Consider the following 219,064-nt stretch of genomic DNA (forward strand, 5'->3'; position numbering starts at 1 on the left):
GATCAGCAGAGGCAGCCGCGGACTCGGAGAGATGCTCACCGGATCTTTGCCGGTGGTCGCTGGCGCTGGGGGAGTGTCGCTCATGGGATGTGGAGCCTCAGCCGAAGAGAAGTTGGGTGAGCACGGTATCCATCAGAGCCACAGTCACCAGAATCATCACCACGGCTCCGGTGGTGCTGGTGCCCACCTCCTTCGGGCCGCCCGCTGTGGTCATGCCCCAGCCGCAGGAGAGGACGGCGATCTGTAGGCCGAACACCAGAGCCTTGATCAGCATGAACGGGATGTCATCGGGCATCAGCCAGCTGCGCACCGACGACCAGAACACCTGCGGCGGAATCATGTACAGCTCGGTGCTGCTCCACTGGGCGCTCCAGATGGCCACACCGAAGAACAGAAGGCACTGCACCGGTGCCATGACCACCATGGCGATCAAACGCGGTACCACCAGATACTCCACCGGGTCGGTGCGCAGCATCGTGATCGCATCGATCTGCTCGGTCACCTTCATGGTGCCGAGCTGGGCGGCATAGGCCGTAGCTACCTTGCCCGTGAGCAGGGTGGCGGTGAGGAGCGGCGCGATCTCACGTGCCAGTCCCACCGCCAGCACGCCGCCAACCGTGGCACTGGCGCCCATGCTGCTCAGCTCCTTGGTCACCTGGATGTTGAACACCGTGCCCGCTGCCAGGGAGGTGATGATCACGATCAGGAAGCTTCCCGGTCCTGCCTCCTGTAATTGATCCAGAAGGTCGACGGTATTAATTCGACCCCGGACGGTGGCGGTCACTGCCTGCCCGCCGATGATCAGGCTGCTCCCAAGCCTGTTCAACCAGCGGGGGGATTTAAAACGAAGCCGGAGCGGGGGGAAGGTCATGCACGTTGCAGGTGAGCGCCGCGGTCGGGCCAGCTTCGCATCACCAAGAGGCCGAACATCACAAGGATGGCGGGAATCAGGCCCATGCTCATGCGAATGGCCAGCAATGCCATGGCCGGCTGTTCGATGAAATCCATGGCCCCACTGCAGGCCTCGCTGGAGATGTAGCCAGTGAGAGACAGCAAGACGCCGAACACGCTCATGCTCACGCCGATAATCAGCTTCTGGCCGAACACCATCCAGGCGGTGTAGAGGCCTGCGGGGTGGGTTGGATCGGCATCGATCGCGTCCGGCAGAAGCGACCAGGGAATCAGGTAGGCGGTGGAGGCTCCAAGCCCCACCAGCATGATCAGGCCGATCAGGGGAATCAGTTCAGCACCGCTTCCGCCGTGCTGCAGCGGTGGGAACGCCATCGACAGCAGACAGGCCAGGATCCAGAGACTTCCGCCCCAGCGCAGCGCTATCAAACGGCCTTTGCGGTTCGACAGCAGGCTCCAGATCTGTAGGCCCGCCAGGGCGCTTAGCTGAAACGGCAGCAGGATCCAGGTGGACAGATTCGGGGGCACGTGCACCACCTGCACCAGCCAGATCAAGGCCACTACCTGCATCAACTGCAGGCCAAACCAAAGCAACAGATACAGCCCCAGAACCATCAAGAAGCGGGGGTTGGAACGGATCCTCTTGAATTGCTCCAGGGGTGGTTCGCTCTGGTTGCTGGGTCGTTGGGCCCGCTTGGCAAAGGGAGCCAGACCCCAGCAGCAGGCCAGGGTGGCAACGGCGGCGATGGTGCCGGTGATCCGGCCCATGCGCAGGTAGCCCTCGGCGCCATCGCTCAGCACCAGCGAGGCCACAATCAAGCCGCTCAGTCCGGCCAGGATCGACCCCGTGAAGCGCGCGGCATTCAGGCGAGTGCGGATAGCGGTGTCGGGGGTGAGTTCGGTGGAGAGGGCCGCATAGGGCAGATTCACGCTGGTGTAGGCGCTCATCAGCAGAATCGCCATCACCACGTAGTAGAGCGTGCGCTGGGTCAAGTCCCCCTCCGGAACCCACCACATCGCGGCCAAGCTGATTCCCAGGGGCAACGCCGCTCCCAGCATCCAGGGGATGCGTGGTCCCCAGCGGCTTTGGGTGTGGTCGCTCATCCAGCCGATCAAGGGATCGTTGATCGCATCCCACACCTTGATCACCGTGAGCAGCGAGCCGGCAATGAACGCAGGTAGCCCTGCCGCGCAGGTGAAGAATGGGAAGAGATAGAAGCCGAGCTGAGTTGCGGCCAGTCCGGTGCCCGCATCTCCCATGCCGTAGGCGAGCATCAGGCGTTGTCGGGATCCTCCGGGAACGGTGGTCTTGTTCATCAAGCCAGGGGAGGGGGCAGGCGGACCGTCATAATGGTTGAGCATGCATCCAGGAACACCATCCACTTCGGGCGGCCAGTTCGGATGTATTAATGCGGGCGTAGTTTAGTGGTAAAACCTCAGCCTTCCAAGCTGATGATGCGGGTTCGATTCCCGCCGCCCGCTTTGAAACACCTCATTGAATGCACAGCATCGCTGTTTACCAGAGGTCTTGCTTCTCTTTGATCAGAGCCTGAGGCTGTTTGCATACTCTCCGGCCACCATCACCACAAGGCTCCTGGCCTCCAGCGGTACTCCTGGTGGTGTCCAGGGTTCTGGATGGGCCGGTAGGTCCTGCCCTGGGGGCAGCGCCGTATCGATCAGGCGATGCCACGGTGTGGTGGCCTCAGGCAGGTCGAAGTGCATCGCCTTGAAGTAGGCGTTGAGCCCTGCCCAAAGCACCGCTCCCTGGTTGCCCTTGTGCACACTCAGCGCCAAGCAGTGCGACCAGCTGGCCCAGTCGGGCTTGCCAAGTTCCACGCCATGCCACTGACGCCAGTAGCCATCAGTGTCGCTGCTGAACCGCTGCGGCTTTTCGCTGTGGCCCACTAGGGGGTTGAACAGATCAGCGAGTTGACGGCGTACGACGAGCAGTCGCTTCACATAGGTGAGCAACTCCATGTCGCAGTGATCATCTGACCAGATCATCCAGCTCAGCGGAGTGTCCTGACACCAGGTGTTGTTGTTGCCTCCCTGGCTGCGACCCACTTCATCCCCCATTAAGAGCATCGGCACACCGCGGGCCAACAGCAGGGTGCTGAGCATGTTGCGCTGCTGGCGGCGGCGCAGAGCCGTCACCGCATGGTCGGTGGTCGGTCCTTCCACACCGTGGTTCCAACTGATGTTGTGGTTTTCGCCATCGCGGTTGTCCTCGCCGTTCGCGAGGTTGTGTTTGCCGTTGAAGCTCACCAGATCCATCAGGGTGAACCCGTCGTGAGCGGTCAGCAGATTCACCGAACGACCCAGGTTCACTGGCTTGCCCTCATAAAGGTCCGGGCTGCCACGCAGTCGCTGCCCCATGGCCCAGGTGCTGTCTTCGTCTCCTTTCCAGAAGCCGCGCAGGGCGTCGCGGAACCGCCCGTTCCAGGTGCCGATGCGCTGGGCCGGAAAGTCGTTGAGCCGGTACAGCCCGCCGCAGTCCCACGGCTCACTCACCATCTTCAGATCGCTGAGGAGGGGGTCGGCCTCCATCGCTTCCAGCAGTGGTGGCTGTTCGAGGGGTTTGAGTCCTTCCCCCCGGCTCAGCTCGATTCCTAAGTCGAAACGGAAGCCATCCACCCCCAGTTCGATAGCCCAGCAACGGAGCGACTCCAGAATCAGGGCGCGGGTGAGGGGCTGATGGGCCGCGATCGAGTTGCCGCAGCCGCTGACATCGAGATAATCGCCTTTGCTGGTTTGGTGGTAATAGAACTGATCGCCCAAACCCCGCCAGCTCAAGGTGGGGCCATTGCGGTTGCCTTCGGTGGTGTGGTTGTAAACCACATCCAGGAGAACCTCGAGGCCGGCGTCGTGGCAGGCGGCGACCAGCTCCCGCATCTGCTTGCGGGCCTCAAGAGGGTCGCCCCCGCAGATGTAGCCCTGATGCGGAGTGAACCAGCTCAGGGGGCTGTAACCCCAAGCGTTATCGCGTCCAGGAGGAGCATCGTCCGGATCGAATGCCTGCACTGGCAGTAACTCGATCGTGGTCACACCAAGGTCCTTGAGATAAGGAATCTTGTCGATCACGCCCAGAAGGGTGCCGCGTCGTTCCGGCGCGACTCCGCTGTCGCTGCGGCGGGTGAAGCCACCCACGTGCATCTCGTAGATCACCGTCTGCTGCCAGTCGTGGCGTGGCCTCGGGTGGGCATCGAAGTCGAACGCATCGCGTTCGCACACCACACCCTTTAAGCAGCAGTCCGTGTTCGGCGAGGCTCCAGTCGCCATCTCTCGCTGGTAAACCGACCAACCATCGATCCCCCGGGCGCAGGGATCCAGAAGAACTTTGGCCGGCCGGAAGCCGTGACCTCCCGGTGCGAGTGGTCCGAACACCCGGTAGCCGTAAAGGCAGCCGGCCGTCAGGCCTTCTACCTCCGCATGCCAGTAGTCGCCCGATCGATGGGTGTGTACATCAAGATCGATGATCCGATCAGGGCTTGGGGCGTCTCCACTGCTGAAGATCAGCAACTCCACTCGGTTGGCCTGGGGAGCTGCCACCGAAAAGTTCACCCCCCGGGGGGTGATGGTGCTGCCCAGTGGCCAAGGTCTGCCTCTCAGGATTGCGCTCACGGAACCGCCCGCCGGCCGCAGGACGCACTGGTTTCAAAGTAGTGGTAACTCCGGGGAAGCACCGTGACTGTGTTGACGTCCGCCCTTGAACCTGGTCGCCCACCGCAGCGCATCCGGCCTGATCTCTGGTTGTTCCCTCCCAATCGCGACTGCCTGGGTGGCTCCTCCTGGTGGCTGGACGTGGCTCCTGAGCCAGTGCTGATCGACTGCCCCCCACTCACCGAGGCCACGCTCACGGCTTTGCAAGACCTTGCAGAAGGCCGTCAAGCCCGCATCCTGCTGACCAGCCGAGAAGGACATGGCCGCCTGCGCCGTCTGCAGGAACGCCTCGGTTGGCCGGTGCTTGTTCAGGAGCAGGAGGCCTACCTCCTGCCTGGGGTTCAGAACCTCACAACCTTCGGAGACACCATGTCCACCGCGTCGGGGCTGCACCTGCTCTGGACTCCGGGGCCGACTCCGGGCCATGCCGTTGTGTATGCACCACCCCCGGTGAATGTGCTCTTCTGCGGACGCTTGCTGGTGCCTGTTGCCGTCGACTGCCTAGCCCCGCTGCAGCACAGACGCACTTTCCATTGGCCCAGGCAGCAGCGCAGCCTGCGCTGTCTTCGCGAGTGGCTTCCTTCAGAAGCTTCTCCAGCACTGGCGTCTGGGGCTGGGCTCGGGGCCCTGCGCGGGGGGCGTCTGGCTCCGTTCAGCAGCTGGGTTCCCGTTGCATCGGGTACAGAACCTCAAACCTGAATTGTTGGAATTTTCAGGGGAAGCATTGCGGCGCGGTGTTTTTCGGTTGCCGCGCCGCTCGGACCTCCATACGATTAGCGCGCTCAGGGAAGCCGTGCGGATGTCGATCTCCGCATCATCGATCCAATTGCTTCCGCAACTTTCCTCTCCTCCTACCTCATGAACAAAGCCGATCTCGTCAACCTTGTTGCTGCCCGGACAGAGCTCACCAAAACCGATGTATCCCTGGTTGTTGATGCAGCGATTGAAACGATCATCGACTCCGTCGTGGAAGGCAAAAAAGTGTCGATCCTTGGTTTCGGTTCCTTTGAGCCTCGTGAGCGCTCCGCACGTCAGGGCCTGAATCCCAAGACCGGCGAAAAGATCAAGATTCCCGCGAAGCGAGTTCCTGCTTTCACCGCCGGCAAGATGTTCAAAGACCGCGTTCAGGGCTGATCAGGTCCTACCTGATGGCATGACGTGGTCCTGCGGGACTACTGACTGGTTGTGATGTCTCCGGATCACCTTGAGGCCCTGTTGAATCAGGGCCAGCGGCTCCGGAGACAAAGGGTTTGTGGGCGTTTCGCTCCCACTCCTTCAGGTCCTTTGCATCTTGGAAATCTGCGCACAGCGCTGTTGTCCTGGTTGCAGGTTCGCCTGAAACGAGGGCAGTGGTTACTAAGAATTGATGACCTTGATCCGCCGCGTGTCCGCCCAGGAGCGACGGATTCCGCCCTCGATGACCTCCGGTGGCTTGGCCTCCACTGGGATGGTGATGTGATCTTTCAGAGCCAACGTCTGGGGATTTACAGCTCCTTTCTGTCGGCTATGCGCAGGGAGGGTCTGCTGTATGCCTGCCGCTGCACCCGCAAGCAATTAGCGGGGATTGATATCTATCCAGGCACCTGCCGTCATCGCGCGCTCGGTTGGAGGATTGAAGGTGGACGCCTTCCATCCTGGAGGCTCATGGTGCCTGACTCCTTCGCGTCATCCTGCGGTGATCCGGTGGTGCGCCGTGCGGATGGTTTTGTGGCTTATCACCTGGCCACGGTGGTGGATGAACTTACCCTTGGCATTACGGATGTGGTGCGCGGAGACGATCTGGTCTCTGCCTGTTCGGCGCATCAGGCTGTGGCCGCAGTGCTGGGTCAGCCATCGCCCGCTTACCACCATGTGCCCCTGCTCCTGACGGATGGCGGGTTGAAACTGTCCAAGCGAGACCAGGCCAGTGGTACAGCTCCCCTGAGAGCCCTTGGCTGGGAACCGGAACAGCTGGTGGGTCATCTGGCCGCATCCCTGGATTTGGTCCCCTCAGGAACTTGTGTGTCAGCGGTTGACCTGCTCGAGAGCCTGCGGATGCGGCCACGCGTTTTTTGGGGTCTGCTCCAGCAGGTCGCTGGTTCTTAAGAAAAGCTTCGGGATCGGCGGGGGCTGTTGCCCCCACACTGATCTCAACATTCATTCGTGCTTATGGCTATCTGCTCCAATTGCGGAGGAAGCGGAATTCAACGCGTCAATGATCAGCAATTCCGCACCTGCCTTGTTTGCCTTGGTCATGGGGTTGTGGAGACCGAAAATTCATTGACTCAGTCCCAACCTGAATCATCCTCTCCATCGGCCATCAACGCAGTTGCTTCTTCCGTTGCTGCCAGATAAAGAAGGTTGCCGTGGCCACCACGGCCAGCAGGGGAACGCTGGTGAAGAGCAGCAGGGCGACAGCAGTCCAGTCGGTGTACATCAGTTCATCGATGAATCTGAGGCATTCTCTCAGGAGAATGAACATCTCTGCTTCCGACCGGTGGATGAAAGGCTTGATTGGGCTGGCATTTGGGAGTCAACTCCTGTTGATCCCTGCCATGGCCAGTGCGCTTGATGGCATTAAGCCTGATCTCATCGCCTGCTTCACAACAGGGGTTGCCAGTCGTTGTGCCCGTGCCCTGGATCTCACCGAGCGCTTGCAGCGCCGGGCTGCCAACAGTGAGCGCTACCCCTGTCAGACCCAGTTGCTCGGTCTTCAGGCGGAGGTGGTGATGGTGCAGCTCTCTGAGGGGCGAGGCGAACAGGCCCTAGAGACCCTGCAGGCCAGTGATCGCGTCTGTCAGGGCCTTTGATCGGCATTTCGATGCCAGTGCCGGCAGACTGAGCGTCCTGCTGATAACAGTCATGAAGGCGATTGTGAGGTCCATCTCCACGACGGCCCTCTGGGCAGTTTTGATCCAGTTGGCAAATCCTGCTAACGCCCAAATTCGCTTCGACGATTGCCAGCCTGCTGCGGGGGGAGGAATCACCTGCAACACCGTGCCCTACGGAAATACCAGGGCCAACATGATTGATGGTGAGTATGGATTGCTTGATCAAGCCAGTCCTGGCTGGGCTGAATACAATCCCTACGAGGGTTATGACGACATGTTGGGTGGCAATCAGACCTGATGGTGATTGAAATTAGTCAAAAACATGTCCATGGTGATAGCGCTCATCCCGGCCGGCAGCCTCAGTGAGGCTCGCGACATTTTTGCGTGTGAAGAATCCCTCAAAACCATGGCACCGCTCCACATACTCAGTGATCAGAACTGAATACTCAGAGTGTTTTGAGAAGATCTGCTTGAGATCCGGCTGATCTCCACACTCTCCAATCACCTTGGCTAGAAACGAAATGCCGTGGGTGCGTAATTGTTCAACCACGAAGTCGACATTTTTTTGTTCATTGTTGTGGTCACCATCGGTCACTTCATAGGCAATGTGATGCATGCGGCGGCCAAAGTTGCGAACAAAGTCTTCTGTGGGCATTGGCAGGTTTTCGAATGAATTCACAAAGGATGGTGTGTTGTTGGCCGTGAACACTTTGGCTGGTGAGCACTTGTCATCTTTCACTGCTGGGTGCCGGGTGACATTGGTTGAGGAGTTCATCTCTTCAATGTTGTAAGCGCCCCAGAAGTAGTAGTTCGAGAGGGTCAGGAATTCGAGAATGGCGTCTTCACGCTCTCCTGCCAACACGCGGGTGGCCATGTGATCCACGCCCTCGATCAGGTGACTGATCCCCAGCGCATCGCCCAGTTCCTCCTGCTCTTTGAGACGTTTCTGCTCTGGACCTGTGAGTTGAAAGGGTTGTCCCAGCTCCCACTCATCAGGATCCTCGAATGGCCTCTGGCTGTAGCCGACACGGTTGTGGGTGAAATCGGAAGGCACGCTGAAATGCAATGCTTCCAGTGCATACAAACTGTTGGTGGATTCGCCTGGATCGTTGAAGCGGATGTTGCAGCTTTCCAGCAGCTCCTGGGTGCATTGCAGATCGCTGGTGTGGAACACTTCACCCACATAACGGGCATTGGGTTTACGCCGTGCCAGCGGATACATCATGTTGAGTTGCTTGATCTCGTCCTCATAGGACGCAGCCAATGGCTCCATCACGATCAGACGAGGGAAGGTTGGCTTGGAGCCGAGAACAAAGATCCGATGCGTGGCGCTGATGTAACTGCCGATCAGTCGATAGGGCGTCATCACGGCCAACTCACTGAGGTAAGGCAAGCCGTCCGCCGTTTCCACATGCACAATCAGTGCCCTAATGTTGCCGAGCAGCTGATCGAGTCCCAGCCTCAGGCGACGTTCATAGATTTTCAGGCGGTACTCCTCAAAGAACTCTGAGTTGCGTTTGTCCCCCTGGGGGCTCTGTTTCAGCAGATCAATGCCCATTGTGGTCTTGCCGTTGTTACCGACTTAGCAGAGCCAGATGCTGATTGTCTGGACTCTTGGCGACGATTCGATCAGCATGGGTTGGATTCGTTTCTTGCGCATGGCCCAGGATCCAAATGCCACCAGCTTCCATGAGCGCAATGTCCTGATTGTTTTGCTTGTCGCCCTGGGCGTTGGGTTTGTGGCCGTGCCACCGATGAGGGAAATGTTTTTGACGGATTTTTGGCGCCAGTGGGGACAAAACGGGCTGGTGTTTGAGACACCGTTGCTCTCCGTGGCTTCGAGTGTTGATGCCTTGATCTAATTACGACCGATTCCATGCCATCAAAACCTAAAAATCGTGTTGGGGAGGTGTACGGCAAGCTCACGGTCGTGCGGATTTCCGAGCGGCGTACCAAAAGCGGCAACGCGTTTTGGTGGTGTCGATGTGACTGCGGCCGTGAGCGGGAGGTTCCAGGAGACAAGCTCTCCCATAACACCAGCCGAAAGAAACCCGTGGTGAGTGCGTGCCTGCAGTGTTCAAGGGAGCTGCAGATCGAGTCCGTCACGATCAAAAATGATCGTGACGAAGTGCGCCGCCGCGAAGAGGCGCAGTGCAACCGACGTCAGCTGCAGGGTCAGGTGCCCGATAGCTGGCTTCGCTTGCCATTAACGGATGCTCATGCAAGGGAACTCGGGCAGGTGCTGTTTTTCCGCGGAACCCGTTGCCTGCGAAACCATCTGGCACCGTACAGGATTAACGGGGGATGTCTGGCTTGTGCAGGGCAAAAACCTTCGGCCTGATCTCAAAGTTCAGAATCATTGGTCATGAGTGTCTCTGTTGTTTGCATCCTTCCAGTCAATCCATTCGAATTGTGGGTGAGAAGAAACCTAATTGCCTAGGTTGACGATTTAGGATTGTATTGGTCTTGTTGATGCCTTCTCGGCCAATTGAAGGGAATATGGCCTTTGGTATGCAGCGCTTGACGGTGGGGCGGTGCTTCAGCCATTGCTGCATGCTCGAACTCAGCGCTCCCAGCTTTTGCCATTTGAGCTGGCTTTGTCGATCATGATCCCACGTTGATTCAGTCGACTCTGGGGCACTCGGATATTGGCGCGACGAAGCATCTGGAATTATGAATGAATCATTTGAATGTATAGAAGTGAACTCCTTTCTACTCGCAGAAGAGGATTAATCTGCCATGTTCTTTCTAAAGCGCTCTCGCCATTGATTCCACTGGATCGATTCGGGGAACTGGCGGATCAGAGCTTCTGTTTCTTCCATTAATTGTTGGAAGGATTGTTTCATATCCATCGGAACTGTTGCAATCGGTGGCGCATAGGTTTGTGTGTAGGCGAAAAATTCAATCGGATTATTTTCTGGATCAGTGAAATAGACAGACCAGCTCCCGCCATGGTTCATGGCTATGAGGTCGTCGTTAGGGGCAATAGATTGAATTGTTGAGAAATTTTCATGTAGATCTTGAAGGCTTGAGACTTCAAAGGAGATTTGATTGAACTGGGTTGGCAGATGATTTTTCCTGCCTGTTGCCAAGACAAGTTGATGGTGTTCGTTGGGGTCTTTGCTTAAAAATAACATTCTTGATCCTTGGAACTCCCAGGAATCTGTGATGAAAAATCCCAGCTTATCAACGTAAAATTCTTTCATGAGATCGATGTCGTGTACGTAAAAGCCAAAATGTGAAGGTTGCGCCGACGCAAGAAAAGAAGGCATAGATTGTGCTTCGCGTTGATGCCATTTGAACCTTGTTGGGCGATGATGGCAATCCGATTGTTCTTATCTCTTTTACGCATCTGAGCCTGAGCCTCTGACTCAAGTGGTCAGAGCGAAATCAAAAGTCGTGAGACCTTGGTGCGCAGTAGGCAAAAGTCGCATCATCCCAATGCAAGGTCGTTAAGTCTGGGGTGACCATTCCCCAGTCGCGCAATGCGCCAGGCATTGGAATGGTAAAAATCATGAAGCGTCGATTGACATGCACTTAATCCGTTGCTGTGCGCTGATGCCTGAGACCACTCAGTACGCCCTGATTGTTGTGATTGCCCTTGTGGAAGCCGAACGGGCGAAGGTCACTGCTTTTGATAGAGAGGCTCGTGATTTTGGTGACCATGCTTTGGAGGTTTTGTCGCCCGAGTACCGTTGACCCCTGCCTAGGGAGCTGGAACGGATCAGACCTCTCAACCCCTATTGGATGCCTTGGATCACCTCTGCTTGCAGGTTGAGGACGACCCAGAGCTACAGCGTCGTTTTTATCTAGCCAACACTCCAGAGCAGATTGTGGGTCTGTCGCTGGATTTGGGCATCCTGATCGAGGCTGAAGACTTCCGAGCCTTGCTCAGAAGCGGTAGTACGGAGCGTTGGTACGTGCGTGGTGGTGACCAAACCAACCCCATTACCCATTTGAAACGGGTGTTTCGCGTTTGAATCCTTGAGCCCAGGTGCTCGTTCCGGTCAACGCAGACCTCGTCACCCACGTGTTGCCATTAGCCGCGACGTGACTTGCAGCGTTGGAGGATGCGCGATTCGGCAGGTTTTGCCACGTTGAAATTACCGAGGCAATAACCGATGAATTTCACTGTGATCATTGTGGATGGAGCAGCAATCCATCCCGTTACTAGCCTCGAAGCCGAAACGGTTGAGGCTGCGTGGGAAGAAGCTCAGTCCCTCTATCCATTTGCTGACCTTGCCTTGGTCGCTGATCAGGATGATTGAGATCCCCCAGATGGGGGAGGCAGACGGCTGAAATCGGGCAAATCAATGGCTTCGTTGGGGGAGTTGGTCCGCAGCAGAAATGGCGATGCTGAAGAGGTCCAGGAGGGATGACCTCCACAACACACTTTTACTTAATGACCAACATCAACAACAGCGCGGTCACAACATCTGCCCTGATGCAGGCTGCCTCTTTGGTTGTTTTGGCCGTTGCTCCTCTTGCCGTTGGGGTCGGAATCGCCGCAATCAATGTCCCTGATGCTGAAGCGCGAGTCACCTGTCGTCCAATCGGGACTGCTTCCTACTGCCGCTGATGCAGAGCCAGTCTGTCGGGAGGCCTGATGCCATTGTCGCGGGAGAACTCGGCAGGCTGAAAGCCATACAAAACCCGCAAGGGAAAAGCAGGGGGCGTGGTTGTCGCTATCGATCTCCCGACACAACATTGTCTCCCCGTCTTAAAGGCGGGCTTTTCTTATATGCCAGCTTTGATGGCTTTAATGACTGCCTGTGTTCTGTCTTTAACACCCATCTTTCCGATGATGGAACTGACGTGAGTTTTCACTGTCTCTGCACTCACAAAGAGGGTGTCAGCAATTTCCTTATTGGTCATCCCGCAGGAAAGCACTTTCAGTACTTCTATCTCTCGCTCAGACAGTACAGGCAAGACCTCTATGCGCTCGTAGCCCGCAGCAGTCTGAACGTCTTGTGGATAGTAGTTTCCGCCTTCAGCAATGGCTGATAGTGAACGGATGAAGTCACCATCGATCCCTTTCCCCAAGGAGCTGATGAAGATCACGCCTTCAGCAAATGCATCAAGGGCTTCCCGCACGACTGCCTGTGTTTCCCGATGGAGGAACACCAGGGTTCTGGTTTCTGGGCTGAACTCCTTGACGTGTCTGGCAAGGCTGAGGCCATAGCCCTGCTCTAGGTTTTCCGTCACGAACAGAAGGTCAGGGGACCTCTTCCGACATGCATCCGCTGCCTCTTCCTGTGTGGTGTATGCCCCTATCAAGGAGTCACTGATGACAGGCACCAAGCTGAAGGAGGCAAGAGTCAGGAGGTCGCCTATGCAAGCCACCGCGGTCTTGCCGGCGAGGAGAGACTTGCCCTGATCCAAGGCCGATCGGATCTGTGCAGAGCGCAGCGGAAACTCCATACCAGGTCTTATGGCTCCCCCATTGTGACCAGTGAAATGACAGCAGGACACCACTTTTGGGTGATGTGGGAGAGGGGGTAAAGCAGCGATGGTTAAGAGGTCCAGGAGGGATGCCCTCCTCAACCCACTTCAAACAAATGACCAACATCAACACCACAGCCAACACCTAGAAAACCGGCATCAAGCAAGCCGCTTCTCTCGTCGCAATGGCAGTAGGTCCTTTGGCAATCGTGATGGGAGTTGTGGCAATGAACGTTCCTGCTGCTGATGCGAGAGTCACCTGCCGTCAAATTGGCAATGCTGTTTACTGCCGCTGAAACAGCTTCAAGCCACTGTCGGGATGCCTGATGCCTGATGCCTGAGGGCTGAGAGCCATACAAGACCCGACAAGGGAAAAGCAGGGGGCGCTGTGTTGTCGCTATCGATCTCCCGACAAAACATTCAGCCCTGTAAGCAATGGTGGGGTTTTTATTGCAGCGGGTCATGCTTTTGGCAGTTGCCCCAAACCAATGCCCCTCGACATGCAGATGCCCCTGATGTCTTCAAGGTTTGGCTGCCTCTAGGAATCGAGATTCTTGGAGAGCCTGCTTTCATTGAGCTGATGGTTGGCTAGATCAACCCAATCTTCACGACTGACAAAGCAGACAGGCTGGTCGGTTGGCACCTAGGAGTGAGCCTCTAACCCTTGTTGTTGCAATGTTTCTGCACCCAAGTGACCAAGATCATCGGCAGCTTTGACGCAGGTCATCAACCGGACTGGCGAGGCCCGAGAGATGGTGTGCTCCAAGGTCGCCAGCATTAAACGAAGAATCAACAAACAATTCAACGACCAAACTTGTCCAATCAAATTTTACCCAGGACTCGGCCTTGCTGGCTTCATCGAAAAGCCAGTGACTGAAGGCGGGAAGATTGGAAGACCCTGGGAAGTAGATTGTCGATATCAATCACTTTGCAAAACGTAAATTCATTTTTCACAAATTACCGTTAGGCGTAGTATATATTCAACAACAGCAGTTTCCGTGTCAAATGCAGGATATTTATTACACTTACCTTCCAAGAGGCCAAGGCCAGGGTGTTAATCTTGTCGAAGGAAAGGATGTTTTCTTTGAAGACTCTGGTCTAGGGGCATTCCTTCGATACTCGTCATACAATGGAGAAATAATTTCTGCACTCGCGCATCAACTGGTCAAATCAGAAAAAATTAAAAAAATATTATTTGTGCGAACGCCTTCTACCGGTGGATGGATTGAGCAACTTGAATTCGGTAACGCTGTAGATGTTGATCGAGAATATTACTTTGATCAGCGGCAGCGTGCATCTAAGATCAGCAGCCAAACCAATTTCAATAGGCGTCAACACTTTGAGCTTGCAATGCAAAGTAGAATACAATCCGGCTTGGCTTATGATTTAATAGTTATTGATGGATACCATGACTACCATGTAAGCCTCAAAGATTTTGAGCTTTGTTTCAATTGCCTTGCTCAGGACGGAATACTTTTAAGTCATGACTGTGCTCCAGCGTCCCCTGAAATGGCTGAGCCAATGTTTAAGCCTGGCGCATGGTGTGGATGTACGTATGCAAGCCTAATTACTTATGCAGCTTCTAATCCTGAGATTGCCTTGACTATCTTCGATACAGATACCGGAATTGGTATCGCAAGAAGGCATTGTTCAAAACTAAGAACTAATTGGCTTAGAAATCCAAAACGCCCAGATGCAGGCATCCAATCAGAATTTTTTTCTCTTGTTAGTGCATCTGAATTCAAAAAGGCATACACTTACTTCAGAGCTAATGCATCAGCGTTGGCCGACTTTAAATCGATTTGGTCAAAAAGCTAAACTAGCTTGAAAGTAATATTAAAACGTTGTGATTCCCGAAAGTCTGTTGCAACTTTTGCTTGAAAAATGAGAGACAGGCTGGTCGGTTGGCACCTAGGGGTAAGCCTCTAACCCCAGTTATTGTTATGTTTCTGATTCGAAGTGATCAAGATCACAGGCAGCTTTGACACAGGTCATCAAGTGGACCAGCCATTCCGGAGATGGTGTGTCCATCGAAGGGAGCAATCCCAACGACACAAACCACTCACGCTGCATCACCATGGCATACGAACACACGCTGACCGAAGCAAAATTTGTCAGCTTTTTTCAGCAATTATTTGGCGCAGAGAAAGGTGTCTATGACGCTGACTATTTTCGTGAAATCAATGAAAAAGACAAGCCCTACCAAAAAGATACCCTCGTCATTGATGAAAAGCAAGATGTCAATGGAAGCATCTCCTGGGACATGCAATCAGGTGAATTTAAGCAAACCCAGAGGTTTCGCGGCAATCAACATGTTGACGAAATGAAGCTGATTAACTTCGAGAATCTAGATGGAAGTACTGCAGACAGAATCGACTTCAATATTTTCGGAACCAATGATGACAACATCATCACCACCTCGGATGGCGATGATCAAATCAATGCAAGAGGCGGCCATAACATCATCCGGACCGGTGGCGGTGAAGACATCATCACAGGCGGTGTCGGAGTTGACGTGGTCACCGGTGGCGATGGAAGAGATACTTTCATCACCCAAGCGGGGAGCGGCCTAATGTTCATTGAAGACTTCACGCAAGGTGAAGACGTTCTGAGAATGGTTGAAGGAGTGGCAGATGGTGTTGATCCGATCATCAAAAACTATCGAGAGGCCTGGGGAGATATCCGCGAACACTTGATGTTTTCGGTAGGACTTGATCCCTGGCAATCGGAAGCCATTTACTTTGATCTTATTGACGATGTTAATGCAGCCTCTGTGATCTACAAGGACGGTGATCTGGTTGCTGTGATTGATGGAGTCCGCGCAGATCAGTTAATGATCAGTGCGGACATTAACGCAATCATCTGAGTCTTTCTAAAGAATCCCAGCAAAATCCGTCGCTACTGATGCAATTGCTAACGATGGCAAAATATCCGGGTGCATGCATGCTCTCTGATAACAAATTGTGGAAAAGAATTAATGTATAAACATTCACCCCGTCAGTAATGTCGGGGTTTTGTTGCTTGTGCAGCAGCAAGGTATCAGTCTTGTCATAGCTTGAATACAGAAGTGTTGGGAGGCCACCGATGGACTTTTTGACTGAGACCAATTACCACCAGGCATGGAGCAATCATGCTGACAGAAAACAGATGCGTCAACATCATAGGAAGAGTCACTGAGCGGGATTTGGTGTGGTCGAACCCTTTCAATGCATGCGTCACGATATTTCAATCTCTGGAATAGATCTTGGTCAAAACTGCTGCGAGTACTCATGGAATTGAGTGAAAAATGCCAAAGACAATGGTGTAGCAGATGGCGGCGGTGCTGGATCAAGCTGAAACGGACTTCGAGCTGCTGATGAGTTCCGGCTAGCCCGAGAAAGTGGCAGCGGCTTTCGGGATCCTGCTTCGGTTGCTGTTCTGCAGCTCGAAACGGCTTCAAGCGGGCATGGCATTGGATCAGCACGTTGATGACTCAAAGGTGATGTATCAGAGCAACGTGAGCATCAAACAGTGTTAGCGGCAGGTTGGCCAAGTCCTTTTGATGTGACCACCTTCAATGCCTTTCACCGCTTCAACGAGGAACGTGATGGCGCAGCTTGGTGTCCGAGGCCAAGACCCCAAGACGGCAATACGCTTCACTATCTCCGCAAATCACCCACCAGCAAACAGGCGGTGTGGGATCTGAATGCTGCTGTTCGCGCCTGGACTCAGGCCAAAAAATCAGTGAAGCCATTCAGTGATTGACCGCATCGATTTACGCGGAGCAGATTTACAAGCTGCACAATTTTCTGTGGATTGAGATCAATAAGGCCGTGTTGCCCGTCTGTGACGACGAGAGGGCCAATAAGGCTCTGAACTCCCACTTGATCAGTTGGCGCAATTGCAGCGTCATCATTGATCTGTCGGTTGTCCGCGAGGTGCCGTGATCCTGGACATCATCGGTTTCTTTTGCTCGTTGGCCTTCTGGCGTTGGGGGCCTGGGCTTTGTGGAAGCTTTTCAGAGCACTCTGGGGGCTTACTTCCCGGCGTCCACCAAGCGAGCGCGATCAGCAGGCACTGGATTGGTGGACAAAGAAGCCCTAACCACCAATCGCTCGAGGAAAGCGCGGTCGCTGCTGTCAACGCGTCTACAGAGGTGTTTCTTGCGCACGATGATCAAAGGTCCGACCCCCGCAGGGTTTTTGATTTATCTGTAGCATTTAATTATATTGCAATGACTGCAGGCGAAGGTAGGTTATTAAGCCTATTTCATGAAGTTGAGTAAAAAGGTCGTGCGACGATACCAATAACGTAACTCTCCTAAATATTGGATCTACAGATTCCCTTTAGATTCTTTGGTGCGTTGCTGGTGGGCTCTGCCCTTCTTCCAATGGCCAAAAATCCTAAAGAGTTTGCCTTGCTGGGAGGCACTTTCCTCCTTGGACTTGGAGCGCTTGAATTAGCGCTCAGAGTAGGGGGCTTTTAACTACGCCCTTCTACTGCTTGCCAGGCATCCAGAACCTCAGGAAAATGCTGCTCAATGCATGCATCGCAGATTCCATGCGTGAAATTCAAATTTGATCTTTGAGAAAGATACTTGTCAAGATGCATCCAATTTCCGTCTTTATCCTTGGCCTTCCGGCAGTAAGAGCATGTTGAAATCATCCTATTGTTTTCAGTATGCGCGCAAAAAGATTCAATCAAATTGATCGATTTTTTTCGCAGCTCTAGAAACGAAACCACCTGCCTTGCGAGAGCTTTCATTACACCACATTCTTTATCGGTTAATTGGCGGGGTACTCGATCAATGACACATAGTGTGCCCACTCTCAATGCCTCACTATTTTCAAGAGGAAAACCTGCATAAAGCCTTATCTTTGGGTCGCCACAAACAAGTGGATTGTCATGGAAGCGATCATCCATCAGTGCATCTGGGACAATGAGTGGGTCGGATGAATGAATTGCGTGGGCGCAAAAAGACCAATCTCTGGGCGTCTCTTCTATGTCAACCCCTACTTTCGACTTGAACCACTGTCTGTCAGTATCAACTAAGCTAAGAAGAGCAATTGGGGTTGAGCATACACTTGAAGCAATTTTGGTAATGTCGTCATATGACTGCTCTGGTTTTGTGCCAAGAATTTTGTACTCATTGAGAGCGCTTAGCCGCTGTGCTTCGTTTCCTGGATACGTTGCGGCAGGCAAAGCAATTCCTTTTATTTTTCAATGTTAGATCTAATTGAATGATGGTCAATCTAATAACATAAAAGTTATCTTGCCTGGCACTGAAGCAGGTAATGTGCATTTCTTGGCTTATAAGTTTGACGAGTTGGGGTTGGTGAATGACCAGCTGGAGGCAGTGATTAGCGTGAGCGGCGCAGCAAGCTCGTAAAGGGCATCTGATGGCTGACCTTCTCAAGCACCCTGCCTTGCTCGCCTGGATTCATGCCTGCGTGGTGACAGACCACATGGATGTTGTTTTCGCCCCAGAAGACGATCGGTGGGCTCACGTTCACAACGCTGCTGATTGCTTGCGCCACACCTTCTCAATGAAGATTCCCGTTGCGGTTCGGGCTCCCTGCCTGTAGAAGGAAGGTGACGCCGATGTCTTCAAGAGTTGGCATGCTTTAGGCGTTCAAGACCTGGGTAGCGAGTCAGGGGAGGAGCTGATGGCGGCAGGCTTGCGGGGGCAGCCAAATTTTAAATCTTTAGCTCAGTTAAGGGAGTAAGGCGGTTGAAATCTGGGGTTACTTTATTGCTTGCAGACTGCGTCGCATTGATCTCAGGTTTCGCGACTTATTTCCTTTGCTCAACACAAACCGATATCTTTATGGCAGAATCACTAGTATTGAGGCTAATGATTTAATTGAAGAGCAGAGTCTAAATATGTTAAGTCCAAGCAGCTTTACTTTTATAGACTCACAGGATTTTTTGCTAAGTGGCATTCAAAGTCTTGTTATTCCCGATAGCGTTACTTCCATTGATGGCAATGCATTTGCAGATAATCTATTAACTAATGTTGTCATTGGCAATGGAGTCACTTCTATTGGCTTCGATGCATTTAGAAACAATCAACTCACTAGCGTTGTCATCCCCGGTAGCGTTACTTCCATTGGTGGTAATGCATTTGCAGATAATCTATTGACAAGCGTTGTCATTGGCAATGGCGTCACTTCTATTGGCTTCGATGCATTTAGAGGCAATCAACTCACTAGCGTTGTCATCCCCGGTAGCGTTACTTCCATTGGTGGTAATGCATTTGCAGATAATCTATTGACAAGCGTTGTCATTGGCAATGGAGTCACTTCTATTGGCTTCGATGCATTTAGAAACAATCAACTCACTAGCGTTGTCATCCCCGGTAGCGTTACTTCCATTGGTGGCAATGCATTTTCAGGCAATCTATTGACTAGCGCTGTCATTGGAAATGGCGTCACTTCTATTGGCTTCGATGCATTTAGAAATAATCAACTCACTAGCATTGTTATCCCCGATAGCGTTACTTCCATTGGTGGCAATGCATTTTCAGGCAATCTGTTGACTAGCGCTGTCATTGGAAATGGAGTCACTTCTATTGGCTTCGATGCATTTAGAAATAATCAACTCACTAGCGTTGTCATCCCCGATAGCGTTACTTCCATTGGTGGCAATGCATTTTCAGACAATCTATTGACAAGCGTTGTCATTGGCAACAGCGTTACTTCTGTTGGCATCGATGCATTTAGAAATAATCAACTGTCTAGCCTTATCATCCCCGATAGCGTTACTCGAATTGGTGCTAGAGCATTTGCAAATAATCAGCTAACCAGAGTTGTCATCCCCGATAGCGTCACTATGGTTGCTGGTGATGCATTTGATCCCAGCGTAGAGTTGATTTTTGGCGATGGCTTGATAGGTGATAATTTTGACAATGCTCTAATTGGTGGAGCTGCTAATGACTTTGTTTTCGGGAAGCTCGGAGATGACTTTATTGATGGTGGAGAAGGTAACGATACTGCTCAATTTACGGAGGCGAAGAATCGAGTTGACCTCCGCAATGCAGAGCTTCAGGTCACTGGTGATGGTATTGATCAGTTGATTTCAATTGAAAATGTAAATGGGGGGGCTGGTAACGACAAAATCAAGGGTAATAGGTTTGCTAATATTCTCAATGGAGAAGATGGTAATGATAAATTAACTGGTCTTGGAGGTGGTGATGTCTTGTCTGGAGAGGGAGGTAATGACAAGTTGTTTGGTGGCAGCGGGGACGACAAATTATTTGGTGGAAATGGAAAAGATAAATTAAAAGGCGATAAAGGTATTGATCAACTTTGGGGTGGAGAAGGTAGGGATATCTTTGAAGTCACCACAGGCGATGGTTACGACATCATCGAAGACTTCACTGATAGAAAGGATCGTATCTTCTTAGGGGCAATTTCTTCGGATGTTGATCTTATTGTACTCGGACGGGATATTCTCATTGTTCAGCAATTAGACGCACTGGCTCTTGTCAAAAATGGCGCTGGCAAGCTTCAGTTGGAAGGTGAGTTTCTCATCTGATATTTAGTGAAATCACATGCTGCGCTCATCGCCACACCAACAAGCGCGCAGAAGATGGAATCGTTGTGGAGTAAGCCCATGACCTGTACTCAATATATGAGTCGATCCTGCGGGCTGGAGTGCTGCCTGGCAAAAGCCGAGCAGTTTGCCTCTTTCGATATCAATGAGTCCCTATTCGTCGAGTTCTGTCCCTTGGTTCAGCGCTATGGAGAGATGGAGCTCATCCCACTTCCTGACGCCAAGTCGGAGTCCACTGTTGCAGCGCTTCGTAGGATGTTCATCCTGCTGCAGCCTTCTCTGGCGCAGATTGCGGACAACCATGGTTTAGCAGTGCTGATCCACTCCATAGGTGAATTGTTGACAAGTCATGTAGATACAGGATCCCCTAAAGCTTCTCAGATCCTTGTCCTCAAGAAAGTCCCAAACCCCCATAGAGGCCTATGGTTCCACATCTGTACAATTCATTAATGGGTAGTAGTCAAGAGTTCTCAACATCTAAATGGGGAAATGGGCAATTGTCTGAAATCGGGTGGAGAAATCCCCCATTTTGGGGAAGTGCATTCAGGCGAGAACGGCGAAGGTGAACACAGATGAAATAGCACTATGAGAGCGATATCCCTGATGGCTGCCTTCGTTGGAATCGTGGTGATTACGGGTTGCAGTGGTGGAACCCAAGCCGTGAGTGAGCCGACACCGCAGATTGTCAACGAAAGTGGCTCGCTTGATGCAGCAAACGACAAGCTGCGGAAAGCCTGTTTGACTGGTTCTTTTTTTGGAAGAGGGCTATTTGAACAGGGTGCTTGCCATCAATACCGCTAAGTGATCACTTTGGTTGACTTCAAGAGAAAGAATTTGGGCCGTTTGGGGGATGCGCCTTCCCCACCCTTTGAGTGACGGGGGAATTGGGTAATCCGGCGGCCCCCAGTGAAATGTCCGAAGGATTACCCATTCCCCGTGTGCCGTTGGCGCATCAGGTTTGAACTGCACGATCTTCTGCTGGTCAGCAATGGCCAACTATGGTCTCCACTCGGATTAAGTCGGGTTGGAAACCAAAATCAACCAGCTACAGCGGAAATGCTGTACGGCGCTTTGGGCAAGCTTGTGGGCATTGGATCGAGCTTGCCTGAAGCCAATGCTTTGGCGCGGACGTACATCTGGCTTGATGTGGAACCAGCTGCTTCCTTTGCCTTTGCGACGATGTCCCAGTTGCGTACTTCGGTAGACAGTTGAGGTTGATTGAAGGAGTAGAAACTATCGCCAGCCAACTGACCTGGCCCTGATGGTGAAAACCGCCAAGGGACCGAACCAGCGAAACGTGAAAGTTCACCGCCTACGACCTGGCTTCTCCAGATGTTCGAATGGATTTTGGCCAGTAATGGATCACTTTTCACCCAGTAGGTCGTTCCACGTCACTGATCCATCGCAACAGAGCGGCTTGAGAGGGCGCGGCTCCCTTGACCCAGAGCAGCACCCGCGTCGAGCATTTCGCTCGGCTTCAGGTTCGCATCCGCGATGGTCAGGGCCAGGGCTTCTGCTGCATCCATAAACCGGCGTTGCCGAACAGACCTGTCCATGATTTCTCCCTTGAATGTTGTGCGGGCCACCCATCAGGACTCGCAGGAGTGATGCGGCCAGCTACTACCCCTAACGCCCCCTCTTAGTCTGCCGAGGGCTCCAGTGGTCAAGTTATTGGGACATCTCCCGAAGGAACAGCAAAGGTGAGCGCGAGAATGCAGAGATGGATGTCGAACAGCTGGAACAGCTAGCCGCTGTGATCGTAACGGCAGGGCTAGTAGCAGGAAATTTCCTATTGTTCACCCCCTGGCGGGATGGTCAGGATCCGAGGCAACGACAACCTGAACGCTTACTACCTCAGAACGAATCGATTCATCGGCCTGGTACGCCAGGTATCTAGTTCACGTCGATGGGTAGACCCCTCGCATCGGATGGGGGAATCGAGCGTCAACCCCGCCGGTGCAGCTCTGATGGGAATTGGTCAGCACCTCGAGCTCCCTCCATAGCGAGCATCTGCTGCAGGCCCAAGCAACTCCACTGATCACCTTTTTTGGGAAGCCTGATGCTATGAAAGCGGCGCTGAGAGCAATACAAGACCCGAAAGGGGAAAGCAGGGGGCGTTGTGGTGTGGCTATCGATCTCCCGACAAGACCTCACGCACACCACCCTGTCATCAATGGCGGGGTTTTTGTTGGTGGAACGTAAGACGTCCTTTTTCACTCAGACAGCATCCCAAGCCACGCTACGGAGTGCTGACGTCGAGCAGCGCACTGATCCAGAAAGACCTTCAGACAGCCCCAGGAGTGTGGTCAGCGCGATAAGCCGGGCGTTTGAATGGGGCAGTGTTCGTGGGCCATCTGACGTAAGACAGCATCTGTTCCGTTTGTGTTGTGAGACTCTCTGTAGACAGCCAGTTGATTGTTTAATTCCTGGCAGCTCTTGCGTTTGAGATCCATTTGATCAATTCGTGAACTGATCTAACCATGGCCATCGTTGAACAGCAGTTGAAGTATCAGATAGCACTTTTTGTCTCTCAATTTCGCTACGGGAAAACCTGGCCATCCTGCCAATGCGCATTTGCTCAGATGCGGCAAAGCCCCAACCAGCACCACATCCGCAAGGCATCCAGCACGCCTTGCGGCTTCAGGGCGACAAACGCCACGTGAAGGTGGCTCTTTCATGAAGTTCACGGAAGGGGTATTCCGTAAGCCAGTGACCCTGTCCACTGGAACAACTCTCAAGTTCCTTCAGCGCGGGAATCCTCTCAGGAGTTGCATCTGAACCATGCCCATCGACCTTAGGTGCCCCTTGCGCTGATTCAGGAGCTGCTCCTGGCGCTACTTGCAAACGATCCTGATGACTTCAAGGCATTTCTGTCTCTTGGCATCGAACGTCTTGGAAAGGTTGCTGTCATTGAGCGATGGTGGTCTGGATGGACCCGATTCTCACGACAGACGAAGCGGACAGGCTGGTGGGTTGGCACCTTGGAGTCATCCTCTGACCCAGTTGGGGGAGGCAGACGGCTGAAATCGGGCAAATAAATCTCTTAGTTGGGGGAGGTGCTTTTTAGTGAGAACGGCGATGGTGAATACATCTGAGGGACGACCTCCACTACTCCAAACTCAAATGACACTCTTCAACGCAATCGCTGCTGCTGCAATCGCTGGTACTGCACTTATTGCCAGCACTACTCCTGCATCTGCGCAGTATTACGGAAATCGCACTTATACATCCCAACAGCGCACTAATGGATTCCGAGTCCGTGACAACTATGGCAACAGCAGTATTTTTACCAATCGTGGAGACGGTAGTTACAACTTTGAAAATTCCAATGGTGGTTATGGCTCTATTCGCTTCCGCAACTATTGATCAACTTCGTCGGGAAGCCAGAAGCAATGAATGCGGGGCTGAAAGCTACACAAGGCCCTTCGGGCTAAAGCATGGCACGTGGTTGTCGCTATCGATCTCCCGACAAAACATTCACCCCGTCTGCAATGGCGGGGCTTTTGTTGATCAATGGACAGTGTCATCAGCAAGTGTGACAACTCAAAGTTATTAAGTGACAATGAAAGGGTCTAAGCAAAATTCAAATGCCTTTGTCGAGCAACCCGAGAATTTCTAAGGTGTTATTACAGCTATCATGGATTGTTGGAGGCATTGGATTCTGGAATGCTTTTAACTCCATTGGTTCTGGAGATGTTGGCGCTTCTACTCAATGGATATCAGCGTGGGCTGTCGGCGGAGTAGGACTGTTGTCCTTTGTTCGGCATGCCGTCTTTCACAGAAGTGATGCGGTGCGCATGGGCTGGGTCTATAGACAACGAAACGACTTTCAGCTTGAAGTTGGTTTCGCAAATCTCGCGTGGGGTGTGGTAGCAATCGTTGGACTGATCCAAGGATGGGATGCACAAACCCTCGGAGCATTGATCTTACTTGTCGGCATTTATATGTTGCAGGCGGCGGTCTTACACCTTCTTGAGCTAAAGGAAGCCAAAAATCCCAGATACGGAAGCAAGTTTGTAAACCTAGCGTATGCCATTTGCTTGTTTTGGTTTGGAATCAAGGCTCTCTCTGTATGAATCCAATGGATTCTTGAGTGGCGCATATTTGACTGATGCGAACCTGACTGACGTGAATCTGCTGCCCAATGCCTGGAGCATCACAACTCGTCCCAATGGCACCAGAAACGAGTGTGTTTTGCTCTGTACAGCAGTGCAACTGTTGGGTTGAATGTTGTGATTATTTCTACGCCAGAAATTGGCAGGGGATGCAGTGTCTAATGTGACAATTCATGGCTCGAGTCACGCTTCACTCCGCCAGCATTGGTGGAGTTTGTAATTGCCCTCTTAGAGCGGGGAATGCTTTCAGCAGTTGCCCTCTTCGGACACGGTGTCTGCGGCCCAGGCAAGCGGTAGCGTCATGGTCGAAGCGTTGGCCCGCCGGCGCCATACGTCACGCGCAGAAAATCTTGCCGCGCATATTTCGAACGGACCAACCCATGGGGCAGGCACCCCGCAAACGGAGCACCCATGAGGGCTGCTTTGCCTTCCCTGCCAGGTAAGTGAGTGCAAATGCAGTACGTCTCCGGGAAAAGCTGGGTGAGCGCAAGGTGAGTGCAGATGCCATTGCGCATTAAAAAAGGGACCTCGGAAATCCTGAGATCCTTTTGTGTAACTGACGCCCCCTGATGGATTCGAACCATCGACCGACTGCTTAGAAGGCAGTTTTAAGGCCTAGTGCTGATGGTCGTTTTTCAGTCTATGACTGGATTTCTGCAGATCTGTGCAAGTCGCTGCACGCCGTTGCAAGCGTGATATTCCGTAAAAGTGGGAGCAGTGCTCTCACTTTCTTGCGGCTCCGCTTCAGGCCTCTGCAGCCCCCTGCAACCGCTGATGACTGACTGCTTCATAGGCAGTTGCTCCCTGCTGCTCCACCGAATGGATTACATCAGCCATCTGCAATCGCTTGCTGGTCTGCGTCAGGTGGGCCAGTGCCAATCGGAAGGCAACAGCCACCGATTCAGGGTCCTTCGATTGCATCAGCTCCATCCACGGTCCCTCCATCTGTTCCAGATCCGACATGGCCATCAGCGCCACCATTTCGACGCACGGAATCTGGGCTGAAGGCATCAGCAGCTGGCGGGGTCACAGCAGCCAGTCTGCCGGGACTGAATCAACCGACCAGCCCGAGCTGGCACATCAAATGCAGGCTGGCTCACAGCTCTTCAGTTGATCGAAGGGGATCAGTCCAAGCCCAGAGGGAACCGCCGCCATCGGTTCACTTCTCCCCGATCAGATCGATCCAGCTCAATCGCCCCGAGCAATCGCTTCCTGCTCCTCAAAGAACTGGATTCCATCAGCCACTTGCCACGGCTTTCTGGTTTGCCCAACATCCGAGGCCTAGCCGCAGACAGTCATCGCCCTGGGTCGTCTACCTGCCGAACTGAGGCGCCTGTGCCTCCAGGTATTTGGAACGTCAGCTTGCATAACTCGTGCACCGAATCTGCAGACGCCAGCGTTTCCGAACGGTTGTAAAGCCCTGATGAAAAGTCGAAAAGCGTGCCAAACGTATCTTGCGTCGCTAAAAATATTGATGTCTATAGGTACGCCTCAAGACCTGCAATACGGAACCATCAATCCTCTGAATTTGTTACGATTGCAGCTGTGAATGGATTCGCTTTTTGGCCGCAAGAAGCCTTTCTCTCACTGGCCTACAGCATGTGCGGCGGCAATGACCTGCTCGCCATCGGCCGTTCCCGTCGATGTCAATCACCCCCGCTCAAGTCGCTTCAAGCCACACCCAACACAAGCGGATCGACTGAGCGATGACTCAACTGCTGCTCACAGGCACCTCCGCATCCACCAACGCCAACCTCAGCGAGGCTTTGTTGTTGGTGGAGGATCGCCTGGCGACCTGGAGCAGCAATCAAGGCTCCTTTAATGACCTGCTGCGCCAGGCGTTTGGGGTGCCTCCAAGCACCAGCGCCAAGAGTGCCGCTCTGCTGGCTTCGATCCAAGCATCCGGTCTGGGGATCAGCGTCCAGATCCTGGATGCCACAACGATGGATGGCCTGATTGCTGCTTACACCAGCGCAGCGCCGGATGATGGCGAACGCATCTACCTCAATGCCGCCTGGCTGGAGCTGGCCACCGCTGAGCAAATCGAGGCCGTGCTGCTCGAGGAACTCGGCCATGCCATCGATCGGCGCCTCAACGGTTCAGCCGACACGGCTGGTGATGAAGGCGCAATCTTCTCAGCCCTATTGCGCGGAGAAAGTCCCGATCCAGCGGCTTATCGAGACAACGACCAACGGATCCTGATTCTTGATGGCATCGCCGTTGCGGTGGAGGCCTCACTCGACACCACCAGACCCACCGGCAGCCTATTCCGCGCGACGGCTCCGGCATTCTCCGCAGCCGTCACCAATCCCTTCGGGATTCAAGATGTTGGAATCTCCGCCGCCCCGGCCTTTGCTGATGCCGATAGAGACGGCGATCTTGATCTCTTCATTGGTAACGAGGCCGGTAACACTCTCTTCTTCCGCAACACCGCAGCTCCAGAAGCCACCACTCCCGCGTACGCCGCAGCTGACACCAATCCCTTTGGGATTACGAATGTTGGCGATTACGCAACTCCTGCCTTTGCTGACGCCGATGGCGACGGCGATCTTGATCTCTTCATTGGCAACGATGACGGTAACACTCTCTTCTTCCGCAACAACGCCGCTGCAGGCGCCACCACTCCCGCGTACGCCGCAGCTGCAACCAATCCATTTGGACTCATAGATGTAGGAAGAGCAGCCAAACTGGCATTTGCCGATGCCGATGCCGACGGTGATCTTGATCTCTTCATCGGTGAGTTCAACGGCGGCATCGACTTCTTCCGCAACACCGCTGCTCCAGGCGCCACCACTCCTGCTTTCGCCGCACCTGACTTCAATCCCTTCGGGTTCATAGATCTTGGAGACTCCGCCAGCCCGGCCTTTGCTGATGCCGATGGCGACGGTGATCTCGATCTCTTCATCGGCGAGGCATACGGCAACACCCTCTTCTTCCGCAACACCGCCGCTCCAGGCAGCACAGCTCCCGCTTACGCCGCAGGCGTCATCAACCCCTTCGGGATCACGGAAGTTGATTCCATCGCTAACCCGGCTTTTGCTGACGCCGATAACGACGGTGATCTCGATCTCTTCATCGGCAATTTCAACGGCGACACACTCTTCTTTCGCAACACCGCTGCTACACCTGTAGCCCCGGTCGAGTCAGCTACCGCTGATGGCACCTACGGCATTGGCGATGTCATCGACATCACTGTTTCCTTCTCAGAAGCCGTTTTTGTCGACACCACGGGCGGTAACCCCACACTCCAGCTGGAAACCGGAACCATCGATCGCAAAGCGATCTTTGTATCCGGCTCAGGCAGCACCACCCTCACCTTCCAATACACCGTTCAAGCCGGTGACATCTCCGCTGATCTTGATCAGCTCTCCTCAACAGCACTTGAACTCAACGGCGGCACCATCGCCGATGCTGCCGGCAACAATGCCATCCTCACCCTTGCTGAACCAGGGGAAGCGGGCTCGCTTGGCGACAATGCCGATCTGGTGATCGACACCACCAGACCTACCGGCAGCCAGGGCAGTTTTGCGACAGCTCCCGCTTTCTCCGCAGCTGAAATCAATCCCTTTGGGATTGAGAATGTTGATTTCAACGCAGCCCCGGCTTTTGCTGATGCCGATAACGACGGTGATCTGGATCTTTTCATAGGCAATCTCGACGGCGACACCCTCTTCTTCCGCAACACCGCTGCTCCAGGCAGCACCACTCCTGCTTACGCCACAGCTGTCACCAATCCCTTTGGGATTACGAATGTTGGCTCCTTCGCCGCCAGCCCGGCCTTTGCTGATGCCGATGGCGACGGAGATCTTGATCTCTTCGTTGGTCAAAGAGGCGGCAACGCCCTCTTCTTCCGCAACACCGCCGCTTCAGGCGCCACCACTCCTGCTTTCGCCGCAGCTGAAATCAATCCCTTCGGGATTACGAATGTTGGTTTAAGAGCTAACCCGGCCTTTACTGACGCCGATGGCGACGGGGATCTTGATCTCTTCATCGGCAACAAAGACGGCGACATCTTCTTCTTCCGCAACACCGCCGCTCCAGGCAGCACCGAGCCCGAATTCGCCGCAGCTGAAACCAATCCCTTCGGGATTACGGAGGTTGGCTTCCTCACAAGACCTGCCTTTGCTGATGCCGATAACGACGGTGATCTTGATCTTTTCATCAGTAATGGCGGTGGCAACACCCTCTTCTTCCGCAATACTGCCGCTCCAGGCTCCACCAATCCCGCTTACGCCGCAGCCGTCACCAACCCCTTCGGGATAACGAATATTGACTCCACCGCAAGCCCTGCCTTTGCCGATGCTGATGGCGACGGTGATCTCGATCTTTTTATCGGTAATTCACGAGGCAACATCCTCTTCTTCCTCAACACTGCTGCAACACCCGTAGCCCCAGTCGCCTCCACCACTGCTAACGGCTCCTATGGCATCGGCGATGTCATCGACATCACTGTTTCCTTCTCAGAAGCCGTTGTTGTCGACACCACAGGCGGCACACCCACTCTTCAGCTGGAAACAGGACCCATCGATCGCAAAGCGATCTTTGAATCCGGCTCAGGCAGCTCCACCCTCACCTTCCGTTACACCGTTCAGGAAGGGGATACTTCCGCTGATCTTGATCAGCTTTCATCAACAGCACTCGAACTCAACGGCGGCAGCATCGCCGATGCCGCAGGGAACAACGCCATCCTTACCCTCGCTGAACCAGGAGCACAAGGATCGCTAGGAGCCAATGCCGCTCTGGTGATTGACGGTGTGTTGCCAACTGTCACTGGCGTTGACTCCACCACAGCAGATGGCACCTACGGCATTGGCGATGTCATCGACATCACCGTTGCCCTTGATGAGGTCGTGTTCGTCACAGGCACGCCCACTCTTCAACTCGAAACCGGCAGCACCGATCGCAAAGCGATCTTTGAATCTGGCTCAGGCAGCTCCACCCTCACCTTCCGTTACACCGTTCAGGAAGGTGACACCTCCGCTGATCTTGATCAGCTTTCATCAACAGCACTCGAACTCAACGGCGGCAGCATCGCCGATGCCGCAGGGAACAACGCCATCCTTACCCTCGCTGATCCAGGTGCAGCCGGATCCCTCAGCGCTGATGCCGCACTGGTGATCGACACCATCCGGCCCACTGGGAGCCAAGGCAGCTTCGCGACAGCTCCCGCTTTCGCTACAGCCGTCACCAATCCCTTTGGAATCACCGGTGTGGCCATCTCTGCCGCCCCCGCCTTTGCTGATGCCGATAACGATGGTGATCTTGATCTCTTTATCGGCAATGAATTCGGCGATACCCTCTTCTTCCGCAACACCGCCGCTGAAGGCGCCACCGTTTCCGCTTATGCCGCAGCTGTCACCAACCCCTTTGGGATCACGGATGTTGGAGATTTTGCCAGCCCTGCCTTTGCCGATGCCGATGGCGACGGTGATCTGGATCTCTTCATCGGCAACAAAGGCGAAATTGTCTTCTTCCGCAACACCGCCGCTCTAGGCGCCACCTCACCCGCTTACGCCGCATCTGAAAACAATCCCTTCGGGATCGGGAATGTTGGCTTTTTCCCCAGCCCTGCCTTTGCCGATGCCGATAACGACGGTGATCTCGATCTCTTCATCGGCGGCAAAGGCGGCGACACCCTTTTCTTCCGCAACACCGCTGCGCCAGGCGCCACCACTCCTGCTTTCGCCGCAGCTGAAATCAATCCCTTCGGGATTACGAATGTTGGTTTAAGAGCTAACCCGGCCTTTACTGACGCCGATAACGACGGTGACCTCGATCTCTTCATCGGCAGTGGCAACGGCGATACCGTCTTTTTCCGCAACACTGCCGCTCCAGACAGCACCACGCCCGCTTACGCAACAGCCGTCACCAATCCCTTCGGGATTACAGATGTTGACGAAGCCAGCCCTGCCTTCGCTGATGCCGATAACGACGGTGATCTGGATCTCTTCATCGGCGGCAAAGGCGGCGACACCGTCTTCTTCCTCAACACCGCTGCAACACCCGTAGCCCCGGTCGACTCTGCCACCGCTGATGGCACCTACGGCATCGGTGCTGTCATCGACATCACTGTTTCTTTCTCAGAACCCGTTGTTGTCGACACCTCTGGCGGCACACCTACCCTTCAGCTGGAAACCGGAACCATCGATCGCAAAGCGATCTTTGTATCCGGCTCAGGCAGCACCACTCTCACCTTCCGATACATCGTTCAAGAAGGGGATACTTCCGCTGATCTTGATCAGCTTTCCTCAACAGCACTCGAACTCAACGGCGGCACCATCGCCGATGCCGCTGGTAATTCAGCTCTCCTCAATCTCCCCAACCCAGGTGCAACTGGCTCACTGAGCGCCAATAAAAACCTGGTCATCGATGGCATCGCACCCTTCGTCAGTAGGGACACCCGCATATACGTTTTAGAAGCGACCAATCCTTTCGGAATCTCCGATGTCGGCCTCTCGGCTAAACCCACCTTTGCCGACATTGATGACGACAGTGATCTTGATCTCTTCATCGGCAATCGAGACGGCAACACCCTCTTCTTCCGAAACACCGCCGCTGCAGGCTCCACCGCTCCCGCCTACGCAACAGCTGCCAGCAATCCCTTTGGTCTCTCAGACGTAGGCCGTGCAGCCAGCCCAACCCTGGCCGACATTGATGGCGACGGTGACCTTGATCTCTTCATCGGCAATCGAGGCGGCAACACGCTCTTCTTCCGCAACACCGCCGCTCCAGGCAGCAGCGATCCCGATTACAGCCAAGAACGGGGGGCCAATGGTGCACCCAATCCCTTCGGGATCACCGGCGTGGGGCGTTTCGCTAAGCCCTCCTTTGCTGATGCCGATAACGACGGCGATCTCGATCTCTTCATCGGCAACCTACGCGGCAACACGCTCTTCTTCCGCAACACCGCTGCTGCAGGCTCCACCGCTCCCGCCTACGCACAAGCCGCCACCAATCCCTTTGGAATCAACGATGTAGGCCTCTCCGCCTCCCCCGCCTTCACTGACATTGATGGCGACGGCGATCTGGATCTTTTCATTGGGAACCGAGACGGCAACACCCTTGTCTTCCGCAACACCGCCGCTCCAGGCAGCAGCGATCCGGCCTACAGCCAAGAACGGGGGGCCAATGGTGCACCCAATCCCTTTGGAATTACTGATGTGGGCTTCAACGCAAGCCCGGCCTTTGCTGATGCCGATGGCGACGGTGATACTGATCTCTTCATCGGCAATGCCGCTGGTAACACCCTTGTCTTCCGCAACACTGGTGCTGCGCCTGGGGTGAACTCCTCCACCGTCAACGGTGTCTACACCACCGGTGCTGTCATCAACCTCACCATCGGCTTCTCAGAACCCGTGTTTGTCGACACCACGGGCGGCACACCAACCCTTCAGCTGGAAACCGGCAGCATCGATCGCAAAGCGATCTTCATCTCCGGCTCCGGCAGCCGCACCCTCACCTTCCAATACATCGTTCAAGACGGTGATTCCTCACCTGATCTGGCTCAGCTCTCCTCCTCCGCACTGGAACTCAATGGCGGCAGCATCAGCGATGCCAACGGCAATCCAGCCATCCTGGTCCTCCCTCAACCTGGAACTCCGGGTTCCCTCAGTGCCAATGCCGATCTGATCATTGATACCAACGATGTCATTGCCTCAACGATCAGGTCCTCCGAAAGCCTGACGCTTCCAGACGGCATTGCAAACTTGATCCTCACCGGCACAGCCAATATCAATGGCAGAGGCAATGACCTTGACAACAGACTTGAAGGCAATGCAGGCAAAAATCGCCTGAACGGCAAAGCTGGCAGTGACACGCTGATTGGCAAAGAAGAAAAAGACAGACTCACCGGCGGCAGCGACGCCGATATTTTTCTCTTTCAATCCATCAATGACTCCGGCATAACCAATGCAACAAGAGATCAGATCACTGATTTCACAGCAGACGACACCATTGACCTCTCCCGCATTGATGCCGATCCAAACACAATCGGAGATCAAGCCTTTGTGTTCATTGGATCCGATCGGTTCACAGATATTGGCCAGGCAAGGTTTAGCAACGCTGTCCTCAGACTGAATATTGACGACGATCTGTTTGCAGACTTTCAAATCAACCTTAAAGGAGTCAGCGAACTATCCACAGACTCCTTGATCCTCTGATTCACCCAAGCCAGATAAGGAGAAGGAACCACGTTATAATTGATTAATACGAAAAACTTTCATGGCATAGTTTTTATCGTTTTATTGATGAGTGATTAAAGCCGCGTCCACTAGGAGCAGGCGCCCGTTTTTACTGAACAAGGGACCATGGAGGATCCGAGATCGGTTGATGTAACTGACGCCCCCTGATGGATTCGAACCATCGACCGACTGCTTAGAAGGCAGAAAAGTGGCCAGTCGTAGCAGCACTTTCCCTAGTGATACCAAGGGTTTGTCCGATTAGGGGGTCTTGGGGGTGGACAGGAAATGGGCAGAAGTGGACAAGGAATTAGTGGTTTTGTCCACTTTCGTGTCCTGTTTTCTGACGGCCTGCAGTCAGCACGTCTGACCTGTCAAAGCGGATGGAGGTCTCCATCTGACGGGTGGTGGTGTGGAGCAACCGCAGCAAGAACCCGTAAGCGCATGCCACCTGCTTTGGCTCGCCTGACCCCATCAGCCTGTCGATGTCCGTCTCGGCTTGATCCAGCACAGCCAGCGCCTGCAGTGACACCTGACGGGTGTGAGTCATGCGTTCATTTCCGGTTGCTCAGTCTGCTCAGCGTTTCCCGGGTGGTTTGCGGTTCTGCGGCTTTCTTGATGGTGTCTTTGGCTTTGCTGGTGGCTGCTGCTGTGGCTGGTTGACGACAGCGGGACAACAGCACTAGAACAAGTGTACTAGCAATTGAGTCGTGGAGGAGTGGGGCTTTGTCGATGACCGCGACCTGCAGAACTGGAAAGGCGGCGTGGTCTGCATGACCTGTCAGCACTTCACCTATGGCGTCGACCAGCACTGCCGCACCATGGTGGGGTGCAAGCTCAGGCAGAAGCAGCTGCAGCAGGGTGAGCACCTAAGCAAGCGATGCAGGCTTTGGGCGCCTACGTCATAAGCGGCGATGGGCTGGGCTCCTGAAGCGGGATAGGTGGGGGGAGACGCGGGCGAGGGAACCCGCTGCTTTTCATCTCCCAAGGCGTGGCAGTGTTGCTCGCGCCAAGACAATCCTCAAATAGCGCTTAATTGAGCTCAATGAGCCTTAATGCCTAATAGGTGTTCGGGGGGGGTACATATCGGCGCTTCATCCACCAATGTTGAGGAGAAGGCAGTGGTGCCTTCAATGCGTCAAGCATCAGGGGGATAGCTGAGGGGCTGCCCCCTTTTTGATGCCTGCTTGCGGTGCTGCGGTTGTGGTCTAACCAGCGGGGCACACTCAAGGCAGTCACGTTTGAACTGTGATCTCGGTATGCAGATGACGCTTGCCTTGCTTCAGGAAAAACTACTAGCGCTACGTACCAATGAACCTGATGACTTCACGGAATGGCTGACCCTAGGCATCGAACGGCTTGGAAAGCATGATGTCATTGAGCTGATGGTCGATTGGTTGGAACCGATCTTCACCACTGACGAAGCAGACAGGCAGGTGAGTTGGCACCTAGGGGTGAGCCTCTAACCAGATGGTGGATGCGAAGCCCTGAAATCGGGCAAAAAGATGGTCCTTTTTGGGGAGTTGCTTTCAGATGGGAACGGAGATGGTGAAGAGGTCCAGGAGGGAAGACCTCCACAACACCAATTGATTGAAATTTTTAACTGTAATCTTCGTTGCTGCTGTTTTCGGCTCCGTATTAAGCGGAATTTTTCCAATTCATGCCGTGTCTCTATCAATGGGTGCTTGCATCAGTCCAGCTAGGCATGCGATCTCTTACGTAAAGTACGGAAATTGGTCGCGTTGGAGTGACTACATGATCAACGCTCAGACGATCTGTCACTACGCAAAGTAGGCAGGTGGTTCTGATCAGTTGCGGCTTTTTATTTGCAGATTGCTGATACAACTAACCCCTAAGAGCTAGCCTTTTTCACTGACCCACTCTTTGTAATTCTCTGATTTCAGTATGATCTTCAAGGTATTCAGCGAGCTGGAGAAAGTCTGTTCTTGGCGCACTTCGGCCGGCCACTGGTTGGAATGCAAGTTGTGGCTTGCTGCCATCGACTATGTGATAACCCCAATACAGCAGTGAGTCACTTCTCCTTATCTTGGCATAGTCAGGATTGATGAGATGACATTTCTTGTCAGAAGATTGGTAATCTGATATGTACTTATTAAGAGCTGCCAAAAGTATATCATTTCGTTTTTTCATGGATTTCGCCGCATTAAAGCAGTTGACTAATGCAAACATTTGAGCTGCTGAATTTATGCTTCTAATATGCTTGAATGTTCTAGTAATTACGTCTCCATTTTTGGCAACACCAAGGGGGTTTAATGTTGTTGGAATAACGCAATAGTCAAATTTCCTGACTAGCTCTTGCGGATTTTCGGCAAGAACAGGTGAGCAATCGCAGATGACTATCTTGACATCAGAGTAACTGCGCTCGTCCCATTCATCTGCATTAAGGACGGTTATTGTTGCTCCCAGCTCACCCTTCTTGTGAGAAGGAACATACAGCGAAGCGTCATCGTCAGATTCTTGATCTTCAAGAAATAGTTTTCGTAGATTTTTGTCAGGATCTAAGTCTAGAAGTATAACGTCATAGCCCTGCAGTGCAAAAGCTCCAGCCAAATGAGCGGCTACAGTCGTTTTCCCAACCCCACCCTTACAGGTAAAGATTCCAAAATAACGAAGTTTTGCTTTTTTCTTCTCGGTATCAGTTGGTGCAATCCTTGATTCTTGATGATCAACGTCAATGTCGCCATCTGGTGAATATGCCCATTTAATTCCAGATGGGGTTGATATCCCTAGTTTTAAATTCTGAGGTTGCTCTGTTGAGACGGATGTAAGAGCAGGCTTACTAAAGCCACTTGCAGATACAAACTACCCGGAATTAAAATCGCTGCCGATTGGTAGTTCAAGAAACTCCAGAAATTTACTTAGTTGAGATACATTTGACTTGGCCTTGTGATTTTTAACCTGAACTGCAATTCTTTGTCCATCTTTGAGGAGCTCTAAATCATAACCTTGTTGATTCCTTGTAGGCATAATCACTTTATAGCCCATTCGCTTGCATTGCATGGCGACGTGCTTTTCAAAATCAAGTGGGTCTTCGATGCGAAATTGTTCTGCCATGTTTGAATTTGAAGAAGAGATAGGTCTTCGTTAAAATCTATTTTTTTGACGTCTGACCAGGCTTTGCTTTCTTTGTTCAGTTTTTAGCTTCGATTGTGTTGCGTCTTCGAATGAATGCCCAATAAGCATACCCTTTGCAGCACTGCTAACAGCTTAAAACACTGATCGGGCTAAGTATTTATACGTAATTGTTTTTTCTGCATTGCTTCTTGCTGATTGATAGAGAGGTCCTCAATAAAAACTTTATTTTTGGTCTTTTGGTGGTCGAATATGCTTGACCCTTGATCAGGTATACGACCGAGAATCAAATTAAATTACGCAGGCAAAAAAAATTACTGTTGATTTTGATTTTCAGAGGGAAAGAGATCAGGGGGAATAAGCTTAATCGTGAATACAAGCGCAATCATGTAAAAATCAGGCGCTAAAATGAACACTCAAAAAACATCATTAGGCTTGCCCCATCAGAAACGGCGGAGCGATTAAGTTCCTTCCTAGATGGGGGATCTCAAAACAAAAACACCGCCATTACTGACTTGGCATCACCCCAAAGGGTTGGCGGCTTATCGCTGACCCGGATGATGTCGCTGCGCTTAATCAAATGCAGTTCACCCACCATTGGCCCACGCCCGGGTGCTGCTTTGCCTTGATGGCGGCCGACACGAATACGGGCAAACTCACCCTCGATGGCCATCAACACACCATCCATCAATATCGATTCGCCGCTGTCGTCGCAGAGATTCAATCCGTACGACTCTTTTGTTATCGCCGGACCCAAGATCACCACGTCACCGGTACTGAACCCCTCCCACAATCGGCTCAGGCGGTCCTGTTTCACTGCAGCTGACTCATCCATCCGCTGACGGATTGCAGCCCATGCCGGTGCTGCTGCAGCCATCTGCTGTTGCCACTGCAATGCCTTTGGAACAAAGCCTTTGATGTCCATCACCAGACCCTGTAATTGCTACCGCCGGACTGCCATTTGGCCCGTTGCCACATCACGCCGTACCTGACCGCATCAAGGCTGTGATTCGCGCACCCGTCGGCGATCCGCTCCACATCCCGGGGGTGCCGGGGCAGCGTTGGCCACGTGTTCATCAGCCCTTGGCAAGCACCACTCCACTGAAGCCAAGGCGTCTCAGGATCCCGACCAGCGGCCTGCAGCATTGTTCTGACCAGCGCCAACCCGTTGATCTCCCTGGCGTTCATCTTTCCGACCCGGTGCAGCCGGCACCCTGCAGCTTTGAAGTCCCCGGCAGTGGATCCCCGATCGGAGCCCGTTGCGTTGAACACGGCGTCATCAGCGATCACCTTTGTGGTGTTCGGGTTCAGCTTCCAGCGCTCCAGCCATTCGATGATCCCGGCGGCCTGCTCCGCATTGCTCAGATACATCCCTCGAGTCCAGTCCCGTTGGCCACCGGCCGTGCTCGCCGCCACGTAGAACTCATCCAGAAGCCAGATGCTCCCTTTCGGCGCACCCTCGGGATCTGGTAGGCATAAATACGCAACGCTCGGTGCTGAGCATCCCCAGTCCATGCAAACGAACGCACGCTGGAGATCTTCTGGAGCAATCCCCCCTGGCCTCACATCACGCAGGCTCCGGCGGACACTGAAGCTGCTCCCGAAGAACGCACCGGCGATATCGACATCAAGCCGGCCATGGAGCCAAGCATCCAGCAGCGCAGGATCTTCCGCGCAGGCGACCTTGATGTTCCGGATGTATTGATCCAGATCGAGGTGCTGGTTCGATGCCGCCGTGAACGTGGCAAAGATGCAGTGCTTCCCTAGATCCTCCGAGAAGAACCGGCTGGCCCGCCCGGGCTCCGGATAACCAGCAGGGATGCCATAACGGGCCTGCAGCACCGGATGGAACGGCCCACCAGGATCGTCCTGGTCGGTACGCCGGCAGGGCCACGCAGCGTTGCAGCAGCCGAATCGATGAAGGCTGAATCGAAATGGTTACCGACCTCATCGTGGATCGCGCAGATAAACGATCGACCTGGAGCCTGGCCAACGCTTTGACCTGCTCCCCGGGGCCGGCGCCGGTGTAAGCCAGCTCGACCTTCCCGAAGGGCATGTCTTTCCCGCCCAACCTGAAGGTCATGTCAGACCCGCTGTAGGTCGTCCCGGGGAACACCACCGATAGATAACGCCAGAGCAACCCCTGCAATTCCGTCAGGCCCTGGAACGTCGTTCTTGTGATCAGGCAGCTGTACCGCTCCTTGAAGTGCGCGGCGTCCCTGGCCACCACCAACACAATCCCCCAGCTCTTGCCTGTACCCCGGGCTGAAATGACGCACAGGTCATCAGCGAAGGGGGCGTCCAGCATCAACGCCTGCGTCTGGGTCGGCTCGCGGATCTCCGGCCCGGCAGCGACTGCAGGTTGTGGTGCTGCGGCGGTTTTCTTAGCCATAGGCCAGTCTGCCGAGACCAAAAGACCGAACGACACGACAGCCATCGAGCGGCTGAAACCACATCAGGAGCGTCCGGGGGGATCGTGTGCTCACTGGACTGGAACTCCCAGGCCCAACCGGGTGGCACGCCATTCCCACACTCAGCCGATTCGCACTAGAAGGCAATGAGCGTTAACGCGGATAGCCATTAACTGCTGACGGGTGGAAAGTATGTCCATCGAGATCGGAGGAGCCAATGACGGACAACACTCCACCACAGCAAACAGCAGAAGCAAACTGACTTACTGGCCCCTGCTCCAACAGTTTCCACCCATCCGTGAGGCTGGTCCTTTGGCAGGCATCAACTGAGAGCCACGCCAATCGACACTCCCACTTGCACCGCCACAGGTGCCCTGGAGCTTCATCAGCCACACCCCTGGACTAAATGGCCCCAGGTGCCAACACGCCAGACGCTTCGACCCTCGCCAGAAATGGCACTACGACTTGACCTCTGCCCTTTACGGGAATCAAAGGACAGTTGGTGTCGGAAGCGAGGAATAAGAGAGCCCGCCCCATTTCTGTCGTAGGTGGGAAGGCCTCTCAAACCCTGATCAATTCAAGGGTTGAACGATGCATGAACGAGCGACGTAGGCCGTCTTTCCATCCGGAGGGGCGGCCTTCCTCTTTGCAATGGGATGCGTCCGCCAAACAACCACCGATGCCAGCCGCCCCACCAATCCCCCCTTCCCGATCAATTAGGACTACTGCATCACAACGGGAGCTGCCGCCAAACAAGCTCAGAAAATCCAGCATACCGGCGAGACTTCGCATTGAAAGACCTTGAAAAAGCTTGCTGACAACACCCTGGCTGTCCACTGAAACGAAATTCAAGAAGTAAAACTGCTGTAATAACCGTCTTACTATTATTAAACAGTGTCAACATTCTTCCCCCCCGGACTGATCGGCAACGAAAATGCCAATGAAAATGCTGGGCCAAGGACAGCTGGGCCAAGGACACAAGTTCCGGTAGTACCTCCGCTGAGTGCTGAAACTTCTATCAACCCTGAAGCTGGCTCAGAGATAACAGGAAGCAATGGCGAAAGCTTCGTCGTCACAGACGTAAATAGCAGCGCAGAATTCCCCGTTCTAATTAATGGCCCTGAAGAGGGATTTGTACAAGTTGCTTCAGGAATAACTGGTGCTGTGATCCAACTAAGCGGTGATTCAACTGATGCATTCGTTATTGGAAACGCTGTTGATGCCAGCGGTAACGTTATTGATGCATCGGGCACAGTCTTCCAGGTTGCCGAAGATTTTGAAGGCATAGTCATCGCGAACCTGGACGGCGCCCTGTCAAACAATGGAATTGTTGATCTGAACACACCTACCGCAGTTGGCACCATTTCTGATGCTGCCGGCGGCACCATTGGAGAGGGTGGCCTCTCGGGTGACTTCTCTTATTACGTCAGTGGAGGTGCTGGTGAAGACCAAATAGCAGGCTCTTCAGGAGCAGATTTTATCCGCGGCGGTGCAGGTAATGATCTAATTCAAGCTGGTGATGGCGATGATCTGGTTCGCGTTGGTGCCGGCAGTGACATCGTAGAACTGGGCTCGGGAGCAGACGTCCTTTACTGGACTGTTGATCAATTCGAAGGGAATTCCGTTAATTCAATTCGTGACTTCACCAGCGGAGAGGACACCATTGCTATTGATGCAGATCTCGCAGATCGCATTGATGTTGAATTCACCGATGGAAACCAAGCCTTCACCGTTACTCTGTTCGATTCCGACGGCAATGTTGAAGGGAAAACAACAGTAGTCTCTCAAAACGATGAGTTTGATTTCCCCGACGACTTTGCATTCGTCTGATTAGCCCAGATAAGCAATCAAAACTTTCTTATTTATTTCTTACGGGCACCTATCAAGGTGCCTTCTTTTTACAACGCTTCGACTAAACACTTTTGCTCATAACTTAACGGGAATAAGCTTATTAAAAGCCAAGTACGTTTGACTGGAAGATGCGACGTCGAACTGAGTCACCAACCCACTTCTCGCAGCATCTGTTCCTTCAAGACCTTCGACTTCAACGACACCAATCGGCTCACACTCACAACCCTCTGGCCATTGCTCTGAACCTTCCCCGCAGCAGCCCAAACCAGTGCAGCAGGACCGTTGTAAACCTCCGTCGCACTGCCATCTCCATTGATCCGAAGAACCAGCAAGTGCTCAGCCTCTGGCTCCATCCCGCGTAGTGCGATGGACTTCCCACTCACTGTTGCCTTGATCTCGACGGATCGGCCGCTTGCACGGTGGTGAGCATCAACACCATTGGTGCTTGCGGTGGTTAGATCCAGCCCATACCGAGCAGCAGCGACCGCCTCACCAATGCTTCCCACAAGATGGCCATCCGGGGTGAAGTGCCGTCCGGGGGCTGCAACCTCAAGGGCCTTGGTGATCTGAAACAGCTCCGGTACCAACCGGAGAACCGCCAGCGCATCGATCGGGTCCATCAGCCCACCTCCGCCAATATCCGGCGGACCTTGCTGCTAGTAATGCCCAGCTTCGTCGCGATGGTCCCGTAACCGCTGCCCTGTTCACGCAGCTCCTTCACCGTTGCGGCCAACCCCGCATCCCACGTCCGCTTTCGACCCATCTTCACGCCGGCGGCCTGTGCAACAGCTCTGCCCTCTGCTGTCCGCTTCAGGATCGCCTTCCGCTCCATCTCCGCCGCATAACCGAGCACCCCGACGATCAGCTTCACGATGCTGGGATCCATCAGCTCGGTACGGTCGCTCTTCAGCCCTTGATCAGCACGGCATATTGAGGACATCCAGCTCCGGCTGATGTTCTCTGAATACCTGTCGTAGGTGGGCTGGCCTCTCAACCCCTGATCACATCGCGGGTTAAAGATGCACAAGCCCCGCAGGCTGCCAGATCAGCGCCGGTTGCCCTAAAGACCGTTGAGATGGCCGATAACTCCCGCGAGTACTGCTAATTTCAAATTGTCCGACGAGACATCCCCGCTATGGCGGGTCTGAGGACATTCGAACTAAACCGAACACCTCGTACCGCCTTACAGGCGGATTGATTTCTAATGCGCAAACAACTTGGTTCCGATGGCCTCGGCGCAACCGATGGCCACTCGCCTCGGACGTTTTCGCCTGCTCGCTTGAGCGGGATCCCCCTTATCTCTTGTCTCGCTCTGTCTGCAATCGCGCTGCATCAGAGTGAGGGTCAAGCTCAATCCTTTCTGCAACGTCGCATTCAACAGCGAATGCAAGAACGACAGTTGCAAGAGGAAGCAAAGCTGACTGAGAACCAAAAGCAGCAGCTTTTCCAAGTGAGGCGCGATTGGTTGCTCAGCAGCTATGAGCAGAGACTTGCCTTGTTCCAGTCAACTCAGGCTTGCCTGAAGGATGCTCAGACTTTTCAGGACGGCAAGGAGTGCAGGTCAAAACGACGGAAGGCAGGGCGACAGCTCCTTGAAGAAGGTCGCCAAGTCATAAATGCCGAGCGTCAGCGTTTAGGTCTCTCGCCTTTGCCTACTGGCTTGCTGCTGTCGTTCTGATGGGTAGTGACTCCCTCTCTAATGGCAGCGGCACAGACGAGAGCCAACTGGATTGGACTCCATGGTCCGTCACAGAAGACGTTGCTCTTGACGGGACGTGTTCAAAGCGAAAGCGAGCCTTTTTTAAAACAGCTTTGCCACGCCTTTTGACATTCCTAGAAAAATCAGCTCGTCATGCTCATCCCAAGCCAGCGCCATGGCACATCACCACTGGTGTTTGTGCTGTGGATGAGGTTGCTGACCATGTAATGGAGATGAACTGGTCTGGTTGGTGGTTTCGCCATATGTGCAGAGCCGCCGACATCCTCAAGATTCCCTGTCCTGACCAGCGTTTTATGGATGATCAACGTCCTTGGAATAGTTGGGGGGAAGTTATTGACCTCAAGCTGGAGCACCAGATTGCTCGGCCAGATGGGGATGGTGAGGAGCTGATTTCTCGCGATTGGGAGTTGCCGCCCTTTTTTCTGGGCAATCGCTTCCCTCGCAAAAAAGAGAATGTCTGCGAATGCAGCATCCCCCTTCCAGAGGAATCAGTTGCTCTCGCGCAGCTTGCTGAACAAGCCAGCCAATGCGACTCACCAGCGGACTTGGAGATTCCTGCTGTCTTGCAGAAGTTCTTCTAAGGACGAGCACGTCAAACCCAACATCAGATGGTCGGTGCCCACAAGGCAATGAGCGTTAAGGCTGATTGCCTTGTGCGTGCCCGCTGACAAGAGTGAGTCCATCGAGATCGGAGGCGTCAATGAAAGACGACGGTCCAACCGAGCAGGTTTTAGAAGTCGCCTGACCTTTCGAGCCTCTGCTCCACGAGTTTTCTCACCATCCATGGGCTTGCCCTAAATCCCGGCACCATCACTGCCGGGGGGCACTCAACACTGAGTCAGAAGGTCCATTACATGGAACCTTGGCCCCAGGAGCTTGAAAGGCCCGACACTTCGCCCGACGCCAGAAATGGCATACGGCATGGCCCCTGTTACGTCATCACAGGGGTGTCGGAAGCGAGCAATAGGAGAGGTCACCCCATTCCTGTCGTAGGTGGGCTGGCCTCTCAACCCCTGATCACATCGCGGGTTAAAGATGCACAAGCGAGCGAGCTAGCCCGTCTCTTCCACCTGGGAGGGGCGGCCTTCCTCTTTCCGTGAATGCAGTACTGCAGCCAGGCAATACGTAAACACAGTTGAGGGTCAGCGCCGGGAGTGGTGGTTCGAGTGACCGCGAAAGCCCTTCTGGTCAGCACCCAGGGCCATCATTCGACTTAACGCAGTAGTGGGCCGCGGTGAGAGTTGTATCCGGTGCCGGTCATGTGATCGAGCTGCCGGATGCAAGCCACAACAGCGCCTGGGTTCTTTTGCTGCATCGCCTGTCCAGCCGCGGCCATCAGCGTCTGGATTGACCACGACAGCAGCTCCTGCCGGTCGATGCCGCTCTCGTCGATGTCGTCCTTGATCTGCGCCCAGGCGCGCTTCACGAGCTTGTAGCCCTGCGCTCTGGAGACCCCCCACGTATGTCTCGCATAAGCAAGACAAGCGGTGTTGGGCTGCCCGGCCAGGATCATTCCCTGGAGGTGTTCAACTCGCTTGAAAGTGGCTTCGGCGTTGGCTTTTGGCATGACCAACAACCCCTCTAGCAATTCGCTGGACCAGCCAGCTGTGGACCCTCTTAACGCTAAGAGTTTTGCGCACGTTTTTGCGCACGTTGAATAATAATCAGCGCAAAAGTCCCCAGGAATCCCTGAGGACTTTTGCTATCACTTACGCCCCCTGATGGATTCGAACCATCGACCGACTGCTTAGAAGGCAGAAAAATTCATAGTCATACCAAGGGTTTTAAAGCTATGTCTGGGACCTTGGATATGGAGGGCGCCCTATACATCCCCCGAACGTGCCAATAGTGGTCCCGTTTTTGAGGGCGGGACCACTTTCAAAAAGCCCGCCTGCCACCGAGGCAGTTGCTCTGTCTTCTGAATCCAGGCGATCCAGCACAATCGCCCCCAGCAATCGCTTCCTGCTCCTCAAAGGACTGGATTCCATCAGCCATTTGCCACGGCTTTCTGGTTTGCCCAGTATCCGAGGCCTAGCAGCAGACAGTCATCGCCCTGGGTCGTCTACCTGCCGAACTGAGGCGCCTGTGCCTCCAGGTATTTGGAACGTCAGCTTGCATAACTCGTGCACCGAATCTGCAGACGCCAGCGTTTCCGAACGGTTGTAAAGCCCTGATGAAAAGTCGACAAGCGTGCCAAACGTATCTTGCGTCGCTAAAAATATTGATGTCTGTAGGTACGCCTCAAGACCTGCAATACGGAACCATCAAGCCTCTGAATTTGATTCGATTGCAGCTGTGAATGGATTCGCTTTTTGGCCGCAAGAAGCCTTTCTCTCACTGGCCTACAGCATGAGCGGCGGCACGACTTGATCTGATCGCCATCGGCCGTTCCTGCCGATGTCAATCACCCCCGCTCAAGTCGTTTCAACCCATATCCAACACAAGCGGATCGACCGAGCGATGACTCAACTGCTGCTCACAGGCACCTCCACATCCACCAACGCCAACCTCAGCGAGGCTTTGTTGTTGGTGGAAGGTCGCCTGGCGACTTGGAGCAGCAATCAAGACTCCTTTTATGACCTGCTGCGCCAGGTGTTTGGGGTGCCGCCCAGCACCAGCGCCAAGAGTGCCGCTCTGCTGGCTTCGATCCAAGCATCCGGTCTGGGGATCAGCGTCCAGATCCTGGATGTCACAACGATGGATGGCCTTATTGCTGCTTACACCAGCGCAGCGCCGGATGGTGGGGAACGCATCTACCTCAATGCCGCCTGGCTGGAGCTGGCCACCGCTGAGCAAATCGAGGCCGTGCTGCTCGAGGAACTCGGCCATGCCATCGATCGGCGCCTCAATGGTTCAGCCGACACGGCTGGTGATGAAGGCGCAATCTTCTCAGCCCTGTTGCGCGGAGAAAGTCCCGATCCCGTGGCTTATCGAGACAACGATCAACGGATCCTGATTCTTGATGGCATCGCCGTTGCGGTGGAGGCCTCACTCGACACCACCAGACCTACCGGAAGCCTGCGTGCGACAGCTCCGGCATTCGCCGCAGCTGTCACCAATCCCTTTGGGATTGAGAATGTTGATTTCAACGCAGCCCCGGCTTTTGTTGATGCCGATGGCGACGGTGATCTAGATCTTTTTATTGGGGAGTTTTATGGCAATACGCGCTTCTTTCGCAACACCGCTGCTCCAGGAGCCACCGCTCCCGCTTTCTCTACAGCCGTCACCAATCCCTTTGGGATCACGGATGTTGGCAGCGACGCAAGCCCTACCTTTGCTGATGCCGATGGCGACGGTGATCTGGATCTCTTCATCGGTGATTTGTCCGGCGACATCTTCTTCTTCCGCAACACCGCCGCTCCAGGCAGCACCGAGCCCGAATTCGCCGCAGCTGCAACCAACCCCTTCGGGATTGATGTTGTTGGCTCCTTCGCAAGTCCTGCCTTTGCTGATGCCGATAACGACGGCGATCTCGATCTTTTTATTGGCGTTAACTCCGGCAACACCCTTTTCTTCCGCAACACCGCCGCTCCAGGCAGCACCTCTCCCGCTTACGCCGCAGCTGAAAACAATCCCTTCGGGATTACGGGTGTTGTCTCCTATGCCAGCCCGGCTTTTGCTGATGCCGATGGCGACGGCGATCTTGATCTCTTCATCGGCAATGGCCTCGGACTCACCTTCTTCTTCCGCAACACCGCCTCACTAGGCAGCACTGCTCCCACTTACGCAGAAGCTGAAACCAATCCCTTCGAGATAACAGATGTTGGAGCCTCCGCCAGCCCTGCCTTTGCCGATGCTGATGGCGACGGTGATCTCGATCTTTTTATCGGTAATTCACGAGGCAACATCCTCTTCTTCCTCAACACTGCTGCAACACCCGTAGCCCCAGTCGCCTCTGCCACCGCTGATGGCACCTATGTCATCGCTGCTGTCATCGATATCACTGTTTCCTTCTCAGAAGCCGTTGTTGTCGACACCTCTGGCGGTACACCCACTCTTCAGCTGGAAACAGGAACCATCGATCGCAAAGCGATCTTTGAATCCGGCTCAGGCAGCTCCACCCTCACCTTCCGTTACACCGTTCAGGAAGGGGATACTTCCGCTGATCTTGATCAGCTTTCATCAACAGCACTCGAACTCAACGGCGGCAGCATCGCCGATGCCGCAGGGAACAACGCCATCCTTACCCTCGCTGAACCAGGCGAACAAGGATCGCTAGGAGCCAATGCCGCTCTGGTGATTGACGGTGTGGTGCCAACTGTCACTGGCGTTGACTCCACCACCGCCGACGGCTCCTACGGCATTGGCGATGTCATCGACATCACCGTTGCCCTTGATGAGGTCGTGTTCGTCACAGGCACGCCCACTCTTCAACTCGAAACCGGCAGCACCGATCGCAAAGCGATCTTTGAATCTGGCTCAGGCAGCTCCACCCTCACCTTCCGATACACCGTTCAAGCCGGGGATACTTCCGCTGATCTTGATCAGCTCTCCTCAACAGCACTCGAACTCAACGGCGGCAGCATCGCTGATGCCGCAGGCAACAACGCCATCCTCACCCTCGCTGATCCAGGCGAACAAGGATCGCTAGGGGCCAATGCCGCACTGGTGATCGACACCACCCGGCCCACCGGCAGCCAGGGCAGTTTTGCGACAGCTCCTGCTTACGCCGCAGCTGTCACCAATCCCTTTGGGATTACGAATGTTGGCTCCTTCGCCAGCCCTGCCTTTGCTGATGCCGATAACGACGGTGATCTTGATCTCTTCATCGGCAACATTGCCGGCAACACCCTTTTCTTTCGCAACACCGCCGCTCCAGGCAGCACCACTCCTGCTTACGCCACAGCTGAAACCAATCCCTTTGGGATCACGGATGTTGAGTTCAACGCCAGCCCGGCTTTTGCTGATGCCGATGCCGATGGCGATGGCGATCTCGATCTTTTTATTGGCAACAAAGCCGGCGACACCGTCTTCTTCCGCAACACCGCCGCTCCAGGCGCCACCTCTCCCGCTTTCTCTACAGCTGAAACCAATCCCTTCGGAATCACCGACGTGGGCCGTTTCGCCAAGCCCTCCTTTGCTGATGCCGATGGCGACGGCGATCTTGATCTTTTCATTGGGAACGGAGACGGCAACACCCTCTTCTTCCGCAACACCGCCGCTCCAGGCAGCACCGAGCCCGAATTCGCCGCAGCTGCATTCAATCCCTTTGGGATCACGGATGTTGCTTTCTCAGCCAGCCCAACCCTGGCTGACATTGATGGCGACGGCGATCTAGATCTCTTTATTGGTGAGTACTACGGCAACACCGCCTTCTTCCGCAACACCGCCCCTCCAGGCAGCACCACTCCTGCCTACGCCGCAGCTGTCACCAATCCCTTAGGGATTACGGATGTTGGCTCCCGTGCCACACCTGCCTTTGCTGATGCCGATGGCGACGGGGATCTTGATCTCTTCATCGGCAACAGCGTCGGCAACACCCTCTTCTTTCGCAACACCGCCGCCACACCCGTAGCCCCTGTCGACTCCACCACCCCTGATGGCACCTACGGCATCGGCGATGTCATCGACATCACTGTTTCCTTCTCAGAAGCCGTTGTTGTCGACACCACAGGCGGCACACCCACTCTTCAGCTGGAAACCGGAAGCACCGATCGCAAAGCGATTTTTGTCTCTGGCTCTGGCAGCACCACCCTCACATTCCGATACACCGTTCAAGACGGTGACACCTCCGCTGATCTCGATCAGCTTTCCTCAACAGCACTCGAGCTGAACGGCGGCACCATCGCCGATGCCGCAGGGAACAACGCCATCCTTACCCTCGCTGATCCAGGGGAAGCGGGCTCACTTGGCGCCAATGCTGCTCTGGTGATTGACGGTGTGGCGCCCACCATCTCTGTTGCCATCAATGACGGCAGTGATGGTTTCCTCAACGCAGCAGAAGATGGCTCCGTCACCATCGATGGCACCACCTCTGGCGTAGAAGACGGTCAAACCGTTTCGATCTCCATTACCGATGGAACCAATACGGTCAACACATCAGCAACCGTCAACAGCAACAGCTATTCGGTGACTGGCCTGGATCTTTCTTCTCTGAACGACGGCACGCTCACCATCAAAGCCGATGTCAGCGATTTAGCTGGCAATGCAGCAACACAAGCCACAGATACCACCACCAAAGACACCACATCCCCCACCATCTCTGTTGCCATCAACGACGGCAGTGATGGCGTCCTCAACGCAGCAGAAGATGGCTCCGTCACCATCGATGGCACCACCTCTGGAGCAGAAGACGATCAATCCGTTTCGATCTCCATTACCGATGGAACCAATACGGTCAACACATCAGCAACCGTCAACAGCAACAGCTATTCGGTGACTGGCCTGGATCTTTCTTCTCTGAACGACGGCACGCTCACCATCAAAGCCGATGTCAGCGATTTAGCTGGCAATGCAGCAACACAAGCCACAGATACCACCACCAAAGACACCACATCCCCCACCATCTCTGTTGCCATCAACGACGGCAGTGATGGCGTCCTCAACGCAGCAGAAGATGGCTCCGTCACCATCGATGGCACCACCTCTGGCGTAGAAGACGGTCAAACCGTTTCGATCTCCATTACCGATGGAACCAATACGGTCAACACATCAGCAACCGTCAACAGCAACAGCTATTCGGTGACTGGCCTGGATCTTTCTTCTCTGAACGACGGCACGCTCACCATCAAAGCCGATGTCAGCGATTTAGCTGGCAATGCAGCAACACAAGCCACAGATACCACCACCAAAGACACCACATCCCCCACCATCTCTGTTGCCATCAACGACGGCAGTGATGGCGTCCTCAACGCAGCAGAAGATGGCTCCGTCACCATCGATGGCACCACCTCTGGAGCAGAAGACGATCAATCCGTTTCGATCTCCATTACCGATGGAACCAATACGGTCAACACATCAGCCACCGTTAATAGCAACAGCTATTCGGTGACTGGCCTGGATCTTTCTTCTCTGAACGACGGCACGCTCACCATCAAAGCCGATGTCAGCGATTTAGCTGGCAATGCAGCAACACAAGCCACAGATACCACCACCAAAGACACCACATCCCCCACCATCTCTGTTGCCATCAACGACGGCAGTGATGGTTTCCTCAACGCAGCAGAAGATGGCTCCGTCACCATCTCTGGCACCACCTCTGGAGCAGAAGACGATCAATCCGTTTCGATCTCCATTACCGATGGAACCAATACGGTCGACACATCAGCCACCGTTAATAGCAACAGCTATTCGGTGACTGGCCTGGATCTTTCTTCTCTGAACGACGGCACGCTCACCATCAAAGCCGATGTCAGCGATTTAGCTGGCAATGCAGCAACACAAGCCACAGATACCACCACCAAAGACACAACAGCCCCTCAAACCTCTCGCGTGGATTCCACCACACCAGATGGCTCCTACGGCATCGGTGCTGTCATCGACATCACCGTTGCCTTTGATGAGATCGTCTTCGTCACAGGCACTCCCGCACTTCAACTCGAAACCGGCAGCACCGATCGCAAAGCGATCTTTGAATCTGGCTCAGGCAGCTCCACCCTCACCTTCCGATACACCGTTCAAGCCGGGGATACTTCCGCTGATCTTGATCAGCTCTCCTCAACAGCACTCGAACTCAACGGCGGCAGCATCGCTGATGCCGCAGGCAACAACGCCATCCTCACCCTCGCTGATCCAGGTGCAACTGGCTCTCTCAGCAGCAATGCCGATCTGGTGATCGACGGCATCAAGCCCACCGTCAGCACGGACACCCGCACATACGTTTTAGAAGCCAGCAATCCTTTCGGAATTTCCGATGTCGGCCTCTCCGCCAAACCCACCTTTGCCGACATTGATGGCGACGATGATCTTGATCTCTTCATCGCCAATCGAGCTGGCAACACCCTCTTCTTCCGCAACACCGCCGCTTCAGGCTCCACCGCTCCCGCCTACGCACCAGCTGTCACCAATCCTTTCGGGATTACCGATGTAGGTCGCGCCGCCAGCCCAACTCTCACCGACATTGATGACGACGGTGACCTTGATCTCTTCATCGGCAATCGAGCCGGCAACACCCTCTTCTTCCGCAACAACGCCGCTCCAGGCTCCACCGCTCCCGCCTACAGCCAAGAACGCGGGGCCAATGGTGCACCCAATCCCTTCGGAATCACCGACGTGGGCCGTTTCGCCAAGCCCTCCTTTACAGATACCGATAACGACGGCGATCTCGATCTCTTCATCGGCAACCTACGCGGCAACACGCTCTTCTTCCGCAACACCGCTGCTGCAGGCTCCACCTCTCCCGCCTACGCACCAGCCGCCACCAATCCCTTTGGAATCAACGATGTGGGCCTCTCCGCCGCCCCCGCCTTCACCGACATTGATGGCGACGGCGATCTTGATCTCTTCATCGGCAACAGAGACGGCAACACCCTTGTCTTCCGCAACAACGCCCCTCCAGGCTCTACCGCTCCCGCCTACAGCCAAGAACGCGGTGCCAATGGTGCACCCAATCCCTTTGGAATCACTGATGTGGGCTTCAACGCAAGCCCGGCCTTTGCCGATCCTGATAACGACAGCGACCCTGATCTCTTCATTGGCAATGCCGCCGGTGACACCATCTTCTTCCGCAACACGGGGGCTGCTCCTGGCGTGAACACTTCCGCCATCAATGGCATCTACACCATCGGTGCTGTCATCAACCTCACCATCGGCTTCTCAAAACCCGTTGTCGTTGACACCACTGGCGGCACACCCACTCTCCAGCTCGAAACCGGCAACATCGATCGCAAAGCGGTCTTCATCTCCGGCTCAGGCACCAACACCCTCTCCTTCCAATACACCGTTCAAGACGGTGATTCCTCACCGGATCTCGATCAGCTCTCTTCCACAGCACTCGAACTCAACGGCGGATCCATCACTGATGCCAACGGCAATCCAGCAATCCTTTCACTCCCTCAGCCCGGAACTCAGGGTTCCCTCAGTGACAATGCCGATCTCATCATCGATACCAACGATCTCATCACCTCAACGATCAGGTCCTCCGAAAGCCTGACCCTTCCAGACGGTCTTGCAAACCTGATCCTCACTGGCACTGCCAATCTCAATGGCACTGGCAATGACCTGGACAACAGAATTGAAGGCAATTCAGGTAAAAATCGCCTCAACGGCAAAGGCGGCAACGACACACTCATCGGCAAAGAAGACAAAGACAAACTCACCGGCGGCAGCGATGCCGATACTTTTCTCTTTCAATCCATCAATGACTCCGGCATAACCAATGCAACAAGAGATCAGATCACTGATTTCACAGCAGACGACACCATCGACCTCTCACGTATTGATGCCGATCCAAACACGAACGGTGATCAAGCCTTTGTCTTCATTGGATCCGATCGCTTCTCAGACATTGGCCAGGCAAGGTTTAGCAACGCTGTCCTCAGACTCAATATTGACGACGACCTCTTTGCTGACTTTCAAATCAACCTCAAAGGAGTCACTGACTTACCCGACAACTCCTTGATCCTCTGATTCAGACAAGATGCAGTAAAAAAGGAACAAGGGCATCATCGATCAACGCGAAAAACCTCCATATCAGATTCTTGATTGTTTCATCTTTTGAGTGACTAGAGCCGCTTCCAATGGGAGCAGGCGACTGTTTTTACTCAACAGGGGACCATGGAGAATCTGAGATCCGTTGATGTAACTGACGCCCCCTGCTTTCTCCAAAAGGATCTTGTCTAGCTCTCACTCCGCTTAACGGCTTAAGCCTTTCAAAGCCGTGCGATGCCTAGAGACAGCCAAGCCTTAAACCCATTAGGGTCATTGGCACGAAGGGCTAGCAGTAGTTCCTGAAGCAACGCAAGGGTCATCTGCTTGTCGAAGTTCATGGTTCAGGCGTGACTGCCTTGAGTGTTCCCCACTGTTCAGGCGTTGGCACTCAAAGGCGCCCAGAACTCGCACTCATCAGACCCTGTACTGCGCACTCGGTCAATCCCCTTGGCCCGCAACTTGCTCCATACATTCGACCCACCAATCAATTCCACATCCCGCAGCCTTGTGTTCAACATCACGCTCATTGGATGAACCCCAAAAACTCCTCGGTTTTCCTCTAAACGCACCAGCACCTTGCACCAATCACCATTCACACTCTTCACCTCCCCATCCAATCGGATCTGACAACCGTCAACATCTCGCGCTTTCAAAATGCTGGCACTATCGCTGCAATTCAGCAGCACACAATCGCCAACCACAATTCCATCCTTCACAACAACATCCATCACCACACCCTCGGTCCACGACCAACCTGATAAGGCTTCTGGCAGTAATTAACGGCATATCGGAAGGTGTCGATGCTGTGAGTGATCGCCGTCGGGTCCAGCAGCTCACGTTTCTTGGTGTCCCTCGCCAATAGCGGCGTCAATTCCCAAAATGCTCTGCACCGTCGGCTTGCCTTGATCCACGGTTGGCTTTCGTCTCGATCCGTGGCCCACAACATCGTCCGCAACCTGGCCAGGCCCGCCTCCTCCGTCATCGATGACTTCCCCGCACGAATAAAAGGAATCCCACCCTTCCGAAACTCATCGCCAATGGTCATCGCGTGACCCGTGCGGTTCCAGCACGCGTCATCCGCAATCCACTTCAGATCCTGTGGCTCCAAACCCCATCGGCTGATCCACTCCTTCAATATCTGGCACTGCTGCAGGTTGCTAGCCCCTAACCCCGCATTCCAATCAGGCTCGCCTGCCCTAGTGGACTTGGCCAGATAACACTCGTCAATCGCGAACAGGCTGCCCCTCGGCAACAGCGGGTGATTCGTGATGAACAACGTCGCACACGATGGCGCTGCAATGCCCCAGTCGAACGAGCACAGCAGCCGTGATCCTGTTGGAATCTCAGGGCGATCATCACCATTCAGCTCCAGCAGGTTGCGCCTGCGAGACATGGCATCACCGAAATAGCTGCCAGTTACATCGCCTTCAAAACTGCCCTCAAGCCAGGCACGCAGCAGTTCAGGATCCCCACCCGCTGCAATCTGGATCTGACGCCTGGTCTGTTCAAAGTCCAGGTGCGGGTTGGCCGCGATGTTGCTGCCGATATAGACGGTGCTGCTGGCCGTGTCCTCGCAGTAGAACCTGACGGGCTGATCTGGGGCAGGGAATCCCGCGGGCTGCACCCAGCGCTGCCTGATCCACGCATGGCCCTGTTGCCCAGGGTTGGCCGTGAAGATGAACCTGGTGGGCGTCCCCCCTGGTGCCCGCAACGTGGCCCGCAGCTGGTCGAGCATGTCGGGGTCGCTGTATTGCCCGCCTTCATCCACCCAGATCGTCGTTCTGGAGCGGCCCTGTTGGCGCAGCATCGCCTGGGGCCTGCTGGGATCCAGGTACGCCAGCTCGATCACTCCACCGGTGGGGAGCCGCAGCGTCCAGTCCGATTTGTTGAAGCTCAGCACCTGGCCATAGGTGGCGCTCAGAGTGCGGCTCAGGCTGTTGCTCAGTTCCTGCAGACCGGCATAACTGCGGCGCACGATCAAGCAATTGAACTTTTCCCGCAGCACCGTGCTGTCACGGGCCACCACCAGCTCACCACCAAAGCTCTTGCCACTGCCGCGGCCACCACACGCAATGAGGTCGTGATCCAGGGGCACCTTCTGCATGGTGGCCTGCATCGGCGTGGGGGTGATCTGCTGCGGCGCTGAAGCGGTCATCAGAAAAGCCCTCGCTGGATGATGCGGGTCGTGCCCGGTTCTTCGTCGTTACCGACCACTGGGGGTCCGCCATCCACGGGATTGGCCGCGGCGATTTGCTTTGTAAGCAGTTGGTCATCAGCTCCCTGACTGGGGTTGTCAGGGGCGACCTCCAGAGTGGGACCACTAACGGGACCACTTGGGGTCACGTCCACCGTTCTGGTGTCCCATTCCGACAGGTCCGCCTGCGGGCTCACGAACACCACGTTGGTGCTCACCTCTCCACCGCCTGAGGTGCTCTTGTCGGCATCCATCAGCCCTGCGAACTGCGCAAACCGGATGGCGCCACGCCCTGCTTCGCCCAGCAGACGGGTGTCGACGCCACGGCGGCGGGTCACCACGGTGGTGCCGTCGCTGTTGGCCACCTGAGTGATCTGCCCGTCCTTCTGCTGATCCCTGATCTGGGCAAGCGTGATGTCACAGATCTCTTCAAAGAACAGCGCAAGTTTCAGCCGGATCTTTTCACTGTCGAGATTCAAATTTTTCGCGAGGATCTCCCCGCGTTTCACAGAGTTCTCTGCACTGCTGAGTGACTTCCACCCGAAGTGTTGTTGGATTCCGCGATAGGAAACGCCTTGTAAATGCAGGGCAAACGCATCGAGGTGCTGTTTAACCCTGTCTGGATTACGAACACGACCTGGCAACTTTTTAAGTTGCTCATCAGTCGCTCGTCCTAGAAGTGTCTCAATTGCCATGCATCAATTATGGCGTAGATCAAACCATCCATTCAGGCCCCTCAGGGGTGTGACCGGGTGTCTCAGGGTTCAGGGTGCTCTCACCTTTTATATGCGTGACGTTTATATGTGCGTGCGTATTTATTGCGTGTAGAGAGTCTTTTTTATTCTCTTCTCTGTCAATAGAAGAAGAACCCTGAGACACAGTGCCACCCACTGCAATGACTGAGATCTGAGACCCTGAGCCCTCTTCCTGTCCCAGGGTGTTCTCTTGGCTTAACCCTGTGCCAGCAGACTCATCACGGGGGCAGGCTGGATTGTGTGCCCGCAGTTCAAAGAGGCCGTTGTGGGTGAAGTTGGCGGGGACCACCCTGTGTCCCATCGGTGTGACCGTGAATGCGTTGACCGCTAACTCGAATCCCCAGTCACATGACGGCAGGGTCAAGCGCCTGTTTCTGTCACGTCCTGCGGCCTTTGCTTCAGCCATGGGTTCTTTTCTTCTGGGGCGGTGAAGGTGAGGAAGCTTGCCTCTAATTCGTCCTTGGAAATGGAACAGGCTGCCTTTGCCGTTGAACCCTTGTTTGTCGCAGTAAGCGCGGAAGCAATCGAACATGTGCGACCACATAACAGGGGTCACTTCTGCCGTTGATGGGACGAGGCACTCATCAACAAAGTGAGCAACAGCATCTGCATTGGCCTCTAGCTCATCGAGGTTGGCTTCGAGTAGATCACTGCAGGCATCGCCGTAAAGGGTGTCGATGACGTCTTGGCGCTCCATGGAGAGCGCCCAGCCCATGACCTCTGCGCGGAGTTGGATGTGCGCGGGGGCATCGCCAACGATTGCGGCCTTGAGGTTGCGGTCTGGTGTTCCGAGGCGTGGTTTGGTCTTGAGCACCACGGCCCGTCGCACTAAACCGTCATTGCCATCAGAGAGGGTCGGCATTTTGGTTGCCGCAGCCGAGAAGCGGCAATTAGGGGTGATGGTGTCGGTGTTGGAGGCATTGAGCTTCCGTGCTGATACCTCAGCGTTTTCCACCAACTTGTAGAAGAGCTGCATCTGTTTGAGGCGATGCGGCAGGTCTTCAAAGGAGACGTATCGCTTACCGAGGATGAATTGATAGACCTTGTCTGGACCGGAGATGTCACCTGGTTCCAGCAGTTCTGAGCGGCACTGACTGGGGAGGAGCTTGTCGAGGAATTCGAGCAGCAGCCCTTTACCGGTGCCGGTGTTGCCAATGATCAGCAGGAACTTCCCGTAAGGGATGGTTGGGTCAATGATTGCCCTAATCCAGGCACGAATAACGGGCAGAGCTTCGAGGCCAAAGCAGGTGGCGATGGCGCTGTTGAATTCTTCGGGGCAGTTTTCACTGATGAGCAGTGGAGCCTGAACGCCGTAGGTGATGCCGTTATCGGCGCTGTGTGGCGATGGGTCCCCAGTGCGGCAGTTAAAGGTCTGATCGGTGAAGGCGATGCAGGGGTGGGGATCACCTAGACGGGGGTTGTTGGCCTTGGTGGTGAATGAATTGGTGCAGGACACCACTTGGGCGTAGGAGCCGTAGGGGTAGAAGCGGCGGCCCTGAGTGTCTTCGACGTAGGTCTGCTCAATTTCGGATTGCACCATGCGCAGCGCTTCGTCCTGCGGGATGCGTGACCAGAACCCAACGGTTTCGTCGTAGCTGTAAAGGCTCCCTGCACTGGAGCCATAGGCCACATCACCACTCAGCAGTTGATTGGAGAGGTGAACGTCGATGGGGCGATTGTCGGCGTTGCAATAGGGATCTAGGGGGACCTCTTCGATGGGGCCTTGGGGCAGGTCGGACGGATCGGCCGTGGCGGTGGGGTGTTCCTCTGCCTGTTCTTGAAATCGGGCGTTTTCACGCCGCTCCACCTGCTTTTTGATCCAACTCTTTGGGGCCTTGGTGATGTCCTGAAGCAGGTCAATGAGCATGGTGCGCTGATCTGGGCGATCAGTCGCATCAGCAATGGCCCTTGCACCGGTGGTGAGCACCGCGGTGTTGATGGGGTATCGAATACCGGCTTTGCCGTAATCAAGAAAGATGCCGCGCAGATATTCAAACGGCGGCTTGGCGCTGCGGATGACCTTCTGCAGTTCTTGCTTTGGATCAAGGCCCTGTTCCTTCCATTCCTTGCACCATTCCTCCATCCCCCATTTGCAGTCATCGGGGATCTGATCAGCGGCGTAGGCGTAATCAGCGTGAGGGTTGCGCGGGAGGTGAGCCAGCTTGAGGCCCTTCTCTTTGCATTGGCCGATGACTACCGGCAGCAGACCGGTGTAGTGGTGATAGGGCACGTCTGCATCAGAGACGTAGGTCTGAACTGACTCGGGGAAATTGGAATAACGAACGTGTGATGGGGCCGTTGCAGCAGCGCATGGCGTCTCCATCAATGCAGTGGATACCAGTGCATCGAAGAGCCCTTCCGTGGCGATGGTGGGATCTTTTGAAGGAATCCAAGGTTGGGTGTTGGTGCCTTTGGGCTGGCCTGGTTTGCGCTTGCCGTAGAGGTACTTGGAGAACCGCTGCTTTTTCTCGTCCCAGTCGGGCTTGTCTGGTTTCAGGCTGACGGTTCCATCGTTGAACCGCAGCAGTAATGCACCGCCTTCATTGCCATCCATGGTGGGGAAGGTGTCTAACCAATCGGCCTGAATTTCTTCGGCTGAAAGCGACTGAAGGATGGGTGAACTGCCACCGGTGAGGAAAGCCAGCTGGTCTTCCGTGAAACCACGCGAAAGCACCTTTTTCTGATGCTCTGGATTGAGCGCCATCAGATGACCTCTGCGACATGGAGGAGCTGATCAACGGCCCGTGATGCCCAACGTGGGCAAGAGGGGTTGCGTTCAATCAGCAGGTCGATCACCTGATGAGAGAGGTCGTGATGCCTAGCGGAGATGTCGCCGGTGACTGCCTCTTGGCAAAGGGCATCAGCTAATTGCTGAAGGTGGGGGCGATTACGATGCGATGACGCTTTGGCGTCATGCCTGGGGTAGCCCCTAGGATTGGAGTGCTTCACGGTTTTCCCTTGGTGGGGTTGATCGGAGGGGCAGGGATCCAGCCGCTACTTTCCAGGGCGTTGGCTGAATCCCCGTGGAATGAGAAATCAGACCTTGTCGAGGTGAACGAACCCGCAAGCAATGAGTTCGTTGATGACTTGATTTCTTGAGGAATATCCGTGGCGCTGCTTGTACTGCTCAAGGCGTTTTGCAGTACCGACAGGAACACGAATGGAAAACTGCTCCACTGCTCTTCCGTCGGAATTTGTGAGAGTGGCTGTCATTTGTGCAAAGGCATTTGGTGTGACTAGTTCAGGCTAGAGGGGGCAAATTGCCCGCCTTAATTGAGATCCCGTCTGAGGGCGGCAGAGGGGTGTCAGAATTTTTTGTGATTGGGTTTTGCTGATAGGAATTGCCCCAGCTGATTAGCCAGGGCTTATCAATCAATCGCCCCAAAATGCCCGTTCGGCATCACGCATCGCCAGCAAACATTCCCTGCGCAATCGCAGCAGTTCTGTTTGTTGTGGTGTTGCGGGACCTCGATGTTTTGTTAGACGGCGATCAATGTCATCGAGCTTCTTTTTGAGGTCGTAGAGATCAGCCATCGGGCTTGCCTCCCATCCCAGGGATCAGGCCATCGCGCCAGTTGTCTGCATAGGTATTGCAGAGGTGGATCAGACAGAGATGAGCCTCGTCTGATGTGAACCGTTCAGCACGCAGCTGGGCATAGAGGTGGAAGTGCGCCGCGGCCAGTTCACTGACGGAGGTCAGAGCGTCGTCGTTATGTTCGACGAACGCGCTGAAGCGATGAAACAGGAGGTTGTCCTGATTGGCGGTGTCGGGGGCTTTAGTCGTCATGACTTGCCTCCTGCAACAACTTCCCCGCCATCGTGGCGACATAGTCGATGCGGTCGTACATCGCGCCGTGTTGCCTGTCGTTGTGGCACCCAAGCTCTTGGATGGCCCGACAGTGCATGTGGCAGCGGTCGTGAACGCTCTTGATGTCGTTCAGGTGGTCTGCTTTTGAGACCCCTGGTCTCACCATCAGTTGCAGTTGTAGGTCCATGGCGTTGGCCCACATCAATTCGACGAGGTGTTGCTTCAGATCAGGGCTCATTTGATGCCCTCCTGCTCCAGCACTTCATTGACGAGCTGGCACCCATAACCGGGATGGACCTCGCCATTGGTCAGGCACTCCAGAACGCGAACGACGTTGGGCTTGTGATGCACGCCATGAGTCGTTGTGTCTGGAGCGATGCGGCGGCTGATAGACAACAGCTCGCGCGTTGCCTCGATCAGCTCAGCGTGATGGGGGTCCATATCTGACGACGGACCACTGGTGGTCGGTTGGGTAGTCATGGCGTTTCTCCTTTATTGATGCGGTCAAGGTGTGTCTGCAGCTCGAACTCGTAATTCGATGCGAGGTCCCAGCACTCAGCTGCAAGGACAGGGCGATTCAGGCGCTGGAAATACGCGGCACGCACCAGTTCCCAGGTCTGCGCAGTGCTGAGCACTGCAGCAGTGTCCTGAGTTCCAGAGCCCAGCAATCTGCGGAGCTTGTATCCCATCAGGCGGCCTCCTGATGAGCGCGGATGGCCTGCACCAGCTCAATTTTTTTGGCACGACTCCTGAAGTGCCCTGAGCCGACCTGCAGATCCTGCGCCATTTGCCGCAGTTCCTTGTGGGTCATCCGCAGGCTGGCCCGACGTTGATCACTAGATAGGGGTTTGAAGCTCTCCACCCCTACGGGTGGTTCTGCTGGTTCGTCGACCGGTGCCGACCGTGATCGCGCCAGTGCTGCAACAACCTGCAGGCTGATGCTGGCCACCGATAAGGCGATGGCGAGTTCACAGATGGTGGGGTTGATGAAGGTCATGCCTTTGCCTCCGGGTTCTGTGAACCTGCGGGCCAATAGACAACCGCCTTGCGTCTGCCGCTGGGGGTGTGTCTTGTGAACGGCTTGCCCGTTTCAGGGTTGATCCGGGACTCGATCAGGCCCTTTTTTCGCAATGCAGGGAATCGGGCGTTGACGCTGCTTCTGTCGTTCCAGCCGAGCCCCTGCTGTGTTTCTGCAGCAGTTGCCCCGCCACCGTCATGCAGCGGTTGAGAGCGGATGTATTCGAGGCAGATCTTTTCCTGCTTCGCAACATCATCAGGAGTGAGGTTTGGACCCTCGGGACCCAAGAGGTGGCTCATGCCGCGCCTCCCTGCTCAGCAGCAACGGGCTGGGCTTGAACCTTGGTGGCTTCAACCCATGCGCGGACGGTGGCCTCCTGATCCCACACCAGCTGTTTGCTGGTTGGTGATTTGCGCAGGTAGTGAACGCCCAGCTTGAAGAACTGGGAATCGGGGTGAACGCTCTTGTCTCTGTAATCCTCGCGGCGACGGTGAAGCGTCTTGGCATCCAGGACACCAAGGGTCTGCATCACCTCCCGCGTTGATGCGGAAAAAGGCATTGGTCATTGCAGGACTCAGTCCTGCTCAGGCCATCCGTATTGATCAACAATCAGCTGCATCACCCGCGCGATGGTGCGGGTGCTTTTGGTTCGCCTGATGGAGGCACGAGCCTCTTCAGCCTGCTGGCGAGCGATGGCAGCAACCCAAGGGGCCGTCTTGGCCATGGCTTGCAGCTCTGACTCCCGAAGGATGCGAACACTGCTGCTCTCCAGCTCAGGGGTGACGCGTTGATTGCGCCAGTCCCATGCCCTATCCAGCAACCACTGCTTATTGGCGTCTTTAGGGAGCCGACCAAAGATCGGTTCTAAGCCGTCAACAGGCGGGGTCGCAGGACCTTGCCACACCTCGGGAGGTGCTGACTGTTTAGGAGGAGAGATCAGCTGCGGAGCCAATCGAATCTCGACGAATGGTGTTCGCGCGTCCGGGGCAGGTGCTGCCTGCGAGCCTTGACGTTGATGACACAGTAACCGCCCTTGACCGCCCTTGCCACTACCTAGGGCGGTCTTCCGTACCTCAAGCACCATCAATGGTGTCGCTCTCCTTTGCCCAGCGCTTGCGGCGAGAGGTCGTGCAGCTGTCGCATCGGCAGGTGAAATCAGGATCACCTTCGGATCCCATGAACCCACCAACGCCCCATCGGGTGTGGAGCGTCCAGCGGAACATCACCGCCAGTTCGGCATCAGTTGGTTGCATCAGTCGCCCCCAGCAGTCGCTCAAACAGTTCTGCGGTGCTCTCCTCAGAAGCAGTCACATAGTGGGCTGAATGGGTCTTGTCGCTGTGGCCCATGGCCAGCGCCATCGATGCACCGGGGATCCCCCGCAGGTGGCCGCGCACTGAATAGGTGTTCCGGAATGAATAGGGCCGCAACCACTTGCCCTGCTCATCGAATGCCGCGGCCATTTCCTTCCACAGCCGCAAGCGCCCCAGGTACTGCGCCACTGCAGCGCCGCGTTCCTTCAGCGGTGGGAACGGCATCAGCCCTGCATTGATCTGTGCTGCCAGGTCTCCGGCGGGGTAGTCCTCACCCTCAGGCGTCCGCAGCGGGATGGCCTGCAGCCAGCGCGGCTTGGTTTCGGTCTTGGTGGTCCGTCCACCTGCTGCCTTGCGGTAGCTGCACCAGAGCTGGAGCTTGCCGGTGGTGGGATTCACCTTGGGGGTGAGGTGCATCAGCTCCTCAGGGCGGAGCCCATAAACGGCCATCACCAGCAGCAGGTTGCGCCATTCCGCCGAGGGGGCGGAATCCAACAGCTCCAGGATTTGAACGTCGCTGAGGATCGCGATCTCCCGCTCTTCCTTCGGCTTGCCGTTGCCCGCCAGCATCACTTTCTGGTGCTGCGGAATGATCCAGTCACCGCTGAGCCCTTCATGGGTGACGCCGTAGGTGAGCAGCCTGGTGATCGCCCCAACGCATTGCTGTCTGGCGCGGGGCTTGTCCGTCCAGCCACCGGTGGTGATGGCAGCGTCGATCAGCTTGTACGGGGTCGCCGGTGCCTTGCTGCTGGTGAGCAGCTCCACCGCCTTATCGCAGTAGGTGCGCTCCAGCGCCATGGTCTTGTCACTGACCTGTTTGCCGTTCTGTTGGCGGTCCCGGTAGTGGGCCGCGGCGATGGCCTTCCAGTTGATGCCCCCCATTAAGGAAGGGATGCCTGGGGCAGGTTCGCTGTCGTCCTCCTCGGGGTGAAGCTCAGCCCATGCGTCTGCCAACGACTTGGGTTGATCACCCTTGGTTGCTTCGTAGAGGGCCGACAGGGTTTCGGTAACGGGCCCGATGCAGCCCACTTCCCATTGGATGGGCAGCGTCTTGGTCCATGACGCGGCGGCGCCACCAGCACCAGCACGAACGCGCAGCTTCACCTTGCCTCGGTGCTCACTGACAGACCACCCGCGGGGGACGCCAGCGGTCTTGATGGATTCCTTGAGAACAGGGCGGAAATCGAGAGCCATGACTTACTGCTTAGCGGGACCATTTCCTGCATGTTGCCACAGAAAGTGGTCCCGTAGTGGTCCCGCAAATAAAAAACCCGCCTAGTGGCGGGTGAACTTTGGCTGAGAAGCCTTGCGGTAACTGAACGCCCCCTGATGGATTCGAACCATCGACCGACTGCTTAGAAGGCAGTTGCTCTATCCAGCTGAGCTAAGGGAGCTCGCGGGATCATTCTGACAGCCGATCCCGACCATGCCGCCTAATGTTGATGGCTGTGCAGAGTAGGTAATGGCTCCTGGCCGGCTCACCGACAGTCAGAAGCAGGAGCTTCTGATCCGCTATCGCCAAGGCGAGAGCAGCGCAGCTCTCGCTGACGCCTTTGGCTGCAGTGCCAATACGGTGAGCCGTACGGTGCGTTCTCTGCTCTCGGCTAAGGAATACAGCGACCTCAAGGCCTCCAGGGCTCGCGGTTCAGCGGTGAAGCCCGAGCCGGTGTCCTCCGAGCTGGTGGAGTCGGATGCCGTTGCAGCGCAGGCCACCGATGAGCCCGTTGATGACAGCGCGTCTGCGTTGGCTCTGGATGACGCTGATGATTTCGGCGCGGATGAACCTGACGATTTCTCTGAGGAGGAGCCTTCGGGGGCGTTTGCTGGTGGTGAGGAGTTCCACGAAGTGGCTGTACTTCCGCTCGATCTCCCCCAGGTGAATACCAAGCAGTTGCACTGCCTCCCGTTCGAGGCAGGAGTGCTTCCAGACAGTGTGTACATGCTGGTGGACAAGACCGTTGAGCTGGATCCCCGGCCGCTCAGTGAGTTTCCTGAGTTGGGAGTGGCGGGTCCTGATGAGCTGGATCACCAGGCGCTTTGCCTGTTCACAAGCCCGCGCACGGCGAAACGCCAATGCGGCCGCAGCCAGCGTGTGATCAAGGTGCCCGATACCCAGGTCTTCGCTATCACCACCCGCTACCTCGTGGCCCGCGGCATCACCCGGCTGCTTGTTGAAGGTTCGCTTTACGCCCTCGACGCCTGAATCAGCGCCGCGATTCCGGCATCAGCAGGGCCGTGAGGCTGCCACCACCGATCAACCCCAGCACAGCGCTGACTCCCACCACGAAACCCGCAGGGAGTGGTGCGCTGGTTCCAAGGCCGAGATTCAGCCGGTACCGATCGCTAAGATTCTGGGCACCAAGGCAGAGCACCACCAGGAGGGCCACACCTCCACCCATGGTGATCAGCAACAGACGCAGGCGCATCAGCATGGCGCCGACAACCATCAATGCTTTGTCAGTTTGCCTGGTTTTCTGCCTCATGCAGCAGCGCATAAAGATCCCTGCGGCTGCGTCCGCTGGTTTGCGCTAGCTCCCTGGCAGCTTCGCTGGGCTTGAGGCCTTGGGCGATCAACCGGCGCAGCTCGTCGAAACAGCGCTCGTCACTGAGCACTCTCGTCTCAGGTGCACTTGCGCCTCCGAGCACCAACGTGAACTCTCCTTGGGGGGCGTGCCGTTCGAAATGAGCTAGGGCCGCTTGCACAGTGGCTCCAACCTGTTCTTCATGCCGTTTGGTGAGCTCCCGTCCCACCTGCAGCGGCCTGCCGCCGCCGCAGTGATCAGCAAGCTCCTTCAGCAGTTTGAGCAGGCGATGGGGAGCCTCGTACAGCACCGTGGTGCGCTCTTCCGCAGCGATGGCCACAAGGCGCTCGCTGCGCTCCTTGCCCCTGGCGGGAAGGAATCCCTCGAAGCAGAAGCGACCGCTGGGGAGGCCACTGCTTACCAGGGCGGTGGTGACAGCACAGGGGCCAGGGATGCAGATCACGGCATGCCCGGCTTGTCGAGCCGCCTTCACCAGTTCTTCCCCTGGGTCACTGATGCCCGGCAGGCCGGCATCGCTGATCACGGCAACGCTGCGGCCATCCCCCAGTTCCTCCAGGAGCTGGGGGATGCGGGTATGGGTGTTGTGCTGATGAAAGCTGCAACGCCTGGCCAGGGATCCCAGGCTGGTGAGCAGCTGGCCGCTGTGGCGGGTGTCTTCACAGGCGATGGTGTCCACCGCGATCAGCAGAGCCCGGGCGCGCGGGGAGAGGTCCCCGAGGTTTCCGATCGGGGTGCCGACGACGTAGAGCACTCCTGCGTCCGGTTCGGCGCGCTGCTTCACAATGGTTCCCACCCAACCCTCTCCATGATGCCGACCGTCCCAAGCCTTCCAGCCGGTATTAATCAGGAGCAGCTTCTTGAAGCGCTACGGCCGCTCTGCTGGGGTGCTGCTGACATCCTCAGGGCCTATGCCCGTGGTAAGCAGCCCCCCCATGGCTTTGCTCGGGCGTTGAGTGTGGACGATGGCGGGGAAGGGCCGGTGTCTGCAGCTGATCTGGCAGTGAATCAATGGCTGCTGGATGGGTTACGTTCTGCATTCCCGGATGCCGGCTGGACTCTGCTCAGCGAGGAGACCGCGAAGGAACAGCTGACCGAGGGCAAGCCCCTGGCCGCCGAGTGGCTCTGGATCCTCGATCCCCTTGATGGAACCAAGGATTTTCTGCAAGGCACCGGCGAATACGCCGTTCATCTGGCGCTGGTGCAGGGGGAGCGCCCCGCGTTGGGGGTGGTGCTGCTGCCAGAGGCCGACGAGCTCTGGTTCGGAGTTGTAGGCCAGGGCAGCTGGTGCGAGAACCGTGCAGCTGAGCGCAGCCCCGTGCGCTTCAGTGAGCGCACATCTGACCTGGTGCTGGTGGCGAGCCGCAGCCATCGGGATGATCGCCTCGAACGCTTAATCGCGGCGTTGCCCCTCGGAGGCTCCATGGCCGTCGGCAGCGTGGGCTGCAAAGTTGCCACCATCCTGCGCGGGGAGGCTGATGTGTACATCTCTCTCTCTGGAAAGAGTGCTCCGAAAGACTGGGACATGGCGGCTCCGGAAGCGGTGCTGCTAGCTGCTGGTGGGGCCTTCACGCACGCCGATGGCCAGCCTCTTGCTTACAACACGGGTGATGTGCGTCAGGCCGGTTGCCTGATTGCCAGCCATGGAAAAGCCCATACCACCCTTGAAGAACAGGCGGCACGGGCGATGGCTGAGATTGATCCAGGTTTTTCTCTGTGACCCTGAGCTCCCTCAGGAGAGCGGTGCCACTGGCGTCGGAACTGGCGCGGGTTCAGTGCCCTCTCCATTCTGGGGAACACCACGCAGGGTGAGATTGATGCGACCGCGGTTGTCGATCTCGCGCACGCGCACGGTGACCTCGTCGCCCACTTTCACCACATCCTCCACCTTCTCCACTCGGGCCTCGGAAAGCTGGGAGATGTGAATCATCCCTTCCTTGCCGGGAAGGATTTCCACAAAGGCGCCGATCGGAATGATCCGTGTGATCGCTCCGCTGAACACTTCTCCCTCATTCACCTTGCGGGTGAGTCCTTCGATGATCTTCTGGGCTTCGTCAGCCGCAGCTCCGTCATGGGAGGCGATGGTCACGATGCCGCTGTCTTCGATATCGATCTTGGTGTTCGTGCGCTCGGTGATGCCCTTGATGGTGCGGCCTCCGGGGCCGATCACAGTGCCGATCAGCTCTGGGTCGATCCGGAAGCTCAGCAGCCTTGGAGCATGAGGTGAGAGTCCGTCGCGAGGCGTGTCAATCGCCTCCATCATTTTTTCGAGGATGTGCAGGCGTGCGGGTCTCGCCTTGTTGATGGCTTCGGCAATGGTGTTCATCGCCAAGCCGGTGATCTTCATATCCATCTGCAGAGCCGTGATGCCCTTGTCGGTGCCAGCCACCTTGAAGTCCATATCGCCGAGGAAATCCTCGATGCCTTGAATGTCAGTGAGGATGCGCACTTCATCGCCTTCCTTGATCAGGCCCATGGCTGCCCCACTGACAGGCGCCTTCAGAGGAACGCCCGCATCCATGAGGGCCAAGGTGCTGCCACAGACGGAGCCCATGGAGGTGGAGCCGTTGGAACTGAGCACCTCGCTCACCACCCGCACCACATAGGGGAAGGTGTCCTTGGCAGGAAGGACAGGGATGATGGCCCGCTCAGCCAGCGCTCCATGGCCGATCTCCCGACGTCCTGGTGAGCGCATCGGCTTGGTCTCGCCGACGGAGTAAGGAGGGAAGTTGTAGTGGTGGAGATAGGTCTTTTCAGTATTGGGGTTCAGATCATCCATCTCCTGGGCATCGCTGGGGGTGCCCAGGGTGGCTGTGGAGAGAACTTGGGTCAGGCCGCGCTGGAACAGGCCGGATCCATGCACACGCTTGGGAAGCACACCAGCCGCAGCACTGATTGGGCGCACTTCGTCGAGGGTGCGGCCATCCACGCGCTTGCCGTCCTTGACGATCTGTTGGCGCATCAGTTTCTTGGTGAGAGCCTTGAAGCTGGTGGGCAGCGCCTTGCTGTTGGATGAGACCAACTGGCGAACAGGGTCGGTGTCCTTCAGTCCTTCAATGGCTTCCGCCGTGTTGCTGCGGATGGCATCCAGTTTGCTGTCGCGGTCTGCTTTGCTCTGTGCGAATTGGCCCAGCACCTCACCGATGGACTTGCTGCAAGCTTTTTCGAGGAACAGCGGCAACGTGGTGTCTGCATCAGGTGCTTCGGGTTTCACCTGCTCAATCCCGGCATCTTTGAGGATTGATTCCTGGGCCTTGATCAGTTCGCAAACGGCTTCATAACCGAAGTCGATTGCTTCGATCACGTCCTGCTCAGGGAGCTGATTGGCACCCGCCTCCACCATCACGATGCCCTCGGGCGTGCCGGCAACCACCAGGTCCAGATCCCCCCGTTCGATTTCGCGGTAACTCGGATTCAGCACAAAGTCGTCGCCCAGTAGGCCAACGCGCACGGCGGCCATCGGCCCGTAGAACGGAATTCCGGCCAGCAGGGTGGCCATGGATGCTCCTGTCACCGACAACACGTCGGCAGGAACGCGCTCATCGAGGGACATGCAGGTCGCCACGATCTGCAGATCGTCCCGCAACCAACTGGGGAACAGGGGCCGCATCGGCCGATCGATCAGTCGGCTGATCAGCGTGGCCCGCTCCGGTGGCCGACCTTCACGGCGCATGAAGCTGCCGGGGATGCGACCGGCGGCATACAGCCTTTCCTCGTAATCACAGATCAGGGGAAGGAAGTCGATGCCTTCTCGTCCTGAAGATCGGGTGGCGGTGACCAACACCGAGGTGTCTCCACACTCGATCATCACGGATCCGCCGGCTTGAGGGGCATACCGCCCCGTTGTCAGTCGAATCTCCCGACCGTCGAAGGAGATTGACTGTGTCTGACCTTGCACTTGTGCTTATGTCTTTCTGTCAAGACTGATTCTGACATTCAGCAGGATCAAGCCGTCAAATCATCCGGTTGGACGATCACTTTTAGCTTTTCTGCTGATAGTCAAAAAAAAGAGGTGATTTCTCACCTCCGGGATTCTTGAAGTGTGGCGTTGCCCCCTGGGGAGATCACCAGCTGGATTTCACCACCCCAGGGAGCTCCCCTTTGTGGGCGCGCTCACGAAGCTGGTTGCGGCAGAGCCCGAAATCGCGGTACACACCACGGGGTTTGCCGGTGGCCCAGCAACGATTCCTCATCCGGGAGGGCGCACAGTTCCGTGGCAGGGCCTGGATCTTCCGATGGATTTCCAGGCGCTCCATGGGATCCTTCGCTGCATCGAAGGCGGCCATCAGGGCCGACCGCTTAGCGGCGAAGCGCTCAACCATCTTTTTGCGCTTCGCATCGCGAGCGATCATCGACTTTTTGGCCATGCAGCGGTCGGAAAAGAGCAGTTCAATCTGTGACTTTAACGCCTCACTGGCCCATCAATTGACGCACCACAGAAAGCTGGCTGGTGTCACGCACGATCAGCAGAACGCTCAGCCCCAGCACCAGCAGCAGGCTGGACTGCATCACAGCCAGTTGGAATCGCTCCGGCAGCGGCCGTCCGCGCACACCTTCAATCAAGAGGAACACAAGCTGTCCGCCATCGAGCAAGGGAAGTGGCAAGGCGTTCAGCACTCCCAGATTGATCGAGATCAGGGCGAGGAATAGAGCCAGTCCGGATCCTCCCTGGCTGGAGAGCTGAGCCCCCATCTCCACAATCTTCACAGGGCCGGATACCTGTTGGGCCGTGCTGCCGAAATCGGTGAGGAGACCGGCGTACCCGGCCACCGTCCGGCTGAACAGACCCGCAAACTGGCTGCTGCCCGCGCTGAGCGCCTCCAAGGGAGAACGCACAGGGCGGGTGGCTCCGACCATCGCCACCTGAAGCTGGGCTCCGATCCGACCGGTGCCGTTCTGATCATCGGGCGTGAGGCGGAGCATCTGAACCGCCTCAGCGTGCTGGACCTCCAGCTCAAGCGTTTGTCCGGGGCTGCGGCGGATGGGGTCGACTGCGGCCCGTACCGCTGGATCGCCGCTGCCGAGTGGTTGGGAATCGATGGAGAGAATGCGATCCCCTGGCTTGAGCCCGGCCCGATCGGCTGGAGCTCCGTCCTGCACGGTCATCACCACCACGCCAGGGGCTGGATCACCGGGAACACCGGTAGCGGCTGTATGCCCCACCAGCACCAGCCAGGCCAGCAGCAAATTCGCCAGCACCCCGGCACTGATCACCAGAACTCTCTGGGGGATCGGACGGTTGCGCAGCAAATCCGGATCGTCCAAAGGAATGGATTGATCGTTGTCGTCGTCGTCCGGAAACGACACGAAGCCGCCAAGAGGCAGTAGCCGCAGGGCGTAGGTGATGCCATTGAGCTCGGTTTTCAGCACCGCAGGGCCGAAGCCCACTGAGAAGCCATTGACGCGGATGCCTTGCAGACGGGCCGCCAGAAAATGACCCGCCTCATGAATCACGATCAGCAGCCCCAGAGCGAGCAGTGAGGCCAGAACGTTCATGAGGATTCACGCAGTCGGATCATTCTGGCTGGAGGCGATCAGAACCGAAGTAGGGAATGAGCGCCTGAGGCAAGAGAACGCTGCCGTCGGCCTGTTGACCGTTTTCGAGCAGGGCGGCCATGGTGCGGCCGATGGCCAGGCCACTGCCATTGAGGGTGTGCACGAGGCGGGTGGCCTTGCCGTCCTTGGTGCGGATGGACGAGCGTCGTGCCTGGAAATCACCGCAGACGCTGCAGCTGGAAATCTCTCGGTAGGCGCCGGCTCCCGCCAGCCACACTTCAAGGTCGTAGGTGCGCGCTGCGGAGAATCCCAGATCTCCAGTGCACAGTTCCAGCACGCGGTAAGGCAGCTCGAGCGCTTGCAGAACCGCTTCGGCATCCGCGGTGATGGCCGCATGCGCCTCGTGGGCATGGTCGGGGTGCACAAACCAGTAGAGCTCAACCTTGTTGAACTGATGCAGTCGAATCAGTCCCCGGGTATCTCGGCCATAGCTGCCAGCTTCCCGCCGGAAACACGGGCTGTAGGCCACGTAGCGCAGGGGCAGTTGATCCGCCGGAATGATCTCATCACGATGAAGTGAGGTCAGAGGCACCTCCGCCGTGGGGGTGAGCCAGAGATCGTCATCTGCGCAACGGAAGCTTTCCTCGGCGAATTTGGGCAGCTGTCCTGAACCGGTGAGACTGGCGCTGTTCACGAGCACCGGAGGTAGCACTTCGCGGTAGCCCTTGCCGGTGTGGAGGTCCAGCATGAAATTGATCAGGGCCCTCTCGAGGCGTGCTCCCTGACCAAACAGGGTCACAAAGCGGCTCTGGGCGATGCGCACCGAGCGCTCACTGTCGAGGAGCCCAAGGCGATCAGCGATCGCCCAATGCTCTTCAAGCCCTTCCTGCCTGCGTGGGTCACCCCAGGCGCGGATCTCGATGTTGTCGTTTTCATCCCGGCCGTCTGGACAGTCGGGTGAGGGGAGATTGGGGAAGGTAAGCAGCTGGCTCTTCAGATCGGCGGCCAGTTGGCGTTCCTCATCTTCCAGAACGGCCACTCTCTGTTTGATGGCATTGCCCTGCTGACGGAGTTCAGCCACCTCATCGCCTTTCGGATCAGCCCCTGCCTTGATCTTGAGGCCAACTTCTTTGCCCACCCGGTTGCCTTCCGCCTGCAGGCCGCTCCGTTGCTCCTCGAGGTCGCGCTGCTGTTGGGCGAGGGCTTGAAGGCTGTTTAGATCAACCGTCAAGCCGCGGCGAGCAAGCTCCCTGGCCATCAGCTCAGGGTTCTCTCGCACCAGACGCTGATCGAGCACAGGGATTTCAGTGGCGGCGCCGGCAGCCTAAGCGTCCGCCTCCAAGGGCTTCTGCCGACTCAGAGAGCCTGGCCGACCATCACGGCTGCGACTGCAGAAAACAGGGTGATGCCCAGGGCTGTGATCGGATTCTGGCCTTGAACCACAGCAACGGTGGTAATCACTCCAGCGCCAAGACAGGCGGCTGCAAGCTGGGTGGTGAGCTCAGTGGATCGGTTCACGGCCAGAATGTCTGTAGTGCTGGCAACCTAAGGAGGTCGTTTCGAGTCGTCCTGGCGACAGCGGTGGATTCGTTACGGGGCGTCAGGGTTCGTTACGCGCCGCAATGAAGCGGGTCTGGCTCGGCCTGCACTGGCCCATTGCTTCAGGGCTTCCAGTTGTTCCCGGGCGGTGCGCGCCAGAGGGACCAACTGGGATGCGGCCTTGATCAGGTCGCTTTCATTCAGTTCCCGGCGTTCAGCGAAGGCGAGGTGCATCGCTTCGATCACCACCTGCTCCAGTTCGGCGCCGGAATAGCTCTCGGTTCTGTCCACCACGGTGGACAGCGGCAGATCGAGTTTTGGGCGTCTGCGTTGGAGATGAAGGGTGAGGATGCCACAGCGCTCGTCTTTGGATGGCAAGTCCAGAAGAAAGATCTCGTCAAAGCGCCCCTTGCGCAGCAGTTCGGGTGGCAGTCGCTCCACACCGTTGGCCGTGGCCACGACAAATACGGCGGAGCGCTTCTCCGCCATCCAGGTGAGCACCGTGGCCAGAACCCTCTGACTGGTTCCGCCATCGCTGCCGCCGACCTGGCCGAAGCCCTTGTCGATTTCGTCTATCCACAGCACGCAGGGCGCCATGGCCTCAGCGCGCAGGATCATGTCGCGCGTTCGCGCCTCGCTGGCTCCTACTAGCCCGGAGAACAGGCGGCCTACATCCAATCGCAGCAGAGGCATCGACCAGCTGTGGGCAATGGCTCGGGCGGTGAGTGATTTCCCGGTTCCCTGGGGACCGACCAGCAGCACGCCGCGCGGCAAGGGCAGGCCGAAACGGCGGGCCTCGTCGCTGAAGGCGCGATGGCGCTGATCAAGCCAGTGCTTCAGTGTCTCCAGTCCGCCAATATCCGCGGGGGTGGCATCGGTGCGACAGAACTCCAGCACTTCGCTGCGTGCCAGTGACAGGCGTTTCTCTTCGAGCACATCGGCCAGATCGTCGAGGCTGAGGCGGCCGCGCTGCGCCAGGGCCTTTGCGGCCACATGTCTCACTCTGGCTTCACTCAGCCCGCAGCAGGCATGGGTGAGTTCTTCCAGCACCTCCTCCTCGAGGGCGGATCCACTGGCTCTGGCGATGTTGCTCAGAAGGATCCGTAATTCCTCCTCGCGAGGGAGGGGCAGATCCAGAAGCGTGAGGGCTTCGTCGAGGTCGGCAGGGGGCGTCCACTGGCCGCAGCTCAGGATCAGGGTGTGTGGGGTGGACCTCAACTCACCGGCCAGATTGCGCAGCATCCGAGCGATACCTGGGTCATCGCAAAACCGATGCACATCCTTGAGCAGGAGCAGGGTGGGATCGTTGCTCGAACGTTCTTTCAACCACTGCAGAACGGCCATCGGCTGCCGCGCTCCCAACCGTTCCTGCCCCAGGGCACCGCTGAGACCACTCACGAAATCCCATCGCGCCAGCAAGCGGTCGCCCAGGCGTTGACTGGCTTGGGTCAGGAGGGCTTCAACCCTCTCCTCCTCATGGCTTCGGATCCAGATCAGTGGCGTTCCTGATCGGATCAGGAGATCCAGCTGCCGGCTCCATGATTCAGTCATGCTGTCGGTCCGGGGTTGACTCCATGGAAGCCTGAAGATCCCGCAAAGCCTGCCAGCGAGGATCCTTGAAAGATGTCGTTGCGCTTGGCAGTGCTGCTGCGCTGGGCTGCACCGGTGGTCCAGGGCAGTGATCGCCACAGCGATTGACCACTGACATCTGCAGGCTTAGTTGTTCGAACACCCAGCGTTCGGGTTCGAAACATCCCCTAGGGTCCAGGCTTTCCATCAGTCCCTCAGCGCTATCAGAGTTGTGATCGGCATCGCCGATGGTCGCCTCCGATGGCTCAGCGCCAAGCCAGATCAATTCGCGAGTGTTAACCGTGAGTTGCTGGTTGAAGTTTCCCAGGCAGCGATCACAGCACACACAGATGATGGTTTGGAGAGACCCCTCCACCTCAAGAACGTTGCCGCGGTGTTCTGCGCACACGCGTCCCCGAATTGGAGTGAGGCTTGAGAGTTCATCGTGGATGCCATCGACATCCCACTCCCTGGGCTGACCCAGGGCGAGAAGCTCTTTCAAGGCCACCGGCTCCAGGCCGGGAATCATTTGTTCCCGCCCTTGGGTTCGAACGGCAGGCGGCCGGCTTGGGATCCGCCACCAGCTGTTGCTGTGGCCGGGGTCTGAGCCTGCTTCATCTGGTCATCCAAAATCGCTTGCAGATTGTCGGGAAGTGTCTCTCGGGTGAGCAGGAAGGTCTGAAGGGCCTGAAAAATATTGGCGATCACCATGTAAAGCAAAACGCCGGCTGGTAGAGGGAAGAACAGAAACATGCCAGTGATCATCACGGGCGTGATCTTGTTGGCTGTGGCTTGCTGTGGGTTGGCTGGCATTCCCATGCCGGACAGCAGCTGAGAAATAAACAGGCTCAAGCCAAAGGCTCCCACGAGGATGGCGATGTCCCAGTTGATGGCTCCCTCGGTGTAGAAGCCGATCTGACCCAGGGCTTTGATGAACAGGAAGCCGCTGCGCGCTGCGAGGCCTGGAATTTTGCCTTCAACCGTGGCATCCCCTGGAGTCAAGGCCGAGATGGTTCCGTCATCGGAGACGGACACGATGCTCTCCCCTTTGGTCACTGACCAATTGGGTAGGAACGATTGGCCGTTTTCGACATCGCTGAGAACCTTCCTGAAGGCTTCACCGTTCTTGGTTTGAAGCTGAATCTGAACGCTCTCTCCTGTTCCGATTTTTGTGCCGCCAGGAAGACTTGCGATCACCGGGACGTGATCGGTTTCGGTGACGAAGATCGAATGACTGGCGCTGTTGAAGGGTTTTGGCTCTACCGCTGCGATCTGCTCGGTAGGCAGCACTTTGAGGTTGATGGTGTAAGGGACATCAGCGAACGGTGAACCCCGCAGCGTGGCGAACAGGGCGAAGAGAATGGGCATCTGCACAAGCAGTGGCAGACATCCGGCCAAAGGGCTGCCGAATTCCTTCATCAGTTTTCCCAACTCTTCCTGCTGCTTCTGTGGGTTGCTAGCAAAACGAGCTTTGATCTCCGCCTGGCGTTTTTGCATCACCGGCTGGGCGATGCGCATCCGTCGGGCGCTGCGAATGGATCCTGCACTGAGCGGGAACAGAGCCAGCCGGATGACAACCGTCAGCGCCACGATGGCCAGTCCGTAACTCGGTACCAGTCCATAGAAGAAATCCAGGATCGGCAGCAGCAGATTGTCGGAGATGTACCCGATCACGATGGCGTTCCGCGGTGTGGTGAAAGGTGATGCCAGTGTGCAACAGCGTCGCCGCTTTTGCGGTGCTGCCGGGCTTCAGGCAGCGAACCCCTTGCTGGTGGAGTCGTTGAGACCTGCAGCTGTGGCCTGGCCTGCATCGGGACGGACTGTGATCCGTTCCAGGATGAATGTCTCCACCTCACGGAATCGGGGCAGCGACCGCATCTCGAGCCTGGATCCGTCGTTGAGCACCAGCACCATGTCTCCCCAGGCTCCGAATCCCCTGGGCACGCATCGCACTTCACGAATCTGGCTGTACACCACCTGACTGCGGTCACGTCCCATCCAGCCCCCGCTGACGGAGACGCGACGACTGGTGATGTTGAAGCGGAGCCAGAGGGCTCTCACTACAGCACCGATCGTGAAGGGAAGTCCGATGAGTGTGAAGCCAAGCAGAAGGTTGACGATCAGGTCTCCCTTGGCGGGACCTCCTTCGTAAAAGGTGTCTTCCTGTACGGATTTGGTCATGGCTGGAGCCCCGCCTGTTCAAGCAATCTGTCGCATTCTTCCAGCAAGTTGGCCTCACCTGCGTCAGCACCGGGTCGAAGACTGATCAGCAGCCAGCACTGACCATGCTCGGGGCGTGCCTCGAAGCGAGTCCTGAGGTGGTCATGCAGCAGCCGCCTGAGACGATTGCGCACCACCGCGCGCTTGTGAACCTTGCCACTGATCACGACGGCAATCCGGCAGCTCTTGGGCTGTCCCAATTCAGAAGTTCCAATTGTGTCGCGACGCAGCAGCTTTGGATTGAATGACGCCTTGCGAAGCACCATCAAGGTGCCGTGAAAACGCTTGCCACGCCTGTGCAAGTGATCAAAACAGCGATGGCCGCGTAAACGCATGGAAGCGGGCAGAACCATCGCTGGGGATGTGCTGGAACCGGATCAAACAGACAGACGACTGCGACCCCGCTTGCGGCGGGTGCGAATCACCCGCCGACCGGTGTGCGAACGCATGCGCACTCGGAATCCTGAGACACGCTTGCGCTTGCGGCTGGTACCACCGAGGGTTCGCTTGGTCATGAATCTGTTCCGGCGTCCGGCTTTTTCTCAAGAGGAGAGTTTATCAGGGCAGGCTCAATCAATATCGATCACCCAGCTTCCGAGATAGCCGGATACTGGAACATCGCCAGGTGCCTGGGCCAGCGCATTGAACTGATACATGCCCTGTGAGTTGGGATTGAAGATTTTCATCACTACCGCGTAGGTGCCTCCTGTGGGGATCGGGGTATCAGGAAACACTTCGATCGCGGTCTGCTTCTCATTGACTTCGAAAACGGCCGGCAGAACCTCCTCGCAACGGCTGCGGGAGAGAACACCCCCCAATTTCATCTTGCAGAGGGAGAGATTCTTGGGCTTGATCCGGGCGTTGAAATAGCTCGGAACCGAAATGCTCAACTTGAGGATGGCGGTTTTGCGGTCCTTTGGCCTCAGCATGAAGAAGTATTCGGCTCGCTCGCGTTGTGCCGTACTGCTCTGCACGTAATAAAGCTTCCTGTAATCCTTCCCTCCATCCCAACGGAATTCCAGCAGTGCCGGAGTGTTCTGAGCCCGCACGGCCTGGGGCGCTGTTGTAGGCAGTAGTGCTGCCGTGCCGATGGATCCTGCAACCAGTGCAGCGGTCAGACCGGCACGGCGGCGTGTGGGTCGAAAGGCGTTTTGGGTCATGAAACTCGGAATGCTTAAAGCAATGTGGCCATTGGACGTATGTGAATTGTCCTGAGAATTATCGGTCTGTTGGTTCTTCGAGGGTCGGCCTATCAGGTGTCAGCTGTGACCGGATCTATCTGGCCGGAGGCGTGAAGCGCCCCGCAGATAGGGGTGATGCACGGGCCTGTCTCCGGGTAGCCATGCGTGGGCCAGAAGCCGGATGCAGCGGGCGAGGTCTCCATGAACAGCCATCTGCTGCACATCCAGCAAGGCCACATCTCCCCATCCTTCTCGGTGCCGAGCTGTTGCAGCAGGAAAACAGGCATCGAGATCGGTCGTCACGGAGAAGGTCACAGACACGAGTTGATTCGGTTGCAGCTGGTTCTGCTCCATCAGGGCATCGACCAGTTCCGATACGGCGTCCCTGATGGAGGCTGCGGTGTTGTCAGAGCTGGTCGTGGCTCCACGCAGGCCACGCAGCTGCAGGGGGAGGGTCATGGCCGGTGCATCCACAGGAGTTGACCGCTCAGTTCCAGTTCTGTGTTGAGCCGTTGGTGCATCGCGCTGAGCAATGAGGAGCCTGGTAGCCCCTGGAGCAGGCTCTTGCGGGGCTTCCCGAGAGTCACGGGTCTGCAGCGCTCCTCATCCAGATCCGCCAGTCGGGCCGCCAGAACCCTGGCCTGTTCTTCATCGCCGAGTTCATCCACCAAGCCAAGGTCCTTGGCCTGGGCACCGCTGAACACCCGGCCGTCGGCAAAGGCTCGGACGGCATCGGGCTCGAGTCCGCGTCCTTCAGCGACGGCATCGACGAATTGGCTGTAGCTGCTGTCGATCAGATCCTGTAGAAGCTGCCGCTCCTCAGGACTGAGGGCTCGATCCGGAGAGAGGATGTCTTTGTAGGTCCCGCTTTTTACGGTTTCGAAGCGGATCCCAATCTTGTCGAGAAGCTCCGAGAGATTGTTGCCGCGAAGGATCACGCCGATCGATCCGGTAATGGTGCCGGGATTGGCAACGATCGTTTCGGCTGCGACGCCGATGTACACCCCGCCAGAGGCAGATATGTTGCCGAAACTGGCGACCACTCGGCAGCCTTTTTCACGCAGTCTCAGCAAGGCGGCATGAATCTCCTGACTGTCACCGACGGTGCCTCCAGGGCTGTCGATGCGCAGCAGCAAGGCTGGAAATTCACGCTCCTGCACTTCGCGAAGCGCCTTGAGAACTCGCCGGCGGGTGGACCCGCTGATAGCTCCTTCGATGGCGATTCTCGCCATGCGACGTCTGGATTTCCGGCGCCACGGCCACACCATGACTCTCCGTTCAACTGGCCGGATCTTAAAAAGGACCCTGTCGGCCCGATTTCATGTCCTCCCTGCAGCGCGGGCTGTTGATGGTTCTTCCCTTCGCTTTGTGGGGAACGGCCATGGCTGCGATGGCTCCCTTGGTTCATTCCGGCGGGCCAGTACTGGTGGCCTGTCTCAGGCTTCTTCCTGCTGGCGCTGTTCTGCTGGTTACGGTTCCAAGGCTCGGTCGTTCCCTGCGGATCGACCCCGGCGATCGCGGCTGGTTTGTGTTGTTCACCCTCGTGGACGCCTTCATGTTTCAGATCTTTCTCGCTAAAGGAATCGAAGGAACCGGTGCAGGGCTCGGGTCGGTGTTGATTGATTCCCAGCCGTTGATCGTTGCGCTTCTGGCGCGATGGCTGTTCGAAGAATCGATCAATCCATTCGGTTGGCTCGGTCTGGCGCTTGGTCTGGCTGGAATCGTTTGCCTTGGCGTCCCCGCCCCCTTGCTGAACCACTGGTGGTTGGAGGCTGATCTCTCTTCATGGGAGTCCGGATGGCAGTCCGGGACCGGATGGATGTTGTTAGCGGCCCTCACCATGGCCTTTGGAACGGTGATCAGTCGCTTTGCCTGCCGGCGCAGTGATCCAGTGGCGGTGACCGGGTGGCACATGCTCTTTGGGGGTATTCCCCTGCTGATCTGGCATGGGCTGGATCCGGCAACCTCCATGCTCCCGCCCTGGACTGGCCTGGACTGGGCGCAGATGGCCTATGCCTCAATTCTTGGCAGTGCGTTGGCCTATGGCCTGTTCTTCTGGTTCGCCAATCGTGAGGATCTCACCGGCTTCACCACCCTGGGTTTTCTCACCCCTGTGTTCGCGCTCGTTTCAGGGGGTGTGCTTCTCGGCGAACGCCTGGCTGGCTTGCAATGGCTCGCCGTCTTGCTCGTGTTGGCATCGGTCCTGTTGGTCAGTCAGCGGCAGAAGCTCTGGGATCCATTGCTGCGCACGGCTTCTCCCCAGCCTGGAGACATGAAGGCATGACGGAGCGTCCCCTGAATCTGGTGCTGGTTAGCACGCCGATTGGTCAGCTTGGCAGTGGTCGGGGAGGGGGTGTCGAGCTCACGCTCGGATCGGTGATGCGCGGCCTGGTGGGCCGCGGCCACCAGCTCTCTCTCGTGGCACCGGAGGGATCGAGGTCGCCGGTGATTGCTGACACGGTGAAGCTCCATCCGTGCCAAGGAGTGGATCAGCCGAGCTGGCAGCATGCCGACCGTGGGGCCCCGATGCAGATTCCCGATAATGGGGTGCTCCCCCGCCTTTGGGAGCGCGCCCTGGACCTGGGCTGTCAGGCCGATGCCGTGATCAATTTCGGTTACGACTGGCTTCCGCTATGGCTGACGCCCCGTGCCCCCGCGACCTTGTTTCATCTGGTGAGCATGGGGTCGGTCTCGCAGGTGATGGATCGCGCTGTGGCTGCGGTAGCCCGTTGGGATCAGAGCCGGCTGGCCTTTCATACTCGCCGTCAGGCCCAGGATTTCGACCTGATGGCCCCGCCTGAGGTGGTGGGCAACGGCTTCGATCTCTCGAACTATGCGCTTCAGCTCGGAACATCGGGTCCCTTGGGATGGGCCGGTCGGGTCGCTCCGGAAAAGGGTCTGGAGGATGCGGCGGCAGCGGCTGCGGCCCTTGGAGAAACGCTGCGGGTCTGGGGCCTGGTGGAAGACCAGGCCTATGCCCAAAGGGTGGAGGCGGATGTGCCTCATGGCACGATCGAGTGGTGCGGGTTCAAGCCCACGGCCGCGCTTCAGAGGGAACTGGGGGCCTGCCGGGCGCTGCTCAATACCCCCAAGTGGAATGAGGCCTACGGGAATGTGGTGGTGGAGGCTCTGGCCTGTGGCGTGCCAGTGGTGGCTTACGACCGCGGAGGTCCTGGGGAGATCGTTCAAGACGGAGTCACAGGCTGGCTCGTCCCCCCCGATGACCGCGACGCCCTGAGTCGAGCTACGCAGCGTGTTGGTGCTATCGATCGACGGGCTTGCCGCGAATGGGCTGAACAGTGGGCGAGCCAGGAGGGTTTGGCCATCCGCGTGGAGACCTGGATCCGCCGGGGGTTGTCCCGGATGGATGGCACGATCGTCTGATGACAGGGGATCGACCTGACACGACTGAGCTCACGCCGCTGGTGCGGCGTAGGGGGCTCTGGTGCATTTTCGTGCTGGCTGTGGTGATCTTCACCTGGCAGCTGGGAAGCACTGGATTGGTGGATGAAACGCCACCTCTGTTCGCTGCATCAGGCAGGGCGATGGCGGAAACCGGCGACTGGTTGACGCCCCGGGTGAATGGTCTGCCTCGCTTCGACAAGCCCCCTTTGGTGTATTGGCTGATGGGGCTGAGCTACAGCCTTCCGGGGTCAGCGTCATGGGATCCACTTGGCACCTGGGCCGCGCGCCTGCCTTCGGCCCTGGCGTCGATGGCCTCCATGCTGATGCTCGGTGACACGTTGCTTCGCTACCCCTTGGCTGGGGATGCCCACCCTCGACGGACGGCGGTGGCTGGAGCGCTGGCCTTCGCCCTCTCCCCTCTGGTGCTGATCTGGAGCCGCACCGCAGTGAGCGACGCCCTGCTGAGCGGCACCCTGAGTCTCAGCCTGCTCTGCCAATGGCGTTGCTACGCGAGTGGATCCACGCGGCGCTGGTGGTTGGCCTGGGTACTGCTGGCCCTTGCGGTGCTCACCAAGGGGCCCGTGGCGGTTGTGCTCACCGGAATCACCCTGAGCCTCTATGCCCTGATCCGCAGGGATCTCTTCGGTCTGTGGCGGCTCCTTCGCCCCATCCGCGGCTTGCTTATCACTGCTGTGCTCAGCTTGCCCTGGTATTTGGCCGAGCTGGTGGTGGAGGGCCAGCCGTTTTGGGACAGCTTCTTTGGATATCACAACCTCCAACGCCTCACCAGCGTGGTGAATGATCACCTCCAGCCCTGGTGGTTCTTCGGACCGGTGCTTGTGGTGGCATCTCTGCCGTTTACGCCGCTGCTGCTGTTGGGTCTTGCACGCTGCTTGGCCGCGTTTCGGGGCAAGGGATCGCGTCTGCAGCTCCCAGCCCAGCAGAGCCTTCGCGATTTCGCTGGTTGCTGGGTGTTCTCGTTGCTGATTCTGTTCACCCTGGCGGCAACCAAACTTCCCAGTTACTGGTTGCCGGCCACCCCAGCCGCTGCCCTGTTAATCGCCCTGACGGCCCAGGCTCCCTCGTGCAAGCGACGTCCACTGCTTCTTTGGATGTGGAGCTTCACCTTGCTGCTCACCGCTGTGCTTGCGGCTGGTCTCTGGGTGTCTCCCCTCTGGATTCCCCTGATTCAGGACCCGGAGATGCCCACACTCTCTGCTGAGCTTTTGGCCAGTGGTTTGGTGTTTCGGGCTGCTGTCTGCTTCACCGCGGCGGCCTTGCTTGGCCTGCTCACCTTGGTGCGCACACTGGATGGTCGCCTGCTTGCGGTCCAGGGACCTCTGGTGGCATTTCAGCTCGTTGCGCTCCTGCCGATGATCGAACTCGGAGACCGGGTCCGGCAGCTTCCCGTCAGGCAGGTGGCTGGAACGGTGGTGAGCCAGCGGCGACCCGGGGAACCCCTCGCGATGATCGGCGTTCTCAAACCCTCACTGCACTTCTACACACGCCAGGTCGTTCTCTACGACGGCAAGTCGAAGTCGGCTCTGGTCAATTTGGCGGATCGACTCAGCCGTGAGCAGCGCCAGGGATTTCAAGGCATCTCCCTCAGCGATCCCGGCAGCTCGGACACGGTGCTTGTGGTGATCGATGACCGCACTGCCGCGCGTGAGCACTGGCAGGGGCTGGCTCCTGATGTTCTGGGCCGGACAGGCATCTATGCCCTATGGCGTGTGGATCGCAGCCGTCTCGAGCAGCGGGCTGCAACCCTGCAGGCCCAGGGTGTTGATCTCACCTGGCGGGATCCGAGGCCAGAGCGTTATTGACGTCAGCCGTTGGCCGCCTCCGAGCCCAAGTCAGCACTTCTGCAGAAGCTGCAGTGGCCCCAGTAGGCCATTTCTCCCGTCGGAGCTGGTGATCCGCAGCGCGGGCAGGTCGCCATTCCATGCACATCCGTCCGGCTGGGATGGCGGTTCCATTCGTCGAGAGGGTCCCCTGGATCGGACCGTCGGGCCGTGTGGTGCTGAAGGATGCGAAGGTCGCGAACGGGGTGACCGGCGGCACGGATCGCGGCGAGTAGTTGAAGCTTGCTGTAGAGCAGAGCCTGGCGCCACTGAGGATGGCTGGCACCAACGTTGAGCACCCCTTGTCTGAGGGTCAGGGGCCGGCAATGTTCAGCCAGGGACGGTCCTGCCAGTTTCGGCCAGTCCTGCCACAGGGCTGCCATTGAACCGTCCTGACGCCATTGCTGGTTCAGTCGGTCCAGGCATCCCCTGATCGACTGTGCCGGTTCGGGAGGCGCCGGCATCAAGAGTTCACCCTTGCCGAAGCGACGTCTCTGTGATTTCGGAGCCCTTCCCATGTTCGATCAGGGGTCAATCCCGAAACGATAGGGAGGACAGGTGGCCCCTCTCGCTAGCCTTTGTTGGCTGCTTGCCCTGATCCATGGGTTTCTTTGATCGGCTGAGTCGTCTGGTTCGCGCGAACGCCAACGCTGCAGTTAGCAGCATGGAAGACCCCGTCAAGATCCTCGATCAGTCGGTTGCTGACATGCAGTCTGATCTGGTGAAGCTGCGCCAGGCGGTCGCCATGGCCATTGCCAGCCAGAAGCGTTTGCGCAATCAGGCCGATCAGGCCGAGACCCAGTCACGCACTTGGTATGAGCGTGCCGAACTGGCTTTGAAGAAGAACGAGGAGGATCTGGCCAGGGAAGCCCTGACCCGGCGTAAGACCTTTCAGGAAACCGCCACATCCCTCAGCAACCAGGTGAAGGCGCAGGAGGCCCAGGTGGAGACCCTCAAGAAGAGCCTTGTGGCTCTCGAGGGAAAAATCGCCGAGGCGCGCACGAAGAAAGACATGCTGAAGGCCCGAGCTCAGGCGGCCCAGGCACAGCAGCAGTTGCAGAGCGCTGTTAACGGCATGGGGACCAACTCCGCCATGGCCGCTTTTGAGCGGATGGAGGACAAGGTTCAGTCCATGGAGGCCTCCAGTCAGGCAGCGGCCGAGTTGGCCGGAGCCGACCTTGAAAGTCAGTTCGCTGCTCTGGAAAGTGGAAGCGATGTGGATGATGAACTGGCCTCCCTGCGGCAACAGCTTCAGGGTGGACCTGAGGCCGTGGCCCTTCCGCAGGCTGATGACAAGGTGCAGCCCGTGAAAGTCGCCGAGGTGGATCAGGATCTCGAGGAACTTCGGCGTTCCATCGACAAGCTCTGAACCTCCTCTAGAGCCTCTCCCATCCATAGGATCAGACTTCCTTCGTCGACTTGCTGTGTCAGCTGCTGTTTCCGACTTCACCGATGCCGGTTTTGATCAGGACGTCCTGAAGGCATCCGGAACAGTTCTTGTGGATTTCTGGGCTCCCTGGTGCGGTCCCTGCCGGCTGATGGTTCCTCTGATGGACTGGGCGGCCGAAACCTATTCAGGGCGTCTGCAGGTGGGAAAGCTTGAAGTGGATGGCAATCCCGCAACCCGCGATGCCTACCAGGTGCAGGGAATTCCAACGTTGATCCTCTTCCGCGATGGTGGGGAAATTGGTCGTCACGAGGGGGCCATCGCCCGTCCTCAGTTGCAGGCTTTCCTGGATGCTCACCTCTGAACGCCTGGCCCGGCTGGGCAGTGGTGTTTTCGACCGGAATGATCGCCGTAAAGCGCACTACTGCCTTGGGAGTCGTCATCCCCAGCAGCCGCTGATTGATCTTTCGCTCGGGTCAACCGATCTAGCCCCACCTGCGGAGGTGATCGCGGCCATGGCTGGTGCGCTACAAGATCCCATCAGTTCGTCTTACTGCCTGCATGCCGGAACCGAAGCGTTCCGCCATGCAGCGGCCGCTTGGTGTGAGCGTCGCTTCGGTGTGGCGGTTGATGCTGAAACCGAAGTTCTGCTGTTGGTGGGTTCCCAAGAGGGAACTGCCCATCTGCCGATGGCCGTTTTGGATCCTGGTGAGAGCGCCTTGATCCTTGACCCCTCCTATCCCTCCCATCGCGGCGGTCTCGAACTGGCGGATGCCTCGATCCACACGCTGCCGCTTCGCGCCGAAATGGGATGGGCTCCCGACTTTTCCAGTCTGACGACCGAGCAGTGGAGGCAACTGCGCCTGATGGTTCTGGGGTTCCCCCACAACCCAACCGCCTGTACAGGGGAACAGGCATGGCTCGATGAAGCAATGGAGCACTGCCATCGCCATGATCTCGTACTGGCGCATGACAACCCTTACGTTGATCTCGCTCTGGAGGGAGAGGCGCCCGCTCTCTTGCTCTGTCCCCAATGGAAAGAGCGGGGAATCGAGTTCTTCTCCCTGTCCAAGGGCTGGTGCCTGGGGGGATTCCGTCTGGCCTTCGCCGTGGGGGCCGCACCCCTGATCAGTGCTCTCCGTCAGCTCAAGGGCGTTGTGGATTTCAATCAGTGCCGTGCTCTTCAGCAGGGGGCGGTGCTGGCGCTAGATCGCTTCGCTCACTGGCCTGCATCCCTGCGTCCTGTTTATCGGGATCGCAGGGATCGCATGCTGCGTTCCCTGGAGCGAATCGGCTGGTCGGTGCCCCAGCCCTCCATGGCCCTGTACCTATGGATGCCTCTGCCGTCCTGGGCCCGCTCCAGGGGCTGGAGTGATGAACAGCTGGCCGCCGAAGTGCTCGAACATTGCGGGGTGGCGCTCACTCCCGGTTCTGGCTTTGGAACAGCTGGAGCAGGATGGTTGCGACTGGCCTTGGTGCGCCCTTCGATCGAGCTTGAGTCTGCTGTGGATCGTCTCGCACCCTGGTGGGCGCTCCAGAGCTGATGCGTCCGGTCGCCAGGGGAGCTGCACGTGTTCTCAGGGATCTGCGTCGTTGCGGCGGCACCCATTGGAGACTGCGGCAATTGCCGGTTTGCACCAGTACGGAAACCGAGCTGGTGCGTTGGTTGCAGCGCCACCCATGGAGTGGTGATCAACCGCGTGCCGTGTTCTCCTCCCATCAGACCCAGAGTCATGGCCAGCACGGACGTGTGTGGTTGGCGCCGCGGGGCGGCGTCTGGCTCAGTGCGGCCCTGCCCTGGCCCCATCCGATCAGTGCCACGGGGTTGTTCGGTCTGGTTGTGGCGCTTGCGCTGACGGAACAACTCGAATCCCAGGCTGTGCCGGTGCGGATTAAGTGGCCGAATGACCTGTTGGTGCACTCCAGGAAACTGGCGGGAATTCTGCCCACGTTGGTGTTTCGTGGGAGCCAGGTCCGACAAGCCCGTGTCGGCGTTGGGCTCAATGTGTGCAATGCCGTTCCCTCCGGGGCCATCGCGTTGAAGCAGCTCCTGCCGCGCAGTCGCTGCCGGCTGGGGTTCTGGCAAGGCGCCGTTCTTCAAGCCCTGGACCGGTCAACGGATCTTGCTCATGACCCTGCTTATGTGGTGCGTGAAGTGGAACGTCGGCTCTGGAGTCATCACGTGCGTGACCCCAGCAGTGGGGACAGTTGGCAGGTGCGAGGGCTGGGTCTTGATGGACGTCTTTTGCTCAGTCAGGGCACCCAGACCTGCAGCTGGACCCGGTGGGGTGACAGCAACGACAGGAGTGTCTAACCTCTCGCACGATGAGATCGCTTCGATCTGTTGGTACTTCGCTGGCTTGCTGCGCCGATTCTTCTAACGCTGCCGTTGGCTCCCTCGCCCAACGGCGCTTTTGAGAGCACAGGGACGTTTGATCATTCTCTTGAATCCCTTGAGAAGAACCGGGTCATTACCCCTGCTGAGCGCAAACAGCTGGAGACCGGCGACGTCACCCGTCCGGCTGAAGCCCCTGCGTTTGAGCAGGCTTGCCGTTCGGGTGCTCTGTCTCAGCAGGAATGTCGCAACGGTGTGGCTCTACGCGGTCGTAACCAACGGCGTGAAACCCGCGTGGTGTTGAACGGCAGGGATGAAATCCTGACCGGCCTGTCCAGGCGAAGTGTGGATGGACGTCCGCTCCCGCCCATTTCCGTTCCGGTTTCAGCTCTTCTTGCCGGCTCAACGGGAGGATTCCGCCTCGAATCGGTCTTCGCGGTCTCTCCCCGTCCGGCGTCGATCCCCGGAAATGGCAACCGACAGCTGCTGTTTCCAATCATCGGATCAGCCATCACCACCAGTGGGTTCGGTTGGCGCATCCATCCAATTGTGGGTCAGTGGCTGATGCATGCAGGCAAGGATTTTGCTGCTCCGGAGGGGACGCCGGTTGTAGCAGCGCTGTCTGGAACGGTTCTGAGCAGTGGCCTCGCCGGTGGTTATGGCATCGCTGTTGAGCTCGACCATGGAGATCCACCAAGACGGACGCTCTATGGACACCTCTCCGAGATTTATGTGAAAGCGGGACAGACCGTGCGACAGGGCGAGGTGATCGGGCGTGTCGGCAGCACTGGCCTGAGTACTGGGCCCCATCTTCACTTTGAGCTCCGTCGCCCTGAGGGCGACGGATGGGTCGCTACCGATCCCGGCGATCTCGATCTCAATCCACTCACTGCATCAGGTGCCGATGCGGTGTCCATGCTGGTCGGCCAGCTGATGAACAGTCTCGAACGGCCTGACTCCTCATCATCAGGAGCCTGAGGCTTGGATCTCCTCTCTGAGGATGAATCCCACCCCTCGCACAGTGTGAATCAGTGTTGGAAGGTCTTTGGACTCCAGCTTCTGTCTCAGATAGCGGATATAAACATCTAGAAGATTGTCGTCCCCATAGAAGTTTTCCCCCCAGACCCCACGCATGATGTCGGCGCGCGTCAGCACCTTGCCCTGGCCGCGCATCAGGAAATTCAGCAGTTCGTATTCCTTGACCGAGAGCTGAATCAATCGATCACCACGGGACACATCCCTGGTGCTTGTATTCATGCTGAGATTCCCCACTTTGAGGGTTTCCGGCTGGGGTCCGTCACCGTTGATCGCCGAGAACGTGATGGCTCGGCGTTGCATGGCCCGCAACCTGGCCATCAGTTCTTCAATAGAAAAAGGCTTGATTAAGTAGTCATCCACGCCTGCATCCAAGGCGGTGACCCGATCGGAAATGTCGTCATGCCCGGTGAGCATCAGGATTGGTGTTGTGACACCACTGCTACGAATTCTTTGGCAAATATCAATGCCACTGAAATCAGGCAGATTCCAATCCAAAACAATCAAATCAGGGCCAGGCGTCTCCCGGGCATGGAAGAGACCTGAGGCCCCATCAGCGGCCACGATTACGTCATACCCTTCCACTTCCAGTTCCATTTTCAGAAGATCCGTCAAACGGACCTCGTCATCCACCAGAAGGATGCGGATGGATGGAGCTGCAGGGGCTCCCATGAGAACGTTCCTGATTAACGAACACCTTAATCAGAGGTGTTTTGAAGGGCTCGGATTCTCGGCTGGGATCTCCCAGCGTTCCACCTGACCATCGCGGAAATGAGCCACGCGCTCTGCGCGGGCGGCCACGTCGTCTTCATGGGTCACCAGAACCACTGTGATCCCCTGACGATGGAGACTGTCAAACAGATTGAGGACATCGTCCGTCGTGCGCGAGTCCAGGGCTCCTGTCGGCTCATCCGCGAGCAGAAGCGCCGGTTGATTGATGATTGCCCGTGCGATGGCCACCCGCTGCTGCTGACCTCCAGACAATTGATTCGGTCTGTTCTCGAGTCGATCCCCCAGCCCAACCCGCTCCAGGGCCGCACGGGCGCGGTCTCTCCGCTCATGCACCTCAATGCCGGCATAGATCATCGGCAGCATCACATTCTCCAAGGCCGAGGCATGGGGGAGAAGGTGGAACTGCTGGAACACGAACCCCAGCTCTTGGTTGCGTAGATCGGCAAGCGCATCATCATCAAGCAGCTCAACGGCATTGCCGTTGAGGCGGTAGGACCCGCTGGTGGGGCGATCCAAGCAGCCAAGGATATTCATCGCGGTGCTCTTGCCGGATCCGCTGGCACCCATCACAGCAAGGTAGTCACCCTGAAGCACTGTGAGATCCAGCCCATCCAATGCTCTGACCTGGGTGTCGCCTGAGCCGTACACCTTACTGACGGCTTTCAATTCAGCGACCGGCCGACGTTCGGACGGGATGGTGTCAGCCAAGGGGGGTTCCGTTCACACTGGCGATTGCTTGTTGCAGCAGGGGCGTGCCAGCCACAGCATCACTCGCCCACTGGAAGAGAGGGTTGGAGAGAATTCCGCCCACTGCTGTCACAACAACGCACGCCAAGAGAGCGACTCGCAAAGGGGGAAGGCCAAGGGTGGACCACTGCACGGGTGGGTAGGCCTTGACGGCGTCGGAGGCTTCCTGAGGCTCTTTCACCACCATCATCTTGATCACACCGATGTAGTAATAAATAGAGATGACCGACGTGATCAGACCGACGACGACCAGCAGATACTGGTGATCAGCCCAGCCGGCGAAGAAGAGATAGATCTTTCCGAAGAAGCCGAGCATCGGAGGAATTCCCCCGAGGGAAAGCAGGCAGAGACTGAGCCCAAGCGTGATGAGTGGATCTTTTTGGTAGAGCCCCGCGTAATCAGCGATCCGATCGCTTCCTGTGCGGATCGAGAACAGGATGATGCAGGCGAAGGCGCCAAGGTTCATGAACAGATAGGCCGCCGTGTAGAGAACCATGGCTGCGAAGCCATCCTCGGTTCCGCACACCAAGCCGATCATCACGAATCCGGCTTGACCGATGGAGCTGTAAGCCAGCATCCGTTTCATTGACGTTTGGGCCAGCGCGACCACATTCCCAAGGGTCATGCTCAGCACGGCCAGCACGGTGAATAGCAACTTCCACTGGGTGTCGAAGCTTCCGAAACACCCCACAAGAAGTCTCAGGGCAAGGGCGAAACCGGCAGCCTTGGAGCCCACGGAGAGAAAGGCGACCACAGGGGTTGGCGAGCCTTCATACACATCAGGTGTCCACTGGTGGAAGGGAACTGCAGCGATCTTGAACGCCACCGTGGCCAGCACAAACACCAGCGCCAGGGCAGCCAGCGGGGTAGGGCTGGTGAGGAGAGCCTCTCCGATTGCCTCAAGACTTGTGGAACCGCTGAGGCCGTAAAGCAGTGAGGATCCATACAGAAAGACGGCGGCCGCAGCCGATCCCACCAACAGATATTTCAGAGCGGCCTCGGAACTGCGCGCATCGCGCTTCATGTAGCCGGAAAGGAGATAGCTCGCGACAGATAGGGTTTCCAGTGACACGAACACGCTCACCAGGTCGGTCGCTCCGCAGAGGAGCATCCCTCCAAGGGTTGCCGCTAGAAGGATGGCTGCGTATTCACCAACGGGGGTTCCTCCCTGTTCGGCGTACCGCCAGCTGATCATGAGAGACAGCAGGGTGGAGAGCGCCACAACAGCCCTGAAGGCGATAGCTAAGTGGTCCGGCAGGAAAGCGCCGAGGAACGAGGATTCAAGGGGGGCATTCCACTGAAGCGCCAGCAGCAGAAGAGCTGTCCCTAAACCCGCATAGCAAATGGGGGGAACCCAGCGCGTGGAGGTCTTCTCTCCGGCCAGATCCACCAGAAGGGTGGCCAGCATGGCGAGCAGAACAGCACCCTCAGGTGCGACAGCACTGGCATTCAGTGAGAGGTTGAGCAGCTCCCCAGGAGCTGCCAATGCCGTAGTGGACAGAAGCAGAGCACCCATCTCGGGCATGGTGCGCGCAGGGCAGAGCAATAGGGGGGACTGTAGCGGCGATGCTGATCAGGCTTGAGAAGCAAGGGCAATTCGCTGCAGCCGGAGCGGCGGTGCGATAAAGAAGGGGTCGGAGATTTCTGCCCGCCTGTGGCGCACACCCTGGTCATTGTTGAGAGCCCTACCAAGGCCCGAACCATCCGTGGTTTTCTTCCCAAGGCCTTTCGGGTTGAGGCGTCCATGGGCCATGTGCGTGACCTGCCGAACAATGCCAGCGAGATACCAGCGGCTCACAAAGGGCAGAAATGGGCCAATCTCGGCGTGAACACCGACGCCGACTTCGAGCCGCTGTACGTGGTGCCGAAGGACAAGAAGAAGATTGTTAAGGAGCTCAAGGATGCGCTGAAAGGTGCTGATCAGCTTCTGCTGGCGACTGATGAGGATCGCGAAGGAGAAAGCATCAGCTGGCACCTCCTCCAGCTTCTGGCCCCCAAAGTCCCCGTGAAGAGGATGGTCTTCCACGAGATCACAAAGGAGGCGATCGGGCGGGCTCTGGATCAGACCCGGGAGCTTGATATGGAGCTCGTGCATGCGCAGGAGACCCGCCGAATTCTCGACCGATTGGTGGGCTACACCCTCTCCCCGCTGTTGTGGAAGAAGGTGGCCTGGGGGTTGTCCGCCGGCAGGGTTCAATCAGTGGCTGTGCGTCTGCTCGTCCAGCGGGAGCGGGCCCGACGGGCGTTCAGAAGCGGGAGCTACTGGGACCTCAAGGCTGCGTTAGAGAAAGCTGGTACTCGCTTTGACGCCAAGCTCACCCAACTTGAGGGGCAACGCATTGCCACTGGCAATGATTTCGATGAAAGCACCGGCGGTCTGAAAGAAGGAAGCAAGGTGCGTCTCCTCAGCGAGGAGGATGCCCGAAACCTCTCCGCCGCTGTTGAGGCCGCGGACTGGAGCGTGACGGCCGTGGAAGAAAAACCCACGGTGCGCCGTCCCGTTCCGCCCTTCACCACCAGCACGCTCCAGCAGGAATCAAACCGGAAGTTGCGGCTGTCGGCACGGGAGACCATGCGTTGCGCTCAGGGGCTTTATGAGCGGGGCTTCATCACCTACATGCGAACGGATTCGGTGCACCTGTCGGATCAGGCCATCAGCGCAGCACGAAGCTGTGTGGAATCCCGCTACGGCAAGGAGTATCTGAGCAAGTCCGTGCGTCAGTTCAGCACCAAGTCCCGCAACGCTCAGGAAGCCCATGAGGCGATCCGCCCTGCCGGCGAGAGTTTCCGGGCTCCCCAAGACACTGGTCTGGACGGGAGGGATCTGGCCCTTTACGAACTGATCTGGAAGCGCACCGTGGCCAGTCAGATGGCTGAGGCCCGTTTGACCATGCTCTCCGTGGATCTCAGCGCTGTAAATGCCGTGTTCAGAGCCAGCGGCAAGCGCATCGATTTCCCGGGATTTTTCCGTGCCTACGTGGAGGGTAGTGATGATCCGGATGCAGCTCTGGAAGGCCAGGAGGTGCTGCTTCCCTCGCTGAGCGTTGGTGACGCACCGTCACTGAAGGACGTTGAAGCGCTCGGACACCAGACCCAGCCACCGGCGCGGTTCAGCGAAGCGTCCCTGGTGAAGATGCTGGAGAAGGAAGGCATCGGCCGTCCCTCCACCTATGCCTCGATCATTGGCACGATCGTGGATCGTGGTTACGCCACGCTTCTGAACAACTCCCTCACCCCCAGCTTCACAGCCTTTGCTGTGACATCGCTCCTCGAGGAGCATTTCCCTGATCTGGTGGATCCGGGGTTCACGGCCCGGATGGAGAACACACTCGATGAGATCTCGCATGGGACCGTGCAGTGGCTTCCCTACCTCGAAGGGTTTTACAAAGGCGACAAAGGGCTTGAATCCCAGGTTCATCAACGCGAAGGCGATATCGATCCCGGTGCCTCCCGCACCATTGATCTCGAAGGCCTGCCTTGTGTGGTGCGGATCGGACGTTTCGGGGCCTACCTGGAGTCGAAACGCGTTGGGGAGGATGGCGAGGAGGAACTGATCAAGGCCACCCTGCCGAGGGAAATCACCCCGGCTGATCTTGATCACGATCAGGCGGAACTGATCTTGAAACAGAAGGCTGATGGACCGGAAGCTCTGGGTGAAGATCCCGAAACCGGTGACCTTGTCTATCTGCTGTTTGGGCAGTACGGCCCTTACGTGCAGCGAGGGCAGGTGAGTGATGAGAATCCGAAGCCAAAGCGTGCTTCTCTGCCCAAAGGCGTCAAACCTGAGGAGCTCAGTCTTGATGATGCTCTGGGGTTGCTGCGTTTGCCGCGTTTGCTCGGTGAGCACCCCGATGGCGGCAAAGTTCAGGCCGGTTTGGGGCGATTCGGTCCTTACGTGGTTTGGGATAAAGGCAAGGGAGAGAAGGACTACCGCTCTCTGAAGGGCGATGACGATGTCCTGTCGGTAGGGCTGACCCGCGCCATGGAACTGCTGGCGATGCCCAAGCGTGGACGGGGCGGCCGCACAGCCCTCAAGGACCTGGGGAAACCCGATGGCAGCGAGGAGACCATTCAGGTGTACGACGGTCCTTACGGCCTGTATGTGAAGCAGGGCAAGGTCAATGCATCCCTTCCCGAGGGCAAGGGCGCGGAGGACATCACCCTGGAGGAAGCGGTGGAGCTGCTGGCTGCGAAGGCCTCAACGAAAAAATCCAGCAGCCGCAAATCCGCTGCCACCAAAAAGCCGGCGGCGAAGAAACCCGCTGCCAAAAAACCAGCTGCCAAGCCAGCTGCGAAAAAGCCACCGGCCACCACCAAGTCGGGACGCCTCCGGGCCAGTGCGGTGCGGGTGATCCGGCCTGGTGATTCCTGATGTCCGTGAGGCTGCTTCCCGGTGTTCTGCTGGCTCTGATGCTCCTGCAGGCCTGTGATGGCACGCCGTTCGGTCAACGGCTGTCAGACAGTTTTGACGGCCCATCGGCTCAGCCCTCTTCAGAGGACGCACCGCAGTCGGTTCAGGTCAAAGCGGAGCCAGTGGAGGAGGCGCCAGTCGAGAAGGATCCAGTGAAGAACGATCCAGTGAAGGTTGAGGCCGTGAAGACCAAGACCGGAGAGACCACGACCAACCCTCAGCCATCCACTCCTGAAGACGTTGAGACCAAGGCCGATCTCCCTCGCGCCATGACTAGACGCACGCTGCCGTATCGCATCACCATCCGCCTGTCGTCGGCTGATCCAGCGGCACCTGCGGAGGGGGTCACCGACGCTCTGCGCAAGGCCGGAATTGGCTTTGAGGTGGAAACCATCGAGAAAATCTCCAGGGCACAGTCGGCTGTGCCGATGGATGAACAACCGACTCCGTCGCCCTGATGCCACCAGCTCTCAGCCATCGACAGGCTCTGCGCATGATGGAGTGCTCGTACCTGGCGGCCGCCGCAGCTCTGATCTGGCTCGCGCTTTACTACCTCCCGGTGGGTGGTTCACTCTTTCGGCTGGCTCTTCCACTTCCCCTCGCCCTGCTGACGGTGCGTCGGGGGAGCCGTGCGGGGCTTGAAGGGCTGGCGGTGTCGATCCTCTTGCTGATGGCCTTGATGGGGCCTGTGCGGGGCCCCTTAATGCTCTTCCCCTACGGCTTGCTGTCGCTCTGGCTGGGCTGGTGTTGGCAGCATCGGCAGAGCTGGTGGATCAGTTGGGGCTTCGGCTTGGTGATCGGAGCCGCAGGGTTTCTGGTGAGGGTCGTGGCCCTCTCATTGCTGGTGGGTGAGAACCTCTGGGTGGTGATCACCCGAGCCGGTGCCGGACTGCTCGATCGCTTGCTTGAGCTGCTTCAGCTTCCGCTCGCGCCGGATCTTCTTTTGGTGCAGGTCATGGCCCTCGTCCTGGTTGTGATTCAGCAGCTGATCTACGTGCTGGCCCTCCATGCCTTGGCCTATTGGATCTTCCCCAGGCTGCAGGCGCCGGTTCCTGAGCCTCCGCGTCTTCTGAATGGTCTGGTTGCCCTCGATCCCCTCTGATCTCAATCTCCCGTCCGGCTGTCGACGGCTGACAGGGACGTCTTCGGGAGCCGGAGGGACAGTCCTGCTCAACCGCTGGCAATCCCCGGAGTTGTCCACCCCGGATTGTTTGCTGGTGCTCGCTTCCACGCGCTCTGCAGAGGTTCAGGGCATCTCCGCTGCTGGATGCACGGCAGCAGCCCGTCGCACCACAGCCCTCGCGGATGCTGAGCTGCTGATTCATGGTCCTGGCGTGCCTCCCCGCTGGCCGCTGCCCCCTCTGCCTGCAGGCGTGTCACCGGCACTGATCAGCAGGGTCGTCGCCGAGACGATCCCACTCAATCTTCAGGTGGCAGCCCTTGGGCTGCCGATCGAGCCTCCTTTTCCCCATCTGCGTTTCGAAGCCCCATCCCATGGGCCTGCGCACTGCCTGAGCGGTGGCTCCGCGATGGATCCCGAGCGGGCTGGACAGCTAATCCGACGGGGGAAACGGCTGGGCCGCCGCCTGCGCAGGCCTTTGGTTCTGGCGGAATGCGTGCCCGGAGGGACCACGACGGCGTTGGCGGTGCTCACGGGCCTTGGCCTTCCCGTGGCCCAACTCGTGAGTGGTAGTGCACTGCATCCACCGATGGAGCTCAAGCAAGCGCTTGTCGCTGAGGGGCTGTCTGCGATCCAGCCCGTCACGACGGATCCGGAGGTGCTGCTGGCGGCGGTTGGTGATCCGTTTCAGGCGCTCACGATGGGCGTCCTGCTGGGGGCGGTGGAGTCGGATCAGCCGATTCTTTTGGCCGGTGGCAGCCAGATGGTGGCGGTGCTGGCTCTTGCACTGGCAGCGCTCCCCCCCTGCCAGCAGCAGAGTCTCTGCAACAGGGTGATGCTGGGAACCACGGCATGGCTGGCGGCCGAATCGCTGGAGTCAGCGACCGGTCCCTCATCCCTCGAAGCCCTGCTGCTTCGCCTTGAACACCACTTCGGCGTTGCGTTGGAGGCGTATGCAGCGGGGTTGCGTTTCTTGCACAGTCGCCATCAACAATTGCGCGACTTTGAATCAGGTCATGTGAAGGAAGGCGTGGGTGCGGGTGGTCTGGCCCTGTTGGCCGCCTTGCGTGGTGTTGACCATGGCACCCTGCTGCAGGGATGTGACGACGCGATGGATCGGTTGCTGCAGGCCACGGACCTGCGTCCGCCCGCCCCGTAGGTTCGGGTCATGAAGGCTGCCACTTCCTCCATGCCACTCCTGCGTCGTAGGACGCTGTTGCAGATCGGTGCTCTCGGTGTGGCGGCAGGCCTGGCGGGGTGCGCTCAGGGGCTGATTAGGCCAACGCTCCGTGCCCCCGAAGACATCCTGCCTTCGCTGTGGCGTCGCCAGCTCCCTGCTCCTTGGCGGTTCGAACCCCTCAGCGGATCGACGCCGTTCCAGAGCCCCTGGACCAAGCCCACGGATCTCCTGGGTCTGGCGGATGGCTGGTTGTCGTCTCTGACCCCAGATCAGCTCCAGTCGGTGGCAGCTCCTGCGCTGGCAGCCAGGCTTGGAGCGCTCGGCCAGCGTTTTCTCACGGAGGCTCCGTCGGCTTGGAGTTCCAAACTTCTCCCCGTGGGCTTCAGTCCCTATGTGTTGCTGTTTCGCCAGGAGGGCCGTGCACGTCCGGCGGCGGATGCGGGCTGGATGACCTTGTTGGATCCTGCCCTCAAGGGCAAGGTGCTGCTGCCGGCTAGCCCGCGCCTGCTGATGTCCCTGGCGGATCACATGGACGCTCCGGATGGGCTCAGCCGTCTCAGGCAGGCAGCCATCAGCTTTGATGATCGCTACGGCCTCAATTGGCTCTTGCAGGGCGACGCTCGGGTGGCCGTGCTGCCCCTCCAGCGCTGCATGCAGGCTCTGAAGCGGGACCCTCGGCTGACCGCCGTGTTGCCAGAGAGTGGAGCTCCTTTGCATTGGACACTGTTGGCCCGTCCTGCGGGGACGGCCGAACCCCTGCCTCAGGCCTGGGTTTCCGAGGCCTGGAGACCTCCATTGCTCGCGCGCCTCCTGGCTCAGGGCTGGATTCCGCCTCTTCCTCGCGAGGAGCTGCTGGAAGCAGGCGGTCGAGTTCCAACTGATCTGCGCACTTTCGTGCTTCCCGACCAGGAGGTTTGGATGCGCAGCTGGACCCTCTATCCAGCTTCTGAAGACGAGGTTCGCCGTCTGCAGCAACGATGGAGATCGTCAGCCCCATAGGCGCCGCCTTGGCGCTGCGGCAAGCCTGCGGTGAGTGTCATCCAGCAGATCGGGGATCGGCAAGTGATTGGGACAGCGGGGCAGGCAGTCCCCGCAGTGTGCGCAGGCATCGGCATTCACTGTTTCCCACCAGTGCCCCGCCCGTCCAATCAGGTTGTATCGCTCCTCTGCGAATTCCTTGAGATCGTGGCCGAGGGCCAGATTGCGCAATCGCAGCAGCTCGGGAATTGGGACTTCGCTGGGACAGGGCAGGCAGGCACGGCATTGGCCGCAGAACTCCGCTCCCACCCGTTCGCGTCTCAGCGCTTCCAGGCGGGCAAGAACCTTCGTTTCCTGCTCCATCAGGGGGCCGTCTTGGTTGGCCAGGGCAGTGGCTAGGCTCAAGTCGGTGGGTGTCTCCGCTCCCACCGTGAGTGTGCTCACCCCTGTGGCCAGCAGAAAGCGGTAAGCCAGCGCGAGGGGAGCGAAGGGAGCGCAGTCGCTGACCAGTTGATCACTCGGTGCCTGCAGCCGACCGCCCTTGTCTGCCGGGGAGATAGCGAGCACACCCATCTGCTGGCCCAAAGCGTCCTCAGCCAAGGAGATGCGCTGCGGATCCAGGAGGTGGAGGTGAAGGCCGCAGAACCGGAAGCGGCCGCTGTTGATCGCCTGCTGGATGAGTGCATTGGATCCATGACTGGTGAATCCCACCTGTCCGACCTTGCCGCTGGTCAGTGCCCAGTCGATCAGCTGTGCTCCGTCACCGATCAGGGCCCAGTGGAGATGCTCCTCCCGGTTGATGCCATGGATCGCCAGGTTCTCCATCCTGGGGCGATCCAAGCGTTCCAGGCTGGCATCAAGAGCGCGACGGGCTTGGTCCAGGGTCTGGCCAGGTAACAGTTTGCTGGTGATGACCCAGTCGCCTTCCGCAGGACCAGTTCCCTCCTGATCCAGCTGCCTCAGCGCTTGTCCCAGAAAGGTTTCAGCCGGACCGTAGGCCGGTGCTGTTTCCACGTGGTTGATGCCAGCGTCGCTGGCACTTCGCAGCACGGACAGCATCTGGTCTTTTGATTGCAGCGCTCGCATGGTGCCGAGGGTGAACAGGCTCACAGCTGGGCCGTCGCCGAAGGCGCGCCGCCTTGTCATTGGCGCGGGTGCCTTGCTCAAACGTTCGGTGAATCGTTCGTTGCATCGTTGGGATCCGCCGAGTCCCGGCTTTCCAGGTGGCGCACCAGCGCGGCGGGGCTGACTTGATCCAGAAACCGGCGGAATTCATCCTGATCCTCTGCGTCGGCTTCGGCATCCACAGCGATTGAGGCCTCAGCGACCACTTCCTCCAGCATCCAGATGCTGCTGCCGGTTCGGATCGCTAGGGCGATGGCGTCGCTCGGGCGGGCATCGATCTCCGCTAGGCACTCCTCCTCTGATTCAGACTCGGTTGCCTCCCGCGCAGCGGGCTGATCCTCGTCCTGCTCGTGCCTGAGCCGCAGCACAGCACGGAACGTGCTGTCTTCAATGGCGTGGATGATCACCCGCTCCAGTTGCAGACCTCCTGCCTCAAGCAGGGCAGCCATGAGGTCATGGCTGAGGGGCCGGGGCTGGGGCGTTCCGTTCAGCCCCGCCATGATGTTGTGGGCTTGGGACTGATCGATCCAGATCGGTACCTGTCGGCGCCTGGACGGGTCGCGCAACAGCACGATCGGACTTCTGCTGCTGGCATCGAGGGCGATGCCAGCCACACTCATCTCCACCACGGACGGCTCCGCCGCTGCATCGATTATGACCAGGGATGAGGGCACTGAATGGAACCGATGTTCACGGGGTTGGTGCAAGCGGTCGGACGGGTGGAACGCCGGGGCCGGGGACTGCTCGTCGAGGGCTGTGCCCCGTTCGCTCCGCTTCAGCTCGGCGACAGCGTTGCCGTCGATGGAGTGTGTCTCACCGTGGCATCGCTGGTGGGTGATGGGTTCCTCGCCGATGTGAGCGAGGAGACCTTGCAAAGGACCTCACTGGGTCGCAAGGCCTCCAGGGGAGGGGCTGTCAATCTCGAGCCCGCTCTGCGACTCTCGGACCGACTCGGAGGTCATCTCGTGAGTGGTCACGTGGATGGAACGGGCGAGGTGGTCTCGATTGAGGCACTTCCCCAGTCCTGGACGGTGGAATTGCGCTGGAACAATTCCCATTTCGGCCGCTACATCTGCGATAAGGCCAGCGTTGCCGTCAACGGCATCAGCCTCACCGTGGCCGGGAGCAGCGACCAAGGCACGCGGTTCTGGGTTGCTGTGATTCCCCACACCTGGTCGGTCACCGCACTCAGGGATCTTGAGGTCGGAGACGATGTCAATCTTGAGATCGATCTGTTGGCGCGTTACACCGAACGGCTTCTCGCTGCCGGTGATAGAGGAGAACCCTCTGGGGAGCTCAGTGCTGACTGGCTCTCAGCCCATGGCTGGGGCTGAGATTCGATCACAAATCCTGGCGAGAAACGTGCGAGCTCAATACCTTGCGAAAGTTGTTCCTGATGAACCTTTCATGAGCTCTGAGGACCGCTCCGGTTCCCTTGGAACCTTCAAGACCTTTGCGATTGCCGAAGGAATCCTGCTGATTGTTCTCGGCATCCTTGCCCTGGTGTTTCCTGTCATCGCTTCGGTTTGGACCACCGTGGTGATCGCCGTTCTGTTCCTGGTCGGTGGCCTGGTGGGTTGGATCAGCAACCTGGCCCGTTCCGGACGCATGGGCCGTTGGATCTGTTTCTGGCGTCTTGTGGTGTCAACCCTGTTCCTCGTGGCCGGCGCTTCGATGATCAGCAACTTTGGTGATACTGCTGATGCTCTTCAGCAGGTCGCTGCCTTCGCTCTGGCGATCGGCATCGTCTTTTTGGTGGAGGGCGTCGTGGCCTTCTTCAGCGGGTTGGCCCATGCCAACCGTTCTGGAGCAGGCTGGGCTATCGCCAATGGGGTGATCACTTTCATCCTTGGATTGCTGATCGTGACTTTGAAGTTCTGGGGATTGCTCTGGGTTCTCGGAACATTGGTGGGAATCAGCTTCCTCTTCAGCGGGCTTGAGCTGATTGTGTTCAGCAGCTCAATGCACGACGATCAAAATCCTCCGGCTGCGACCTGATCGAAGGTCGATCGCCCTTCATTCGCAAGAAACCGGCAGATCACTGAATCTGTCGGTTTGATTCAACTCTCAATGTCGTCGAGAGAACATTCTGAGTCGTGCATTGGATTCAGAACGATGGTGCCGGAATCGGAGTTGAGTTCGATTTTGAATTCCTGCCCTGGGGTGAGTCCTAATCGGCGTGTGTACGCATGCCCGATGAGCAGGTTTCCATTGCCATGAACCCGCGTTCGGAAGTCAGCTTGCCGGCCACGTGTCCCGCCGGTGCTGGGTGAGCTGGAGGGAAGTTTGTAACCCTTGGCTTCAACCAGAGCGCGATAGAAGCTTTTGCGCAGCACGCGCCCACTGGGGCCGACGTAACCGCATCCCCGAGCAATTTCATCTTCAGGCCGGTTGCTAAGAGCGCGGGCCTTAGAGAGCAATTCGTCCCCTACCAACATCTCAATTAAAAGAGACATATCAATTCTGACTTCAGATGGCCCTGTGGGCAAGGAATTGGGCAGAAACCAATGCAAGCTGAACCGGTGAAGCTGCGTCAGATGAGATAGAGAATGACGAACAGAACCACCCAGATGCCATCGACGAAATGCCAGTAGAGCTCAGCGGCTTCCAGGGGAAAGTGATTGGTGGCGCTCACTCTCCCTGAAGAAGTCCGGCACTGCCACCAGACAATCAGGATCATCAGTGCTCCCAGGGTCACATGCAGGCCGTGAAATCCAGTCAGGGCGTAAAACGTGCTGGCGTAGAGATTGTCAGCAAGTCCGAAGGGCAGCGTGAAGTACTCCACCATCTGACTGACGAGAAAAGCGAGACCGAGCCCTGCTGTACCAAGTAACCAGTAACGGCAACGTTCGTTGAGACCTTTGCGAAGATTCACTCCTGCGCGATGAAACGTGGCACTGCTCACGAGGAGCAGGATGGTATTCAAGGTGGGCAGGGGCAGTTCGAGTTCATACACGGCTCCAGGCATCAGGGGGTTGACGGCCTTGAACGTGAGGTATGCGGCGAAGAAGCCAGCGAACGTCATGGCATCGGCCACAAGGAATGTGGCGAGTCCGAACATGCGATGGTCGGGATGCTCCTCCTCGTGATGTTCGATCTGTTCTTTGATCTGGTCTTGTGGTGTCAAAGACGTCATTGTCCGTTCCTCCAGAGATCACTCCCACTCACGGAACGAAGGTCGATTTCATCCTCAGGAATGCCGTAGGCATAGGGATTGGCGACCAGCGGCGGCTCTCCTTTCCAGTTCTCCACCGGTGGCGGAGAGGTGGTGAGCCATTCGGGTGTGAGGGCATTCCAGGGGTTGTCGCCAGCAATGGCACCCTGGCTGGCGCTGGCGATCAAGTTCCAGAGAAAGGGGAGTGTGCTGATGGCCATCAACAAGGCACCCACACTGCTGAATTGGTTGATCAGCTGGAATTGAGGGTCGTATTCCGCGACCCGGCGGGGCATGCCGTTCAGTCCGAGCCAGTGTTGCGGAGCGAAGCAAAGGTTGAACCCAACAAATGTGATCAGGAAGTGAAACCGCCCGAGATGTTCATTCATCAGCCGCCCTGTCACCTTCGGGTACCAGTGGTAGATCGACGCGAAAATCACAAACACCGAGCCTCCGTAGACGATGTAGTGGAAATGAGCAACAACAAAGTAGGTGTCATGGACATGCACATCGAAGGGCACTTGGGCCAGTGCCACGCCGGTGATGCCGCCGAGGACGAAATTGACGATGAAGCCGCAGGAAAACAGCACGGCGCTGTTGAGGCTGATCTTTCCTCCCCAGAGGGTGGCGAGCCAATTGAAGAATTTAATTCCTGTGGGAACGGCGATGAAGGCCGTGGCAATCGTGAAAAACAGACGCATCCAGGGAGGTGTTCCGCTGGTGAACATGTGGTGGGCCCAAACCACTAAACCCAACACCACAATTGCCATGATCGAATACACCATGGTGGTGTAGCCGAACAGGGGTTTTCGGCAATGGATTGGGAGAATTTCACTCACCAGGCCAAAGGCCGGAAGCACCATGATGTAGACCGCTGGATGGGAATAAAACCAGAACAAGTGTTGATACACCACAACATTGCCGCCCAATCCTGGATTAAAAAATCCGGTGTGAGCCACGATGTCGAAACTAAGCATGATCAACGTTCCAGCCAGCACAGGTGTGGACAGCACGACCAAAATGCTGGTCCCAAGCATGGCCCAGCAATACATCGGTAATTGCATCAATTTCAAGCCTGGCCGGCGTAGTTTCAAAATCGTGGCAATGAAATTGATGCCTCCAAAAATGGAACTCCCTCCGAGTAACAACACACTCAGGATCCAGATGATCTGGCCACTCGCTGGTGTCGTGAGGCTGAGTGGTGGGTAAGCCGTCCACCCGGACTGAGCCGCCCCTGTGATGAAGTAACTGCTGATCAGCAGTAGGCCTGCTGGAGGGATCAGCCAGAAAGCCACAGCATTGAGTCTGGGGAACGCCATATCACGTGCGCCCACATAGAAGGGAATCAGATAGTTTCCGAAAGCACCATTCACCACCGGCACGATCCAAAGAAAGATCATCACCGTGCCATGCAAAGTGAGCACTTGGTTATACACATCCCGGGGCATGAAATCCGAGATGGGGCTGACCAGTTCTGTACGGATCGCACCTGCCAAGGCTCCACCGATTAAATAGAAGGCAAATCCGCAGACCATGTACTGCAGTCCGATGACCTTGTGGTCAACACTGAAGCTCAGGTATCGCAACCAGCCCGTTGGTTGCAGGGACTGTGGAGTCGGTGGTGATTGTTGGGGAACAGTGAGTGTCATGCCTCTTGCACTGGGGGTTTACGGTTCGCCTGAAGCCAGGTGTTGAAATCGTCAGGGCTTTCCACCACAACGGTTGAGCGCATGCCTCCGTGGTAAGGACCACAGAGCTCGGCGCAGACAATGGGGTAGCGCCCAGGTCGAGTTGGAGTGAAATCCAGCAGCGTCGGTTGTCCTGGGATCACATCCTGTTTGAGACGAAATTCGGGCACCCAGAACGCATGAATGACATCTTTTGCTTCCATGCGAAGAGTTACCGGGCGACCTGCTTGCACATGCAATTCTCCGGACATGATGTCGCCATCTGGGTAATGGAATAGAAATGCAAATTGCATCGCTGTGACTTCAACTGGCAATGGTTGCAACGCTGATGCAGCAGGCGTTGTAGAGATTTCCGATGATCCGATGCCTCCCCAGATGCGTTGTTCGGTTTGCATCGATGTCCCATGGTCACCATGACTCAAAGGCGCCATTCCACCCATCCGTTCATAGATGTCATAACTAAAAAGACCAACGAAAAGCACCACGATTGCTGGAACGGCAGTCCAGAACACTTCCAATGGAAGATTCCCTTCCAAGGCCAAGCCATCTCCAAGTTGGCCCGGACGACGGCGAAAACGCACAAGGCTGAAGATGATCAGACCGACAATGCCGAGAAACAGGATTGTTCCGATGCTGAAAAGAACACGGAATAGCTCGTCATAGATGGGTGCATTGGTACTGGCGTCAACGGGAAGAAGATTGATGTTCTGGCCGATCCATAGTCCCCCGAGGACAAGGAGCATCCCCAGTACCAGAGTGACGATCGCAGAGGGGATCTGCACTATGACCTCAACACAGTCAACTTCAGACTATGGAGCTCTGCGCCATTCACCACGGGGTGATTGTTAAAAACGCCTGAAATTCCTTCGTTTTGACTTGCATGATCCCTCTCATGTCAGCGAAATCGCATTAATCAGAAGACTTGATGTTGTACTTCTGCAAAGAGCGTGTCGTTCTGATTCAAATCGCTACGTTTTGGATATCCCAGGTTTTCCGCGGAGCCGGCGTTGACTGCATCGTCCATGGGTTCGATCCGACTCCGTCTCGCTCAGCTTGCAGCGCATTTGGTGGTGGCCCTCGTAGCCCTGGTCGTCATCGGTGGTGCCACCCGTGTGATGGAGGCCGGTCTGGCCTGTCCTGACTGGCCTCTCTGCTACGGGACGTTCCTTCCAGGTCGGCAGATGAATCTGCAGGTCTTTCTGGAATGGTTTCACCGGCTCGATGCGTTTGTGGTGGGCGTCGCTCTGCTTGTGCAGCTCGCTGTTGTTGGGTGGCATCGACGCAATCTGCCGGCCTGGCTTCTTCCCTTCAGCGGTTTCCTAGTGCTGATGGTGGCTCTGCAGGGAGGCCTGGGGGCTCTCACCGTGCTTCAGCTCTTGCCGTCGGCCGTCGTGACGGCCCATCTGGCACTCGCGTTGACCCTTGTGATCTCTGTGAGCGGCCTAACCCAAGTTTTATTGAGCGACTCCGAAGCTGCTTCTGCCCCGCGTTGGTGGCCCTGGCTCGGGGGGATGAGCGTTTTTGCTGTCACCGCTCAGAGTCTTGTCGGGGGGCGGATGGCAACGTCCTGGGCAGCTCAGCGCTGTCTTGAGACTGGTCAGTCCTGCCAATGGCTGCACTGGCATCGATCCTTTGCAACTCCTGTGGCAACCGCTGTCGCTCTGTTTGTTGTCGTGGCCCTGCTCGCCGGTGGCTGGGCCCGGCAGCAGTGGCCGCTGCTGCTCATGGCGCTTTCTCTGGTGGCAGCCCAGGTCGCTCTCGGGGTGTCGACGTTGCGCATGGGCTTGGCCCAGCCGGCATTGACTGTGGGACATCAGCTCGTGGCCTGTCTTTTGGTGGCCGTGCTTTCCGCTCTCACCTGCCGTCGTCCTCCGGCGTCATCGGCACCCCGTCCTGTCGTCCTCGACTCATCAATTCTGGAGACTTGTCATGGCTAGTTCATCCGCCACAGCAGTCCCGCTCACTCGGGAGCAGGTTGTTCCCTCGAGAAAACGTATCAAGCTTCCTCCCTGGTTGGAGGTGGCCAAGCCACGCCTGATTCCTCTTCTGCTGGCCACCACCCTTGGGGGAATGGCGCTCACGGAAGGTTGGCCGCTGTCGTCGCCTCGGCTTGTCTGCACCCTGGGTGGAGGTGCCCTCGCTGCTGCAGCTGCCGGTGTTCTCAACTGTCTTTGGGAGCAAGAGCTCGACGGCCGAATGCAGCGCACCAGTGGACGAGCCCTGCCATCGGGCCGCCTGTCTCCCTCAGCGGCCTTCGCAGGCGCGGTCTCCTGCGCACTAGCCGCTGCAACCCTGCTGGTGAGCGGGGTGAACTGCCTTGCTGCGGGACTTTCGCTACTGGGGCTATGCAGCTATGTGCTGCTCTACACAGCTCTCCTCAAGCCTCGGACACCTCAAAACATTGTGATCGGAGGGGTAGCTGGGGCGATTCCACCGTTGGTCGGAGCCGCTGCAGCTACCGGACATGTCGGCCTCGGTGGTTGGTGGTTGTTCGCCTTGGTGATGGTGTGGACTCCTGCCCATTTCTGGGCTCTCGCCTTATTGCTGCGCGATGACTACCGCGCCGTAGGCATCCCCATGTTGCCGGTGGTGAAAGGGCCGCTTGTGACGGCGCGGGCAATTCGTCGTTATGGGTGGGCAACGGTGATCATCAGCTTTTTGGGAGTTTGGGCTCTCCCTGAAGGGGGCTTGCTGTACGGCCTGCTTCTGCTTCCTTTCAATGGAAGGCTGTTGCAAATGGTTGAACGGCTCGCTGATGAGCCCGACAGCACCGAGCGCGCCAAGGGCCTGTTCCGCTGGTCGATTCTCTATCTCTTCGGGATCTGTCTGCTCCTGATCTTCAGCCGTCAATCAGGTGCTGCATTATTTGACCTACAGCTAAGAAGCTGGATTGCTTCCTTCCCGAGCGGCTTCTCCGGCATCAGTGCCTAGATTTTGCCCCACGTGTTTCCTAGGACGGGATGTCACTGATTGAGCTGGATCATCTGGTGAAGTCCTACGGGATGGTTCCGGCTCTGACGGATCTCACTCTCGCTGTTCCTGAAGGCTGCCTCTACGGATTTCTCGGTCCCAATGGGGCTGGTAAAACCACGACATTGCGCATCCTCGCCACGCTGCTATCACCCGATCACGGTCGGGTGATTGTGGCCGGAGTCGATGCGTTGCAGAACCCCCGTCAAGTACGACAGATCCTTGGGTACGTGGCCCAAGAGGTGGCGATCGACAAAATCCTCACAGGTCGTGAACTTCTGGCTTTGCAGGGCGATCTTTATCACCTGCCCAGATTGGACAGGAATCAGCGCATCGATGATCTGATTCAGCGTCTTTCGATGGGGGATTGGATTGACCGGCGCTGCGGAACCTATTCCGGTGGGATGCGGCGCCGGTTGGATCTTGCTGCTGGTTTATTGCATTCTCCACGCCTTTTGGTGCTTGATGAGCCCACCGTTGGCCTTGATCTCGAGAGTCGCGCCGTGATCTGGGATGTGCTTCAGGACCTCAGGGACCAAGGCACAACCATCCTGCTCAGCAGTCATTACCTCGAGGAGGTTGAGGCCCTGGCCGAACGCATGGCGATCATCGACGCTGGTCGGGTGATTGCTGAGGGGTCCCCCGAAGAGCTGAAATGTGCCCTTGGAGGCGATCGCGTCACGCTGCGTGTGCGTGAATTCAGTAATCAAACTGAGGCGGAAAGGGTCCGTGAGCTTCTGGATGCCGTTGAAGGCGTGCGCAGGATCGTGATCAACAGGGCTCAAGGACATTCCTTGAACCTTGTTGTGGATGGAGACCATGTCCTCCCCCGCCTCAAGCAGCGCCTGGGTGAAAGCGATCTTCCCGTGTTCTCCCTGGCCCAGAGTCGACCAAGCCTGGATGATGTCTACCTGCAGGCGACGGGCCGCACCCTGATGGATGCCGAACTTGCGGTGGTCGGTCAGCGTGATCCCAAGCAGGAGCGTCGACAGTCGATGCGTTGAAGCTTCAACACGGTTGCTTTTTTTCGTTGTTCTGATTCATGACCAACCCTGCTTTCGATCTCTCCACCCCACGGCAGTACCAACGCTCCGCCATGTCTGAGCTTGCCCAGGAGACAGGCGCTCTCACCCGCAGGCTGTTCGTCCAACTTCAGCGGCGACCGTCCACCCTGGTGGCGGGGATCCTTCAGCCTTTGATCTGGCTGGTTCTGTTCGGCGCTTTGTTTTCCAGAGCTCCGGAAGGCCTTCTGCCCGGCGGTGTGAGTTACGGGCGGTTCCTGGGTGCTGGGGTGATTGTGTTCACAGCGTTCAGCGGAGCTCTCAATGCCGGCTTACCGGTGATGTTTGATCGGGAATTCGGTTTCCTCAATCGCCTGCTTGTGGCTCCATTGCGCAGTCGCAGTTCGATTGTGCTCGCCTCTGTGATCTACATCACCACCTTGAGCCTTGTGCAGAGTCTGGCAATCATGATCACGGCCTCACTTCTTGGATACGGCTGGCCAGGAGCGGCAGGTCTTGTTCTCGTGATGGTCACGCTTCTGCTGCTGGTGTTTGCTGTGACCGCCTTGAGCCTCGGGCTCGCCTTCGCGCTTCCCGGTCATATCGAGCTGATCGCCGTGATCTTCGTAGCGAACTTGCCTCTTTTGTTCGCCAGTACCGCCTTGGCTCCCCTTAGTTACATGCCTCCCTGGTTGGGCTGGCTAGCAGCGCTGAATCCCCTTACCTTCGCGATAGAACCCATCCGTGCCGCCTATGCCGGTCCGTTGGATCTTTCTTCCGTTCTTCTGGAAGCTCCCTACGGGGATGTGACCGGCACCACCTGTCTGCTTGTGCTTTCTCTGCTGACAGCCGGCCTGTTTCTTCTCATTCGCCCCCTGCTCAATCGCAAGCTCGCCTGATCCCGTGACTTTCTCTCCTTACCAGCATCAGGACCCTCGCCAGATCTCCTTGCAGCGTCAGATCGAGCAATCGCGGCAGGAGGGTGATATTCGGCGATTACAGCGTCTGGAACTTCAGTGGGTTCACCGTTATGGAGTGGCCTCTTTGCCTGGTGCCGATCAGACCATGATTCAGTCGGAGGTCCCTCAGGACAATTCAGAGCTACCTCCTATAGAGGTGTCTCAAGATGAGGTGGACCGCATCCTGGGTCTAGGACAGACAGGCGCGGAGCTGAAGGAGCAGGAGCCTTTAGAGCTGAAGGAGCAGGAGCCTTTAGAGCTGAAGGAGCAAGCGCATTCAGTGCCTGCTTCTGTTGTTCCTGTTCCAATCGCTAGCCCTCACCGACTGCGCCGCTGGCTCAAGCCGCTCCCACTCCCTGAATCCCACAAAGCCTCCTGATGACTTCGTCTTGCGGCGCTGGGTTCAATCGGCAGCAACTCAACCATGGGCTGATCGTGTCCGTTCAGGCGCCTGAGGGCTCACCGATGCGTCATCCCGATGTCATCGCCGCCATGGCCGAAGCCTCATTGCGAAACGGTGCCATCGGCGTCAGGTTGGAGAGTCCTGAGCACATCGGTGCAGTACGCGAACGTTGTCCGAACGCTCTGATTATTGGACTTTGGAAGCGTTCTTGGGCAGATAGCTCGGTTTACATCACGCCGCGCTGGCACGAAGTGAAAGCTGTTTGGGGGGCTGGTGCTGATGTGGTGGCGCTCGATGCAACTGATCGGTCTAGGCCCAATGGTGAGGACTTAGAGAGCCTGGTGAAACGGGCCAAGGATGATCTCGGAGCGCCGTTGATGGCCGATGTCGACAGCGTGGAAAACGGCTTGAGAGCCGCGGCCTTGGGATGCGACTGGATTGGCACCACCCTGTTTGGCTACACCGAACAGACCAAAGAGTCGAGACCGCCCGGCTTGCATCTTTTGAAGCCGTTACGCGCTCAGCTTTCAGCGGAAACAATGTTGATCTGTGAGGGAGGTATCGCGTCTCCGCAGACCGCTAGCGAAGCCATCGACGAGGGCGCTGATGCAGTGGTTGTGGGCACCGCGATTACGGGTGTGGATCTTCAGGTGGCGTCTTATCACCGACACATCACCAGGCAAACTGATTGAGTCCTGTGAGACTCGGTCGTGGCTCGCCTGGTTGTCCTCCCAGTCTTGATGACTGGATTTGTGTTCGGGCTGCCGATGGCAAGCCTGCCGATGGGAGAGCTTCAAGCTCTCAACCGGGAGTTGGGACAGCTTTGCAGCAAGCCACCTCGAGAGGCGTTGGCGGTGTGCCGTATTCACGCCCGCCTGATTCGTGCGTTCTGATCATCGGATCATGCGCATCAGACGGGCGTGAGTGCAATCACATCATTCCGGGCATGCCCATTCCGCCCATTCCGCCCATTCCGCCCATTCCGCCCATGGGATCGCCACCAGGTGCAGGAGCTGCAGGAGGTTCGGGCTTATCGGCCACCACTACTTCGGTCGTAATCAGCAGCGACGCGATGGAAACCGCATCCTGCAGGCCCAGTCTCACCACTTTGGCGGCGTCAAGGATGCCAGCTTCCAGGAGGTTTTCATAAGCACCTGAGAGTGCATTGAAGCCCTGGCCGGTGCGCTGCACCTGCTCGATAACCACATCGCCATTGGCCCCTGCATTGATCGCGATCTGCCGCAGAGGTGCACTCAGAGCCCGACGCACAATCTCGACCCCGGTGCGCTGATCACCGTGCAGTTGCTCAGCCAGCCCGTTCAAGGATCCGGCTAGTTGGATCAATGTGCTGCCACCGCCGGCCACGATGCCTTCTTCAACGGCGGCTCTGGTGGCATTCAGGGCATCTTCGATCCGCAGTTTGCGGTTCTTGAGCTCGGTTTCCGTCGGAGCTCCGACCTTGATCACGGCCACACCGCCGGCGAGTTTGGCGATTCGCTCGTTGAGCTTCTCGCGGTCGTACTCGGAGTCGGTGTTGTCCAATTCCCTGCGGATGGACGCCACACGCTCAGCGACGGCATCACGGCTGTCTTCGCTAGCGACGATGGTGGTTTCTTCCTTGCTGATGGTGATGCGGCGGACGCGGCCAAGATCCTCCAGGGTCACCTTGTCGAGCGTCATGGCTCGGTCTTCGCTGATCACGGTTCCACCGGTGAGGATGGCGATGTCGGCAAGGGCCGCTTTGCGGCGCTCGCCGAAGGAGGGTGCACGCACAGCGGCCACCTGAAGCACGCCGCGGTTTTTGTTCACGACCAGGGTTGCCAAGGCCTCTCCATCGACTTCCTCGGCCAGGATCACCAGGGGAGATCCGGTTTTTTGAACCGTCTCAAGAATCGGCACGAGATCAGCCACGGCACTGATCTTGCGATCGGTCAGCAGCAGCAGAGCATTTTCGAACTCACAGATCTGACGATCACCATCGGTGACGAAATAAGGCGAGCTGTAACCCCGATCGAAGGCCATTCCTTCGGTGACCTCCAGCTCCGTGGCCAACGACTTTGATTCCTCGACGGTGATCACCCCATCGACGGTGACCTTGTCCATGGCTTCAGCCACCATGTGGCCAACTTCTTCATCGCCTCCGGCACTCACTGTGGCCACCTGCCGGATGGCATCTCCACTGACGGACTGGCTGCGCTCGGCGAGACCTTCAACGATCAGAGCGACGGCTTTCTCCATGCCACGACGGAGCTCGATCGGGCTGGCACCGGCTGCGGTGTTGCGTAGACCTTCCTCCACCATGGCCTGCGCCAAAACGGTCGCAGTCGTCGTGCCATCACCGGCTTTGTCCTTCGTCTTCGAGGCCACCTGTTGAATCAGTTTGGCACCGATGTTTTCAAAAGGATCTTCGAGTTCAATTTCCTTGGCGATCGTGTCGCCGTCATTGACGATATCGGGAGCTCCGAAGCTTTTCTCCAGCACCACGTTGCGTCCACGGGGGCCGATCGTGACGCGCACGGCATCGGCGAGAGCATTCATGCCTCGCTCCAGTGCGGCGCGAGATTCATCCGAAAAACTGAGAAGTTTGGCCATGAGTGACACTTACCCGTTGGTCAATGTCCCACAGCGGCAGGGCGCCTCGGGCGGTTCCTGAAGTGGGGAAAGCCGAATCTTTCTCTGTTCAGGCCCACCAGAACGAAGACTGCTCGGTAGCGTTGAACCATGAACGATTCAGGCGCGCTGTTCTTCGTTCTGATGACCGGTCTAGCCGGGATCATGGCGCTGGTCTACGTGCCACTGCGGATCTTTCTCACAGCGACAGAGCGAAGACGGCGGTACAAGCTGCTGCAGAAAATTCGCAGGCTCAGAGATGAGCTGGTGCAGCCCATTGAACCTGGAACAACCCCTTAAAATCTGCGATTGAACCGAGGGATTGAGCTCAACCCATCACCATGCCGCCATCCACCTGAAGAACCTGCCCGGTGATGTAAGCAGCGGCCGAATCTGCGGCAAGGAAGCGCACCGCCCCTGCCACCTGCTCCGGGGTCCCGAACGTCCCGAGCGGGATAGCAGTGAGAATGCCCTCGCTGTCAAGGTCCTTGGTCATGTCGGTGGCGATGAATCCTGGGGCTACGGCATTCACCGTGATACCCCGGCTTGCCATTTCCTTCGCAGCACTGCGGGTCAGGCCCACGACACCGGCCTTGGCAGCTGCGTAATTAGCCTGCCCTGCATTGCCCATCAGTCCAACGACTGAGGTGATGTTGATGATCCGACCGCTTTTTTGCTTGAGCATCGGCCGGGTCACAGCGCGGGTGCAGAGAAACACTCCGGTGAGATTGAGATTGATCACCGCGTTCCAGTCGGTGGATTTCATCCGCATCAGCAGCCCATCGCGCGTGATGCCCGCGTTATTGACTAGTACATCGATGCGACCGCTGCGCTCAAGCACCGTTTTGATCAGTGCGTCCACGGCGTCTTCATCGCCCACGTCGGCCTGAAGGGCATAGCCCTTTTGCCCCATGCTTTCGATCTCCTTCACCACGGCTTCGGCCGCATCCGGGGAGCTGGCGTAATTCACCACAACTTCCGCGCCACATTTAGCCAGGGCCAGAGCCACGGCACGCCCGATTCCCCGGCTGGCACCGGTCACAAGGGCGGTTTGACCATCGAGGGTCCGGGTTGGGTTCATCCGATCTCTGCAGCCGAACGATCGTAAGCATCAGCCTCAGCCACGCTGAATTCAGAGATCGGTCAATCCTTAGGAGTGACTCCGCTCATGGTTTCCACGGTGTCGATGGCGTCTCCCAGGATCGTCCTGAACGCAGTCAGTTGATCTTGGCTGCCCATCACCACAAGCATCTGTCCCGGTGCCAGGGTCATGCTGCTGCTGGGATTGGCGATCAGTGTGCTGTTCTCGCGGATGGCAAGCAGCATGGCGCCACTGCGACGATCGAGCGCCAGTTCCGCGAGGCTCCGATTGCAAAGCTGGTTCATCACGAGAGGATCCTGGCTCAATCGGAACTCCTCGATTTCGCAGTCAGAGCCTGCCAGTAGATCCATGAAGTCAACGCCGATGGGCCGCAGGGCCGTGGCTGCCATGACCCGGCCTCCGGCGACGTAGGGACTCACCACCACGGAGGCTCCGGCGAGTTCCAGTTTGGAGGCGGCCTCATCACTGTCGGCTCTGGCGATCAGCCGGCAGTTGTTCCGAAGGCCTCTCGCGCTGAGAATCACATAAAGATTGGCGGCATTGCTGGGTAGTGCCGTCACCAGGCTTCGGCAGCGGTCAAGCCCTGCCTCCAGGAGTGTTTCATCAAGTGTTGCATCGGCTTGAAGCACCTGTAGTCCTCGTTCCTGCGCAGCTCTCTGTCGTTTTGGATCCATTTCCACCACGAGAATCGGAACGTTCTCAAGCAGCAGCTGCTCACCGATCTCCTTACCGATCCGGCCATATCCACAGAGAATCACGTGGTCGTGCATGCGCCGCAGCATCCGACGGAATCGAATATCCCGCACTTGGCGGAAGTAGCCGGATTGTGACAGTCCCAGCACCCGTTGGATCGTGAGCTGGACCACCAACAGTCCGCCGGCGATGATCAGCACGGTGACTAAACGTCCTGCCTGGGACAGTGGCTCCACCTCGCCGTAGCCGATGGTGCTGATGGTGATCAGTACCATCCACAGGCAATCACCCCAGTCCCAGCCTTCGGTGATGCGGTAACCGATAGCGCCACTGAGAATCACGGCCGTGAGCGCCAGTACCGGCAGCAGCCATGGGCGGGCCAGGAGCTGTAGTTGGCGGCGACGCTGGCCAGTTTTCAATCGGCGCGAGACTTGTTGGCGTCGCGGTTTGTTCATTAGAAACCGAGGGCTTTCATCACCTCCTCGGTGCTCAAGCCCCGTCGATCGCCAGGTAGGACCCGGATGACGTCCCTTGAGGGCAGGCTATCGGTCGAGGATCCCATCGCCACCAGGGCAACGCCGCAGTATGCCGATAGCAGTTGGGTGATCGCGCAGCTGCTCAGAACAACATCGGCGCAGGCCACAGCTGCCGCACGTTGAGCGAACGGTGCTTGGGGGGTGAGAACCTCGCAGCGCAGCTGTGGCAAGCGCTCACGAATCTTCTCGGGCAAAGACTGCCAACGCTCTTCGGGCCAGTCATTGGCGGAGTCATCCGGTGCCAACAGCAGGAGCGGTCCCTCTCCGGGTGGTTGTCGCTGGCGGGCGGCCTCCATGGCTTCGGCCGGCAGGCTGAGGCGAAAATCGTCTGCTTTCAGGGACAGGCCCAGGGGTTTGAGAAACGATGCGAATCTCTGGGGTTTCCATCCCTGGTCAGTGGACACCAAGGCGGTGCTGGAGAACCCCTCAGTTGCCACACGAACGGGGATATGGCTCATCGAAAGCATCAGGTTGACCTGACGTCCGGTCGCAAAATTCAGACAGGCTTGGAAATCGGGTTCGCGCACAAGCCCAAGAAGATTGGCCCATTCAGCGAGATTGGGATCTCCCGCAAAGGGGAAGGGAATCACTTTTTCAACAGCAGGAAGCAAGGTCCACAGCGCTCGATGGGCCGGCTCGCAGGCCACCTGGATCTGGGCTTCGAGCTGTTCGGCGACGGCTGCGACGGCAGGAAGTCGCTCCAGCTGCTGCTGCAGGCTTCCGGGGCTGATAGCAAGAACGCGCATGAAGCGGCAGCACAGAGGGTGCGTGCTGATTGTATGGAGGCCGTTTCAGCCTGCTATCAGCAGGAGTCGCTTGTGCATCTGTTGATTGCTGCAGCGGGCAGTGGCCGGCGCATGGGGGCGGATCGCAACAAACTTCTGCTTCCTGTGAATGGTCGCCCGGTCCTCGCCTGGACCCTCGAGGCCGCCTTCGCAGCTGAGTCCATCCATTGGATCGGCGTGATCGGCCAACCTGTGGACCAACCCGCCATGGCTGCCTTGTTCGCCCAAGCCCCGCAACCGGTGACCTGGATTGAAGGAGGTAGTACCCGGCAGGAGTCGGTGGAGCGAGGCTTGCAGGCCCTACCCCAGGACGCACGCCAGGTGCTCATTCATGACGGTGCCCGATGCCTTGTGGCTCCGCAGGTGTTCAATCGCTGTACTGAGGTGCTCATTCAGGGCGGTGCGGTCATCGCTGCAACCCCTGTGAGTGACACCATCAAGCGTGTTGACTCCCAGGGCGTGATCACTGACACTCCCGATCGTTCTGAGCTATGGGCCGCCCAGACGCCCCAGGGATTCTCAGTGTCAGAACTGCGCGAAGGTCATGCCCAGGCGAGAGCCCGCAACTGGGTGGTCACCGACGATGCCTCGTTGTTTGAGCGTCTTGGCTGGGCGGTGCGGGTACTCGACGCAGGGCCAGGAAACATCAAGGTGACCACACCGTTCGATCTCATTGTGGCTGCTGCGGTCTTGGCTCAGCGCTGATCCGGCAGGTCGAGGCTCAGGATTCCCCGGTTGGCATCAAGGCAGGCTGGAACGCCCACTGGCAGGGCTGCATTGCCTCCTGGGCCATGCCCGACCGGCAACCCGGAAATCACGGGAATGCCCAGATCGACAGTGCGTTCCTTCAGGACTTGCTCCAGGCTGAACGTTTCTTCCGCGCTCGCTGAAAGGTTGGAATCCTCGCAGCCGCTGAACCGTCCCAGCCCCAGGCCTGCCAGACCCTGAAGACTGCCCGCCAGGCGCCAATGCGTCAGCATCCTGTCGAGGCGGTAAGGAGCTTCACCGACGTCCTCGATCACGAGGATCATGCCCCTCATATCGGGCAGATGGGAACTGCCCAGCAGGTGAGATGCCACGGTGAGATTGGCGGTGAGCAGTGGACCTTGCGCTTTCCCGCCCACCCAGGTCTCCCCGTTGAGATCGGGTGCCATCCGATCAAAGAGCAGTTCCTGGAGGCGTTGCTGGCTCCAGTCGGGTTCATCGGCCAGGGTTGTCACCAAAGGACCGTGCACGCCTCCTCCGACGCCCTGGGCGAGCCTTGAACAGAGCAAGGCCGTGATGTCGGAGAATCCGAGAAGCCAGCCAGCGCTCCAGGACCAGGATTGTTCGAGCAGTCGTGCTGCTCCCCAACCACCGCGGGCGCAAGCCAGCAGGGGTGGGGTCGGTCGCTGATCGAGGTCGGCTCTGCGTTGCTGGTCGGTGCCAGACAGATATCCCCAGTGCCGCGCATCAAGCTGATGGGGTTGCACTTTGAGTCCCCAGGATTCGAGCACGGTGATTCCGCGTTTCAGGCTGTCGTCATCGCGTAGAGCCGAACTGGGTGCCGTGATGGCAACAGCATCGCCGCGCCTAAGTGACGGCGGTTGAACAACGGGGGCCTTGATTCGTGGCATCAACCCAACCGGCTGAGGATGACCCCGGCGAGCAACAGAGTGCCGATTTGCACTTGCCTGGCGAAGTGTTTGGCGTACACAGAGCCAGCTTGCTGTTCTTCCGCCTTCAGGGGGAGGGTTGAACGCCAGAGGGCGATGCAGGCAACACTCCAAAAGATCCAGAAGATCACCCCCGATTGCATAGCAGAGGCTGCAACAGCGATCCCTGCAGCTGTCAGTCCATACCCAGCGCGTACAACCTTCACGGCGGAATCCCCGAGGGTCAATGCGCTGCTGTGGAGCTTGAGCTTGGCGTCGTCAGGGCGGTCCGCCATCGCGTACACGGTGTCGAAACTGAAGGTCCAGCAGAGTGTTGCCCCCCAGGTGGCAACCAGCGGCAGGCTGAGACTCAGGGACCCAGTGGCTGCAGCCCATGGAATCAGGACAGCGAAACCCCAGCACAGAGCAAGGACGGCCTGTGGAAAGGGAAACCAGCGCTTGGCGGAGGGGTAAAGGAGGATCGGCGGTAAGGCTAAAAACGCTAATTGGAGGCAGAGAAGTCGCACATCTCCAGGCAGGCTGATCACCACCATCAGCGCCAGCGTCAGCAGGACGGTGAGCAGAGTGAAGGCCTGCACACGGTTGAGATCCCCACGGGCTAACGGCCTTTGACTGGTGCGTGCCACCTCACGGTCGAATCTTTGGTCCCAGAGGTCGTTGGCAATGCAGCCTGCTGCACTGACGGAGAGTCCTCCGACCAGGATTTGCAGGATGAGCTGCAGGGATGGAGTTCCCGCCGGATTCAGCCAGAGGCTCCATCCGGCGGGTATTAAAAGGATTAAACGGCCACTGGGTTTGTTCCAGCGCAATAGGGCCACCCAGGGGGACGTGAGGCGGGAGGAGAGCGTGCCGGTCACGGACTGGGTTGAAGGGCTTGAATTTCTTAAACCTTAATCAGCGCATGGGGCCCCTGGTGCCGATGGCAAAGTGGGCGTGTTTCCATCACGGTGCTCCATGCCAGGTGCCGAGCCTTTTCTTGAGACTGCGATGGACCAGAACAGCCGGCAGCTCAATCATGAGATGTCCGAAAGCTCTCCATCGGCTCAACGCCTGCGGAAGATTGCAGCCATCGATGTCGGCACGAATTCCACCCACATGCTGGTGGCATCAGTGGATGCCTCACTGAGGACGTTCAGCATTGAACTGGCGGAGAAATCAACCACCCGGTTGGGTGAGAAGGATCCGGACACAGGCCAGCTGACGCCTGAAGCGATGGATCGAGGACTTGAAAGTCTTCGTCGCTTCAAGGAACTGGCGATCAGCCACCAGGTGGAACAGATCGTGATCGCTGCCACCAGTGCTGTTCGTGAAGCTCCCAATGGTCGGGATTTCCTGCAAACGGTGCAGGATCAGCTTGGGCTTGATGTGGATCTGGTGAGCGGTCCCGAGGAGGCTCGCCTGATCTATCTCGGGGTTCTGTCCGGGATGCCCTTTGGCGATCGTCCCCATCTCGTGCTGGACATCGGCGGTGGATCCACTGAGTTGATCCTGGCGGATGGTCGTGATGCGCGTGCTCTGACCAGCACCCGGGTGGGTGCGGTGCGTTTGCAGAGAGATTTCGTGAAAGATGATCCGATTCCGCCGAACCGGCGATCGTTCCTTCAGGCATTCATTCAGGGATCACTCGAGCCAGCCGTCGATAAGGTTCACAGACGGATCAAACCGGGTGAGAAGCCCGTTCTGGTTGCTACCAGCGGTACAGCTATGGCCATTGGTGCTCTGGCAGCCACTGAGGACGATCGGCCGCCGCTGAAGCTGCATGGATACAAGGTCTCCAAGCAGCGCTTGGATCGCGTTGTGGAGCGGTTAGTGGTGATGACTCCTGCGCAACGCCGAGACTTGGCGCCGATCAACGACAGACGGGCGGAGATCATTGTTCCTGGTGCTTTGATTCTTCAAACCACCATGCAGATGCTGGATGTTGGAGAGCTGGTTCTCAGTGAAAGGGCACTGAGAGAAGGCTTGATTGTGGACTGGATGCTGCGCCACGGACTACTGGAGGATCGCTTCAGCTTCCAGAGCAGCATCCGTCAGCGCACGGTGATGCATCAGGCCCAGCGATTCGCAGTGAACCGTGTCCGTGCTGAACGGGTTGCCACTCATGCTCTCAGTCTTTACGACAGCACCAGGGGGCGACTGCATCAAGACGATGGCTCAGGTCGTGATCTGCTGTGGGCTGCCTCCTTGCTTCATGCCTGTGGCCAGCACATCAATCTCAGCGCGTATCACAAGCATTCTTGGTATCTGATTCGGCATGGAGAACTGCTCGGCTACTCAGAATCCGAGCATTTAATGATTGCTGCGATCGCTCGCTACCACCGCCGCAGCTTGCCGAAGAAACGGCATGAGGCCTGGCAGGCGCTGCAGACACGGCACAACCGCCGCACTGTTTCAGAGATGGCCCTCTTGCTTCGATTGGCCGCAGCCCTTGATCGGCGTCCAGACCCTGTCGTGGAGACTCTTGAGGTGGAAATTACAGCTAGCTCAATCATCCTGAAGCTGGTTCCTGAACGTCTCAATCAGAATCTCAGCCTTGAACAATGGAGCTTGGAAAGTTGTGAGGACATTGTCAGGGAGGTCACCGGACTCAACCTGAAGGTCAGGGTTCAAGATTGATCTTGTGCCAGCGAACATCGCTGATGTCGCCGAGTGGTTGAGGGGGCTTGTCTCCATCGCTGAATAGAACGAGATCTGGGCGTCCTGCATAAATCTCGTCCCCGGGATTGACAGTCAATCTCTTCTCCTTATCGAGCATTCCCTTGTAGATCGTCTCGCGCTCGGCGTTTCGGACCTCCAGCCAGCTGGGTTCTCGACTTGTGATGGTGATAGCGGAAGGCTTGGATCCGAGGTCCTCAGACATTTGCCTCTCAGTGGGCACAACTTGCTCAGATTCAATTAGCGGAACTGGACGTGAGGTTGCCTCGGTCGCAAGGGTCGGGGGGGGAGTTTGTTGCTGCTTGGTGAATGCAAAAGCACTGACGACACCGATCCCGGCCAGTACGGCAATGGTGGCCGTGGTCTTCCAGAAGGCTGAGATGTTGGTCAACCTGGAAGGTGATGTCGATGGAGATGGTTGAGAGGTTGACCGTTGAGGTTTCAGAGACCCCATCTTTTGTGAAGCTGCATCTCTTTCTGTGAGTGCGATTGACAGTTCACGAATGAGAGGGTCTGAATCAATCTGTAGCTTTGCTGCGACACGCCGAGTCATGGCTTTGATGAAAACCGGTTCTGGTAATCGGTCTCTGTCCCCATTCTCCAGTGCGTCCAGCTGCTCATGACCCATGTGCAGGGAATCAGCCAGTTCCACCGCACTGAGTCCAGCATTTTGCCTTGCTGTCATCAGGCATTTGCCGACATTCTTCAAACCTGATTCTGTTTGATCAGTTGACTCGTCGGAGTGCATTGGTCTCCTGATCTATGACGTCGTCGGATAATAATGCTTGCCTGTGATTTTATACGTAAAATTACTTACTATCGACTCTAAGAAAAAATTAAGATTTTGATGAATCATGGGCGATACTGGATTCGAACCAGTGACCCCTTCCGTGTGAAGGAAGTGCGCTACCACTGTGCTAATCGCCCGCACAACCTAATCTTAAACCACCAACTGCGACTCAGTCTCCGCCGCGCGGTCTGAACAGGTGGTCGTGCTCGGGGGAATAGAGACGCGACCGCTCGGAACCGTTTCGTTCCCGAAGTGCAGGGCTGATCACATACAGCGTGGTGCGGATCAGCTTTCTTGCCCTTGTTGCATCGGCCATCGCCTTAAGCGGCACCACATCGATTGACTGATCGGGCCAGCTCACCCTGTAGCCGATCGCGACAGGTGTGTCAGCTGGGTAATGCTGGAGAAGCGTGGACTGAACCTCATCAACATGACGCGCACTGAGATATAGGCAAAGCGAAGCTTGCAATCTGGCGAGATGATCCAGCTGTTCTCGCTCAGGAACCCCTGTGCGGCCGCCGGTGCGACCAAGCACGATCGTCTGTACCACGCCGGGAATGGTCAGCTCCGCATTGATGGCCGCAGCGGTGGCTTGATAGGCGCTGATCCCAGGCACAACCTCGACTGTGATACCAGCATCGGCAAGTGCGCAGATTTGTTCGTTCAGTGCGCTGTAGAGGCAGGGATCGCCGTCATGTAGGCGGACAACACGCGAGCCCTGGCTCGATCGATCGATCATCAGGGGGATGACCTGCTCGAGCGTGAGTGTGCTGGTACGAATTCGTTCGCAATGGTCTGATGCCAAGGCGGCAATCTCGGGTGACACAAGGGAATCGGTCCAGATCAGTACATCCGCCGATTGAATTCTCTGTTCGGCTCTGCGGGTGAGCAGGTCGGGAGCGCCGGGCCCGGCTCCAACGATGGAGATGGTTGTCATGAAGGGTCGACCCGGCGGAGACCTGGATCAGGTAGAGATGCGCGGCGTCCATAGAGCCAAAACAGCCCAGCCGAGGCGACGGCCATCAGCGCGAGGCTCATTAACTGGGCGATCCGCAGGCCCCCTTCGCAAAAAGGTGGTTGCCCCCCAAGGCAGAGGGGATCGATGCGCAGGCCCTCAATCCAGATCCGTCCGAGGCTGTATCCGAGGAGATAGAAGCAGCTCAAGGCGCCAGATGGCAACTGAATTCGGCCTCGCTGCCCAAGTCTGAACAAAACAATGAGCCCAAAAAAAAGAGCCAGATTCCAGAGAGATTCGTAGAGGAATGTGGGGTGAAAGAACTCCGAATCCGCGAAAACTCTCGGCCGGTTGGCAAAAGGAACCAAGAGTTTCCAGGGAAGATCCGTAGGAACTCCAAAAGCCTCTGAGTTAAAAAAGTTGCCCCATCGACCGATGGCTTGCCCGAGAATCACAGAGGGCACCAACACATCCAGAACATCCCAAAAGGGAACGCGTCGCCATCGGCAGAACACGATCACCGAGAGCGTTCCCGCGATCAAGGCTCCATGGATGGCAATCCCTCCCCGCCAGATGGCAAAAGCATCCCACCAAGAACTCTGATACGACCGCCACTCAAAGGTCACGTAGTACATCCGCGCTCCGACAACAGATGCGAGCACGAGAATGGGTAAGAGGTCACTGATTAATGATCCATCAAGACCACGTTGACGGGCCAGCCAGCTGGAGAGATTCAGGCCAATCAGCACGGCTAGTGCAATGAGAAGGCCATACCAGCGAAGAACGAAAGGCCCGAGCTGAAAGAGCTCGGGCCCAGGGGAGGTGAAGACGGCAGAAACCAACACCGAATTCAAAAGCCCTCCGCAGCCTGCACTTTTTCAAACTGCTTTTTCTTCAGCACCAGCATGATCTGGGCTAGGGCCACGGCTGCGAAGAAGGCCAGCAGGCCATAGATCCTCACAGGGTTCTGGAGAACCACTTCGGTATCGAGCTGACCAAAGCCACCCACATTGGGATCATTGGTGATTGGAGCACCCGCTTCAACGGCATCGCCGACGGACACGATCAATGCCGGTCCAACAGGAATGGTTTCAGACAGCTCACTGCCATCTGCTGAAGCGATGGTCACCACGCTCGCTCCGTTTTCACCCGCTTCGATGGAACTCACGGTTCCGGTGGACGGCGCTGTGAATACGGTGTTGTTGCTCTTTTCACCCGTGGGGTACACCTGGCCACGGCCACGGTTGCCCCCCACGTGAATGGAGTATTTGCCGAAATGGATGTTGCTGTCAGTGGCAGGATCTGGTGACAGAACTGGGAAGACGATCTCCTGGTGCTGATCACCGGGGATCGGACCGACAAGGATCACATTGGGCTGATCGTCGCTGTATTCACTGAAGTAGACGCCTTCGGTTTCTTCCTTGATGTCATCCGTCCAGCGGTCTTGCGGTGCCAGGGTGAAACCATCGGGAAGCATCACCACGGCGCCGACTTGGAGGGGCACTTCACTGCCGTCGGCACCGATCTCGGGAACGGCTGTGTCATAAGGAATCTTCACGACAGCTTTGAACACGCTGTCGGGCAAGACCGCCTGGGGTACCTCGGCTTGGGTGAGTTTCTGGGCAAGATGGCAGTTGGCGCAAACGATCTTTCCAGTGGCTTCCCTTGGAGAGTCGTAATTCTGCTGGGCCCAGAAGGGGTAGGCCCAACTGGCGTTGGGGGCGGTCAGCACGGTGATGCCCACGATCAGGGCGGCGAATAAAGGCGAAAGGAGGCGACGCATTGGTGGCTGGAAACGGAAAGGGGCGAAGAAAGCGAGAGTGATCAGGCCCACCAGGGCTTGTCGCCCGTGCGGAAATCGGTGTCAGTCCATTGGCTCACGAACACGTTGTCGTTTTCGACGCTCACATTGGCCAGGGCGAGCGACAGGGGTGCGGGACCTCTCACGACTTTGCCTGTGGCGTCGTACTGGCTGCCGTGGCAGGGACACATGAATTTGTTCGCTCCACCGTTCCAGGGCACAACACAGCCAAGGTGTGTACAGATGGCGTTGATGCCGTAACTGCCGATGGCGTCGTCGCCTTCCACAATCAGGTAGGTGGGATCACCCTTCAGGCCCTGGACGAGGCTTCGGTCTCCGGCTGGGTGCGAGCTCAACCAACCGCTGGCAGTGACTGCGTTTCCGAGTTCATCCTTAGCGCTGGTACCGCCACCGCCGCCTGCCGCGCGGGGAGGGATGAAATAGTTCACCACCGGGTAGAGAGCGCCAAGCGCGACACCAGTGACCGACCCGAAGGTCAGCAGATTCATGAACTGCCTGCGCCCCATTCCGGGCACATCACCTGCTGGCATTTGGGTCATGACGGACTGTCAATTGGCACGGGTTGGCGATCATTATGGACGCATTGGGTCCTGTCAGTCTTTGCGGCGACTGGGATTTTCATCGATGTTCAAGGACGACTCCGTGATTCCCCAGGCTGCTTCGCCGATACCTGCCGCACCGCTCAGTGCTGAAGAGGTCATTGCCCTATTTCGGTCCCGCTGGCAGGCCAGTTACGACATGCAGATCGTGACCCGTCGTCATCGCTTGTACGTGCAGGTGATGTGGGCTTATCTCGAACAGCAATCCTTTCCCCTGACTGAGGACGCTTATCGACAGCACCTGTCCGAGGTTCTTGAAGTAGTTAACAGGCTTGGGGAAGCTGGAGCCGTACGGGACTGGCTGCAGACAACAAAAGATCGCCCCCGGCTTGGCAAAGCCCTCAGCCTGCAGTTGCCGGGGGAGGGTCGACTGGAGGAGTTTCTGCTTTGAAGCGCTGCACAACCGCCACCAGCAAGACACCGATGAGGAACAGCGCTGTGATCGCTCCTCCCAAGAGCAGCATGGTGATCGGGTCTGTGGAGGGTGTCAGCACAGCACCGGCCAGGGCAGAGGTGAGCACGACCCAACGCCAGGCCGATAACATTCGGCGCCAATTCACCAAGCCAAAGGCGCCAAGCAGCAGTTGGAGGACCGGCAACTGAAAGGCCAGTCCTGTCGACAGCATCAAAAGCAGCACGAAATCGAGGTAGCGCTCGATTGACCAGATCGGTTCCACCACGTCGGCTCCATAGCTCACTAGAAAACTGAGAGCTGCAGGCACAAGAGCCCACCAGGCAAATGCAAGTCCGGCCATGAACAAAACCGCCGACCCGGCAACCGCGGGGGCAATCAGGCGACGTTCGTTGCGCGTGAGTCCAGGGAGAACGAAGGCCAGTCCCTGATACAACACGTAAGGAAGCGCCAGGGTGAGCCCGGCATAGCCAGCCACCTTGAACGACACGAACAGGAACTCCCCAGGAGCGAGTTGGAGAAAGCGGATCGATCCTGCGGGTTCCTCTAGTAGTCGGACCAACGGTCTTACGGCCAGCAGGCAGGCAAGAGCGCTGACTGCAACAGCGAGAAGACTGCGCAGCACCCTCTGCCGGAGCTCCTCAAGATGGTCCACCAGTGGCATCTCAACGTCATTCATCGCGTCGCCCCTTGCCGTCACCTTGATCGGCGGTGGCGGTGGAAGAACGGTGGATTCGTTGGGGTCGGAGGGCTTCAGATTATGAATCTGTTCAAGCTTCAGGCTAGGAGTTCTCTTCCCTCAAGTTGGCGTCTAGCCCGGTCAGGCTCCGCCCAGAGCAGTTCTCCATTGCGATGACGCACGGTTCCAGGGAGTGCTCCGGGAATGCGCTGAAGGGCATCGACCGCTGCCATCACCACAGGGACGGTGCGATTGCCGCGGGCACGACTGAACCATGCAGCCAGATCTGCAGCTTGTTGAATCGCTTCCTCGGAAGCCGGCGCCATCGAGGCTTTCAACACCACATGGCTACCTGGACATTCCTGTGCGTGGAACCAGAGATCGCCGGCTCGGGCTTGACGGAAGCTGATCCATTCGTTCTGGCGGTGATTGCGGCCCACCTGGATCTGCAGACCATCACTGGTGTTGACCTCAAGAGGCTGAGGCTGCCCCGTCGGTGAACCGCTACGTCGACGTCGCTGCCTCGGTGCCATCAACTCTTCCAGCTCTTGATGGAGATCTTTCAGCTGAAGAGTGCGCTCATCGGGGTTGTCCCAGTCAGCACGGGTGAGATCCTCCAAGAAGCTTTCACTTCCTTCGATCAGCATCAGTCGCTGGTCGTGATGTCGGAGGCGCTCTTCGATCAGGGGAACCGCGCGTCGCAGGCGCCGGGCCTGGTGATAAAGCTTTTGCGCGCGGGTGATCGTGTCGCGGTCTGGAGCTGGTTGACACAACAGCTGGTCCGCTTGCGATTGAAGGGCCGCGGCACCAGCCGTGTCCTGCAGCCGTTGTTTCTGTTCGTCGCGTTGGGCCTGTTCCCGCTCGCGGCATTGTTGGAGTCGCTGTTGCAGGTTGCCGATCTCCCGCGACAGTCGGCGCTTGGTCACATGGTCTTGGTAGTAGCAACCCAGCCTGAGGCTGAGCACGCCCTGATCTCCGCTCGCAACGGGTGGTTCGTTCCACACGCGGAAGCCGCTCTCCACCAGCTGCAGAGAAAACGTTTCTTCGTTGAGATGGCGCAGCCAGCAGCACCAGCGCTCATGGAGGCGTTGCCATTGGGATTCGTGAATGTCGCTGACAAGTTGTTCTTTCAAGGGCTGCCCATGGCTGTCGAGCGACCCGGGGAAGGTGGTGAGCTGGGTCGCTAACGCTGGGCTAATTCCCTGATAGGTCTCGCGAAGTGCTTTTCCGAGAGGAATCGGAAGCAGGGAGAGGCGTCGCTGCCACTGAGCAAAAGGCTCATCACGGCTTGGTGGTAAACCCTGAAGCGGTGGTGGTGGGGTATAGAGATCACCAGTGCTGAGTGGGCGGATCCTGGACTGGTGTTGCCGTACCTGACGGCCGATTGCGGTGATGCGTTTTTGTTCGTCGAGGAGCAACAGGTTGCTGTGGCGTCCCATCAGTTCAAGAACCAACGTTCGTACGGGGGGGCTGCCCGGGCGAGGCGCCAGATGAAAGAACACAACACGTTCGAAGTCGTGCTGTTCGAGCTCCACTAGAGCCAATTGCCGTAGGCCGTGCTGAATCTGCTGGGCCAGGGTGCTCCCTCCGCCATGACGCCGTGGGGCGTTGATCTGCACCAGCCTTGGGGCTTCTGCCTGCCAGCTGAGCTCGAGCCACACCATGCCTTGCAGGGTTCGAAATCCGAGCTGGAGCGCGTGGGCATCAGGTTGCTGCGCCTTCTCGAATCGGCTCGGCAACACCCGGTCGCGCAGATCTTTCAGCACCGCTTTCAGAGCGGTCAGGTCCATCACCTGGAGCGTGCTGGTGGCCATCCGCGCGTGCTGTTCCGGTGAGGTAGGTGCCTTCCTACCCTGCAGCCTGACTGCAGACAAGCCATGGCATCGTCACAAGCCACTGCCCGGCTCGCGTTGCTCACCGGACCAAGCGGAGTCGGTAAAGGCACGTTGGTCGCCCGCTTGCAGGAGCGCCATCCCAGCCTGTGGCTGTCGGTGTCGGCCACCACACGGGCTCCCCGGGCGGGTGAGCTGGAAGGTGTTCACTACTTCTTCAAAACACGTCGAGACTTCGATGCTCTCGTCAGCAGCAACGGGTTATTGGAGTGGGCTGAATTTGCCGGTCATTGCTACGGCACTCCACGTCAGCCTGTGGAGGAACGCTTGGGCGCAGGGACTCCCGTTCTTCTGGAGATTGAACTGGAGGGCGCCCGCCAGGTCAGGAAGAGTCTTCCCGAAGCCCTGCAGATCTTTCTGGCGCCACCGAGCTTCGAGGAACTCGAACGTCGCATCAAGGGGCGCGCCACTGAGTCAGCCGATGCGATTCAACGTCGGTTGGATAGAGCGCGCACCGAACTGGATGCTCAGTCTGAATTTGACGCCATTGTTGTGAATGACGATCTCGATACAGCACTCTCTGAGCTTGAAAACTTAATGGGTCTTGCGGTCTGAAGCGGGTTGAGCTTGCTCAATAAAAAAGAGGGCTGATGCCCTCTAGTCATTCATTAATGAAAAAGATCAGGCGAGTGGGTGAAACAGGAGGTCAGGAAAAAATCGATTCCACTCGATCAGAATACCGGCGGTGAGAGTGAACCAAATGGCTGCTACGACAGGAGCAGTGGTGAGGAATTTCTGCATCGATCAAAAAATTTAGAAATTGTGGGAATCGAATGAGATCAGCGGGGAGACACCGTGATCTTGTCATCGCTTTCGAGCATTTTTCCGCTCGTGAATTCACCAAAGGCTGCAATGGGCCATGTGGCAGCAGCGATGCAGGACTTCAGTGCCAAGGGGAGATCGATCTGAATCTCTTTTGTGTACTGCTCCTTGGTTCCGCGGGTGGCTTTCAGATATTCACGGCCAGCCCAGCCGATGCAGCCGGCGATGTACAGGAACATCAGGCCAGGGAAGACAAAATCACCAGCATGGTCCCAACGGCCATCAACGATGAGGTGGGGCAGGCCGTCCTCACCACACACGGCTTGGCTGTACATCTCAAAACGGGCTTTGGCCTGAGGCGTGGTGGCAGCACTGGCCCGCTGCTGGAAACGGGCGCTTTCGGAGCAGGGGGTCAGGCCAGCAACATCAGCCTTGGCGACTGGTGCAAAGCCGAACACCAGCAGGGCCGAGAGCGCAAGAGCGAAAAAACGACGCATCGGAACGGTTCCTGTTATGCCTGCCCCGGAGCGGCAGGATGTCACATGGTGACAGTAGTGGAGGCTTTCTGCCTGAATGCCCAAGGTGCTTGCGCTCGAAACAAGTTGTGACGAGTCGGCTGCTGCTGTTGTGGAGCAGCGTGCCGATCGACTGATGGTTCTGTCCCACCGCATTGCCTCCCAGGTCGAGGAGCATGCCCAGTGGGGAGGTGTTGTCCCAGAAATTGCCTCGAGACGGCACGTGGAGGCTTTGCCGCACCTCATCGGCGCGGTGCTGGACGACGCAGGTCAAGTGGTGGCTGACATGGATGCCGTTGCTGCAACCGTGACACCGGGGCTGGTGGGGGCCTTGATGGTGGGTTCGGTGACAGGGCGTACCCTCGGTGCCCTTCATGGCAAGCCCTTCATGGGCGTGCACCACCTGGAAGCGCACCTTGCCTCAGTGCGTCTGGCTTCATCGCCTCCCGAGCCTCCCTACCTAGTGCTCTTGGTCAGTGGAGGACATACCGAGCTGATTCTGGTGGGGATCGACGGCGGACTGCAGCGTCTTGGGCGCAGCCATGACGATGCGGCTGGAGAAGCTTTCGACAAAGTGGCTCGTTTGCTAGGGCTCGCCTACCCAGGTGGACCTGCCATCCAGATGGCCGCCAGGGAGGGCGATCCCAAGCGGTTTTCGCTCCCCAAGGGACGCGTGTCCCGTCCGGAGGGTGGGTTTTATCCCTATGACTTCTCGTTCAGCGGTCTCAAGACCGCCATGCTTCGGCAGGTGGAGAGCCTGAGAGCCCAAAGTGATGCGCTTCCCCTTGAGGATCTCGCTGCAAGCTTTGAGCAGATTGTGGTGGATGTGCTGGTGGAGCGCAGCCTGCGGTGCTGTCTTGATCGGGGCCTGTCCACACTCGTGATGGTGGGCGGGGTGGCTGCGAATGTCAGATTGCGTGAGCAAATGGAACGGCGTGGCCGCGAGCACGGGGTTTGCGTTCATCTCGCGCCTCTCGAGTTTTGTACCGACAACGCTGCAATGGTTGGTGCCGCTGCACTCGGTCGGTTCCAATCAGGATGGGGGGCCAGTTCCATCAGGCTTGGGGTCTCGGCCCGATGGCCCTTGGAGCGCGGAGGAGATCTTTTCACACAAGATCCACAGTTTTAAGAAATTCGGGAATAATGTTGGCCGAAGAGCTTTCTGGTGATGATGGTCGAATCTGAGTCCCAGCAACAGCAGCCATCACAGCCTGTTGATCCCGGTGAGCTCAATGAATGGCGTCGCGGGTTTACCCCTCAGGCTGAGATCTGGAATGGGCGTCTGGCCATGCTTGGCCTCTCGCTCGGCTTGATGATGCTCATTCTGGTGAGATTCTTCAGCACGGGAATGTCCGCCAGCTGAAGGTATCCAGCCTTCGCAGTTCAAGTGCTCCTTCCACGGATGGCTTGCGACAGTTCATTGGGTTTGAGGCTGACAGCAATTGCGTCCTGAGGGTCAACCCGTTCGGCTTTGACGAGTTCCAGGAGTGATTGGTTGCTGGTCACCATTCCATCGAAGCCGCTGCGTTCCATGATCTCCTCCACTTCATCGAGCGCGCCCCGCTGGATGTAGTCCTTGCAGGCCTCCGTGTTGATCAGGATGTCGTGATACGCAGCTCGTTTGCCATCGTTGGTTCGGATTAATCCCTGGGCAATCACGCCCAGTAGGGATTCAGAGAGCGAGCGACGAATGCTGTCTTGATCCTCAGGGGCGAAGAGTCCAAGGACGCGCTCAACGGTTTTCACCGCCGAATTGGTGTGGAGGGTTCCGAACACGAGGTGGCCCGTCTGGGATGCCTCCAGAGCCGTGCTCAGGGTTTCTCGGTCTCGGATCTCACCCACCAGGATCACGTCTGGATCCTCTCTGAGTGCCGCTCTCAGAGCGTTGTGGAACTGCAACGTGTGTAGTCCCACTTCCCGGTGCCTGATCAGGGAGCGTTGACTCTGATGAACAAACTCCACAGGGTCCTCAATCGTGAGGATATGGCGTGTCTGATGGCGGTTAATCCAATCAATCATCGCCGCAAGGGTGGTGCTTTTCCCTGATCCAGTGGGACCGGTCACTAACACCAGTCCCTTCGGACGTGACGAGAGATCCCGCAGCACCTCGGGAAGTTTCAGATCCTCCAGCGTGAGGATGGTTTGAGGAATCAACCGCAGAACCATGGCGGGTCCCAGCAGTGAATCCAGCAGGTTGATCCGAACCCTGACAAATGGGAACGCATGGGAGCCGTCGAATTCCTTCGTCTGTTGAAAGAGATCAACTTGCTGGGGCGTGAGGATTTCCCTAAGCCAGCGATGAAAGGTGCTCGGATCTGTGACCGGCCACTCTGTTTGCAGCATCTCTCCGCGGGCGCGGAAACGTGGGACCTCCCCCACGCCGAGGTGCACGTCGGAGTGCCCCTTGTCATGGGCCATCCGCACGATGTCCTCAAGGCTTGGTAATCCTTTGGGTGCCGGGGTTGGTGAAGGTGTCAGCGCAGCTGGCGTGGAGGAAGCGTGGCTATGGGCGGGTACCGCAACAGGTTGGGACGCAAAACCCGGGGGAAAGATCGGTTCCTTCATCGGCTTCTGCCACGTTCTTGCTTCAGCTTCGCCATTGCTGCTGCCGTGGCAAGTGAGGGTCGGCTGGGAGCTCGCTGAATCACGCTTAGGATCCCGCCATCGATCCTGCGTCTATGGCGGCCAAGCCTCGTGTCACCATCGTGCTGGGCACCCGGCCGGAAGCCATCAAACTGGCTCCGGTGATTCAGGAATTTCGAGCTTGCTCGGCACTGGAAACCCGCGTTGTACTCACCGGTCAGCACCGGGAGATGGTGACCCAGGTGATGGATCTGTTCCAGCTCACCGCCGATCAGGATCTCGACCTGATGGCTCCCCGTCAGACGCTGACGCACGTCACCTGTGCGGCATTGCAGGGGCTTCGCGACGATTTTCAAGCGTTTCCTCCGCAACTGGTGTTGGTGCAGGGAGACACCACCACGGCCTTTGCGGCGGCTCTTGCTGCGTTTTATGAGCAGATCCCTGTAGGTCATGTGGAGGCAGGTCTGCGCACCGACAACCTCCTGGATCCGTTCCCTGAAGAAGCCAATCGCAGGCTGATCTCCCAGGTGGCTCAGCTGCATTTCGCTCCGACGCAGCGTTCCCAGGCCAATCTCGAGGCCTCCGGGGTTGTGGGTCGAGCCATGGTCACCGGCAATACGGTGATCGATGCGCTGCTGCGCATGGCTGAGCGCGCCCCTGAGCTCACTGACCTGCCCATCGACTGGGCGAAGCAGCGCGTCATCCTTGCCACGGTGCACCGCCGCGAGAACTGGGGGGATCGCCTGCGCAGCATCGCTGAAGGAATGCTTGAGGTGCTGGAGTCCCATCCCGACACCACACTCCTGCTGCCGCTGCACCGGAATCCCACTGTGCGTGAGCCCCTTCAGGACCTGCTCGGTGACCATCCACGTGTGGTGCTCACCGAACCTCTCGACTACGACCGGTTGGTGGCGGCCATGAAAGGTTGCACTCTTCTGCTCACCGATTCCGGTGGCTTACAAGAGGAGGCTCCTGCTCTCGGTAAGCCTGTTCTTGTTCTCAGGCGCACGACCGAGCGTCCGGAGGCTGTGGATGCTGGAACAGCGAAGCTGGTAGGGACGGACAGCGCATCCATCGCTCAGGAAACAGCCCGTCTCCTTGATGACCCAGCGGCTTACGACCAGATGGCCCGTGCTGTCAATCCCTTTGGGGATGGTCTCGCCAGCGGGCGCATCCTCCAGGCCGCCCTTGATCTGCTGGTCACCTGACGCATCCTTCAGCAGGTGCGGCCAGTACCGCTGGTTCCTGCAACGTGCTCTCGTGGAGCCACTGCAGGCTGAAGTTCTGCGAACGCTGATCTTTGTGGGTTTGAACCCTTCTCGAGCCAGTCAGCATCGCGATGATCCAACGCTGCGTCGTCTCTCGGCGTTTGGTACGCGGTGGGGGTATCACCAGCTTGTGGTGATCAATTTGTTCGCGCGGATCTCTCCATCACCAGGTGCGCTGCGGCACTGCAGCGATCCGATCGGTGATAAGACCGATGCTGTTCTTCAGCACTGGATGGAGGATTGGGCTGACCATCCGTCCTGGGATCTCTGGCTGGGCTGGGGGAACCGAGGGACTCTGTTGCAGCGAGATCAGACGGTGGTGACCTGGCTTGCGCTCTGCCTTCGGCGTCGTAGGGCTGGGGCTGGCCCTTTGATCCTGGGAACCACGCGCAGCGGACAGCCGCGCCATCCCCTCTATGTTCCAGGGGATCGAGTTCCGACTCCCTGGGCCTGTACGGTTCGCTGATGTCCCGTCAACCACGCCGCTATCGCATTTCTCTCCACCTGTCGGGAGGTCAGACTGAGGTGGTGCACTTCCCAACGCTCGAGACCTTTCAGGAGTGGTACCAAGGCCTTGTGAACGGCGGCCAGGGTCAGGCATTCGTGAATGTCCCTCTGGGTGAGCTCGAGGGGGAATATCTGGTGATCCGCCCGGATGCGGTGATCGGACTGCGTGTGGAACCGCAATACGCTTCCATCGATGACGCCTGAGCGGCTGGGATTGCTCTGGGGCATCACGGTGTTCGCCGGTGCTGGAGCAAGGCTGCTGTCCGCTCTCTCCGGTCTTCCAGGCGTTGTTCTGCTGCTTCTCTCCGGACTGCTGATTGGTCGCTCCGGTTTGGGCTTGGTGGAGCCGCTGGACCTCGGCCAGGGGTTGGAAACCACGGTGGGTCTTCTGGTCAGCCTGGTGCTGTTTGACGGTGGCCTCAATCTTCGTCTTCCCGGTGACACCATCAAGGCGACGGTGCTGCGGATTTCTCTGATCCGCCTGCTGCTGTCTCTCGGGGCCGGGGTGCTGGCTGCACACTGGCTGGCGGGACTGGGCTGGTCGGTGGCTGCCGTCTACAGCGCGATTGTGTTGGGCACGGGGCCGACCGTGGTCACTCCGATCGTTCAGCAGATCCGTCTGGCCTCGCCGCTGGGGGATGTGCTGGAAGCTGAGGGTCTTGTGCTCGAACCGGTGGGGGCGGTGCTGGCTCTGTTGCTTCTGGAATTGCTGCTGGGGGATCTTCACGGCTGGCGTGAGCTGGCGATCGGGCTGATGTCCAGGCTTGGGGGTGGCGTGCTGATTGGTTTGGCCGTGGGCTGGTTGCTTTCGGAAGTGCTGCGGCGATTGCCTTCTGAGCATTCCGTGGGGCTGAGGCTTCAACTCACTCTGGGCGTGCTGTTTCTGATGTTTTCGATCACGGAATGGCTGCTTCCGGAGTCAGGACTTCCTGCTTCGGTGGCCGCAGGTGTGGTGGTGGGGCGTCGCCCGTCCACCCAGGCAGTCCAACTGGATGAGTTGATCAGGGAATTGGCCCGTCTTGCCATCACCATGCTCTTTCCATTGCTGGCGGCCGATGTGTCTTGGGCAGAGCTCAGTCCTCTCGGATGGGGCGGTATCAGCTGTGTGCTCGTGCTGATGCTTGTGGTTCGTCCTGCAGCCGTCAGTGTCGCCACAGTGGGTCTCCCCCTGAACTGGCGGCAACGTCTGTTCCTGGGATGGCTTGCTCCGCGGGGAATCGTGACGGCAGCTGTTGCTTCTTTGTTCGCGATCAGGCTCGAGCAGGCCGGTGTGCTCGGAGCAGGACGACTGCAAGGCCTGGTGTTTCTCACCATCCTGATGACTGTTGGTCTTCAGGGTCTCACCGCCCAGCCCCTCGCCAGGGTTCTCGGTCTGATCGATCTGACTCCCGACGCGTCCAAAGACGCTGCAATGCCTGTGGAACCGTCAGAGGCAGCGCCGTAATCGAGGGAGATCCTGACCGATCTTCGCTAGGAGAGACCAGGTGGTGAGGAGGTCTGGTCCCTGCAGTCGGCCCAGTAGGGCTGCCCTGAGGCTTTTCATCAAGACCCCTTTCTTCACTCCTGCGGTGGTGGCAGCGCTTTTCAGGATCTCCTGGGCTTGGTCAATGGAGTCGCCAGGCCAGGGTGCTTGATCCAGGGTGCTTAGAAGGGCCTGTAGACAGGGTTTTGCACCCTCTTGGGCGAGCTGTTTGAGGGCGTCCTCCTCCAGAGCAGGTTCCATGAAAAAGGGTCTGGCCTGATCCACACCATCGTTCAGGAGTGTCAGAGATGGCCCGAGCAGCTCCACCAAGGACAGTGCCCATCCATTGGAATCGGGGATCGTCCAGCCTTGATCGGCCCAGAGCGGTGAGAGCGCGTTTAAAAGCCTGGACGGCTCCCAGCCGTGGAGAACCTGGGCATTCAGCCAGTTCAATTTGTCCCAGTCGAACTTGGCGCCGGCTTTGTTGACGCGATCGAAATCGAAGACCTTGGCGGCTGCGTCGAGCGTGAAGATCTCATTCATGCCCTCAGGAACCGACCAGCCCAGCAGGGTCATGTAGTTCGCAAGTGCTTCCGGGGTATAACCCATCTCACGGAAGTCGTTGATGGAGGTGACCCCATCGCGTTTCGACAGCTTGCGCCCCTCGGGATTGAGGATCAGGGGTGCATGGGCGAATGCCGGGATCTGCAAGGACAGCGCTTCGTAGAGAAGCAGCTGTTTGGCGGTATTGGCAATGTGATCTTCCCCTCGGATGACATGACTGATGGCCATCGAGGCGTCGTCAACCACGACCACCAGGTTGTAAAGCGGATCTCCGATCCGATCGGCAGGAGCCCTTCTGGCCACCACCATGTCACCACCGAGGTCGGCACCACGCCAAAGCATCGGACCACGCACGAGATCATTCCAGCGAATGTCGCGATGTTCATCGATGCGGAAACGGATCACGGCTTCTCGCCCTTCGGCCTGGAAGGCTGCTTCCTGCTCCGGCGTGAGATTGCGATGCCGATTGTCGTATCGGGGGGCCTGGTTGCTCGCTTTCTGCTGGGCACGCATGACCTCCAGTTCCTCTTCGCTGGCGTAGCAGCGGTAGGCCAACCCTTGATCCAAAAGACTTTGAATCGCGTTGCGATGGTTTTCGGCTTGCTCGCTTTGGATCACCGGGTCGCCGTCCCAGTCAATGCCTAGCCATTGGAGGCCCTCGAGGATGTTCTGGGTGAATTCCGGCTTGGATCGTTCCTTGTCGGTGTCTTCTATGCGAAGCAAAAACCTGCCGTTCTTGTTCCGCGCGAATAACCAGTTAAAGACTGCGGTACGGGCCGTGCCGATGTGAAGCGTTCCCGTAGGGCTGGGAGCCAGACGTACGCGAACCATGCGAAGTCTCGAGTCGTAAAACGGGACCGACGGGATTCGAACCCGCAACTTCCGCCGTGACAGGGCGGTGCTCTAACCGGTTGAACTACGGTCCCAAGTTGACCAACGGATATCTCAATCCGATCGGCTGACCTGTGTCGCCTGCGCGACCAAATCAGTATCAACCTTAGCCCTGCCCTCCGTCAACAGTTGAACGGCAAACGTTCGGATGAGCCTGAGTGGCAGTCGCTGATAAAAAACCCCACCGATTGGTGGGGTTTTTAGGAAACTTCAGACAATGCTGAATTAGGGACGGAAACCTGCGGGCTCGATGAGCCGAACTTGATTGCCGCGGGCTGTAAATTCGCGACCTTGATCGCTCTGAACAACGACACGACCACCAGATTTGACACGAATCACACGTGCTCGAACCCAGCCTAGTGCGGCTGATTCGAGCACCTTGACCACATCACCAGGTTGAAGATCCAACTCCATGCTCGAACTCAGGAAACTGCAGTAGGGGCCATCGGACGCGCCGTGGAGGACTCGAACCCCCGACATCAGGTTTTGGAGACCTGCGTTCTACCAACTGAACTAACGGCGCAAGGCGATGACCCCCTCGACCATCGCCGTAGCGATGGCATTTGGATTGAACGAGGTCGAAACCTCAGCGATCGAAGCGCTGCTTCACGCGGGTGGCCTTGCCCACCCGTTCCCGCAGATAGAAAAGCTTCGCCCTTCTTACTTTACCGCGACGTTCAACCTTGATGGAGGCAACCTGCGGACTATGCAGCATGAAGACTCTTTCGACGCCAATACCCTGGAAAATCCGGCGCACAGTGATGGTTTGATTCAAGCCGCCATGGCGCTTGGCAATCACCACGCCCTCGTAAGGCTGAACACGTTCCTTATTGCCCTCGCTGATCCGCACACCGACACGAACGGTGTCGCCAACGTAGATCTCAGGGAGATCGGTTTTCAGCTGAGCTGTTTCGAATTCCCGGATCAGCTCCGCTGGCTTAAGGCGAACAGTGCTCACCGTGGGTGATGACTCTTTTGTCGACTCTGCAACTGCAGTATCAGCACCGTTGTTCTCGACAGCGCCATCCGTCGTCGCTGTTGCGCTCTCCTTTGCAGAAGTGTCGTTGGGATCCGCTGCCATCCAGCTCCGGGTAATCACGCCAAACAACCAGCTTACCTTGCCGTCTCTCCCCCTTTAGACCATCTCCTAAATGCAGAAACCCAGCTTTGCAGGAGCATGCCCCCTCCGGTGAACAACATCCAAATCACCCCCAAGGCGTTGAGAAGAACCACGACAGGTTCGAGTTCTGGTCCAAGCCATTCACCTTCGTGCAGGCTCATCAGCCAATGCGCCTGATCTCGACTCAATCCACCCCAATCCCGCGCTAATCGATAGGTCAGTCCAGTGATGACAGAGGTGAGCAGCGGCAGCAAAACGAACGGAGCAATCCATCGATGCCAGCGCCTGATCTGCGCCATCCAACGCATCACCGTCATTCCCTGAGCACGATTGATAGCGTGACATCAAGACGTCGGGAATGGCCCGAAGGAACGACCGATGAACTTGTTCGCAGATCTTCTGGCCTCAGCCCAGAGCGGCTCCGTCACAGCGACAGGCCCACGCATTCAGCAGCGCCGAGGGGTGGAGATCAAATCGGCACGCGAACTCAAGATCATGGCGAAAGCCAGCCGAATCGTGGCCACTGTGCTCAGGGAAATCATGGACCTGGTGGAACCAGGCCAGACCACTGGCGATCTCGATGCCCATGCCGAACGGAGAATTCGCGAGATGGGCGCCACCCCAAGCTTCAAGGGGTATCACGGCTTTCCCGCCAGCATTTGCGCCAGCATCAACAACGAAGTCGTTCACGGCATTCCCAGCAGTAAGCGGGTGATCAAGGCCGGAGATCTCCTGAAAGTGGATACAGGGGCTTTTTTTGAGGGTTACCACGGAGACAGCTGCGTCACCATCTGTGTGGGTGATGTCAGCGACGAAGCAGCCACCCTGAGCCGTGTCGCCCAAGAATCACTTCTGGCTGGACTCGCGCAGATCCGTGCCGGCAACACCCTTCTCGATATTGCCGGAGCGGTCGAAGACCGTGTTCGTGAAGGTGGCTTCAGTGTTGTGGAGGACTACACGGGGCATGGCGTTGGTCGCAATCTTCATGAGGAGCCGTCCGTTTTCAATTTCCGAACCGACGCCCTGCCCAATGTGAAGCTCAGGCCAGGAATGACGCTTGCCGTTGAACCGATCCTCAATGCCGGTAGTAAGGATTGCCGCACCCTCAAGGATCGCTGGACCGTGGTGACCCGTGATGGACGAATGTCGGCCCAATGGGAACACACCATCGTGGTGACTTCAGACGGTTGTGAAATTCTTACGGATCGGGGTGATTGATCCTCAAGGTTCTGTTGTAAAGCCAGCGGCCAAGCTCTGTTAAGGGCATCACCACATAGGTGAACGGATTCGGTGAGACCACGATGAGTGGAAGCCCTAGTTGCACTTGAACAAGAACCTGTTTAGCCACGAAGGCAGCTGACAACACACCGATTGGATTGAGGTTCGAGCGAAAAGGCCCAAGCACCAACTTCCGGAGGAGAGGGAGGCCCGATTGACGGCGTTCGGGGACACTCCAGCGCAGGCTGACCAACTGTCCGATCAGCCTTTTGCTCAATTCATAGCCGGGACTGAGAGCTGGTTGGATTTCAGCTTCTGAGGTGTTGACCCACAGTTCCCTTGGCCGTTGGGAGTCTTCGACACAAATCTGCTCGAAACGCTGGATCAGGCGCCAATGGCTGAGGGCATTGATCTCCAGCGCCTTGGTCAAGATTTCAGGAGCCTGATCCCCACCAGGGTTGATGCCATGGTTGAGCACCAGCACATCCAGATCTCGCAGGGTCGGATCGAGAGCCGCTTCCTCACCACTGCACCAGCACACCCAATCTTGTGCAGCCTGCAGTGGCGAATGTGTCTCGACTCTGGTGCGGTGACTGATGCCAACCACCCATGCACCGCGTGCCCTCAATTGCTCTGTGAGGGCGCGCCCCAGTTCACCGTTCGCGCCGGTGATTCCCACCCGTTTCCCTTGCCACCCCTTGGGACCCACACCGATCTGAGGAGAGGTGTTGTTGGTCTGTGCCATCGCGATGAACTGGGGCATGCTTGAGGCACACCGACGGTATGACCTTGTCTGGCCTGTCCTGGGAGGCTCAGTTGGCGCTCTTTGCTCCCTACTGCGGGGGGCTGGAGATGGAGTCATCGCTCCGGGAGGCGCTGGTCCTGCTGCCGTCAGGGGAGCATGTCGGTGAACGGACGCTGGTTGGTGCCCCCGCGCATCGGTTTTCTCTTCGCTGGGATCCAGTGCAGGCTCCGCTGGAGCTCACTCGCTGCGTTCTTCAGTTTGAGAACCATCCCGAGGTTGACTATCGATTCGAGTGTCCAGCCCATCATCTGTTGAACTGGTTAATGGAAGGACCGCTGCAGGGTCGAGGAACTGATCTTCCTGACAGCTTTTGGCAATGGCTCCTTATCAAGAGGCTCGCGGACGAGAGACCCCTTTAAATTGCAACAAGAACCACTAATTTCCCGTATGGGCTCCACGCTGCTGATCGGATCCTGTGAACCCTTCAGTGGCAAATCAGCCCTTGTGTTGGGCCTGGCACGCCACCTGCTCTCTGCCGGAGAGCGCGTTCGGTTTGGGAAACCCCTGGCCACCAGTTTCGATTGGGTGCCTGAACAGGGTGACTTGCCTGATCCTCTGATTGACGACGATGTGCGTTTCGTGGGCGAGACCCTTGGTCTTGAAGATCAGGAGCTAATTCCTTCGCTGCATCTTCTGTCGCCGTTCACAGCAGAGAACCGTTTGGCGCAAGGCATGTTGACCGCTGGTGATGGCTTGGATCATCTCCGCAAGCAACTCCTTGGTTTTGACGGTGGGGTGACCCTCCTTGAGGCTGCAGGCAACCTGCACGAAGGACTTTTGTATGGCTTGAGCCTCGTACAGCTGGCCAATGAACTCGATGCTCCTGTGGTGCTGGTGCATCTTTGGCAAGACAGCTGCAGTGTGGATGCTCTCCTTGCCGCCAAAACGCAATTGGGGGATCGCCTGCGTGGGGTGGTTCTGAACGCTGTCACCCCCGACGAAGTGGAGGGACTTGAGCGCGAGGTGGTGCCAGCTCTTCAGGGGCTGGGACTCACTGTGTTCGGGGTCATGCCCCGTTCTCCTCTGTTACGCAGCGTCACGGTGGGAGAGCTGGTCCGTCGATTGGATGCGCGGGTGATCTGCTGCCCCGAAAAGCTTGAGTTGCTGGTCGAAACCCTCAGCATCGGCGCCATGAATGTGAACTCAGCCATGGAGTTCTTCAGGCGTCGCCGCAATATGGCTGTTGTTACAGGTGCTGACCGCACCGACATTCAGCTGGCTGCCCTGGAAGCTTCCACCCAGTGCCTCATCCTCACGGGAGCCGGCGAACCTCTGCCGCAGCTGATTAATCGGGCTGATGAACTCGAGGTTCCTTTGCTCAAGGTGGAACACGACACTCTGGCCACTGTTGAAGTGATTGAGCAGGCTTTCGGTCACGTTCGGCTACATGAGGCGGTCAAAGCCACGTATGCCTTTCGCCTGGTGGAGGAACATTGCCGGTTGAGCGATCTCACCAAGGCGGTAGGGCTCGCGTAATCACTGCTAGTTTTTGAACACGCATGCGCGTTGCCATTGAGCCGATCCCTTGATCTTCCTGCACTGGACAAGGTCGACACCCTTGCACAGGAATTGGCCTTGCTGCAGGACAAGGGGCAACGGCGCATTGCGATTCTTGGCAGCCGCCATGTTCCAGTGGTGGCAATCCATCTCATTGAACTCATCGCACGCTCCCTTGCACAGGAGGGTCACTCCATCTTGACCTCTGGAGCTCAGGGCGTGAATGCTGCTGTCATCAGAGGAGTTCTTGCTGTTGACGCTTCAAAGCTCACGGTTCTTCTTCCTCAGAGTTTGAGCCGCCAGGTGCCAGAGATTCAGAATCAGTTGGATCAAGTACTGCATCTGATTGAAAAGCCAGAGCACGACGATCTGCCTTTGCCGATGGCCAGCAGTCTCTGCAATCAGGACATCATCACGCGCTGTGATCAGTTGATATGCCTGGCGTTTCATGACAGCGAAACGCTTCTTGCGAGTTGCCGCAATGCTGAAGATATGGGGAAAGTGGTGAGTCTTCTTTATTTCGACTGATGATCAGCGCAGGGCTGTGATCGGAAGAACCTGAAGATGGGTTCCTTCACGCCCCATCACTAGAACCTGATCTCCTGGAGCCAGAGGCCGCTCCAGATCAAGGGAACTGGCTGCCCAACTCTGGCCATGCCAACGCACTCGGCCTTCCCCACCTGGGCTGATAGAACCAAGGACTTCAGCCATGTCTCCGTTCAGCCTTTGGCGGCTTGGAGACGGCGTGCGTCCGGAGGACCAGCGGCTGAGCCAGACGGTCCCCGTTACGGTGATCAAAAGAAAGAGGCTGAACTGGAGCCAGATCGGCACAGGGGCCAGAGCCGTGAGCACCGAAAGGATCAGTCCTCCCAGTACGGCAACCATCAGACCATCGAAGCTGGGCTGTGATAACTCGATCGCCAGCAAAAGTCCTGCCAGCAGGAGCCAAGCCAGGGGGACTCCAAAGGGAAGCATGGAACGCGACAGACTTTCTTCACTTTGGCGGTTATTTTTGATAGAAACGCATTTTTATGGAAGCGCTTTTCGGTCTGCCTGCCCTGGTTCTTCTGGCAATTTTAGGAACCGGCAGCGTCAAGGTCACCAGTGGAGGTCGATCCAGACTTGTTGAACGCCTTGGCAAATTCGATCGCGAGCTTCAACCGGGCCTCTCCATTGTGATTCCCGTGGTGGAAAAGGTTGTCAGCCATGAATCACTCAAGGAGCGTGTGCTGGATATTCCTCCCCAGCTCTGCATCACTCGAGACAACGTGTCAATCGAGGTCGATGCGGTGGTGTATTGGCAACTTCTTGAACATTCTCAGGCCTATTACGCCGTTGACAATCTCCAGGCGGCGATGGTGAATCTGGTGCTGACCCAGATCCGCGCTGAAATGGGCAAGCTTGACCTCGATCAGACATTCACCACACGCAGTGAAGTGAATGAATTACTCCTCAGGGAACTCGATGAGGCTACGGATCCCTGGGGTGTGAAGGTCACCCGTGTGGAAATGCGGGATATCAATCCCTCCCCTGGTGTAAAGCAGGCAATGGAGGCTCAGATGACGGCTGAACGGGAAAAACGGGCAGCGATTCTGCGTTCCGAGGGAGAGAAGGAAGCTCAGCTCAACGAAGCACGGGGCCGCGCTGAGGCGCTTGTCCTTGATGCCCGAGCGCAGAAGGAAGCGCTTTTGCTGGAGGCGGAAGCCCAGGCCAATCAGCAGAGCGTTCTTGCTGAAGCGAAATCACAAGCAGCTCTTGTTGTGGCCAAAGCACTCGCTGAGAGTCCGCAAACAGAGGAAGCGATCCGTTTGATGCTTGCCGAAAATTGGATGGCGATGGGGCAGCGCATGGCGGATTCGCCAGCGGGAAGTGTGTTGATGGTGGATCCCCAGTCCCCGGCATCGCTGTTGGCAGCCCTGAAACAGTTTCAGCAGGGAGATCGCTAAGCCGTTGCAATCAGCGCCCGCAGCCCCTCCAGGTACAGAATGCCCGTGCACAACAAGGCTCCAGCCCAACAAAGACTCCTCACCGGTGGAACGTTGGCGACATAGGCCGGTAAATACACGAGCCTGAGCAGGGGGTGGAGCAGTGCGGCTGGAATAGCAAGTCCACCCAGGGGACCCGTTTGCATGACTGCCAACAGCGCCAGGAGTGCTGCGGGTGCATGCAAGGTGAAGGATTCAAAACTGTTCTGATGGGCCCAGCTGGCTCTCTGCCCCCACGCGGGAAGACGCTCGAACATGGCTCGTGGCGCCTTCATGTCGCTCAGGGTGTAGTCGGCCTGGGATCGGGCCGCGCCAAGGGGCACGATGCTGACGATCACCACGCCACCAGACAGCACTAGTGACCAGGCGTAGGGGGCCACAGAAGCTTGAGTCAGGAGGTCGATCAGATTCACGGCCAAGAGTGCAATCACTTAGACGATAGGAATCGACTGGATTGCAATGCGCTCCGTTCGCTCTGGCTGATTCTTCGTGGATGAGCACTTAGCCGTTCTTGCTTGATTTCAAAAACACTGCTTCTGCGCACCCCCCTGTTCGAACGAATTGGAGCCCGACGGCTCACAGATCCGTGTCTATCTCTGTCGAGGATCTCAAGGCCTGAATGGGACACAAGCCATGATCAATCAATACTTCGAACCATACCGAATAAAAAATCCAGAGGAATGTTGCTGCCCCGGCGCTAGAATACGCAAAGAAAGAATCTGATCGATGGCAACGTATTCCTTTGATGTGGTTTCTGATTTCGATCGACAGGAGCTGGTTAATACCCTTGATCAGGTTCGCCGTGATGTTGGGCAACGTTACGACCTTAAGGACTCCAAGACAGATATTGAGCTTGAGGATGCAGCAGTCGTGATTACAACCGCTAGTGATATGACCTTGCAGGCTGTTGAGGATGTTCTCCGTGCCAAGGCGACCAAACGCAATCTGTCTTTGAAAATCTTTGATTTTCAAGCTCCTGAGGCGGTTGGAGGTAACCGCGTTAAGCAGGTCATTCAACTCAAGAAAGGACTCAGTCAGGAGCTGGCAAAGAAAATGAGCAAGATCGTGCGTGATGAGCTTAAAAAAGTCACGGTGGCTATCCAGGGTGAAAGTCTTCGTGTTACAGGCAAAAGTAAAGACGACTTGCAACAGGTGATTCAGTTGTTGCGGTCTAAGGAGGATGAGCTTGATGTTCCTCTTCAGTTTGAGAACTATCGCTGATTTATAGATTCAGATTGAGCTGAACTCCACCGGCCCAGATCCCTTGAACTTTGCCTTCACCACCTGGGTTGATCACCCACTGCAAGACTGGTTGTAGCTGAACTGTTTCGGATAAATAAATTGAATAATTGAGCTCAATCACACCTTCATACGTAGTTCCGGGAGAAAGGTTTGGGCTGAAGCTGGTTCGGCTCACACCAAGTGCCAGAACATCACGCGGACGATTGCTCAGAATTCCCTGGGACAGCCATCCGCCTCCAAGGTAGAAGGGGAAGGGATTATTCCCTGGGTCGAGACTGATGCGTCCTGCGGCCCAAAGTCGGTTGTCCATTCCTAGGGGAAGTTGCAATGGCCAGGTGAGCGAGCCGTAAATCCCACGATTCCGGCCTGAACCCACATCTCCCGTTCGATTTGTTGGGAGCTGAGTGGAGGCGACGTAGCCCCCGAGTTGTGCTTCCGGGGCAGGCAAGGTTCGCTCAACGGTGATGCGGCTGTTGCCTAGAGGAATCGGTTCAAGAAGATCCTGGCGTGTTTTCAGTGGATTGGTGCTCCACTGCAGGGCCTGGACGCTCCCCCTCACCTGTGGCTGCTCAGGGTTGACTCCCAGGCTGGAGGCGATCGATGTTTCTGGATCGAGATAGAAATATCCATAGGTGACGGAGCCCATGCTCTCCGAGTGAGCCGCCACTTTCACCCCAGGGGTAACCAATGGATTGATGGGCAGGCCAACCACCAGAAGGTTGAGTGTGTTGTTGAGGGTTGAATTGATGTATGCATTCATCGCCGGCGTGACCAGAAAATCTGGATCCATCGACAGCAAGCCGGCTGATGCGCTCCACCAACTTTGGCCGCGATTGCGTTCCACACTGGCGGCCGTAATCCAGGTGCCAACCGGGTTCACCAAGGTTTGAAGCGTGAATTCTGAGCCGAGCTCCGTGTTGAGGTTGGGGTTCCCGGCTTGATTGGTGAGTTCGAGATTCACCTGCCAGTGATCCAGTTCCTTCCAGGTTGTTTCTGGCTTGTGAAAGCCGCTGCCCACGCTCAGTCCCACCACCGTGTTTTGAAACCAGCTGCTGGCCGAGGGGTCGAGGCCTCCTTGGATGCCACCTATCGGCTCAGCGGTGAACTGAATGCTGAAGTCAACCCAGTTCGGGAGACCGAGCAATGTCTGAAAAGGACCCGCTTTAACAGGTGCGCCCAGCACCACAAACAACGTGGCAGCGCCGATGCACCTGATTGCGGAAGGCACTGGTGTTAGGCGATGTCAGCGAATGACTCGCGGAACGCTTGCAGTGTTGCTTCGATATCACCATCGGAATGCGCCAGGGATGTGAATCCGGCTTCAAAAGCGGAAGGTGCCAGGTAGACACCCCGTTGGAGCATCGCCCGATGCAGTTTGCCGAAGCGTTCAGCATCTGTGGCTTTCGCTTCTTCGAAATTGCGCACCGGACCCTCACAAAGGAAGAATCCGAACATTGCGCTGACGCTGCCCCCGGTGATCGGCATGCCGGCGGCTGATGCAGCTTCCTTGATTCCAGTGATGAGTTGTTCTGTTGCCGTGGTCAGCTTTTCGTAGGTGCCTGGCTGACGGAGCAGTTCAAGCGTCTTGATGCCAGCGGTCATGGCCAGAGGATTGCCGCTCAAGGTGCCCGCTTGGTACATCGGACCTGCGGGAGCCACCATCTCCATGATCTCGCGGCGTCCGCCGTAGGCACCCACGGGCAGACCGCCACCGATCACCTTGCCCATGGTGGTGAGGTCCGGAGTGACACCGAAATGTGCCTGGGCTCCCCCGTAACTGATACGGAATCCGGTCATCACCTCGTCGAAGACCAGCAAGGCTCCATGCTCCTTGGTGAGCTCTCGCAGACCCTCGAGAAAGCCTGGTTCGGGTTGGATGAAACCGGCATTGCCCACAATGGGTTCAAGGATCACTCCAGAAATGGCATCTGGATTTTCAGCGAACAGCTGCTTGACCGCTTCAAGGTCGTTGTAAGGAGCGGTCAGGGTGTTGGCTGTGGTGCTCCTGGGAACGCCAGGGGAGTCGGGGAGTCCGAGGGTGGCGACTCCAGAGCCAGCCTTCACGAGGAACATGTCCGCGTGCCCGTGGTAACAGCCCTCAAACTTGATCACCTTGTCGCGACCAGTGAAGGCCCGCATAAGACGCAGCACTGCCATGCAGGCCTCTGTGCCGCTGTTCACGAAGCGGACCATCTCCACGCTGGGTACAGCGTCGATCACCATCTCCGCCAGGGTGTTTTCGAGTGCACAGGGAGCTCCGAAGCTCGTGCCCTTCTCGATGGCTTCCTGCAGGGCACTGATCACTTCAGGATGGGCATGGCCGCAGATGGCAGGCCCCCAGCTGCCGATGTAATCGATGTATTTATTCCCATCCACATCCCATGCATAGGGACCCTTAACCCGATCGAAAACGATGGGTTGCCCCCCCACGGACCGGAATGCCCTCACCGGAGAGCTCACGCCACCGGGCATCAGAGCCTGCGCGGCACTGAACAACTCCTGTGAGCGGGTGGTGTTGAGAGTGGGTGCAGTCACGGGGGCGGAAGCCAATGGGCCGATGCAAACCGTGCCACATCCTGCCCCAAGAATGGCCCGAATCGCCGGAACTGTGTCGGAAGACAGAGTTTGACTATGTTGCTGACTAGGTTAAGGGCGTCTCGCAAACCGGGAGTGGTTCACGACTGGGCAGCACTTGAGCGAGATCTGAAGCGTTTTCTCAGTCCTAAGGCTGTGGTTTCGCGCCGAGAGGAACTTCTCGTTTACGACTGCGACGGGCTCACCATGGATCGCCATGCGCCGCCTCTCGCCGTTCTTCCCAGAAGCACTGAAGAGGTTGCGGCGATCGTGGCCGCCTGTCATCGGTATTCCATCCCCTTTGTCGCCAGGGGAAGCGGGACTGGGCTCTCTGGGGGGGCTCTGGTGGAGGAGGACGCGCTCTTGATCGTGACCAGCCGAATGCGCAGGATCCTCGACGTGGATCTCAGCAATCAGACCATCACCGTGGAACCCGGTGTCATCAACAGCTGGGTGACCCGTGCCGTCGCAGGCGATGGCTTCTATTACGCGCCTGATCCTTCCAGCCAGGTGGTCTGCAGCATCGGTGGGAATGTTGCTGAGAACTCTGGTGGCGTTCACTGCCTCAAATATGGAGTCACGAGCAATCACGTGTTGTCGATGCAGGTTGTGTTGCCTGATGGCCAGGTGATGCAACTGGGACGGGACCTCTCAGAGACCTGCGCCATCGATCTGCGCGGAGCGTTCATCGGCAGCGAAGGCACGCTTGGCATCGCGACGGAAATCACGTTGCGTTTATTGCCAGCCCCTCAGGAGGTTGCTGTGCTCCTTGCTGACTTCCCCTCCATGGAGGCAGCTGGTGAGGCCGTAAGACGCATCACATCAGCTGGAGTGCTGCCTGCCGGTCTGGAGATCATGGACCACACCTGCATCGAAGCTGTCAATGCTGCCTTCGCCGAGGAGGAATACCCCCCGAACGCTGGAGCTGTTCTCTTGATTGAGCTGGATGGCCAGGCCCTTGAAGTGAAGGAGGCTGTGGAGCTGGCCAGATGCCTTTGCCGCGAAGCGGGAGCGGGACGGGTTCGGGAGGCTTGGGATGAGACCGAACGGGCGAGGCTCTGGAGGGGCCGAAAAAGTGCGATCTCGGCTCTGGGGCGTCAGTGCCCCAGCTACTACCTGCAGGATGGCGTCGTTCCGCGAACGGCCCTCCCATCCGTTCTGGCTGCCATCGATCGCCTCAGCTCTGATCATGGCCTTGTGGTGGCCAATGTGTTTCACGCCGGTGATGGCAACCTCCACCCGCTCATCCTTTATCGGGCCTCGGACCCGGGTGTGAACGAGAAGGTCAAGACCCTGGGTGCAGCCATCATGGAGCTTTGTCTTGAGGCAGGGGGAAGCATCAGCGGGGAACATGGCGTGGGCAGCGACAAGCGTTGTTTCCTTGATCGCATGTTCAGTGAGGATGATCTCGCAACAATGAAACGACTGCGCTTGGCCTTTGATCCTGATGGTCTGGCCAATCCAGGCAAAATCTTTCCGACTCCGAAGAGCTGTGGTGAATCGCAGCGGCGTTTCGTTGCGTTGCAGAGCTCCGGCCGTCGGTTACCGAACGAGGCCGTTGTTTTTTAACAGCTTTCCTCCGCCTCTTCATCCTCTTCAAGATCCCAGGCCAGATCAACCATCACAGGGGCATGGTCGCTCGGTTGCTCTCTGCCCCGTTCCTGTTTGTCGATGCTGCAGCTTCTGGCCAGTTCCTGCAGATCTCTGCTCAGATAGATGTGATCGATCCGCCAACCGCTGTCGCGGTTCCAAGCTCCACTGCGGTAGTCCCACCAACTCCAGTGTCCACTTCCTGGCTCAAACAGGCGAAAGGCGTCGCCCAGATTGGAACCCAGCACCTGATGGAGAGCCTCCCGCTCTGCTTCTGAGGCCATGATTCCTCCAGTCAGTCGATCCGGGTCGTGGAGATCTCTCGCTTCCGGTCCGATGTTGAAGTCACCCACCACGCAGAGTGGTTCATCCCTGGCTTCCGCTGACCGCAGATAGCGTTCCAGGCAGCCCAACCAGTTCAGTTTGTAGCTGTACTTCTCTGAACCCAGGCTGGAACCATTCGGTACGTAGAGATTCACTACCCTGATGCCGTCCACCAGAGCACTGATCACGCGCTTTTGAGCACCGAGCGCTTCAGCGTCTGCGTCACCGGGTAATTCCCCAGTAAAGCCAAGGCGCACATCCTCTAATGGCTGCCGACTGATCAGAGCGACGCCGTTGTAAGACTTCTGACCGTGGATGCTGACGTCGTATCCCCTCTCCCGGAATGGTTCCAAGGGAAAAAGAGGATTGTCGACCTTGGTTTCCTGAAGCGCGAGCACATCGATGGTGTGCCGATCCAACCAGCTGAGAACATGTCCCAGACGGGTCCGCACTGAGTTGACGTTCCAGCTGGCGATCTGCACAGAATCTGTTAACGATGGCCAATGACCCTTAGCATCGGCGTCCTTAGCGGAGTCGATCCATGCCCTCTCTGTTGAAGTTCGGAGCACTGGCGGTGGCATGGTCCGCGCTGCTGGCAGCTCCCCAGCCTGGAGTCGCTCAGACCTCCCTCTCAGAGTCCAGCTCTGGTTTTGAAAGGAACAGCGACCGAGATATTTTCAATACGATTCAGGGGGATAGCGATAAAGGATCGGTGCTGGATGCCACCAATCCGATGGAGCTTATGCAGCGTCTGCGTCAGGCCACATCCCTCAACGACGCCACCGATCCTTCTGATGCGATCGATGCTGCACTCAGGGCTCTCGAGCAGCCAGATCCCGCTGCTGGGACTCTTCCCTGATCATCGGACTTGGGGTGCTCGCGTTGTTGCGCGCCGCCTCAAGTGCCCAGTTCAGTGTGATGGACGAGAGATTGTTCGCATTAAGACGTTCACCGTCTCCCAATCGTTCAGCTTGGTTTAACAGGGCTAAAGCCTGATCGCCCTTTCCTTGATCTCGATTCAATAAGGCCAAGGCCAGAAGTGGCTCAACTCGGCTTGGGTCGTCTTTGATCAACCGTTCATAGGTTGAAGTGGCTGCTTTGACGTCCCCGTCTTGCCGCTGAAGATCTGCAAGGAGCAAGCCCAATTCCAGACGCTGTTTCGGAGCGGACTGTTGGAAGAGTTGGCTCACCTGATCGAGAGCCGGTTGAACGGAACCCGTCTCAAGGGACAGAAGGCTGTTGAGTGAGATCACTTCCAGACGGTTGGGATGAAGCGTCTGGAGGCGTTTCAGAGTGATTGCCGCAGCTTGACGATCCCCCTGGCTGAGCTGGGCTCTTGCCAGCAGTACCGACCATCGCCAGTCACGCGGATTGAACGCCACCTGCTCCTGGATCAGAGTCAGGCTGGAGGGAGATGAGGTGGCCTTTGGCTCATCATGACGGAGACTCCGTCTCGGCTGAAACTCTTCGTCGACTACGACCCATCCAAGTAACAGGCTTAGGCCGATCCCAATCATCAGCAGATGGGAGGGCCGGATGAGTTGGCGGCGGAACCGTGCCAAGGACATGCGAGATCAAGCAACAGTCTGAGGGGAATCCCTCGCGCTGGCTAGAGTCCCCAGGGGCTAGTGAATGCCCTTAATACCGATGCGCAACCATCCTATTCCCGCGGTGACTGAGCCGCTTCAGTACAGGGCCATCGGTGTCGTCCGCGGAGAGTTCCGTGCGGACTCTGATGAGAAGTCCACGCGTGGACAGCTGATTGATTCCGATGGCCAGGCCTTGGAGTGTGTGGTGCTGGGACGGATGCTCACGTTGATGCGCCGTCATTTGGATATGAGTCAGCCTCATCTGTGGGTTGTGTATCCCCGCTGCCGAGAACAGGAGCATCTGCATCTTCAAATTGCCGGGATTTGGGAACCCAGCACGCTGTCTCGCTCGGATGACCTTGAAGGAAGTGCTCCCGCCGAAGACTCGTTGCCTGAAGGTGATGACTACTTTTCCATCCGAGGGGAGCTTGTTTACACCAAGGCCGAGACGGCGGATGTGGTGGTGAAGGTGCGTCAGCAACCCCGCGCCGATGGCTTTCGGCCTCTTCCTTTCAAGCTGCAGCTGAAAGGTCAGCTTGCTCTGGAGCATCTGCGGCATTTCGTCAGCCTTGATGTGCGCCGACAGGGCCAGTTGCTTCAGATCGAATCTTCAGAAGTGATTGCTCCGATGCCAACACGCGGCGGCAAGGGGCGAGGTGGTGCAGCCCGTCGTGGTGCCTCCAGCACGCGACCGGTCAGTAGCTGATGGCGTCGACGCCTGTTTCATCCACCACTGCGGGTCTTGCCGTCGCTGGCTGCACAGCTTTGGCTGTGTTTGGGCCCCTTGTCGGGGTGTCTCCGGCTTGGATCGCCCTTCTCATCGGTGGTGGATTGTTGGGACTCACGGTGGATGCCTCCCAGCTCGAAGGGATGGGCGGGCACCTAGTGGCCGAAGCTCTGCCGGGGGGGAAAGCCCGGTTGCGCCGGGTGGCACGCCATGAAGCCGGTCACTGGCTCGTGGCCCGCGACGAGCAGCTGGGTGTGAAGCGCGTGCTGGTTGGAACGCGGGCCTGTCTTGAAGCCGGTTTGCGCTGCAATGGGGCGACCGAGTTCGCTCTTCCTGATCAAGCACGTCTGCCCCTTGAGGAGCTTCGCCGCTGGAGTCGAGTGCTGCAGGCCGGCATTGTGGCTGAAGTATTGCTCGAGGGAGCAGCGCGGGGCGGCGAGGACGACCGGGCTTTGCTCGGGCGGATCTGGGGTCTGTCTGGTCAGGATGTGGAGACAGCACAACGGGAGCAACGCCGGGCACGGCGAGAGGTGGAACAATTTCTTCGCCATCACCGCGATGATCTTGAGGCTGTGGCCGAACGGCTGCTGGAGGGCCTGGAACCGGAGGCAGCATGACCTCCCTGTTTGTTGACTGTCCCACCGGTCTCGCCGGAGACATGCTTCTGGCGGCTTGTCTGGATCTCGGTGTTCCCGAGGAGGTGATCCATGAGCCCTTGCGCCAGCTTGGGTTCGCTCATGCCTACGCCCTCAGCGTTGAGGAGGCGTCCAGCGGCGGTCTGCGTGGCTTAAGGCTTGTCGTTGAGAGTACGGAAGACGAGCCGCCCCATCGGCACTGGCGTGAGCTGCGTGATCGCATCAGCGCCTCCCCCCTGTCTGCGCCGTTGCGCCAACGGATCCTTTCGGTATTTGAAGCCCTTGCTGAGGCTGAGGCAGCGGTGCATGGCACTGACCCCGAGGCGGTTCATTTCCACGAAGTAGGAGCCATCGACAGTCTTGTCGATGTGGTGGGGGTTTGCGCTGCCCTGGAGCATCTGCAGGTCAGTTCCTTGCTTTGCCAGCCCCCACCAGCAGGTCGGGGCACGGTGACCACGGCCCATGGCGTGTTGCCCGTTCCCGTTCCTGCGGTTCTGGAGTTGGCCAGGCGGCATGGGCTGACCCTGCTCGGCGGCATGGGGTGGCCTGAGGCCGAACTCACCACACCCACAGGATTGGCACTCATGGCCCTGCAGGCTGATGGATTTGGCTGGCCATCGGTTCTTCAACCGGTCGCTACAGGGATCGGACTGGGGCATCGCCAACTTGATCGTCCCAACCTGTTGCGTCTAATCCAGGTGCAGCCCGCTCAGTGTTCTGCTTCTGATCAACCCCAGTGGCAGGACCTGGTGGTGCAGGAGGCCTGGATTGACGATGCCTCAGCTGAAGCCATTGCCTGGTTGGTTGAGCAGCTTCGTAGCGGTGGGGCCCAGGATGTTGCCTGTGCACCCATTCAGATGAAGAAAGGCCGGGCTGGTACGGCCGTGACCGCCCTGGTGCGAGCAGACCATGCTGACGCGCTGAGGCGGATCTGGTGGCGAGAGAGTCCAACTTTGGGGCTAAGGGAACGGCACCAGGGGCGCTGGGTGCTTCCCCGGCGCAGGGGAATGCTCTCCACGTCCTGGGGGGACCTGGCTGCCAAGCAGGCCCGGCGTCCGGATGGACAACTTGAGGTCAAGCCGGAACGTGATGCTCTGCAGCAGCTGGCCGACAAGAGTGGACTGACACCTTCCCGTCTGCTCAGCCAGCTGCGGCTGGATGGTGAGGGGTTCGAGCCGTGGGAGGACTGGCGATGCTGAAGCTGCGCCGCTTGCAATGGCCTGTCTACCTGCCCGGTGGCCTGAAGCTGTGGGTGACGCTGCTGACCCTTTCCTTCGTCGCCTGGGCGCTCAAAGGGCATGCTGCGGGCTTGCGCAGCCTCACGATTTCGGCCCTGGGCTGGTGGTGGCTGATGCTGGCCATCGGGCTGAGTTGGCTCAGCTTGGTCGTGAATGCTGTCAGTTGGAGAGTCCTTGTTCTCTGGCTGGGCCATGGCACTGGCCAGACCCCTTTGTTGCCGCTCTATCTCAGCAGCAATCTTCTCAAGTACCTCCCCGGTGGGATCTGGCATTTCGTGAAGCGCGTGAGGGCATTAGCACCCTCCATCGGCACGGGCCCGGCTCTGGTTTCCGTGTTGCTGGAGCCGATGCTGATGGCTGTCGCCGCACTGCTCTGGGTGCCCTTCGGGGGCTTTCAGAGCGGACTGTCGCTGCTCGCTCCTCTGCCGGCCCTGCTTCTCCTGCCTCGCTGGCGGGAGCCGCTTCTGCGTCGCCTCGAGCGTCAGCGGCTGCGCCAGCTCAACCGGGTGCAGGACGATGCGTCAGGTGTTTTGACTGAACCCGAGCAGTACGGAAGCGGCCGTGATGGCTACCCATGGAGCCCCTTGCTGGCTGAGCTGCTGTTTGTGGCCTGCCGTTTCTCAGGATTTTGGGCCTGCCTGCAGGTGTTTGGCCTCAATCAGGTGCTGTCGATCACCGCTTGGCTGGCGGCCTTCGCCCTGGCCTGGACGGCCGGATTGGTGGTGCCGGCAGCCCCAGGAGGCTTGGGTGTCTTTGAGGCGGTGCTTCTGCTGAGGCTGGGGCAGTCGGTTCCTGAGGCGCCGCTTTTGGCTGTGGCGTTGAGTTACCGCCTGGTGGTCACCTTGGCGGATGTCTTGGCTGCCGGGGGCGTGTGGGCGGATAGGGCTCTGTCGGCGCGTTGGCTGGCCTCAAAGGCCTAACCGATCCATGGTGTGTATGGTGGCAAACACGTCTTGGCTGGGTGCAGTGATCACTTGGCTGTATCGCATCGAACCCAAGGGCCTGGATATGGAGAGCTTCTGAGATGGAGACACCGCCCACGGCCGCTCAGGTGTTGCCCTGTCCACTCGCTGCTGGTTGGGAGCTGGTGCGCACGATTCCCCTGCCGCGTACGGGCTCTGATGGACAGCCGATGGGGGGCTTCTCAGCGGCGGCCTATGACCAGGACGATGATCGGCTCTGGCTTCTGAGTGATGCCCCCCGAGGGCATCTGGTGCCGTTCAGCGGTTTGCGGGCACAGCTGACTGGTAGAGGTGCTCTGCGAGCCGGCCCCCGCTTGCTGCTCAGGGACGGTGCGGGTGAACTGCTGCCTGAAGGGTTTGATGGTGAAGGCCTGGTGCTCGCCGGAGACGAGGCCTGGATCGTCAGTGAAGGCCGCCGAAGCTCCCCTGGTGCAGGACAGCCCTCTGGCGGACCAAGACCTGGTGCCACTGGCGGTTCAGGCAACCGGTGAGCCGCCGCGCAACTTGGGGCGGATCACGCTCGGTCCTGCGGGGGCCGCGGCATCCCGCTCACTGGGCCTTACGGAGCTTCTGGCCTTGGATGCTCCACCGGCTTTGCTGGCTCTTCTGCGCAGTTATGTGCCGCCCCAGCGTTGGACTGCGCAGCTGCAAATGCTGCCCCTGCCCACGTCCCCTCTGGAGGAAGCGCCGCCCTTGGTCCCCTCCCAAGGCTGGGATCTGCTGGAGGCCGGCTTGCCTGCCGATAACTGGGAAGGGATGGCCTGGGGGCCCCAACTCGATGACGGCCGGGTCGTGCTTGTGCTGGTGAGTGACGACAATTTCAATCCGCTTCAGCGAAGCTGGGTGTCGCTGCTGGTGCCGCGTCGCGGTTCAGGCTGCCCGTCCGGTCGCTTTCAGTTTTGATCATGACCCTGCCTCGCCGTTCCGTTCTTGCGTTGCTGGGTCTTGGAGCTGCCGGTCTGGTGGGATCCCGGCCCCGGGGCCAGACCGCTGCGGCCGCTGATTCAGGGGTGCCTGTTTCGTCTGAATGGCCTTTCAAACCGGTGCCGACTCCACTGCCGGTGGACAGTGATGGCCTGACGGCTGCGCAGCAGCAGCAGGTGTATAGGCGCATTGCGGTGGAGGACCGCTTGGTGGTTCCCGAGGGGTATCGCGCCGATCTGATCGCGGCCTGGGGAGATCCGATGCCCCAGGGGCGCTTCGGCTTCAACAACGACTATCTCGGCTTTGTGTCCCGCGGATCGGACGATGCTCTGCTCACGGTGAATTTTGAGTACATCAGTGCCTTGCCCTGGACCGAGGGCTTCCGCGAGGTGGTCGGCCGCCCACTGCCCTGGCAGCAACTGGTCGCAGCTCTCGCCTCCCGCGACGGGGTGATCGATTGCACTGCGTTGCAGGGCAATGAGCGTTTGCTGGCTTTGATTCGCTCCGTCAGCGATGAAGCCATGGCGGATCTCGGGCTGGGGGTGATCGCCATCAGCCGGAATGGCGATGGCCAGTGGGCACGCCGCAGTGATCCTGTGGAGCGTCGGGTGGATGGTTTGGCTGGCTGGACTGATCCCTCCCAGCGCTTGCAAAGCACCGGGCCTGCGGCCGCGGTGTTTCGCCGCTCCGAGCGGATGGGCTACGACGATGGCCTCGGTGATCAGGTGATCGGTACCTTTGCCAACTGCGCAGGCGGTACCACGCCCTGGGGCACGGTGCTCAGTGCGGAGGAGAACTTTCAATCTCAGGTGCCGGAGCCGGTGTTCGCCGATGGCAGCGCGGTGTCTCCCTCCGAACGTCCCTTCGTCTGCCGGCAGACCCGGCTGGGGGGACTGGGCAATGTGTATGGCCTGGCTGGCAACAAGTACGGCTGGATGGTGGAGATCGACCCGGCAGCCCCCGAAACGCCAGTGCGCAAGCACACGGCGCTGGGGCGTTTCCGCCACGAGGCAGTGGCGCTTCGCGCTGAAGCGGGTGCTCCGCTGCGGGTTTACTCCGGCTGTGATCGCCGGGGCGGCCATCTCTACCGTTATGTCAGCGCCGAGCCTGTGACAACCCCTCGCGATCCAGGTAACTCGCGGTTGCTCGAGAACGGTGAGCTGCAGGTGGCCCGCTTCCTTGTGGATGGAACCGGTGAATGGCTCCCCCTGCGTGCAGATTCACCAGTGCGGCCGTTCCTGCCCAGCCGCTTCACGCAGGCGGGCCTGAGTTGCCCAGTGGAGCTTCCCCATTCCGATCGCCGGCGTGCCGGTGCGGAGTTCTTTCGCGAGGACGCCGCGGTGCAGGCCTACGCGAAGCGCTTCCCGACGCTGGGCAGTCTTTATTCGGGGGAAGGAGAACTCCTACAAGGAGCCATCCTGGTGGATGCCCACCTGGCGGCCCGAGCGGCAGGTGGAACTCCCACCGCCCGCCCTGAAGACACGGAGATCGATCCGCTAACGGGAGACCTATTGATCGCCTTCACTTCGGGCTATCCCAGCACCACCGGTGGTCCGGACCCCGCCATCTTCCGCGGGCCCAATGGGGAAGCGATCTGGGGCCATGGCTGGGTGATGCGTCTGTCGGATGATCCGGCCCGCAGCGGCGAGGCCAGTGGTGGCGCATTCCGTTGGCGCATGGCGGCCACCGGCGGAGAACCCTGGACTGGCGGTCTGGGTTTTACCAATCCCGACAACCTGGCGCTCGATGGCCAAGGCAATCTCTGGATCGTGACCGACCGTTCGGCCAAATCCTCGGCCAGCGATCAGTTCGGCAACAACAGCTGCTGGTTTGTGCCCCGAACCGGCGATAGCGAGGCCGAAAGGGCCGCCTGCTTTGCGACCGGGCCGATGGAGTGTGAGCTTTGCGGACTCAGCCTGGATGACCAGGAGAGGGCCCTGTTTCTGGCCATTCAGCACCCTGGTGAAGTCCACGGTGCCCGGGGGCCCAGGGACCAGGAAATGCAAGTGCACACGTTGCGTGACCGTGATGGAGGGGTGATCGAACAGCTGCGCACGGTCGCGATGGGTTCGAACTGGCCGGCCCAGGCACCCGGCCGCCCCCCTCGCCCTGGCGTGGTGGCGGTGCAGCGACGCAACGGTCAGCCGCTGCTGGAGGGCTGATCTGTTTCTCGACTGAGCTTGGGAATCAACGCTGTTGCAGCCAGCAATCCCAGGGTGAGGATCATGAGGGCCGGCCAGAGGGCGGCGGCGAGGCGTTCGTCACTGGCGTACTGAAACACCCGGATGGAGAGGGTGTCGAAGTCGAACGGACGCACCGCCAGGGTGAGGGGGAGTTCCTTCACGGTGTCGACAAAGACCAGGAGGCTTCCCACCAGCAGCGGTCCACGCAGCAGGGGTAGATGCACGCGGCGGAGCACGGCGGGCCAGCGCAGTCCGAGGCCCGTTGCCGCTTCGTCCAGGGTTGGAGAGAGCCTCTCCAGGGCGGCGTCCAGCCCCCCTTTGCCTACGGCCAGGAAGCGATCGCTGTATCCCCAAAGCAGCAGGAGGATCGGGGAGAGTTGCCAGGGGCCGCCCAGCAACAGCAGCGCCAGGGCAAGAACGGCACCTGGAATGGCATAGCCCATTCCGGCGAGGAAGGTCACGCTCCCCAGCCATCGGGAGCGACTCCAGCGCTTGGCGATGGCGAGCAGTAAGGCCGCTAGGCCCGTGAGCACTGCGGCTGCGAGGCCAAGGGTGAGGCTGCGCGCCGTGAGCAGCAGCAGTTCCGGTTGCCAACCGGCGGCTAGTTGCCCAAGGTTGTGGCACGCCCAGATCAATGGAATCCCAAGGCTCAGCAGCGGAGGGATGCCCCCTAGCACCTGAGCCAGCACGGCCCGGAGTCCCTCCAGGTGCCAGGCGGGGGATTCACCGCCGGCCACGCCCTCTGCCCAACGGCGACTGCGCCGGCGCAAGCGCCGTTCTCCGAACACCAGAAGCATCACGATGCAAAGGGTGATCAGTGCCAGCCCCACGGCCCCCGCGGGATTGCCGTCCATTTGCCAGGCCTGAAGGATGCCAGCTGAAAGACTGGGAATCCCCAACAGCTGAACGGCCCCGTAGTCGTTCACCACTTCCATCCCCATCAGGGCAACGCCGGCCCCGATGGCCGGCAGGGCCATCGGCAGTGCAATGCGGCGGAAGCTGTTCCAGGGGCCGACACCGAGGCATCGACAGGCCTCGAGTTGTCGACGTCCGCAAATGGTGAAGCTTTCGGTGCTCAGCAGGAACACATAGGGGTAGGTGCTGAGGGCCATCACGGCCACCCCCCAGCTCAAGCCATGGATGCGCAGGCCATGGAGGCTTCCCAGATCCACCAGCGTGGCGGCCAGCAAATAAGAGGGACTGGCCAGGGGCAGCAATTGGGCGATCCGCAGCCAGCGGCGACCAGGGAACCGACAGTTCGCCAGAAGCCAACCATTCACGGTTCCGAGCAGACCTCCTGCTAAGCCAGTCCCCAGAAGAAGCACGAGGGTTCCGCGCAGCTGGCTGACACCGTCTGAGCCGAGGCTGGCGTTGCCGTTTCTCAGCCCCTGCAGGCCTTCCCCCACAAGTCCGAGCACCGGCAGCAGCGCCAGGATTGCAACCAGCAGGGCACCGGCCACCAGCAAGCGCCGGCCTGGAACCCATCGACTGCCCCGTGGGCTTGTGCCCTGGGGCAGGGGACAGGGAATGGAGGGACTGATGCTCTTCACGCGTTGATCATTGCCAACCGTTGGCACTCATCAGTTCCACAGCCTTGCCATTCAGTTCACCGAGGCGAGCGGCAGACACATCAGCTTGGCGGAAGGAGCCCCAAGCTTTGAGGACTGGATCCACTCCCATGCCCTTGATGGGGTACTCGTGGTTGGCCGCGGCATAGCCCCCCTGGTTTTCGCTAGAGACCAGGAAAGCCAGGAAGCGAGCAGCGGCTTCGGGATTGCGACTTGAACGGGTCACACCGCCGCCGGTGATGTTGACGTGAACCGGTTCGGGCCAAACCACGGTCACCGCTTCACTGAGCTTTCGGTCAGTTTCCCCTTTGTCGCCAGCCTGCAGACGTCCGAGGTAGTAGCTGTTGGCGAGCGCCACGCCGCACTTGTTCTGGGCCACGGCCCGAATCATTGGGGTGTCACTGCTGAAGACCGGTTGGGCGAGATTGTCGACCATGCCGCGGATCCACTGGGCGGTTGCTTCTTCTCCTTCCCGGTCGAGCATGAAGGCCACCAGCGACTGGTTGTACACGCTGCGGCGATTGCGCAGGCAGAGGCGACCTTTCAAGGCCGGAGCAGCCAGCTTCTGGTATTGATCAACCTCTTCGGGTTGCACCGATGCGGTGTTGATCATGGGGGTGCGCAGCCTGCGGGTGAGTCCGAACCATCGCTGCTTGGGATCGCGCAGCTCTGCGGGGACCGCAGCATCTAGTTGCTTTGAACGCACAGGTTGAAAGAGATCAAGATCGGCTGCCTGGTCCAGACGTGCGGCGTCGGCAAGAATGAGCACGTCGGCCGGTGAGGTGTCGCCTTCGGTTCGCAGTCGCTGAATCAGGGCATCATCCTTGGCCTCCAGCAGCTTGACTTTGATGCCTGTTTTGGCGGTGAAGCGGTCGTAGAGCTTTTGGTCAGTGTTGTAGTGGCGGCCGGAATACACCCCGATTTCAGGCTGCTGACCCTTTTGGCTGCAGGCGGCCAGGAGTGCTGTTGACGCCAGAAGGAGTGAAAGGCCGAATCTTCGGCCGCGGTTCCAGACCAATTGAAGCTTGCGCATGGATGAGCAATTAATTGAATTTGAGAATCGTACTCAATAAGGGAGGTTTGCTTTTTGCCGCCTTGGTTCGGGCCGTGCTCATCCATAAAAAAAACCCCCGATCGCTGCGGGGGCATTGAGAGCTCTTGACTGCTGATCAGCGGTCTGTGCGCCGCACAGGAATCGGAACAAGGGTGGGTTCCATCAAGCCGCCTCCACCGTTGTCATCGTCGGAATCAAGGAGAAGCCAGAAGGCAAGCCCTAGAGCAATGAGCAGGCTGCCCGCTGCAAGAAGTTCCATCGTTCCTTCTCCACGTTGGTTGTCAGCCTAATCACATTGGCAATAAGTGGTGAAATCACGCGAATCCTTGACCGGCATCCTTTGCCACGCAGGCCTGGAGTTGCTGACGCAGGGTGTCGTGGTCGAGATCACGACCGATTAAAACCAGCTGGTTTTTGCGCTTGCCAGGCCAGTCGCTGTCGTCGATGGAAAAGCGCTTGCCAGCTAGGTGGAAGACGTGCCGGCGCTCACTTTCGTTGAACCAAAGAATTCCCTTGGCCCTGAACACACTTTCAGGAAGCTGATTGTCAAGAAAATTCTGGAACTTGCGCAAGCCAAAGGGCCCATCACTGCGGAAGGACAGGGAGGTGAAGCCTTCGATCGAGAGGTGATCAGCGGATTCATGCTCGTGATTGTGGCCATGATCATGGCTGTGCCCATGGTCGTGGTCGTGAGTGTGGCTGTGCCCATGGTCGTGATCCTCAGCCGCGTTCACAACGCGATCCGATTCGAACAGGCCAACGCTCAGGAGGAGCGGCAGGGGAACCTCCCCCTTCTCTGAGCGCAGAATCCGCGCATCGGTCTTCACTTCCCTCAGCCTGCTTTCAATGGCTTCGAGGCGCGCTGCGTCGACTAGGTCGGTTTTGTTGAGGAGAAGGATGTCTCCATAGATCACCTGGGAGCGCCCCACCTCGCTGGCGAGAATCTCCTCGCTGAAATTCTCCGCATCAATCAGGGTGATGATCGAATCAAGGCGCGTCTGATCTCGCAGTTCGCTGCCTAGGAATGTCATGGCAACGGGCAGGGGGTCGGCCAGCCCGGTGGTTTCCACCACCAAATAATCCAAATCTCTGGATTGTTCGAGGATGCGATCAACGGTTTCAAGCAGCTCGCCATTGATCGAGCAGCAGATGCAGCCGTTGCTGAGCTCCACGATGTCGTCGCTGGTGCTCACCACAAGATCGTTATCGATCCCGATTTCACCGAATTCATTCACCAGCACGGCTGTCTTGAGGCCGTCCTGATTGCTGAGGATGTGATTGAGCAGCGTGGTTTTCCCAGCTCCGAGAAAGCCTGTGAGGATGGTTACTGGCACGGTGCTGGCCGACTGAGCTGTGCCTGTCATTCAGAGGTTTCTGCACGTCACTCCATCGTGGCAGCTGTTAGCTGAGGCCGTCGATGCATCGGGCCAGCTGAACATCCAGATCACTGAGCCCGCCAAGATCGTGCGTCGTGAGTTCGATCGACACCCGGTTGTAGACGTTGCTCCAGTTGGGGTGGTGCTGCATCGTCTCAGCCAGGAGCGCCACCCGTGTCATGAAGGAGAACGCTTCACTGAAATCTTTGAATCGCCACTCCCTCTTCAGTCGATCACCTTCCACTTGCCAGTGGAGAAGAGAGGAGCTGAGTGCATCGAGCTCCTCTCTTCTGAGACGTTCTGCCATGGACTGCGAGAGCGATTGAATCCCACTGTGATCGCGCCAGCATCGAATGCAATCAAGATGTGACTAACGCAGCACTCAGCGTGCTTCCTATCCTTTGGCTGAACGCCGTAGAAGCATGGGCTCATTGCGAATCCTGACCGGAGTTGTTGTCGTCTTGAATCTTGTTGGCATTGATCGCGCCCAGGCTCAGAGGGTTGTGAAGAAACTGACCGCTCAATGCCCTACGGGTTACGTCAATACTGGACAGGGAAGCTGCAGTGCCTTGGGGCTGATGACTTACACCCTCAGGCCAAAGATGGATAAGCCTTGCTCACGTGGATGGTCATCCGTAGGCGGTGGTTATTGCCGCAGGGACTAAGAGTCGTTGTCTTCGATTGGCGAATCGATGGTATTGATTAATGTTCCGTAACGCTGATTGATGTCATAGATCGTTCGACTCATCCACTTGGCTCGAAATCTCAGGTAATCGTATTCCTGAAGAGTTAATTGTTTTTGACTGATGGCGACCCAGCTTCGTGCAATCAGCTTCGCTTTACGGCCTCCCCGTACTCCTGCGGCCAAATCAGCTTCAAGCTGAGTATGGAATGTAATGTCTGTTTTGGAGTAACTTTTGCGAATGATAATAGTCAAGATTCGCTCGCTTGATCGACGATTGTTTTTATTTTCTAAGATTATTTTTTGTCTGTTGATGAGAGTCTCCTGAGAATTCTTCAAGGAGCTCCCTCAATGCAAGCAGGATCGTCCGACCGACCAGGAAGGAATTGAAGTTGGGATTCGCAACGTATCAAAGCGATGAACCCGATCAGGAGTCCAACCAAGGCAAGGGAGGCGGGGATCAGAATCAATTGAATGGTCTGCTGACGCATCGCTGAGATGTTGGTCTGAATGCGGCCAGTATCGACCACTCTTCCGGTTCTGGTTGGGTTGTGCTTTTCGTTGACTCAATCGGTTTGTCATGCTGATACCGGATCTTGGACGACAACGACGTGAGCAGTGCAACGGCTTGGGTGCGACTAGGCCGCTATCTCAAGGAAACTCAGCTGTTGGGTTCGATTCAGAGCACGCTATCACGGTAGTCTGCACACAGCAATCAATTCCAGATGCTTCTGGTTCCGCTACGGCGCGTCTCTGATGGTGAGCAGGTCGATGGCAGCGGGCTTCAGAGGCAGTCAGATCAGGCCCTGGCCTACGCCGAAGCACGTGGTTGGACCCTTCATTCCGAGACCTATTCAGATGAAGGTGTCAGCGGTTTCTCCGGCGCAAATCTTGATGGTGATCTCGGCAGGTTCCTTTCAGATCTGAAGCGCGGGCACTTTGGTGATCAGCCCGTTGCTCTTGGAGTCGAAGATCTCGACCGGCTTTCACGTCAGTTCAGCCTCGCTTTTCTGCCGGTCCTTGTTGATGACTTGCTGAATGCTGGAGTCACGCTTGCTGTGATGAAAAAGGGCAGAGACATAAGCCGTGAATCTGTCCGCAAAAACCAGATGGAGCTTCATGAGCTGCTCTTCTGGATGGGTGGTGCCCATGAGTTCAGCCTGAAGCTCAGCGACCGCATCACTGATCATCGTGATCGGCTTCGTCAAGCTATTCGCGATGGCAAGCCAACCAATCCCGGCAAGGCACCTAGCTGGATTGCACTCAAAGGTGATGAATGGGTGCTGACCGATTACGCCGACGTGATTCGGCGCATCATCGAGATGTCTCAGATGGGAGCCGGTGCACCGACGATCGCAAAGAAGCTGAATGAAGATCGGGTGCCATCACCCGGCACCATTCTCAAACGCAGGACGAATCCAAAGGCCCCAATCTCCAAATGGGCTCCAACGGTCGTTTTGCAGATCTTGCATTCACCAGCGCTTCATGGTGCTCGTTCTGTTGCGGTCCCAGGCCACAACACCCGCATTCGTGAATGGAAGGAGGAATGCGCTCACAAGCTCAGGCAGGGTGTTCCTCCAGAGCAGCTGCCAAGGAAGCCTGAACGGGAATTTGAGCCTGAACAGCAGGACTATTACCCAGCGCTGCTGACGCTGGATGAGCATGAGGCTTTGAAATCTCTGCTCAGTTCTCGGCTGACTTCTGGTGCCAGGGGGCGGAGTGACAAGAACTATTGGATCGCCTCACGGCTCACCACCTGCTCCTGCGGATCGACGCTGACGACCTACAGCAATACAACCAAGCGAGGAAAAGGCATTTATCGATATTTGCGTTGCACCGGCAAACGCGATGGAGCTTCAGCTTGTGATGTTGGCCTGATTCCACTGTTGCCAGCCCAGGCGCATCTACTCACAAGATTGACCAGTTCTAACTTTCTTGAAGTGCTCCGGCGTCAGACCGGAGAGAACGTTCAAGGTCAGCTCAGCCAGTTCACGTCACGACGGCAGGAGCTGATCAGCACCGTGGAGACCACAAAGGCCAAGGTTGCTGCTGGTGAAACGGTCATGGCAGAAGCTGATGATCCTGCTGTGCTGTCGATCCTTGCCAAGCGTCAGGCCACGCTGCAGCAAGAGTTGATGGAGTCCTATTCGGCGTTGGATTCTGTTGAGAGGGAGCTGCAGAGCCTGCAGGCCACCGGCAGCCGTGAACAGATGGCTGCTGATGCAAGCGAGGCAGTGAAGGGGCTGCTGGGACGGTTTGCGTCAGGTGCGGATGATGTTGATGATCGGCGTGCGGTGAATGACCACCTGCAACGTCTGGGGCTGAGGGTGGTGATCGATGGTGACCGGATGGGTCTGTCGATTGGTGATCACGAGCCTGAATGGCAGGTGATGAACCCTCGTCTTGATCTGGCTGGGTTGCGTGATGCGATGACCGACGCCAAGGATCTGTGGTTCAACGTCGATGCAGAAGCGCTGGAGCTGATGAAACAGCTGCCACGGTCAGAAGATGGCCTGGCGGACATGCGGCCATTGTTTGAGGCGATGGGGCTGGATGCAGGTGATCAGCCGGTGTGGATGGACCTGAGCCCCGGAGCGGAGCCCTGAGGCGGAGCGATGGGGCGTCAGAAGGACGGTTCGTCCTGTCACCTAACTAGATGACATGGTCAGGACTGATTCGGCCAGCACTTGAGTTGATCGAAGGGAATCAGAGTCAGTCCTGCTGGAGCTTCAGCGGTGGCCACCATTTCTCCAGTGCGGTTGCGCTTGTAAGGAGCGGCAAAACGCTTGTCACCCGTCTGCTGCATCACACCGTTGATCCGATCGCACCACGCGGTTGAGTTATGGATGTTGCTGACGCGTCCGATAGACACGTATTCGATCCCTTCCTGGTGGTCGGCTTGATGGCACATCTCGTGAAGCAAGACGCCGCCCCAGTCGCCGGAGGCGTAGGTCTTGGGCTGAAGGGCGATGTGATCAGGAGCGCAGAAGCCGGCGTGCTTGCCGTGACCTGAAAGCCCGATGATCAAGGGAATGGGCTTGAGGGAGCCGTTGAAAATGCGGTCGTTGACGGACTGCCAGACGTCGTACAGCTCAGGGGTGGGGCTGATTGATTTGAGGTAAGCGGTGATTTGGCCCATGGGCTCATTGTGACACGTAGTTAGATGACACGCAAGTAATTGATGGTTGTGGATGGAGGGGAGATCACGGAGGTGCGCACCAAGGCGGTGATCTAGTTGTTGATATTGACCAGACGGTTTTTTGATGTAAGATAAGGGCAGGAATCAGGAAGAAGTAAGCAATACTTTCCTTAACCAGGTCTTAACCCAATGTTAACCAAACTTTAACCTATTCTTAAACTGTTCTTAACATTTAGGCGCTATAATAAGAGTAAGGCCGGAGACACCTCTCTAGCCCTTGTTGGTCTAGTCCAACAAACACAATTCCCGCCAAGATCGCCCTTGGGGCTTGAGATTGGCACCGAACCTTGATAACTGAATCCAGCGGCGCAACTGCGAAAACCACTCATTGGAGTTAAGCAACCATGCGCCGAACCAAAGCCGAGATCGACGGCATCAAGCGATCCATCTACGAACTGTGTGCCCGTTATCAACCGATGACGGTGCGGCAGCTGTTTTATCAGCTGACAACTATTGGAGCCATCGACAAGACCGAGCAGGAATACAAGGGCACGGTCTGTCGTCTCACGAAGGAAATGAGGCTCAACGGTGAACTGCCCTGGGAATGGCTGGCAGACAACACCCGTTGGATGCATAAGCCACGCACCTACGGCGGCATCAGTGACCTGCTGGAGTCCTCTCAGCGGGCATACCGCCGCGCCTTGTGGGACCCGTCCACCAACCCTGATTACTGCGAGGTCTGGATCGAGAAGGATGCACTGACCGGCGTGTTCATCGATGTCACCTCAGAGTTCGATGTGCCCCTGATGCCCTGTAAGGGCTACCCCAGCCTGAGCTTCATCAGAGAGGCGGCAGAGACTCTGACCCGACAGATTCACAGCCGATACCGCCAAGTCGATGGGGTCATCACCTCAGGCAAAGCGCCATCAGCCAACGTCTATTACTTCGGGGACTTCGATCCCTCCGGTGTGGACATCAGCCGAAGCACGGAAGCCCGCCTTCGGGAGTTCATCACCGAACTTTCGGGTGGCGATGACTTCCTGCAGCAGTATTTCCACTTCCACCGCGTTGCGGTGAACCACGACCAAATCGAAGCAATGGGGCTGCCCACCCGTCCGACTAAAAAGTCAGACAGCCGCAGCGCCAACTTCGGTCACAAAATCAGCGTTGAGGTTGATGCCATCAACCCCGACACCCTGCGCCAAATGACACGGGACTGCATCACGGCTCACATTGATGAGCATCAGCTCCAGCGTCTTCGGGACACCGAAGCGACGGAGCGGCAACTGCTGGAGCAGGTCAGCAATTTCACCAACCTGCACGGCACCACCGCCCTTCAGGAGCGATTGGCAGCCTGATTGATTTATTGGACTAGACCCACAACGCCGCTGGATTCAGGAGTCACCCCCTCACACCACCCAGGCGTTGACTGATTCCAGTTAGAGACACTCCAGCTGCAGGAGCCCCGTCAGTAGCGCCAATTGACTGACTCCCCCCGAATAGCACTCCGCAACAGACTCCTGCTTCGCAGGAGCACCGTCCTGGCTCATCGCTTGGATCAGGTCTGCCTCCTTTGCCAACAGACCAGCGATGTTGTTCAGCTCAGCGTTCATTAGAACGGCTGAAATTCAGGGAAGTCAATCTCGTCCTGAATGCTCGGAATCGTCGTCGCCAAAGGATCTTGAAATAGCTCCAGTTGCTTTGAACCCTCGTCAAGCTGTTTCATCACCTTGCGTGCTTTTCGCAGCAAAGGTGCTGGTGTGCGGTCCTCAAGTTCACGCAATGAACTGGTGACATGTTGATTCAAACAGTCAGCGGCAATGATGTTCATCCCAACCAGAATTTGGGTGAAATGATCAGCAGCGGTGGCTGCATTGAATTCATTGATGCCTGTCATTGCCCAAAGCCCATGACAAGCTCGTTCAAAGCTGCTTTCCAGTAGTGCCTGCGTTTTGCCATCGCGGACAGACTTGTAAATATCAAGTCGATCGCCAGGTGGTCCGAGACGATGTTGAGGCTTGGATTGAGTCATAAAAAAAAGAGAGCAGGCGCTGCCGCTACTAAGCAACCTGCCTATTGATTTTATCGAGGCTGAAGATGCGGTCGATGCTCAACGCGCACCTCGCCAAGACTCAAGCCCCTGGCTTATACCCAGCAATTAGGACTTGAGGCCTCGGGTCTTGTTGGCCTTGCCAGAATGAAGAATGATCTCTTTTGGACAGGGGCACTAAAAAGCCCCCGCAGTTACCAGCTGCAAGGGCCAAGAGATCTGAAAGTTGTCTGGATCTGATTATGGCACCAACCAATAAGGGCAGCAGCCAGAAACTCGATAACCCTTTCATCCCTCACGCCATTGCATTGGGCTTAAGCCATGACCACCTCGCGGAGATCCCTGGCGGCAACGTCGAGACGTATCTGAACTTGCGCAGCATGTGGCGCAGGCGTCCTGATCAGCCCATCTCATCCAAGGCTTACGCCGAGGCATTCAGAAAAGGACGCAACACCGTCACGAAGCTTTTGAAGCTGATCGCCAAGCACCACGGTGCAGAGATCACTGAAGTGCGCAACAAATACGGACGGCACGACGGTCATCTGATCACCGTGCTTCCTGGAGAGCACGGGTCAAATCAAGACGTGGCATTGAATGACCACGAAATGACCCCAAAATGCACGCAAATTGCACCCAAATCGCCCCTATCCGTAAACCAGCCGTGCTTCGCTGAGAACACACCATGCTCTCAGGAGAGCACGGACCGTGCTTCGCTGGTTCCGCACCGTGCTTCCGTGGGAGCACCTTTAGATAGTTCTTTAGATGTTCGAGTAGATGACAGTAGAAATAAAGAACTAAGGCGAACGGCTGTCGCCGTTGCGCCGCCTATCGATCGATCAAAAAGCTCAAAAGCAATCGAGATAGCCCTTCGGCTCTTTGACCATGTCCAGAAATGCCTCGGCGGTCCTCTCTCCGATCCGCAGACTCGCGACGTCCTTCAGCAGGCTGCTCTGGAACACACCGAAGACGAAGCCATCAGACGAGTTGCTGTCGGCCTTCAGGTTGCCCATGGATGGGCCTGGATCAAGGCTGCTCCGTCATCGCGTGATGCCGGGCAATGTCTCCACGCTGCATTGCAGGGAAAAATCTGGGAAATCATCCCGCAAGAAAACTGCGATCTGATGACTGACGAGCCGCCGACATGGAACGGTCAACAGTGGATCGAAAACATCAGCGGCTCTGATTTTCACGGTCTTGTTCGTGAAAACGTTCTGGAGGCCAGGAGGGCGCCTTCGGCGCTTAACAAGGAAATGCCCTTGGTATCCATTGCAGTGCCCTCTGAGGCGATCACAGGCGCCTCTCAGCGCGTTGCTGATGCCATCAGTGATGGACACCTTGTTAATTCTTCCGTTGCATCGCCGCCCGCCAAGAATCAATCCCTGCAGGTTAAGAATGGGTTAAGCGATCAAGAGGCGGAGGAGGAGCGCCTTAGCCGCCTCCGCGCTGAAGCACATCGCCAAGCGGCAAACCTTCCTCTCTCCGGTTCTGCTAATCGCTACGGAATACCTGCTTGATTGTCTCTAATACCCGCTAATCCTGTTTTGCTTTATCATTTAGTACATGGGAAAGAAGTCTTCCAACTCAGAAATCGATCGACGTATTCATACCGTCGTCAAACTTTTGTCGTCTGCGAAGACATCCAGCTACATCGTTCGATTCTGTTCGGAGGAGTATGGGGTCACTAGCCGACAAGCCGAGAACTACCTGAGGCGCGCCAGAGAAATCATCCGGGCGGATTACAGCGTTGATCGGTCTGACTTTCTCGGCTCTCGTTTAGCCCTGCTCGACGAAATCATCGAAGCCAGTATCCGCACCAAGCAGCATTCAAATGCGGTGGGTGCTTTGAAGCTGCAGGCTCAGCTAACACGGTTGGTGGAAGGCGGTTGAAGCAGTTCTGCAGCAAGTAATGCAAAACATCCGCATTCTGCGTTCAGGCATATCTCAACCTATTACCCTCATAATTTTTCTGCAGAATTACCAATCGCTCTGTTAAAGAGTCATGCCTTGTAGCTGCAGCAGAATTACTTGGATCAATCAGATCAAATCTGGCAGTAGCAAGATATTCCAGAAAGTCCTTTGGCTCACATCTTGAACCTCTTCTGCTTTGCCAGCTATGGAAGTCAGCATGGATACTGCTTTCGAGAATCAAGATGTTTTCATGAAGATCCGCAAGATCTGGTCTGCTGGACTTGTTGAACAAATGATGTCCATCAAGAGTTAGCTGCCTTCCACGCGCTTTGCGAGAACCCGTCACCTGGCAGGTATCTCTGGCTGCTCGTTTAGCATGCTTAATCGCTTTAGTGATTCGTAAATCGGCACTAGAAAGTCTTTTCAGCTCTTTTTTAAAACAGTCCTCAACCACTTCGCCTACGGCCGAGACCCAAGCTCGCCTAGATTTAGTGATTGAAGAATTTACCTTCATATCCATGGCAATACTTGCAAGCCCCTTTTGGCTCCATGCTTTTTCGCCTTTCTGATCAAGAACAAAATCCTTTTCGATCTCTAGACCTTCCTGTCCATCCAGGGAATCTGACTTCACAAGCCGATCAATTGCATTGTTAATGCCAAGACCATTTGTTTGAAGTACCTTGATAGAAGTGCGCCTATCAATAAATAACAACTCACCAGAAGCATGCACTATTCCATTGGTTTCAATCAACTCTTGCGTAATTCGGCGTGAAACAAGCATTTGCTTACGCTTTCGTTTTCGGTGAGTAAACATCTCTACAACCCTGGAGACGACCCCTTCCCTATCGCCTTCAAGGTACTTAGCAATTGCCTCAACCCCTTCTTCGGTAAAACGCCTCTCTTGATAATCACCTGTGCTTTGAACGAACTCAAAATGCTCGCCTTCGACTAGATCCCAGGGATCATCGTCATACTTATCGAAGAAATCGACAGTGTCGTAAAGCTGATTGATTTTGATACCAAGGATTTTGGCAGATTCCCTGTCAGTAAGAAGTTCCCTCATGGTTCTACTCCTCAATCAATTCATTAATGCGAGCAGCGAGTCGCGCATCTTTTGAAGACGCTCAAAAACTCGTGCATCCCCTCCCATATCGGGATGATGTGTCTTCACAAGTTGCCTATAGGACTTCTTGATGTCATCTGTTGTTGCTGTAGACGAGTTCAAACCGAAGACATGCCACGGCCTGAAATTCTCAAGAACATCTATTCCATTGATGCAGGTAGGCCCCTCTTGCTCTCTTTCATCTTCAGGAACTGCGATCCATTTTCTATATTGTTTTCTCCAGTCTTCGGTTGTTTTTAAGCCAATCTTTTCTCCAGTTAAAGCCATTGCGAATGTCTTATTTTTACGCAGTTCAGTTACTGTCTTGCATCCAAACTTGTTAAGAACAGCTTTTCTCATTGTCGTAGCAGTAAGTTCTTTTGGCTTTAATTTCTTGGGCGCCTTAAATGGTCCTCGGTTGATCGTCACCGCGAAAGCCAAAAGAGCGTCAACACTTGGTGAATTCGAGTGAATCAGTAGATCCCGAATCAGCTTCTGAACTTCTGGAAGAGTTAATTTCGTCTTTCTTGTTGCCATGTGCGAACTGGATCTGTGAGGCTCTAACCCCGTGAACACACCATCTCAGTTCCAGCTGGAAATCAACTCCCCCAACTGAGGGATTTATTCAGCGGACTTCATCCCCCAAAAGGACTAGAGGCTTACCCCCAGGTGCCAGCCAACCAGCCTGTCCGCTTCGTCAGTCGTGAGGATCGGGTCCATCCAGTCCAGTAGCAGCTCAATGACCGCAGGCTTTCCGAGCCGTTCGATGCCTAGTGACAGCCATGCCTTGAAGCTATCGGGTCATTGGCACGTAGCGCCAAGAGCAGCTCCTGCAGCAGCGCAAGGGTCATTTGCGTGTCGAGGGTCATGGTTCAGGCGTGTCTGCCTTGAGTGTTCACCGCTCTTGGTGGCAATAAAAAACCCCGCCTTGCGACGGGGTGAATGTTTGTCGGGAGATCGATAGCGACAACCACGCTCCTTGCCTTCCCCGCCGGACTCGGGTCTTGTATAGCTTTCAGCTGATAGGCATCAGGCTTCCCGACAAAGGATTAGCGGCAAACCTGTTTTGCACGGTATTCGCCAGCACTTCCAGGCATTAAGTCAGTCCAGGGTCTGTTTTTGAACGAACTTTGCCAAGTGCTGCAATTAATCCATTGTGGATATTGATTGTTAGCATGGTTTATTTCTACTTGGCAGAGATTTCCTCTGCACCCTTTTGATCTCCAGTACACAGGATCACCGTCAGAATGCCCCATGAACATCCAGCCATTTCTTGCTTCGACGGGATTTGGAGCGATGAATGAAGCACCGATAACAGCAGCGGCAGCGATTGCGTTGAAGAGTTTCATTTGACTCAAGGATTAGAGGAATAGTTTGTCAATCATTCAGAGAAGGATGAGAAGGACGACGCCGAGCGTTGTGAGTGTTGTGCCGATGTTTGCGAGAGCTTCGTTGCGATCGGTGTGGGTGGCAGTGGTGGTTGTCATGGTTGGTGTGAGCTGTGAGGCTCTCGCCCCGTGAACACACCATCTCGCTGGCAGCCCTGAATTCCCTCACCAAAATGGGTGGACCTCAAGTCATTCCCCTCCCCCAAAGGTGCAATTCGACCCAAAGTCAGAACAGCTGCAAGCTGTGACCCAAAAGAGCAAGAGCCTTTGGGGTGGCAAGACAGCAGTAGTGGCAATGGGTGACCTGCTGACCTTGGCAGCGTTCAGCCTGTTCCCACCCATTACCAACACACTGGTTGGTTCGTGCAGCACAGAACGGGAAGCACTCGCCGCGTGCAAGGACAAGCAGCCAGACCTCCTTTACGTCACTGAATGCTTAGAGCAGGGCTATGGCATTCCATTAGCCGTGAAGGTCAAAGCAGTGAGTCCGAACACTCGCGTGCTGCTGCTCTTGCACAGAGAGAATCAAGAGGTTGTAAGGGACGCACTTGATGCTCACATAGATGGGATTGCTTTTGTCAGTTCTATTGGTCAGGGCTTTGACGGTGACTTCTTCAAGTCGTTGGAAGCTATGGCTGATGGCAACACTTACTACCCGAAAAAGGTCCGAGAAACTGCTGGTTTCAAGAAGGGCCTGATCCTCAACGAACTATCATCGCGAGAGACGGAAGTCTTAGAAGCCCTTTGCCAGGGCATGAGTAACAAAGAAATTGCTGAAGTTATGGTCGTCTCGACTGAAACGATTAAGAGTCATGTGAGCACCATCATCAGCAAGCTTGGAGTCAAAGATAGAACACAAGCTGTTATCGCATGCATCCGTGCAGGCATTTAAAAACCCCGCCATTGCTGACGGGGTGAATGTTTGTCGGGAAATCGATAGCGACAACCACGCTCCTTGCCTTCCCCTTGTCGGGTCTTGTATGGCTCTCAGCCTCGATTCCAGGCTTCAGGCTTCCTGATAGTGAATTAATTGAAGCAATAACTTATGATTTTTCCCACTGGGATCTTGTCAATCTGCCCAATGCAGGCAGAGCTGAGTGGTCGTGGATAATTGAATTTGCTTGGAGTAGAACTATCTTTATCGAAAAGAATGTCCCAGCCAGCAGAGCGCATTCTTATGGCTTCCGCACCTTTAGCGATTTTCCAACCAGCTGCGGCCTGATATTTATTATCTGGATCTAATACGGCTAAATCGCAGCTTCCCTTTGGAATTCGACCGCTTATTTTTTTAGCAAAAGAGTCAGCTCTATAGGATTTATTCCAGGATTTATTGTTATTTGCGTAGATATATGGATCGTTATCATTGCAGACCATCATGTATTGCATTCCCGACAGTTGAAACCGAATTGAGGCATTAGCAGGAATTGTGTTGCCAATGCAGAAGGCGAAAACAGCGGTAGCGATTGCGTTGAAGAGTTTCATTTGACTCAAGGATTAGAGGAATAGTTTGTCAATCATTTAGAGAAGGATGAGAAGGACGACGCCGAGGGTTGTGAGTGTTGTGCCGATGTTTGCGAGAGCTTCGTTGCGATCGGTGTGGGTGTCAGTGGTGGTTGTCATGGTTGGTGTGAGCTGTGAGGCTCTCGCCCCGTGAACACACCATCTCGCTGGCAGCCCTGAATTCCCTCACCAAAATGGGGGGACCTCAAGTCATTCCCGTCCCCCAAAGGTGCAATTCGACCCAAAGTCAGAGCAGCTACAAGCTGTGACCCAAAAGAGCAAGAGCCTTTGGGATGGCACGACAGCAGTAGTGGCAATGGGTGACCTGCTGACCTTGGCAGCGTTCAGCCTGTTCCCACCCATTACCAACACACTGGTTGGTTCGTTCAGCACAGAACGGGAAGCACTCGCCGCGTGCAAGGACAAGCAGCCAGACCTCCTTTACGTCACTGAATGCTTAGAGCAGGGCTATGGCATTCCATTAGCCGTGAAGGTCAAAGCAGTGAGTCCGAACACTCGCGTGCTGCTGCTCTTGCACAGAGAGAATCAAGAGGTTGTAAGGGACGCACTTGATGCTCACATAGATGGGATTGCTTTTGTCAGTTCTATTGGTCAGGGCTTTGACGGTGACTTCTTCAAGTCGTTGGAAGCTATGGCTGATGGCAACACTTACTACCCGAAAAAGGTCCGAGAAACTGCTGGTTTCAAGAAGGGCCTGATCCTCAACGAACTATCATCGCGAGAGACGGAAGTCTTAGAAGCCCTTTGCCAGGGCATGAGTAACAAAGAAATTGCTGAAGTTATGGTCGTCTCGACTGAAACGATTAAGAGTCATGTGAGCACCATCATCAGCAAGCTTGGAGTCAAAGATAGAACACAAGCTGTTATCGCATGCATCCGTGCAGGCATTTAAAAACCCCGCCATTGCTGACGGGGTGAATGTTTGTCGGGAGATGGATAGCGACAACATCAGCGCCCCCTGCTTTCCCCTTGCGGGTCTTGTATAGCTTTCAGCCCCGCTAAACGGCTTCAGGCTTCCCGACAAGGATGATCAGTAGTTGCGGAATCGAATAGAGCCATAACCACCACCGGAATTTCTAAAGTTGTAACCACCACCTCCACGATTTGTGAAAGTGCTGCTGTTGCCGTAGCTATCGCGGACACGGAATCCATTTGGGCGCTGTTGAATTGTGTAAGTGCTGCTTCCGTAATACTGCGCAGATGCAGAAGTAGTGCTGGCAAACAATGCAGTACCGGCGATTGCAGCACCAGCGATTGCGTTGAAGAGTTTCATTTGAGTTAGGTGTTGTGGAGGTCATCTCTCCTGGACCTCTTCACCATCGCCGTTCTCGCCTGAAAGCAACTCCCCCAACTGAGGGATTTTTGAAGGAACCTTCCTCCCCCAAATGGGTCAGAGGCTTACGCCTAGGTGCCAACCCACCAGCCTGTCCGCTTCGTCAGTTGTGAGGATTGGATCCATCCAGTCCAGTAGCAGCTCAATCACAGCAGGCTTTCCAAGTCGTTCGATGCCTAGAAACAGCCATGCAGGCCCGTGGTCGGCCGCTGGTGAAGGTTACCGATCGAATGATTGGGAGGAGGGATCAGGTGTCGATCTGAGCTGACCAGCCTTGCTCGCCTGTCCAAGCCAGAACGGTTTGAATAGCATTGTTGATCTGCAGCGATGCCCTGCGAGTAGCTTCTGCACCCTTGGCTTTGCGGAGATGAAGTTCCACCGCTTCAGGACTACGAATCAAGTATGCAGCCTCCCTGACCAGCCGTGGTGTGTCGTCATGATCAAGCACCTTCTGGATAAGGCCAGCGCCCCATAGAGCAGCCCAGGGATGACTCGGGTCGCACATGTTGATCAAGCCGATAGGGGGTCTGCAATGTCTTGGAATGCTTGTTCCTGGAGTTGTTGAACTGCAGAGATTGCTTCATGGGCTGGCCACCCGTAGTGATGCATAAGCTCACCGACCAAGTAGTCCGGTGAGTTGGCGATTCGTGCATTTAATTCAGCTACGTAACTGTCTTCACGGGCGAGTGCAAAGAGTCTCAGCGAATGGAGTTGTCGAGCGGTTAGTTGTTTCATGGCATAAGTCTCCACGTTGGGGTGTCGTAGGTGCTGCCAAATGACCTCATCCGAGCAATCAAAAATCACACCACCCCGATGTAAACCGCCATGCAGAAAGTGCCTGTCCCTATGTCTGTTGATGTTCACCAATTAAGGGGCATACAGGCCCGTGGTTGGCAGCTGGTGAATGGGGAACCGATTGATTGGGGCTGATCAGCAGATCAATCCAGGGGCTGCCCCATTGCGTCATAGGTCTGCCCATTCCAGGTGAAGTGCTGGAGCACTCGATCGCTGATCCGGCCGCCGAACCGTAGGTAAGACGCAATGCCTTCGGGTGTTGTCCGATCGGCAGGGGGTTCGATTTCATCCACTTGCATAGGATCGCCATACCGGCAGTTTTCATAGAGGGCGAAAGCTGTGGTCATGAGATGGACCATCCTTCTGAGTCTGTGAATCACACGACGTCCTGAACGGCGCGAATGATCTGAAGCGATGCCCTTCGAGTGGCCGCTGCACCCTTGGCTCTGCGGAGATGAAGCTCCACAGCTTCAGGGCTACGGATCAGGAATGCAGCTTCCCGGATCCGACGTGGTGTGTCGTCGTGATCGATCACCTTCTGAACCAGACCCTGACGCCAGAGAGCATCACCGGGTCGATCGTGGCCAACCAGTGCAGCCATGGTGTCAGCAATGATCTGCTCAGTGCTGGTGACCGCTGGGGCAGGTCTTTGAGCCTGCTGCCGTTCACGAACTGATCGTTGTGGCTTCTGCTCTTCGGACCATGAGAGCCCAGTGCCTGGCAGGCCAACCGTTGTGCGTGTCCCGCCTTGGCGGGCAATCGGCACGTTCACCGTGGCGCCAGGACCACCGATGGACAGGCTGCTGAGACCGTTCTTGCTGAGGTTCAGCGCGAAGGGACCGAACTTGATCCGGCGACGGAATCTGAAATTCATTTGGCCTCCCAGCGGAGATCGTCTTCAGCCTGAGCAAGAGCCTGCCGGGCAATCGCGAGCGCTTGTTCCAAACGATCGTTGGAACCCTTGCCACTACCGCTGAGATAGGCCGCTGATTTGACGAACGCCTTCATCTCCTTGTCGAAGTCCTTGAGGATCTGGGCCTTGTCTTGGCGGCGCTGCTGATCTGCAGCCAGAGCACCATCAGGGTCGATTCCAAGCTGCAGGCAGCTCAGATGATGGATATGACGGCAGCCAGCGTGAAATTGCCAGAAATTCAGAGTCGCATTCACGGGGCGATTCATCACCCCCTCTGCTTCATCAGTCCCGTTTTGCTCCATATAGACGGAGACGGCGAGCATTTTTGCTTCCCAGCTGGCAAGCAACACATCAATGTCGGTTTTGCCGGAACCATCAAGCCAAACGGCACTATCACGAAGGATGCGGCTAAAGCGATAAGCAGCTTTGCTGGCGCTGTTGCTTTTGCCGTGGGTATACGAGCGGAAATTGAATTTCTGGCTGAACCACTTATTCCAAAAGTGTTCCACGTCCCGCATCACCCATGGAAACAAAATCCTGCCGTCTGCGGATTTAGCGGAGGTCATGCCGCCTCCTCTTCAATTGAGCGGAGACGGCTCAGATGCCAATCCGCTGCATGAGCACAATCAGCAGCGATCTGCTCGTAATGCGGGCCAAGGCTGGCGAAATAGACCGAGCGGAGACGTTCCCACCGCTCGGCGTAATGGAGCTGTTCTGCGGAGAGTGTGCGTTGGTATCCCATCAGTTGCTCTCCAGCTCTGCAGCGACAGCAGCCAGCCCGATCGATGCACGGGCCTTGGTCAGCTCACGAAGGCCACCTGAGAGGTTTCTGGCGACTGTTGAGGGGTGTTCGTACTGGAGGAAGTCTTCGACGGCTGCAATGGCCTGTTCGATCTCAGGCAGAACTGCATGACGCAGGTTCAGGACGGGATCGCCCTTGAATTTGGGTCTCATGGTTTTGATTTTTGGATTACTGGAGCCCCGGACTCGTTAGGTTCTTTCCAGATCTGAGAAGACGATGGGTGCCGGGAAAACGGCTTGGGAACGCCTCGGTGAGCACCTACGTGAAACCCAGGTCATTGACTCCATAAACAGGACGCTCTATTGGGATCAAAACACCCGCATGCCGGAGGGAGGAGCGCGTTGGCGAGGTGAGCAGCTCGCCCTGCTGGCCCGTCAGCTGCACTCCCGCCAAAGTTCGCAGTGCTACTCGGATCTGATTAACGAGGCGAGAGACGAGTGGCGTCAGCAAAGTGGCCTTGACGAGCAATCTGCAGCACAAAGTCGCAATCTTGATCTTCTTGAACAGGAGTTGTCTCGCCAGCAGGCATTAGACCCTGATCTTGTCAGCGCATTGGCGACTGCGAAATCTGAGGGGTATGACCTTTGGCAAAAAGCCAGGCGCGCTGACGATTTCGAGATGTTCGCTCCGGCGCTGCGGAACATGATTGCTCTGCGCCAAGAGCAGGCCCGTCAACTACAAGAACCTCGAGGCTGCTGGGAAACCCTGGCACAACCTTTTGAACCGGATCTCACCCTGAAGAGCCTGCAGGAGCTTTTTGCACCCCTGAGGAAACGTCTGCCTGAATTGCTCGGTCGGATCAAGGGTGGACCACGTCCTGGATCCCTCAGCTGGGATTTGCCGGTGGCCGTTCAACAGAACCTCAGGAGTCAGCTGCTTCAGGACTGGGGACGCAACGAAGCAATCACCTGTGTTGCTGAGTCGCCACATCCTTTTTCCATCACACTTGGACCCTCTGATTACCGCATCACAACGCGCGTGGTGCCTGGTCAGCCGCTCTCCTGTTTTCTGGCGACGGCCCATGAATGGGGACACTCTTTATATGAACAGGGGCTTCCTGATGTCAGCCATCAATGGTTTGCCTGGCCTCTTGGGCAAGCCACATCCATGGCTGTGCATGAAAGCCAGTCCCTGTTCTGGGAAAATAGGGTGGCACGAAGTTTGCCGTTTGCAGAACATTGGTGGCAACGCTTTGCAGCTGAAGGGGCACCGTTGGATTCAGCGCATGATTTTTGGCGGGAGATGAATCCCATGGCACCCGGTTGCAATCGCGTGGAAGCTGATGAGCTCAGCTACGGATTGCATATTCTGATCCGCATGGATCTCGAGCTTGCTTTGCTTGAACAGGGTCTGCCGGTTGAGGATCTGCCGGACCAATGGAACAAGCGTTATCAAGAGCTTCTGGGTGTGACACCAATCAATGATGCGCAGGGGTGCTTGCAGGATGTGCACTGGAGTGAGGGCTTGTTCGGATATTTCCCTTCTTATCTCCTTGGCCATCTGATCAGTGCTCAGTTGAGTGAAGCGATGGAAGCCTCGATCGGAGAGCCGGAGGCCCATATCCGGGACGGAAGTATCGATGTGATGTTGAATTGGTTGCGGCAGCATGTGCATCCAATTGGTCGGGCTCTGAACGCTGCGCAGTTGGTGGAGAAGGTGAGTGGCAGGCCTTTATCTGCAGAACCTTTCTTGAAATATCTTGAAGAAAAAATTGATAATTTTACTCGCTGATTGAGCGAATCAGTTTTATTTTTTTCTTTTGACAACCGCTTTCTTCTCTGAAGTATCTAGTTGTCGACATCGATCGTTTGATTGCCATGTCTGCAGCGACCTATTGAGGCCATGCTCAGTTGTTGGTGAAACGCATTGGCGTCAATGAGAATGATTCATTCTTGTCAATCAAAGCATGAAATAGGTCGTTGTCATGTAGATGTTGCCAGGACTACCCCAGGGGATCTGCAGGGGGGCTCGTAAGATTGTTGCGCCGAATGCCTCTTCCCATGGCCAATCTCGACCAAGCTCCCAGTCGCAGCATGCCCAACCTGCTGCACGTGCTTCCGGCGTTCGCTGATGAGTCTGAGCTGCGTCTGAACACGATCGTTGAGCTCAATTCCAACACGATCAACAAATATGAGTTGATCACGGAAACAGGCCATCTGAAGCTTGATCGTGTCGGTTATTCCTCGCTGGCTTATCCCTTCGCCTATGGCTGCATTCCTCGTACCTGGGATGAGGACGGCGATCCGCTGGATATTGAAATCGTCAACGTCACCGAACCCCTGATCCCTGGATCAATTGTTGAGGCCCGCATCATCGGCATCATGACGTTCGATGATGGCGGTGAAGTTGATGACAAAGTGATTGCTGTGCTGGCTGACGACAAGCGCATGGATCACATCAAGAGCTTTGAGGATCTTGGTGACCACTGGAAGAAGGAAACGACCTATTACTGGGAGCACTACAAGGATCTCAAGAAGCCAGGAACCTGCACAGTGAATGGTTTCTTCGGCACTGAGAAAGCCGTTGAAATCATCAAGACCTGTGAGGCTAGGTATATGACGGAGATCGATCCCAAGCTCGTTGACTGAATCGATGCGATGGTCTGAGGCGTCTCAGATCTACTCCATCCTTGATGCCGCTCGCTTGATGGTGAGCGGCATTTTTATTGTTTGATATTGCTTAGGGTTTGAGCAGTAAGGGGGCGTCCGTTGCTGGGATGTTGTACTTCACCCTCAGATCCACAACGGGTTGATCAGCGACCGCCCAGAAATCAAAGTCTTGAATGAGGTTCACGGAGCAGGCCAAGCCTTTTTCATATCCAGCCATGGCTGCATCAGGACTGAATTGACCAGTTTCTGGTGGGATGATGCTGTTGCTTGTGCTGAAAGCCTTGCCGAGGTGAAAGTCGAGAATCACCTCCAGCAGGGATTCAAATCCGAAGCCATCGGTGAACAGACCTGCCTGAAAGGCCGCCACATTCATCTCTCCAGGGCTGTCTGTGTTGAATCCTCCAAGGATGTGGCAGCAGTCGTGATTCACCAGAAGCTCTGAGGTGCTTTTGTGCTCTCCTGGCAGAGCCCAGCCCCGGTCGCGGTACCAGTGAAAAAACGTATGGCCGAGGGTTCCCTCAGCGAAAGTGTCGAGAGTGGCATATCGGCTGGCAACGGACGCATCTCCGATGGCCTGATGGACGGCCGTGATCACACCACGAACGAAGCGAGAGGGGCTGTCGAGACCTAGAAATTCAGCCATGCTTCTGCGCCCGTAGTCGAGAAGCAAGCGCCTGAGATGGTTGTCCCTCACCTGGTGCAGGTCTCGCAGAGTTTGGGGCGCGATCTCGAGAAATGATGCGAAATCGTCCACTACGCCCACCATGCGTGCATCCACTTTCATGTCCACATAGGGAATGAGCACGAGGATCTGAATCAGCTGTTCCCGCTTGCTTCGATCCGCAATGAGCGCGGGGTAATCAGGAGGATGGCGAATCTCTAGGGATTCGAGTTCCACTGAGGAATGCAGAACATGGCGCTGAATGGCCTCCATCATTTCCAGCGTGATCGGCTCTAGTGAAAGCACGCCTCCCGCCGTTCCCACTGTTTTGATCGCCTGCAGAAAGAGGCGTGCTTCCGTTTCCGTCCACTGAAGCTGCTGGGGCATGAGTCGCGTTGCGGTGCTTCGATTTAGCACTCATGCCCTGGATGACGCCGTTGTTGTGCTGACCAGCTGTGCAGTTTCTTCAGAAAGTCCTCCGATGGTGGACGGTTTTTGCTCTGGCCAATAAATAGCTTGAGACCAGTAAGTCTTGAGTGTCTCGAGGTGAAACGTCTTTGTTTTGGGCGGGGAGTCTGCTGCGCTACCGCTGTCACCGCTGTGTTCCTTTGCGGCGCTGCTCCCGGTTCGGCCTCGATGGCATCTGCTCCGGCCGTTGAGGATACGCATATTCATCTCGATCTGAGACAGCGGCGCATCAGCGTGATCCGCAATGGTCAACGCATTGGGCCCTGGCCTGTGGCCATCGGAGACCCAAAGACTCCCACGCCGACCGGCGTGTTTCAGGTTGAGAACAAGCGAGTGAATCCTCAGTACGAAAGTACCAAGTCAGGTCGTGTTCATCCTGTGACTGGACCCTCCAGCCCCCTGGGCCATCGCTGGATTGGTTTTCTTCGGCAGGGGCCCAACCAATTCGGGATTCATGGAACTCCCTGGCCCCATTGGGTGAAGATCCGCGCAGCAGTCTCCAATGGGTGCGTGCGCATGCTCAACGCCCATGTGCAAAAGCTCTATGAACTTGTTGATGTGGGCACCCCGGTGAAGATCACGCGCTGATGCCCAGCTCCCTCAACAGAGGGGAAGACTGCGGTCAGGCTTCGGGGCGAACCGCCTCGAAGATCTCCTGAAGGATTTCCCCTGCACCGCGGGATTTCAAGTCTGCGGCTAGGGCTCGTCCGATGGCTTCAGGATCGGTGAGGCTTCCTCGGCGCTCGTCACGGATCAGGCGCAGGCCATCCAGGCTGGCCACCATGCCAGTGAGGATCAGTTCCTGCCCATCGATGCGGCTGTTCACACCGATCGGAACCTGGCATCCTCCTTCCAGTTCACGCAGAAAAGCCCTTTCAGCCAGGCAGCGTCCGGCTGTGGGTGCATGCTCGAGTACCTGAATGATCTTCAGCACCTCAGGCCGATCACAGACGCACTCGATTCCAAGAGCACCCTGCCCGACGGCATGCAGGGAGATATGGCCAGGGATGATCTGGTGGATGCGGTCCCCGAATCCCAGCCGGCTCAGGCCTGCGGCCGCGAGAATCAAGCAGTCGTATTGACCTGCATCGAGTTTCTCGAGGCGGGTGATCACATTTCCGCGGACATCTTTGAATTGGAGATGGGGGAAGTGATGGCGCAGCTGGGCCAATCTGCGTAGAGAGCTTGTGCCAACCACGGAGCCTTCTGGAAGGGTTTCCAGGGTGTGGTCAGCGTTTTTGCTGTTGACCACAAGGGCGTCTGCAGGATCTTCTCTCTTGGTGATGCATCCCAGCATCAGCCCTTCAGGGAGGTTGGTTGGCAGATCCTTCAAGGAATGGACGGCGATCTCTGCCCTGCCCACAAGCATCTGCGCTTCAAGTTCTTTGGTGAACAGGCCTTTGTCACCGATCTTGGCGAGGGCCACATCAAGGATCTTGTCGCCCTGGGTGGCCATGGCTTCAACTGAGATGGCCATGCCTGGGTGCGCCGACTCAAGCTCCGCCTTGACCCAGTTGGTCTGAACCATGGCCAGCTGGCTGCGGCGGGACGCGATGCGCAGGTGCTCGAGAGCCATGGACATTTCAAAACGATGGTCAACCCTACGAACCCTAGGGATCCAAAAACCCTCAGCTTGAAGAGAGTGACACGGAATGAATGCGGTGGATTCCATCGCATTCATTCATTCTTCGCGCAGTGCCGACCATTTGTCTTTGGTTCCCGAGTCTCGTGAGCCATCTGGCTCGGCCCTCTCGTCACTGTGACCTAGGTGATCTGGCTGGGAACAGATCACTCTTGGGCCTCATTGAGCAGACCAGCCCAGGACTCTCATCAATCGGCCTACGATTGAATCTCATCGATTGGGTTTCATGCCAGGACCTGTCGTTAACGGTGTGAAGGTGAGCCGTTCCGCATCCGGTGAAGCCGCTCATCAAATAGCTGAATCACAACCTTTTCTGCCTGTGCTCAGTGAAGGAACGATCCGCGTGGTGTTACTCACCAGTGGGCTTTTGGTTGTGGCACGTCTCAGGCAGACCACCGATCCAGATGGCGATCGTGCTTATCAGTTGATTCGCCCTATGCGCCTGGTCGGGGACCTCGATGGTGATGAATGGTCCTTACATCCGTTTCTTGCGGGGCTGACACCGCAGCGCAACATCGTGATGCTGAAGGCCGCAGTGGCCGCAGTGCTGGAGCCCGAAGCCAGAATTCTTCAGGTTTACACGCGCTCCACAAACCAGGAATGCCCACCGTCAGAAACCCCTGTGGAGCGGTTGAAAAAAGCGTTCCAGGAATTCACAGACAGTATTGAGACCGGTTGAGTCCTTGTGAAGAGGAGTCATTGAGGCCAAAGTGCAGCACTTGACTCGACAATCCGACGACAACGGAGAGCCAGTGATGCGTTGGGATTGGGAACGCCCGCCCGTTTTCATGGGTAGAAGGGTTTCCCTGCAAGAGAAGACAACCGCTGCGTGTGCAGCATTCTGCTTCCACCAGAATCGATAGCGCTTGCACAACTCGCTGACTTGGAGATTCCCGCTGTCTTCAAGAAGAGCGGTTCTATCAAACTCTCGATCACGACATCGGGTACACGTTAAAAAGCCCCGCGTCAGCAGGGCATATGAATTGACTTCAGAGAGCTAACCAAAACATCAAATAGAGCAAGAGACTTTTTTGATGCCAAACGATCAAAAGAAGGAAAGGATCACAACAAGTGGCACAGGCTCAAATTCAATGCCAACCCGATACTCCATGCAAAACTCATTTTCCTGCCAAAATGAAACCCCTGAGAACCTTTGTTTAGCAAAAGCTTTCAGGGGCAACCGTTTTTTGCTCTTTAGAGCGTTGGATTATTTGATGTATTCCTTGAGTACGCCGTTGCGGTTGGGATGGCGCAGTTTGCGCAGAGCTTTGGCTTCAATCTGGCGGATGCGTTCGCGGGTGACATCGAAGATCTGTCCGATCTCCTCAAGGGTTTTCATGCGGCCGTCATCGAGGCCGTAGCGGAGTCGCAGGACATCCCGTTCCCGTGGGCTGAGGGTGGCCAGGACGCCCTCAAGGTCTTCCCTGAGAAGGTTCTTGGCCACATCCTGTTCTGGATTCTCGATGTCGGCTTCAATGAAGTCGCCAAGGCGTGAATCTTCTTCCTTGCCGATCGGTGTTTCCAGTGAAATCGGCAGTTGGGCTGATTTCGCAATAAACCGCAGTTTTTCGATGGTCATCTCCATCGATTCGGCGATTTCTTCTTCCGTGGGCTTGCGGCCGAATTCCTGACTCAGGACTTTGGTCGTTTTTTTGATCCGTGAAATCGTCTCGTAGAGGTGAACCGGTAGTCGGATCGTGCGGCTCTGGTCGGCAATGGCGCGGGTGATCGCCTGGCGAATCCACCACGTGGCGTAGGTGGAGAACTTGTAACCCTTCTCATGATCAAATTTTTCGGCGGCTCGGATCAGACCCAGGCTGCCCTCCTGAATCAGGTCCTGGAAGCTCAGGCCGCGATTCATGTATTTCTTGGCAATCGATACCACCAACCTCAGGTTCGATTGCACCATCTTTTCCTTGGCTCTTCGGCCCAACATCAGTCGCCTGCGGAAGCGAATGACTGGCATCTCCACCAGGGCAGCCCATTCTTTGGTGTCGGGCAACTTGCCGTTGTCACTCTCAAACTGGGCTGCGAGTTCCTCGAGATGGAGTAAGTCGGCAATCTTTCGGGCCAGTTCGATCTCTTCATCAGGACGCAACAGCCGGATTCGACCGATCTCCTGTAGGTAAACCCGAATGGAATCTTCGGTGTAGACCCCTTTCGGTCCCACCTTGATGCTGGCGAGAACCTTGGCTTTAGCATCAGCCTTGGCTTTCTCTTCTTTGGTGGTGGTGCCAGCATCAGCCGCTGACTGAGGAGTGCCTGCAGCTTTCCCCGACGCATTGGCCAGCAATTGATCTGCTGCCGCATCAAGGTCTGGAGCTTTGGAGGCAGCTGTTTTGCTGCGACTGCGTGAGGTGGTTTTCGTGGATTTGGTTGTTTTTGCCGCAGGCTTGGCTTTGGAGCTCTTCGCGGACGTTGGAGCAGCCTTGCTCTTGGGCTTGGCTTTGACGGTTAAATCTTTGGGTTGACCATTGGCATCAGCCATCATCACGATCGCTGGTGCTTGCTTAGCGTCAGCCTGAGCGGGTTTGCGCACTGCAGGGCTCATGGAAAATCAGGCGAAGAACTTCGATTTCGAACGTGCGACTGTGGTTTCTGAGAAAAGGTCAGAAAGTGTTCACTACGACTCCCGCTACCCGTTGCACTGGGGCAAACAACACGGGAGAGTGATCAAAATTCAGTCGATAGGGGTGTGGGTTGATGCAGGGCTGTCAGGGGCGTTCTCAGACCGGTGAGCCAAAGGGTTAAACCTGACTCAAGCATCGTGTCTTCCCACTGGACGGAACTCTGCATTGTTCCGACAACAGCATTTAGCTGCCCAACAGATTCATCTTAAGAAAAAACATGTGATGTCTGCAACCCCAGTGGAATCCAGTCAACCGAACGGGGCTCAGGGGCCTGTACGGGTGGTGGATGTCTGGCTTGAAGCAGGACGGGATGGCCGCACGTTCACGTACGGGGACTATCAGCAACTAGGGCTCGCTTTTGGGGATCTTGTGGTTGTGCGGCTGCGAGGTCGTCGACTTCAGGGTCTTGTCATCGACTCCCGTCCTTTGCGCGTTGAAACCCAGCAGCACTCGCAATCTCTTCAGCCCGTGGATGCTCTGCTCCAGCGGGCTGCGGTGGACCCCGACTGGCGAACCTGGCTCGATGCCATGGCAGCCGCCTGCCACACCAGTCCATTCCGAATGCTCAAAGCCGCGTTGCCACCAGGCTGGCTCGGGCAGCGCGGTCAGCCAGCCTCTCCAGGCCGAAAGCTCTGGTGGGTCGAACTAACGAGAACGCTCGGTGATCCCCATCCCAAGGCCGCCCGTCAACACGCCTTGCTGGAGAGTCTGAAAGCAGCTGGTGGGGGGGCATGGCAACGGGATCTCCTGAACCAGGGGTTTCACGCCGGGATGGTGCAGTCTCTACAGGTCAAGGGCTATCTGCGTCGAGAGCAGCGGATTGCTCCGGCTTCCGAGTCCTCCTTAGAGCTTCAGGGTAATCATTCCAACGAAGACGGGCTAGAACCACCGCGTGATCTCACCGATGAGCAACAGGCTGCGATCAATCGTTTTCAATCTTTGCCTGATGGAAGCGGCCTCCTCCTCTGGGGAATCACTGGCTCAGGCAAAACAGAGGTGTATCTGCAGTTGGCGGCTGCGGAGATCGCCCGCGGTCATCACTGCCTTCTCCTCACCCCTGAAATCGGCCTGATTCCCCAGTTGGCGGACCGCTGCCGCAACCGCTTCGGTCGTCGAGTTCTCGAATATCACAGTGGTTGCAGTGATGGGGAGAGGGTGCGCTGCTGGCGCCGCTGCCTTCAATCTGAGGAGCCGCTGGTGCTGGTTGGAACCCGCTCAGCGATTTTTCTCCCCTTGCGTCCCCTCGGCCTTGTGGTGCTCGATGAAGAGCACGACAGTTCCTACAAGCAGGAATCCCCGATGCCTTGTTACCACGCACGGGATCTTGCCCTTGATCGGATTCGTCGTCAGGGAGGGCGACTTTTGCTTGGCAGTGCCACCCCATCTCTGGAGTCCTGGAGCCGGCTAAAGCCAAAGGGGCCCCTAGAGCTGGCAAGGCTTTCCTCCCGAATCTCCCGCCAACCCCTGCCCCCGGTTCGCATCATCGACATGCGTCTCGAGCTGGCGGAAGGCCATAAGCAGCTCATCAGTCGCGCTCTGATGGACCGGTTGGCAGCCCTGCCTTCCAAGGGCGAACAAGCTGTTGTTTTGGTTCCGCGCCGGGGCTACAGCACCTTTCTCAGCTGTCGCAGCTGTGGTGAGGTGGTGATGTGTCCTCATTGCGATGTGGCCATGACCGTTCATGGCAGCCGCTCGCAGCAGCAGTGGCTTCGTTGTCATTGGTGTGACCATCGCGCAGCCCTGACAGATCACTGCACAGCCTGTGGTTCGTCAGCCTTCAAGCCGTTCGGCGCTGGCACGCAACGCGTGATGGAACGGTTGTCCGAGGAGCTGGATGGACTTCGCCTGCTCCGCTTCGATCGCGACTCAACGGGAGGGCGGGACGGGCACCGGCGCCTGCTGGCTCGATTCGCTGAGGGTGAAGCTGATGTCCTGGTCGGCACCCAGATGTTGGCCAAAGGGATGGATCTGCCCCAGGTCACTCTGGCTGCAGTGCTTGCGGCTGATGGCCTTCTGCACCGACCGGATCTGCGGGCTGGTGAGCAAGCTCTGCAGCTCATGCTCCAACTGGCTGGCAGGGCCGGCCGTGGAGAGAAACCCGGTGAGGTGCTTATTCAGACCTACTGCCCGGATCACCCGGTGATCCAGCATCTGATCGATGGGCGCTACGAACGGTTTCTCGAGGAAGAATCGACTCTCAGAAAACAGGCGGGGCTCGTCCCCTACGCGAGAGCTTGTCTGCTCCGATTGGCGGGGGAGTCCGCAGCTGCCACGGCGACGGCAGGAACTCTCCTGGCAGAACAACTTCGCCCTTTGTGCGCCGCTGCCGGTTGGCAGCTGCTTGGACCAGCGCCAGCGCCGGTCGCCCGGGTGGCAGGGCGCAGCCGCTGGCAGCTGTTGCTTCACGGCCCGACGGAGACGCCCATTCCTCTGCCTCAGGGCTCAGTACTTTGGGATCGATTACCCAAGGATGTGACTCTTTCTGTCGATCCAGATCCCCTCCAGCTCTGACGTTCAGGAAGGGAGCTGCGGGTACCCGTAGCCGAGCGATTGCCGGATCGACTGCAAGAGAGTGCTGACCAACAGGAGCCCCAGGACCACAAGGCTGCCCAGGCCGAGGCGGCTCCATTGCCATCGATGCAACTGCAGATGGTTCACCTCGCCAGGGGCCAGAGACCAAACGAGGCGTTGTTCCTCGAGCCGTGCAGGGACCGGCACGCTGTTCACGTGGCGCAGGTCAGTGCTGGGGCCAATGGTTACTGCGAGGGAATCGCGGGGAAGCGAGTCGATCTCCGTCAGATCAAGCTTCAGGCTTAGGTTCTGCTGCACGCCGACCAACCAGTTCCGTTCATGGATGCTGAGATCAGGAGGTGGCAGCGACAGTCCTGCGGTGCGTCCCGCGCGTTCAACGGTGTCGCTCATCAATCTTGCGGCTGTATCAGCGTTCAGAGGCCGACTGGTGAGAGTGAGTTCACCATCACGCAAGGTTGTCTGAGTCCAGATCGGGTTTGGATCGCGCACCGCTGATCTGAAATTGCTTTGCCAGGGCAATGTGCGGCCGCTCAGGCTGTTGATGTGCCAGGTCATTTCAAGTCGGTCTGGGCCCACCAGATCCAGATCCGCCCGGATCTGCATGCAGCCTCCCAGAAGAAGTGTGAGACCGACGAGCACCACGATCACCACAGCGGCAAAGCCTGCCGATGGCCCTTTGGTTGGCCCCGTCGGCGGTGGGGGTGGCGGAGTCGGTTGTCGACGTCGTCGGCTGATGCGTGGCCGCTGACCCATGCGCGGCGTCATTTCAAGGGTGGGGAGCTGCATCGACCAGCGCGCAGGTCGTTCAAGGCTTGGAGCCTCCAGCACATTCAGAAGCTGTTTGGCCCGGTTGCGCAGTTCCGGGTCCCTGCAGCGGGTGAGAAGCCTGCAGGTGGTCACCGCTCGACGATCTTCACCCTGTCCCATCCATGCAGTGACCATCAGCATGCGGATCAACGCCCCTTCGGATTCGCTGATGGGGTGGGTGGATGCCAGCGGTTCCAGAAGACGGAGGCAGCGTCCATAGTCACCCCGATCCAGTGCCTGCTGCGCTTCTGCCAGGCCAATGATCATGGTTCAGCCGCGTCCGAGCACCATGGTGCCGATTCCAGCATCAGTGAACACCTCCAGCAACAGCGCATGGGGAACCCTGCCATCCACGATGTGAGCGGCGGAGACACCCTGGGCGAGTGCTCGGATGCAGCATTCTGTTTTCGGGGTCATGCCACCAGCCACGACGCCGTCGTCGATCAGTTGCCTGGCTTCCGACAGCTTGAGTTGTCGGATCAGGGACTCCGGTGATTCGCGGTCTCTGAGAATGCCTGGGGTATCGGTGAGCAGGATCAGCTTTTCTGCCTCTAACGCTGCAGCCAGCTCGCCGGCAACAGTGTCTGCGTTGATGTTGTGTGCGACCCCTTCAACGTTGGCGGCAACACTGGAGATCACCGGTACGTAGCCTCGATCCAGAAGAGGCTCGAGCACATCCGGATTGACGCGCGCGACATCGCCGACCAGTCCGTGGCTGCCATCGCCCCAGGAGCGAGCTTCCACCAAGCTGCCGTCGCTCCCACTCAGGCCGACTGCTCTGGCTCCGAGGCGATTCAGTCCATTAACGATTTGTTTGTTGACCCTGCCAACGAGAACCATTTCCACCACGTCCATCGTGGCTGGATCAGTCACCCGCAAGCCCTCGCGGAATTCAGGTGCGATGTCGAGTCGTTTTAACCAGTGGTTGATCTCAGGTCCTCCGCCGTGAACAACCACCGGTTGCACACCCACGCTTCGCAACAGGGCGAGATCCCTGAACACAGCGGTTTGCAGTGCGGCATGGGCCATTGCTGCGCCGCCGTACTTCACCACGATCCGTCGCCCTGCGAATCGCTGGATGTACGGAAGGGCTTCGCTCAGGACGGAAACCCTGAGGGCATCATCCATCGGTTCGTGATCAGGACTCACCATGCTCGCCTGCCGAGGAGGCGCCCGCCGGCAGAAGGGTGAGATCGAGGCTGTCCCTGTCCAGTGGCGTGATGGTTGCCGAGAGCCCTTTGGCGAAGAACCGACCGAGACGTTCCCTGCGCTCTTGCCAGCGCTCGAGTGGAACCGCCTCGCAGGCGAAGCGCATGCGCAGGCCATAGCCGGACTCACCATGGAGTTCCTCGATCTCGAGCAACTGAGGAGGGCGATCTTCGTCCCACAGTTTCAACGCCTCAAGGGAACTCTCAAGGTGAGCTTTTTGACCGTATCTCCAGCGCGTGACATCGCCGAGCAGTTTGCCAAGTTCAGGCGCTGCAGCCTCCCTTTCCTGTTGGAGCTGATTCTTAGGAACAATGCGTTTGGCGGGTGGCAGTTCCGATGACTTCAGTGCCAAGCCTCCAAGCAGGATCGGGATTCCATAGAAAATTGTGGGAAGGCTGAGATTGGCGTTGCCGGTGGTGTAGGCCACTGCACCGACCACGGTGAGCACGCCTCCGGCAACAGTGACCAGACTTCCCGGTGAAAGCAGATCCTTCATTCGCTCTCGACAGTTGGGACATTCTGCCGGCGTAGGGGCCAGGATGGGTTGATTAACGATCACGCCGATGGAGAGCGCCACACCCCGGGAACCCTTCACGCAGCCGGAGGAGGGGGCGTTGGAACTCATCCAACAGTTGGAACAGGACAGAGCCTGGCTGCTTGAGCAGATCGATCGCGGACGCTGGTCCGACTTCCGGTTGGACCTGGCCGCACTGGAACGCGAACTCGGTCAGCTGCTTCGCAGGGCTGCGGAGCAGAGACCGGCCGAGCGGTAATCAGAAGGGAATGTCGTCGGTATCAGGCACCAGTGGAGCGCTGTTCCACTGCGCGGCGGGCTCTGATGCAGGAGGCTGCGAAGCTGGTGGCCGCGGTGTTGTCGGTTGAGAGGCTCGCTGGCCCTGGGGGGCGGCTGGAGTCGCCTGCGCTGGGGACGGTGTGGCGCCCACTGCATGCAGGCGGGACAAGGTGAACTCAGCCCGTTTCTCCTTGGTGCCGTCTTGCCGAGGAACAGTATTCATGCGCAATCGACCTTCGATTAACAGACGTTGTCCCACCTGCACGCGGTTCTGGAGGTCTTGGGCGAGATTGCCCCACCCGACAACTTTCAGTTGCCCGCGGGGGTCATCCGGTCGAAGAGCATCGAAGCTCACGTCCATTTCCGCGATCGGAGTTTGATTGTCCTGGGTGTAACGGAGGGTGGGAGCCTGGAGCACATCCACTTCCAGAACGCAGTGATTCATCCTCGATCGATGCGGTGAGCGCCATCCTGATGCACCGACGAACGAATCGCCAGAGCCACGTTCTTGTTTTCGCTGGCACCGGCGAGGGCCCTGCGCTGGTCGCGGCCCTCGGTCATGCCGGTCGGGGCGTCAGCGTCAGCGTCGTCACGGAATCGGCGGCTGAGGCGTATCGATTGGCAGACATCAGAGATCTGCATGTGGGTTCGTTTCGCTCAGCTGAGGATCTCGGCTCCCATTGTTTGACCCACGCTGTTGATGCGGTGGTGGATGCCACCCATCCCTTCGCGCTCACGATCAGCGCTCAGCTGCATCAGATGTGCATCGCCCATGCTTTACCGCTGGTTCGTTTTGAACGCCCGGGATGGACGGGAGACCGGGCGTCCTTGCTCAGCGAGGTGCACGCGCTCTCCCATCAGCCCCTGCAGGGTCGCAGGTTGCTACTGGCTTTGGGCGCTAGGCATCTGGCGGCGGCCACGCAGGCCGGCCGGGCTGCCGGTGCGATCGTGAAAGCTCGGGTGTTGCCGACACCTGCCGCGATCAGGCTTGCAGGGGCCGCGGGTCTCTCCGGAGAGGATTTGGCGGTCTTGCGACCGCTGAGTGGAATTCGTCCAGGGGCCGTTGAGGCCGCTGTCTGCCGCCGCTGGGCCATCACCGATGTGCTCTGCAGGCAGTCAGGAGGTGCGGCCGATGCGCTCTGGAGCGCTCTTGCCGAGTCCGTCGGATTTCATCTGTGGAAGTTGAAGCGTCCTTCCCCCCCAGAGACTGTCCCTATCGTTCAGAGCCCGCAAGAGCTCCTCGCTTGTCTGGATGGTTTGTCGGTTTAGCTCAGGTGCTGGGCGACTAAGTCCTTGAATGACACCTGGGAACGCGGCCCGAGCTGCGTCACGACCTGTCCAGCGCAGATGGAGCCGATCCGTCCGCAGGTCTCCAAGGCAAGTCCCTGGGTGTACCCGTGCAGAAAGCCCCCGGCATAGAGGTCGCCGGCGCCTGTGGTGTCGATCAGATCTCCCAGTGCATAAGAAGGAATGTCCCAGCGCTGGCTTCCACTGAGCACCACTGATCCCCGCTCGCTGCGGGTCAGTGCGGCCACACTGCAACAACCTTTCACTTGCGCGAGTGCGGACTCGAAATCATCCGTGCTGTAGAGCGATGTGATTTCACTCTCATTGGCGAACAGCACATCCACATGCCCGTTCACCAGTTCAAGGAAGCTGTCGCGGTGCCGGTCGACGCAGAAGCCGTCCGACAGGGAGAGTGCGACCTGGCCGCCCTCGCCCTTGCAGGCTTCAGCTGCAGCGATGAAGGCTCGCTTCGCTGCAGGACTGTCCCAGAGGTACCCCTCCAGATAAAGCACTTTTGTTTGCTTCACCATCGACAGATCCAGGTCATCTGGTTCGAGCTGCGTGGATGCACCCAGATACGTGCACATGGTGCGTTCGGCATCCGGGGTGACGTAGATCAGGCAGCGGGCGGTGGTGGATCCGCTGGTAGCCGCTGGTGTGTCAAAACGTGCACCCACGGCGCGGATGTCGTGGCTGAAGATCGATCCGAGCTGGTCATCCCGCACCCGTCCGATGAATCCGACTTGGCCGCCGAGTTGGGCGATGCCCACCATCGTGTTGGCCACCGAGCCACCGGAGGTCTCCAATCCTGGACCACTGGATCGGTAGAGCGCTTCTGCCTGCTGCTCATCAATCAGGGCCATGCCGCCTTTTTGAAGGCCTTGCTGCTCGAGAAATGCGTCATCGGTCTGCACGAGCACATCAACGATGGCGTTGCCGATCCCCACCACGTCAAACGTGGTGGTGGAGTTGGCGAATCGTGATGTGCTCATGGGGGCAGAACGCGTGAATTGGGGCAGTCTCGCTGTTCGTGGCACCCTCGTTGCCGCACTCCCTGGTTGATCAGGCGCTCAGCAGTGCCCGTTTCGGTCCGTGGATCGGATCCTCCACCACGATGGTCTGATCGCGGCTGGCACCGAGGGACACGATGGCGATGGGAACCTCCATCAGGTCGGCGAGGAAGCGCAGATAGGCCATTGCTTTCTCAGGCAGATCCTCCAGGCGGCGGCAGTCTGCGGTGGAACATTGCCAGCCTGGCAGTGTTTCGTAGATCGGCTTGCAGCGGGCGAATGCCTCGGAACAACTCGGGAAGTGGTCGATGCGCTCGCCATCGAGTTCGTAAGCCACGCAGACCTGGAGGGCATCGATCTCATCGAGCACATCCAGCTTGGTGACGGCAAGGCAGTCGAGACCGTTGACCTCCACGGCGTAACGTCCGATGACGCCATCAAACCAGCCACAGCGGCGACGGCGACCCGTGGTGGTGCCGAATTCACCACCTCGGTCACAGAGGTGATCGTTGAGGCTTCCGTCGAGTTCAGTCGGGAAGGGACCTTCTCCCACGCGAGTTGTGTAAGCCTTTGCCACGCCGATTACGCGGTCGATCAGTGTGGGGCCAACGCCTGCGCCGATGCAGGCACCACCGGACACCGGATTGGACGAGGTCACGTAGGGGTAGGTGCCGTGGTCGAGGTCGAGGAGTGTTCCCTGAGCACCCTCGAAAAGAATGTTTTTCCTATTGCGGGCAGCTCCGTGGATGGCCCGGGAGCAGTCCACAACATGGGGGGCTAAGCGCTGGCCGTACTCGAGATACTCGGCGATGACTTCCTCGTCGTTGAGAGGATCCATTCCATAGATGGATTGAAGGAGCTGATTCTTCTCTTGAAGCGGTCCCTCGAGGCGATCTCTCAGCCGTTGTTCATCGAGCAGATCAATGACCCGGATTCCGCTTCTTTGGGACTTATCGGCGTAGGTCGGACCGATGCCCCTTCCGGTGGTTCCAATTCTGCGGTCGCCCCGCTGCCGTTCCATCGCCTGATCGAGAAGACGGTGGTACGGCATCGTGACGTGGGCCGTTGACGCCAGCTGCAGGCCAGAGATGTCAATGCCATTTTTGATGAGCATGTCCAACTCGCCGAGCATCACCCGCGGATCCACAACGGTGCCTGATCCGATCAGACAGATCGTGTCTGGGTAGAGAATTCCTGAGGGAATCAGGTGAAGCTTCAGCACCTGATCATCAACAACGATGGTATGACCGGCGTTGACGCCTCCCTGATAGCGCACCACCACATCTGCGGAACGACTCAGAAGGTCGGTGATCTTTCCTTTTCCCTCGTCACCCCACTGAGCACCGATGACGACAACGTTGGCCAAAGACTCGGCGGCCCGAAGCCGCGGTTCTGCACAATCCGTGATTATCTCAGACTTGCGTGCCTAAGGTCAAAGATGCTTAGAACTATGTGACAGCGACAAGGTGGTCGTTGTGTCATGTTCCGCGAAGAGCCGCCTTTTCCGCCTTGCTGAGCTCTTTCTCAACGCGAGTTTTGAGAGCATCCGGCACTGGACGATTGGTGTACGTGTTGTAGTGACCCTGCAGAGAATTGAGCGCCGTCTGCATGGTTGTGAATGAGCTCAATCCGTTCACCTGAGGCCGTGGACGGTACCGGGACATGTAGTCATTGATGAGATCGTGGGCTTCATGCTCGGAGTCCTGCAGACCCTCCGAGTCGGAAGGCAGGGCAAGTGTGTTCTGAAGCATGTGGACCACAGCCACGGTGTCTTCGACGTAATCCCCGGAAAGCAGCGAGGTTGTGTTGTCACCACAGGCGGTGAGCAGAAGAGTGAGTCCAAGGCAGAGCGACAGGGTGAGGCTTGTCAGCTGTCGGCCTAGACGGGTCAGCGCGGCGTGCATGGCGTGGAGGATTTGCGGAACTTTAATGGGGGTCAGATCTCTGGTCGCAGGGTGTTGAGGATGGACTCCTTCACCTGTCGATAGGCCTCTTGATGGTCCATCGTTGTGGATTTGCATGCAGATCTCTCCACCACCTCAACCTCCCCATCTCCAGCATCCCTTCCCACCACAATTCTCCAGGGGATGCCAATGAGGTCCGCATCCTTGAATTTCACGCCTGCCCTTTCATCGCGATCGTCCAGCAAGGCATCGATGCCGGCGTCTAAAAACGACTGATAAAGCCCTTCTCCCAGGGCGACCTGGTTGGAATCCTTCATCTTGGCGATGACCACGATCACCTGGAACGGGGCGATACCCACAGGCCAGCAGATACCGGCATCGTCGTGGTGCTGTTCCACAGCAGCCTGGGCAAGCCTGGAGATGCCGATGCCGTAGCAGCCCATTAGCAGTGCTTCCTGCTGTCCCGCACTGTTGGTGAATCGAGCATCGAGTGCTTCCGAATATTTTCGTCCGAGCTGGAAGATATGACCCACTTCAATTCCTCGGCATGCGGAAAGGGTCTGGGAAGGATCGTGCACACACTGTTCGCCTGGGTGGGCTGTCCTCAGGTCAGCTCTGATCTGCGTCGGTATCGCGTCCCATGTGCGGCCCCAAACGTGTTGATCTCTGCTGCTGGCTCCACAGACGAATCGCGACAAATCGAGTGCCGTTGCATCGGCCAGTCGCAGGAAATGGGTCTGCCAAGTGCGGCTTCCTCGTAGTGCGGTGTCGCTGAGATCGGGGCCAATGGATCCAAAAGGAAGCTCTGATAGCCCCTGCTGGCGAAGCTGCTGTTCGGAGATGGGACTGATTTCAAGAACCGTGGCATCAAGCGATCGACTCACCGCATTCGCCAGCTTCACATCATTGAGAACCTGATCGCCCCGCAGGCTGACCAGAATCGGTTGCTCCCTTCCGTCGTCGAGGCGGGCGAGCAGTACGAGCACTTTTACGGTCTGGGTGGGGTCCAAACCATTGGCTGCACACAGCTGTTCGATTGAGGTTTGATCAGGTGTGTCGATCATTCGCTCTGAACCGGCCTCGAGCGTTTGGGCTATGGGGGGCAACGACGTTGCTTTCTCCTGATTCGCCGCGTACAGGCCATCGCTGCTGGTGAGAATCAAATCCTCGCCAGCTTCGGCGGTCACCATGTATTCCTGCGAGGCTGCACCGCCGATCGCCCCGCTGTCGGCGTCTACGGCGACAGCCTCAAGGCCACACCTCTTGAAAATTCGCGCATAGGCCGCAGCCATCGCCTGATAGGTGCCTTCGAGGTCGTCCTGGTTGGCGTGGAAGGAGTAGGCATCTTTCATGATGAATTCTCTCCCGCGCATTAAGCCGAAGCGAGGACGAATCTCATCTCTGAATTTGGTTTGGATCTGATAGAGCGTGACCGGCAGTTGTCGATAGGAGCGCAGCAGGTCTCCGGCCAGTTCGGTGATCACTTCTTCATGGGTGGGACCGAGCCCGAGCTGGCGGTTTTGGCGATCCTCAAGGTGAAACATGATCCCTTCACCTGCTGTGTAGCCCGGCCAGCGGCCGCTCCTCTCCCAGAGGTCTGCGGGTTGTAGCTGGGGTAGCAGGGTCTCGAGCGCTCCAAGGCTATTCAGCTCATCGCGAACAATCGCGTTGATCTTGCGAAGAACCCTCCACATCATCGGCAGGTACGCATAGATGCCAGCGCCAATCCGTCGGATATACCCACCGCGAACCAGCAGTTGATGTGAGGGGATTTCTGCGTCAGCAGGGACGTCCCTCAGCGTCACCAGCATCAGGCGGGAGACGCGCATGACATCCAAACAAAACAACCCCAGAAAGTTATCACCGCTGATAAAAAGGTCGATCTGAGAAGTGTCCTTTTGGCTGTGATCGTTGCTGGCATCACGAGTCTCAGCTGCTAAGGTCTGCGAATTCCAAGCCGTCCCAGTGCTGTCTCATGTTTCCTCGCCCGCTTGATGGTTCGGTGTCTTCCGCGGCCGATTCAGTGGGGCTAAATGAAGAAATTGGCTCTGTGCTTTCACAGTCTGATTCTTTAGTGGGGATCGATGATGTGCAAAAGTCTCTGAATCGTTCGCGGGCTTCTGTTTACCGTTATACAAATACAGATCCTCGCAATCTCAATCCTCCTTTTAATCCTAGAAAGCTAAATCCTGAGTATCGGAGCGATCAGAAAGATCCTTTGTTGTTTCACCCCAACGAAGTGGCCCGTTTCGCTAAGGACGTGCTCAGGATTAAGGAAGTCACCGTTGAGGTTTTAAATTCACCGTCAACGGCGACCCAGCAGGTTCTCGCTGCAATTCTTGAGGAATTGCGTCTTATTAGGACTCAGTTGGACGGTATTCCTGCGGCTCCATCGGATTTGGCGTCTCGTCGTGACCGTCAGGAGCGGCCTGCTGCATAGAGAGCCGAAAAGTGCCAGAATGGCAATGGTAAGACATTAATAAGCTTGCCATTCCCGGTCGAGAGTTCAGTTTCTCGATTCAGTCCGCGAGCTGAACCTGGGATGCCCCTGTTTTCCCCTTAATGGACCCTGAGCCCGTCTTCGAGACCGCACCAGTATCTGCTCCGCTGGTTTCCCTCCCTTTGCTTGTTCTTCTGGGGTTCACGCTTGCCGTAACAGGGCTCAGCATTCCGATGGTCGCGGTTTTGAGTGACCGACCATCATCAAAGTCCTCCTCTGTCACGAAGAGCAATGGACCTAAGGGCTCTTACCCCATCTCCCTCTCCAGGACTGGTCAATCTCCTCGTGGAGATTCCAGCGGGAAGTCGCAATAAATACGAGTATTACGAAGCTTGCGGAGTGATGGCTCTCGATCGAGTTCTCCACTCTTCAGTGCGTTACCCCTTCGATTACGGATTTATTCCCAACACCCTTGCAGCCGATGGATCTCCCCTCGATGCCATGGTGATCATGGAGGAGCCAACGTTCGCAGGCTGCCTAATCCAAGCCAGGCCCATCGGGGTCCTCGATATGCACGACATGGGGCATTACGACGGGAAAATCCTCTGTGTGCCTGTGGCGGACCCCCGGCAACGAAAAATCCACAGTATTCATCAGATCGCTCCCAGCCAGCTCGAGGATGTTGCGGAGTTTTTTCGTACCTACAAAAATATGGAAGGGCGGGTGACTGAAATCGGTGGTTGGAGGGATTCGGAGGCTGTGGCCCCCTTGCTTCAGGCTTGCATCGAGGCTGCTGAGCGCTGAGTCGAAGGTGACGTTCGACCAAAAATTGTCTGTTGGCTCCCGCCAAGTCCCCTGCTGCTTGTAAGTTGGTTCGCGCCAAGCCTGTGAACGACCGTGCCCACCATCCGTTTTGAGCAGGAAGGCCAGCAGGTCGGTTGTATCGAAGGTGCCAATCTGCGCAAAGCGGCTCTTGCTTCAGGCATCAATCCCTACAAAGGCCTGAATAACCTCAATAACTGCGGAGGCGTTGGCCAATGTGGCACCTGCGTCGTGGAGGTCCTGGAGGGTTCCCAGAATCTTTCCCCCCGCAGCGATGTTGAAGAGGTCTATCTCTCTGATCGACCAGCCAACTATCGCCTCAGCTGTCGCACGAGTGTGAACGGAGACGTCACGATCCGTACCCGTCCTGACGATGGTGTCGGCAAAGGTTCCAACAGCCTTCTCGGTGCTGTGAAGAGCCTTCTAGGCCGTTGATCGGTCCATGGCGGATTTGAAGGTTTACAGCTACTCCCGTTGTGCAACGTGCCGCAAAGCTCTGGCATGGCTTGAGTCCCACGACATCAGTGCCGAGGTCATTGACATCACTGTCAGGCCTCCTGACCGGCAGACCCTCACGGATGCTCTTCAGCAGTTCGGGCAGGTGAAGCCTTTGTTCAACACGAGTGGTCAGAGCTACAGGGCTTTGGGCGCTGCTGTTGTTAAGGCCATGACAGACGACGAAGCCATCGACGCACTGGCTGCTGATGGAAAGTTGATCAAGCGACCCTTCGTTTGTTGCGCTGATGACTCCTTCCTGGTTGGCTTCAAGCCTGAGGCTTGGGCGGAAGCCTTTCTGAACTGAAATTCAAGCCATCGAGCTCCGTAATCAGCTCATCAACATCTTTCTGAAGGCGGAGCTGACTCATGCTCGACCTCTTGAGATCTTCAAGAAAGACAGCGATGAGCTCCTGACTGCGTTCGAGCACAGCCCCTGTCTCCAGCTTGTGAGCCAGTTCTTCCCAGAATCGATCCGCTGTTTCTACCCCAAGACTTTCAAGGACTGGATCCTTCTGGCCGAGCCGATCTCCGGCATTGCGCGACAGATTCAAAAGCGAGTCGACCAGACCGGCAGACAACGTCTGGCTCAGCTTCTGTCCAGCATTGTCGACTCCTGGGAGTGTTCTCAGGGCTCCTGGAATCGCTGTTTCCTCCAGATTGCGCCGCAATATATGGCCGATAAAGGCAACCAGTTGAGGGCGAAGGGCAGGACCGACCTGAATGAGAATGAGCGGGAGCCAGAGCCTGAGGAGTTCGGCAAGCTCTGGTTCCCCCTCGTCGATCACACTCTGATGGGTGCACAGTCGCCGGATCTTCTCAGGTAGGCGGGGAGATTTCACCACATCCTGAGCGGTGTCAAGGATCCGCAAGGTGATCACTTCGAACAGTTCCAGAGCGAGAACAGCCACAACGCCGCGGCTGATCACAGCCCGCAGCGGCTCCAGTTGAAGCAATCGGGCACTGGACAGACGCTCGGTGACTGGAATGATGCGTAGCAACCTCCAGAAAGGAATCAAAAGCGGTAGATCAATCCAGCGGCGCAGCAGCGCGTCACGCCATGTGATGACGGGGTAACGCCGCTTCAGGCGAAAGCTGCGGATGAGGATGTCAAGTAGGAACAGGATCTGGAAGGGGGTATCGATCTGCCAGGAGCGATCGATCGCCTGTCCGTTCTCATCGGTTCCGCGCCAGTAATTGGAGCCGGCCAAGGGGAGGATGCTCTTGTTCCAGAAGCGCCTTTCCTCCTCCCAGTTCTGTTCTGAGAGGTGGTCGTTTCCTAGGAGATGGGCAGCAGCCTGTTTCGCCGAATCCATGCCTGCTCTGGAACGGAGGCGGCTTTTGAGCTTCTCGAGTGTGCCCGCCTTCCCCGAACTCACGAAGGGATTTTCGTCGATCAGTTGGCTGTTGCGAACCACCATCTCGAGGCGGAGCTGCTGAACTTCTGGGTTGTCGATTCCTTTCGTTGCCGCGGTTGTTTCCAGGCGTCGGAAATGGTTGATGTATCCCTGCGTGTCCCGATGGGGTTCGATTCCCTTGACCCTGTCGTACGCCGGCGTGATGTCTGGCAGCCAAGGGAGGGGAATCGCCAGGTTGATCGAGGGCAGCGGAAACAGGGTTCGCTGGAGCCAGAAATTCCGGAGCGGAACGTAGGTCACATCAAAGATGACCCAGGCCAGATTGATCGCAGCGATGGTTGCGACAACCCTGTCCCAGCCCAGCCAGAAGCGCTTGGCCGCGCTGGGCTGCACGCCTTGCCAGCGGGGTCTGACCATGGCTCCTCCTTCATGAAATGAGGCTAGGAGCTCATCGTTCCACGCCTATCTTGTGATGCTTAAGGCCATAGGTTTCCGTTGCCCAACGAGCAGCACGATTCATCGTCATCGGGTCCCAATTCGTCCGTGAAGGCGTCGAAGGCGTTGGTTGAATCCAACGTGTCCCGTTCTCATCCCTTCTGGGATTTCTGGGGCCCTGTCCTGTTCACCCTGGCTCTTTACTTAGGCATCCGCCACTTCGTTGCTGAGGCCCGCTTCATTCCCTCAGGATCCATGCTCCCCGGTCTGCAGATTCAGGACAGGCTTTTGGTGGAAAAACTCACTTACAGCGGAAGGAGCCCGCAGCGCGGTGAGATTGTGGTGTTCAATTCGCCCCATGCATTCGACCCTGCGCTCAAAGCAGCTGGCTCTCCCTCTCCACTGCGCTGCGGTCTGGTGAGTTTTCCACTCGTCGGATTGATTCCAGGGCTGGGTCATCCCGCTTGTGACGCTTACATCAAACGTGTGGTCGCTATTGGAGGTGACCGCGTGGTGGTCAATCCTCGCGGAGAGGTTTCCGTCAACGGCAAGGCTTTAGATGAGCCTTACGTCACGAAGTTCTGCCCCCTGGATGACCAGGGCATGAGCCTTTGCCGAACTCTCAATGTCACAGTCCCCGAGGGGCATGTGCTGGCACTTGGGGATAACCGCAGCAACAGCTGGGATGGTCGTTATTGGCCAGGCGGTCCTTTCCTGCCGGAGGACCAGATCATTGGCCGGGCGTTCTGGCGTTTCTGGCCCCTCAACAGAGTCGGCTCTCTGGGATCCTGAGTCCGCAATGCATCACCTGGCCTTTCAGCTCGTTGCCTAGGAGAGGCTGATTGGCTGAGCAAGGACTCATGGGGTCGGAACGTGAGGGCGTCCATGGGTGCTCAGGGTCGAATAGCAGCCAGCGGTTGCTGCCCAGTGCCAGCACCTCTTCCTTCACTCCCAGCAGCGTGGATGGACCGAAGCTGATGACCTGCCAAAGCTGTTCAGGGGTCCATCCTTCATCGACGACCAGGGTCTGCCAGAGGGACGGCAGTACTAAGTGATGCCCAGAGATCCCGCGAGAGCGCTGATCGGGCGGCAGGAGGCATTCCTCGTCGTCCAGTGGCGTGGCCTGAACGGCGACGGCCTGAATCAGGTTCTTTGCCAGTCCTTTAATCAAAGCCTTGCGATCCGACCGTGATCCCAGGGATGGATCCACAAACCATGTGGATGCGGTGGCGCTGCTTTCAAAGGAATCAGCCACTACATGCCACCAGTTCACGGTGGCTTTCGGGCGTAATGGCATCTGTTGCAGCAGCTCTACAGCGTCAGCGGTGGAGAGTGCCATCAGCACCAGTCGGCGGTCTGGGTGACACTGCTGGAGTTGCCCAAGCTGGCTGAGGGGCAACGTCTCACTGCTCACCGGGTCCAAAGGCCATCCAGCCCTCAAGGCGTTCACTCCTTCCCGCAGGAGACCCTCGCCCCGTAGCGCTAAGTCAAGCGGTGGGATCAGCAGGGGTGCTGCGTTCATCTCTCCAAGCGTTAGTGCGCGATCGAGGAGGGCAATCGGTGGCATGGACCTGCCGTCACTGAGGCCGACGGCTCCGGCTTCCAGCAGATCGCCATGGGCCGTTAACTCCACTCCGGAGCTCCCCCTGCTGAAACCTCCCCAAAGGTGAACGCTGACATCACAGTCGCTCCGCTGGAATCCCTGCAGATGGTCTGGCTGTTCCCGTTGACCATGCAAAGTTCTTGGAAGCAGGGCGAGCTGGCCGAAGCCGGCCGATCCAGCTGTCCGCACCAAGCTCCCCAGGGTTTCTCCCCTGCCGTGGAACGGTTCTGGAAGTCCCGAGTGACAATCCACCAGGCAGGGGGCCAGAAGCTGATGGCCGGCGTCCTGCGGCTCCAGAGCTTCGGATCGGCCCTTTCGGCGGGCTTCGTCCCCAAAGGCTTCAAGCCGCCGGTTCTTGATCAGAACAGCGGATTGCTTTTCTACAGCCTGACCCGGTCCGACCAGGACCTGGACAGGATCCAGCAGCATTGATGCATCCATCAGGGTTCAGAGTGCTCCAGCAGCTGTTCTGTCCAGAACCCCTCCGAGATGGGAGGTGAGGTTCAGGCAAGCAACAACTGCAGGCTGCCCTGTTTCCGTGGGCATGTCGACCACGGTGACGCCTCCATTGCCTTGTTTGATAGCCCAGATGTCACTGGGACTGAGGCCAAGGAGTGAACAGAGAATGGTCTTGTTGACCGCATCGTGAGCGACCACCAGAGCGGTTTCAGACCGATCCAGGGATTCCGCAATGGTGTTCCAGCTGTGGACCGAGCGTTCCCATACATCCTGGATGGTCTCTCCTTCTGGCATCTGCACCGTTTCAGGTGTGCGTTTCCATTCATCAAGAAGTTCAGCCCATTCGGCCCTGATCTCTGATTCCAGCTTCCCTTCCCAGAGTCCATGGCCGATCTCAACCAGTCCGCGGGTGACCGTCAGCGGCACTCCGGGATGGGAGCGCAGGATTCCTTCGGCTGTCTGTCGCGGCCTGGACATCGCGCTGCTGTAAGCACGCTGAATCGACACGGTTTCCAGAAAAGCCCTTGCTGCTTCGGCTTGGGCGTGACCATTGCTGTTCAGGGGGATGTCGATCTGCCCCTGAAAGCGCCCATCACGGTTCCAGTTCGTTTCCCCGTGCCGAACCAGAATCATCCTTGAACCGGCTCCTTTGGGAGGGAGCGGTGGATTGAGATGCGCCGTGCTGTTCAGGCACTCGATCTGTACCTGGTGGTTACTCCCCTGAGGGATGAGATTGAAGACAGACAAGGAGGCGTTGTCGAGTCGCAATCGGCGGAAGCCTCCCGCAGGATTGCCCAGCAATGTTGTGATCAGGCAGCGCAGGATGGCGTTGTGCCCAACCAGCAGCACTGTTTCGTTGCCGTCAACAGGATGACGGGCCAGCAGTGCGTCAAGAAACTGGCTGGCCTGTTGCATCAGTTCAGGCAGCGGTCGATAGCGGATGCCGTCGTGACGTGTCAGCTCCAGCTGCTCAGGATCACTCCTCCAGGCTGCGTACTCTTCTGGAAAACGCTCGGCTCGTTCGGCTGCCGTGAGGCCGCTCCAGGGTTCCAGATCGATTTCAAGAAGACCGTCATCGAAGCAAGGCTCAAGCGCATCGTTCCGGGCTGCCAGAACTCCTGCCGTGGTCGATGCAGCCCGTTTCAGCGGAGAGCTGTACACCGCCGTGATCGGCACGACTGCGAGGGCCGTGCCGGTGCGGCGTGCCTGCTCCTCGCCTGCTTCAGTCAGCGTAGAGAGGTCATCCCGCCCCTGGATTCTGCGCTCCACATTGAAGCTGCTGAGTCCGTGGCGAACGAGGAGAAGACGCAGGGTCACGGCTTCGTGCGTGCAGGGCGCCGCCATCGTATGAGTGAGCCCCTGTTTGCTCTGGCCTCGCCCGCTGCACCCGTCACCGACCAGAATCACTTTGAGTTGCCTGCGGCGTGTTGACCAGCCCACCTTCCGGACGTCCATCGGCTGACCGGTTTTTGAAGGTGTTTCTGGCCTTCGTCTCTCTCGTTCTGGCCACCTTGGTGTGGATCCTGGGATTGGTGGACAGCTTTGGAAAGCCGTCCGTTGTTCCGGCTTTGTCGTTGGAGCAAAAGGAGCTTTCCCTTTTGGCCCAGCCCAACATCCCAGAACCGCTTCGGCCTCTGGTGGTCGGTAAAGACCCTGCTGCTTCCCTGCTGGAGACCCTGCGCGACACCCCGTTGGACCGACTGGATGATCGCCAAATCCTTCTGTTCACGGCCCTTGAACAAGACGAGACCTACCGGGCAAGTCTTCGGCAGGTGACCATTGGCCAGCCAGAACTCATTCCGCTTCAGCAGGCCTTGCTTGGGAACGATGGTCCCGAACAGGGACGATCCGAATTGCTGGCTCTTGCTCCCGACCCTCTCATCCGCGGAGTTGTGTGCAGTGCCTTGGGAGGCTCATCCGCTGACTGCGTGGATTCAGCTCAGGCCTCCGCCGCAGCGCGCCGTTTGGTCTTCAGCGAGATGTTCCCGTTGGCGGCCCTGATTCTTGGAGGCCTGCTCTTGATCAGGCATGGGTGGCTGCTGCTGCGCCGTCGGTTGCCGTCCTGGCCGCCGCTTGTGTCGGCCCCCCTCAGCCCGCTCGACATGGTTCTGCTGGTGGCCGGTGGCTTTGTTGTTTTGGGGGAGGTGCTGGTTCCACTGTTGATCGCTCCATTCACTGCCTGGGTGAGCCGAGGCCTGTCTCCTGCACTGATGCAAGGGTTGACCGTCCTTGTCGGGTATGCCGCTTTGGCGGTTCCTCCTTTGCTCATCCTTCGCCAGCAGTTGTCGCAATGCGATCAGGAGGCTCCTCCATCGGGGGGCTGGTTGCAGTGGCAGGCCCGCCCGATCTCCTCAGCCCTTCTGCAAGGTGCAAGGGGATGGCTGATGGTGATGCCGCCTGTGGTGTTGAGCGGTTGGCTCGTGAGTCGATGGATCGGGGATCAGGGGGGGAGCAACCCTTTGCTGGAGATCGTCCTGAACAGCCGAGACCCCTTGGCCTTGGCACTACTGGCCATCACAGCTGTTGTTCTGGCCCCGCTGTTTGAGGAAACGATTTTCCGGGGGGTGTTGCTACCGGTTTTGGGCCGTTTCCTCGGGCGTGTCGGAAGTGTGTTGGTCAGTGCGCTTGTGTTCGCGATTGCTCACCTGAGCATCGGCGAGCTGCCTCCACTGCTTGTTCTTGGCGTCGGCTTGGCGTTGCTGCGGCTCGGTACAGGGCGCCTGTTCCCCTGTGTGGTGATGCACTCTCTCTGGAATGGCGTGACGTTCCTCAATCTCTTGCTGCTTGGGGCTTGATCGAAGCCCCCAGTGTTGATCAAGGTTTCAGCCTTGCGGCTCTTCTCTTCAGGTGGTTCACTGGCGCATTGCTGAGCTTCAGCCGTGGTCGCGGTTCCACAACCCCAGCCGATTTCCCCGCAACAGTCGTCCAGCGCTGGAACTTTTGAGCTTATTCAGGGCTCCCTGTCGGCTCGTCGTGCTGCGCGCCATTCTCCTCTCCTGGCCGGACTGCATCGCGTTGCCGATGGAGGGCTTCTCGGGGTTTTCGCGGCCGTTCTCCTGCTCAGCGGTCTCACACTTCACTGGCAGCATCGCTGGACTTTGGCGTTCAGGCAGCTTGAGTTGACTCGTGCTCTGACCCACCGTCTTACGGAGTCCACAGCGATGCTCGAACGGCACCTGCTGGAACACTCCAGGGTTCCAAAACGAATGGTGCCCACGACCGTGGCCAACCTTCTTTACCTCGATAAGCCCGGAGCGGTTGTGCCTCAAGGCGAACCTGATCATCTGACCATGCTCGGCTCCCTCATTGAGCATCCGATCAAGAACGGTTACTAATTCATGGGTCGCCCACGTGTCGTAGGACGGTCGATCCCGTCATCAACCCGTCGCAGGGTTGTGCCGCTGGAGCCCGTCCCCGTTGGACGCATGCGCTGGGTGTTTGCTCTGCTCTGTCTTGGGTTGTTCGGCCTGATGGGGAGGATGGCCTGGTTGCAGTTGTTCCAAGCACAGGCGCTTGAAGCCCGTGCCAGGTCTGTGCAGACCCAGCGCACGCAGCCTCTCGGCATACGACGACCGATCGTGGATCGCACCGGACGGATCATCGCTCTCGATGAAGAGCGCTATCGCCTCTGGTTGCACCCCCGCTACTTCAACCTCCCTGGCGACGACCCAGTTCTCATTCGGCCACCTGCTGATGTAGCCGATCGCCTTGCCCCTCTTCTGTCGATCCCCTCCACGAAGATCCTCAAGCAGATCGGCGATCGGCCCTCCGGCATCAAGCTTCTCGAAGGACTCGATCCTGAAACGGCTGCCGCTGTTCGAGCAACTGGAATCAGTGGTGTGGATCTTGAGTCCTATCTCCATCGGGTCTATCCCCAGGGAGAACTGTTCGCCAATGTGGTTGGTTTTCTCAATCAGGAACGTGTTCCTCAGGCAGGTCTGGAACAGAGCCGTCACGACGATCTGCAGCGTCATGAACTGGCCAGGAGTCTTCGTCGTGGTGCAGATGGAACCCCCCTGCCTGACAACCTCGATGCCGGCGTTTTCTTCGGTGATGATCTTCGTCTTCAACTCACCCTTGATGCGCGTCTTCAGGCTCTGGCTGCGAAAGCTCTGAGTGCTCAAGTGAAGAAATGGAACGCGAAAAAAGGTGTCGCCATCGTGATGGATGTCACCAATGGTGAGTTGCTCGCCCTCGCTTCAGTTCCTACTTACGACCCCAATCGGTATTGGGACTTTTCCTCTGCTCGATTCAGAGAATGGTCTGTTCAGGACCTCTATGAACCAGGCTCAACCTTCAAGCCCATCAACCTGGCTATCGCTCTCCAGGAGGGAGCAATCAAGGCCAATGGGCAGGTTTATGACAACGGCATGATCAAGGTCGGTGGCTGGCCGATCAACAACCACGATCGAAAGGTCAACGGAGTGATTGATTTCGCCACCGTTCTGCAGGTCTCGAGCAATGTGGGAATGGTGCAGGCCATGCGTCGTCTGCCGGCTGACAGCTACTGGGACTGGCTCAGTCGTCTGCGTCTCGATGCTCGCCCTGATACGGACTTGCCCGGAGCGATTGCTGGGCAGCTCAAGTCAAAAGAACAATTCACCAAACAACCCATCGAGCCGGCTACGGCATCCTTCGGTCAGGGATTTTCATTGACGCCACTCAAACTTGTTCAATTGCATGCACTTTTGGCGAATGGTGGTCGATTGGTCAGTCCTCACATCACCAGGGGACTGCGTGCTGGCAATGCCCTGGCATCAGCTGGAACTCGTCAAGGTCAACAGTTGCTCAAGCCCGAGGTGACTCGCACGGTGCTCGCCTGGATGGAGTCTGTGGTGGAGAAGGGCAGTGGTAAGGGAGTACGAACTCCTGGATATCGGATCGGAGGCAAGACCGGAACCGCACAGAAAGCTCTTAATGGTGTGTATGTCCCTGGCGCCTTGATCTGCAGTTTCGTTGCCACTCTGCCGATTGAGGATCCGCGTTATGTCGTGCTGGTGGTTGTCGATGAGCCCCAGGGCGGAAATGCCTATGGCTCAACTGTGGCCTTGCCTGTTGCGAAGTCCATCATTGATGGACTTTTGGTCATTGAGAAAATTCCGCCGAGCATCGCTCAATCCCCTGGTTGAATTCAAAAGGGTTGGTCAGGGTTACAACGGCCTGTGCAGGGGGATACCCGCAAGGGTGCCAGCCAACGAAACCTAGCTACGTTGCACTTATCAAGACTTTCAGCGCTATGGCCAGTCTTCTCGATCAGCTCTCAGCGATGACCGTTGTGGTCGCAGACACCGGGGATCTGGAGGCAATCCGTAAGTTCACCCCGAGAGACGCCACGACGAATCCTTCTCTGATCCTCGCGGCTGCCCAGATTCCTGCTTATCAGAATTTGATCGATGAAGCTCTGCGATCCTCTCGTCGACTGATTGGTGACAACGCACCGGTGGAACAGGTGGTGCGTGAAGCGCTGGATGAAATCAGTGTGATCTTCGGCAAACAAATTCTCAAGATCGTTCCCGGGCGTGTGTCCACCGAGGTCGATGCCCGGCTCAGTTTTGACACCGAGGCCACGATCGAAAAAGGCCGCAAACTGATTCGCCTCTATAACGATGCAGGCATCAGCAACGACCGTGTGCTGATCAAGATCGCCTCCACTTGGGAAGGCATCAAAGCTGCCGAAATCCTCGAGACAGAGGGAATTCATTGCAACTTAACGCTGCTGTTCGGTTTCGGTCAGGCCGTGGCTTGTGCCGAGGCTGGTGTCACCTTGATTTCACCCTTCGTCGGTCGCATTCTCGATTGGTACAAAGCGGATACCGGTCGTGATTCCTACCCCGGTCCTGAGGATCCCGGGGTGCTGTCTGTGACCCGGATCTTCAACTACTTCAAAACCTACGGCTACAAAACCGAGGTGATGGGGGCCAGCTTCCGCAACATTGACGAAATCACTGAGCTCGCTGGCTGCGATTTGTTGACCATTTCACCCAAGCTTCTCGATCAGCTGCGTGAGAGCCAAGCCACTCTCTCCCGCAAACTCGACGGTGAGAATCCCTCCAGCAATGAAGCTCAGATCCATGTGGACCGTGAGCAGTTCGAGGCCCTGATGAAGACGGACCGCATGGCCACCGACAAACTTGCTGAAGGCATCAAAGGATTCAGCAAAGCGATCGAAACGCTTGAGAGCATGTTGGCCCACCGGTTGGCTGAACTCGAAGGTGGTCAGGCTTTTGGTCATGCCGTTCAGGAAATCTTTCTGCTCAATGACATGAACGGTGATGGTTGCATCACCCGTGATGAGTGGCTCGGGAGCGATGCGGTGTTCGACGCGTTGGACTTGGATCACGATGGGCTTCTCACTCCAGAGGACGTCCGCAGGGGATTCGGTGCAGCTCTTGCACTCACAACCGCCTGAGTCGGCGATTGCATTACCCACTCTTCATCTGAGCTGATCAGAATTCCAAGAGTTCTAGCCGCTTTCGTGAACGCTCTCGACACCATGCGTGGCCTCGCTCAGAAGAGCGAGGTTCACGCGTTCAAGACAGGCGACATCATTTTTAAGGCTGACGACCCCGGGGCTTCGATGTTTGGAGTCCTTGAGGGTTCTGTTCGTTTGTCGTGGAAAAATGACGAGGGAAATGAGGGATATGAGCTCATCCACGCTGGGAATGTGTTCGGAGCCGGAGCCCTTGTCATGGATGGTCACCGTCGCCTAGGGACAGCGCAAGCTGAAAGTCCTTGCCGTCTGATTGAGATGAACAGGGAGAAGTTCCTGTTCGCTGTTCAGGAAGCGCCGATGTTCGCGATTGAGCTGCTGGCTTCTGTGGATGCGCGTCTTCGGGATCTGAAAATTACCTCCGCCGGCTGACTCGCTTTTCTATCGTCCGCTAATTCAATCCGGCTTCGTCCGTGGTCCATGGCCTCCAGCTGGTCTGGTTCAAACGTGATCTGAGGCTGGTGGATCATCAGCCCCTGGCCAGAGCGCTGGCCAGGGGACCTGTTCTGCCTCTCTATATCGTTGAACCGGAACTCTGGGGTCAACCGGATTGCTCAGCCAGGCAATGGGCGTTCTGCCGAGAATCCCTGCAGGATCTTCAGGAGGCCTTTGCTGACGTTGGTCAACCATTAATCATTCGGAGCGGCGATGCCGTGGATGTGCTCGAACGGGCCCGGCGTCAGCTCGGCATTTCGGCACTCTGGAGCCATGAGGAAACAGGCAATGCCTGGACCTTTGCCCGGGACCGGCGGGTCGCTGCATGGGCGAAGGAACGGGGCATTCCTTGGCATGAACTGCCTCAGTTTGGAGTCGTCAGGCGGTTACAGACGCGCAGGGGTTGGGCCCGCCGCTGGGAGGAGCGCATGGGTGAGGCGATCACCCCGGCACCCACTGGCTTGACGCCCCTTTCTGGCATCGCTCCAGGAGACCTGCCGACCAACGATGCTTTGGCTCTGCAGGCTGATCCATGCCCCTACCGGCAGCGTGGCGGCCGTCGGTTGGGCCTCCAGGAGCTCAATGATTTCCTCGCGCATCGGGTTCAGGGCTACTGCCGTTCCATCTCCAGTCCGAATCTGGCCTTCAAGGGCTGCTCAAGACTTTCCGCTTACATCACCTGGGGCTGCCTCTCCATGCGGGAAGTGCTGCAACGCAGCCGTGAATTCCAGGGGCGTGGGGTGAGCAGCTTCAGTTCGCGGCTGCACTGGCATTGCCACTTCATCCAGAAACTGGAAGATCAACCTCCGATCGAATGGGAGGACTTTCACCCCTTCATGCGCGGCATCCGTTCTCTGGACGACGCCCGCTTCGCGGCCTGGGCTGAGGGCCAAACGGGCGTTCCCTTCGTGGATGCCTGCATGAGGGCTCTGCGAGCCCATGGCTGGATCAACTTCCGCATGCGGGCCATGTTGATGTCTTTCGCCAGTTACAACCTCTGGCTTCCTTGGCGTGATACGGGTCTGCATTTGGCCAGGCAGTTCGTGGATTACGAACCAGGAATTCATTGGAGCCAGTGCCAGATGCAGTCCGGCAGCACCTCCATTAACACGATCCGCATCTACAACCCGATTAAGCAGGGGCATGATCACGACCCTGATGGAGCCTTCATCCGTCGTTGGTGTCCGGAACTCGAGGACGTGCCTGCCGTGCATTTGCATGAACCCTGGTCTCTTCTCGGTGCTCCCAGGTCGATGCCGATCGTTGATTGCGCGATTTCAGCGCGTGAAGCCAAAGAGCGCATCTTTGAGATTCGCCGCTCCGCAGGTTTTGATCGCCATGCGGATGCCATTCAGCAGCGCCATGGGTCCCGACGTTCAGGTCTGCCCTCGACCAGGCGGAGACGATCGAGCCGGCTGACCACTGACCCCGGCATTGAGCAACTGGCGCTGGATCTTTAGCCCCGCTGCAGAAGAAGGCGACGGATTACCCGCTGGGCGATGTCTCCGTAGCCCATCTCACCGGAAAGGATCTGGGCAATTCGGCGGGGAGCCGTGGGACGCTTGATTCCAAGCTGATACCCCACACCGGGAAAGCGATAGAACACCTGGGCGATGCGGCGGCCCCACGCCATGGAGTCCCCCCAGCGGTGACGCATCACCGTGGAGTAGTCCGCGAGGGATGCCACCTCATTGTTCAGCCAGCGGTCGAGACATTTCGCTGCCTCATATCCGCTCATCAGTGCCGGTCGCAATCCCTCAGCCAGAAATGGATCACACAGTGATGCCGCATCGCCGACCGCCACCATTCCGTCGCGGTGCAATGGACTGTGACCATTCCAGACCCTCAGGGCCGCCTGTTGGCGGAGTCCAGCGTCCGCTGGGAATCCAAGATCAGGAAGCAAGGCGCTGAGAACGGTTTCTGCATCCATCGCATTCCGGCCGATGAATGTGCCCACGCCCACGTTGATGCCTTCATTCAGGGGAAAGGCCCAGGCGAAACCGTGGTGGACAAGACCGAATTCGAAGCGAGCGACACCAGGGTTGAGTGTTCCAAGACCTTCCAGACGCACGGAGAGTGTGCTGGCGAGATGGAGGTCTCGTGGGCCAAGGCCGAACTGACCCGACCAGGGCGATGCCGAACCATCCGCAATCACCACCGCTCTGGTCGTCAACGACTTGCCGCTGTCACCGCGGATTGTCCATTGACCATCCTCACGTTCGACCTGCTGCACAAGACAAGGGCAGTGGAGCGTGGCTCCAGCCTCCAGGGCCTTCTCCAGCAGCAGACAATCGAGACGTTCGCGTCTCACGATCCAGAACGGTGCCTCTCCAGGTAGCTCAGCAACCACCGGATCGTCCAGGCACCAGCTGAAATCGACCCGGCGGATCACATCGTCGACCGCTGGGCTGAGATCGAAGGGAAACCACTGCTGAACTGATGACGCCATGCCGCCACCGCAGGGTTTGACGCGCGGTCCTTCTACCGCTTCCAGAACGCACACCCGATGCCCGGCATTGGCGAGGTGAAAAGCTGCTGTGGAGCCGGCTGCCCCGGCTCCGATCACAGCGACGTCGTAGACGCTCACACCTTCAGGATGTCGGCTTCCTTTGTGGCGAGATGCTTTTCCAGTTCGGCGATGAACTGATTGGTCAGCTTCTGGATCTCATCCTGTTGATCACGGCTCTGGTCTTCGGAAAGGTCGCCATCCTTCTCCTGCTTCTTGATTTTGTCGATCGCATCCCGGCGGAGATTCCGCAGAGCCACCTTGCCTTCCTCGGCATACTTTGAGGCCAGCTTGCAGAATTCCTTGCGGCGTTCCTCAGTCAGAGGGGGAACGTTGATGCGGATGACCTTGCCGTCGTTGTTCGGCGTAAAGCCAAGTTCGCTCATGGCGATCGCTTTTTCGATCGAGGCGAGCGCACTGATGTCGAACGGCTGAATCTGAATTGTCTGAGAATCCGGTGTTGAGAGGGTGGCCAGAGATTTCAATGGTGTGTCTGCCCCGTAATACTCCACGCTGATGCGGTCGAGAAGAGACGAATTGGCTCGACCGGTTCGGATGGTGTTGAAGTTGCGCTGGGTGGCTTCCACCGACTTGCGCATGCTGGATTCGAGATCGGAGTGAGACATGAAGATGACTAGTTACTGATGCGAGAACCGATGGGCTCACCTGCCACGGCACGGCCGATGTTGCCGGCTTCGAACAGATTGAAGACCACGATGGGGATGTTGTTGTCTTTGCAGAGGGCGATGGCGGTGCTGTCCATCACCGCCAATTCACCGCTGAGTACCTGTTGGAAGGTCAGAGCGTCGTAGCGCACCGCATCGGCGTGCTTGTGGGGGTCTTTGTCGTAGACCCCATCGACCTTGGTGGCCTTGAACACCACATCGGCTCCGATTTCTGCAGCCCTTAGGGCTGCGGTGGTGTCAGTGGTGAAGAAGGGGTTTCCGCATCCTGCACCGAAGACCACCACACGACCTTTTTCAAGATGCCGGATAGCCCGCCTGCGGATGTAGGGCTCGGCGACTTCTTGCATTTCGATGGCTGTCTGCACCCTCGTGGGGATGCCAGCCCGCTCGAGACCATCCTGCAAGGTGATGGCATTCATCACAGTGGCGAGCATTCCCACATAATCCGCCGTGGCTCGGTCCATTCCCGCGGCCGATCCTTTGAGTCCCCTGAAAATGTTGCCACCACCGACCACGATCGCCAGCTGGGTGCCGCTGGCCACGACACCGGCCACGTCTCGGGCGATGGCCTGAACAATGGCAGGGTCGATTCCGTAGCCTTGGTCTCCCATCAGCGCTTCCCCGCTGAGTTTCAGGAGTGCGCGCGCGTAGGCCATTCATCCACCTGATCCTGAAGACAGTAGCAAGCGAGATCGGACGGTCCCAACACTGGCGCGATCGTGCGCTAGCCGCTTGGATAGGGAAACGACAGGGAATCCATGGCTGAAGAGAACGGCGCACGCAGTTCGGTAATGGCCCGTCTCACTCTTTCAGCCCTTGACCGTGCCAGCCACGATCCTTCCTGCTGGCGTGATCCCCTGGTTCACCGTGCACTCCTGGTGAGTGGATTGTCAGTTCTGACTGCGGCTATGGGGCTGTTGCGCAGCGATCTCGACCAGCAGTGATCTCTAAAATTCAATACCCATCTGCGCTTTAACGCCCTGCTCGCGAAATGGGTGGTAAATCAAGGTCATTTCTGTGACCAGATCGGCAGCGTCCACAAGCTCTGCAGGGGCTCCTCGCCCTGTCACGGCTACGTGGGTCAGCGCGGGCCGTTCTCTCAACCCGGTTATGACGGTGTCTGCATCGATGTAGCCCAGCTTCAGAGCCACATTCAATTCATCGAGCAGCACCAGCTTCACTGCTTCATCTCGCAGATACTCCAGGGCTGTTTTCCAGGCCGTTTCCACCAGCTGCTGATCCCGTTCCCGGTCTTGGGTCTCCCAGGTGAAGCCCTCGCCCAGGGCATGCCAGCGCACCTGGTCTCCGAAAGCTTTCAGCGCCCGTGCCTCTCCCGGTTCCCAGCCGCCCTTGATGAACTGCACGATGGCCACCCGCTCACCATGGCCAAGCATTCGCAAGACGAGACCCAGTCCTGCGGTTGTTTTCCCCTTGCCCTGGCCAGTGAACACGAGAATCAGGCCCTTTTCCTTGTTGCGTTCTTCCACCCGCTGCTTCTGGACCTGCTGGCGTCGCTCCATCCGTTTGCGATAACCGGCATCGTCTGGTTCAGGGGCAAGCTTTCCGCCCATGCCCAGCTCCGCTGCCGATTGATCGAGATCCTTCGTACTCATGGCTGTTCGGTTTGGATGGGACGCATGGCGGTGATCCGCTGCAGTGCCTGCCCTGCGAGAAGCTCCTGCTTCACAGATGTGAAACCAAGCTGCTGAAGTTCGGAGGGCAGATCGTCCTCCAGCATGGCGGTCGCGGTGTCCGTTTCAAACAGTTCACAAAAGATCTGCTGAGGCAGGCGCAGCCAAGGACCAGCAGGATGTAAATCCACCAGCACCAGCCAACCGCCGGGTTGGAGCAGGCGTAGCGCACTGCTCAACACCATCGCCCTCTCAGGGCGTGGAAACTCATGCAAGGCGACGCTCAGCTGGATGGCACTGAAACTCCCGGAACGCAGTGGGGGGGCCTCGGCAAGGCCCTCCACGCGTTGCAGCATCGGGTGGCGAGTTGCGGCCAGCTGCAAGGCACGAGGGGAGACATCGAGCCCCGTGACAGCAAAGCCCGCAGCCAGCCAGGGGGCGGCTGCCTCGCCGCTGCCGCAACAGAGATCCAGTACGGCAGCTCCAGTTTGTAGATGCGGTTGAAGGGCTTCAAGGCCTAACCCTCGCAGTTTCTCCACACCGCCCACGCTCAGGGATGACACTGCCGTCACTGCGTCGTAAATCCAGCGATAGCGATAGGCCAGGGGGCGGAGAAATGACGACATCAGGGAAGGGGGGGGTCAGGCTCGATGACGGGCTAAGGCCGCATCTACCGCCTGCTGCTGATCACGGCGGGTGATCCAGTGGTGATAGGTGCGCGTGTGAATCGCCACTGAGTGGCCCATCATCCTGGCGGCAACGGTGTCCGGCAGGCCGATGTGAATGGTGCGCACGGCCCAGGCATGACGCAGGTCGTAAGGGGTGATCGGCAGTGCATAGCGGTGGAACTGCTCGCTCACCCGACGCCCCACCTGCTGCAGGGTGGTGCGTCGCAGATCGGTGCGGATCGCCGGTAGCGCTTTCGGGTTGTCGGCCAGCTCTTGAAGGCCGAAGCGCTCGACCCACTCGGGATGGAAGGGCCAGCTCTGGTGCTCGCCAGTTTTGGTGGTGGGCAGGACCCGCAGCACGCGATCTCCGCCCTCGGCTAACGCGGAACAATCGCAGAAGAACACTTCATGGTTGCGAAGTCCGTAGGTGGCCATCAGTCCGTAGGCCAGGCGCCAGCTTGGATTCGGGATGGTGAGTGCGGCTTCGAGAATTTGGCGATCTGTGGGCAGCTGGCGGAACCGGGCCCGGTGCAGGCCATAACCTCCGGCTTCTTCTCGCCAGTCATCAGGCAGCGGAATCTCCATGAAGCGGGCCAGGGCCGCAAGCGCTGTGGCGCATTGCTGGCGACTGCGGCTCCCGTCTTCGTAACTCGTGAGAGTCTGCATCAACAGATCGGCATTGATGGTGCCGTCAGCGGACTGATTCGACAGACGGCGCAGGTAAGGAAGGTACGCACCGCTCCAGGTTGTGCGACTGCCAGATGGAGAGCGGCGACGCCTGGGATCTGAGAAAAAGGCTTTTTCGAAACGCTTCAAGGCGGAGTTAACCGCGTGGGGCGGCTCGAGTGCTTTGGCACCGCTTCGGCGGGATGACCAGGCTGACCAGTCAAAGCAGCCCTGATCGATCTGCAGTCGAACCAAGGATGCGGCATTGAGGGCATGGTCGAGGCCCGCCGGGTCTGCCTTGACGCCGAGGCTGATGCGCTGGAGTTTTGTTTGCCCCGGATCCAGACGCAATGGCAGCACGCCGCGTAGGTTCAAGCGGGAGCCGCGTTGCTCGATTCGCAGTTTCGATCCCTGCGCCGCCAACCGTGTATTGGCGGAAACCAGCGCCTTCTCGAACTCCATAAATGTGTCGCCGACGCCAAGGATCGCGTTAATGGCCGCTACGCTCAACCCCCTTAACCCGGTGTGATTGCTATGTCCCGCGTCGGCGTCGTACTGCTGAACCTGGGTGGTCCCGAACGCATTCAGGACGTAGGCCCCTTCCTGTTCAACCTCTTCGCTGACCCGGAGATCATCCGGTTGCCCATACCGGCGCTGCAGAAGCCTCTGGCCTGGTTGATCAGCACCCTGCGAAGTGGGAAGTCCCAGGAGGCCTACCGCTCCATCGGAGGAGGGTCACCGCTCCGGAGGATCACTGAGCAGCAGGCCAGGGAACTTCAGAGTTTGCTGCGTCAGCGCGGAATTGATGCCACCAGCTATGTGGCCATGCGCTACTGGCATCCCTTCACCGAATCCGCCGTTGCCGATATCAAGGCCGATGGCATGGATCAAGTGGTGGTTCTGCCCCTCTACCCTCACTTTTCCATCAGCACGAGTGGTTCCAGCTTCCGCGAGCTTCAGCGGCTGAGGCAGGGAGATGCATCCTTTGAAAAGCTGCCGATTCGATGCATCCGGAGTTGGTTCGATCACCCGGGATATGTGCGGGCGATGGCCGAGTTGATCGCCGAGGAAGTGCGTAAGAGCGACGATCCCACCCAAGCGCATGTGTTCTTCAGCGCTCATGGTGTTCCCAAGAGTTACGTGGAGGAAGCGGGAGATCCTTATCAGCAGGAGATCGAATCCTGCACGGATCTGATCATGAAGGCGTTAGGCGAGCTGATGGGCCATGAGAATCCCTTCACCCTCGCCTACCAGAGCCGGGTTGGCCCGGTGGAATGGCTCAAGCCCTACACCGAGGAAGCGCTCGAGGAACTTGGTCAGGCCAAGATCAACGACCTGGTCGTGGTGCCGATCAGCTTTGTCAGCGAGCACATCGAAACTCTGGAAGAGATCGACATTGAATATCGCGAGTTGGCCACGGAAGCTGGCGTGGTGAATTTCCGGCGCGTCCGAGCTCTTGATACCTATCCGCCGTTCATCGAAGGGTTGGCCGATCTCGTGGCAACCAGTCTGGACGGCCCTGAAGTCAGTCTTGATGCTGCAGCTGAGCTGCCCACGAAAGTCAAGCTTTATCCGCAGGAGAAATGGGAATGGGGCTGGAACAACAGCTCTGAAGTTTGGAACGGTCGCCTGGCCATGCTCGGATTCTCGGCGTTTCTTTTCGAGCTGATCAGTGGTCACGGACCGTTGCATGCCCTCGGTCTTCTCTGATGGTTGCAACAGGCGGCCTCAACGCCGGGCAGGAAAACAGGTTGAACCTTAATGTTGATGAACAGTATGTCGTGATGCCGCTGTGACGCTGACCTCCGCTCCCAAGGTCGATGCAGCGTCCGGACTAGGGGATGGGTGCCGTATGACCGGTGCCAATGCCCTGATGGACGCTTTGCGTCGCCATGGAGTCGACACGATCTTCGGCTATCCAGGCGGCGCCATCCTCCCCATCTATGACGCTCTTCATGTGGCGGAAAGCGAGGGGTGGCTGCGTCACGTGCTGGTTCGGCATGAGCAGGGAGGAACGCATGCCGCCGATGCCTACGCGCGGGCAACAGGTCGCGTCGGCGTTTGTTTCGGTACCTCAGGACCTGGCGCCACCAATCTCGTCACCGGCATCGCGACGGCGCAGATGGATTCGGTTCCGATGGTTGTGATCACCGGGCAGGTTCCCCGAACGGCGATCGGCACCGACGCCTTCCAGGAAACCGATATTTTCGGAATCACCCTTCCGATCGTGAAGCATTCCTGGGTGGTTCGCGATCCTGCGGATCTTGCCTCGGTGGTTGCCCAGGCCTTTCATATCGCTGCCTCCGGGCGTCCAGGTCCGGTGCTGATCGATATCCCAAAGGATGTCGGACAGGAGGAGTTCGATTACGAGCCCGTTGAGCCGGGCACGGTGATTCCTGCCGGTTTCAGCGCCACTCCACCTCCGGATCTCACTGCGATTGCTGACGCGCTTGCGCTGATCAAGACGGCCAACCGCCCCTTGTTGTATGTGGGTGGTGGGGCTGTCGCCGCTTCCGCCCACGACAGCCTGATGGTGCTGGCGGAGCGCTATCAGCTCCCCGTGACAACAACACTCATGGGGAAGGGGGCCTTTGATGAAAACCACCCACTGGCGCTCGGCATGCTTGGCATGCACGGCACCGCTTACGCCAATTTCGCGGTCACTGATTGTGACTTGCTTATTGCTGTGGGAGCGCGTTTCGACGATCGCGTGACCGGCAAGCTCGACACCTTCGCCCCCCGGGCACGGGTGATCCATTTTGAGATCGACCCTGCTGAAATCGGCAAGAACAGGCGAGCGGATGTGGCCGTGCTCGGGGACGTCGGGGCCAGCTTGGCTGCTCTGGTGGAACTGAGCCTGCAACAGGGACATGAACCTCGCACCGCAGCCTGGCTCGAAAGGATCAAGGACTGGAAACAGCGTTATCCCCTAACAATCCCTCCTGCTGAAGGATCGATCTACCCCCAGGAGGTTCTTCTGGCGGTCAGAGATCTGGCGTCCGATGCCATCGTCACCACCGATGTGGGGCAGCATCAGATGTGGGCTGCCCAGTACCTGCGCAATGGCCCCCGAGGCTGGATCAGCAGTGCGGGTCTGGGAACGATGGGATTTGGCATGCCTGCGGCACTCGGCGCCCAGGTGGCCTGTCCCGATCGGAGGGTCGTGTGTATCGCAGGCGACGCCAGTATTCTGATGAACATTCAGGAGCTAGGCACGCTCGCGCAGTACGACCTGCCCGTGAAAGTGGTGATCGTGAACAACCACTGGCAAGGCATGGTCCGGCAGTGGCAAGAAAGCTTCTATGACGAGCGATATTCAGCATCCGACATGCTGAGAGGAATGCCGGATTTCGCGATGCTGGCGCGCTCCTTCGGCGTTGAGGGACTCAAAATTGTCGAACGTGCCGAGCTCAAGTCGGGACTGGCTGCAGCCCTCGCCTCACCCCATCCCACGATTGTTGATGTGCATGTCCGACGGGGGGAGAACTGCTATCCGATGGTGCCACCGGGATGCAGCAACGCCCAGATGGTTGGTTTACCCTCTCATCCTGAATTGGCCATGGATACCCAACGCAACTGTCCAGCTTGTGGTGCCGTCACCTCCAGTGATCACCGTTTCTGCCCTTCCTGTGGCAGTGCTCTGTGATGGGGCGTCATGTCCTGGGTGTTGCACTGGCGCTCATGCTGCTTTTGATTCAGCCCCTGCTCACCCAGGCCGCTGAAGTTCTTCAGGTTCGTGAAGCCACGCTTCTGCAGGTCGGTGATCGCAACCGCAATTACAGCGTTCGCTTGGCTTGTATCGAGGTGTCCCCGGAGGACCAGCAACTGGCCGTCGACTGGTTGCGCCGGACCCTACCCCGTCGCCGACGCGTCAATCTTCGTCCGGAAGGAAGTGTTGATGGTGTGCTCCTTGCACGGGTGACGCCGATCGGTGTTGAACAGGATCTGGGTGCTGCTCTGGTGGATGAGGGCCTGGCCCACGCCACCTGTCCCCCTGCTTGAGATGGCGCGCAACCGAATCGCCTCCGGCATCGTGATGGTCCCGTGCTTCCTGCTCGGGTCGGCATTCTTCAGTACAGCGATCTGGGGGGATGCTGCCTCCGGCAATCGACCGCTTGCTCTGGGTATGGGAGCTCTGCTTGTTCTCGCCGGTTGTCTCGCCTTGCTGATTCAGGGGGATGCTCCAGACACACCGCAAGATCCTGTGACAAAACCCGACGATCCAGTCTGAAATCTCTACGTTCAAAACCTGGGTGCGTTTTGTCATGACCCATCCTTCTCAAGCATCTTCCAAGGTCCCTGCATCGGATGAACCCATTGCGGAGTCTCCTCCCGAGGCGTGTGTGGGTGGTCAGCCGCCTTTCGTTCGCTTCCTGCAATCCGGCTTTGTGCTTCTGGCCACAGTGATCGGTTGCCAGGCCTTATCAGCCAGTGCCTCCTCGAGATCCTCTGTGGTTGCCATTTCGAATGGTGGTGGCTCTGGCGCGAATGCTGAATTCATGGCGGGGTTTGCTGTCGGTCTGGATCAGGTCAGGGCGTGTGGCGTAGATCCTGCATCCGTTGACTGGTTGTCGGTTGCTCCAGGAGATGATCCATCGGCTCTTCTTGGCCAACAGGTGTCTGTGTTGGTGGCGCCTTTCTCCGCTGATCTGTCCATCTATGCCCAGCTCGCAAGCCAGCGCAAGCTTGGGGTTCTACTGCCCTATCAGCGTGGAGAATCCCTCAGGGGCCTTGCTGAACTGGATCCTGAAGGACGCCTCCATCCGGTTGTTCCTCCGTATCAGCAGGATCTCAATCAACTGATCGGTGACCTTCTCGACCATGGCATTCGCCGGGTGATGGTGGTGGCCGATCCGACTGATCGGAGTGCCGATCAAGCGGAGAGTTTTGTTTCGGCCTTCCAGGGGGATGGCGGAATTGTGGACTCTTACGAACCATCCCTGGTACAGACGGTCAGCGCAGATGATGCGGCCGCTCTGGAACGGTTGTTCAAGGATGTGTCCTGGAAGGGACCTCAGGCCATCGTTTTGGCCGCGGCTCATGACAGTGTCCTGGCTCAGAAACTGGATCGAGCTCAAGCTTCGGGCCGTCTCGGACAACGTCCTGAGGCCCTACTTCGGGTTTGGTTGCTGCCTCATCACCGCGTCAGCGATCTGTCTGAACGTTCCTGGCCACAGCTCATTCTCGATCAGCCCGCCCATGGCCCCGGTTGGGGTGACTTTGCGTCCATCTATCGCCGTTCACGTGGGGAACAGCCCACTCTTTTGGCGGCGTCTGGGTTCGATACCGCACGGCTGGTGGCTCTCTCCTCTCTTGCCCCACCACCGGTTTCAACGGAGGGAACCCGGGACCCGCTGGGTTGGCTGGATCCTGCCCAAGAGCCGACACTCCTTTGTGATGCGATTGAGGATCGTCTTGGCGGACAGCCCGTGCGTCTGATTGGTGCGGCAAGCGATCTGGTGCTGCGCCCTGGACAGTCTCCTTCAGGGCAAGCCACCATCCGCCGGATCCCCGGTCGGTAGGTTTTCAAGGGGGACGACTCGGGAGAGTGGACTTGTGCTGAGGCTGAGCGAGCTCCGTCTGGAGCTTGATCACACGGATGAGGATCTGGAACAAGCTGTTCTTCGCTGCCTGAAAATTTCACGGGAGCGCCTGCTCGAGTGCCATCTGGTGAAACGCAGCATCGATGCGCGACGTCGCGATCGGATTCGCCTGATCTACAGCGTTGACGTGCAGGTGAGCGGAGAGGACGCCCTTCTGCGTCGGTTCGCTCAGGATCGCAGGATCCGTCGCAGCCCTGATGAGCGCTACCACTACGTCGCGCAGGCTCCAGCGTCCCCCTGCGCGGGTGGTCCGCTTCGTCCTGTTGTGATCGGCGCTGGCCCGTGTGGTTATTTTGCGGCACTTCTGCTCGCTCAGATGGGCTTTCGGCCTCTTCTGCTGGAGCGGGGGCAGCCAGTAAAGCAGCGCAGTGCCGACACATTTGGATTCTGGAGAAGGACCTCGGCGTTTCAGCCAGAATCCAATGTGCAGTTCGGTGAGGGAGGGGCAGGAACCTTCTCCGACGGAAAGCTCTACAGCCAGGTGAGTGATCCTGCCCACTACGGCAGGAAAGTGCTGGAGGAACTTGTTGCCTGCGGTGCCAACAGTGAGATCCTCACTCTGCATCGCCCCCATATCGGTACCTTCAAACTTGCCACCGTGGTGAGGGGCTTGCGGGCACGGATCGAAGCGCTGGGAGGTGAAGTGCGCTTTGGAAGCCGGGTGGATGCACTGGAGATCGAACCAGGATCATCGTCCGCCATGAAACCTTTGCTGCTCTCCGGAGTGAGGCTTTCTGATGGCACGCATCTGGCTTGCGACCAGCTGGTTCTGGCGCCGGGACATTCGGCCAGAGATACCTTCGAGATGTTGGAACGTGTTGGCGTTGCACTGGAACGCAAACCGTTCGCCGTAGGTGTTCGAATCGAACATCCTCAAGCCCTAATCGATCGCGCCCGCTGGGGAGACTGCGCCGGTCACCCGTTGCTCGGTGCCGCCGAATACAAGCTTGTTCATCACGCCAGCAACGGTCGGTGCGTCTACAGCTTCTGCATGTGCCCCGGCGGATTTGTGGTGGGTGCGACCTCGGAGGCGGGCCGTGTCGTGACGAACGGCATGAGCCAACACTCCCGCAATGAGCGCAATGCCAACAGTGGGCTCGTGATCCCGGTCATGGACGATGACCTGGAACCCCATGCCCGCTTCCTGGGGGATCCCTTGGCGGGTATGGCGTTTCAACGTGCACTTGAAAGCCGCGCCTTCGACCTGGGAGGAGGCGATTACAGCGCCCCTATCCAGCGCTTGGAAGACTTCCTAAAGGGCCGTGCGTCCAAGGACATCGGCTCTGTGGTCCCGTCCTGCCAACCAGGTGTACGTCCTGCCGATCTCGCCGAACTGCTGCCAGAAACGATGATTGCTGCATTCAGGGAGGCCCTGCCGGCCTTCGCGGATCAACTCCCAGGATATGACCACCCTGATGCCGTGCTCACTGCCGTCGAAACGCGCACATCGTCTCCACTGCGCATCCCGCGCGATGAGGCGTTGGAGTCGATCAATGTTGCGGGTTTGACTCCCGCCGGTGAAGGTGCGGGGTTCGCGGGGGGAATCCTGTCCGCCGCGATTGACGGGATCCGGGTCGCTGAAGCTGTGGCTTTGCGCCTTTTGGAACGACCCTCGAACTGACCCTGGTTGAATTCAGGCCGCGGCCTGACCGACGATGCCACTCCATTGGACCGCCTTGACCTGGTCGCGTCGCCAGGAGTGGAAGAGGTCCGGTTCGCCGACAGTACAGAGAGGACACAAGCTGATCCTGTCAGCTTGCAGGCCCCAGTCCACCAGCTGGGAGAAGGCGGCCCTGCGGATGTCGAGGCGATAGTGACCGTCCTTGGGATCATCACGAATGATCCCATCCTTTTCCAGGGCCTGGAAGGATGCCTGCCGGCTCCCTAACGAGGCTCCAACTTTCTCAGCCACAGCCTCTTCAACCTGATAAAGCTCACCGCTCACGGCAGGACCCATCGCAACCAGGAGGCGGTCTTTTCGGGCACCCAGTGCTTCCAGTTGAGAGACCGCTTCCGGAAGAATCCTGCTGGCCACGCCTCGCCATCCGGCGTGACAGGCCGAGGCGTGACCGGTGTCCGGATCGGCAATCAGTACAGGTGTGCAGTCAGCACCGCAGACCCAGAGACTTTGCCCGCCTTGATCACTCACCAGCCCATCGGCCTCAGGCCAGGGTGATTCAGTCGCTTTCGAGGCTGGCAGAACGACGTTGCCATGCACTTGTTGAGGACGGTGCACACTGGCGCCCGCTGAGAGGTAGCCGGCGAGTTCATCAGGTCCCCGGCCCTGCCAGCGCCGGGTGAAAAAACCATGTTCAAACCCCGCTGCGTGCAGGAGGTCAGAGGTGAGGTAGTACCCCCCGTAACAGCCGACCCATGTCCAGTGCTCGAGAACATTGAAGCAGCGGTCAGGGCTCTGGAAGGGTCCGCCATTGCAGTCGTTGGTTTTGATTGGATCCACGCTCAGATCTCGGGTCGATCTCTGAGCATCCAGAAGCCATCAAACCGTTGGCTGTCCGGTGTGGTCTGTACGGAGATGAACTGAAGGCCGCGGCCCCTGCTGACCGAGTCCATGAGGGCCTCACGGCACTGATTCGCCTCCATCTGGCCAAGGTCGCTGACCAGCCAACTGTCATCCTGTCCGGCGTCAAGCACCAGTTGCTGGTTGCTTACTCGCAATCGGACCGGTTCCAGGCCTCCAAGCCAGCCAGCCAGCGCCAGGGCGCGGGTTTGGCTGAAGAGGCGCAGGCCTGGAACCGGCAGCTCAGGATCCATCCCCTCTGGAATCGGAAGCAGATCGTTGAATCCCATGGGCCATTCGCCGGCTTCAAGCAGACTTCCTAAAGGCAGGGCTGCCCAGCACCAGGCGTCTCCCCGAACGGCCTCAGGCAAGGGCAAAGGAGGCGTGGCAATCGGTGCAGGAGGTGGAGCGATCGGGCCGGCCATGAACCCCTCATCCAGGGGATACACGCTGCGCTCTCGCTCCTCCAGCCAGTCGAGGAGTGCATAGGTTCTCCGACTTGGAATCATCTCCAGACCCAGCTCGCTGGCTGCGCGTTGCACCATCGTGCGCATCGCGCTGCGCCAAGTGCGCAATCGTTTGGGCTGTAACCATCCCTGTTCGTTGGCTGCGGTCAGGGCTTCGCGAAGTGCGGAAGTTAGCCAGGTGGAGTTCACATCTCCTGCCGGACAGCGCTTTTCAAAGCGGAAACAGACCGGCTCTGTCGGGGTAGGAGTGCTTGTGATCAGAAGTTCCCATCGCTTCTTCCCATCGGCTTCCAGGATCGGTCTCGAATAGAAATCAAGTTCCCAGTCAGCCTGTTTCTGGGCCGAGGATTGCTCTCCATTGTTCCCGGCTGTCTGCGGAGCGGTGATCATCCAGCTGACTGTTCCTGTTGCCTGAGGACGTTACGAGCTCTGTTGGCGCGATCGGTCGCTTCTTCCATCACTCCATCACGATTAATGAGGAGCTCGCCAGGCTGCCCTTCAAGCATGGCCGTGTTGAGGGCGATGCGTCCCCGTCCGGGATCGAGCTCAGTGATCAGCGCCTTGACGGAGTCACCATGATCGAAGACTTCCCGTATTGATCGCAGACTGCCGCCGGTGATCATCGACTGGTGAAGAAGTCCGCTGATGCCGCCGAGATCGATAAAGAGTCCATAGGGCTTGACTGCGGCCACATGGCCCTCCACCAGCTGGCCGACTTCGAGTTCGGCGAAGCGGGCCGCTGTTGCGGCCTTTTTCTCGGACAGCACAAGCTTGCGTGTGTCGGGATTGACCTCTAAGAAGGCGACGCCAAGGGTCTTGCCAACAAGCGCTTCATGGT

At 57.6% G+C, this 219,064-nt stretch carries 245 protein-coding genes, 6 tRNA genes and 1 pseudogene (2 of these 252 only partly in view); 111 read left to right on the plus strand and 141 right to left on the minus strand.

All coding sequences use genetic code 11. The features are described from left to right. The 3 genes in view from ACLM45_RS12640 to ACLM45_RS12650 are tightly spaced (at most 13 nt apart) and all read right to left on the minus strand, a layout consistent with a single transcriptional unit that may run on beyond the window. Nucleotides 1-84 carry the 5' portion of a DUF3119 family protein gene (locus tag ACLM45_RS12640; protein ID WP_415409597.1) on the minus strand. The gene continues 348 nt to the left of window position 1, outside the view, so the window shows 84 of its 432 coding nt (coding positions 1-84); the start codon lies at nucleotides 82-84; its stop codon lies off the left edge, out of view. Nucleotides 85-97: 13 nt separating this feature from the next. Beyond that, on the minus strand, nucleotides 98-871 hold the full coding sequence (locus tag ACLM45_RS12645; RefSeq protein WP_006043388.1) for an MlaE family ABC transporter permease: 774 nt from the start codon (nucleotides 869-871) through the stop codon (nucleotides 98-100). Beyond that, entirely contained in the window at nucleotides 868-2,226 is a 1,359-nt protein-coding gene (locus ACLM45_RS12650; protein WP_415409599.1) for an MFS transporter, read from the minus strand. The genes ACLM45_RS12645 and ACLM45_RS12650 overlap by 4 nt, the downstream gene beginning before the upstream one ends. 94 nt (nucleotides 2,227-2,320) lie before the next feature. Between ACLM45_RS12650 and ACLM45_RS12655 the strand changes: the two genes are divergently transcribed. Continuing rightward, nucleotides 2,321-2,391 (plus strand) — tRNA-Gly (locus ACLM45_RS12655). A gap of 60 nt (nucleotides 2,392-2,451) precedes the next feature. On the opposite strand, the gene ACLM45_RS12660 is transcribed toward ACLM45_RS12655, so the two are convergent. Beyond that, the gene (locus tag ACLM45_RS12660; RefSeq protein WP_415409601.1) at nucleotides 2,452-4,530 is read right to left on the minus strand and encodes a glycogen debranching protein; all 2,079 of its coding nucleotides are present in this window, start codon (nucleotides 4,528-4,530) and stop codon (nucleotides 2,452-2,454) included. A 63-nt stretch (nucleotides 4,531-4,593) separates the two neighbouring features. On the opposite strand from ACLM45_RS12660, the gene ACLM45_RS12665 reads away from it, so the two are divergent. The 3 genes from ACLM45_RS12665 (at nucleotide 4,594) to gluQRS (ending at nucleotide 6,654) form a co-directional block, all read left to right on the plus strand. Beyond that, complete coding sequence (locus ACLM45_RS12665) at nucleotides 4,594-5,268, plus strand: MBL fold metallo-hydrolase (RefSeq protein WP_415409602.1); 675 nt, start codon at nucleotides 4,594-4,596, stop codon at nucleotides 5,266-5,268. 159 nt (nucleotides 5,269-5,427) lie between these two features. Next, the gene (locus ACLM45_RS12670; RefSeq protein WP_006043393.1) at nucleotides 5,428-5,703 is read left to right on the plus strand and encodes an HU family DNA-binding protein; all 276 of its coding nucleotides are present in this window, start codon (nucleotides 5,428-5,430) and stop codon (nucleotides 5,701-5,703) included. A gap of 54 nt (nucleotides 5,704-5,757) precedes the next feature. Further along, the gene (gluQRS, locus tag ACLM45_RS12675) at nucleotides 5,758-6,654 is read left to right on the plus strand and encodes a tRNA glutamyl-Q(34) synthetase GluQRS (protein ID WP_415409604.1); all 897 of its coding nucleotides are present in this window, start codon (nucleotides 5,758-5,760) and stop codon (nucleotides 6,652-6,654) included. A gap of 214 nt (nucleotides 6,655-6,868) precedes the next feature. Here the strand turns inward: gluQRS and ACLM45_RS12680 are convergent, their stop codons facing one another. Further along, nucleotides 6,869-7,030 (minus strand): hypothetical protein, encoded by a 162-nt coding sequence (locus ACLM45_RS12680; protein ID WP_415409605.1) that lies wholly within the window; start codon nucleotides 7,028-7,030, stop codon nucleotides 6,869-6,871. Nucleotides 7,031-7,103: 73 nt separating this feature from the next. Here ACLM45_RS12680 and ACLM45_RS12685 point away from each other — a divergent pair, with 73 nt between their 5' ends. Together ACLM45_RS12685 and ACLM45_RS12690 are read left to right on the plus strand one after the other, a co-directional pair. Next, a complete protein-coding gene (locus ACLM45_RS12685) occupies nucleotides 7,104-7,358 on the plus strand; it encodes a hypothetical protein (RefSeq protein WP_232199009.1) in 255 nt (84 codons plus the stop codon). 52 nt (nucleotides 7,359-7,410) lie between these two features. Continuing rightward, the gene (locus ACLM45_RS12690) at nucleotides 7,411-7,677 is read left to right on the plus strand and encodes a hypothetical protein (protein WP_006043397.1); all 267 of its coding nucleotides are present in this window, start codon (nucleotides 7,411-7,413) and stop codon (nucleotides 7,675-7,677) included. A 12-nt stretch (nucleotides 7,678-7,689) separates the two neighbouring features. On the opposite strand, the gene ACLM45_RS12695 is transcribed toward ACLM45_RS12690, so the two are convergent. Continuing rightward, complete coding sequence (locus ACLM45_RS12695; RefSeq protein WP_415409606.1) at nucleotides 7,690-8,937, minus strand: hypothetical protein; 1,248 nt, start codon at nucleotides 8,935-8,937, stop codon at nucleotides 7,690-7,692. Nucleotides 8,938-8,974: 37 nt separating this feature from the next. Between ACLM45_RS12695 and ACLM45_RS12700 the strand changes: the two genes are divergently transcribed. After that, nucleotides 8,975-9,241 (plus strand): hypothetical protein, encoded by a 267-nt coding sequence (locus ACLM45_RS12700; RefSeq protein ID WP_415409608.1) that lies wholly within the window; start codon nucleotides 8,975-8,977, stop codon nucleotides 9,239-9,241. A 14-nt stretch (nucleotides 9,242-9,255) separates the two neighbouring features. After that, a complete protein-coding gene (locus tag ACLM45_RS12705) occupies nucleotides 9,256-9,720 on the plus strand; it encodes an early protein (E6) (RefSeq protein ID WP_415409610.1) in 465 nt (154 codons plus the stop codon). 388 nt (nucleotides 9,721-10,108) lie between these two features. Here ACLM45_RS12705 and ACLM45_RS12710 read toward each other — a convergent pair whose 3' ends face one another. Continuing rightward, a complete protein-coding gene (locus ACLM45_RS12710; protein WP_415409612.1) occupies nucleotides 10,109-10,651 on the minus strand; it encodes a VOC family protein in 543 nt (180 codons plus the stop codon). Nucleotides 10,652-10,937: 286 nt separating this feature from the next. Between ACLM45_RS12710 and ACLM45_RS12715 the strand changes: the two genes are divergently transcribed. The 4 genes from ACLM45_RS12715 (at nucleotide 10,938) to ACLM45_RS12730 (ending at nucleotide 11,958) form a co-directional block, all read left to right on the plus strand. Then, nucleotides 10,938-11,078 (plus strand): hypothetical protein, encoded by a 141-nt coding sequence (locus tag ACLM45_RS12715; protein ID WP_415409614.1) that lies wholly within the window; start codon nucleotides 10,938-10,940, stop codon nucleotides 11,076-11,078. 53 nt (nucleotides 11,079-11,131) lie between these two features. Continuing rightward, nucleotides 11,132-11,359: a hypothetical protein gene (locus tag ACLM45_RS12720; RefSeq protein ID WP_415409615.1), complete on the plus strand. Its 228-nt coding sequence runs from the start codon at nucleotides 11,132-11,134 to the stop codon at nucleotides 11,357-11,359. 141 nt (nucleotides 11,360-11,500) lie between these two features. Then, on the plus strand, nucleotides 11,501-11,647 hold the full coding sequence (locus ACLM45_RS12725) for a hypothetical protein (protein ID WP_006043407.1): 147 nt from the start codon (nucleotides 11,501-11,503) through the stop codon (nucleotides 11,645-11,647). A gap of 107 nt (nucleotides 11,648-11,754) precedes the next feature. Continuing rightward, the gene (locus tag ACLM45_RS12730; protein ID WP_156783697.1) at nucleotides 11,755-11,958 is read left to right on the plus strand and encodes a hypothetical protein; all 204 of its coding nucleotides are present in this window, start codon (nucleotides 11,755-11,757) and stop codon (nucleotides 11,956-11,958) included. 158 nt (nucleotides 11,959-12,116) lie between these two features. Here ACLM45_RS12730 and ACLM45_RS12735 read toward each other — a convergent pair whose 3' ends face one another. Continuing rightward, on the minus strand, nucleotides 12,117-12,800 hold the full coding sequence (locus tag ACLM45_RS12735; protein ID WP_415409616.1) for a LuxR C-terminal-related transcriptional regulator: 684 nt from the start codon (nucleotides 12,798-12,800) through the stop codon (nucleotides 12,117-12,119). Nucleotides 12,801-13,826: 1,026 nt separating this feature from the next. Between ACLM45_RS12735 and ACLM45_RS12740 the strand changes: the two genes are divergently transcribed. From ACLM45_RS12740 to ACLM45_RS12750, 3 genes are all read left to right on the plus strand, one after another. Next, nucleotides 13,827-14,639, plus strand: coding sequence for a class I SAM-dependent methyltransferase (locus tag ACLM45_RS12740; protein WP_415409617.1), 813 nt, complete (start codon nucleotides 13,827-13,829; stop codon nucleotides 14,637-14,639). A 259-nt stretch (nucleotides 14,640-14,898) separates the two neighbouring features. Then, nucleotides 14,899-15,687, plus strand: a complete 789-nt coding sequence (locus ACLM45_RS12745; RefSeq protein WP_415409618.1) for a hypothetical protein — start codon at nucleotides 14,899-14,901, stop codon at nucleotides 15,685-15,687. Between the two features lie 677 nt (nucleotides 15,688-16,364). Beyond that, a complete protein-coding gene (locus ACLM45_RS12750; protein ID WP_415409619.1) occupies nucleotides 16,365-16,565 on the plus strand; it encodes a hypothetical protein in 201 nt (66 codons plus the stop codon). Nucleotides 16,566-17,282: 717 nt separating this feature from the next. Here ACLM45_RS12750 and ACLM45_RS12755 read toward each other — a convergent pair. Further along, a complete protein-coding gene (locus ACLM45_RS12755) occupies nucleotides 17,283-18,002 on the minus strand; it encodes a GAF domain-containing protein (protein ID WP_071933714.1) in 720 nt (239 codons plus the stop codon). 197 nt (nucleotides 18,003-18,199) lie between these two features. Between ACLM45_RS12755 and ACLM45_RS12760 the strand changes: the two genes are divergently transcribed. The 3 genes from ACLM45_RS12760 (at nucleotide 18,200) to ACLM45_RS12770 (ending at nucleotide 21,155) form a co-directional block, all read left to right on the plus strand. Further along, a complete protein-coding gene (locus ACLM45_RS12760) occupies nucleotides 18,200-18,385 on the plus strand; it encodes a hypothetical protein (RefSeq protein WP_415409620.1) in 186 nt (61 codons plus the stop codon). Nucleotides 18,386-18,602: 217 nt separating this feature from the next. Further along, nucleotides 18,603-20,336: a leucine-rich repeat protein gene (locus ACLM45_RS12765; protein ID WP_415409621.1), complete on the plus strand. Its 1,734-nt coding sequence runs from the start codon at nucleotides 18,603-18,605 to the stop codon at nucleotides 20,334-20,336. Between the two features lie 621 nt (nucleotides 20,337-20,957). Further along, nucleotides 20,958-21,155, plus strand: coding sequence for a hypothetical protein (locus ACLM45_RS12770; protein ID WP_415409622.1), 198 nt, complete (start codon nucleotides 20,958-20,960; stop codon nucleotides 21,153-21,155). A gap of 236 nt (nucleotides 21,156-21,391) precedes the next feature. Here ACLM45_RS12770 and ACLM45_RS12775 read toward each other — a convergent pair whose 3' ends face one another. Both ACLM45_RS12775 and ACLM45_RS12780 read right to left on the minus strand, forming a co-directional pair. Continuing rightward, nucleotides 21,392-21,727 (minus strand): hypothetical protein, encoded by a 336-nt coding sequence (locus ACLM45_RS12775; protein WP_415411453.1) that lies wholly within the window; start codon nucleotides 21,725-21,727, stop codon nucleotides 21,392-21,394. An 18-nt stretch (nucleotides 21,728-21,745) separates the two neighbouring features. Continuing rightward, complete coding sequence (locus ACLM45_RS12780; RefSeq protein WP_415409624.1) at nucleotides 21,746-21,940, minus strand: hypothetical protein; 195 nt, start codon at nucleotides 21,938-21,940, stop codon at nucleotides 21,746-21,748. Nucleotides 21,941-22,165: 225 nt separating this feature from the next. On the opposite strand from ACLM45_RS12780, the gene ACLM45_RS12785 reads away from it, so the two are divergent. From ACLM45_RS12785 to ACLM45_RS12800, 4 genes are all read left to right on the plus strand, one after another. After that, the gene (locus ACLM45_RS12785; RefSeq protein ID WP_415409625.1) at nucleotides 22,166-22,357 is read left to right on the plus strand and encodes a hypothetical protein; all 192 of its coding nucleotides are present in this window, start codon (nucleotides 22,166-22,168) and stop codon (nucleotides 22,355-22,357) included. Between the two features lie 477 nt (nucleotides 22,358-22,834). Continuing rightward, the gene (locus ACLM45_RS12790; protein ID WP_415409626.1) at nucleotides 22,835-23,017 is read left to right on the plus strand and encodes a hypothetical protein; all 183 of its coding nucleotides are present in this window, start codon (nucleotides 22,835-22,837) and stop codon (nucleotides 23,015-23,017) included. A gap of 460 nt (nucleotides 23,018-23,477) precedes the next feature. After that, nucleotides 23,478-23,720, plus strand: coding sequence for a hypothetical protein (locus ACLM45_RS12795; protein WP_415409627.1), 243 nt, complete (start codon nucleotides 23,478-23,480; stop codon nucleotides 23,718-23,720). Between the two features lie 221 nt (nucleotides 23,721-23,941). Beyond that, a complete protein-coding gene (locus tag ACLM45_RS12800; RefSeq protein WP_415409628.1) occupies nucleotides 23,942-24,430 on the plus strand; it encodes a DUF6790 family protein in 489 nt (162 codons plus the stop codon). Between the two features lie 599 nt (nucleotides 24,431-25,029). On the opposite strand, the gene ACLM45_RS12805 is transcribed toward ACLM45_RS12800, so the two are convergent. Together ACLM45_RS12805 and ACLM45_RS12810 are read right to left on the minus strand one after the other, a co-directional pair. Beyond that, nucleotides 25,030-25,084 (minus strand) — tRNA-Ser (locus ACLM45_RS12805). A 129-nt stretch (nucleotides 25,085-25,213) separates the two neighbouring features. Further along, entirely contained in the window at nucleotides 25,214-25,480 is a 267-nt protein-coding gene (locus ACLM45_RS12810; protein WP_415409629.1) for a hypothetical protein, read from the minus strand. Between the two features lie 534 nt (nucleotides 25,481-26,014). Between ACLM45_RS12810 and ACLM45_RS12815 the strand changes: the two genes are divergently transcribed. Both ACLM45_RS12815 and ACLM45_RS12820 read left to right on the plus strand, forming a co-directional pair. Beyond that, nucleotides 26,015-26,179 (plus strand): hypothetical protein, encoded by a 165-nt coding sequence (locus tag ACLM45_RS12815; protein ID WP_415409631.1) that lies wholly within the window; start codon nucleotides 26,015-26,017, stop codon nucleotides 26,177-26,179. Then, nucleotides 26,176-32,628, plus strand: coding sequence for a beta strand repeat-containing protein (locus ACLM45_RS12820; protein ID WP_415409633.1), 6,453 nt, complete (start codon nucleotides 26,176-26,178; stop codon nucleotides 32,626-32,628). The genes ACLM45_RS12815 and ACLM45_RS12820 overlap by 4 nt, the downstream gene beginning before the upstream one ends. A gap of 328 nt (nucleotides 32,629-32,956) precedes the next feature. Here the strand turns inward: ACLM45_RS12820 and ACLM45_RS12825 are convergent, their stop codons facing one another. After that, a complete protein-coding gene (locus ACLM45_RS12825; protein WP_415409634.1) occupies nucleotides 32,957-33,196 on the minus strand; it encodes a hypothetical protein in 240 nt (79 codons plus the stop codon). Nucleotides 33,197-33,356: 160 nt separating this feature from the next. On the opposite strand from ACLM45_RS12825, the gene ACLM45_RS12830 reads away from it, so the two are divergent. Then, nucleotides 33,357-33,554: a hypothetical protein gene (locus ACLM45_RS12830; RefSeq protein ID WP_415409635.1), complete on the plus strand. Its 198-nt coding sequence runs from the start codon at nucleotides 33,357-33,359 to the stop codon at nucleotides 33,552-33,554. 351 nt (nucleotides 33,555-33,905) lie between these two features. Further along, nucleotides 33,906-34,112 (plus strand): hypothetical protein, encoded by a 207-nt coding sequence (locus ACLM45_RS12835; protein ID WP_415409636.1) that lies wholly within the window; start codon nucleotides 33,906-33,908, stop codon nucleotides 34,110-34,112. Nucleotides 34,113-34,515: 403 nt separating this feature from the next. On the opposite strand, the gene ACLM45_RS12840 is transcribed toward ACLM45_RS12835, so the two are convergent. The 4 genes from ACLM45_RS12840 to ACLM45_RS12855 all read right to left on the minus strand — a co-directional run bounded on the left by ACLM45_RS12840 (nucleotide 34,516) and on the right by ACLM45_RS12855 (nucleotide 37,581). Continuing rightward, complete coding sequence (locus ACLM45_RS12840; RefSeq protein WP_415411433.1) at nucleotides 34,516-35,391, minus strand: ParA family protein; 876 nt, start codon at nucleotides 35,389-35,391, stop codon at nucleotides 34,516-34,518. Nucleotides 35,392-35,469: 78 nt separating this feature from the next. After that, on the minus strand, nucleotides 35,470-35,721 hold the full coding sequence (locus ACLM45_RS12845) for a restriction endonuclease (protein ID WP_415409638.1): 252 nt from the start codon (nucleotides 35,719-35,721) through the stop codon (nucleotides 35,470-35,472). Nucleotides 35,722-36,226: 505 nt separating this feature from the next. Beyond that, on the minus strand, nucleotides 36,227-36,664 hold the full coding sequence (locus ACLM45_RS12850) for a hypothetical protein (RefSeq protein ID WP_415409640.1): 438 nt from the start codon (nucleotides 36,662-36,664) through the stop codon (nucleotides 36,227-36,229). Next, nucleotides 36,664-37,581, minus strand: coding sequence for a hypothetical protein (locus ACLM45_RS12855; RefSeq protein ID WP_415409642.1), 918 nt, complete (start codon nucleotides 37,579-37,581; stop codon nucleotides 36,664-36,666). The genes ACLM45_RS12850 and ACLM45_RS12855 overlap by 1 nt, the downstream gene beginning before the upstream one ends. Nucleotides 37,582-38,342: 761 nt before the next feature. On the opposite strand from ACLM45_RS12855, the gene ACLM45_RS12860 reads away from it, so the two are divergent. Then, entirely contained in the window at nucleotides 38,343-38,480 is a 138-nt protein-coding gene (locus ACLM45_RS12860) for a hypothetical protein (RefSeq protein WP_415409643.1), read from the plus strand. A 231-nt stretch (nucleotides 38,481-38,711) separates the two neighbouring features. Here ACLM45_RS12860 and ACLM45_RS12865 read toward each other — a convergent pair whose 3' ends face one another. After that, nucleotides 38,712-38,924, minus strand: coding sequence for a hypothetical protein (locus ACLM45_RS12865; RefSeq protein ID WP_415409644.1), 213 nt, complete (start codon nucleotides 38,922-38,924; stop codon nucleotides 38,712-38,714). A gap of 120 nt (nucleotides 38,925-39,044) precedes the next feature. On the opposite strand from ACLM45_RS12865, the gene ACLM45_RS12870 reads away from it, so the two are divergent. Then, nucleotides 39,045-39,980 carry a calcium-binding protein gene (locus ACLM45_RS12870; protein ID WP_415409646.1) on the plus strand — a complete coding sequence of 312 codons (936 nt, stop codon included), beginning with the start codon at nucleotides 39,045-39,047 and terminating at the stop codon, nucleotides 39,978-39,980. A 167-nt stretch (nucleotides 39,981-40,147) separates the two neighbouring features. On the opposite strand, the gene ACLM45_RS12875 is transcribed toward ACLM45_RS12870, so the two are convergent. Together ACLM45_RS12875 and ACLM45_RS12880 are read right to left on the minus strand one after the other, a co-directional pair. Continuing rightward, nucleotides 40,148-40,621 carry a DUF6998 domain-containing protein gene (locus tag ACLM45_RS12875; protein WP_415409648.1) on the minus strand — a complete coding sequence of 158 codons (474 nt, stop codon included), beginning with the start codon at nucleotides 40,619-40,621 and terminating at the stop codon, nucleotides 40,148-40,150. Continuing rightward, nucleotides 40,621-40,995, minus strand: coding sequence for a hypothetical protein (locus tag ACLM45_RS12880; protein ID WP_415409649.1), 375 nt, complete (start codon nucleotides 40,993-40,995; stop codon nucleotides 40,621-40,623). Before ACLM45_RS12880 ends, ACLM45_RS12875 begins: the two co-directional genes overlap by 1 nt. 938 nt (nucleotides 40,996-41,933) lie before the next feature. Between ACLM45_RS12880 and ACLM45_RS12885 the strand changes: the two genes are divergently transcribed. Beyond that, nucleotides 41,934-42,302: a hypothetical protein gene (locus tag ACLM45_RS12885; protein ID WP_415409650.1), complete on the plus strand. Its 369-nt coding sequence runs from the start codon at nucleotides 41,934-41,936 to the stop codon at nucleotides 42,300-42,302. A gap of 632 nt (nucleotides 42,303-42,934) precedes the next feature. Here the strand turns inward: ACLM45_RS12885 and ACLM45_RS12890 are convergent. Then, nucleotides 42,935-43,288, minus strand: a complete 354-nt coding sequence (locus tag ACLM45_RS12890) for a hypothetical protein (protein WP_415409651.1) — start codon at nucleotides 43,286-43,288, stop codon at nucleotides 42,935-42,937. Nucleotides 43,289-44,181: 893 nt separating this feature from the next. Between ACLM45_RS12890 and ACLM45_RS12895 the strand changes: the two genes are divergently transcribed. Then, nucleotides 44,182-51,288 carry an FG-GAP-like repeat-containing protein gene (locus ACLM45_RS12895; RefSeq protein ID WP_415409652.1) on the plus strand — a complete coding sequence of 2,369 codons (7,107 nt, stop codon included), beginning with the start codon at nucleotides 44,182-44,184 and terminating at the stop codon, nucleotides 51,286-51,288. A 395-nt stretch (nucleotides 51,289-51,683) separates the two neighbouring features. Here the strand turns inward: ACLM45_RS12895 and ACLM45_RS12900 are convergent, their stop codons facing one another. From ACLM45_RS12900 to ACLM45_RS12985, 18 genes are all read right to left on the minus strand, one after another. Continuing rightward, complete coding sequence (locus tag ACLM45_RS12900; protein WP_415409653.1) at nucleotides 51,684-52,037, minus strand: hypothetical protein; 354 nt, start codon at nucleotides 52,035-52,037, stop codon at nucleotides 51,684-51,686. Beyond that, complete coding sequence (locus tag ACLM45_RS12905) at nucleotides 52,037-53,464, minus strand: phage terminase large subunit (protein WP_415409654.1); 1,428 nt, start codon at nucleotides 53,462-53,464, stop codon at nucleotides 52,037-52,039. Before ACLM45_RS12905 ends, ACLM45_RS12900 begins: the two co-directional genes overlap by 1 nt. Further along, the gene (locus tag ACLM45_RS12910) at nucleotides 53,464-54,012 is read right to left on the minus strand and encodes a hypothetical protein (protein ID WP_415409656.1); all 549 of its coding nucleotides are present in this window, start codon (nucleotides 54,010-54,012) and stop codon (nucleotides 53,464-53,466) included. The genes ACLM45_RS12905 and ACLM45_RS12910 overlap by 1 nt, the downstream gene beginning before the upstream one ends. A gap of 205 nt (nucleotides 54,013-54,217) precedes the next feature. Beyond that, complete coding sequence (locus ACLM45_RS12915; RefSeq protein ID WP_415409658.1) at nucleotides 54,218-56,962, minus strand: hypothetical protein; 2,745 nt, start codon at nucleotides 56,960-56,962, stop codon at nucleotides 54,218-54,220. Beyond that, complete coding sequence (locus ACLM45_RS12920; RefSeq protein ID WP_415409659.1) at nucleotides 56,962-57,207, minus strand: hypothetical protein; 246 nt, start codon at nucleotides 57,205-57,207, stop codon at nucleotides 56,962-56,964. The genes ACLM45_RS12915 and ACLM45_RS12920 overlap by 1 nt, the downstream gene beginning before the upstream one ends. Nucleotides 57,208-57,294: 87 nt before the next feature. After that, a complete protein-coding gene (locus ACLM45_RS12925) occupies nucleotides 57,295-57,435 on the minus strand; it encodes a hypothetical protein (protein ID WP_415409660.1) in 141 nt (46 codons plus the stop codon). A gap of 195 nt (nucleotides 57,436-57,630) precedes the next feature. Further along, nucleotides 57,631-57,792 (minus strand): hypothetical protein, encoded by a 162-nt coding sequence (locus ACLM45_RS12930; RefSeq protein ID WP_415409662.1) that lies wholly within the window; start codon nucleotides 57,790-57,792, stop codon nucleotides 57,631-57,633. Beyond that, nucleotides 57,785-58,045: a hypothetical protein gene (locus ACLM45_RS12935; RefSeq protein WP_415409663.1), complete on the minus strand. Its 261-nt coding sequence runs from the start codon at nucleotides 58,043-58,045 to the stop codon at nucleotides 57,785-57,787. Before ACLM45_RS12935 ends, ACLM45_RS12930 begins: the two co-directional genes overlap by 8 nt. Then, entirely contained in the window at nucleotides 58,035-58,304 is a 270-nt protein-coding gene (locus tag ACLM45_RS12940) for a hypothetical protein (protein ID WP_415409664.1), read from the minus strand. The genes ACLM45_RS12935 and ACLM45_RS12940 overlap by 11 nt, the downstream gene beginning before the upstream one ends. Continuing rightward, nucleotides 58,301-58,546, minus strand: a complete 246-nt coding sequence (locus ACLM45_RS12945) for a hypothetical protein (protein ID WP_415409665.1) — start codon at nucleotides 58,544-58,546, stop codon at nucleotides 58,301-58,303. Before ACLM45_RS12945 ends, ACLM45_RS12940 begins: the two co-directional genes overlap by 4 nt. Then, entirely contained in the window at nucleotides 58,543-58,755 is a 213-nt protein-coding gene (locus ACLM45_RS12950) for a hypothetical protein (protein ID WP_415409666.1), read from the minus strand. Before ACLM45_RS12950 ends, ACLM45_RS12945 begins: the two co-directional genes overlap by 4 nt. Then, nucleotides 58,755-59,063, minus strand: a complete 309-nt coding sequence (locus ACLM45_RS12955; RefSeq protein ID WP_415409667.1) for a hypothetical protein — start codon at nucleotides 59,061-59,063, stop codon at nucleotides 58,755-58,757. Before ACLM45_RS12955 ends, ACLM45_RS12950 begins: the two co-directional genes overlap by 1 nt. Next, the gene (locus ACLM45_RS12960; protein ID WP_415409669.1) at nucleotides 59,060-59,383 is read right to left on the minus strand and encodes a hypothetical protein; all 324 of its coding nucleotides are present in this window, start codon (nucleotides 59,381-59,383) and stop codon (nucleotides 59,060-59,062) included. Before ACLM45_RS12960 ends, ACLM45_RS12955 begins: the two co-directional genes overlap by 4 nt. Then, nucleotides 59,380-59,643 (minus strand): hypothetical protein, encoded by a 264-nt coding sequence (locus tag ACLM45_RS12965; RefSeq protein WP_415409670.1) that lies wholly within the window; start codon nucleotides 59,641-59,643, stop codon nucleotides 59,380-59,382. The genes ACLM45_RS12960 and ACLM45_RS12965 overlap by 4 nt, the downstream gene beginning before the upstream one ends. A 15-nt stretch (nucleotides 59,644-59,658) precedes the next feature. Then, nucleotides 59,659-60,036, minus strand: coding sequence for a hypothetical protein (locus ACLM45_RS12970; RefSeq protein WP_415409672.1), 378 nt, complete (start codon nucleotides 60,034-60,036; stop codon nucleotides 59,659-59,661). A gap of 121 nt (nucleotides 60,037-60,157) precedes the next feature. Further along, nucleotides 60,158-60,337, minus strand: coding sequence for a hypothetical protein (locus ACLM45_RS12975; RefSeq protein ID WP_415409674.1), 180 nt, complete (start codon nucleotides 60,335-60,337; stop codon nucleotides 60,158-60,160). Further along, nucleotides 60,324-61,589: a hypothetical protein gene (locus tag ACLM45_RS12980; protein WP_415409675.1), complete on the minus strand. Its 1,266-nt coding sequence runs from the start codon at nucleotides 61,587-61,589 to the stop codon at nucleotides 60,324-60,326. Before ACLM45_RS12980 ends, ACLM45_RS12975 begins: the two co-directional genes overlap by 14 nt. A 126-nt stretch (nucleotides 61,590-61,715) precedes the next feature. Continuing rightward, nucleotides 61,716-61,789: transfer RNA gene (locus ACLM45_RS12985), tRNA-Arg, on the minus strand. Between the two features lie 68 nt (nucleotides 61,790-61,857). Between ACLM45_RS12985 and ACLM45_RS12990 the strand changes: the two genes are divergently transcribed. After that, nucleotides 61,858-62,598, plus strand: coding sequence for a helix-turn-helix domain-containing protein (locus ACLM45_RS12990; RefSeq protein WP_415409676.1), 741 nt, complete (start codon nucleotides 61,858-61,860; stop codon nucleotides 62,596-62,598). Nucleotide 62,599: 1 nt separating this feature from the next. On the opposite strand, the gene ACLM45_RS12995 is transcribed toward ACLM45_RS12990, so the two are convergent. Both ACLM45_RS12995 and rsmI read right to left on the minus strand, forming a co-directional pair. Beyond that, nucleotides 62,600-62,827, minus strand: coding sequence for a hypothetical protein (locus ACLM45_RS12995; protein WP_415409677.1), 228 nt, complete (start codon nucleotides 62,825-62,827; stop codon nucleotides 62,600-62,602). Between the two features lie 25 nt (nucleotides 62,828-62,852). Further along, complete coding sequence (rsmI, locus tag ACLM45_RS13000; RefSeq protein WP_415411434.1) at nucleotides 62,853-63,719, minus strand: 16S rRNA (cytidine(1402)-2'-O)-methyltransferase; 867 nt, start codon at nucleotides 63,717-63,719, stop codon at nucleotides 62,853-62,855. Nucleotides 63,720-63,743: 24 nt separating this feature from the next. Here rsmI and ACLM45_RS13005 point away from each other — a divergent pair, with 24 nt between their 5' ends. Next, on the plus strand, nucleotides 63,744-64,655 hold the full coding sequence (locus tag ACLM45_RS13005) for a 3'(2'),5'-bisphosphate nucleotidase CysQ family protein (RefSeq protein ID WP_415409679.1): 912 nt from the start codon (nucleotides 63,744-63,746) through the stop codon (nucleotides 64,653-64,655). A 12-nt stretch (nucleotides 64,656-64,667) separates the two neighbouring features. Here ACLM45_RS13005 and ACLM45_RS13010 read toward each other — a convergent pair whose 3' ends face one another. The 14 genes from ACLM45_RS13010 to sppA all read right to left on the minus strand — a co-directional run bounded on the left by ACLM45_RS13010 (nucleotide 64,668) and on the right by sppA (nucleotide 76,208). After that, a complete protein-coding gene (locus ACLM45_RS13010) occupies nucleotides 64,668-66,833 on the minus strand; it encodes a polyribonucleotide nucleotidyltransferase (RefSeq protein ID WP_415409680.1) in 2,166 nt (721 codons plus the stop codon). A 166-nt stretch (nucleotides 66,834-66,999) separates the two neighbouring features. Next, on the minus strand, nucleotides 67,000-67,302 hold the full coding sequence (gene rpsN, locus ACLM45_RS13015; protein WP_415409681.1) for a 30S ribosomal protein S14: 303 nt from the start codon (nucleotides 67,300-67,302) through the stop codon (nucleotides 67,000-67,002). Nucleotides 67,303-67,345: 43 nt separating this feature from the next. Next, nucleotides 67,346-68,431, minus strand: coding sequence for an RIP metalloprotease RseP (gene rseP / locus ACLM45_RS13020; protein ID WP_415409682.1), 1,086 nt, complete (start codon nucleotides 68,429-68,431; stop codon nucleotides 67,346-67,348). Between the two features lie 19 nt (nucleotides 68,432-68,450). Continuing rightward, nucleotides 68,451-69,728: a serine--tRNA ligase gene (serS, locus tag ACLM45_RS13025; protein ID WP_006043468.1), complete on the minus strand. Its 1,278-nt coding sequence runs from the start codon at nucleotides 69,726-69,728 to the stop codon at nucleotides 68,451-68,453. A 59-nt stretch (nucleotides 69,729-69,787) separates the two neighbouring features. Beyond that, nucleotides 69,788-69,949: a hypothetical protein gene (locus ACLM45_RS13030; protein WP_415409684.1), complete on the minus strand. Its 162-nt coding sequence runs from the start codon at nucleotides 69,947-69,949 to the stop codon at nucleotides 69,788-69,790. Between the two features lie 72 nt (nucleotides 69,950-70,021). Continuing rightward, nucleotides 70,022-71,521 carry an AAA family ATPase gene (locus tag ACLM45_RS13035; protein WP_415409685.1) on the minus strand — a complete coding sequence of 500 codons (1,500 nt, stop codon included), beginning with the start codon at nucleotides 71,519-71,521 and terminating at the stop codon, nucleotides 70,022-70,024. Further along, nucleotides 71,514-72,068, minus strand: coding sequence for a YceD family protein (locus tag ACLM45_RS13040; protein WP_415409687.1), 555 nt, complete (start codon nucleotides 72,066-72,068; stop codon nucleotides 71,514-71,516). The genes ACLM45_RS13035 and ACLM45_RS13040 overlap by 8 nt, the downstream gene beginning before the upstream one ends. Then, nucleotides 72,065-73,213, minus strand: coding sequence for a membrane protein insertase YidC (gene yidC / locus ACLM45_RS13045; protein ID WP_415409688.1), 1,149 nt, complete (start codon nucleotides 73,211-73,213; stop codon nucleotides 72,065-72,067). Before yidC ends, ACLM45_RS13040 begins: the two co-directional genes overlap by 4 nt. A gap of 75 nt (nucleotides 73,214-73,288) precedes the next feature. Further along, nucleotides 73,289-73,720, minus strand: coding sequence for a PH domain-containing protein (locus tag ACLM45_RS13050; protein WP_415409690.1), 432 nt, complete (start codon nucleotides 73,718-73,720; stop codon nucleotides 73,289-73,291). Next, complete coding sequence (locus tag ACLM45_RS13055; protein ID WP_415409692.1) at nucleotides 73,717-74,112, minus strand: ribonuclease P protein component; 396 nt, start codon at nucleotides 74,110-74,112, stop codon at nucleotides 73,717-73,719. Before ACLM45_RS13055 ends, ACLM45_RS13050 begins: the two co-directional genes overlap by 4 nt. A 24-nt stretch (nucleotides 74,113-74,136) precedes the next feature. Beyond that, complete coding sequence (gene rpmH, locus ACLM45_RS13060; protein ID WP_006043475.1) at nucleotides 74,137-74,274, minus strand: 50S ribosomal protein L34; 138 nt, start codon at nucleotides 74,272-74,274, stop codon at nucleotides 74,137-74,139. Between the two features lie 54 nt (nucleotides 74,275-74,328). Further along, entirely contained in the window at nucleotides 74,329-74,919 is a 591-nt protein-coding gene (locus ACLM45_RS13065) for a DUF2808 domain-containing protein (protein WP_415409694.1), read from the minus strand. A gap of 99 nt (nucleotides 74,920-75,018) precedes the next feature. Next, entirely contained in the window at nucleotides 75,019-75,399 is a 381-nt protein-coding gene (aroH, locus tag ACLM45_RS13070; protein ID WP_006043477.1) for a chorismate mutase, read from the minus strand. Further along, nucleotides 75,396-76,208, minus strand: a complete 813-nt coding sequence (sppA, locus tag ACLM45_RS13075) for a signal peptide peptidase SppA (protein WP_415409695.1) — start codon at nucleotides 76,206-76,208, stop codon at nucleotides 75,396-75,398. Before sppA ends, aroH begins: the two co-directional genes overlap by 4 nt. A gap of 53 nt (nucleotides 76,209-76,261) precedes the next feature. On the opposite strand from sppA, the gene ACLM45_RS13080 reads away from it, so the two are divergent. The 3 genes from ACLM45_RS13080 to ACLM45_RS13090 are packed head-to-tail and all read left to right on the plus strand — an operon-like array spanning nucleotide 76,262 to nucleotide 80,168. Then, nucleotides 76,262-77,224 carry a DMT family transporter gene (locus ACLM45_RS13080; protein WP_415409696.1) on the plus strand — a complete coding sequence of 321 codons (963 nt, stop codon included), beginning with the start codon at nucleotides 76,262-76,264 and terminating at the stop codon, nucleotides 77,222-77,224. Then, complete coding sequence (locus ACLM45_RS13085) at nucleotides 77,221-78,324, plus strand: glycosyltransferase (RefSeq protein WP_415409697.1); 1,104 nt, start codon at nucleotides 77,221-77,223, stop codon at nucleotides 78,322-78,324. The genes ACLM45_RS13080 and ACLM45_RS13085 overlap by 4 nt, the downstream gene beginning before the upstream one ends. Next, a complete protein-coding gene (locus ACLM45_RS13090; protein ID WP_415411435.1) occupies nucleotides 78,324-80,168 on the plus strand; it encodes an ArnT family glycosyltransferase in 1,845 nt (614 codons plus the stop codon). Before ACLM45_RS13085 ends, ACLM45_RS13090 begins: the two co-directional genes overlap by 1 nt. A gap of 2 nt (nucleotides 80,169-80,170) precedes the next feature. On the opposite strand, the gene ACLM45_RS13095 is transcribed toward ACLM45_RS13090, so the two are convergent. Further along, nucleotides 80,171-80,704 (minus strand): DUF721 domain-containing protein, encoded by a 534-nt coding sequence (locus tag ACLM45_RS13095; protein WP_415409699.1) that lies wholly within the window; start codon nucleotides 80,702-80,704, stop codon nucleotides 80,171-80,173. Nucleotides 80,705-80,787: 83 nt separating this feature from the next. Between ACLM45_RS13095 and ACLM45_RS13100 the strand changes: the two genes are divergently transcribed. The 5 genes from ACLM45_RS13100 to ACLM45_RS13120 are packed head-to-tail and all read left to right on the plus strand — an operon-like array spanning nucleotide 80,788 to nucleotide 84,886. Further along, a complete protein-coding gene (locus tag ACLM45_RS13100) occupies nucleotides 80,788-81,555 on the plus strand; it encodes a PspA/IM30 family protein (RefSeq protein WP_006043483.1) in 768 nt (255 codons plus the stop codon). 55 nt (nucleotides 81,556-81,610) lie between these two features. Further along, on the plus strand, nucleotides 81,611-81,937 hold the full coding sequence (gene trxA / locus ACLM45_RS13105; RefSeq protein ID WP_006043484.1) for a thioredoxin: 327 nt from the start codon (nucleotides 81,611-81,613) through the stop codon (nucleotides 81,935-81,937). Then, nucleotides 81,924-83,117 (plus strand): aminotransferase class I/II-fold pyridoxal phosphate-dependent enzyme, encoded by a 1,194-nt coding sequence (locus ACLM45_RS13110; protein ID WP_415409700.1) that lies wholly within the window; start codon nucleotides 81,924-81,926, stop codon nucleotides 83,115-83,117. Before trxA ends, ACLM45_RS13110 begins: the two co-directional genes overlap by 14 nt. Beyond that, nucleotides 83,099-83,887: a biotin--[acetyl-CoA-carboxylase] ligase gene (locus ACLM45_RS13115; RefSeq protein WP_415409701.1), complete on the plus strand. Its 789-nt coding sequence runs from the start codon at nucleotides 83,099-83,101 to the stop codon at nucleotides 83,885-83,887. Before ACLM45_RS13110 ends, ACLM45_RS13115 begins: the two co-directional genes overlap by 19 nt. A 30-nt stretch (nucleotides 83,888-83,917) precedes the next feature. Next, a complete protein-coding gene (locus ACLM45_RS13120) occupies nucleotides 83,918-84,886 on the plus strand; it encodes a M23 family metallopeptidase (protein WP_415409703.1) in 969 nt (322 codons plus the stop codon). Here ACLM45_RS13120 and ACLM45_RS13125 read toward each other — a convergent pair. The 3 genes from ACLM45_RS13125 to ACLM45_RS13135 are packed head-to-tail and all read right to left on the minus strand — an operon-like array spanning nucleotide 84,875 to nucleotide 87,947. Next, nucleotides 84,875-85,615, minus strand: coding sequence for a response regulator transcription factor (locus ACLM45_RS13125; RefSeq protein WP_415409705.1), 741 nt, complete (start codon nucleotides 85,613-85,615; stop codon nucleotides 84,875-84,877). The two genes, ACLM45_RS13120 and ACLM45_RS13125, sit on opposite strands and share 12 nt — an antisense overlap. Before the next feature lie 30 nt (nucleotides 85,616-85,645). Further along, nucleotides 85,646-86,383, minus strand: a complete 738-nt coding sequence (locus ACLM45_RS13130) for an ABC transporter ATP-binding protein (RefSeq protein ID WP_006043489.1) — start codon at nucleotides 86,381-86,383, stop codon at nucleotides 85,646-85,648. After that, nucleotides 86,376-87,947, minus strand: a complete 1,572-nt coding sequence (locus ACLM45_RS13135; RefSeq protein ID WP_415409706.1) for an NAD(P)H-quinone oxidoreductase subunit N — start codon at nucleotides 87,945-87,947, stop codon at nucleotides 86,376-86,378. Before ACLM45_RS13135 ends, ACLM45_RS13130 begins: the two co-directional genes overlap by 8 nt. Nucleotides 87,948-88,076: 129 nt before the next feature. On the opposite strand from ACLM45_RS13135, the gene topA reads away from it, so the two are divergent. From topA to ACLM45_RS13160, 5 genes are read left to right on the plus strand one after another with little or no spacing between them, the layout of a single operon-like run. Next, complete coding sequence (gene topA / locus ACLM45_RS13140) at nucleotides 88,077-90,794, plus strand: type I DNA topoisomerase (protein ID WP_415409708.1); 2,718 nt, start codon at nucleotides 88,077-88,079, stop codon at nucleotides 90,792-90,794. Continuing rightward, the gene (locus ACLM45_RS13145; protein ID WP_415409709.1) at nucleotides 90,794-91,291 is read left to right on the plus strand and encodes a hypothetical protein; all 498 of its coding nucleotides are present in this window, start codon (nucleotides 90,794-90,796) and stop codon (nucleotides 91,289-91,291) included. Before topA ends, ACLM45_RS13145 begins: the two co-directional genes overlap by 1 nt. Continuing rightward, complete coding sequence (locus tag ACLM45_RS13150; RefSeq protein WP_006043493.1) at nucleotides 91,291-91,935, plus strand: DUF2232 domain-containing protein; 645 nt, start codon at nucleotides 91,291-91,293, stop codon at nucleotides 91,933-91,935. The genes ACLM45_RS13145 and ACLM45_RS13150 overlap by 1 nt, the downstream gene beginning before the upstream one ends. Beyond that, nucleotides 91,907-93,112 (plus strand): nicotinate-nucleotide--dimethylbenzimidazole phosphoribosyltransferase, encoded by a 1,206-nt coding sequence (locus tag ACLM45_RS13155; protein ID WP_415409710.1) that lies wholly within the window; start codon nucleotides 91,907-91,909, stop codon nucleotides 93,110-93,112. Before ACLM45_RS13150 ends, ACLM45_RS13155 begins: the two co-directional genes overlap by 29 nt. 9 nt (nucleotides 93,113-93,121) lie before the next feature. Further along, complete coding sequence (locus tag ACLM45_RS13160; RefSeq protein WP_415409711.1) at nucleotides 93,122-94,132, plus strand: ABC transporter substrate-binding protein; 1,011 nt, start codon at nucleotides 93,122-93,124, stop codon at nucleotides 94,130-94,132. Here ACLM45_RS13160 and ACLM45_RS13165 read toward each other — a convergent pair. Then, complete coding sequence (locus ACLM45_RS13165; protein ID WP_415409713.1) at nucleotides 94,121-95,257, minus strand: aldo/keto reductase; 1,137 nt, start codon at nucleotides 95,255-95,257, stop codon at nucleotides 94,121-94,123. The genes ACLM45_RS13160 and ACLM45_RS13165 overlap by 12 nt on opposite strands. A 17-nt stretch (nucleotides 95,258-95,274) precedes the next feature. Beyond that, nucleotides 95,275-95,865 (minus strand): bifunctional nuclease family protein, encoded by a 591-nt coding sequence (locus tag ACLM45_RS13170; RefSeq protein WP_415411436.1) that lies wholly within the window; start codon nucleotides 95,863-95,865, stop codon nucleotides 95,275-95,277. 57 nt (nucleotides 95,866-95,922) lie between these two features. Here ACLM45_RS13170 and ACLM45_RS13175 point away from each other — a divergent pair, with 57 nt between their 5' ends. Next, complete coding sequence (locus ACLM45_RS13175; protein WP_038005496.1) at nucleotides 95,923-96,570, plus strand: riboflavin synthase; 648 nt, start codon at nucleotides 95,923-95,925, stop codon at nucleotides 96,568-96,570. Between the two features lie 73 nt (nucleotides 96,571-96,643). Beyond that, on the plus strand, nucleotides 96,644-97,234 hold the full coding sequence (locus ACLM45_RS13180; protein ID WP_415409715.1) for an HdeD family acid-resistance protein: 591 nt from the start codon (nucleotides 96,644-96,646) through the stop codon (nucleotides 97,232-97,234). Nucleotides 97,235-97,296: 62 nt separating this feature from the next. Here the strand turns inward: ACLM45_RS13180 and ACLM45_RS13185 are convergent, their stop codons facing one another. The 4 genes from ACLM45_RS13185 to ACLM45_RS13200 all read right to left on the minus strand — a co-directional run bounded on the left by ACLM45_RS13185 (nucleotide 97,297) and on the right by ACLM45_RS13200 (nucleotide 100,860). Further along, nucleotides 97,297-97,674 (minus strand): AbrB family transcriptional regulator, encoded by a 378-nt coding sequence (locus ACLM45_RS13185; RefSeq protein WP_006043500.1) that lies wholly within the window; start codon nucleotides 97,672-97,674, stop codon nucleotides 97,297-97,299. A 95-nt stretch (nucleotides 97,675-97,769) separates the two neighbouring features. Continuing rightward, the gene (locus tag ACLM45_RS13190) at nucleotides 97,770-98,372 is read right to left on the minus strand and encodes a cytochrome c oxidase subunit 3 (protein ID WP_415409716.1); all 603 of its coding nucleotides are present in this window, start codon (nucleotides 98,370-98,372) and stop codon (nucleotides 97,770-97,772) included. Next, nucleotides 98,369-100,039: a cytochrome c oxidase subunit I gene (gene ctaD / locus ACLM45_RS13195; RefSeq protein ID WP_415409718.1), complete on the minus strand. Its 1,671-nt coding sequence runs from the start codon at nucleotides 100,037-100,039 to the stop codon at nucleotides 98,369-98,371. Before ctaD ends, ACLM45_RS13190 begins: the two co-directional genes overlap by 4 nt. Next, nucleotides 100,036-100,860 (minus strand): cytochrome c oxidase subunit II, encoded by an 825-nt coding sequence (locus tag ACLM45_RS13200; RefSeq protein ID WP_006043503.1) that lies wholly within the window; start codon nucleotides 100,858-100,860, stop codon nucleotides 100,036-100,038. The genes ctaD and ACLM45_RS13200 overlap by 4 nt, the downstream gene beginning before the upstream one ends. A 240-nt stretch (nucleotides 100,861-101,100) precedes the next feature. Here ACLM45_RS13200 and ACLM45_RS13205 point away from each other — a divergent pair, with 240 nt between their 5' ends. Genes ACLM45_RS13205 through ACLM45_RS13235 form a run of 7 tightly spaced genes read left to right on the plus strand, consistent with a single transcriptional unit; the run spans nucleotide 101,101 to nucleotide 106,304 of the window. Continuing rightward, entirely contained in the window at nucleotides 101,101-102,015 is a 915-nt protein-coding gene (locus ACLM45_RS13205) for a COX15/CtaA family protein (RefSeq protein ID WP_415409720.1), read from the plus strand. Next, complete coding sequence (locus ACLM45_RS13210) at nucleotides 102,008-103,009, plus strand: heme o synthase (RefSeq protein ID WP_415409721.1); 1,002 nt, start codon at nucleotides 102,008-102,010, stop codon at nucleotides 103,007-103,009. Before ACLM45_RS13205 ends, ACLM45_RS13210 begins: the two co-directional genes overlap by 8 nt. Nucleotides 103,010-103,038: 29 nt before the next feature. Then, on the plus strand, nucleotides 103,039-104,052 hold the full coding sequence (locus ACLM45_RS13215) for an ATP-binding cassette domain-containing protein (RefSeq protein ID WP_415409722.1): 1,014 nt from the start codon (nucleotides 103,039-103,041) through the stop codon (nucleotides 104,050-104,052). A gap of 38 nt (nucleotides 104,053-104,090) precedes the next feature. Continuing rightward, nucleotides 104,091-104,948: an ABC transporter permease gene (locus tag ACLM45_RS13220; protein WP_006043507.1), complete on the plus strand. Its 858-nt coding sequence runs from the start codon at nucleotides 104,091-104,093 to the stop codon at nucleotides 104,946-104,948. Nucleotides 104,949-104,952: 4 nt separating this feature from the next. Further along, nucleotides 104,953-105,387, plus strand: a complete 435-nt coding sequence (locus tag ACLM45_RS13225) for a hypothetical protein (protein ID WP_415409724.1) — start codon at nucleotides 104,953-104,955, stop codon at nucleotides 105,385-105,387. Next, nucleotides 105,387-106,103, plus strand: coding sequence for an N-acetylmannosamine-6-phosphate 2-epimerase (locus tag ACLM45_RS13230; RefSeq protein ID WP_415409726.1), 717 nt, complete (start codon nucleotides 105,387-105,389; stop codon nucleotides 106,101-106,103). Before ACLM45_RS13225 ends, ACLM45_RS13230 begins: the two co-directional genes overlap by 1 nt. An 18-nt stretch (nucleotides 106,104-106,121) precedes the next feature. Continuing rightward, the gene (locus tag ACLM45_RS13235; RefSeq protein WP_006043510.1) at nucleotides 106,122-106,304 is read left to right on the plus strand and encodes a hypothetical protein; all 183 of its coding nucleotides are present in this window, start codon (nucleotides 106,122-106,124) and stop codon (nucleotides 106,302-106,304) included. Between the two features lie 37 nt (nucleotides 106,305-106,341). Here ACLM45_RS13235 and groL read toward each other — a convergent pair whose 3' ends face one another. Beyond that, nucleotides 106,342-108,003 (minus strand): chaperonin GroEL, encoded by a 1,662-nt coding sequence (groL, locus tag ACLM45_RS13240; protein ID WP_415409727.1) that lies wholly within the window; start codon nucleotides 108,001-108,003, stop codon nucleotides 106,342-106,344. Nucleotides 108,004-108,132: 129 nt separating this feature from the next. Between groL and ACLM45_RS13245 the strand changes: the two genes are divergently transcribed. Beyond that, nucleotides 108,133-108,321, plus strand: a complete 189-nt coding sequence (locus ACLM45_RS13245; protein ID WP_006043512.1) for a hypothetical protein — start codon at nucleotides 108,133-108,135, stop codon at nucleotides 108,319-108,321. Between the two features lie 28 nt (nucleotides 108,322-108,349). Here the strand turns inward: ACLM45_RS13245 and fabG are convergent, their stop codons facing one another. From fabG to ACLM45_RS13260, 3 genes are all read right to left on the minus strand, one after another. Then, entirely contained in the window at nucleotides 108,350-109,102 is a 753-nt protein-coding gene (gene fabG, locus ACLM45_RS13250) for a 3-oxoacyl-[acyl-carrier-protein] reductase (protein ID WP_415409728.1), read from the minus strand. A 62-nt stretch (nucleotides 109,103-109,164) separates the two neighbouring features. Further along, complete coding sequence (locus ACLM45_RS13255) at nucleotides 109,165-110,271, minus strand: potassium channel family protein (protein WP_415409729.1); 1,107 nt, start codon at nucleotides 110,269-110,271, stop codon at nucleotides 109,165-109,167. Then, nucleotides 110,271-111,098: a glycosyltransferase family 9 protein gene (locus tag ACLM45_RS13260; RefSeq protein ID WP_415409730.1), complete on the minus strand. Its 828-nt coding sequence runs from the start codon at nucleotides 111,096-111,098 to the stop codon at nucleotides 110,271-110,273. The genes ACLM45_RS13255 and ACLM45_RS13260 overlap by 1 nt, the downstream gene beginning before the upstream one ends. Before the next feature lie 72 nt (nucleotides 111,099-111,170). Here ACLM45_RS13260 and ispD point away from each other — a divergent pair, with 72 nt between their 5' ends. Continuing rightward, nucleotides 111,171-111,842 (plus strand): 2-C-methyl-D-erythritol 4-phosphate cytidylyltransferase, encoded by a 672-nt coding sequence (gene ispD / locus ACLM45_RS13265; RefSeq protein ID WP_415411437.1) that lies wholly within the window; start codon nucleotides 111,171-111,173, stop codon nucleotides 111,840-111,842. Here the strand turns inward: ispD and ACLM45_RS13270 are convergent. Next, nucleotides 111,833-112,753: a S66 peptidase family protein gene (locus ACLM45_RS13270; RefSeq protein ID WP_415409731.1), complete on the minus strand. Its 921-nt coding sequence runs from the start codon at nucleotides 112,751-112,753 to the stop codon at nucleotides 111,833-111,835. The two genes, ispD and ACLM45_RS13270, sit on opposite strands and share 10 nt — an antisense overlap. Further along, nucleotides 112,753-113,649 (minus strand): 4-hydroxybenzoate polyprenyltransferase, encoded by an 897-nt coding sequence (locus ACLM45_RS13275; protein WP_415409733.1) that lies wholly within the window; start codon nucleotides 113,647-113,649, stop codon nucleotides 112,753-112,755. Before ACLM45_RS13275 ends, ACLM45_RS13270 begins: the two co-directional genes overlap by 1 nt. A gap of 97 nt (nucleotides 113,650-113,746) precedes the next feature. On the opposite strand from ACLM45_RS13275, the gene ACLM45_RS13280 reads away from it, so the two are divergent. Next, nucleotides 113,747-115,408, plus strand: coding sequence for a Ppx/GppA phosphatase family protein (locus tag ACLM45_RS13280; RefSeq protein WP_415409734.1), 1,662 nt, complete (start codon nucleotides 113,747-113,749; stop codon nucleotides 115,406-115,408). Here ACLM45_RS13280 and ACLM45_RS13285 read toward each other — a convergent pair. The 7 genes and pseudogenes from ACLM45_RS13285 to petC all read right to left on the minus strand — a co-directional run bounded on the left by ACLM45_RS13285 (nucleotide 115,392) and on the right by petC (nucleotide 119,553). Next, nucleotides 115,392-115,652, minus strand: coding sequence for a RodZ domain-containing protein (locus ACLM45_RS13285; RefSeq protein ID WP_415411454.1), 261 nt, complete (start codon nucleotides 115,650-115,652; stop codon nucleotides 115,392-115,394). The two genes, ACLM45_RS13280 and ACLM45_RS13285, sit on opposite strands and share 17 nt — an antisense overlap. 312 nt (nucleotides 115,653-115,964) lie before the next feature. Beyond that, nucleotides 115,965-116,195 (minus strand): annotated as a pseudogene (locus tag ACLM45_RS13290) (helix-turn-helix domain-containing protein); the annotation flags it as partial. Between the two features lie 107 nt (nucleotides 116,196-116,302). Next, nucleotides 116,303-116,374, minus strand: a tRNA-Val gene (locus ACLM45_RS13295). A gap of 32 nt (nucleotides 116,375-116,406) precedes the next feature. Then, on the minus strand, nucleotides 116,407-117,174 hold the full coding sequence (gene cobM / locus ACLM45_RS13300; RefSeq protein WP_415409735.1) for a precorrin-4 C(11)-methyltransferase: 768 nt from the start codon (nucleotides 117,172-117,174) through the stop codon (nucleotides 116,407-116,409). After that, complete coding sequence (gene lgt / locus ACLM45_RS13305; protein WP_415409737.1) at nucleotides 117,171-118,034, minus strand: prolipoprotein diacylglyceryl transferase; 864 nt, start codon at nucleotides 118,032-118,034, stop codon at nucleotides 117,171-117,173. The genes cobM and lgt overlap by 4 nt, the downstream gene beginning before the upstream one ends. Before the next feature lie 8 nt (nucleotides 118,035-118,042). After that, complete coding sequence (gene petA, locus ACLM45_RS13310; protein WP_415409738.1) at nucleotides 118,043-118,975, minus strand: cytochrome f; 933 nt, start codon at nucleotides 118,973-118,975, stop codon at nucleotides 118,043-118,045. Nucleotides 118,976-119,016: 41 nt separating this feature from the next. Continuing rightward, nucleotides 119,017-119,553 carry a cytochrome b6-f complex iron-sulfur subunit gene (gene petC / locus ACLM45_RS13315; RefSeq protein WP_006043524.1) on the minus strand — a complete coding sequence of 179 codons (537 nt, stop codon included), beginning with the start codon at nucleotides 119,551-119,553 and terminating at the stop codon, nucleotides 119,017-119,019. A gap of 85 nt (nucleotides 119,554-119,638) precedes the next feature. On the opposite strand from petC, the gene ACLM45_RS13320 reads away from it, so the two are divergent. Further along, nucleotides 119,639-120,004, plus strand: coding sequence for a DUF3067 family protein (locus ACLM45_RS13320; RefSeq protein ID WP_415409740.1), 366 nt, complete (start codon nucleotides 119,639-119,641; stop codon nucleotides 120,002-120,004). On the opposite strand, the gene tatC is transcribed toward ACLM45_RS13320, so the two are convergent. Both tatC and ACLM45_RS13330 read right to left on the minus strand, forming a co-directional pair. Then, a complete protein-coding gene (gene tatC / locus ACLM45_RS13325; RefSeq protein WP_006043526.1) occupies nucleotides 119,955-120,704 on the minus strand; it encodes a twin-arginine translocase subunit TatC in 750 nt (249 codons plus the stop codon). The two genes, ACLM45_RS13320 and tatC, sit on opposite strands and share 50 nt — an antisense overlap. A 98-nt stretch (nucleotides 120,705-120,802) precedes the next feature. Next, nucleotides 120,803-122,518 (minus strand): Rqc2 family fibronectin-binding protein, encoded by a 1,716-nt coding sequence (locus tag ACLM45_RS13330; protein WP_415409742.1) that lies wholly within the window; start codon nucleotides 122,516-122,518, stop codon nucleotides 120,803-120,805. Nucleotides 122,519-122,581: 63 nt separating this feature from the next. On the opposite strand from ACLM45_RS13330, the gene gmk reads away from it, so the two are divergent. Beyond that, a complete protein-coding gene (gmk, locus tag ACLM45_RS13335; protein WP_415409743.1) occupies nucleotides 122,582-123,151 on the plus strand; it encodes a guanylate kinase in 570 nt (189 codons plus the stop codon). Between the two features lie 66 nt (nucleotides 123,152-123,217). On the opposite strand, the gene psaJ is transcribed toward gmk, so the two are convergent. Both psaJ and ACLM45_RS13345 read right to left on the minus strand, forming a co-directional pair. Next, nucleotides 123,218-123,337, minus strand: a complete 120-nt coding sequence (psaJ, locus tag ACLM45_RS13340) for a photosystem I reaction center subunit IX (RefSeq protein WP_006043529.1) — start codon at nucleotides 123,335-123,337, stop codon at nucleotides 123,218-123,220. A 38-nt stretch (nucleotides 123,338-123,375) separates the two neighbouring features. Continuing rightward, the gene (locus ACLM45_RS13345; protein WP_006043530.1) at nucleotides 123,376-123,855 is read right to left on the minus strand and encodes a photosystem I reaction center subunit III (PsaF); all 480 of its coding nucleotides are present in this window, start codon (nucleotides 123,853-123,855) and stop codon (nucleotides 123,376-123,378) included. A 76-nt stretch (nucleotides 123,856-123,931) separates the two neighbouring features. On the opposite strand from ACLM45_RS13345, the gene tsaD reads away from it, so the two are divergent. Together tsaD and ACLM45_RS13355 are read left to right on the plus strand one after the other, a co-directional pair. Continuing rightward, nucleotides 123,932-125,002: a tRNA (adenosine(37)-N6)-threonylcarbamoyltransferase complex transferase subunit TsaD gene (gene tsaD / locus ACLM45_RS13350; protein ID WP_415409744.1), complete on the plus strand. Its 1,071-nt coding sequence runs from the start codon at nucleotides 123,932-123,934 to the stop codon at nucleotides 125,000-125,002. Nucleotides 125,003-125,041: 39 nt separating this feature from the next. Next, nucleotides 125,042-125,236, plus strand: coding sequence for a chlorophyll a/b-binding protein (locus ACLM45_RS13355; protein WP_006043532.1), 195 nt, complete (start codon nucleotides 125,042-125,044; stop codon nucleotides 125,234-125,236). 20 nt (nucleotides 125,237-125,256) lie between these two features. Here ACLM45_RS13355 and ACLM45_RS13360 read toward each other — a convergent pair whose 3' ends face one another. Further along, nucleotides 125,257-126,438, minus strand: a complete 1,182-nt coding sequence (locus ACLM45_RS13360; protein WP_415409745.1) for a type IV pilus twitching motility protein PilT — start codon at nucleotides 126,436-126,438, stop codon at nucleotides 125,257-125,259. Between the two features lie 113 nt (nucleotides 126,439-126,551). Here ACLM45_RS13360 and wecB point away from each other — a divergent pair, with 113 nt between their 5' ends. Genes wecB through ACLM45_RS13380 form a run of 4 tightly spaced genes read left to right on the plus strand, consistent with a single transcriptional unit; the run spans nucleotide 126,552 to nucleotide 129,675 of the window. Beyond that, complete coding sequence (gene wecB / locus ACLM45_RS13365) at nucleotides 126,552-127,664, plus strand: non-hydrolyzing UDP-N-acetylglucosamine 2-epimerase (protein WP_415409746.1); 1,113 nt, start codon at nucleotides 126,552-126,554, stop codon at nucleotides 127,662-127,664. A gap of 52 nt (nucleotides 127,665-127,716) precedes the next feature. Beyond that, on the plus strand, nucleotides 127,717-128,190 hold the full coding sequence (locus ACLM45_RS13370; protein ID WP_415409748.1) for a DUF1643 domain-containing protein: 474 nt from the start codon (nucleotides 127,717-127,719) through the stop codon (nucleotides 128,188-128,190). Further along, entirely contained in the window at nucleotides 128,190-128,435 is a 246-nt protein-coding gene (locus tag ACLM45_RS13375; protein ID WP_006043537.1) for a hypothetical protein, read from the plus strand. The genes ACLM45_RS13370 and ACLM45_RS13375 overlap by 1 nt, the downstream gene beginning before the upstream one ends. Beyond that, nucleotides 128,425-129,675 carry a cation:proton antiporter gene (locus ACLM45_RS13380; RefSeq protein ID WP_006043538.1) on the plus strand — a complete coding sequence of 417 codons (1,251 nt, stop codon included), beginning with the start codon at nucleotides 128,425-128,427 and terminating at the stop codon, nucleotides 129,673-129,675. Before ACLM45_RS13375 ends, ACLM45_RS13380 begins: the two co-directional genes overlap by 11 nt. Here ACLM45_RS13380 and gltX read toward each other — a convergent pair. The 6 genes from gltX to ACLM45_RS13410 form a co-directional block, all read right to left on the minus strand. Continuing rightward, nucleotides 129,658-131,088 (minus strand): glutamate--tRNA ligase, encoded by a 1,431-nt coding sequence (gene gltX / locus ACLM45_RS13385; protein ID WP_415409750.1) that lies wholly within the window; start codon nucleotides 131,086-131,088, stop codon nucleotides 129,658-129,660. The genes ACLM45_RS13380 and gltX overlap by 18 nt on opposite strands. A gap of 21 nt (nucleotides 131,089-131,109) precedes the next feature. Continuing rightward, nucleotides 131,110-131,183: transfer RNA gene (locus ACLM45_RS13390), tRNA-Asp, on the minus strand. Between the two features lie 190 nt (nucleotides 131,184-131,373). Beyond that, nucleotides 131,374-131,562, minus strand: coding sequence for a hyperconserved protein Hcp (locus ACLM45_RS13395; protein WP_006043540.1), 189 nt, complete (start codon nucleotides 131,560-131,562; stop codon nucleotides 131,374-131,376). Nucleotides 131,563-131,598: 36 nt separating this feature from the next. Beyond that, nucleotides 131,599-131,671 (minus strand) — tRNA-Trp (locus ACLM45_RS13400). Nucleotides 131,672-131,734: 63 nt separating this feature from the next. After that, entirely contained in the window at nucleotides 131,735-132,229 is a 495-nt protein-coding gene (rplS, locus tag ACLM45_RS13405; protein ID WP_006043541.1) for a 50S ribosomal protein L19, read from the minus strand. Between the two features lie 32 nt (nucleotides 132,230-132,261). Next, nucleotides 132,262-132,576, minus strand: a complete 315-nt coding sequence (locus ACLM45_RS13410) for a PepSY domain-containing protein (RefSeq protein WP_415411438.1) — start codon at nucleotides 132,574-132,576, stop codon at nucleotides 132,262-132,264. Between the two features lie 70 nt (nucleotides 132,577-132,646). Between ACLM45_RS13410 and map the strand changes: the two genes are divergently transcribed. Continuing rightward, entirely contained in the window at nucleotides 132,647-133,486 is an 840-nt protein-coding gene (gene map / locus ACLM45_RS13415) for a type I methionyl aminopeptidase (RefSeq protein WP_415409751.1), read from the plus strand. Here the strand turns inward: map and ACLM45_RS13420 are convergent. Beyond that, entirely contained in the window at nucleotides 133,467-134,249 is a 783-nt protein-coding gene (locus ACLM45_RS13420; protein ID WP_415409752.1) for an SDR family oxidoreductase, read from the minus strand. The two genes, map and ACLM45_RS13420, sit on opposite strands and share 20 nt — an antisense overlap. Before the next feature lie 20 nt (nucleotides 134,250-134,269). Here ACLM45_RS13420 and ebsA point away from each other — a divergent pair, with 20 nt between their 5' ends. The 3 genes from ebsA to ACLM45_RS13435 are packed head-to-tail and all read left to right on the plus strand — an operon-like array spanning nucleotide 134,270 to nucleotide 136,316. Beyond that, nucleotides 134,270-134,650, plus strand: coding sequence for a type IV pilus biogenesis protein EbsA (ebsA, locus tag ACLM45_RS13425; protein WP_415409754.1), 381 nt, complete (start codon nucleotides 134,270-134,272; stop codon nucleotides 134,648-134,650). 28 nt (nucleotides 134,651-134,678) lie between these two features. Beyond that, nucleotides 134,679-135,767: a phosphotransacetylase family protein gene (locus ACLM45_RS13430; RefSeq protein WP_006043546.1), complete on the plus strand. Its 1,089-nt coding sequence runs from the start codon at nucleotides 134,679-134,681 to the stop codon at nucleotides 135,765-135,767. A 36-nt stretch (nucleotides 135,768-135,803) separates the two neighbouring features. Further along, the gene (locus ACLM45_RS13435; RefSeq protein WP_415409756.1) at nucleotides 135,804-136,316 is read left to right on the plus strand and encodes a DNA recombination-mediator protein A; all 513 of its coding nucleotides are present in this window, start codon (nucleotides 135,804-135,806) and stop codon (nucleotides 136,314-136,316) included. A 3-nt stretch (nucleotides 136,317-136,319) separates the two neighbouring features. Here ACLM45_RS13435 and ACLM45_RS13440 read toward each other — a convergent pair whose 3' ends face one another. Next, entirely contained in the window at nucleotides 136,320-136,763 is a 444-nt protein-coding gene (locus ACLM45_RS13440; protein ID WP_415409758.1) for an NfeD family protein, read from the minus strand. A gap of 56 nt (nucleotides 136,764-136,819) precedes the next feature. Between ACLM45_RS13440 and ACLM45_RS13445 the strand changes: the two genes are divergently transcribed. After that, entirely contained in the window at nucleotides 136,820-137,734 is a 915-nt protein-coding gene (locus ACLM45_RS13445) for an SPFH domain-containing protein (RefSeq protein ID WP_006043549.1), read from the plus strand. Here ACLM45_RS13445 and ACLM45_RS13450 read toward each other — a convergent pair. Further along, on the minus strand, nucleotides 137,731-138,186 hold the full coding sequence (locus ACLM45_RS13450) for an MAPEG family protein (protein WP_415409760.1): 456 nt from the start codon (nucleotides 138,184-138,186) through the stop codon (nucleotides 137,731-137,733). The two genes, ACLM45_RS13445 and ACLM45_RS13450, sit on opposite strands and share 4 nt — an antisense overlap. A 313-nt stretch (nucleotides 138,187-138,499) precedes the next feature. Here ACLM45_RS13450 and ACLM45_RS13455 point away from each other — a divergent pair, with 313 nt between their 5' ends. Then, nucleotides 138,500-138,994, plus strand: a complete 495-nt coding sequence (locus tag ACLM45_RS13455) for a YajQ family cyclic di-GMP-binding protein (RefSeq protein ID WP_006043551.1) — start codon at nucleotides 138,500-138,502, stop codon at nucleotides 138,992-138,994. A gap of 1 nt (nucleotide 138,995) precedes the next feature. Here ACLM45_RS13455 and ACLM45_RS13460 read toward each other — a convergent pair whose 3' ends face one another. Both ACLM45_RS13460 and hemL read right to left on the minus strand, forming a co-directional pair. Continuing rightward, complete coding sequence (locus tag ACLM45_RS13460; protein WP_415409762.1) at nucleotides 138,996-140,243, minus strand: carbohydrate porin; 1,248 nt, start codon at nucleotides 140,241-140,243, stop codon at nucleotides 138,996-138,998. 5 nt (nucleotides 140,244-140,248) lie between these two features. Beyond that, nucleotides 140,249-141,550 (minus strand): glutamate-1-semialdehyde 2,1-aminomutase, encoded by a 1,302-nt coding sequence (hemL, locus tag ACLM45_RS13465; RefSeq protein WP_038004744.1) that lies wholly within the window; start codon nucleotides 141,548-141,550, stop codon nucleotides 140,249-140,251. Between the two features lie 96 nt (nucleotides 141,551-141,646). On the opposite strand from hemL, the gene ACLM45_RS13470 reads away from it, so the two are divergent. After that, complete coding sequence (locus ACLM45_RS13470) at nucleotides 141,647-143,158, plus strand: FAD-linked oxidase C-terminal domain-containing protein (protein WP_415409763.1); 1,512 nt, start codon at nucleotides 141,647-141,649, stop codon at nucleotides 143,156-143,158. Here the strand turns inward: ACLM45_RS13470 and xth are convergent. Continuing rightward, nucleotides 143,155-143,985 carry an exodeoxyribonuclease III gene (xth, locus tag ACLM45_RS13475; protein WP_415409765.1) on the minus strand — a complete coding sequence of 277 codons (831 nt, stop codon included), beginning with the start codon at nucleotides 143,983-143,985 and terminating at the stop codon, nucleotides 143,155-143,157. The genes ACLM45_RS13470 and xth overlap by 4 nt on opposite strands. A 59-nt stretch (nucleotides 143,986-144,044) precedes the next feature. Between xth and ACLM45_RS13480 the strand changes: the two genes are divergently transcribed. Then, nucleotides 144,045-144,362 carry a hypothetical protein gene (locus ACLM45_RS13480; RefSeq protein ID WP_415409767.1) on the plus strand — a complete coding sequence of 106 codons (318 nt, stop codon included), beginning with the start codon at nucleotides 144,045-144,047 and terminating at the stop codon, nucleotides 144,360-144,362. Here the strand turns inward: ACLM45_RS13480 and ACLM45_RS13485 are convergent. Continuing rightward, entirely contained in the window at nucleotides 144,316-145,071 is a 756-nt protein-coding gene (locus tag ACLM45_RS13485; protein WP_415409768.1) for a tetratricopeptide repeat protein, read from the minus strand. The genes ACLM45_RS13480 and ACLM45_RS13485 overlap by 47 nt on opposite strands. Before the next feature lie 79 nt (nucleotides 145,072-145,150). On the opposite strand from ACLM45_RS13485, the gene ACLM45_RS13490 reads away from it, so the two are divergent. From ACLM45_RS13490 to ACLM45_RS13520, 7 genes are all read left to right on the plus strand, one after another. Beyond that, nucleotides 145,151-145,798 (plus strand): hypothetical protein, encoded by a 648-nt coding sequence (locus ACLM45_RS13490; protein ID WP_415409770.1) that lies wholly within the window; start codon nucleotides 145,151-145,153, stop codon nucleotides 145,796-145,798. Next, nucleotides 145,798-146,436: a hypothetical protein gene (locus ACLM45_RS13495; RefSeq protein ID WP_415409771.1), complete on the plus strand. Its 639-nt coding sequence runs from the start codon at nucleotides 145,798-145,800 to the stop codon at nucleotides 146,434-146,436. The genes ACLM45_RS13490 and ACLM45_RS13495 overlap by 1 nt, the downstream gene beginning before the upstream one ends. Next, entirely contained in the window at nucleotides 146,433-147,653 is a 1,221-nt protein-coding gene (gene larC, locus ACLM45_RS13500; RefSeq protein WP_415409772.1) for a nickel pincer cofactor biosynthesis protein LarC, read from the plus strand. The genes ACLM45_RS13495 and larC overlap by 4 nt, the downstream gene beginning before the upstream one ends. After that, nucleotides 147,647-148,612: a lysylphosphatidylglycerol synthase domain-containing protein gene (locus ACLM45_RS13505; protein ID WP_415409774.1), complete on the plus strand. Its 966-nt coding sequence runs from the start codon at nucleotides 147,647-147,649 to the stop codon at nucleotides 148,610-148,612. Before larC ends, ACLM45_RS13505 begins: the two co-directional genes overlap by 7 nt. Before the next feature lie 104 nt (nucleotides 148,613-148,716). Beyond that, nucleotides 148,717-149,145, plus strand: coding sequence for an esterase-like activity of phytase family protein (locus ACLM45_RS13510; protein ID WP_415409776.1), 429 nt, complete (start codon nucleotides 148,717-148,719; stop codon nucleotides 149,143-149,145). Then, nucleotides 149,060-149,557, plus strand: coding sequence for an esterase-like activity of phytase family protein (locus ACLM45_RS13515; RefSeq protein WP_415409778.1), 498 nt, complete (start codon nucleotides 149,060-149,062; stop codon nucleotides 149,555-149,557). Before ACLM45_RS13510 ends, ACLM45_RS13515 begins: the two co-directional genes overlap by 86 nt. A 2-nt stretch (nucleotides 149,558-149,559) precedes the next feature. Then, nucleotides 149,560-151,740 carry a PhoX family protein gene (locus tag ACLM45_RS13520; RefSeq protein ID WP_415409779.1) on the plus strand — a complete coding sequence of 727 codons (2,181 nt, stop codon included), beginning with the start codon at nucleotides 149,560-149,562 and terminating at the stop codon, nucleotides 151,738-151,740. Here ACLM45_RS13520 and ACLM45_RS13525 read toward each other — a convergent pair. The 6 genes from ACLM45_RS13525 to ACLM45_RS13550 form a co-directional block, all read right to left on the minus strand. Continuing rightward, nucleotides 151,719-153,311, minus strand: a complete 1,593-nt coding sequence (locus ACLM45_RS13525) for an ABC transporter permease (protein ID WP_415409781.1) — start codon at nucleotides 153,309-153,311, stop codon at nucleotides 151,719-151,721. The genes ACLM45_RS13520 and ACLM45_RS13525 overlap by 22 nt on opposite strands. Nucleotides 153,312-153,318: 7 nt before the next feature. Then, entirely contained in the window at nucleotides 153,319-154,362 is a 1,044-nt protein-coding gene (locus ACLM45_RS13530) for an extracellular solute-binding protein (protein WP_415409782.1), read from the minus strand. Nucleotides 154,363-154,498: 136 nt separating this feature from the next. Beyond that, entirely contained in the window at nucleotides 154,499-154,642 is a 144-nt protein-coding gene (locus tag ACLM45_RS13535) for a hypothetical protein (RefSeq protein WP_006043567.1), read from the minus strand. Between the two features lie 55 nt (nucleotides 154,643-154,697). Then, complete coding sequence (locus tag ACLM45_RS13540) at nucleotides 154,698-155,747, minus strand: CobW family GTP-binding protein (RefSeq protein WP_415409784.1); 1,050 nt, start codon at nucleotides 155,745-155,747, stop codon at nucleotides 154,698-154,700. A 37-nt stretch (nucleotides 155,748-155,784) separates the two neighbouring features. Then, nucleotides 155,785-156,066, minus strand: a complete 282-nt coding sequence (locus ACLM45_RS13545) for a 4a-hydroxytetrahydrobiopterin dehydratase (protein WP_415409786.1) — start codon at nucleotides 156,064-156,066, stop codon at nucleotides 155,785-155,787. Nucleotides 156,067-156,420: 354 nt separating this feature from the next. Continuing rightward, a complete protein-coding gene (locus ACLM45_RS13550) occupies nucleotides 156,421-156,780 on the minus strand; it encodes a hypothetical protein (RefSeq protein WP_415409788.1) in 360 nt (119 codons plus the stop codon). Between the two features lie 386 nt (nucleotides 156,781-157,166). On the opposite strand from ACLM45_RS13550, the gene ACLM45_RS13555 reads away from it, so the two are divergent. Further along, nucleotides 157,167-159,047 (plus strand): recombinase family protein, encoded by a 1,881-nt coding sequence (locus ACLM45_RS13555; protein ID WP_415409789.1) that lies wholly within the window; start codon nucleotides 157,167-157,169, stop codon nucleotides 159,045-159,047. Nucleotides 159,048-159,106: 59 nt separating this feature from the next. On the opposite strand, the gene ACLM45_RS13560 is transcribed toward ACLM45_RS13555, so the two are convergent. Next, the gene (locus ACLM45_RS13560; protein WP_415409791.1) at nucleotides 159,107-159,580 is read right to left on the minus strand and encodes a hypothetical protein; all 474 of its coding nucleotides are present in this window, start codon (nucleotides 159,578-159,580) and stop codon (nucleotides 159,107-159,109) included. Nucleotides 159,581-159,984: 404 nt separating this feature from the next. Here ACLM45_RS13560 and ACLM45_RS13565 point away from each other — a divergent pair, with 404 nt between their 5' ends. Next, a complete protein-coding gene (locus ACLM45_RS13565) occupies nucleotides 159,985-160,938 on the plus strand; it encodes a hypothetical protein (RefSeq protein ID WP_415409792.1) in 954 nt (317 codons plus the stop codon). Nucleotides 160,939-161,019: 81 nt separating this feature from the next. On the opposite strand, the gene ACLM45_RS13570 is transcribed toward ACLM45_RS13565, so the two are convergent. Then, a complete protein-coding gene (locus ACLM45_RS13570; protein ID WP_415409793.1) occupies nucleotides 161,020-161,193 on the minus strand; it encodes a hypothetical protein in 174 nt (57 codons plus the stop codon). Then, the gene (locus tag ACLM45_RS13575) at nucleotides 161,193-161,648 is read right to left on the minus strand and encodes a hypothetical protein (protein WP_415409794.1); all 456 of its coding nucleotides are present in this window, start codon (nucleotides 161,646-161,648) and stop codon (nucleotides 161,193-161,195) included. Before ACLM45_RS13575 ends, ACLM45_RS13570 begins: the two co-directional genes overlap by 1 nt. Before the next feature lie 449 nt (nucleotides 161,649-162,097). Between ACLM45_RS13575 and ACLM45_RS13580 the strand changes: the two genes are divergently transcribed. Then, complete coding sequence (locus ACLM45_RS13580) at nucleotides 162,098-163,144, plus strand: hypothetical protein (RefSeq protein ID WP_415409795.1); 1,047 nt, start codon at nucleotides 162,098-162,100, stop codon at nucleotides 163,142-163,144. A 106-nt stretch (nucleotides 163,145-163,250) separates the two neighbouring features. Beyond that, on the plus strand, nucleotides 163,251-163,517 hold the full coding sequence (locus ACLM45_RS13585) for a hypothetical protein (protein ID WP_415409796.1): 267 nt from the start codon (nucleotides 163,251-163,253) through the stop codon (nucleotides 163,515-163,517). A 43-nt stretch (nucleotides 163,518-163,560) separates the two neighbouring features. On the opposite strand, the gene ACLM45_RS13590 is transcribed toward ACLM45_RS13585, so the two are convergent. The 3 genes from ACLM45_RS13590 to ACLM45_RS13600 all read right to left on the minus strand — a co-directional run bounded on the left by ACLM45_RS13590 (nucleotide 163,561) and on the right by ACLM45_RS13600 (nucleotide 165,989). Beyond that, nucleotides 163,561-164,601 carry a hypothetical protein gene (locus tag ACLM45_RS13590; RefSeq protein WP_415409797.1) on the minus strand — a complete coding sequence of 347 codons (1,041 nt, stop codon included), beginning with the start codon at nucleotides 164,599-164,601 and terminating at the stop codon, nucleotides 163,561-163,563. A 15-nt stretch (nucleotides 164,602-164,616) separates the two neighbouring features. Beyond that, complete coding sequence (locus ACLM45_RS13595; protein ID WP_415409799.1) at nucleotides 164,617-165,177, minus strand: J domain-containing protein; 561 nt, start codon at nucleotides 165,175-165,177, stop codon at nucleotides 164,617-164,619. Nucleotides 165,178-165,689: 512 nt separating this feature from the next. Beyond that, entirely contained in the window at nucleotides 165,690-165,989 is a 300-nt protein-coding gene (locus tag ACLM45_RS13600) for a hypothetical protein (RefSeq protein WP_415409800.1), read from the minus strand. Between the two features lie 247 nt (nucleotides 165,990-166,236). Here ACLM45_RS13600 and ACLM45_RS13605 point away from each other — a divergent pair, with 247 nt between their 5' ends. After that, on the plus strand, nucleotides 166,237-166,920 hold the full coding sequence (locus tag ACLM45_RS13605; protein ID WP_415409801.1) for a LuxR C-terminal-related transcriptional regulator: 684 nt from the start codon (nucleotides 166,237-166,239) through the stop codon (nucleotides 166,918-166,920). A gap of 134 nt (nucleotides 166,921-167,054) precedes the next feature. On the opposite strand, the gene ACLM45_RS13610 is transcribed toward ACLM45_RS13605, so the two are convergent. Next, nucleotides 167,055-167,510, minus strand: coding sequence for a hypothetical protein (locus tag ACLM45_RS13610; RefSeq protein WP_415409803.1), 456 nt, complete (start codon nucleotides 167,508-167,510; stop codon nucleotides 167,055-167,057). A gap of 247 nt (nucleotides 167,511-167,757) precedes the next feature. Between ACLM45_RS13610 and ACLM45_RS13615 the strand changes: the two genes are divergently transcribed. Next, nucleotides 167,758-168,441 carry a LuxR C-terminal-related transcriptional regulator gene (locus ACLM45_RS13615; RefSeq protein ID WP_415409804.1) on the plus strand — a complete coding sequence of 228 codons (684 nt, stop codon included), beginning with the start codon at nucleotides 167,758-167,760 and terminating at the stop codon, nucleotides 168,439-168,441. Nucleotides 168,442-168,579: 138 nt separating this feature from the next. On the opposite strand, the gene ACLM45_RS13620 is transcribed toward ACLM45_RS13615, so the two are convergent. The 7 genes from ACLM45_RS13620 to ACLM45_RS13650 all read right to left on the minus strand — a co-directional run bounded on the left by ACLM45_RS13620 (nucleotide 168,580) and on the right by ACLM45_RS13650 (nucleotide 171,544). Further along, a complete protein-coding gene (locus tag ACLM45_RS13620; RefSeq protein ID WP_415409806.1) occupies nucleotides 168,580-168,822 on the minus strand; it encodes a hypothetical protein in 243 nt (80 codons plus the stop codon). A 307-nt stretch (nucleotides 168,823-169,129) separates the two neighbouring features. Then, on the minus strand, nucleotides 169,130-169,387 hold the full coding sequence (locus ACLM45_RS13625; protein ID WP_415409808.1) for a hypothetical protein: 258 nt from the start codon (nucleotides 169,385-169,387) through the stop codon (nucleotides 169,130-169,132). Nucleotides 169,388-169,820: 433 nt separating this feature from the next. Then, entirely contained in the window at nucleotides 169,821-170,024 is a 204-nt protein-coding gene (locus ACLM45_RS13630; protein WP_415409810.1) for a hypothetical protein, read from the minus strand. 29 nt (nucleotides 170,025-170,053) lie between these two features. Beyond that, complete coding sequence (locus ACLM45_RS13635; protein WP_415409811.1) at nucleotides 170,054-170,551, minus strand: DUF4236 domain-containing protein; 498 nt, start codon at nucleotides 170,549-170,551, stop codon at nucleotides 170,054-170,056. Then, a complete protein-coding gene (locus ACLM45_RS13640) occupies nucleotides 170,548-171,156 on the minus strand; it encodes a hypothetical protein (protein ID WP_415409812.1) in 609 nt (202 codons plus the stop codon). The genes ACLM45_RS13635 and ACLM45_RS13640 overlap by 4 nt, the downstream gene beginning before the upstream one ends. Further along, nucleotides 171,153-171,332 carry a hypothetical protein gene (locus ACLM45_RS13645; protein WP_415409813.1) on the minus strand — a complete coding sequence of 60 codons (180 nt, stop codon included), beginning with the start codon at nucleotides 171,330-171,332 and terminating at the stop codon, nucleotides 171,153-171,155. Before ACLM45_RS13645 ends, ACLM45_RS13640 begins: the two co-directional genes overlap by 4 nt. Then, on the minus strand, nucleotides 171,332-171,544 hold the full coding sequence (locus tag ACLM45_RS13650; RefSeq protein ID WP_415409815.1) for a hypothetical protein: 213 nt from the start codon (nucleotides 171,542-171,544) through the stop codon (nucleotides 171,332-171,334). The genes ACLM45_RS13645 and ACLM45_RS13650 overlap by 1 nt, the downstream gene beginning before the upstream one ends. A gap of 64 nt (nucleotides 171,545-171,608) precedes the next feature. Between ACLM45_RS13650 and ACLM45_RS13655 the strand changes: the two genes are divergently transcribed. Further along, nucleotides 171,609-173,123, plus strand: a complete 1,515-nt coding sequence (locus ACLM45_RS13655; protein WP_415409817.1) for a carboxypeptidase M32 — start codon at nucleotides 171,609-171,611, stop codon at nucleotides 173,121-173,123. A gap of 269 nt (nucleotides 173,124-173,392) precedes the next feature. Beyond that, complete coding sequence (locus ACLM45_RS13660) at nucleotides 173,393-173,980, plus strand: inorganic diphosphatase (RefSeq protein ID WP_006043574.1); 588 nt, start codon at nucleotides 173,393-173,395, stop codon at nucleotides 173,978-173,980. 91 nt (nucleotides 173,981-174,071) lie between these two features. On the opposite strand, the gene ACLM45_RS13665 is transcribed toward ACLM45_RS13660, so the two are convergent. Beyond that, nucleotides 174,072-175,049, minus strand: a complete 978-nt coding sequence (locus tag ACLM45_RS13665; RefSeq protein ID WP_415409819.1) for a hypothetical protein — start codon at nucleotides 175,047-175,049, stop codon at nucleotides 174,072-174,074. Nucleotides 175,050-175,298: 249 nt separating this feature from the next. On the opposite strand from ACLM45_RS13665, the gene ACLM45_RS13670 reads away from it, so the two are divergent. Beyond that, nucleotides 175,299-175,718 (plus strand): L,D-transpeptidase, encoded by a 420-nt coding sequence (locus ACLM45_RS13670; RefSeq protein WP_415409820.1) that lies wholly within the window; start codon nucleotides 175,299-175,301, stop codon nucleotides 175,716-175,718. A 34-nt stretch (nucleotides 175,719-175,752) separates the two neighbouring features. Here ACLM45_RS13670 and hemC read toward each other — a convergent pair whose 3' ends face one another. Continuing rightward, the gene (hemC, locus tag ACLM45_RS13675) at nucleotides 175,753-176,706 is read right to left on the minus strand and encodes a hydroxymethylbilane synthase (RefSeq protein WP_415411439.1); all 954 of its coding nucleotides are present in this window, start codon (nucleotides 176,704-176,706) and stop codon (nucleotides 175,753-175,755) included. A 292-nt stretch (nucleotides 176,707-176,998) separates the two neighbouring features. On the opposite strand from hemC, the gene ACLM45_RS13680 reads away from it, so the two are divergent. Beyond that, the gene (locus tag ACLM45_RS13680) at nucleotides 176,999-177,451 is read left to right on the plus strand and encodes a DUF6561 domain-containing protein (RefSeq protein ID WP_415409821.1); all 453 of its coding nucleotides are present in this window, start codon (nucleotides 176,999-177,001) and stop codon (nucleotides 177,449-177,451) included. Nucleotides 177,452-177,979: 528 nt separating this feature from the next. Here the strand turns inward: ACLM45_RS13680 and rpoD are convergent. Both rpoD and ACLM45_RS13690 read right to left on the minus strand, forming a co-directional pair. Next, nucleotides 177,980-179,323 carry an RNA polymerase sigma factor RpoD gene (gene rpoD / locus ACLM45_RS13685; RefSeq protein ID WP_415409823.1) on the minus strand — a complete coding sequence of 448 codons (1,344 nt, stop codon included), beginning with the start codon at nucleotides 179,321-179,323 and terminating at the stop codon, nucleotides 177,980-177,982. 122 nt (nucleotides 179,324-179,445) lie between these two features. Next, nucleotides 179,446-179,568, minus strand: coding sequence for a hypothetical protein (locus ACLM45_RS13690; protein ID WP_415409825.1), 123 nt, complete (start codon nucleotides 179,566-179,568; stop codon nucleotides 179,446-179,448). A gap of 56 nt (nucleotides 179,569-179,624) precedes the next feature. Between ACLM45_RS13690 and priA the strand changes: the two genes are divergently transcribed. Further along, nucleotides 179,625-181,913, plus strand: coding sequence for a primosomal protein N' (gene priA, locus ACLM45_RS13695; RefSeq protein ID WP_415409826.1), 2,289 nt, complete (start codon nucleotides 179,625-179,627; stop codon nucleotides 181,911-181,913). Between the two features lie 3 nt (nucleotides 181,914-181,916). On the opposite strand, the gene ACLM45_RS13700 is transcribed toward priA, so the two are convergent. The 3 genes from ACLM45_RS13700 to ACLM45_RS13710 are packed head-to-tail and all read right to left on the minus strand — an operon-like array spanning nucleotide 181,917 to nucleotide 184,446. Next, the gene (locus tag ACLM45_RS13700) at nucleotides 181,917-183,008 is read right to left on the minus strand and encodes a DUF3153 domain-containing protein (RefSeq protein WP_415409828.1); all 1,092 of its coding nucleotides are present in this window, start codon (nucleotides 183,006-183,008) and stop codon (nucleotides 181,917-181,919) included. A gap of 3 nt (nucleotides 183,009-183,011) precedes the next feature. Continuing rightward, nucleotides 183,012-183,869 carry an acetylglutamate kinase gene (gene argB, locus ACLM45_RS13705; RefSeq protein WP_156783720.1) on the minus strand — a complete coding sequence of 286 codons (858 nt, stop codon included), beginning with the start codon at nucleotides 183,867-183,869 and terminating at the stop codon, nucleotides 183,012-183,014. A 10-nt stretch (nucleotides 183,870-183,879) separates the two neighbouring features. After that, on the minus strand, nucleotides 183,880-184,446 hold the full coding sequence (locus ACLM45_RS13710; RefSeq protein ID WP_415409830.1) for a DUF2854 domain-containing protein: 567 nt from the start codon (nucleotides 184,444-184,446) through the stop codon (nucleotides 183,880-183,882). Between the two features lie 67 nt (nucleotides 184,447-184,513). On the opposite strand from ACLM45_RS13710, the gene ACLM45_RS13715 reads away from it, so the two are divergent. Then, nucleotides 184,514-184,723: a hypothetical protein gene (locus tag ACLM45_RS13715; RefSeq protein ID WP_006043586.1), complete on the plus strand. Its 210-nt coding sequence runs from the start codon at nucleotides 184,514-184,516 to the stop codon at nucleotides 184,721-184,723. Here ACLM45_RS13715 and ACLM45_RS13720 read toward each other — a convergent pair whose 3' ends face one another. After that, on the minus strand, nucleotides 184,724-185,188 hold the full coding sequence (locus tag ACLM45_RS13720) for a single-stranded DNA-binding protein (protein WP_006043587.1): 465 nt from the start codon (nucleotides 185,186-185,188) through the stop codon (nucleotides 184,724-184,726). A gap of 14 nt (nucleotides 185,189-185,202) precedes the next feature. On the opposite strand from ACLM45_RS13720, the gene ACLM45_RS13725 reads away from it, so the two are divergent. After that, the gene (locus ACLM45_RS13725) at nucleotides 185,203-186,012 is read left to right on the plus strand and encodes a precorrin-6A/cobalt-precorrin-6A reductase (RefSeq protein ID WP_415409831.1); all 810 of its coding nucleotides are present in this window, start codon (nucleotides 185,203-185,205) and stop codon (nucleotides 186,010-186,012) included. Here ACLM45_RS13725 and ACLM45_RS13730 read toward each other — a convergent pair. The 4 genes from ACLM45_RS13730 to ACLM45_RS13745 all read right to left on the minus strand — a co-directional run bounded on the left by ACLM45_RS13730 (nucleotide 186,009) and on the right by ACLM45_RS13745 (nucleotide 190,773). Beyond that, nucleotides 186,009-187,022, minus strand: coding sequence for an adenosine kinase (locus tag ACLM45_RS13730; RefSeq protein WP_415409833.1), 1,014 nt, complete (start codon nucleotides 187,020-187,022; stop codon nucleotides 186,009-186,011). The two genes, ACLM45_RS13725 and ACLM45_RS13730, sit on opposite strands and share 4 nt — an antisense overlap. 70 nt (nucleotides 187,023-187,092) lie before the next feature. Further along, on the minus strand, nucleotides 187,093-188,406 hold the full coding sequence (locus ACLM45_RS13735) for an adenylosuccinate synthase (protein ID WP_006043590.1): 1,314 nt from the start codon (nucleotides 188,404-188,406) through the stop codon (nucleotides 187,093-187,095). Between the two features lie 112 nt (nucleotides 188,407-188,518). After that, nucleotides 188,519-188,944 carry a photosystem II protein Psb27 gene (gene psb27, locus ACLM45_RS13740; protein WP_415409834.1) on the minus strand — a complete coding sequence of 142 codons (426 nt, stop codon included), beginning with the start codon at nucleotides 188,942-188,944 and terminating at the stop codon, nucleotides 188,519-188,521. Nucleotides 188,945-188,976: 32 nt separating this feature from the next. Next, a complete protein-coding gene (locus ACLM45_RS13745; RefSeq protein WP_415409836.1) occupies nucleotides 188,977-190,773 on the minus strand; it encodes a proline--tRNA ligase in 1,797 nt (598 codons plus the stop codon). Nucleotides 190,774-190,919: 146 nt separating this feature from the next. Here ACLM45_RS13745 and ACLM45_RS13750 point away from each other — a divergent pair, with 146 nt between their 5' ends. The 4 genes from ACLM45_RS13750 to ACLM45_RS13765 all read left to right on the plus strand — a co-directional run bounded on the left by ACLM45_RS13750 (nucleotide 190,920) and on the right by ACLM45_RS13765 (nucleotide 193,008). Beyond that, nucleotides 190,920-191,384, plus strand: a complete 465-nt coding sequence (locus ACLM45_RS13750) for a resolvase (protein ID WP_415409838.1) — start codon at nucleotides 190,920-190,922, stop codon at nucleotides 191,382-191,384. 291 nt (nucleotides 191,385-191,675) lie between these two features. After that, complete coding sequence (locus ACLM45_RS13755) at nucleotides 191,676-192,188, plus strand: inorganic diphosphatase (protein WP_006043594.1); 513 nt, start codon at nucleotides 191,676-191,678, stop codon at nucleotides 192,186-192,188. Between the two features lie 93 nt (nucleotides 192,189-192,281). Then, the gene (locus ACLM45_RS13760; protein ID WP_006043595.1) at nucleotides 192,282-192,641 is read left to right on the plus strand and encodes a 2Fe-2S iron-sulfur cluster-binding protein; all 360 of its coding nucleotides are present in this window, start codon (nucleotides 192,282-192,284) and stop codon (nucleotides 192,639-192,641) included. Between the two features lie 7 nt (nucleotides 192,642-192,648). Further along, complete coding sequence (locus ACLM45_RS13765) at nucleotides 192,649-193,008, plus strand: arsenate reductase family protein (RefSeq protein WP_006043596.1); 360 nt, start codon at nucleotides 192,649-192,651, stop codon at nucleotides 193,006-193,008. Here the strand turns inward: ACLM45_RS13765 and ACLM45_RS13770 are convergent. Beyond that, nucleotides 192,971-194,476: a hypothetical protein gene (locus ACLM45_RS13770; RefSeq protein ID WP_415409839.1), complete on the minus strand. Its 1,506-nt coding sequence runs from the start codon at nucleotides 194,474-194,476 to the stop codon at nucleotides 192,971-192,973. The genes ACLM45_RS13765 and ACLM45_RS13770 overlap by 38 nt on opposite strands. Before the next feature lie 78 nt (nucleotides 194,477-194,554). On the opposite strand from ACLM45_RS13770, the gene lepB reads away from it, so the two are divergent. Further along, complete coding sequence (gene lepB, locus ACLM45_RS13775; RefSeq protein WP_038004754.1) at nucleotides 194,555-195,286, plus strand: signal peptidase I; 732 nt, start codon at nucleotides 194,555-194,557, stop codon at nucleotides 195,284-195,286. On the opposite strand, the gene ACLM45_RS13780 is transcribed toward lepB, so the two are convergent. Together ACLM45_RS13780 and ACLM45_RS13785 are read right to left on the minus strand one after the other, a co-directional pair. Beyond that, complete coding sequence (locus ACLM45_RS13780; RefSeq protein WP_415409841.1) at nucleotides 195,258-196,538, minus strand: dihydroorotase; 1,281 nt, start codon at nucleotides 196,536-196,538, stop codon at nucleotides 195,258-195,260. The two genes, lepB and ACLM45_RS13780, sit on opposite strands and share 29 nt — an antisense overlap. Before the next feature lie 6 nt (nucleotides 196,539-196,544). Continuing rightward, complete coding sequence (locus ACLM45_RS13785) at nucleotides 196,545-197,873, minus strand: histidine phosphatase family protein (protein WP_415411440.1); 1,329 nt, start codon at nucleotides 197,871-197,873, stop codon at nucleotides 196,545-196,547. A gap of 110 nt (nucleotides 197,874-197,983) precedes the next feature. Here ACLM45_RS13785 and ACLM45_RS13790 point away from each other — a divergent pair, with 110 nt between their 5' ends. The 6 genes from ACLM45_RS13790 to ACLM45_RS13815 all read left to right on the plus strand — a co-directional run bounded on the left by ACLM45_RS13790 (nucleotide 197,984) and on the right by ACLM45_RS13815 (nucleotide 204,941). Continuing rightward, the gene (locus ACLM45_RS13790) at nucleotides 197,984-199,351 is read left to right on the plus strand and encodes a lysostaphin resistance A-like protein (RefSeq protein ID WP_415409842.1); all 1,368 of its coding nucleotides are present in this window, start codon (nucleotides 197,984-197,986) and stop codon (nucleotides 199,349-199,351) included. A gap of 84 nt (nucleotides 199,352-199,435) precedes the next feature. Continuing rightward, nucleotides 199,436-199,891, plus strand: a complete 456-nt coding sequence (locus tag ACLM45_RS13795; RefSeq protein ID WP_415409843.1) for a hypothetical protein — start codon at nucleotides 199,436-199,438, stop codon at nucleotides 199,889-199,891. A gap of 3 nt (nucleotides 199,892-199,894) precedes the next feature. After that, on the plus strand, nucleotides 199,895-201,685 hold the full coding sequence (locus ACLM45_RS13800; RefSeq protein ID WP_415409844.1) for a peptidoglycan D,D-transpeptidase FtsI family protein: 1,791 nt from the start codon (nucleotides 199,895-199,897) through the stop codon (nucleotides 201,683-201,685). Nucleotides 201,686-201,792: 107 nt separating this feature from the next. Then, nucleotides 201,793-202,965, plus strand: a complete 1,173-nt coding sequence (locus ACLM45_RS13805) for a transaldolase (RefSeq protein WP_415409845.1) — start codon at nucleotides 201,793-201,795, stop codon at nucleotides 202,963-202,965. A 66-nt stretch (nucleotides 202,966-203,031) separates the two neighbouring features. Then, nucleotides 203,032-203,418, plus strand: a complete 387-nt coding sequence (locus tag ACLM45_RS13810; RefSeq protein ID WP_415409846.1) for a Crp/Fnr family transcriptional regulator — start codon at nucleotides 203,032-203,034, stop codon at nucleotides 203,416-203,418. A 41-nt stretch (nucleotides 203,419-203,459) separates the two neighbouring features. Beyond that, nucleotides 203,460-204,941 (plus strand): FAD-binding domain-containing protein, encoded by a 1,482-nt coding sequence (locus ACLM45_RS13815; protein ID WP_415409848.1) that lies wholly within the window; start codon nucleotides 203,460-203,462, stop codon nucleotides 204,939-204,941. Here ACLM45_RS13815 and ACLM45_RS13820 read toward each other — a convergent pair. From ACLM45_RS13820 to pyrH, 3 genes are read right to left on the minus strand one after another with little or no spacing between them, the layout of a single operon-like run. After that, on the minus strand, nucleotides 204,938-206,068 hold the full coding sequence (locus ACLM45_RS13820) for an NAD(P)/FAD-dependent oxidoreductase (RefSeq protein ID WP_006043607.1): 1,131 nt from the start codon (nucleotides 206,066-206,068) through the stop codon (nucleotides 204,938-204,940). The genes ACLM45_RS13815 and ACLM45_RS13820 overlap by 4 nt on opposite strands. Beyond that, nucleotides 206,065-206,613 carry a ribosome recycling factor gene (gene frr, locus ACLM45_RS13825; RefSeq protein WP_006043608.1) on the minus strand — a complete coding sequence of 183 codons (549 nt, stop codon included), beginning with the start codon at nucleotides 206,611-206,613 and terminating at the stop codon, nucleotides 206,065-206,067. The genes ACLM45_RS13820 and frr overlap by 4 nt, the downstream gene beginning before the upstream one ends. A gap of 8 nt (nucleotides 206,614-206,621) precedes the next feature. Beyond that, nucleotides 206,622-207,329, minus strand: a complete 708-nt coding sequence (pyrH, locus tag ACLM45_RS13830; protein ID WP_006043609.1) for a UMP kinase — start codon at nucleotides 207,327-207,329, stop codon at nucleotides 206,622-206,624. A 102-nt stretch (nucleotides 207,330-207,431) separates the two neighbouring features. Between pyrH and ACLM45_RS13835 the strand changes: the two genes are divergently transcribed. After that, nucleotides 207,432-207,617 (plus strand): hypothetical protein, encoded by a 186-nt coding sequence (locus ACLM45_RS13835; protein ID WP_038004757.1) that lies wholly within the window; start codon nucleotides 207,432-207,434, stop codon nucleotides 207,615-207,617. Between the two features lie 3 nt (nucleotides 207,618-207,620). On the opposite strand, the gene cobO is transcribed toward ACLM45_RS13835, so the two are convergent. From cobO to ACLM45_RS13850, 3 genes are read right to left on the minus strand one after another with little or no spacing between them, the layout of a single operon-like run. Then, nucleotides 207,621-208,286, minus strand: coding sequence for a cob(I)yrinic acid a,c-diamide adenosyltransferase (gene cobO, locus ACLM45_RS13840; protein ID WP_415409849.1), 666 nt, complete (start codon nucleotides 208,284-208,286; stop codon nucleotides 207,621-207,623). After that, a complete protein-coding gene (locus ACLM45_RS13845; protein ID WP_415409851.1) occupies nucleotides 208,283-208,930 on the minus strand; it encodes a class I SAM-dependent methyltransferase in 648 nt (215 codons plus the stop codon). Before ACLM45_RS13845 ends, cobO begins: the two co-directional genes overlap by 4 nt. 15 nt (nucleotides 208,931-208,945) lie before the next feature. After that, complete coding sequence (locus ACLM45_RS13850; protein ID WP_415409853.1) at nucleotides 208,946-210,100, minus strand: site-specific integrase; 1,155 nt, start codon at nucleotides 210,098-210,100, stop codon at nucleotides 208,946-208,948. A 72-nt stretch (nucleotides 210,101-210,172) separates the two neighbouring features. Between ACLM45_RS13850 and hemH the strand changes: the two genes are divergently transcribed. The 6 genes from hemH to ACLM45_RS13880 all read left to right on the plus strand — a co-directional run bounded on the left by hemH (nucleotide 210,173) and on the right by ACLM45_RS13880 (nucleotide 216,862). Continuing rightward, nucleotides 210,173-211,348: a ferrochelatase gene (gene hemH / locus ACLM45_RS13855; protein WP_006043614.1), complete on the plus strand. Its 1,176-nt coding sequence runs from the start codon at nucleotides 210,173-210,175 to the stop codon at nucleotides 211,346-211,348. An 82-nt stretch (nucleotides 211,349-211,430) separates the two neighbouring features. Continuing rightward, on the plus strand, nucleotides 211,431-213,284 hold the full coding sequence (gene ilvB, locus ACLM45_RS13860; RefSeq protein ID WP_415409854.1) for a biosynthetic-type acetolactate synthase large subunit: 1,854 nt from the start codon (nucleotides 211,431-211,433) through the stop codon (nucleotides 213,282-213,284). Then, nucleotides 213,284-213,640 carry a hypothetical protein gene (locus ACLM45_RS13865; RefSeq protein WP_006043617.1) on the plus strand — a complete coding sequence of 119 codons (357 nt, stop codon included), beginning with the start codon at nucleotides 213,284-213,286 and terminating at the stop codon, nucleotides 213,638-213,640. Before ilvB ends, ACLM45_RS13865 begins: the two co-directional genes overlap by 1 nt. A gap of 1 nt (nucleotide 213,641) precedes the next feature. Then, nucleotides 213,642-213,869 carry a GIVxVP protein gene (locus tag ACLM45_RS13870; RefSeq protein WP_006043618.1) on the plus strand — a complete coding sequence of 76 codons (228 nt, stop codon included), beginning with the start codon at nucleotides 213,642-213,644 and terminating at the stop codon, nucleotides 213,867-213,869. Nucleotides 213,870-213,903: 34 nt separating this feature from the next. After that, nucleotides 213,904-215,160 (plus strand): amino acid ABC transporter substrate-binding protein, encoded by a 1,257-nt coding sequence (locus ACLM45_RS13875; protein ID WP_415409856.1) that lies wholly within the window; start codon nucleotides 213,904-213,906, stop codon nucleotides 215,158-215,160. A gap of 34 nt (nucleotides 215,161-215,194) precedes the next feature. Beyond that, nucleotides 215,195-216,862: an NAD(P)/FAD-dependent oxidoreductase gene (locus ACLM45_RS13880; RefSeq protein WP_415409857.1), complete on the plus strand. Its 1,668-nt coding sequence runs from the start codon at nucleotides 215,195-215,197 to the stop codon at nucleotides 216,860-216,862. A gap of 12 nt (nucleotides 216,863-216,874) precedes the next feature. On the opposite strand, the gene pgeF is transcribed toward ACLM45_RS13880, so the two are convergent. The 3 genes in view from pgeF to ACLM45_RS13895 are tightly spaced (at most 2 nt apart) and all read right to left on the minus strand, a layout consistent with a single transcriptional unit that may run on beyond the window. Then, on the minus strand, nucleotides 216,875-217,699 hold the full coding sequence (pgeF, locus tag ACLM45_RS13885; RefSeq protein WP_415409858.1) for a peptidoglycan editing factor PgeF: 825 nt from the start codon (nucleotides 217,697-217,699) through the stop codon (nucleotides 216,875-216,877). Nucleotides 217,700-217,701: 2 nt separating this feature from the next. Continuing rightward, a complete protein-coding gene (locus tag ACLM45_RS13890) occupies nucleotides 217,702-218,616 on the minus strand; it encodes a Tab2/Atab2 family RNA-binding protein (RefSeq protein ID WP_006043622.1) in 915 nt (304 codons plus the stop codon). Further along, nucleotides 218,613-219,064, minus strand: the end of a protein-coding gene (locus ACLM45_RS13895) for a S1 RNA-binding domain-containing protein (protein ID WP_415409860.1). The gene runs 841 nt beyond the window's last position; 452 of the gene's 1,293 nt are visible here — the last part of the coding sequence; its start codon lies off the right edge, out of view; its stop codon occupies nucleotides 218,613-218,615. Before ACLM45_RS13895 ends, ACLM45_RS13890 begins: the two co-directional genes overlap by 4 nt.

The organism is Synechococcus sp. A10-1-5-9 (genome assembly GCF_047716785.1).
Lineage (GTDB): Bacteria > Cyanobacteriota > Cyanobacteriia > PCC-6307 > Cyanobiaceae > Synechococcus_C.

Coding starts and splice junctions, on each gene's coding strand:
- ACLM45_RS12645 (WP_006043388.1), bottom strand. CDS start 871: ATGACCTTCCCCCCGCTCCGGCTTCGTTTTAAATCCCCCCGCTGGTTG.
- ACLM45_RS12650 (WP_415409599.1), bottom strand. CDS start 2,226: ATGAACAAGACCACCGTTCCCGGAGGATCCCGACAACGCCTGATGCTC.
- ACLM45_RS12670 (WP_006043393.1), top strand. CDS start 5,428: ATGAACAAAGCCGATCTCGTCAACCTTGTTGCTGCCCGGACAGAGCTC.
- gluQRS (WP_415409604.1), top strand. CDS start 5,758: ATGTCTCCGGATCACCTTGAGGCCCTGTTGAATCAGGGCCAGCGGCTC.
- ACLM45_RS12680 (WP_415409605.1), bottom strand. CDS start 7,030: ATGTTCATTCTCCTGAGAGAATGCCTCAGATTCATCGATGAACTGATG.
- ACLM45_RS12685 (WP_232199009.1), top strand. CDS start 7,104: ATGGCCAGTGCGCTTGATGGCATTAAGCCTGATCTCATCGCCTGCTTC.
- ACLM45_RS12690 (WP_006043397.1), top strand. CDS start 7,411: ATGAAGGCGATTGTGAGGTCCATCTCCACGACGGCCCTCTGGGCAGTT.
- ACLM45_RS12695 (WP_415409606.1), bottom strand. CDS start 8,937: ATGGGCATTGATCTGCTGAAACAGAGCCCCCAGGGGGACAAACGCAAC.
- ACLM45_RS12700 (WP_415409608.1), top strand. CDS start 8,975: ATGCTGATTGTCTGGACTCTTGGCGACGATTCGATCAGCATGGGTTGG.
- ACLM45_RS12705 (WP_415409610.1), top strand. CDS start 9,256: ATGCCATCAAAACCTAAAAATCGTGTTGGGGAGGTGTACGGCAAGCTC.
- ACLM45_RS12710 (WP_415409612.1), bottom strand. CDS start 10,651: ATGCCTTCTTTTCTTGCGTCGGCGCAACCTTCACATTTTGGCTTTTAC.
- ACLM45_RS12715 (WP_415409614.1), top strand. CDS start 10,938: ATGCCTGAGACCACTCAGTACGCCCTGATTGTTGTGATTGCCCTTGTG.
- ACLM45_RS12725 (WP_006043407.1), top strand. CDS start 11,501: ATGAATTTCACTGTGATCATTGTGGATGGAGCAGCAATCCATCCCGTT.
- ACLM45_RS12730 (WP_156783697.1), top strand. CDS start 11,755: ATGACCTCCACAACACACTTTTACTTAATGACCAACATCAACAACAGC.
- ACLM45_RS12735 (WP_415409616.1), bottom strand. CDS start 12,800: ATGGAGTTTCCGCTGCGCTCTGCACAGATCCGATCGGCCTTGGATCAG.
- ACLM45_RS12740 (WP_415409617.1), top strand. CDS start 13,827: ATGCAGGATATTTATTACACTTACCTTCCAAGAGGCCAAGGCCAGGGT.
- ACLM45_RS12745 (WP_415409618.1), top strand. CDS start 14,899: ATGGCATACGAACACACGCTGACCGAAGCAAAATTTGTCAGCTTTTTT.
- ACLM45_RS12760 (WP_415409620.1), top strand. CDS start 18,200: ATGGCTGACCTTCTCAAGCACCCTGCCTTGCTCGCCTGGATTCATGCC.
- ACLM45_RS12770 (WP_415409622.1), top strand. CDS start 20,958: ATGGCTGCCTTCGTTGGAATCGTGGTGATTACGGGTTGCAGTGGTGGA.
- ACLM45_RS12785 (WP_415409625.1), top strand. CDS start 22,166: ATGGTCAGGATCCGAGGCAACGACAACCTGAACGCTTACTACCTCAGA.
- ACLM45_RS12790 (WP_415409626.1), top strand. CDS start 22,835: ATGGCCATCGTTGAACAGCAGTTGAAGTATCAGATAGCACTTTTTGTC.
- ACLM45_RS12795 (WP_415409627.1), top strand. CDS start 23,478: ATGACACTCTTCAACGCAATCGCTGCTGCTGCAATCGCTGGTACTGCA.
- ACLM45_RS12800 (WP_415409628.1), top strand. CDS start 23,942: ATGCCTTTGTCGAGCAACCCGAGAATTTCTAAGGTGTTATTACAGCTA.
- ACLM45_RS12810 (WP_415409629.1), bottom strand. CDS start 25,480: ATGCCTTCAGCCCAGATTCCGTGCGTCGAAATGGTGGCGCTGATGGCC.
- ACLM45_RS12820 (WP_415409633.1), top strand. CDS start 26,176: ATGACTCAACTGCTGCTCACAGGCACCTCCGCATCCACCAACGCCAAC.
- ACLM45_RS12825 (WP_415409634.1), bottom strand. CDS start 33,196: ATGACTCACACCCGTCAGGTGTCACTGCAGGCGCTGGCTGTGCTGGAT.
- ACLM45_RS12835 (WP_415409636.1), top strand. CDS start 33,906: ATGCAGATGACGCTTGCCTTGCTTCAGGAAAAACTACTAGCGCTACGT.
- ACLM45_RS12845 (WP_415409638.1), bottom strand. CDS start 35,721: ATGGCAGAACAATTTCGCATCGAAGACCCACTTGATTTTGAAAAGCAC.
- ACLM45_RS12850 (WP_415409640.1), bottom strand. CDS start 36,664: ATGGACATCAAAGGCTTTGTTCCAAAGGCATTGCAGTGGCAACAGCAG.
- ACLM45_RS12860 (WP_415409643.1), top strand. CDS start 38,343: ATGTCCATCGAGATCGGAGGAGCCAATGACGGACAACACTCCACCACA.
- ACLM45_RS12865 (WP_415409644.1), bottom strand. CDS start 38,924: ATGCTGGATTTTCTGAGCTTGTTTGGCGGCAGCTCCCGTTGTGATGCA.
- ACLM45_RS12875 (WP_415409648.1), bottom strand. CDS start 40,621: ATGGACCCGATCGATGCGCTGGCGGTTCTCCGGTTGGTACCGGAGCTG.
- ACLM45_RS12885 (WP_415409650.1), top strand. CDS start 41,934: ATGAACTGGTCTGGTTGGTGGTTTCGCCATATGTGCAGAGCCGCCGAC.
- ACLM45_RS12890 (WP_415409651.1), bottom strand. CDS start 43,288: ATGCCAAAAGCCAACGCCGAAGCCACTTTCAAGCGAGTTGAACACCTC.
- ACLM45_RS12895 (WP_415409652.1), top strand. CDS start 44,182: ATGACTCAACTGCTGCTCACAGGCACCTCCACATCCACCAACGCCAAC.
- ACLM45_RS12900 (WP_415409653.1), bottom strand. CDS start 52,037: ATGGATGTTGTTGTGAAGGATGGAATTGTGGTTGGCGATTGTGTGCTG.
- ACLM45_RS12905 (WP_415409654.1), bottom strand. CDS start 53,464: ATGACCGCTTCAGCGCCGCAGCAGATCACCCCCACGCCGATGCAGGCC.
- ACLM45_RS12915 (WP_415409658.1), bottom strand. CDS start 56,962: ATGGCGCTCAATCCAGAGCATCAGAAAAAGGTGCTTTCGCGTGGTTTC.
- ACLM45_RS12930 (WP_415409662.1), bottom strand. CDS start 57,792: ATGGCTGATCTCTACGACCTCAAAAAGAAGCTCGATGACATTGATCGC.
- ACLM45_RS12935 (WP_415409663.1), bottom strand. CDS start 58,045: ATGACGACTAAAGCCCCCGACACCGCCAATCAGGACAACCTCCTGTTT.
- ACLM45_RS12940 (WP_415409664.1), bottom strand. CDS start 58,304: ATGAGCCCTGATCTGAAGCAACACCTCGTCGAATTGATGTGGGCCAAC.
- ACLM45_RS12945 (WP_415409665.1), bottom strand. CDS start 58,546: ATGACTACCCAACCGACCACCAGTGGTCCGTCGTCAGATATGGACCCC.
- ACLM45_RS12950 (WP_415409666.1), bottom strand. CDS start 58,755: ATGGGATACAAGCTCCGCAGATTGCTGGGCTCTGGAACTCAGGACACT.
- ACLM45_RS12955 (WP_415409667.1), bottom strand. CDS start 59,063: ATGACCTTCATCAACCCCACCATCTGTGAACTCGCCATCGCCTTATCG.
- ACLM45_RS12960 (WP_415409669.1), bottom strand. CDS start 59,383: ATGAGCCACCTCTTGGGTCCCGAGGGTCCAAACCTCACTCCTGATGAT.
- ACLM45_RS12965 (WP_415409670.1), bottom strand. CDS start 59,643: ATGCCTTTTTCCGCATCAACGCGGGAGGTGATGCAGACCCTTGGTGTC.
- ACLM45_RS12975 (WP_415409674.1), bottom strand. CDS start 60,337: ATGCAACCAACTGATGCCGAACTGGCGGTGATGTTCCGCTGGACGCTC.
- ACLM45_RS12980 (WP_415409675.1), bottom strand. CDS start 61,589: ATGGCTCTCGATTTCCGCCCTGTTCTCAAGGAATCCATCAAGACCGCT.
- ACLM45_RS12990 (WP_415409676.1), top strand. CDS start 61,858: ATGGCTCCTGGCCGGCTCACCGACAGTCAGAAGCAGGAGCTTCTGATC.
- ACLM45_RS12995 (WP_415409677.1), bottom strand. CDS start 62,827: ATGCTGATGCGCCTGCGTCTGTTGCTGATCACCATGGGTGGAGGTGTG.
- ACLM45_RS13005 (WP_415409679.1), top strand. CDS start 63,744: ATGATGCCGACCGTCCCAAGCCTTCCAGCCGGTATTAATCAGGAGCAG.
- rpsN (WP_415409681.1), bottom strand. CDS start 67,302: ATGGCCAAAAAGTCGATGATCGCTCGCGATGCGAAGCGCAAAAAGATG.
- rseP (WP_415409682.1), bottom strand. CDS start 68,431: ATGAACGTTCTGGCCTCACTGCTCGCTCTGGGGCTGCTGATCGTGATT.
- ACLM45_RS13035 (WP_415409685.1), bottom strand. CDS start 71,521: ATGACTGAATCATGGAGCCGGCAGCTGGATCTCCTGATCCGATCAGGA.
- ACLM45_RS13040 (WP_415409687.1), bottom strand. CDS start 72,068: ATGATTCCCGGCCTGGAGCCGGTGGCCTTGAAAGAGCTTCTCGCCCTG.
- ACLM45_RS13050 (WP_415409690.1), bottom strand. CDS start 73,720: ATGACCAAATCCGTACAGGAAGACACCTTTTACGAAGGAGGTCCCGCC.
- ACLM45_RS13055 (WP_415409692.1), bottom strand. CDS start 74,112: ATGGTTCTGCCCGCTTCCATGCGTTTACGCGGCCATCGCTGTTTTGAT.
- rpmH (WP_006043475.1), bottom strand. CDS start 74,274: ATGACCAAGCGAACCCTCGGTGGTACCAGCCGCAAGCGCAAGCGTGTC.
- ACLM45_RS13065 (WP_415409694.1), bottom strand. CDS start 74,919: ATGACCCAAAACGCCTTTCGACCCACACGCCGCCGTGCCGGTCTGACC.
- aroH (WP_006043477.1), bottom strand. CDS start 75,399: ATGACCCTCCCCCTGCAGCTGCGTGGCCTGCGTGGAGCCACGACCAGC.
- sppA (WP_415409695.1), bottom strand. CDS start 76,208: ATGGTGTGGCCGTGGCGCCGGAAATCCAGACGTCGCATGGCGAGAATC.
- ACLM45_RS13080 (WP_415409696.1), top strand. CDS start 76,262: ATGTCCTCCCTGCAGCGCGGGCTGTTGATGGTTCTTCCCTTCGCTTTG.
- ACLM45_RS13085 (WP_415409697.1), top strand. CDS start 77,221: ATGACGGAGCGTCCCCTGAATCTGGTGCTGGTTAGCACGCCGATTGGT.
- ACLM45_RS13090 (WP_415411435.1), top strand. CDS start 78,324: ATGACAGGGGATCGACCTGACACGACTGAGCTCACGCCGCTGGTGCGG.
- ACLM45_RS13095 (WP_415409699.1), bottom strand. CDS start 80,704: ATGGGAAGGGCTCCGAAATCACAGAGACGTCGCTTCGGCAAGGGTGAA.
- ACLM45_RS13100 (WP_006043483.1), top strand. CDS start 80,788: ATGGGTTTCTTTGATCGGCTGAGTCGTCTGGTTCGCGCGAACGCCAAC.
- ACLM45_RS13110 (WP_415409700.1), top strand. CDS start 81,924: ATGCTCACCTCTGAACGCCTGGCCCGGCTGGGCAGTGGTGTTTTCGAC.
- ACLM45_RS13125 (WP_415409705.1), bottom strand. CDS start 85,615: ATGGGAGCCCCTGCAGCTCCATCCATCCGCATCCTTCTGGTGGATGAC.
- ACLM45_RS13135 (WP_415409706.1), bottom strand. CDS start 87,947: ATGCCCGAGATGGGTGCTCTGCTTCTGTCCACTACGGCATTGGCAGCT.
- ACLM45_RS13145 (WP_415409709.1), top strand. CDS start 90,794: ATGTCCGTGAGGCTGCTTCCCGGTGTTCTGCTGGCTCTGATGCTCCTG.
- ACLM45_RS13150 (WP_006043493.1), top strand. CDS start 91,291: ATGCCACCAGCTCTCAGCCATCGACAGGCTCTGCGCATGATGGAGTGC.
- ACLM45_RS13155 (WP_415409710.1), top strand. CDS start 91,907: ATGGTCTGGTTGCCCTCGATCCCCTCTGATCTCAATCTCCCGTCCGGC.
- ACLM45_RS13160 (WP_415409711.1), top strand. CDS start 93,122: ATGAAGGCTGCCACTTCCTCCATGCCACTCCTGCGTCGTAGGACGCTG.
- ACLM45_RS13165 (WP_415409713.1), bottom strand. CDS start 95,257: ATGACAAGGCGGCGCGCCTTCGGCGACGGCCCAGCTGTGAGCCTGTTC.
- ACLM45_RS13175 (WP_038005496.1), top strand. CDS start 95,923: ATGTTCACGGGGTTGGTGCAAGCGGTCGGACGGGTGGAACGCCGGGGC.
- ACLM45_RS13180 (WP_415409715.1), top strand. CDS start 96,644: ATGAGCTCTGAGGACCGCTCCGGTTCCCTTGGAACCTTCAAGACCTTT.
- ACLM45_RS13185 (WP_006043500.1), bottom strand. CDS start 97,674: ATGTTGGTAGGGGACGAATTGCTCTCTAAGGCCCGCGCTCTTAGCAAC.
- ACLM45_RS13190 (WP_415409716.1), bottom strand. CDS start 98,372: ATGACGTCTTTGACACCACAAGACCAGATCAAAGAACAGATCGAACAT.
- ctaD (WP_415409718.1), bottom strand. CDS start 100,039: ATGACACTCACTGTTCCCCAACAATCACCACCGACTCCACAGTCCCTG.
- ACLM45_RS13205 (WP_415409720.1), top strand. CDS start 101,101: ATGGGTTCGATCCGACTCCGTCTCGCTCAGCTTGCAGCGCATTTGGTG.
- ACLM45_RS13210 (WP_415409721.1), top strand. CDS start 102,008: ATGGCTAGTTCATCCGCCACAGCAGTCCCGCTCACTCGGGAGCAGGTT.
- ACLM45_RS13215 (WP_415409722.1), top strand. CDS start 103,039: ATGTCACTGATTGAGCTGGATCATCTGGTGAAGTCCTACGGGATGGTT.
- ACLM45_RS13220 (WP_006043507.1), top strand. CDS start 104,091: ATGACCAACCCTGCTTTCGATCTCTCCACCCCACGGCAGTACCAACGC.
- ACLM45_RS13230 (WP_415409726.1), top strand. CDS start 105,387: ATGACTTCGTCTTGCGGCGCTGGGTTCAATCGGCAGCAACTCAACCAT.
- groL (WP_415409727.1), bottom strand. CDS start 108,003: ATGGCCAAACTTCTCAGTTTTTCGGATGAATCTCGCGCCGCACTGGAG.
- ACLM45_RS13245 (WP_006043512.1), top strand. CDS start 108,133: ATGAACGATTCAGGCGCGCTGTTCTTCGTTCTGATGACCGGTCTAGCC.
- fabG (WP_415409728.1), bottom strand. CDS start 109,102: ATGAACCCAACCCGGACCCTCGATGGTCAAACCGCCCTTGTGACCGGT.
- ACLM45_RS13255 (WP_415409729.1), bottom strand. CDS start 110,271: ATGAACAAACCGCGACGCCAACAAGTCTCGCGCCGATTGAAAACTGGC.
- ACLM45_RS13260 (WP_415409730.1), bottom strand. CDS start 111,098: ATGCGCGTTCTTGCTATCAGCCCCGGAAGCCTGCAGCAGCAGCTGGAG.
- ACLM45_RS13270 (WP_415409731.1), bottom strand. CDS start 112,753: ATGCCACGAATCAAGGCCCCCGTTGTTCAACCGCCGTCACTTAGGCGC.
- ACLM45_RS13280 (WP_415409734.1), top strand. CDS start 113,747: ATGCCAGGTGCCGAGCCTTTTCTTGAGACTGCGATGGACCAGAACAGC.
- ACLM45_RS13285 (WP_415411454.1), bottom strand. CDS start 115,652: ATGTCTGAGGACCTCGGATCCAAGCCTTCCGCTATCACCATCACAAGT.
- cobM (WP_415409735.1), bottom strand. CDS start 117,174: ATGACAACCATCTCCATCGTTGGAGCCGGGCCCGGCGCTCCCGACCTG.
- petA (WP_415409738.1), bottom strand. CDS start 118,975: ATGCGTCGCCTCCTTTCGCCTTTATTCGCCGCCCTGATCGTGGGCATC.
- petC (WP_006043524.1), bottom strand. CDS start 119,553: ATGACCCAAATGCCAGCAGGTGATGTGCCCGGAATGGGGCGCAGGCAG.
- ACLM45_RS13320 (WP_415409740.1), top strand. CDS start 119,639: ATGTTCAAGGACGACTCCGTGATTCCCCAGGCTGCTTCGCCGATACCT.
- tatC (WP_006043526.1), bottom strand. CDS start 120,704: ATGAATGACGTTGAGATGCCACTGGTGGACCATCTTGAGGAGCTCCGG.
- ACLM45_RS13330 (WP_415409742.1), bottom strand. CDS start 122,518: ATGGCCACCAGCACGCTCCAGGTGATGGACCTGACCGCTCTGAAAGCG.
- gmk (WP_415409743.1), top strand. CDS start 122,582: ATGGCATCGTCACAAGCCACTGCCCGGCTCGCGTTGCTCACCGGACCA.
- psaJ (WP_006043529.1), bottom strand. CDS start 123,337: ATGCAGAAATTCCTCACCACTGCTCCTGTCGTAGCAGCCATTTGGTTC.
- ACLM45_RS13345 (WP_006043530.1), bottom strand. CDS start 123,855: ATGCGTCGTTTTTTCGCTCTTGCGCTCTCGGCCCTGCTGGTGTTCGGC.
- tsaD (WP_415409744.1), top strand. CDS start 123,932: ATGCCCAAGGTGCTTGCGCTCGAAACAAGTTGTGACGAGTCGGCTGCT.
- ACLM45_RS13355 (WP_006043532.1), top strand. CDS start 125,042: ATGATGGTCGAATCTGAGTCCCAGCAACAGCAGCCATCACAGCCTGTT.
- ACLM45_RS13360 (WP_415409745.1), bottom strand. CDS start 126,438: ATGAAGGAACCGATCTTTCCCCCGGGTTTTGCGTCCCAACCTGTTGCG.
- wecB (WP_415409746.1), top strand. CDS start 126,552: ATGGCGGCCAAGCCTCGTGTCACCATCGTGCTGGGCACCCGGCCGGAA.
- ACLM45_RS13375 (WP_006043537.1), top strand. CDS start 128,190: ATGTCCCGTCAACCACGCCGCTATCGCATTTCTCTCCACCTGTCGGGA.
- ACLM45_RS13380 (WP_006043538.1), top strand. CDS start 128,425: ATGACGCCTGAGCGGCTGGGATTGCTCTGGGGCATCACGGTGTTCGCC.
- gltX (WP_415409750.1), bottom strand. CDS start 131,088: ATGGTTCGCGTACGTCTGGCTCCCAGCCCTACGGGAACGCTTCACATC.
- ACLM45_RS13395 (WP_006043540.1), bottom strand. CDS start 131,562: ATGGAGTTGGATCTTCAACCTGGTGATGTGGTCAAGGTGCTCGAATCA.
- rplS (WP_006043541.1), bottom strand. CDS start 132,229: ATGGCAGCGGATCCCAACGACACTTCTGCAAAGGAGAGCGCAACAGCG.
- ACLM45_RS13410 (WP_415411438.1), bottom strand. CDS start 132,576: ATGCGTTGGATGGCGCAGATCAGGCGCTGGCATCGATGGATTGCTCCG.
- map (WP_415409751.1), top strand. CDS start 132,647: ATGAACTTGTTCGCAGATCTTCTGGCCTCAGCCCAGAGCGGCTCCGTC.
- ACLM45_RS13420 (WP_415409752.1), bottom strand. CDS start 134,249: ATGCCCCAGTTCATCGCGATGGCACAGACCAACAACACCTCTCCTCAG.
- ebsA (WP_415409754.1), top strand. CDS start 134,270: ATGACCTTGTCTGGCCTGTCCTGGGAGGCTCAGTTGGCGCTCTTTGCT.
- ACLM45_RS13430 (WP_006043546.1), top strand. CDS start 134,679: ATGGGCTCCACGCTGCTGATCGGATCCTGTGAACCCTTCAGTGGCAAA.
- ACLM45_RS13440 (WP_415409758.1), bottom strand. CDS start 136,763: ATGCTTCCCTTTGGAGTCCCCCTGGCTTGGCTCCTGCTGGCAGGACTT.
- ACLM45_RS13445 (WP_006043549.1), top strand. CDS start 136,820: ATGGAAGCGCTTTTCGGTCTGCCTGCCCTGGTTCTTCTGGCAATTTTA.
- ACLM45_RS13455 (WP_006043551.1), top strand. CDS start 138,500: ATGGCAACGTATTCCTTTGATGTGGTTTCTGATTTCGATCGACAGGAG.
- ACLM45_RS13470 (WP_415409763.1), top strand. CDS start 141,647: ATGTTGCTGACTAGGTTAAGGGCGTCTCGCAAACCGGGAGTGGTTCAC.
- ACLM45_RS13480 (WP_415409767.1), top strand. CDS start 144,045: ATGCCCTCTCTGTTGAAGTTCGGAGCACTGGCGGTGGCATGGTCCGCG.
- ACLM45_RS13485 (WP_415409768.1), bottom strand. CDS start 145,071: ATGTCCTTGGCACGGTTCCGCCGCCAACTCATCCGGCCCTCCCATCTG.
- ACLM45_RS13490 (WP_415409770.1), top strand. CDS start 145,151: ATGCGCAACCATCCTATTCCCGCGGTGACTGAGCCGCTTCAGTACAGG.
- ACLM45_RS13495 (WP_415409771.1), top strand. CDS start 145,798: ATGGCGTCGACGCCTGTTTCATCCACCACTGCGGGTCTTGCCGTCGCT.
- larC (WP_415409772.1), top strand. CDS start 146,433: ATGACCTCCCTGTTTGTTGACTGTCCCACCGGTCTCGCCGGAGACATG.
- ACLM45_RS13505 (WP_415409774.1), top strand. CDS start 147,647: ATGCTGAAGCTGCGCCGCTTGCAATGGCCTGTCTACCTGCCCGGTGGC.
- ACLM45_RS13510 (WP_415409776.1), top strand. CDS start 148,717: ATGGAGACACCGCCCACGGCCGCTCAGGTGTTGCCCTGTCCACTCGCT.
- ACLM45_RS13520 (WP_415409779.1), top strand. CDS start 149,560: ATGACCCTGCCTCGCCGTTCCGTTCTTGCGTTGCTGGGTCTTGGAGCT.
- ACLM45_RS13530 (WP_415409782.1), bottom strand. CDS start 154,362: ATGCGCAAGCTTCAATTGGTCTGGAACCGCGGCCGAAGATTCGGCCTT.
- ACLM45_RS13535 (WP_006043567.1), bottom strand. CDS start 154,642: ATGGAACTTCTTGCAGCGGGCAGCCTGCTCATTGCTCTAGGGCTTGCC.
- ACLM45_RS13540 (WP_415409784.1), bottom strand. CDS start 155,747: ATGACAGGCACAGCTCAGTCGGCCAGCACCGTGCCAGTAACCATCCTC.
- ACLM45_RS13545 (WP_415409786.1), bottom strand. CDS start 156,066: ATGGCAGAACGTCTCAGAAGAGAGGAGCTCGATGCACTCAGCTCCTCT.
- ACLM45_RS13555 (WP_415409789.1), top strand. CDS start 157,167: ATGCTTCTGGTTCCGCTACGGCGCGTCTCTGATGGTGAGCAGGTCGAT.
- ACLM45_RS13560 (WP_415409791.1), bottom strand. CDS start 159,580: ATGGGCCAAATCACCGCTTACCTCAAATCAATCAGCCCCACCCCTGAG.
- ACLM45_RS13565 (WP_415409792.1), top strand. CDS start 159,985: ATGCGCCGAACCAAAGCCGAGATCGACGGCATCAAGCGATCCATCTAC.
- ACLM45_RS13570 (WP_415409793.1), bottom strand. CDS start 161,193: ATGAACGCTGAGCTGAACAACATCGCTGGTCTGTTGGCAAAGGAGGCA.
- ACLM45_RS13590 (WP_415409797.1), bottom strand. CDS start 164,601: ATGAGGGAACTTCTTACTGACAGGGAATCTGCCAAAATCCTTGGTATC.
- ACLM45_RS13595 (WP_415409799.1), bottom strand. CDS start 165,177: ATGGCAACAAGAAAGACGAAATTAACTCTTCCAGAAGTTCAGAAGCTG.
- ACLM45_RS13600 (WP_415409800.1), bottom strand. CDS start 165,989: ATGAAACTCTTCAACGCAATCGCTGCCGCTGCTGTTATCGGTGCTTCA.
- ACLM45_RS13610 (WP_415409803.1), bottom strand. CDS start 167,510: ATGAAACTCTTCAACGCAATCGCTACCGCTGTTTTCGCCTTCTGCATT.
- ACLM45_RS13620 (WP_415409806.1), bottom strand. CDS start 168,822: ATGAAACTCTTCAACGCAATCGCTGGTGCTGCAATCGCCGGTACTGCA.
- ACLM45_RS13625 (WP_415409808.1), bottom strand. CDS start 169,387: ATGTGCGACCCGAGTCATCCCTGGGCTGCTCTATGGGGCGCTGGCCTT.
- ACLM45_RS13630 (WP_415409810.1), bottom strand. CDS start 170,024: ATGACCACAGCTTTCGCCCTCTATGAAAACTGCCGGTATGGCGATCCT.
- ACLM45_RS13635 (WP_415409811.1), bottom strand. CDS start 170,551: ATGAATTTCAGATTCCGTCGCCGGATCAAGTTCGGTCCCTTCGCGCTG.
- ACLM45_RS13640 (WP_415409812.1), bottom strand. CDS start 171,156: ATGACCTCCGCTAAATCCGCAGACGGCAGGATTTTGTTTCCATGGGTG.
- ACLM45_RS13645 (WP_415409813.1), bottom strand. CDS start 171,332: ATGGGATACCAACGCACACTCTCCGCAGAACAGCTCCATTACGCCGAG.
- ACLM45_RS13650 (WP_415409815.1), bottom strand. CDS start 171,544: ATGAGACCCAAATTCAAGGGCGATCCCGTCCTGAACCTGCGTCATGCA.
- ACLM45_RS13655 (WP_415409817.1), top strand. CDS start 171,609: ATGGGTGCCGGGAAAACGGCTTGGGAACGCCTCGGTGAGCACCTACGT.
- ACLM45_RS13660 (WP_006043574.1), top strand. CDS start 173,393: ATGGCCAATCTCGACCAAGCTCCCAGTCGCAGCATGCCCAACCTGCTG.
- ACLM45_RS13665 (WP_415409819.1), bottom strand. CDS start 175,049: ATGCCCCAGCAGCTTCAGTGGACGGAAACGGAAGCACGCCTCTTTCTG.
- ACLM45_RS13670 (WP_415409820.1), top strand. CDS start 175,299: ATGGCATCTGCTCCGGCCGTTGAGGATACGCATATTCATCTCGATCTG.
- hemC (WP_415411439.1), bottom strand. CDS start 176,706: ATGGCTCTCGAGCACCTGCGCATCGCGTCCCGCCGCAGCCAGCTGGCC.
- ACLM45_RS13680 (WP_415409821.1), top strand. CDS start 176,999: ATGCCAGGACCTGTCGTTAACGGTGTGAAGGTGAGCCGTTCCGCATCC.
- rpoD (WP_415409823.1), bottom strand. CDS start 179,323: ATGAGCCCTGCAGTGCGCAAACCCGCTCAGGCTGACGCTAAGCAAGCA.
- ACLM45_RS13690 (WP_415409825.1), bottom strand. CDS start 179,568: ATGCAGAGTTCCGTCCAGTGGGAAGACACGATGCTTGAGTCAGGTTTA.
- priA (WP_415409826.1), top strand. CDS start 179,625: ATGTCTGCAACCCCAGTGGAATCCAGTCAACCGAACGGGGCTCAGGGG.
- ACLM45_RS13700 (WP_415409828.1), bottom strand. CDS start 183,008: ATGATCATTGGCCTGGCAGAAGCGCAGCAGGCACTGGATCGGGGTGAC.
- argB (WP_156783720.1), bottom strand. CDS start 183,869: ATGGATGATGCCCTCAGGGTTTCCGTCCTGAGCGAAGCCCTTCCGTAC.
- ACLM45_RS13710 (WP_415409830.1), bottom strand. CDS start 184,446: ATGAAGGATCTGCTTTCACCGGGAAGTCTGGTCACTGTTGCCGGAGGC.
- ACLM45_RS13715 (WP_006043586.1), top strand. CDS start 184,514: ATGGAGAGCGCCACACCCCGGGAACCCTTCACGCAGCCGGAGGAGGGG.
- ACLM45_RS13720 (WP_006043587.1), bottom strand. CDS start 185,188: ATGAATCACTGCGTTCTGGAAGTGGATGTGCTCCAGGCTCCCACCCTC.
- ACLM45_RS13730 (WP_415409833.1), bottom strand. CDS start 187,022: ATGAGCACATCACGATTCGCCAACTCCACCACCACGTTTGACGTGGTG.
- psb27 (WP_415409834.1), bottom strand. CDS start 188,944: ATGCACGCCGCGCTGACCCGTCTAGGCCGACAGCTGACAAGCCTCACC.
- ACLM45_RS13745 (WP_415409836.1), bottom strand. CDS start 190,773: ATGCGCGTCTCCCGCCTGATGCTGGTGACGCTGAGGGACGTCCCTGCT.
- ACLM45_RS13750 (WP_415409838.1), top strand. CDS start 190,920: ATGTTTCCTCGCCCGCTTGATGGTTCGGTGTCTTCCGCGGCCGATTCA.
- ACLM45_RS13755 (WP_006043594.1), top strand. CDS start 191,676: ATGGACCTAAGGGCTCTTACCCCATCTCCCTCTCCAGGACTGGTCAAT.
- ACLM45_RS13765 (WP_006043596.1), top strand. CDS start 192,649: ATGGCGGATTTGAAGGTTTACAGCTACTCCCGTTGTGCAACGTGCCGC.
- ACLM45_RS13770 (WP_415409839.1), bottom strand. CDS start 194,476: ATGGTCAGACCCCGCTGGCAAGGCGTGCAGCCCAGCGCGGCCAAGCGC.
- ACLM45_RS13780 (WP_415409841.1), bottom strand. CDS start 196,538: ATGGATGCATCAATGCTGCTGGATCCTGTCCAGGTCCTGGTCGGACCG.
- ACLM45_RS13800 (WP_415409844.1), top strand. CDS start 199,895: ATGGGTCGCCCACGTGTCGTAGGACGGTCGATCCCGTCATCAACCCGT.
- ACLM45_RS13805 (WP_415409845.1), top strand. CDS start 201,793: ATGGCCAGTCTTCTCGATCAGCTCTCAGCGATGACCGTTGTGGTCGCA.
- frr (WP_006043608.1), bottom strand. CDS start 206,613: ATGTCTCACTCCGATCTCGAATCCAGCATGCGCAAGTCGGTGGAAGCC.
- pyrH (WP_006043609.1), bottom strand. CDS start 207,329: ATGGCCTACGCGCGCGCACTCCTGAAACTCAGCGGGGAAGCGCTGATG.
- ACLM45_RS13835 (WP_038004757.1), top strand. CDS start 207,432: ATGGCTGAAGAGAACGGCGCACGCAGTTCGGTAATGGCCCGTCTCACT.
- cobO (WP_415409849.1), bottom strand. CDS start 208,286: ATGAGTACGAAGGATCTCGATCAATCGGCAGCGGAGCTGGGCATGGGC.
- ACLM45_RS13845 (WP_415409851.1), bottom strand. CDS start 208,930: ATGTCGTCATTTCTCCGCCCCCTGGCCTATCGCTATCGCTGGATTTAC.
- ACLM45_RS13850 (WP_415409853.1), bottom strand. CDS start 210,100: ATGGAGTTCGAGAAGGCGCTGGTTTCCGCCAATACACGGTTGGCGGCG.
- hemH (WP_006043614.1), top strand. CDS start 210,173: ATGTCCCGCGTCGGCGTCGTACTGCTGAACCTGGGTGGTCCCGAACGC.
- ACLM45_RS13865 (WP_006043617.1), top strand. CDS start 213,284: ATGGGGCGTCATGTCCTGGGTGTTGCACTGGCGCTCATGCTGCTTTTG.
- ACLM45_RS13870 (WP_006043618.1), top strand. CDS start 213,642: ATGGCGCGCAACCGAATCGCCTCCGGCATCGTGATGGTCCCGTGCTTC.
- ACLM45_RS13875 (WP_415409856.1), top strand. CDS start 213,904: ATGACCCATCCTTCTCAAGCATCTTCCAAGGTCCCTGCATCGGATGAA.
- ACLM45_RS13890 (WP_006043622.1), bottom strand. CDS start 218,616: ATGATCACCGCTCCGCAGACAGCCGGGAACAATGGAGAGCAATCCTCG.